Here is a 230,686-nt window from a genome sequence, read left to right as displayed (position 1 = left end):
CTGGCCATGGCGTGGGACAAGCCGACCATCGGCATCCACCATCTCGAAGGGCATTTACTGTCGCCGCTGCTGGTGGACGAGCCGCCGCCGTTTCCGTTCGTCGCGCTGCTGGTGTCGGGCGGCCACACGCAGTTGATGCGCGTCACGGATGTGGGCGTCTACGAGACGCTCGGCGAAACGCTGGACGACGCCGCCGGCGAAGCTTTCGACAAAACCGCCAAGCTGCTGGGCCTAGGCTATCCGGGCGGCCCGGAAGTGTCGCGGATGGCGGAATTCGGCACGCCCGGTGCAGTGGTCCTGCCGCGTCCCATGCTGCATTCCGGTGACCTCGATTTCAGCTTCAGCGGGCTGAAGACCGCTGTCCTCACGCACGCGAAGAAGCTCGGCGGCGCGAATATCTGCGAGCAGGCGAAAGCGGATCTGGCGCGCGGTTTCGTCGATGCGGCCGTGGAAGTGCTGGCGGCGAAATCGCTGGCCGCGCTCAAACGGACCAAGCTTAATCGGCTGGTGGTCGCAGGCGGCGTCGGTGCAAACCGGCAACTGCGTGAAGCGCTTTCCGCCGCGGCGAAGAAACGCAATTTCTTTGTGCACTACCCCGATTTGTCGCTGTGTACGGACAACGGCGCGATGATCGCGTTGGCAGGCGCATTGCGATTGCAACGCTGGCCCGATCAATCGGGTAAAGACTACGCGTTCACCGTAAAGCCGCGTTGGGATTTGACTTCCCTCGCACGCTGAGCCCGCAACGAGGCCGCGACGCCCTTCGCATACCGGGCCACACGATGACAATGGCAACCCCATAGAAAAAGCCGCTTCGAAAGCGGCTTTTTCTATTTGCGGCAAGCAAGAAGCTAAAGCGTGATCACGCCGCCCGCTTATCCCGCTCGATCACTGCATACGCGCTGTGATTGTGAATCGATTCGAAGTTCTCAGCTTCGAGCACATAAGCGACGATGCGCTCGTCTGCATTCAGACGCTGCGCAACGTCACGCACAAGGTCCTCGACGAACTTCGGATTTTCATAGGCACGTTCGGTGACGAACTTCTCATCCGGACGCTTGAGCAAACCCCACAGTTCGCACGAGGCTTCTTCTTCCGCGATACGAACCAGCTCTTCCACCGCCACGTCGCCCACTAGCTCCGCGTTGATCGTGACGTGCGAGCGCTGGTTGTGCGCGCCGTACTGCGAAATTTTCTTAGAGCATGGGCACAGGCTCGTGACCGGCACCAGCACCTTCAGGAACAGACGCGTCGCGCCGTTGCGGGTCTCGCCCGTCAACGTCACTTCGTAGTCGAGCAGACTTTGCACGCCGGACACCGGCGCGGTCTTATTCACGAAGTACGGGAACGACACTTCGATTCGGCCTGCCTCGGCCTCGAGCTTTTCCAGCATCGCGGCGAGCATGGTGCGAAACGTGGCCGCCTCGAGCGGCGCCTTGTTCTCTTCAAGCAGCGCGACGAAGCGCGACATGTGCGTGCCCTTCTGATCGGCGGGCAGATGCACGTCGAGATTCCACGTGCCTACAGAAGGCTGCACTTCGCCGCCTTGCGTGCGCACCGTCAACGGATGGCGCACTGCCTTGACGCCGACTCGTTGAATCGGGATCTGACGCGTATCGGGCGTGCTCTGCACGTCGGGCATCACAAAGGCGGGATTCATCTGGTTCATATTCTTGTCCTTTCAGGAAACGCCGGGCCGTCCCATGTTTTCCGCTCCGCAGGAAGTCCCCCGCCCCGAAGGAAGCCCCTTCAGGGATTGGAGGACCCCATCGGCGGGTGTCGCAAAGCGACACGTTTGAGGGCGCTCAGCGGCCGTGCGAATCAGGTCGCGCAACGGCAAACGCCGGCCCCTGCCGGCGTTGGATGATGGACCCGAAGGTCCATCGACTCAAGTTGGAGATTGCTATGGCCGCCATAGCCGCGGCGTAGCGCACGGCAGTGCAGCTGAACGACTCAGCCAATCCACGCCGCTAAGTGAGGCAACTGAGTGACGCAACTAAGCGACGCGCTTCACCGAGGATTGGCCAGCGACCGCGCCGCTGGAAAGAAAGCGTTCGCGAATCGACTTGGCGATGCCCGCTGCGTCCAGACCGCAGGCGGCGAGCAACTTGGCCGGATCCCCATGATCGATGAAGCGATCCGGAAGGCCCAATTGTAGTACGGGCCGGATAACCCCACTCTCAAGCAGGGCTTCGACGCATGCCGATCCCGCGCCGCCCATCACGCAGCCTTCTTCCACCGTGACGATGGCGTCGTGCGTTTCGGCGAGCTGACGGACCAGTTCGGCGTCCAGCGGCTTCACGAAGCGCATGTTCGCCACCGTGGCGTCCAGTTGCTCAGCGGCCGCCAGCGAGGGCGCAACCATCGTGCCGAATGCCAGAATCGCAATCCGCTTGCCGGCCGGTTGCGACGTTTCGCGACGGACCTCGCCCTTGCCGAGCGGCAGCGCCGTCATTTGCTTGACGGTTGCCACGCCCGTGCCGGCGCCGCGCGGGTAGCGCACTGCCGTCGGGTTCGGCTGCTGCAATGCCGTGTACAGCATCTGGCGGCATTCGTTTTCGTCCGACGCAGCCATCACCGTCATGTTCGGGATGCAGCGCATGAACGCCAGATCGTAAGCACCCGCGTGCGTGGCGCCGTCCGCGCCGACCAGACCCGCGCGGTCGATGGCGAACACCACCGGCAGGTTCTGCAGCGCGACGTCGTGGATCAACTGGTCGTAAGCACGTTGCAGGAAGGTCGAGTAAATCGCGACCACAGGCTTCATGCCGTCCGCAGCCAGGCCGCCGGCGAACGTCACTGCGTGCTGCTCGGCGATGCCGACGTCGAAGTAACGATCCGGGAAGCGCTTCTCGAACTCGACCATGCCCGAGCCTTCACGCATGGCCGGCGTAATACCGACCACGCGCGCGTCCAGCTCGGCCGCGTCGCACAGCCATTCGCCGAACACCTGCGTGTACGTCTTTTTCGACGGCGTGGTGGCGGGCTTGATGCCCTCAGCCGGATTGAACTTGCCCGGGCCGTGATACAGCACCGGATCGGCCTCGGCCAGCTTGTAGCCCTGCCCCTTCTTCGTGACGACGTGCAGGAATTGCGGACCGCGCAGTTCCTTGATGTTCTGCAGCGTCGGGATCAGCGAATCGAGGTCGTGACCGTCGATCGGGCCGATGTAGTTGAAACCGAACTCTTCGAACAGCGTAGCCGGCACGATCATGCCCTTCGCGTGCTCTTCGAGCTTGCGGGCCAGATCGAGCATAGGCGGCGCGACGCGCAGCACACGTTCGACGCCCGCACGCGCGGCGGCGTAGAAACGGCCCGACATCAGGCGCGCCAGATGGCGATTCAACGCGCCGACCGGCGGCGAAATCGACATGTCGTTATCGTTCAGGATGACCAGCAGCGGCACGTCGTCTTCGACGCCGGCGTTGTTCATCGCCTCGAAGGCCATGCCGGCCGTCATCGCGCCGTCGCCGATCACGGCGATGCCCATGCGGTTCTCGCCCTGCAGCTTACTGGCAACGGCCATGCCAAGCGCCGCCGAGATCGACGTGCTGGAGTGCGCGGTGCCGAAGGTGTCGTATTCCGACTCGTCGCGCTTCGGAAAGCCCGAGATGCCGCCGAGCTGACGCAGCGTGTGCATCTTGTCGCGGCGGCCCGTCAGGATCTTGTGCGGGTAGGTTTGATGGCCGACATCCCACACGATCCGGTCGCGCGGCGTGTCGAACACATAGTGCAGAGCAATGGTCAACTCGACCGTGCCGAGGTTGGACGAAAGATGGCCGCCCGTCTGCGATACGCTGTCGAGCACGAAGGCACGCAACTCGTCGGCAAGCGGTTGCAATTGGCGGCGATCGAGGCGGCGCAAGGCTGCCGGGTCGTCGATAGTTTTCAGCAAGTCGTACATCGTCGTTCCATTGTAGGAAAACTTACGCGCCCGCACTTCATACATGCACCCCGTAGCAAAGGTGCGCGGCGGCGGGCTTTCGCGTTCAGCTAACCCGGTTCACCACCAGGTCGGCCAATTCGGCAAGACGCTGCGCGCGCGCACCAAACGGCGCAATCGCAGCGTGGGCGTCGCTGCGCAGTTGCGCTGCGAGCGCACGCGACGCATCCAGCCCAATAATCGACACGTAGGTCGGCTTCCCGTCCTTCGCGTCTTTACCTGCGGTCTTGCCAAGCGTCGCGGAATCGGTCGTCACGTCGAGAATATCGTCGACAACCTGAAACGCGAGGCCTACGGCGGCCGCGTACGCGTCGAGCGAACGCATGGCGTCCGCATTCGGCGTTTCGCCCGCCAGCGCGCCCATGCGCACCGCGGCACGCAACAAGGCGCCGGTTTTCATCCGGTGCATGGTTTCGAGCTGCGGGCGCGTCAGCGTATGGCCGACACTCGCGAGATCAATAGCCTGGCCGCCGCACATGCCGATCGAGCCGCTCGCCAAGGCCAGTTCACGCACCAGCGCGGCCTGCTGCGCCGGCGCCAGCACATCCGACGTCAACGCGACGAATGCCTGCGCTTGCAGCGCGTCGCCGACCAGCAGCGCCGTGGCTTCGTCATACTTGACGTGCACCGTGGGCTTGCCGCGACGCAGCGCGTCGTCGTCCATGCAGGGCATGTCGTCGTGCACGAGCGAGTACACGTGGATCATTTCCAGCGCCGCCGCGGCCGCATCCAGGCACTCGGCGCGCGCGCCGGTCAGCTCGCCGGCCGCGTGGCACAGCAGCGGGCGCACCCGCTTGCCACCGCCCAGCACGGCGTAGCGCATGGCTTCATGCAGTTTGGCCGGCTCAGTCGCTTCCGTGGGCAGATAGTGTTCTAGTGCCGATTCGACACGTTCGAGTACCGAGCGTGTCCATTGTTCGAATGTCATAGGTCGTCCCCGCTTTCAGTAGCGGCTGTGCCTGCGCTATTCATAGGCAGCGGCTTCAGCGTCTCGCCATCGAGCACGCGCACCTGTTGCTCGACCTTCTCGAGCTGCTGCTGGCAAAACGCGACGAGCGCCGCACCGCGCCGGTAGGCGGTGAGCGATTCCTCGAGGCTGAGATTGCCGCCTTCCATGCGCGCCACCAACCCTTCCAGCTCAGCCTGGGCGGCCTCGTAGTTCTCGGGCAACGGCGTGGTATCGGCGCCTTCAGCAGGCGCGGCAGCAGTATCTTTCGACGCGGTCTTCGCCATGAATAGTCGCAAAATTAAAACAAGTCGGACATTCTACGGCAAAAGCGACATTTCCGATCCCATCGCCAGCCCGCGCCCCGCCTTTGCCCTTCGCGCCCGACCCTCAGTCTCGCAGAAAAAAAACGATTGGTCTGCGGCGAAAACCTTGAACTTCCTTGACATTTTTGACCCAAATCAGGCACTTAAGCGCCCCGAGGAGGGGGAATCGGGTATAATCGCGGGCTCCCTAAATCGAATCTATCGATGGTTGGGTTGTTCACTGCTTTCACGTCTTCACGGGAGTGGGAATGTCCAATCTGAGCAATGCATTGCAGTTGCGGTCTGTCCACAGCCAGCTGCCAGTCACGGCTTACTTTGACGAAGCGCTTCTAACGCGCGAAATCGACACCCTTTTCAAGAAAGGTCCTCGCTACATCGGCCACGATCTCATGGTGCCCGAAGCGGGAAATTATTTTGCTCTGCCCAGCGAGAGCGAAGGGCGTGTGCTCGTCCGTAACCAGCAGTCACAAGTCGAACTGCTGTCGAACGTGTGCCGCCACCGGCAAGCCATCATGCTCAACGGCCGCGGCCAGACGGAGAACATCGTCTGCCCCCTGCATCGCTGGACGTACGACCTGAACGGCCAGCTCCTCGGCGCACCTCATTTTGCGGATAACCCCTGCCTGAATCTCGGCGCCACGCCGCTGCAAAACTGGCAAGGCCTGCTGTTCGAAGCGCAGGGGCGCGACGTCGCGCGGGATCTGGCGCGCCTTGGCACCAAGCAACACTTCGATTTTTCGGGCTTCATGTTCGATCACGTCGAAGTGCACGAATGCAATTACAACTGGAAGACCTTTATCGAGGTCTATCTGGAGGATTACCACGTCGCGCCGTTCCATCCGGGCCTCGGCAGCTTCGTCAATTGCGACGATCTGACATGGGAGTTCGGCGAGTGGTACAGCGTGCAGACGGTTGGCGTCCACAAGGATCTGGAGCAGCCGGGCAGCCCGACGTACCGTAAATGGCACGACGAGGTGCTGCGCTTCCGCGGCGGCAATCCGCCCGATTTCGGCGCGATCTGGATGGTGTACTACCCCGGCATCATGATCGAGTGGTATCCGCACGTGCTGGTCGTGTCGTGGTTGATTCCGCGCGGTCCGCAGAAAACCACCAATGTGGTGGAGTTCTATTACCCTGAGGAAATCGCGCTGTTCGAACGCGAGTTTGTCGAAGCCGAGCGCGCTGCCTATATGGAAACGGCCCGCGAAGACGACGAGATCGCCGAACGCATGGACGCCGGCCGCCGCGCGCTGATGGATCGCGGCGAATCGCAGGTCGGCCCGTATCAGAGCCCGATGGAAGACGGCATGCAGCACTTCCACGAGTTCTTGCGGCGTGAACTCGGCGCGATCTGATTCGCGCGCGGTCCGCATGCATCGGTGTTTGATGCCGATCCTGGCGCGAACCGCATCAAAACATGGAAGACGGGCTTCGGCCCGTCTTTTTTTGTTTAGACTATCAGTATCGTTCGGCCATTCGCTAACGGCCTCAAGCCGCTGCGTAAGCGCCGCAACCATCTTGCATGGGACTGGAGACGTCATGCCCCACACTCACTACACCACACTCATCTCCGCGACAAACCTCGCGGAACGGCTGGCCGCCGCGCCGGGCAGCGTGTTCGTCATCGACTGCCGTTTCGATCTGGCGGACACCGAGGCGGGCGAAAAAGCCTATCTGGCCGGGCACTTGCCGGGTGCGCACTATCTGAACCTCGATCGCGATCTGTCGGGGCCGAAGAACGGCCACAATGGCCGCCATCCGTTGCCGGATCGTGCAAGGCTGGTGGAAACGCTGGAGTCGCGCGGGCTCAAGCAGGGTCAGCAGGTTGTCGCGTATGACGCGCAAGGCGGCATGTACGCCGCGCGCGCATGGTGGCTGCTGCGCTGGCTCGGCCACGATGCGGTTGCGCTGCTCGACGGCGGACTGCAAGCCTGGGAGGCCGCCGGTCAACCGCTGACACAAGACGCGCCGGCGCAGAATACCGGTGACTTCAAAGCGGGGGCGCCGCTTTCTGTCACCGTCGACGCGCAGACCGTCGAGCGCAATCTCGGCACGAAAGAACGCGTCGTGGTCGATGCGCGCGCGAACGATCGCTATCGCGGTGAAAACGAAACGCTGGATCGCGTCGGCGGCCATATCCCTGGCGCGCTCAACCGGTTCTTCAAGGACAACCTCACCGCCGACGGCCGCTACAAGCCGGCCCACACGCTGCGTGAGGAATTCCATGCGTTGCTGGGCGACACGCCGCCGGAACACGTCGTGTTGCAATGCGGCTCGGGCGTGACGGCGTGCGTGAACGTGCTCGCGATGGAGATCGCCGGCATGCATGGCGCGGCGCTGTATGCGGGATCGTGGAGCGAATGGAGTTCTGATCCGAAGCGGCCGGTTGCAACCGGTCCGAATCCTTAAGCGGCCCATCAAGCGGAGACGAATAACAAAAGGCCGTGGCCGCTTTCCAGCGGCCACGGCCTTTCTTATTCTTTAAGGCGAGCGTATCGACGCACCCTTTTGGCACGTTAGCGACGACATCAAGACGCACAACCGGTCAGGCAAGCGCGCGCCCTCAGGCGACCCCATGCTGCTTGAACCACACCAGCGCACGTCGCCAGCCATCCTCGGCATCAGCCTCCTTGTAACTCGGCCGGTAATCCGCGAAAAACGCGTGGCCCGCATCGTCGTACACGACGAATTGCGAGCCGCGCCCCGCCTGCGGACCCTGCGCGATGGCCTGTTTCATCTGCTCGAGCGTGGCTTGCGGGATACTCTTGTCCTGGAGCCCATATAAACCCAGTACCGGCGCATGCAGATCCGCCACCAGGTCAAGCGGATTGGCCGGCGTCATCGCGTTCTTCGCGCCCACTAGGCGCCCATACCAGGCCGCGGCAGCCTTCAGCCGTGGATTGTGTTCGGCATACAGCCACGCAATACGCCCACCCCAGCAAAAACCGTTCACACCGAGCCGGTTCAGATCGCCGCCATGTTCGCCGGCCCACATGACGGTCGCATCGAGATCGTCCATGGCCTGCTCGTCCGGCACCTTGCTCATGATCTGATCGTCGATCTGCTGGATGGTCGGCAGCACCGAAGGATCACCCTCCCGCTCGAACAGGTTCGGGGCGATCGCCAGATAGCCCAGCTTCGCAAAGCGCCGGCACACATCGGCGATATGCTCGTGCACGCCAAAGGCCTCATGCACGACGATGATCACTGGCAAATGCGTCTTGCCCTTCGGCTGCGCGCGATAGGCCGGCACCAGCGTGTCGCCCGAACGCACGCCAATCTCGTCGGCTTCAAGACCGTCGCTATCGGTATGGATGGTTTGCGCCGACACCGGCAGCACGGCCGCGGCGAATCCGGTGCCGAGCGCGGCTTTGATGAAGGTGCGTCGATTGAAGGGAACGTGCGGGACCAGGCTGTCGATATCGGGTTTCAGCATGCGGCGCTCCTCGGGTAAAGGTTGGAGGCAACAGGATACGCTTCACCCGCATCCTGTTGCAGATGCAACCTTCTCGAGCGCAGTCAGCCTTCAGTGCAGCTTGACCCGCGGCAGCGTGGTGCGTCGCAACCAGTGCGCGAAGGTGTCGAGCACCATCCGCGCGTAGCCGTGCAGCGCCGCGATATGCAACCGGTACAGCGACATGTACATGAAGCGCGCGAACAGCCCTTCGATCAGCATATTGCCGCCGATCACGCCACCCATCAGATTGCCGACCGCGCTGAAGTGCCCGAGCGACACCAGCGAACCGAAGTCGCGATAGGTAAATTCGGGCAGCGGCTTATTCTCGAGCCGTGCCGCAAGCGCCTTCATCAGGAAGCTCGCCTGCTGGTGAGCCGCTTGCGCACGCGGCGGCACGTTGCGCTCGTTGCCCGGCCATGGGCAAGCGGCGCAATCGCCGAGGGCGAAGATGTTGTCGTCGACTTCGGTTTGCAGCGTGCGGCGAACGATGAGTTGACCCAGACGGTTGACCGACAGGCCGTCGAGTGCACTCAGGATGGCGGGCGCCTTGATGCCCGCCGCCCATACCGTCAGATCGGCGCGTACAGTTTTGCCGCTGGCCGTGCGGATCATGCCGGGCGCGACCTCCGCCACCGTCTCGCCGATCATCAGCTTCACACCGAGCTTGGTAAGCAATTCGGCGGTGGCCGTCGACACGCGCTCCTGCAAGGCCGGCAAAATGCGCGGCCCCGCCTCGATCAGCACGATGCCGACGTCGTGCCGCGGATCGAGCTTATGCAAACCGTACGCGGACAACACCTGGGCCGTATTGCGCAACTCAGCCGAGAGTTCGACGCCCGTCGCGCCGCCGCCGACGATCGCCACCTGGATGCGTGGCTCAGTGGAGGTCGACGACGTGCCCAGTCCCGATTCGACAGGTTCATGCACCTGATGCTCCGCACGCATACAGGCCGCGATCAGGCGTTTGCGGAAGCGCTCCGCCTGGCTGACCGTATCGAGCGCCAGGGAAAACTCAGGCGCACCCTTTACGCCGAAGAACGCCGTGGTGCTGCCGATCGCGATGATCAGCGTGTCGTATTCGAGTTCGCGTGCGGGCAGCAATTCGGCGCCGTCGTCGTCGAGCACGGTACCGAGCGTGAGACGCTTGTTCGCGCGGTCCAGACCGGTCAGATCGCCCTGCTGAAACTCAAAGCCGTGCCAGCGCGCCTGCGCCGCATATTCGAGTTCCTGGGTGAACGGGTCCATGCTGCCGGCGGCCACTTCATGCAACAGCGGCTTCCAGATATGGGTTGGATTACGGTCGACGAGCGTCACTTGCGCACGCACACCGCCTTTGTTCTTGTGGGGTGAATAACGGTCGCCTAAGCGCGTCGCCAGTTCCAATCCCCCCGCGCCCCCGCCAACGACGATAAAACGATGCATTGAACTCTCCGTATTTGCCGATGGGTTATGCGTCGCGACGGCGCGCATGAAGCATGAAACGCGCTCCGTCTGTCCTGGCGATTGTCCGCGAGCGGCACGGGTTGTCACAAGCCATCAATACGCATATGTGACATGCGCGCGACGTTATCGCCTATCGCGCGCGCCGTCACATGCACGTCAATGCGCTTCTTCCCAGTTCAGGCCGGCGCCCACTTCGGCGACCAGCGGCACTTTCAGCGCGGCGACACCGCACATCAGTTCCGGCAAGCGCTTACGTACATCGGACAATTCCGCGTCCGGCACTTCGAGGATCAGTTCGTCGTGCACCTGCATGATCATGCGCGTACCGACCTTCGACTCTTCGATCCACTTCTGCACCGCGATCATCGACAGTTTGATCAAGTCGGCGGCCGTGCCTTGCATCGGCGCGTTGATTGCCGCGCGCTCTGCGGCCTGACGGCGCGGACCGTTACCGCCGTTGATCTCCGGCAGCCACAGGCGGCGGCCGAACGCCGTTTCCACGTAGCCCTTGGCCTTCGCGCTCAGACGCGTTTCGTCCATATAACGCGCAACGCCCGGATAACGCGCGAAGTAGCGGTCGATATACAGCTTGGCCGCGTCGCGCGTAATGCCGAGGTTCGCGGCAAGACCGAACGCGCTCATGCCATAGATCAGGCCGAAGTTGATGACCTTCGCCACGCGCCGTTGATCGTTCGACACTTCGAGCGGCGTCACGCTGAAAATCTCTGCGGCAGTCGCGCGGTGAATGTCTTCGCCTTGCGAGAACGCACGCAGCAGGGATTCGTCGCCGGAAATGTGCGCCATGATGCGCAATTCGATCTGCGAGTAGTCGGCGGAGACGAGTTTGTGTCCCGGCGGTGCGATAAACGCCTCGCGGATACGACGCCCTTCGCCGGTACGCACGGGGATGTTCTGCAGGTTCGGATCGTTCGAAGCCAGCCGGCCCGTGACCGCCACCGCCTGCGCATAGTTCGTATGCACACGACCGGTTTGGGCGTTGACCATGCGCGGTAGCTTGTCCGTGTAGGTCGATTTCAGCTTCGACAAACCGCGGTGTTCGAGCAGGATCTTCGGCAACGGATAGTCTTCGGCGAGCTTTTGCAGCACTTCTTCGTCGGTGGACGGCGCGCCGCTCGGGGTCTTCTTGACCACCGGCAATTCGAGCTTCTCGAAGAAGATCTGACCGATCTGCTTCGGTGAACCAAGATTGAATTCGCCACCGGCCAACACGTACGCTTCGCTTTCCAACTGAATCAGACGCGTGGCGATTTCACTGCTTTGCGCGCGCAGCTTTTCGGCGTCGATCAGCACGCCGGTGCGCTCCATCTTGCGCAAGACGCGCGAGGTCGGCACTTCGATGTCGCGATACACGTAGTCGAGCGTCTTCTCCGCGGCCACTTGCGGATACAAGGCCTGATGCAGACGCAAAGTGATGTCGGCGTCTTCCGCCGCGTATTCGGCGGCCGTTTCCAGCGCGACTTCGTCGAAGCCGATCTGCGACGCGCCCTTGCCCGCCACCTCTTCGTACTTGATCGTCTTGATGCCGAGATGGCGCAGCGCGAGGCTGTCCATGTCGTGCGTACGGTGCGATTCGAGCACGTACGATTCCAGCAGCGTGTCGTGCTCGACGCCGCGCATCTCGATGCCGTAGTTCGCCAACACCTGTTCGTCGTACTTCATGTGCTGGCCGACCTTCTTGTGGTCGGCGCTTTCCAGCCACGGCTTGAGCTTGGCGAGGACTTCATCGCGCGGCAGTTGCACGGGTGCGTCCGGACCGCGATGCGCGAGCGGCACATAAGCGGCATAGCCGGGTTCGACCGACAACGACAGGCCCACGATTTGCGCGGTCATCGGGTCGAGCGAGGTGGTTTCGGTATCGAATGCAGTCAACTCGGCGGCGTTGATTTTCTCAAGCCACGCGTCGAGTTGCTCCCAGGTCTGCACGGTATCGTAGTGACGTTCGTGATCCACGGTGAGCGCCGGCGGTACATCGGTCTCGGGACCTTCCGCGACTTCGGCAACTTCCACCTCACGCAGCCAGGTCTTGAAGCCGTTACGCGTGAACACGTCGCGCAGTTCTTCGCGCGATTCCGGCCGGCTTTCCAGGCTCTCTTCGATCGACACGATATGGCCGGTCAGATCGCATTGGCGCTCGACGGTGACGAGTTTCTTCGCCATCGGCAGAAAATCGAGCGCACGTCGCAGATTGTCTCCTACCGCACCTTTGATCTCGTCCGCATGTGCGACGATGCCATCGAGGGTTTCGTACTGCGTCAGCCATTTGATCGCCGTTTTCGGCCCGCATTTTTCGACGCCGGGCACGTTGTCGACGGTATCGCCGATCAACGACAGGTAGTCGATGATGCGTTCCGGCGGCACGCCGAATTTGGCAATCACGCCTTCGCGGTCGAGCTTCTCATTAGTCATCGTATTGATGAGGGTGACATGATCCGACACGAGCTGCGCCAGATCCTTGTCCCCAGTCGACACGATCACATTCATGCCGCGCTTTTCCGCCGCGGTGCTGAGCGTGCCGATCACGTCGTCAGCTTCGACGCCTTCGATCATCAGGAGCGGCCAGCCGAGCGCACGCACGGCGACGTGAATCGGCTCGATCTGACGCGCGAGATCCTCCGGCATCGACGGGCGGTTCGCCTTATAGTCGGCATACCAGTCGTCGCGGAACGTTTTGCCCTTGGCGTCGAACACGCACGCGCTATACTCTGCGGTAACTTCCTTGCGCATGCGCCGCAGCATGTTGATCATCCCATAGAGCGCACCCGTCGGGCCACCCTCGGGTCCGCGCAGATCAGGCATCGCATGGTAGGCCCGGTACAGATAACTCGAACCGTCGACCAATAGCAGGGTCTTACCTTCAAGGCTTCGTTCTTCAGGCATTATGACTAAGAGAAAAGTGATTCCGAGTCTGCGATCACTCGCAGATCAAGAGCGCGCTACGGCTAAGAAGGCCCGCGCATCGTGGCAGATGTTCACGATTATGGCAGAGTTTATCGAGGCGACCGAGTACCTCTCGGAGATTCGTCCGGCTGTCAGCATCTATGGTTCAGCGCGCCTGAAACCGAACTCGCCGTATTACAAACTCGCCACGCAGATCGCACGCAAGCTGTCGGACGCAGGCTTCGCGGTCATCTCGGGCGGCGGCCCCGGCATCATGGAGGCGGCCAACAAGGGCGCCCATGCGGGCAAGGCCCCTTCGGTCGGCCTGAACATCGAACTGCCGCACGAGCAATCGGGCAATCAATGGCAGGACATCTCGCTGCGCTTCCGCCATTTCTTCACGCGCAAAGTCACGTTCGTCAAGAACTCGGATGCGGTGATCGTCATGCCGGGCGGTTTCGGCACGCTGGACGAGCTCGCCGAAGTCCTCACGCTGATCCAAACCAAGAAGTCGCGCCACGTGCCGATCATTCTGGTGGGCGGCGAGTTCTGGGAAGGCCTGCTTGCGTGGTTCAAGAACTCGCTCACGCCGATGGGCCTGATCAATCCAACGGATATGGATTTGATGCAGGTAATCGACGATCCGGACCAGGTGCTCGAAGCAGTGCTGAAGTTCTATGAAGACCGCGAAGAAGCCGAACCGCATCCGGCCAAATCGGATGAGGACCGGATGTTCTATCTGTGATGCTGGCTCTTCGCGCCTCGTGCGCGAAGTCAGCTTGCTGATGTTCAATGGCTATTGAGCAACGCATGCGGGTTCTAGCGAGTGGCCTCCAGGTCGCTCGCTTCCGCTACGTCGGTCTGATCACCCTGCGCTTGCAGCCATTCGCAGAACTGCGCCACTAGCGGCGCCTGCGCGACCTCCCGCCTCGCCACCCACCAATAGCCGCGCGCATCGATACGCGGACCGGCCAACGGCACGACGAGCCGTCCCGATGCCAGCTCATCCGCCAGCAAAGGCAACGGGCCGAGCGCTACGCCGAGCCCATCCACCGCGGCCTGCAAGGCCAGATAGAAGTGGTCGAACGACTGCTTCTTCCGGCATGTCGCCGTGACCCCTGCCGCCGATAACCAGTTGCTCCACGCATCAGGCCGCGTGTCCGAATGCAGCAGCACGTGCTTCGCGAGATCGTCGGCCGCCTTGATTGGTGAGCGTTGCAGGAGAGTGGGACTGCACACCGGGATCTCGCTCTCGCCAAGAAAATGGCCGCTCACGCAGTTCGGCCAATGCGCCGGCCCGCGCCGCACGGCGACGTCGAAGCCGTCCAGTGTTTCGACCGGTGCGTTTGAAGTCGATAGGCGCAGCTCCACATTTGGCACCTTGCGCTGGAATTGATGAAGCCGCGGCAGCAGCCACTTCATTGCGAAAGTCGGCAGCGCATTCACCCTTAAAACGTGAACGACCCCCGTATCACGCAATTGATCCGTAGCAAGCGCGATGCTGTCGAACGCGGCCTGGACGGTGGCCAGATAGCGGCGGCCGTCGTCGGTCAGGCGCACGCGCTTGCCGCGGCGATGAAACACCTGCACGCCGAGCCATGTTTCGAAAGCCGCGACTTGCCGGCTAATTGCACCGTGCGTCACATGCAATTCGTTCGCTGCGGCGGTGAAACTTTCATGCCGTGCGGCAGCCTCGAAGGCACGCAGCGCCGGAAAAGGAGGAAGATTACGAGCCATGCTTGTGATTCTAGATCACAAAGGCGCGCTCAAAAATCGTTTTGCCCAACGAGGGTTCGGCGCTAACCTCCAGAGCTTGAACTGGAAGCCTAGCGATATGGATCACGATCTCACCTCAATCACGGCCGACCGGGCGCCCACGCCCACATTGCGGGAAATTTTTAGCGGCTTTCTCGGCCTCGGGCTGATCTCATTCGGTGGCGCACTGCCGCTGGCGCGGCGCGCCGTGGTCGAGCAACGGCGCTGGCTGACCGACGCGGAATTCACCGACTTGCTGGGCCTGTGCCAATTCCTGCCGGGCGGCAATGTAATCAATCTTTCGGTGGCGATCGGGATGCGCTTTCGCGGCGTGCCGGGTGCGCTGGCGGGGTTGCTCGGGTTGATCGCGGGGCCCTCGCTGGTGGTGATCGGCCTTGGCGTGCTGTACGAACATACGCAAAACGACCCACACATTCGCCATCTGTTTGCCGGTCTTGCCGCCGCAGCGTCCGGTCTGCTGATCTCGATGGCCGTAAAAATCCTTCTGCCGTTGCGGGATAAACCGATGGCCGCGCTTATCGCGGCGCTCGGCTTCATCGCGATCGCCATCATGCGCCTGCCGCTTCTGCCTACGATGCTGGTGCTCACGCCACTCAGCATCTACATCGCGTCGAGGGCCGCACGATGAACGACACGCTCATTTCTCTCGCCATCATTTTCAGTCAGCTTTCGCTGCTCGCGTTCGGTGGCGGCAACACGATTCTTCCGGAGATGCAGCGACAGGTGGTGGATGTGCATCACTGGATGCCGGCCAGCGAATTCAGCGCGCTGTTCGCGCTCGCGCAAGCGGCGCCAGGGCCCAATCTGATGATCGTGACGCTGGTCGGCTGGCACGTGGCGGGTTGGGCGGGGATGCTGGTGACTTCTGTGGCGAAGTTCGGACCTTCGTCGCTCGTGACGATTCTTGCGCTGCATGCGTGGGATCGGTTCAAGGACCGTCCGTGGCGGCGTTACGCGCAAGCAGGACTGGTGCCGGTGACAGCAGGCATCGTCGCGGCGAGCGCGTCCTTGATCGCCGAAGCGTCGAACCCGACGGCGATTGCATGGGCAATTTGCGCATTTACCGCCGTACTGGCGTTGAAGACGCGCATTCATCCGCTGTGGTTGCTGGCGGCGGGGAGCTTGATCGGGCTGACAGGGTTTGGGCAGTTTTAAGGCGGTAAGGCGAGGAGAGGAGCAGACGCTCGCCCTCGCCTTACCGCGCCCTATCAAGAGGCGCTTATTGAAACGCCACTTCCGCGAAGCTGCGCAACTTACGGCTATGCAAACGATGCAGGCCATTCATCCGCAACAACTCCATCGCCTTCACGCCGATCTGCAAATGCTGATCGACCTGCGCGCGATAGAACTGATCCGCCATGCCGGGCAGTTTCAATTCGCCATGCAAAGGCTTGTCCGACACGCATAGCAAGGTGCCGTAAGGCACGCGGAAACGGAATCCGTTGGCGGCGATCGTCGCGCTTTCCATGTCGAGCGCGACCGCACGGCTTTGCGACAGCCGCTGCACCGGCTCACGGTGATCGCGCAATTCCCAGTTGCGGTTATCGACACTCGCCACCGTGCCCGTGCGCATCACGCGCTTCAACTCGACGCCATCCAACTGCGTGACCTGCGCGACCGCGCGTTCCAACGCCACCTGCACTTCGGCGAGCGCAGGAATCGGCACCCACAGCGGCAAATCGTCGTCGAGCACGTGATCTTCGCGCACATAGCCGTGCGCCAGCACATAGTCGCCCAAACGCTGCGTATTGCGCAGACCCGCGCAGTGCCCAAGCATGATCCACGCATGCGGCCGCAGCACGGCAATGTGATCCGTGATCGTCTTCGCGTTCGACGGCCCGACACCGATGTTGACCATCGTGATGCCGCTGCCGTCGGCACGCTTCAGGTGATACGCGGGCATCTGCGGCAGACGCGGCGGCGCCGTGCCTTCCTGTGCCTGCTCGCCGAGATTCTCGTTGTACGTGATCACGTCACCTGGTTCGACAAACGACGTGTATTCGCTGCGATAGGCGCGCAGTTCTTCGTCGTCGGTATGGGCCATCATCGTGCGGCCGAGTTTGACGAACTCATCGATATAGAACTGATAGTTCGTGTACAGCACGTAGTTCTGGCAATGCGTGGGCGAGGTCGCCGTGTAATGCTTCAGCCGATGCAGCGAGAAATCCACCCGCGCCGCCGTGAACAGCGCGAGCGGATGCGGATCGCCTGGCAGCGGCTCATACGTGCCGTTGACGATGCGGTCGTCGAGCAGCGCGAGGTCCGGCGTATCGAACACGTCGCGCATCAGGAACAGGCGCTCGCGATCCAGATCGCCCTCGAGATGGATGCCTTCGGCGAAAGCAAAGTGAATCGGAATCGGCTGGTCAGACACGCCGACTTCGATCTTCACATGATGGTTCTTCGCCAGCAGGCGCAATTGCTCGCGATAGTAGTTGCCGAACAGATCGGGCCGAGTGACCGTGGTCTCGAACACACCGGGGCCTGCAACGAAACCGTACGAGCGGCGCGAGTCGATATGCGTGTTGACTTCGGTGCGCACTCTGACGAACGGGTAGCAGGCGCGCACCCGGCGTTCGAACAGTTCGTTGCGGCGGTAGCGCGCGAAGGCGTCGCGCAGGAACGAGGTGTTCGCTTCATAGATCGCCGACAGACGCGTGACGGCCTCGACCGCGTCGTCAAAGGATTCGGTTGGGAAGCTGTTGGCGGGAGTCTGCACCGCGCGTTGATTGGTATCGTTGTTCATCTTCATTCGCCCCTATTCATGAGATGACATTACCACGGAACCCGCGATCGCCAAATGACCTCGCCGCGCCTACCACACCTGCCGCAACAGCGGCCGCAAGATTGCGCGCACGTCGCGCGAAAGCGGCGCAAAATAAGGCGATCGCGCCCGTAGGCAAGGCTGGATTTGCTAGAATCGGGGCACCATATTGGAGAATCACCATGAAGCCGTTCCTTCCCGTCGCCGTTGCATTGGCCCTCGCCTTTGGCAACGCGGCGATGGCTGCCCAGCCTGTCGATGACACTCCGGCCCCCGGCGCGCCCCAGTCCGCCAATGAACGGGCTGGTCTGCCTGACCTGGAGAAGATCAATCGTCCGGCCGCCGAGGTCAGCTCGAAGGTCGAAATCAACGTCCCGCGCACGCCGAGCTTCTACGAACGCAGCGCTAACGGCACCGAAATCACCGAATACCGCGACAAAGGCAAGCCCGTTGAAATCAACGTGCATTCGAATCTCGGCACGCGCTATCAGATGAGCGCGCCGCTCGACACGTCGCCCACCGTGCGCGACAACGGCCGCGCGAGCACGCGTTTGCCGTCGGTGAATCTGACTTATTGATGGTTGCCTGGGCGGCGGCGTGACGTACGCCGCTCCGTGGAACTGCGCGGCCCGCGGGCGTCGCCCCGGGCTTTTAGCCTGCTTGCCGATTTTCAGCACCGCCTGCAGCATGGCGATACCGCGTTGAATTGTCACAGCGCTTAGCGACCCTGACGGGTGGCCAGGATTGGCAGGCAAGATTCGCTGCCTGATTGACTTTGACTGCGTGACCTTGACCGCGCTTTCTGCAACGCATTCGCCACACCTCGTACTGGTCGCCTCGCGCCAGCCCGACTAACCTGATCCGACGTTTCCCGCATGGCTGTCTTCACCGCTGTCACCGAACCCCAACTAGCAGAATGGATGCGTCATTACGATCTCGGCGAAGTCGTCGAGTTTCGCGGCATTCCGTCCGGTATTGAGAACAGCAACTTCTTTCTGACGACGACGCGCGGTGAATACGTCCTCACGATTTTCGAAAAGCTGACGGCCGAGCAATTGCCGTTCTATCTCGATCTGATGCAGCATCTGGCCGCGCACCGCGTGCCGGTGCCGGATCCCATGCCGCGTGAAGATGGCGCGCTGTTCGGCACGCTGCACGGCAAGCCCGCCGCCATTGTGACCAAGCTCGAAGGCGCGCCGGAGTTGGCGCCGCAAATCGAGCACTGCGTCGAGGTCGGGCAAATGCTCGCGCGCATGCATCTGGCGGGGCGAGACTACGCGCGCTATCAGCCGAATCTGCGCAGCCTGCCGTGGTGGCAGGAAACGGTGCCGACCATCCTGCCGTTTCTCGCTGGCGCGCAGCGCGACTTGCTGTCGTCCGAACTGGCGCACCAGGAAGCTTTCTTCGCCTCGGCGGATTACGCCGCGTTGCCCGAAGGCCCCTGCCACGCTGACCTGTTCCGCGACAACGCGCTATTCGCGCATGCCGCGCCGGAATCCGGTCACGAGGTGCGCCTGGGCGGCTTCTTCGACTTCTATTTCGCCGGCTGCGACAAGTGGCTGTTCGACGTCGCGGTAACGGTCAACGACTGGTGCGTCGACCTCGCCACCGGCAAGCTCGACGAAGCACGCACCGAAGCCATGCTGCGCGCCTACCAGACCGTGCGCCCGTTCACCGTCGAAGAAAACCGCCACTGGGGCGATATGCTGCGTGCCGGCGCTTACCGCTTCTGGGTCTCGCGCCTGTATGATTTTCATTTGCCGCGCGCGGCCGAGTTACTCAAACCGCACGACCCCGGTCATTTCGAGCGCATTCTGCGCGAACGCCTGTCCGGCGTTGCTCTTCCAGGCATTCATACCTCATGCAACTGATCGAAGTCCCCGCGAAAACCGGCTATGTCTGGTTCCGGCAGGGTATCTGGCTGTTCCGCAAGAACCCGCTCGCGTTTCTGACGCTGTTCTTCACCTATCTGCTGGTCATGACGCTGGCGGCGCAGATTCCGGTCGTCGGCGGCGTGCTGCCGCTGGTCTTCATTCCGGGTGTCGCCGTCGGTTTCATGGCGGCGTGCCGCAACACCATCGCGGGCAAGCCGGTGTTCCCGACCATTCTGGTGGACGGCTTTCACTCGTACGGCCCCGCGGTCGCCAAACGTCTGCTGGCGCTGGGCGTGCTGTACGTCGTCGCGATGGCGCTGGTGCTGGCCGGCTCGGCACTCGCCGACGGCGGCATGCTGCTGAAGGTCATGCTCGGCATGGCTACGATGGATCAGGACGCGATCGCCAACAGCAATATCCCGCTGGCGGTGATCGCCGCGTTCGCGTTCTACATTCCCGTCGCGATGATTTTCTGGTTCTCGCCGGTTCTTATCGCGTGGCACGACGTGCCGCCAGTCAAGGCAATGTTCTTCAGCATCGTCAGTTGCTGGCGCAATCGCGGCGCGTTCATCGTGTTCGGTGCATTGTGGTTCGCGGTGGCGACGACCGTCTCGTTCGGCTTGTCCGCGCTGATGCAGGCGCTGGGCGCGGGCGACTTCGCATTCGCGATCCTGATGCCCGCCACGATGATCGTCACGACCATGCTGTATTGCTCGTTCTACGCGACCTACCGCGGCTGCTTCGGCGTGCAAACGCCTGAAGCACCGGACCTGCCGACCACGCCGGCGGCTTGAGCGCCGGCTAGGCCGCTGCTCAAGCGCGGGCGCTTTTTCGGCGCCCGTGTGGTTTCAATCCGGCGCACTGCCCGCTTTCGCCTTGGCACGCTCGGCATCTCGCCTCGACTTGCGGCACAATGGTTTGCGCGCAATCGATTTGCACGCTCTTTTTTCCGCGAGATGCAACATGACCCAGCGCCCCGCTTTGCCCTTCACGCTCGACGAGCAACTCTGCTTCGCCCTCTATTCGACCTCGCTTGCGATGACGAAGGCGTACAAACCGCTGCTCGACAAGCTCGGCCTGACGTACCCGCAATATCTGACGATGCTCGTGCTATGGGAAGCCGACGACGTCACGGTGAAAGACATGGCCGCGCGCCTGAATCTCGACTCGGCGACGGTCACGCCGCTGCTCAAGCGCCTCGAGGCGCAGGGGTACCTGGAACGGGTACGCGGCGTCGAAGATGAGCGGCTCGTCTATATCCGGCTCACCAAAGCGGGCACCGCGCTGAAGCGTCAGGCACGCGAAGTGCCGGCGGAAATCTTCTGCGCGACCCAGCAGACGCCGGAATTCCTGCTCCGTCTGCGTGACGATCTGACGCGCCTGCGCACCACGCTCAACGATTACATGGACCACTAGCCGGCCTGTTTCAAATGGCACGCTATCGAGTCGATACAAAAATTAGTTTGCACACAAATGATTTGTGTACTATCTTTACCACATGCCGCTTCGATAGCACTCCGCCAGAAAGGTGGCCAAACAGCGGCAAGCATGCAAACCACCCTGACAACCCAGATTTAGGAGCAGCACAATGAACATCCTCTACAAAGCAAGCGCAACCAGCACCGGTGGCCGTGACGGCCGCGCAGTGTCGTCGGACAATGCGTTGGACGTGAAGCTGGCGGCACCGCGTGAACTGGGCGGCACGGGCGCAGCGGGTACCAACCCGGAACAACTCTTTGCAGCGGGCTATTCGGCGTGTTTCCTGAGCGCGATGAAGTTCATCGCCGGCCAGCGCAAGCAGGCTTTGCCGGCTGACACGCAAGTCACGGCAGAAGTGGGGATCGGCCCGAACGACAATGGCGGCTTCGCGCTCGACATCGATCTGCGCGTCTCGTTGCCGGGCCTCCCCGCAGATGCAGCCAAGGAACTGGTCGACGCAGCACATCAGGTCTGCCCGTACTCGAACGCCACGCGCAACAACGTCGCGGTGCGCCTGCAAGTCGCGTAAGCTCCGGCGGCTTGAACGAATTGCCAATGAATCGAATCGTTGACACGCGCGGCACGACCGCGCCGTCATGAATAACGCCCGTATCCTGCAAACCAGGCGCGGGCGTTGTGCCATTTTGCGGCGCAACAGGCATTCGCAGACGCGGCACGCAATGTGCGGCATCAACCCGACCGATCACCTGCCGTCACGCGACTCCGCCGATAGCTCTGTTAGTAAACGCGCAGTTCAGTAATATCGTCGCCTGGCAACTGATCATTGCGCCGGTCGATGCTTAGCCGCGCAGCCCTTTACCCGACCCACGATTCCGATGACACGCCCCCGGCGCCTGAGCGACACCTTCGATACCGGTCTGGTCTGGTTTCGCCGCGATTTGCGCAGCACGGACAACGCCGCGCTCTACTACGCGCTCAAGCATTGCAGGCGCGTCTGGTGCGCGTTCGTATTCGACACGACGATCCTGCAACCGCTGAGCGACGCCTGGCAAACTCGCCATCCGGACACGCAGCCACAGGACCGCCGCGTCGAGTTCATTCTTGCTGCATTGGGCGAGTTGGACGAGGCGTTGCGCGCCAAAGGTGGCGGGCTCATCGTGCTGTACGGCGATCCGGCCGATCTCGTGCCCAGGCTCGCTGATGAACTCAACGTGGATGCAATATTCACGAATCACGATTACGAGCCGGTCGCGATCGAGCGTGACGAGACGGTGCAGGAGCGGCTTGTCGAAGCCGGACGCCAATGGCTGACGTTTAAAGATCAGGTGATTTTCGAGCGCGATGAGGTGCTGACAGGCCAGAACAAACCGTTCACGGTGTTCACGCCCTACAAGAACGCATGGCTCAAGCAGCTGACGGCCTTTGATCTGAAACCGTATCCGGTCGAGACCTATACTAAGCAGCTCGCAGCACTGCCGCCCAGGCTGAACCGTCAGTTGCCGACGCTCGATCAACTCGGCTTCGCACCGAGCAATCTTGCGGAGCTCAACTTGCCCACCGGCATGAGCGGCGCGCAACGCCTGCTTGACGACTTCATGACCCGCATCGACAGCTATCAGGACCGGCGAGACTTTCCCGCAGTCAAAGGCCCGAGCTACCTGTCGATGCATCTGCGCTTCGGTATCGTCTCGATCCGCACGCTCGCGCGGCTCGCGCACGAGATGTCACTGCAGCCGGACGGGCAAGGTTCGGCCACGTGGCTGACGGAGCTGATCTGGCGGGATTTTTACTTCATGATCCTCTCGCATCATCCAAAGCTGGCGGATGGTGCGTCGTTCAAGGAAGAGTACGACCGGCTGCGCTGGGAGCAAGGCCCGGAAGCGGACGAGGCGTTCGCCGCATGGTGCGACGGCCGCACGGGCTATCCACTGGTCGACGCCGCGATGCTGCAACTGAACCGCACGGGCTACATGCACAACCGCCTGCGGATGGTGACGGCGAGTTTTCTGGTGAAGGATCTGGGCGTCGACTGGCGACGCGGTGAGCGTTACTTCGCCGAACAACTGAACGACTTCGATTTCTCGGCGAATAACGGCGGCTGGCAATGGGCGGCATCGACGGGATGCGACGCGCAGCCGTATTTCCGGATCTTCAACCCGATCACGCAATCCGAAAAGTTCGACACCGAAGGGCGCTTTATCAAACGCTACTTGCCCCAACTGGCGAAACTGCCTGCCAAATGGATTCACGCGCCGTGGCTGGCGGGTGCGGATCGGCTCGCGGAATTTGGCGTGATTTTGGGCAAAGATTATCCCGCGCCGATCGTCGACCATGCCGACGCGCGGCAGCGTACGCTTGCCCGTTTCGGCAAGTAAGCGCCCGCTCACATTGATTTGATCAGGAACGTCTGGCGAAGACTGAAGCACGCGCCGTTTGCCGTCGTTGTTCGTGTTTTAGTGCTGATCGTCGCACTGACGCTTGCACTCTGGCGACGGGACCACTGAGCTGCCGAACTACTCGAGCCCCATGTAGCCTGGGTGGCATTTACCGCGGTGTTGGATCACGCGCTGTGGCAATTGAATCCGGCTGTTTAAGCGTGTTTGAGCCCTTCCAATAGCTCATAACAGCTTGGGCGCCTTACCCCAAACATCGGCGTTCTTCATTACGCGCCGATGCTTCAAACTCGCGCAGCTTAGTGCTGGGCCATCCACGCCGGATGACGGGTAGCCGCCTCACGGTCGAGCTTGCGCATACGGAATTCCAGATCGTAAAGATCGGTTGCCTCTGCGAGGAAGGCGTCAGCGCGTTCTTTCGCGAGTTGATCGGGCGATTTGGTCAGGAACAGAAACAGGCGGCTAAGCAGGTACATGGTCAACCTCGACAATGAGTTTAGGCGTTAACGCCTAAGGGATAACCCGTATTATAGGGAAAACCCTAGGATCGCGCCAATACTCATTTCGAAGTGTTGTTCCAACGTCACCGTGCGCCCGCCGAAGCTTCTGTGGCGGTGCTTTCAGCGATACGGCCGGTGCCCGTGCGGCGTTGGTGCCTGAAAAATTCCCACACCATGGCGCTTGCGTCCGGACCTTTGGCGGAATGGAAAGGTACGGCGTCATCGCCGCCACTCCATGCGTGCGCGAGCCCCTGGACACGGCACAGCCGCACCACGCGCCGGCCGCCGCGCAGGTAGTCGCGCATCACTACGCCACCTTTGCGCTCTTCCTTTACTTCGCCGGATTTGCGCGCGCCGTTCTCGTCGACGATCCGGTTCAGACGGAGAAACTGCACCGCCAACTGGTCCGCATTGACGGGCGCGACCACATGGTCGGTGTCGCCGTGGAGGATGATGGCCGGCATCCCGGGGTATTCAGCCACATTAACGAGTTCGTCGACCAGCTCGGCAGGCTCGCGACGCGCGCCGCGCCGCATCACGTCCATCGCCGCAATGCCGGAGCGAGCCTCGCCGAAAGCGGGGCCGGAATGCAACGCGACCGCCGCGAAACGCTCCGGGTAGTTAGCGGCCAGAAGCGCCGTCAGGCCGGCCCCGGCAGAGATTCCGGCGACATAGACGCGCTCGCTGTCGAAGCCGTGCTGGGCAACCAATGAATCCACCAGCGAGACGACCGCACGCGCCTCAGCACCACCGGCGCTGTCGCTGGCGTCGTACCAATGCCAGCAGCGATGCGAATGCACATGCTTCGACTGTTCCGGATAAACCACGGCAAAGCCGAACCGGTCGGCGAGCACGTTCATCCGCGTGCCTTCGGCGAATTCGTCAATCGACTGGGTGCAGCCGTGCAGCATCACCACCAGCGGCATCGCCTCGTGCGCATGGCCGGTCGGGATGTACAGCCCGTACTGAAGGTGGTTGACGAGCCGCCCAGGCGCGGTAGGCGCCGAATGGAACGAGCGCGTCCATGAACCGCTCGCCCATGCAGAGGCGCGCGGACGAACCCGCGATTCCCGTGGAGCGGCACGCGGCGCCTCGCGTTTCGCGGATGCGCGCAGCGCGGCCACCGGCTTGACAGGACGGACCTTGGCCGAAGGTTTGGTGGTAGCGACGCGTGCCGGCCGCGCAGTGGCGCGCTTGGTGGTTGCGTGAGTGTGCTCGGTTTGAATGGCGAGCAGCCGCTTAAGACCACGTAGCCAGATTTTCGACAGACTTTTTGCCATCGGCGGGTAACCTCGCAAAAAGGGACAGGTGTCGTTCGATCGAACGACGCTTTGTTGTGCAATGCACAATAACACCAATCCTCATGCGATGCTGACGGCCTTAGCCTCTGCCGGATACCGAATTTTCCGTCCGGCGAACCTTGCAGCAGCACCGACGTCAAACCATGGCAAAGCTTGTTCGCTAGCCAACGCCCCGTCACAAAAAGCCTGACGCGTGGCGAATCCCGCCCGCAGCACCCGTCTATACTGGCGGGTAAATAATGTCGGTAGACGCCTTCGCCGCGTCGGCGATTCGCGCCGTTCGCGCGTTAAACCATTACCAACCCGATTCTACGCGGCCTTGGTCGCGCCTTTGCCATGCCCGAATTACCTGCCCATCTGTGGTACTCGATCACCAGCCTCGGCGGCGCCGGCATGACGCTGCCGCTCGCGTTCGCCATCGCACTTTGGTTGGCGATCGGCTACACGTGGCGCATGGCGGCTGGCTGGTTGCTGCTGCTTGGCGCGGCCATCGGCGTTGTGACCGTGACCAAACTTGCCTTCCTCGGCTGGGGCGTCGGCGTGCGCGAACTGGATTTCACTGGCGTCAGCGGTCACGCCATGCTGTCTACCGCCGTCTATCCGGTCGCGCTGTTCCTGATGTTGCTGCCGGCGCGCCCGGCGATTCGTCTGCTCGGCGTCTTGTTGGGCCTGGCTGCGGGTATTGCGGTCGGCTTGTCGCGCGTCGTACTGAGCGCTCACTCACCGTCTGAAGCCGTAACCGGCTGCCTGGTCGGCGCGCTGGCGGCGCTCTTCTTCGTGCGCATGGCGTGGCATGCCGAGCCGGGCCGGTTGTCGGCGGCACCCGTCGCCGCGAGTCTGATGATCCTCGCGTTGCTGATGCACGGTGTGCACGTGCCGACACAACGCTGGGTCACGCATATCGCGCTGAAGGTGTCCGGCCATGACCGCCCGTTCATCCGCGCCAAGTGGCGGGCCGTGCGCGACGTACGTCCCGCCATGACGCCGCTGTCGCAGACGCTCAACACGCTGACGCCGCCGCACTCGCCGGACGTCTGAAGCACGTTCAATCGATTTCCTGTTCGACGCCTGAAGCCCCCGCCTGCCGATCCGCGGCCCACGCGCCGCTTTATGCGCGCAACTGAATAATCAGCATGGGTACCGCTATAACCTTTCATATATTACGATAGCGTTTTAACCCCCCAGCTCCGGCCCACGCCGGACATCCAGCCTTCATGACACTGTTCCGCCGCCTTGTGAAACATGCGCTGTTCATCGCCAGCGCCATCTCCGTTGCCGTCAGCGCCAACGCACATGCCGACGAACTGGTGGTTTCCGCCGCCGCCAGCCTGACCAACGCGTTCAAAGCGGTGAGCGAGGTCTTCGAACAGCAGCATCCCGGCACCAAGGTCCTGCTGAACTTCGGCGCCTCCGACGTGCTGATGCAGCAAATCGTCAAGGGTGCGCCCGCTGACGTGTTCGCCTCGGCGGATCAGAAAGCAATGGACAAGGCCGCAGCGGAAAAAGTGATCGTTCCGGCTACGCGCAAGGACTTCGCCGCCAACTCGCTGGTGCTGATCGTGCCGACCGACAGCCATTTCGCACCGGGCTCGCTGAACGACCTGACGTCGGCGAATGTGAAGCGTGTGGCTTATGGCGATCCGGCTTCGGTGCCGGTTGGCCGCTATACACAGGGCGCGCTGCAAGCCGCGGGCGTGTGGGACGCGGTCAGCGCAAAGGCTGTGCTGGCATCGAACGTACGCCAGAGCCTGGACTATGTGTCGCGCGGTGAAGTCGACGCCGGCTTCGTGTTCAGCACCGATGCCGCAGTCATGCCGGACAAGGTCAAGGTCGCGATGAACGTGCCGACACAAACGCCGATCACCTATCCAATCGCGCAGGTCGAAGGCAGCCGTCACGCGGCCGACGCGCAAGCCTTCATGAACTTTGTGCTCTCGCCGGCCGGCCAGGCCGTGCTCGCGAAGTACGGCTTCAAGCCCGCGCATTAACCTGGGTACCGCACGCACATGCAACAGGCCTGGATTCCGCTCCTGCTGTCACTGAAAGTGGCGGGCTGGGCCACCGCGCTCAATCTGGTGTTCGGCGTCGCGGCCGGTTTCGGTTTGTCGCGCTGGCGCTCCGGCGCGCGCGATGTGATCGATTCGCTGCTCATGCTGCCACTCGTTTTGCCGCCCACCGTGCTCGGCTACTACCTGCTGGTCCTGCTCGGGCGGCGCGGCGTGATCGGCGGATGGCTCGACAAGCTCGATATCCAGTTGGTGTTCACCTGGCAGGGCGCGGTGATCGCGTCGACGGTGGTGGCGTTCCCGCTCGTGCTGAAGTCGGCGCGCGCCGCCTTCGAATCTGTCGATCCGCAACTCGAGCGGGCCGCGCGCACGCTTGGCGTCAGCGAAACGGCGGTCTTTTTTCGCGTGACACTGCCGCTCGCCGGCCGCGGCATCCTCGCGGGCGGTCTGCTGGCGTTTGCGCGGGCGCTCGGCGAATTCGGCGCGACGCTGATGATCGCGGGCAACTTGCCGGGACGCACGCAGACGCTTTCGGTTGCAGTCTATTCAGCCGTGCAGGCCGGCGACGACAGCACCGCCAATTTCCTCGTGCTCGTGACTTCGGTGACGTGTGTCGTGATCCTGTTGCTCGCGGGCCGTCTGGTGCCGCAGCACACGCTTTTGACGTCCCGCTGATATGCTGCTCGCCGTCGACATCCGCAAGACCTTTGAGAGCGCCGAGCGCCATTTCACGCTCGACGTCTCGTTCAAGGCGACCACGCAGCGCGTCGTGCTGTTCGGGCCGTCCGGCGCGGGAAAGAGTTTGACGCTACAAGCCATCGCCGGCTTGCTGCGCCCCGACGAAGGGACAATCACGCTGCACGGCAACGCGTTGTTCGACAGCGCGCGCGGCATCGATCAGAAACCGCAGGCACGCAAGATTGCGTATCTGTTTCAGGACTACGCGCTGTTTCCGCATCTGAACGTGCGGCAGAACATCGGCTTCGGGTTGCAGCAGGGTTGGCTCAATCCGCGCGCGCGAATCTCGCACCCACAAGTCGATTACTGGCTCGACGCGCTCGAGTTGAAAAGCGTGGCAGGAAATCATCCGGCGCAGCTTTCGGGTGGACAGAAGCAGCGCGTGGCGCTGGCGCGGGCGCTGGTCGCTGAGCCGCGCTTGCTGTTGCTGGACGAACCGTTTTCCGCGCTCGATAGCGCGCTGCGTCAGCGTATGCGCAGCGAGCTGTCGGACCTGCAGACGCGTCTGGATATTCCGATGGTGTTGATCACGCACGATCCCGACGATGTCGCCGCGTTCGGCGATCAGGTCGTGCAGGTCAGCGATGGTTGCGTGCGTGAGAACCATCCGTTTGCTGGGTACGAGCGCAGCGTGCCATAACGTCAGCGCCCTCGGCTCATTCAATCCTTCACGCCAAGAATCACGCTCGACGCCTTGAATACCGCGACCGCAGTCCCGCCTTCCACAAGCCCAAGCGTATCGACGCTTTGATTCGTGACGACCGCGGTAATCACCGCGCCGCCGTCCAACAGCAGCGACACCTCCGCGTTGACCGCCCCGCGCTTCACGCTCTGCACCGTGCCGCGCAACTGATTGCGCGCAGATAGCTTCAGCGGCGCACCAGTTTCATCTTCGACGAGCAGCACCACCCATGACGCCTTGATTAGCGCAAACGCCGCCGCCCCCACCGCAAGGCCCAAAGTCTCCGTACTTTCATGCGTGACTACGGCGACGATCATATGGCCGCCTGGTAGCGCCAGCGACACTTCATCGTTGACCGTCCCGCGCGTGATTGCCGACACCGTTCCATAAAGCTGATTGCGTGCGCTCGTTTTCACGCCGATGCGGCCGATCAGATCCCAATCCGTGGCAAAGCCTTCGATCGCCGCGCCAGCGCGTTCGAGAAAACGCCGATGCTCGCGTTCGACCGCCCGAAACGTATCGATCAGTTTCACGGCGCGCGGCGTGAGTATCGTGCCGCCACCGCCTTTACCACCGGTCGAGCGCACGACGAGCGGCTCGCCGGCGAGATTGTTCATCGTGTCGACGGCGTCCCACGCGCCTTTGTAGCTCATGCCGATGGCTTTCGCCGCGCTGGTGATCGAACCGGTCTCGCCGATCGCCGCGAGCAGCGCGATCCGTGACGCGCCGCCGAGCGTTTGCGCGCCTGCCTTAAACCAGACAGAGCCGCCAAGTTCGAGGGCTTCGTGGGGCGGATCGGTGCGATCGGATGTCATGGCGGCAGGGGGCGATGTGCGAGGAAAGGACAGCGAACCATTATAGCGATGCATTGCTGCCTGTCGGACTGCCCCGCGCATCCATTCCCGCCCGCCTCAGTTACGCGCAGGCCACCTGAGTTCGTCAGTCACTCAAAGCGCGTACTGAGCGATCCCATTACCGAACGACCAGTTCTCCTTCAGCACCTCGACGAGATTGATGAACACATCCTCTCGTCGCAGTCCCGGCGATTCCGCCAATTCGTCCGCCATGCGCTTGTACAGCGCCTTCTTTTGTTCGAGCGTGCGCGTATTGTTAAACGTGATCTGAATCACCACGAGATCGTCGCTGCGTTCGATGTTCAGATACTGCTTGTCGTACACAAAATTGCCGGCTGCGTGCTCGGTGATCAGCATGAAGATGTCGTCTTTCGGCACATTGCACGTCTCCACCAGCGAACGCTGGATGCTCTCCGTCAGCGCCTTCCGGTATTCCTCTGACTTGCCGGCGCGCAATGCGATTCGTGTGAGCGGCATGATGAAACTCCTTGGTTGCCGTGATTGGGTAAACACAGCTTAGGCGCGCTCAGTCATAATGAACAGCCATCTTTGGCTATTTCATCCATATTCAACTGAAATGAAAGTCCTCGATCTCGATGCGGTGCGCGCCTTCGTGCTGGTCGCCGATCTGCACAGCTTCACGCGGGCTGCGGACGCGCTCGACACCACGCAATCGGCCGTCAGCCTGAAGCTGAAACGGCTGGAGGCGCATCTCGGCAAGCAGTTGTTGGAACGTACGCCGCGTGTCGTGCGCCTTTCTGCGGATGGCAATGCATTCCTTGGCGCGGCCCGCGATCTGCTGAGCGCACATGAGCGGGCGCTGGGTTCGTTGTCCGTGGAGCGTCGGCGGCTCACGCTGGGGCTGAGCGAGCACGTCGCGGGAACGAACTTGCCGCAGTTGCTCGCGCGGCTCAACGCGCACGATCCGGGTCTGGTGGTCGAATTGCACCTAGGCACGTCCGCGGCACTGCTCGCGCAATTCGATGAACGCCGCCTCGACGCCGTGATCGTTCGTTACGGCGCCGACGAGCCGCCGCGTGACGACGCGCAAGTGCTGTTCAGCGAGCCGCTTGGCTGGCTCGCCACACCGGAATGGCTGCCGCGCGCCGGCGAGCCGTTGGCGCTGGCGCTGCTAAGTCCGCCGTGCAATGTGCGCGACGTCGCGCTGCACACGTTGAATGAGGCGGAGGTTGCATGGCAGGAAGTGTTCGTCGGTGGCGGTGTGGCGGCGGTCGGCGCCGCGGTCGCGGCCGGCCTGGCAGTGTCGCCGCTGGCGCGCAGAGTGGCGCCGCGTGGATTGATCGATGTCGGCGCACGGCTGGGTTTGCCGCCGCTGCCGGAATCACGCGTGACCCTGCATTCGCGTGTGAGGGATGCGCGGTCGATGGAGACGTTGCGGTTGGTGACGAATGGGTTGGCAACGCAATGACAAAACGACATCTCGCCCTAAACCATGAATAAAGTTCGCCGGCTTCGCTTAAGCTGGAAAACTAACCATTTCATTTAAAAGTAGATCAGTGGACCTCGACCCCCGACAAACCGCCGCCGTCCGCGCGGTCATCGAAACCGGCAGCTTCGAGCAGGCTTCCGTGCGCCTGAACATCACATCATCGGCGGTATCGCAGCGTGTGCGGGCGCTCGAAACGCGCCTGGGCAATCCGCTGATCGTGCGCACGCGGCCCTGTCGCGCGACGCCGATGGGCCAGCGTCTGTTGCAATATCTACGGCGTGCCGCCCTGCTCGAAGACGACTTCGCCAGCGATCTCGCGGGCGCCAACGAAGCGCTGCTGAACGTCGCCGCCGCAGTCAACGCAGATACGCTGTCCACTTGGTTTTTCCCCGCGCTCTCCGAGATCCTGCTGCAGGAAAACGTGCTGCTCGATCTGACCGTCGACGACCAGGATCACACCCACGCGCTGCTCGCCTCAGGCCTCGCAATTGGCTGCATCACCACCGAACCGGCGCCGATGCGCGGCTGCTTCGCGGAACGGCTCGGCGCGATGCGCTACCGGCTGGTGGCGTCGGCGGCGTTCGTCGAGCGATGGTTTCCGAACGGCTTAACGCGTGAAGGCGCGCGGCGCGCGCCGGTGATCCTGTCCTCACGCAAGGACGCGTTGCAGGCGCGCTTTCTTGAGACGCGCTTCGGCCTGCCCCCGGAAGCTTATCCGTGCCACTACGTGCCCGCGCCAGTGCCGCGCTACATGGCGATCCAGCGTGGCCTCGCCTATGGCATGGTGCCCGAACTGGAATTCGGCGATGCCGTCGAGCGCGGCGAACTGGTCGACCTTGCGCCGAAGCAGCCCACCGACGTCGAGTTGTACTGGCACGCCTGGAAGGTCCAGTCGCCACGCCTCGAAAAGCTCTCGGCGCGCATCGTCGAACTCGGCCGCACGGCGCTGGGTCCGCCGGGCACCAAGGCCAAACGCAAACGCGCCGCCTGAATAGAACAGAGGGTCAGTGGAGAATCGGCGGCAACGACCCGCTGCTGGCGGTCGCCAGATTAGCGGGCGCGGTCGCCGCGGGACTTGCCGCTACGTTTGCGGCCTTGGCAGGCGCCTTCGTGTGAACCACGGCCGGTTTGGCCACGCTGGTTTTCGCCGTCACATTGACCACCTTGGCATGCGCTGCATGGCCTTGAACCAGGTCGGCGTGCATGATCCGGCCCTGCCCCGATTTCGCCTGAGCGAGTTGTGCGTGCGGCTTCTTACCCTGCGCCACCACCGCTGCCTTCGACTTAGGTTTGCCCGCGCCCTTCACCACGCCACCGTGGCCAACATTCCTGGCGGCGACCTTCTTCACGCTGCCGTGCGCTGCCGGCTTGGCACCGCTCTTCGACACCGACGCGACCCGTTGCGCCCCATGCTGCCCCTTCGCCGCCTGCTTCGAACCCGTCTTCGCGCCGGCGGTAGACTTGACCTTGGCGGCACCCGTCGTTTTCTTTGCGTGCTTCGCCGCATGCCCGGTCGACTCGGGCGGATTCCACACTTCCGCATAACCAGCGGCCATTGCCGCCCCGGACACGCACCACACTGCAACTGCCGTTGCTACTGCTCGAACCCACATCTCCTGCTTCTCCTGATCTTCGACTTCATAACGAGTCGGGATTATATTCTCTTGCAAAAATCCATTTCTAGACTAATATCAACAATAAGTACAGATAAGGACTCACCCCATCATGGCTCACGCCGCCCGCGTCACCCAGCCCGAACCGCCCATCCGCCGGCCGGTTTCGGAACCCACGCTCACGGAAATGTCGGCGGCAGGCCTGCGCGCGTTCTTCAACATCGCGCGAGACTGGGACTTGAGCGCCGAGGAGCAGATCGTGTTGCTCGGCTCGCCGGGCCGTTCCACCTACTTCAAATGGAAATCCGCGCCGGGAACCGCACGTCTGGGGCGCGACACGCTGGAACGCCTGTCGCTGCTACTCGGCATCTATAAGGCGCTGCAGATCCTGCTGCCGCAGCCCAGCGCCGCCGACACCTGGATCAAGCGCCCCAACAGCGCGCCGCCGTTCGGCGGCCGCCGCGCGCTGGACCGCATGCTGGCCGGCAACATCAGCGATCTCGTGGCCGTGCGCCAGTATCTCGACGCGATGCGAGGCGGCTGGGCGTGACAGAACCGCATTGGCAGCACCGCTGGCGCAGCGCGCCGCTCGACTGGTCGCCCGCGTATCGCGTGATTCCAACGCGCTTTCCGGCCGTTAATCTGTTCGACCGGGTCGCATCGCCCGAAGATTTCGACGCGCTCTACGCGCTCGAAGCGATGACCAACGACCGCCTGCGCACCGAAGTCGGCGAACTCGATCTCGTGCCACGCGAAGAGCGCCGGTTCGGTCCGGGCTATGGGCCGATCATGGCCGCGTTGACACACCTGAATCCACTCGGCAGCCGTTTCTCGGACGGCACGTACGGCGTGTTCTATTGCGCCCGTTCGCGTGCCACTGCGATCGCGGAGACGCGCTACCACACAGGGAAATTTCTGGAGGCGACAGCCGAGCCACCCATGCGGCAGCAGATGCGGCTCTACACCGTCGTGGCGCAAGGCAACGTGGTCGACATCCGCGACGACGCATCGCTCGATCTCGCGGTGCTGTCGCCCGACGACTATGTCGCCGGACAATCGCTCGGCCGTGCCGTGCGCGAGGGTGGTGCGCCGGGCATCGTGTATCCATCGGTGCGGGATGACGAAGGCGAGTGCCTCGCCGCGTTCAGAACCACGCTGCTGCGCGATTGCCATCACGCGGCGTATCTGGAATACAACTGGAATGGCACGAGCATCGATATCGTGTTCGAGCTCAATCAGGTGGGCTAAGAGCTAAGAGACTCGAAACAATCAGGGTAGGGCCAACGCCGCCGCCCCGCTCTCCCGCGCCGCCTCAACCGAGATCGACCAGCGCCGCAATGCCTGTGGCTCCACGATGGTCAGCTTGCCACCGGGCCCGAACGCGCCGGTGTCGATGAAAATCTGCGAGCCGATCTGCTGGATGTCGCGCATCGGCGTATGGCCGCAATAGGTCAGCGAAAGCCCATGCTGCCGCTGCGGATCGCCATTGCCCAAGGCCAGATCCCGCCCCCACAGCAATTGCTGGCGCGTTTCGGCGGAAAAATTCCCGGCGTCGAGTTCGGCGTCCGTGCCGAAGAATTCGGCATGCAGAATATTAAAGCGCTCCTTACCGCTGCCGACCACGCGTACGAGCGGCAGTGGCCGCAGACGTTCGGCGTAGTGCTGCAAGCGTTCGTCGGACAAACTCGCCGCCCATATCCCGCCGATGCCATACCACCACTGGCGCCGCAAGCGCCCATCGGCGACAGCGCACAAGGTATCTTCATGATTGCCGAGCACCGCGTGAAACCACGGCTTGTCGAGCAGGGCCAAAGCCTGCTCGGAATGTTCACCGCGGTCTACCAGATCGCCGACCGAAAAGAGCCGGTCACGCGCCGGATCGAACGCGATGTCGCGCAGCAGATAGCGCAGCGCATCGACACAGCCGTGCAAATCGCCGACGACAAAGTCGCGGCCGCTCCGATTGGCCGGATGATGCTGGACGGAGTTGACGAGTACGGAATCCATTCGCTCATGATAGTGCGGCATCCGCAAGTGCGTATGCGCGTTGCCTATCTTATCCTGACGTCCCGCATCGTTCGAATGACGTAGAAACGACGCAAAAACGGCGCGCCTCCGGCAGAACTTACCGGAAAACGCGCCGTTCGCGCACTCATTATTGCTGGGCACGCAGCTTGGCGACCTGATCCACCGTTACCGTGGACTGCGGATTGCCGAACTGTTTGGTCACGTAATTGGTGATAGCCGCCACCTGGTCGTCGGTAAGCTGGGTGCCGAACGCGGGCATCAACACGTCAGCCTGTTTCGTAGTACGGCTAACGCCGTGCAGGATCACCATCGCCAGATTGTTGGCGTCGCTCGCGCCGACCGCCGAGTTGTGAATCAGTGACGGATACGCGCCCGGCGCGCTGGCGCCGACACCCTGACCGGTCCAGTTATGGCACGTCGCGCAATTGGCGATGAACAGTTGCGCACCGTTCACCGCGTTGATCTTGGTGCCGCGCAGCGCGGTGACATCGTCGACGGCGGGATTGCCCCACTGGTCGCGCGGACGCGATTCGCCGCCGTTGATCGGCGGCACCGAGCGCAGATACGTGACGATCGAGCGGACGTCCTCGTGCGTCAAATATTGCGTGCTGTCGGTCACCACCTCGGCCATGGGGCCCGCCGCATTGGCTCGACCAGACGCTGCGCCGGTCGACAGATACGCCACCAGCTCGTCATCGCTCCAGTTGCCCACGCCGCTGTTCTTGTCCGACGTGATGTTGTACGCATGCCAGCCGGCCTGCACCGCGCCGGAGAGACGCGAACTCGTCTTCAAGCCCTGCGTGAAATTGCGCGGCGTATGGCATTCCTCGCAATGCGCAAGGCCCTGGACCAGATACGCGCCGCGATTCCATTCGGCGCTTTGCTTCGGATCGGGCACGAAGCGGCCTTCGTCGAAATTGAACAGGTTCCAGAACACCATCAGCCAGCGCAGATTGAAGGGGAATTTCAGGCTGTTGCTCGGCGGCGCGTAGTGGATCGGCGTGAGCGTGTTCAGATACGCGCGAATCGCCAGCACGTCCTGATCGGTGACCTTGGTGTACTCCGCGTATGGGAAGGCCGGATAGAGCCGTTCGCCGCTCTTGCCGACGCCTTCATGCATCGCGCGTAGAAAATCGGCGTCGCTCCATTGGCCGATGCCGGTATCCGGGTCGGGCGTGATGTTCGGTGTCACGATCGTGCCGAACGGTGTGTTGATCGGCAGGCCGCCCGCGAACGGGCGGGCTTTGTCAGCCGTGTGGCAGGCGACGCAATCGCCGGCGCGCGCAAGGTATTCACCGCGTTTCACGAGATCGTTGCTGGCCACCGCCGTCGGTGTGGCCGCCGCATTGTCCGGTTGCGCAGCGTTGTCCGCGTGGGCCTGCGTGATCGGCAGCTCGTCGTTATGTCGTGCGGTCGGCCCATGCGCTTCGTGCCAGGCGACATACAGCGCAAACAGCGAAAAGACGGCCGCCAGCGTCGCCACCCGGAAGTGCCGACGACGCGCACGCTGGGCAAGCGCATCGGCCGGCTGCACGCGAGAGGTGTTCTTCGTCATTGTGGCTCTCCGTTCAGGGCTCAGATTTCACGCTTGAGCTTGTCGGCCAGTTTCAGCGACAAGGCGGCGATCGTCAGCGTGCAATTCACGGAGGCAGCAGTCGGCATCACGCCGCTGCTGGCGATGAACAGATTCGAGTGATCGTGTGTACGGCAATCCGCGTCGACAACCGAATCCTCCGGATCGCTGCCCATGATGGTGGTGCCCATGATGTGATTGTTCGGCGCGAAAGTATCGTCGAACGAGACCTCGGCGCCGCCGAACAGCGAGGCGATCTGCGCATACAGTTCATGCGTGTTCGCCGCGCTCTTCTTCACGTAATCGTTGATCGAGTAGTAGATCTCGGGCTGCGGAATGCCGAGCGCATCCTTGTGATCCGCCGAGGGCACCACGCGGTTCTGCGGCTCCGCCAGATGCTCGTGAAAACTGTTGATATTCAGCGTGCGCGACGCGCGGTCGCGAATCTGCCGGTCGAGTTCGGCACCGGTGAGGCCTTGTTTCAGCAGATCGGCGGTCACGCTCATGGTCGGCACGCCATTCGACAGATGCAGCTTTTTCGCCGCGTAATCGGAGCGGAACGCGCCGTCGCGGAAGTTGACGATCGAGGTCATCTCCATCGGCCCGCGTCCGGGCCACAGCGGTTCGTTGGCGAGGAAGGTGACGCCCGTGCCCGGATGATCCATCAGGTTGCGGCCCACCTGGTCGGAGCTGTTGCCAACGCCGTGCGGGAATTTGTCGGAAGTCGACATCAGCATCAGCTTGGGCGTTTCGATGCCGTTCGCGGCGAGCACGAACAGCTTGCCGGTCACGCGAGTGCTGTTGCCGTTCGGGTCCTTGTAGTGGACGGCCGTGATGAGCCCTTTGTTGTCCGCTTCGACGCGGTACACGACCGCCTCGGGAATCAGCTTCGCGCCGGCCTGTTCGGCCTTCTCTGCGTGCACCACGCCGTTGTACATCGCGGCGATCGGGCAGATCGGCATGCAGTTGTTGTTGCCACAGCAGGTGGGCCGCGCATCGTACGGACGGCTGTTGCGCGCCACCGGTTCGGGCACAACCTTGAAGCCCTGTGCGTTGAGCACGTCGCTAAAGCGCTGATCCATGTACGACAGCGGCAACGCGCTCATCGGGTAGGGCCTGGAGCGCGGCGAACCGAGATCGATCGTACTGGCCGGACCAGAAACGCCCAATTGCATTTCAGCCGCTGAATACCAAGGTTCCAGCGTTTCATACGGATAAGGCCAATCACGTCCCACGCCATACAGCTTGTGCAACTGGAAGTCCGACGGCAACAGCCGCCAAGCAGCGGCAGCCCAGTGCCACGTCGTGCCGCCGACCAGCCGCACATACTGTGAGTTATACGGATAGTCGCCTTTCTGGATCAGATAATTGTTGGCGGGTGCGTACTCGGGATGCGGCGCGTAAGGCGTGGAGGGATAGGGCGTCGCGAAGTCGGACTTGGCCGGCGAATTGCGGAAGTTCTCGACGATCTGCCAGCGCGGAATGCGCGGCCCGGCTTCGAGCAGAATCACCGACGCGCCGGCCAGCGCCATTTGATGCGCGACCAGTCCACCCGCCACGCCCGACCCGACCACGACGATGTCGGCGGAATTTGAGTTTGCCATTGTTGCCCTCTTTTACTGGCTTATCTTTGCTTGCTGATCTCGCGTGCCGGCGTTTCGTCGAACGGCTCAATCAGGCCATGCGACGACAAGGCACGCGTGAGAGGAACATCGGTCAGGCGCTCACCGGTTTCTGCGTCCAGTAGAACGGCACGTCGCGGCAATAGGACGGAATCGTCAGCACGTCTTTGACCGGCTCGAACATCAGCGCTTTTTCATAAGCGACCACATCCACATGCGGCATGTCGCCCACGAGACCGAGATACCACGCGCGCATGATCGCGCTCACGGATTTCGCGAGCGCCGGCTGATCGACCTGCAAGGCCTGAGTGACCGTATCGGACGGCACGCCGCCATGGCCTTGCAGCCACGTGTTGAGCGCGGCGACGTTCTGGGGGAACTGGCTGTCGGATTTGGCGAGGGCGTCGTAGACGCGTTTGCCGAGCACGGCGTCGAAGCCCGTGTGACCGGTGAGACGCTGCGAGAGCGCAAGGAAGGCATCGAGTCCGCCACCGGCGGGCGCGGTGTCAGCGAGCGCCGGCGCGATCCACGAGAGCGAGCGGCCTGCCCCGGCAAACGCGAGCGCCGCGGCCGTTGCGCATGCGCCTAGCACCCAGGCTCTGCGCGAGGCCGAAAACGATGCATGCAGCGAAGATGAGCGAGTGGATCCCGGCGAAGAAAGCGGCGAAGAGGACTTTGGCGACGTTGACGACGAAAACCTGGCCAGATGCGTCACGTCATGGTGCGCATCTTTATTCTCAGGAACATCTGTCATGGGGGCTCCAGATGGTGAGTTGATCGTGAGTTGTTCTCAACAGACAACGCCGCCGTAGCGTGATGCCTTTGGCGCGCTGCGTCGATTTCTCTACCCCAAACCTGGTCTGGCGCCGCTTAAGCGGTCTTGTGTGGCTGCATGATGCCGATGCGAGCCGCATTACGTGCCGATGACAGCCTTGTGAAAACAGCCTGACTGCGCGGCACGCGCGGCGAAAAACCCGCCGCCTGCCAATCGCCTTTCAACTGAAAGCGGCCCGCAAGGCCGTTGCGAAAGACTATAGCCTGTGATTCCCCCATTCGACAAATGGTGCCCGAAGCGCGAGTAGAATCCGCGGCACAGACGGCCCTTCACCCTATATCTCATGCTCCTAAAATATTATCCGCAGGTTCTTCGCAATCGACCCCGCATGCTGATCGGCCTCGCCGTCGGCGTCGTGGCCGCGCTGCTGCTTCCGGAACACGCACGCCCCATGGTGCGTATTCTTGCCGGCTGGGATGCCGCGGTGTGGATCTACCTCCTGCTCATGTGGGTGCACATGGCCGCCGCCGACGAAGGCCGTGTCCGCGAATTCGCGCAGCGCGACGATGAAAACGCGGGCGTGGTGCTGGTCGTGATCTGCGTCGCAACGGTCGCCAGCATTGCCGCGATCGTGCTCGAACTGGCCTCGGCGAAGGGCACGGCCGGCGCCTCGACTGCATGGCACTACCTGCTGACCGGCCTCACGATGTTCGGCGCCTGGTTCATGATCCCGACCATTTTCACGTCGCACTACGCGCGGCTTTACTACGACCCGGATGCACCGGAGACCCCCCTGCTGTTTCCCGACCACAAGCTCCAGCCGAACTACTGGGATTTCCTGTACTTCTCGTTCACCATCGCCGTGGCCTCGCAAACCTCGGACGTGGTGTTGCGCTCGCGGTCGATTCGCCGCGCCGCGCTCGCGCAGTCGATCCTGGCGTTCTACTTCAATGTCGCCGTGCTCGGCTTGTGCGTGAACATCGCAGCGGGCTTGCTCGGCTCTTGACCGGCCGTGCTTCCTTAAAAATCTTTTCCCTCTCGACGCTTGCCCCGCCGGCCGCCACTTCGCCTTTTGCGGCCCCGGCGGCCCCCGCGCCCGCGTCGCGCCACCCCGTGTAAAACCCGGGCGACGCCCGTCCGTTTTACACGCAAACCACCCGCCGCCGCGCTCCCATCGCGTCCGCCCGTCCGTCGCGCCTCCCCTTAGGGCGCGCGCTCCGCCACCCTTCCGCTTCGGTCCAGAACGCACTGGCACAACGTTTGCTGCGTCTTGCGAATAGTTCTGGCCGGCCCCGTGCCATCGACGCCTGGCGTCAAAGCACCCCTTACTGGCCAGCGGCGTGACGATCTTTGCACTACATTGACCAGTACGCGCCCTCGCTTCACGCATCGCGCGGTATCCGGCTCTGGAAGCCCAATGAGCGCTGTGATCGCATGTCAATTGCATCCACACCGCAGCAGGACGAATCTGGAAACGACCGATGGAATCCCCAAACGGGTACGCGCCGCGGATTTACTTTTTCCATTCACTTCTCGTCGGGCCGCTCGATGCATGGCCTGCGCAGTTCGCTCACGCAGCCGGACTGGGCTTCGATCACGCGCTGATCGGCGGCCTCTTCGAGCCGGGCCGCGCGGGTCACGCACAGGTGGTTGGCAACCACGGCCGGCTGCATCCGGCATTCGAGACTCAGCAACCCGCCACGGAGGCGATCCGTACGCTCGCGCACGCCGCACGCCAGAACGGTCTGACCTTGCTGGTCGATCTGGTGATCGACCGGATGGCCGCCGATGGCGCGCTGTACGCCGAACATGCCGCCTGGTTCCACCCATTCGAGTCTGAAGAGGCGCGGCTCGATCCGCGCCATGTGCATCACGAGGACAACGTCGCGTATGCCAACTTCAACGACGACGCCAGCCGCGCTGCGTTAGTCGGCTGGTGGACGCAGCAACTGCTGGCGCTGGCCGACGCCGGTGTCGGCGGCGTCCGGTTCGATTCGCCGCATCGCGTGCCGGCCGCGGTTTGGCGGCAACTCGGCGAAGCGGTTCGGGCGAAGCATCCCGACGTGCGCTTCCTCGCCGCGACGCCGGGTCTCGCGCGTGGCGATTTGCTCGGCCTCGCTGGCGCGGGCTTCGACAGCGTGTTCTCGTCGGTGCGCTGGTGGGACTTCCGCGCCGGCTGGATGGTGGAAGAGCATGCCGCGCTCGCCCGCATCGCCGCACCCATCGCCTTTCCCGAAGCGCCTTACGGCACCCGCCTCGCTGCCGATCTCAGCGAGGCGCACGACGCCGCCATCGTCGAGCGGGCCTACCGGCGCGCGCTGTTCGCGTCGGCCTCGACCGGCACCGGCTGGATGATGCCGATGGGCTTCGAATATGGCATCACCGAGCCCATGTCGCAGACGCGCGGCGACGCTGCGCAGTTTGCGCTGGCCTGCCGGTCGAAGCGATTCGATCTCTCGGAACAGATCAGCCATGTGAACGACGTGGCGCGCAATACAAAAACGCTGCACGCCAACGGCGAATTGCGCCCGCTAAGCGGGCCCGGCGCGCCCGCGGCCGTCTTGCTGCGCGCCGACGCGCCCGATCTGCGCGACGCCGGAGAAGCGATCCTGATCGCCATCAACCCCGAACTCGGTGCGCCTGTGCGCGTCGATCCAGCCCGCTTCCTCACGGGCGTACCGGGCAACTTCACGCGCTTCGTCCCGCTCGACGCGTCCGCGCATGCCACGCCCGCCACGCTGACGCCGTTCACGCTCGCACCCGGCGCCGTCAGTTTGTTCCGCGGGGTCGCCGATGAACCGATCCGTCTCGCGCCGCCGATCGACAAGGCAAACAGCAAGCGCAGCGGCCGCAAGACGGTGCTCGAAGCGATCAGCGCGCCGCGCGTGGCGATCGAGAGCGTGACACCCGCGGTCGATAACGGACGCTTCCCCGCCAAACGCACGGTGGGCGAGCGCGCCGAAATCACCGCCGCGATCTTCGCGGAAGGCCACGACAAGATCGCCGCCGCCGTCGTCTGGCGCGCCGCTGACGAAACCGCCTGGCACGAAGTACCGATGAGCCCCGCACAGCCGGCCGGCCTCGATATCTGGAAAGCGCGCATTCCGCTGGAGCGCATGGGCCGTCACGAGTTTACGGTGATCGCATGGCGCGACGACTTTGCGTCGCTGGTCGAGCATATTCAGAAGAAGCTGAAGGCGGGCCAAACCGTCGAACTCGAACTCGACGAAGCCACGCATCTGTTCGCCCTGGTGCTCGCCGAAGTGGAAACCGCGGAAGGTACGATAAGCGAGCCGCTCGAACATATCGTCAAGGTCTTCACCAAGGCCGATCCCGAGGCCAAGCTCGCACTGCTGCTGGCGCCGACCACCGCGAAGGCGATGACCGCCGCGCGCCACCGCCCGTTCCTGAGCCGCGATCCAATCGTCTACAAGATCGACGCCGAACGCACCGCGGCAGGCTTTGCAAGCTGGTACGAAATCTTCCCGCGTTCGATGAGCGACGATGAATCGCGTCACGGCACCTTCGCTGACGTCGTCACGAAACTGCCGCGCATCCGCGACATGGGTTTCGACGTGTTGTACTTCCCGCCGATCCACCCGATCGGCGTCGCCAATCGCAAAGGCCGCAACAATACGCTGACCGCACAGCCGGGCGATGTCGGCAGCCCGTACGCGATCGGTGGGGTCGAGGGCGGCCACACTGCCGTGCATCCCGAACTCGGCACGCTCGACGACTTCAAGCAGATGCTGGCCGCCGCCCACGCGCACGGCCTCGAAATCGCGCTCGACTTCGCGATCCAGTGCTCGCCGGATCACCCGTGGCTGAAGGAGCATCCGACGTGGTTCGCCTGGCGTCCCGACGGCACGCTGCGTTACGCGGAAAATCCGCCGAAGAAGTACCAGGACATCGTCAATCCGGACTTCTATGCGCACGACGCCAAGCCCGATTTGTGGCTCGCGCTGCGCGACGTCTTCCTGTTCTGGATCGAGGCGGGCGTGCACATTTTCCGTGTGGACAATCCGCACACCAAACCGCTGCCGTTCTGGGAATGGGTGATCGACGATGTGCGCTCGCGCTATCCCGACACGATTTTCCTCGCTGAAGCCTTCACGCGGCCGCGCATGATGAACCGGCTCGGCAAGATCGGCTTCTCGCAGTCGTACACGTATTTCACGTGGCGCGAGTCGAAGCGCGACTTCATCGAGTACATGACCGAACTCACGCAAACCAGCGCGCGTGATTTCTACCGGCCGAATTTTTTCGTCAATACACCGGACATCAACCCGCGGCATTTGCAGTCGTCGGGGCGTTCGGGCTTTCTGATCCGGGCCGCGTTGGCCTCCACACTCGCCGGTTTGTGGGGCGTGTATAGCGGTTTCGAATTGTGCGAGGCCGCTGCGTTGCCGAACAGCGAGGAATATCTCGACTCCGAAAAGTATCAACTACGCGCGTGGGACTGGAACCGGCCCGGCAACATCGTCGGCGAGATCACTGCGTTGAACCGGATTCGCCGCGCAAACCCGGCATTGCAAACGCATCTCGGCCTCACGTTACTCACGGCGCACAATGACAAGATCCTGTTCTTCGAAAAAGCGACCGCAGCACGCGACAACGTGATCCTGGTCGCGATCAATCTCGACCCCTTCAACGAACAGGGCGCGGATATCGAATTGTCGTGGGACACTTTCAACCACTGGAATCTGCACGACCATGGCGCGCTGGAAGCGACCGATCAGATGACCGGTGCGCGTTTCGAATGGCACGGCCGCTGGCAGCACGTCCGCCTCGGTTCAGGCCAACCGTTTTCGATCTGGCGCATCGCGCCGCTCGGCGGCCTACCCGCTGAACGCCCGGATGATGCCGACAGCGACTATCACGCAGACGACGCTGGCAACCCAACCCCTACGGAAGGTGCGACATGAAGCGTGAAGATCCAGCCCAAAGCACGTCGCAGATCCATGCGAGCACAGCCGCCGGCGCGGCGAAAGTGCGGACATCGCGGCGCGGCAAACCCGCCGCGCTCAGCGACGATCCGCTCTGGTATAAAGACGCCATCATTTATCAGGTGCACATCAAGTCGTTCTTCGACGCGAACAACGACGGCGTCGGCGATTTTCCGGGCCTGATCGCGAAGCTCGACTACATCGCCGAGCTCGGCGTGAATGCGATCTGGCTGCTGCCGTTCTATCCGTCGCCGCGGCGCGACGACGGCTACGACATTGCCGATTACCGCAACGTGCATCCCGACTACGGTCAACTATCGGACGTGAAGCGCTTCATTCAGGAAGCGCACGCACGCGGCATCCGCGTGATTACGGAACTGGTGATCAACCATACGTCCGATCAACATCCGTGGTTTCAACGCGCCCGTCGCGCGAAGCCGGGGTCGAATCATCGCAACTATTATGTGTGGTCCGAAACCGATCAGAAGTACCAGGAAACGCGGATCATCTTCATCGATTCTGAACCGTCGAACTGGACCCATGATCCGGTCGCGGGCGCTTACTACTGGCATCGCTTCTACTCGCACCAGCCCGATCTGAACTTCGACAATCCGGCCGTGCTGAAGGAAGTGCTGCAGGTGATGCGCTTCTGGCTCGACATGGGCATCGACGGGCTGCGGCTCGACGCGGTGCCATATCTGGTCGAACGCGAAGGCACCAATAACGAGAACCTGCCGGAAACGCACGCAGTACTGAAGAAGATCCGCGCGACCATCGACGCCGAGTATCCGAACCGCATGCTGCTCGCCGAAGCGAACCAGTGGCCGGAAGACGTGAAGGAATATTTCGGCGACGAAGACGAATGCCACATGGCGTTCCACTTCCCGCTGATGCCGCGCATCTATATGTCGATTGCGAGCGAGGATCGCTTCCCAATCACCGACATCATGCGGCAGACGCCGGACCTCGCGGAAACGAATCAGTGGGCGATTTTCCTGCGCAATCACGATGAACTGACGCTCGAAATGGTCACGGATTCAGAGCGCGATTACCTGTGGAACACCTATGCGAGCGATCGCCGGGCGCGCCTGAACCTCGGCATTCGCCGCCGGCTCGCACCGCTGATGGAACGCGACCGCCGCCGCATCGAGCTGATCAATTCGCTGCTGCTGTCGATGCCCGGCACGCCCGTGATCTATTACGGCGACGAGCTCGGCATGGGCGACAACATCCACCTCGGCGACCGCGACGGCGTGCGCACGCCGATGCAGTGGTCGTCGGATCGTAACGGCGGGTTCTCGCGCGCCGATCCCGAACAACTGGTGCTGCCGCCGGTGATGGGTTCGTTGTACGGCTTCGACGCCGTCAACGTCGAAGCGCAAAGCCGCGATCCGCATTCGCTGTTGAACTGGACTCGGCGCATGCTCGCCACGCGCCGTGCGAAACAAACCTTCGGACGCGGCACGATCCGATTCCTGAAGCCGGAAAACCGCAAGATCCTTGCGTATCTGCGCGAATTGCCGGACGAACCCCCGATCCTGTGCGTCGCGAATCTGTCGCGCGCACCGCAGGCGGTCGAACTCGATCTATCCGAGTTCAACGGCTCGGTGCCGATCGAAATGACTGCCGATTCCGTGTTCCCGGCAATCGGCCAGCTCACTTATCTGCTGACCTTCCCGCCGTACGGTTTCCTGTGGTTCATGCTCTGCTCGAGTGGCCAGCGTCCGACATGGGCGCAAGCGCATTCCGAACCGCTGCCCGAGTTCGTCACGATCGTGATCCGCGAGGGTCAGGTCGGCCCGACGCCGGAAAACGTCCGGCTGCTCGAATCCGAAGTGCTGCCGTCCTGGCTGAGCCGGCGCCGCTGGTTTGCCTCAAAGGATCAGAAGATGCACGCGGTGCGCCTCGCCGCGTTGACGACGATCCCCAACGGCGGTTTCGCGTTCACCGAAATCGAAGCCGACGTGGGCGATCATACCGAACGCTACGTCGTGCCGATCGCGATCACGTGGGGCGGCGAGACCACCACGCCGCTGTTCATGCAACTCGCCTTGGCGCGCGTGCGCCGCGGCCGCAACGTCGGTCATCTGACGGACGCGTTCGCACTGCCCATCTTCGCTCATGGCGTGATGCGCAAGCTGCGCGAACGCGCCGTCGTGCCGACCGTACAGAAGAGCGAGATCAAGTTCCTCCCCACCGAGCGTTTCTCCGAACTCAATGATATCGGTGAGCGGCCCGAAATCCGCTGGCTGGCGGCCGAGCAAAGCAACAGCTCGCTGATCATCGCCGATGCCGCGGTGTTGAAACTGGTGCGGCGTCTGGTGAGCGGCGTTCATCCGGAAGCGGAAATCAGCCGCTATTTGACCCAGCTCGGCTACGCGAACACCGCGCCGCTGTATGGTGAAGTGGTGCGCGTCGATCCCGAAGGCGTGCCGCATACACTCGCTATCTTGCAAGGCTATATCGACAATCAGGGCGACGCCTGGAACTGGTCGCTGGACTACCTGCGCCGCTCGGTGGACGAACTCGCGATCGCCGTCGATACGGACGGGCAATCGCCGGACCGCGACAACGAAACGATTCTCATGGAAGGTTACAGCGCGTTGGCCGGCACCATTGGTAAGCGGCTTGGCGAACTGCACATGGCGCTTGCGTCACCTTCCGACGACCCGGCATTCGCACCGGAACTCGCCAGCGCCGAGCAGGTGAAGGCGTGGGTCGCCGGCACGCAAGCCATGCTCGCCGGCGCGCTCGATCTGCTCGCGCCGCGCATCGAACAGATGAGCGATCCGGACACCCAGGCATTGGCACAAAGCCTGATCGACCGTCGCGCCGCGCTGGTCGCTGCGGTCAGCAAGCTGGTGTCGGGCGATGCGGGCGCGCTGCGTACCCGCATTCACGGCGACTTCCATCTGGGTCAGGTGCTGGTCGCGCAGGGCGACGCGTATCTGATCGACTTCGAAGGCGAACCCGCGCGTACGCTGGAGGAACGGCGTCAGAAGTCGAATCCATTGCGCGACGTGGCCGGCTTGTTGCGCTCGCTGTCGTATGCGAGCGCCGCGGCGCAGTCCACGATGGAAAGCGCGCCACAGCAAACCGCCGATCGCAAGCGCGCGCTCTTCGACCGTTTCCGTGCGCATGCTACCGAGACGTTCCTCAAGGAATACCGCGCCGCCATCGCGGATTCGCCGACGCCACTGGTAGCGCCCGAAGCCGAACAGGCCTTGCTCGATCTGTTCCTGATCGAGAAAGCCGCTTATGAAATCCGTTACGAGGCGGCGAATCGTCCAACGTGGCTCAGTTTGCCGGTACGCGGCCTCGCCTCGCTCACCAGCCGCTTGCTCGGTGACACTGGCAGCCCGCAGCACGATCCATCAACCCAGGCGCCAAACGCCGCCGCATCGCCTAATCCGGCCGAGGGCGACTATGAGTGAGCACGATCCGGCCGCAGGCCTCCAACCCCTCGATATCGACGCGCTCGTTGAAGCGCGTCACCCCGATCCTTTCTCGCAGCTCGGCATGCATCGGACGGACGCGGGTCCGGTGGTGCGCGCGCTGCTGCCGAACGCCAGGCACGTCACCGTCATTTCACGCGCCAACGGCGCAACGCTCGGCGAGCTCGAGCAACTCAGGCCGGGGCTGTTTGCCGGCCGCATCACCTCTGCCGCGCCCTATCGCCTGCGCATCGACTGGCATGGGACCGTGCAGGAAATCGAAGACACGTATTCGTTCGGCCCCGTTCTCGGCGACGAGCCGTTGGGCCGTCTGGCCGGTGGCGACCCGTACGCGGTGCTCGAATGCCTCGGCTCGCGTCCGATGGAAGTGGACGGCGTGCCAGGCGTGCGCTTCGCCGTCTGGGCGCCGAACGCGCGGCGCGTCTCGGTGGTCGGCGACTTCAATTCGTGGGACGGTCGCCGTCATCCGATGCGGCTGCGCCATCAGGCAGGCGTGTGGGAATTGTTTGTGCCGCGCGTCGGCCCGGGCACGCGCTACAAGTACGAATTGCTCGCCCGTGACGGCCATCCGTTGCCGCTGAAGGCCGACCCGTGCGCGATGCAAACGGAATTGCCACCAGGCACCGCGTCCGTGGTCGCGCATGTCGACGAGATCGAGCGATTTGAATGGACCGATCACGACTGGATTCAGTCGCGCGCCGCCAAACAGACCTCGCGCGCGCCGATCTCGATCTACGAAGTGCATGCCGAATCGTGGCTGCGCGTCGCCGAAGAGGGCCAGCGCGGCCTCACGTGGGAAGAACTCGCCGAGCGGTTGATTCCGTACGTGAAAAGCATGGGCTTCACGCATGTCGAGTTCATGCCGATCGCCGAGCATCCGTTCGGCGGTTCGTGGGGCTATCAGCCGCTCGGACAGTTCGCGCCGTCGGCACGCTTCGGCAAACCCGAGCAGTTCGCCCTGTTCGTCGACAAGGCGCACGCGGCCGGCCTCGGCGTACTTCTCGACTGGGTGCCGGCGCACTTTCCGAACGACGTGCATGGCCTGATCGATTTCGACGGCACGCCGCTCTACGAACACGCCGATCCGCGCGAAGGCTATCACCAGGACTGGAACACGATGATCTACAACCTCGGCCGCAACGAGGTGAGCGCGTTCCTGGTGGCATCGGGCCTCGCATGGTTGAAGCGCTATCACGTCGACGGTCTGCGTGTGGATGCGGTCGCCTCGATGCTGTACCGCGACTATTCGCGCGCCGCCGATGAGTGGGTGCCGAACATCCACGGCGGGCGCGAAAATCTCGAGTCGATCGCATTTCTGAAGCGGCTGAATCATGAAGTCGGCTATGTGCCGGGCGTGCCGGGCGCGATCACGATCGCCGAGGAATCGACCGCGTGGCCGGGCGTGACCGCACGCCTCGAAGATGGCGGCCTCGGCTTCCAGTTCAAGTGGAACATGGGCTGGATGCACGACACGCTGCACTACATGGAAGAGGACCCGGTCTACCGCCAATACCATCACCACATGATGACCTTCGGGATGGTGTACGCATATTCCGAGCGTTTCGTGTTGCCGCTCTCTCACGACGAGGTGGTGCACGGCAAAGGCTCGCTGCTCGGCAAGATGCCCGGCGACAGATGGCAGAAATTCGCCAACCTGCGCGCGTACTTCGGCTTCATGTGGACGCATCCGGGCAAGAAGCTGCTGTTCATGGGCGGCGAATTCGGCCAGATGGCGGAATTCGATCACGACACGTCGCCACACTGGCATCTGCTCGACGATCCGAACCATCACGGTGTGCAGAAGCTCGTGCGCGACCTGAACCATCTGTACCTCCACGAGCCCGCGCTGCATTTGCTCGACAGCGAGCCGGGCGGCTTCCAATGGCTAGTTGGCGACGACAACGGCAACAGCGTGTATGCCTACCGCCGCACCGATGGCGAAGGCCGCGAACTGGTGGTGGTGTGCAATATGACGCCGGTGCCACGGGTCGGTTACCGGATGGGAATGCCGCGCGCCGGCCGCTGGGCAGAAGTGCTGAATACGGATGCCGGCGTGTACGGCGGCTCGAACATGGGCAATGGCGGGCTGATCCACACCGACAACGTCTCGAGCCACGGCTGGCCGCATTCCGCTGCGCTGACGCTGCCACCTTTGGCAACGATCGTTTTGCGCGCAGATTGATAGAAGTGTTGTAAGACGGGCGCGCGGCGGCCAGGCCGCGCGCCCTTTGCATGAAGTCCCACGATAGCGTTCATAAAACAGAACAAGGAAGGGGAATCATGTCGCATGCAATGCCCGACCGGCTTCTGCCCGGCTCGCCCTATCCGCTCGGCGCTAGCTGGGATGGCCTCGGCGTCAACTTTGCGGTGTTCTCGGCGAATGCGCAGAAAATCGAGCTTTGCCTGTTCGATCCCACCGGTCGCAAGGAGATCAGGCGCTTCACGCTGCCCGAATGCACCGACGAAATCTGGCACGGCTATTTGCCCAATGCGCACCCCGGCACGGCATACGGCTTTCGTGCGCATGGGCCGTACCAGCCGCAGCACGGACATCGTTTCAATCCGCACAAACTATTGCTTGATCCGTATGCGCGCAAACTGGTCGGGCAGTTTCGCTGGTCCGATGCGCTATTCGGTTACCGTGTGCATTCGAATCGCGCCGACCTGTCCATCGACCGGCGCGACTCGGCGCCGGCCATGCCAAAGTGCGTCGTGATCGACGAAGCCTTCGACTGGTCGCACGACAAGCGCCCGAATGTGCCGTGGGGCGAAACCGTCGTCTACGAGGCGCATGTGCGCGGCGTGTCGATGTTGCGCCCCGATTTGCGCCAGCACGAACGTGGCACGTTTGCCGCGCTGGCGTCGCCGGAATTCATCGAGCATTTACTGAAGCTCGGCGTGACCGCCGTCGAATTGCTGCCCGTGCATGCGTTTCTGAACGACCGCTTTCTGGTGGAGCGCGGCCTGCGCAACTACTGGGGTTACAACACCGCGGCATTTTTTGCGCCGGAGCCGTCGTATCTGAGTTCGCACCGGCTTGATGAAATGCGCATCGCCGTGCGTCAGTTGCATGCGGCCGGCATCGAAGTGATTCTCGACGTGGTCTACAACCACACCTGCGAAGGCAACGAGATGGGGCCTACCGTCTCATGGCGCGGCCTCGACAACGCGAGCTACTACCGCCTGATTCCCGGCGACGAACGCCACCATATCAACGACACCGGCTGCGGCAATACCGTGAACCTGCCGCATCCGCGCGTGCTGCAGATGGTGATGGATTCGCTGCGCTACTGGTCGACGAAGTTCAATATCGACGGCTTCCGTTTCGATCTCGGCGTGACGCTCGGCCGCGAGCAGCATGGTTTCGATCCCGGCTCCGGTTTCTTCGACGCGTTGCGCCAGGACCCGATCCTGTCGCAACGCAAGCTGATTTCCGAGCCATGGGACATCGGCCCTGGCGGTTATCAACTCGGCAACCATCCACCGGGCTTCGCCGAATGGAACGATCGTTTCCGCGATACAGTGCGCCGCTTCTGGCGCGGTGACGCGGGCCTGCGTCCCGATCTTGCAGCGCGTCTCACCGGTTCCGCGGATCTGTTCAACCGGCGTTTCAGGAAACCGTGGGCATCGGTCAACTTTGTCACGTCGCATGACGGTTTTACGCTCGCCGATACCACCGCGTATGAACACAAGCACAACGAGGCCAATCTCGAAGACAACAACGACGGCCACAACGAAAACTGCAGTCGCAATTGGGGTGTAGAGGGCCCGACCGACGATCCGGTCCTCCTCGAAACCCGCAAACGCGTGGCCCGCTCGCTGATCGCCACGTTGCTGATGGCGCTCGGCACACCCATGGTGCTGGCAGGCGACGAATCGCTGCGCACGCAGAACGGCAACAACAATGCGTACTGCCAGGATAACGAACTATCATGGCTTGACTGGGAGCGCGCGGAGTCGCCCGACGGCCGTCAGATGACCGCGTTCGTCGCACGCGTGATCGCGCTGCGCAAACAGCATCCGCTGCTGCGCGAAACGCGCTTTCTGTTCGGCGATCGCGAAGTGTTGCCGGGCTTGTTCGATGTCGGCTGGTTCGATGAACACGGCGATCCGCTCACTATCGAAGCCTGGCAGGACCCCGAAGGCCGCGCGTTCACGTTGCGGCGCGCGGGTCCAGGCTTGAATGACGAAACGGAAGTATTGTTGATGATGCTCAATGCTGCGGACGAAACACGGCGTTTCACACCGCCCGCGCCACACCTGGAATGGCATGTGCTGCTAGATACGGCTGAGCCGGAAAGCGCGCCGCATCGGTTGGCAGTGCCGGAGGTCGAAGTGGCCGCGCATAGCCTCGTGATGCTGGCGGCGCAGCCCATTGGCGAAGCGGATTGGCAGGCGGGCTGGAAAGCCGGCGCGCAGCACGGGCCGCGGCTGTTGACCGCGCTGCCGCCCGATCCGGGTGCGCATCCGCCGAGCAGCGATACGTCGCCGACCACGTAGGCGAAAGTAACATCGAATGGTGATGAATCATGTCCGAAAGTCCGATTGATCCTCACGCGCATCATCACGCGCATTGCCTGCCGTTCAGCGCACAGTTGCTAGGCGCTACGGGCGCGAAGCCGCGCACGCGGTTCCGTTTCTGGGCGCCTTCGTGCAAGACGGTCCAGGTGGAGATCGAAAACGGACCGGCCCAGGGCGCGCACGACATGACGCCTGCCGGCAACGGCTGGTTCGAAACCACCGTCGAGAGCGGCGCGGGCACACTGTATCGCTTCCGGCTCGATGGCGAGCATGCGGTGCCCGATCCTGCGTCACGCTTCCAGCCGCAAGACGTGCACGGGCCGAGCGAAGTGATCGACCCGCGCGCGTACCACTGGGAACATACGAACTGGCACGGTCGCCCGTGGGAAGAAACGGTGTTGTACGAGTTGCACGTCGGCGCGATGGGCGGCTATGCGGGCGTGCAGAAACGTCTGCCCACGCTTGTCGCGCTCGGCGTGACGGCCATCGAACTCATGCCGTTAAACGACTTTCCCGGCCGCCACAATTGGGGCTACGACGGCGTGCTGCCATATGCGCCCGATTCCGCGTACGGCCGCCCCGAAGAACTGAAAACGCTGATCGACGCCGCGCACGGTCTCGGCCTGATGGTTTTTCTCGACGTGGTCTACAACCATTTCGGACCGGACGGCAATTATCTGCACCAATACGCCCGCTCGTTTTTCCGCGAAGGCACGCACACGCCGTGGGGCCCGGCGATCGATTTCGACCGCAGTGAAGTGAGCGATTTCTTCATCGACAACGCTGTCTACTGGATCAACGAATATCGTCTCGACGGCCTGCGTTTCGACGCGGTGCATGCCATCGACAATCACACGTGGCTGCGCGAATTGTCCGACCATATCCGCGCGAAAGTGCAGCACGGCCGGCATGTGCATCTGGTGCTGGAAAACGAACACAACAGTGCGAGCCTGCTTGAAACGCATTTCGACGCGCAGTGGAACGACGACGCGCACAACACGCTGCACGTTCTGCTGACGGGCGAAACGGAAGGCTATTACCACGCATACGAGGATCAGCCGATCCGCCGCCTTGCGCGCGTGTTGTCGGAAGGTTTCGCGTATCAAGGTGACCCGTCGCCGATTCACGACGGTGCGCCGCGTGGCGAAGCGAGCCGGCATCTGTCGCCCACCTCGTTCGTGATGTTCTTGCAGAATCACGATCAGATCGGCAATCGCGCATTCGGCGAGCGCCTGCGCAAGCTGACGTCGGACGATGCCTTGCGCGCCGCCACCGGTTTGCTGCTGCTGTCGCCGCATATCCCCATGCTGTTTATGGACGAGGAATACGGCTCGACCCAGCCGTTCCTGTTTTTCACCGACTACACCGGCGAGCTCGCCGACGCCGTGCGCGAAGGGCGGCGTCGCGAATTCGCACGCTTTTCGGCGTTCAGCGATGAAAAGCGTCGCGCGCAGATTCCCGATCCGAACGACGTGCAGACCTTTGCGGCCTCGTCGCCGCCTGAGCCCATTCAAGGCGCCGCTGCGGATGCAAACGCGAAAGACCGCCTCGAGTGGATGCACTTCTACAAATCCGCGCTCGCCGTGCGGGCGAAGCTGATCACGCCGCGTCTGAAACATGCCAAAGCGTGTGGCTCGACCGTGTTGACCGCCACAAACGGCGGCGACGCCAATGCGCTGATTTCCCGCTGGAAACTCACCGATGGCGAAACCTTGTCGATTGCGTTGAATCTCTCGAAGGAGAACGTGGCGTTCCCCGATCTGCCTGCCGGCAAAGTGATTTTCGAAACGCCGCCGCGCGTGCGCGAGCAGATCGACGCCAAGGTGTTGCCGTCATTCGCGTTCGTCGCGTGGGTGACCGGCGACGTCAGCGACTATGCCATCGGCCACGATGCCCGCATCGCCGGCCAACAGGAGCACAACGCGTGAGTGCCACCCGCCGTCCAAACGATACGATCGTGACCCTTGCCACGCGCGCTGGCTTCGAAGTCGAGTGGCGGGATGCGCACCATACGACGCAACACGTACCCGAGAGCACACTCGCCGTGCTGCTCGACCGGATGGGTTTACCGTGCGGTAACGCCACGCAGATCCGGCACAGCGCCGCCGCGCTCGAAGCGGAACTCTCCGGCCGCAAACTGCCCCCGCTGATGACGGCGGAGGTCGAGCGCGGCATCGCGCTGCCTGCCGCGGCGATCAAATCCGGCAGTCACTACCGGATCGAACTCGAAAGCGGCTCGATCATCGACGGTCGCTTCACGGCGCCTAAAGGCGAGGAAGCGTTGCTCACACCGATCGACGAGCCCGGCTATCACACGCTGGTGATCAACGAACAACGCATGACTTTGGCCGTCGCGCCGTCGCGCTGCTATACCGTCGCCGATGCATGGCGCACGCTGCACGACGGCACCACGACGCAAACGCCGCTGTTGTGGGGTATCGCCGCGCAGTTATACGGCTTGCGCCGCACGGGCGATGGCGGCATCGGCGACTATACGGCCCTCGCGCAAATGGCGATTGAAAGCGCAAAGCGTGGCGCGCATGCGCTCGCCGTCAGTCCGACGCACGCGATGTTCAGCGCCGAGCCAAATCGCTTCAGTCCGTATTCGCCGTCGTCGCGTTTGTGGCTGAATGTCACGCATATCGACCCCACCGCGGTGTTCGGTGCCGAAGCCGCGCGCGCCGCGCTCGAGGCCGCGCAGGCCACCGAAGCATGGCCGGCACTCGAAGACTTGCCACTGATCGACTGGCCGAACGCGGTCGTGCTGAAGCTGAAGGTTTTGCGTGCGCTGTACGAGAATTTCTGCGCCCAGGAACGCGCGCACGACACGCCGCGTGCGCTCGAATTTCACGGTTTCTGCGAACGTGCCGGCCGTGCGCTCGAAGACCACGCGCGTTTCGAAGCGCTACAGGCGGTGCAGTTGGCTCAGGAAGGCGGCAATGGCCACTGGCGCAACTGGCCCGAGGCATTGCGCGATCCACGCAGTCCGGAAGTTGAAGCCTTTGCCGAAGCGCATCGGCATGAAGTCGACTTTCATCTGTTTCTGCAATGGCTCGCCGCCAAGGGCTTGTCGCACGCGCAGCATGCAGCGAGCGACGCCGGCATGGCGGTCGGCCTGATCGCCGACCTCGCCGTCGGGTGCGATAGTGCCGGCAGCCATGCATGGTCGTACCGCGACGACATGCTGCAAGGCATTTCAGTGGGCGCACCGCCCGATCTGTTCAACCAGGCCGGACAGGCTTGGGGGCTCACTACCTTCTCGCCACGCGCAATGCGCACGCAGGGCTTCTCCGCATTCATCGACATGCTGCGCGCGGCGTTCGCGCATGCGGGCGGCATCCGCATCGACCACATTCTCGGCTTGCGGCGCCTGTGGCTCGTGCCCGAGGGCGAGAGCGCGCGCAACGGCGCCTATCTGCGCTATCCGCTCGAAGACCTGCTGCGGCTGATCGCGCTCGAATCATGGCGGCATCGCGCGATCGTGATCGGCGAAGATCTCGGCACTGTGCCGCCCGGTTTTCGCGAGCGGCTCGACGAGCACGGTCTCGCCGGCATTCGCGTGCTGTGGTTCGAAGGCGCGGAAGGCGGCAGGGGCTTCAAGCCGCCGCAGGCGTGGGACCGCAACGCTGTCGGCACCACCACGACCCATGATCTGCCGACCGTGGCGGGCTGGTGGCGCGGCAGCGACATCACGTGGCGCAACCGGATCGGTCAGACGATGGCGCGCGCCGATGGCCGCGACGCGGAGGAAGTGGCACAGGAAGAACGCGCCGCCGATCGCGCGCTGTTATGGCGCGCGTTCCAGCAAGCCGGCGTCGCCGCGCCGGACGTGGACGCGCCGCCGCCCGACAAGGCGCCCGTGGATGAAGCGCTCGCCTTCGTAGCCGCCACGCCCGGGCCGCTCGTCACTTTCCCGCTCGAAGATTTGCTCGCACTGGTCGAGCAACCGAATCTGCCCGGCTCGATCGACGAGCATCCGAACTGGCGCCGCCGCGTGATCTTGCCCATCGACGCATTGTTCGAGGACGGCACCTTCAGCGATCGCCTGCTGGCGGTCGACCGCGCGCGCCGCGGCGCCACCGTTCCTGCTGCTTCCAACGTTTCTTCGGAGCCTGATACGCCATGACCGTCCCGCGCTCCACGCTTCGCCTCCAGTTCCATCGAGGCTTTACCTTCGACGATGCCACCAAGCATGTCGACTACTTCGCCGCGCTCGGCATCAGCCACGTGTACGCGTCGCCCATCACCACCGCCGAGCCGGGTTCGATGCATGGCTACGATATCGTCGACTACACCCAGGTCAACGCTGAATGCGGAGGCGAAGCGGGCTTGAAACGCCTCGCCGACAAACTGCGCGCGCACAACATGGGGTTGATCGTCGACGTGGTGCCGAATCATATGGGCGTCGGCGGCTCGAACAACGCGTGGTGGCTCGATATCCTCGAATGGGGCCGGCACAGCGCGTACGCTCGCCACTTCGATGTCGACTGGCATTCGCCCGATCCGGCCTTGCGCGGCAAGGTGCTGGCGCCGACACTTGGCGCGCCGTACGGCGAGGAACTCGCGGCCGGCCGGATTGCGCTGCATTTTGCGGCCGACAGCGGGCGCTTTTATATCGGCTACGGGCCGCATATGTTTCCGGTGTGCCCAATCGACTACGCGGCGATTCTGCAAAGCGCGGACCGCGCCGATCTCGCCGCACTGGCCGAACGTTTCCAGGGCCTGACGACGCAGCCTGCCGATCAGCCGCGCGCCGCCGAAGGACGCGACATGCTGCGCGAATTCGTCGCGCAAAGCGGCAGCTCGGCGATCGAATTGGTGCTGGAATCGTATTCGACCGCAGACCCGGTGACGCGTGACCGTTTGCATCGATTGATCGAACGGCAGCACTTCCGCCTCGCGTGGTGGCGCACTGCTTCAGACGAAGTGAACTGGCGGCGTTTCTTCGACATTTCGACGCTGGCCGGTGTGCGTGTGGAGCGGCCTGAAGTGTTCGAGGCGGTGCACGCGCTGATTTTCCGTCTGTATCAGGAAGGCGTGGTGGATGGTTTGCGGATCGACCACGTGGACGGCCTCGCCGAACCGCGCGAGTATTGTCAGCGCCTGCGGCAGCGCCTCACCGAATTGCGCGACACCGCGCCGTATGTGGTCGTCGAAAAGATTCTCGGCCGCGGCGAGCCGCTGCGCGACGATTGGCCCGTGGACGGCACGACCGGCTACGATTTCATGAACGACGTGGGCGCACTGCTGCACGATCCGGCCGGCGCCGAACCGCTCGCGCAGACCTGGGCCGAACTCACCGGCCGCAGCCCTCGCTTCACCGACGAAGCCCTGGCCGCGCGACGCAAGATTCTCGCGGAAAACCTCTCGGCGGAACTGGACCGCGCGGCGCGCGCGCTGCACCGCATTGCCCGCGATTCGTTGACCACGCGCGATTTCACCTTCACCGCGCTGCGGCGCGTGCTGGCCGAACTGGTCGTGCATTTTCCGGTGTATCGGGTCTATCCACAGAACGGGCTGCGCAGCGCTGCCGATAACGTGTATTTCGAGCAGGCGCTAGCAGGCGCGAGTGAGACGCTTTCGCGCGCGGACTACGTGGTGCTCGACCGCGTGAACGCGTGGCTTGGCGGCAGTGCTGAAGAGGTGCCGAACGCACGCGGCAATGCGCAATCGCAACAGCAAGGTTCGAATGGCGCCCCGCCAAGTCATGCAGGTTCCGCGCGGCGCACTGCGCAGACGCTGTTTTCGCAATTGACCGCACCGGTCGCCGCAAAGGCGATTGAAGATACAGCGTGCTATCGCTACGGACGCTTGCTATCGCGCAACGAAGTCGGCTCGGACCCGGGCGAGTTTGCTCTGTCGGTCGCGCAATTTCATGCGGCGAATCTCGAACGTTCGCAGCGCTTTCCTCACGCGATGCTCGCCACGGCCACGCACGATCACAAGCGTGGCGAAGACGTGCGTGCGCGGCTTGCGGTGTTAAGCGAGATTTTTCATGACTGGAGCACGACGTTGCGTGCGTGGTCGACCTTGAACGCGCCGCATCGCCGTGCGCTCGACGGTAAGCCGATCAGCAGCGTGAGCCACGACACAAGCTACGATTGGGCGCCAGGCCCCGCCGCCGAGGCGATGCTGTACCAGACATTGGTGGGCAGTTGGCCACCGGATTTAAAGCCGGACGATGAAGCGGGCGTCAAGGAACTGGCTGAGCGCGTCGCGCAATGGCAATTGAAGGCGCTACGGGAAGCGAAGCTGCAGACCAACTGGCTCGCCCCCGACGAAGCCTATGAGGCCGGCTGCCGCGATTTCCTGTTCGATATCCTGGCGCCGCAGCGACGCAATGGTTTCCTGCGCGAGTTGTCCGCGTTCGTGGCGCGGATTGGACGCGCCGGTGCGCTCAACAGTTTGCAGCAGACCGTGTTGCGGCTGACGTCGCCTGGGATTCCCGATCTTTATCAGGGTACTGAGTTGTGGGACTTCAGCCTGGTCGATCCCGACAATCGCCGGCCCGTCGATTTTGCGAGGCGTGAGGCGTGGCTCGCACAAACACCGCCTTCGGAGTTTCTGGCGAACTGGCACGATGGCCGGGTAAAGCTCTCGGTAGTGCAGCGCATGCTGGCGTTGCGCGCGCATTTGCCGGAGTTGTTGAGTCAGAGTGCGTATCTGCCGCTTGCAGTGCGCGGTGCGCATGCGTCCAATGTGGTCGCGTTTGCACGGCGGCATGGGAATGCGTGGGCTGTGGTGGTGGCGAGCCGGCTTGCTGCCGGGTTGCTCGGCGCAGAAGGCAATGGCGGCGATTTGCCGATGGTCGATCCGGCCAAATGGGGCGATACGGCGATCGAAATGCCCGCGGATCTGGCCGCGCGGGCGCTGTTCGACTGGCTGAGTCCGGCGGCGCCCAAGGTCGACGAAAACGGTTTGCTTTATCTGCGCGATGCGTTGAGCGCGATGCCTATCGCGGTGTTGGTGGAGGACGGCGTGCCACGTAGTTGATCTGTGATTTTTAGAAGATCTTTTGAAGATCGTATGCAGAGCAATGTTTCAGTGGACCTGAGACGGACTCAGCAAATAAGCCGTTCAACCGCCTTCGTCGTCATAGGTCTTCGGATAAACGCGCACGAGCACGATGCGCGGCCCCTTCATCTTTTTGACCACCACGTCGAAGCGATCGAACTCGACGCGCTGCCCTTCGGTAGGCAAATCGTTGAGCGCCTGAATCACGAGACCGCCGACCGATTCGGCCTTGCCCTCGTCAATGTCGATTCCGAGCGCGCGTTCCAACGACACCACCGGCAAGCTGCCCTTGCCCATCAGCGTGCCGTCGTCCATACGCGTCCAGTCGGCGTCGCCCTGGCGGAATTCGTCATGGATCTGCCCAACCAGCGCGCCGAGCAGATTGTCCAGCGTCAGAAAGCCGATCGGCTTCGAGTTCTTGTGACCAACCAGTGCGAAGTGCGGTGCGCCCTTGCGGAAGCGGCGAAACAGTTCGAGCGCCGGCATCTCCGGCTTCACATACTGCACGGGTCGCGCATATTTGGAGAGGTCGTCGAGCGTGCTGCCCGCGTGCCGCGCCAGCAGCAAATCCTTCAAGTGGATCATGCCCGCCACGCGCTCGCCGGACGCGTCTTCGAACAACGGATAGCGGCTAAAGCGGTGCCGCGCCACGACCTGCATGTTTTCGCGCAACGGCACATCGCGCCGCAGGCCGACCATTTCATAGGACGGCCGCATCAGATCCGAGACGGTCATGCGCGAAAAATCCAGCGAATGCGCAATCGTGTTCCATTCGTCCTGGCTGTATGCGCCATCTGGCGCACCGAGTTCAGTCGCGACGTTGGCGCGGCGGCCACGCAGGATCAGCTTGAGTTCGTCGGTCGAGTAATGCGAGTCGTGGCCGTGGTCCGCGTCGAGGCCCGCGAGCTTCAACACCGCGTTGGCGCTCGTGTTGAGCACCCAGATCGCCGGATACATCGCCCAGTAGAAACCGTACAGCGGCGTAGCGGCCCACAGCGAAACTTTCTCCGCCTCGCGAATCGCCAGCGACTTCGGCGCCAGCTCGCCCACCACGATGTGCAGGAACGAAATGCACGAGAAAGCGAAGAACAGCGAGATGCCGTGGATCAGCTTCTCCGACTCGACGCCGAGCAGGCTGAAGACCGGCGTGAGCAGTTCCGCGAACGCCGGCTCACCAATCCAGCCAAGCCCAAGCGACGCCAGCGTAATGCCGAGCTGACAGGCCGACAGATACGCGTCGAGCCGACCATGCACCTTTGCCAGCAAACGCCCACGCATACCGTGTTTGGCCGCGAGGCTCTGCACGCGCGTCTGCCGCAGCTTCACCAGACCGAATTCGGCGGCGACGAAAAAACCGTTGAGGGCAACGAGAAACAATGCACCGATAAGGGCGACAACCTGGATCAAAGCGACGGGCTCCGGCAACAAAAGTTGTCAGTATAAATGGCGAAAGCAAGCTGAAAGTTAATCGCGTGCAGGAACGCGCGTCGACACCTGCCGCTCACGTTGCTGTCGTTGCACTCAGCGGCACATGTAGCGCGAGCGTCACCGCTTCGCTCTCAGGCGCGTCGCTTTGCTCGAAACTGCCGCCGTGCGCTTCCGCAACGCGCTTGCACAGCGCGAATACCCACGCGATCCGTTTGGCTTCGCGCGGTTCGCGCGCCTGCTTGCGGGCAAAGGCCTCCAGCAGATGCGGCACCGCCGGATCGTCCAGCGCAGCGGCGCTTTGATTGAAGGTGACAGTGGCGTACCACCTGGTGGCGTCCGCGCGTGCGGCCAGCGTGACCGCGGCGCCCTCCGTACTCGCCTCGACGGCAAACGTGAGCATCAGCCACAACGCTGCGGCCAGGCGCTCACGGTCGCCGTTGAGCTGCTCGGTAGAGAGGTGCGACTCGACCGTGACCTCGACGCCACGTGCGCGCGCCAACCCGGAACGGACTTCGTCAACGGTTTCATCGAGTAGCGGATGCAGCGAAAACGGCGCAAGAGCCAGTTCCAGCGATTTGGTCTCGGCGCGCGTGGCGTCGACAATCGTCTCCAGCAACTTCACCTGCTGTTCCACGCCGTTGCGAATGCCGGTGACGGCGCGTTGCGAATTCGGGTCGTTGGCATCGAGCTTGCGCTCGAGCACGTACGCCCAGCTATGGATGGCGTTCAGCGGGCCACGGAGGTCATGCGACACCAGCGACAGCACGTGATCGCGCATAAACAGCGCGGTCTCCGCACGCAGACGTGCGGTGCGTTCGGATACGGCGAAGCCGGAAGGAACCGGCGTCGCGCCGGCGGTCCCGGTGGAAGGCGTTGTCACGATCGAACCCTCTCAGGCGGTGCATCAAATGTCAAACGAAGCCCCATTATAGGCATGCCGTCCAGCGCAACCAGCCTGGCCGGATGGCTAACCTGAACGCAAACCACATGCCACACGGCAATCCTCGGCGATGCGAGCCCAACACGCCTACAATGTCGGTTTTTACGTTTTTGATCTAAGGAGCGACACATGTCGACTGTGACTACCGAATCCGGCCTGAAATACGAAGACATCGTTGAAGGCACTGGCGCCGAAGCGGTGGCCGGCAAGACCGTCAGCGTGCACTACACGGGCTGGCTGACCGACGGCCAGAAGTTCGACTCGAGCAAGGACCGCAACGACCCGTTCGCGTTCGTGCTGGGCGGCGGCATGGTCATCAAGGGCTGGGACGAAGGCGTGCAAGGCATGAAGGTCGGCGGCACGCGCAAGCTGACGATTCCGCCGCAACTCGGCTACGGCCTGCGTGGCGCAGGCGGCGTGATTCCGCCGAATGCAACGCTCGTGTTCGAAGTCGAACTGCTCGGCGTCTAAGTTTTTCGCTGCGCTGTTTTGTATTTTGTAATTGGGCTTCACCGATGAGTCACGCCGCCGTCACCGCTCCTAGCGTTTCGTTGCGCCGCTACGGCGCGATCGAAGCATCGGACGTGCACGACTTTCACCAGGTCGTGCTCGGACTCGACGGCGCGATGGTGATGGCGGTAGACGGCGTCGCGCATCAGATCGACGCCGGCTCCGCCTGGCTCATCCCGGCGGGTGCACGGCACGACTATGCGGGCGTCGGCGAGAACCGGCAGTTGGTGCTGGATCTGCCGGCTACTTCGCTGGCCGTGCCGGAGCGTCTGTTCGACCGCGCGCGGGCCGTGGCGGTGGATGCCTCGCTCACGCAACTCGCGCATCGGATTGCGGCGCACGCCGCAGGCGGTGCGCAAGGCGACGATCTGGATACGCGGCGTTTTCAATGGGACGCGGCGGCGCGATTGGGCGCTGCGTTAGTGGCCGATACCGGCACGGTGGCCGAGGCGCAGGCATCTGGCGCCGGCCTCGACTTCGCGCGCATCGACCGCTGGCTGCGCGCCCATCTGTCGGAACCGCTGCGTATCGCCGACCTAGCCGCCCATTGCGGCTTTGGCATGCGGCGCTTTCATCAGCTTTTTATCGACGCCTTCGGCGAAACACCGCATCGCTATTTGCAGCGTTTGCGGCTCGATACCTCTCTTGGTTTGCTGTCTGATCCACGCCTGTCGCTCAGCGATATCGCGTTGGAAATCGGCTTCGGCGATCAGAGCGCTTACACGCACGCATTCACGCGGCGTTTCGGGCTGGCGCCCGGTCAGTGGCGCGCGTTGCGCCATTGAGTTTGTGCAACATGCGAGCCGCCTGAAAAGGCGGCCCGCGTTTCCTGCTGCGCTCGCCTAGCGCTATTAACCCGCTAAACCACGCTCCAGATCGCCGCGAATATCGCCGGCGTTTTCCAGACCCACTGCCAGACGGATCAAACCTTCGCTGATCCCCGCCGCTGCGCGCGCCTCAGGCGTCACACGACCGTGCGTGGTCGTAGCCGGATGCGTGACGGTGGTACGCGTATCGCCGAGGTTGCCGGTGATCGAGCAGATCTTCGTGCTGTCGATCACGCGCCAGGCATTCGCGCGCATCTGCTCAGGCGTGTCGCCCTTCAGTTCGAACGACAGGATCGCGCCGCCCGCCTTCTGCTGACGCATGGCCAGCGCGTGCTGCGGATGCGATTCGAGCCCCGGGTAGAACACGCGGTTCACGGCCGGATGCGTTTCCAGCCAGCGCGCGATTTCGAGCGCATTCGCCGACTGCTTTTCGACGCGCAGCGACAGTGTTTCCATGCCCTTGAGCAGCACCCATGCGTTGAACGCGGACAAGGTCGGCCCCGCACTGCGCACGAACGGGAACACCTTTTCCATGATGAACTGCTTCGAGCCGACCAGCGCGCCGCCGAGCACACGCCCTTGGCCGTCGAGGAACTTGGTGGCCGAATGCATCACGACGTCCGCACCGAGCTTCAACGGCTGTTGCAAAGCCGGGCTACAGAAGCAGTTGTCGACCACGAAGATCGCATTGGCCGCCTTCGCGATCTTGCTGATCGCTTCGATATCGGCGACTTCGGTCAGCGGGTTCGACGGCGTTTCGAGGAAGAACATCTTCGTTTCCGGACGCACGGCGTTTTTCCACGCGTCCAGATTGGTCGGATCGACGAAGGTCGTCGTGATGCCGAACTTGCTGAAAATCTGCGAGAACATGCCGAGCGTCGAACCGAACAGCGCTTGCGAGCTAACCAGATGGTCGCCGGCCTGCAAGGTCGACATCACCACCGACATGATCGCGGCCATCCCCGAAGCCGTGGCCATGCACGCTTCGCCGCCTTCAAGCGCGGCCAGACGGTCCTGGAACATCGAGACGGTCGGGTTCGTGAAGCGCGAGTAGGTGTAGTTGTCTTCGGAATTCTTGAATTTTTCGGCGGCGTCCGCGGCACTCGCGAAGACGAAGCTCGAGGTCAGGAAAATCGCTTCCGAATGTTCGTTGAAGTCGCTGCGCACTGTGCCCGAGCGGACTGCCAGCGTGTCGAAGTTCAGGGAGTCGTCCATGTTGGTTCTGGTTTCCAATGTTCCATGGCTGGGTTCAGCGTCTACGGCTCACGTTAAACGAGCCCAACAACGCCAAACGGCAGCAACAAAAAAGCCCGCTTTTGCGTCGGCATAAGCGGGCTTCATGTGCGGGGGAAAGCTGGAGCGGAGGCGGATGACTGCGGCTTTTCCACCATTCGCTTTAGCTGTTTTGGGTTGCCCCGCGTCCGCAAGCTGAGATCAAATCGACGCAAGCCGTCATGCTAACACGCTCGCGACGTGGCGTGCAGCGGGCCACCGACGCGAGCGCTATCACTCAACCAACCGACAACTGCAGATGCAGTTGCGAACGCGACGGGCCACCCTCGGCCGCTTCGCTCGCGGCGTCGCGATCCGATTGCGAGGACGGTGCGAGACGCGCGGTTTCGATGCGGTCGAGGTACTCGGTGGTCACATCGCCCGTCACATAGTTGCCGTCGAAGCAAGAGGCTTCGAATTCCTTCAGCGCCGGGTTGATATCGCGCACCGCCTGCTTCAGCGCGTCGACGTCCTGATAAACCAGATAGTCCGCGCCGATCATGCGCGCGACTTCATCATCCGTGCGGCCATGTGCGACGAGTTCGCCGCGCGTGGGCATATCGATACCGTAGACGTTCGGGTACTTCACCGGCGGCGCCGCCGAAGCGAAGATCACCTTGTTCGCGCCGGCATCGCGTGCCATCTGCACGATTTCGTGCGAAGTGGTGCCGCGCACGATCGAGTCGTCGACGATCAGCACGTTCTTGCCCTTGAACTCGATGCCCATTGCGTTCAGCTTCTGGCGCACCGACTTCTTGCGCATCGCCTGGCCCGGCATGATGAAGGTGCGGCCCACGTAACGGTTCTTGAAGAAGCCTTCGCGATACTCCACACCCAGTTTCTTCGCGACCTGCATCGCGGCCGGACGAGACGAATCGGGAATCGGCATCACGACGTCGATCGCGACGTCGGGCAATTCGCGCTTGATCTTCTCGGCGAGGTAATCACCCATACGCAGGCGCACGTTGTAGACCGGCACGCCGTCGAGCACCGAGTCCGGACGCGCGAGGTACACGAGTTCGAAAATGCACGGGTTCAGGCTCGGATTCGTCGCGCATTGCTGCGAGTGCAAATTGCCTTCGAGGTCGATGAAAATGGCTTCGCCCGGTGCGATGTCACGCACAAATTCGAAACCAATACCTTCGATCGCAACCGATTCCGACGCCAGGATCCACTCGACACCTTCCGGTGTTTCCTGCTTGCCGAGGCACAGCGGGCGAATGCCGAACGGGTCACGGAAGCCGAGCAAACCGTAGCCGGCAATCAGCGACACGATCGCGTACGAACCCCGCACCCGGCGATGCACGCCCGACACCGCCTTGAACAGCGCGGCCGGATCGAGTTGCAGGCTCGAACTGGATAGCTGCAATTCGTGCGCGAGCACGTTGAGCATCACTTCGGTGTCGGAATTGGTATTGATGTGGCGGCGATCGATGCGGAACATCTCATCTTTCAGTTGCTGCCAGTTGGTCAGATTGCCGTTGTGCGCGAGGATGATGCCGAACGGCGCGTTCACATAGAACGGCTGGGCTTCTTCTTCGCTCGATGCAGAACCGGCGGTCGGGTAGCGGACCTGGCCGATACCGGTGGTGCCGGGCAGGCTGCGCATGTTGCGCGTGCGGAACACGTCGCGCACCATGCCGTTGGCCTTGTGCATGTGGAAATTGCTGCCGTTCGCTGTCGCGATGCCGGCGGCGTCTTGACCGCGGTGCTGCAGAAGCAGCAGGCTGTCATAGATCAACTGATTGACCGGAGAATGGGAAACTACGCCTACGATGCCGCACATGGCATGTCCTTCAAAGGTACGAAATTCGTAACGGCGGCCGGTGCCTGCGATGCTGCGCGAGGGTACGCGACTACGTAGAGGCAACCGGATTGCGCCGGAGTCCTGCTGCGTTCCTCTAACCGTTCACCTGATCGTCACACGCGGACGTAGGCAGCGAGCGTCTCGGGAAGCAGCGGTTTCATTACGTGCACGCCCTCGACCGCATAGGGCCGAAGCAAGGCGTTGCGCCAGAATTCCTGTTGGGGCAGTTCGGTCAAGCCTGCGAGGGCGACCAGAATCAGCACCAGAACGACCCCGCGCACGAGGCCGAACATCAAACCGAGCGAGCGGTCCACGCCGCTCAAGCCGCTTGCCTGCACGATGCGGCTCAGCAGCGCGTTCAGCACGCTTGCGACCAGCACCACGCCGATCGCCACCAGCGCGAACGCCAGAAGCCACTGGGTCAGCGCGCCGCCCGGCCACGTGGCAGGGATAAACGGCACGACATAACCAACAAAGCGGCAAGCAATGAAAAACGCCGCGATCCAGCCGATCAGCCCGAATATCTCGGACAAAAAGCCGCGCCATGTGCCGCGCAAGGCCGACAAACCGATCACCGCCATTACAGCGTAGTCGAAGGCAGTGAACATCGCTCGCTTACTGTGCTGCGCCGCTGTTCGCGCCGGACGTCAAGCCGGCCTCACGAACCTTCGCAATCGCGGCGCTAGCCGCTGCACGGTCGGCGAACGGACCGGCGCGCAATAGCGTGAGCGTTGAGCCGTCGGCCTGCTTCCGATGTTCGGTATATGCGGGCACACCGGCCGCTTTCAACTTGGTGGCCCAAGTACGGGCATTGGCGTCGTTCGCAAATGCGCCCAACTGGACAGCGAAACGGCTGCCGGGCGGCGATGCCGGTGTGCCGGAATTGGCGTCCGCGCTTGCGGCGGCCGTATTCGTGCTGTCTTCGCTCGGGGCCGGAGTGTTCGCCGCGCTTTGCGTGGCGGGTGCTTTGGCCGGTTTGGCAGGCGTTTGCGCTACAGGCGCTGCAGGTGACGTATTGGCGGCAACGGCGGCGGGTGCTTGCGGTTTCGCAGCCGGTTTGGCGGCGGGCGCTGCGCTCGTAGCCGCACTCTGCTGTTTAGCGGCGCTGGACTGGCCTTGCGTGGCTGCCGTTGTCGGCGCAAGGCCGGAAGCGGCGAGTGCCGCGTCAGGCGCTGGGTTATCCGGTGCTACGCCGGCCTGCGTGTCTTCTTCGGTCTTGGTGGCGACCTTCGGCGCGGGGCGGCTTGGAATGTCGATGGAGATGTCGTCCGTGACGGGCTTTGGATGCGAATCCAGCACCATGGGCAGGATCACCACCGCTGCAACCACCAGCGCGACCGCGCCGACGAGTCTGCGTCGCGCACGCTGCTTTTCAGGCAACGTAGGGTCGAGCAGCATCGCATCGGCATCCACGGTGCGCTCCGTGCGGCGGGTTCGCCGCTCCACGCGCTCGCCACGGGCGGCCCGGGTGGAACTGGTGTTTGCGCCGCGCCGATTGGGCGCGTCGTCTTTCTTGCCGAACGAGAAAATTCCCATGAATCGCTTGGTTCGAGCCTGGCGCCCGTTCAGTGTTGCTGCGATTTACGGTAGGCCATTACGCCTGCTACCGTATAGAAACTGCCGAAAACCACGATTCTATCATTCTCTGACGCTCGTTTTAGCGCGTCTTGGAAAGCCTCTGCTGGTGTTGCGTAGCGCGTCACGCTGCTGTCATTGCCGTCGCTCACGCCCTGCTCGCGCAAAGCCGCCTCGAGTTCTCCCGCCGAAGCCGCACGCGGGGTCGGCAGATCGGTCACGCACCAGTGGTCGATTTCGCCTTTCAGATGCGTCAGCACGCCGGCAATGTCCTTGTCGCGCATCGCGCCGAACACGGCGTAGGTGTACGGGAAAAAGCCCATATTGCCGAGGTTTTGCGACAGCACTGCCGCGGCGTGCGGGTTGTGGCCGACATCGAGCACGATGGCCGGCTTGCCGGGCAGCACCTGGAAGCGCCCCGGCAATTCGACGTTAGCGAGGCCGAGCCGGATGTCCTGCGCCGAGACCGGCAAACGATCGCGCAGCGCTTCAAGACCGGCCAGCGCCGCCGACGTGTTGATCAACTGATTCGCGCCGCGCAATGCCGGGTAGGCGAGCGCGGAACGGCGCATGGTCGGGCCCACGTAGCTCCATTGCTGGCGCTCGCTGCCTGCCTGCCCTTCGTAGCGGAAATCGCGGCCGAATAGCCACAGTTCGGCGCCGATCTTTTCAGCGTAATCGATCAATGTTTGAGGCGGCACCGGATCGGCGCAGATCGCCGGCTTACCGGGGCGGAAAATGCCGGCTTTTTCGAAGGCGATTTTCTCGCGCGTGTCGCCGAGATACTCGGTGTGATCGATATCGATGCTGGTGATGATTGCGCAATCCGCATCGAGGATGTTGACCGCGTCGAGGCGGCCGCCCAGGCCGACTTCGAAAATCACCGCGTCCAGTCCGCGCGAGGCGAACAGGCTCATGATCGCGAGCGCCGTGAATTCGAAGTAAGTCAGTGTGATCGGTTCGGCAAGGCTCAGGCGTGCGGCTTCGACGGCTTCGAAATGCGGCAGCAGGTCTGCGTCGCTCGCCATTTCGCCGTTCACGCGCGCCCGTTCGTTGAAGGTCAACAGATGCGGCGACGTGTGGCAGCCAACCGTGAAGCCCGCGCGCAGCAAAATCGATTCGAGGATCGCGCAGGTCGAACCCTTGCCGTTAGTGCCGCCGACCGTGATGATCGGGCACGCGAACGACAACTGCATCGCGTCACGTACCTGGGAGATGCGTCCCAATCCCATGTCGATGCCGACAGGATGCGCGGATTCAAGGTGCGTGAGCCACGCGTCGAGGGTGGGGAATGTGGTCATCGAGCGAATCTTTGCTGCGTTGCGAGATCGTGATTATCCCGGAAATGACAGCGCGCCGCTTGATGACTCTCGCGGCGCGCTATTTTTCGACTGCTTTTCGGACGGCTGCGGCGCCCTTTCAGGCGCGGCCCCGTATTGATGCAAAGGCTTACGCGACTGCGTCCGCCGGCTGATGGCTCAACAGCGCCATCAATTGCGCGATTTCTTCACGCAGCTTGCGACGATCGACGATCATGTCGACCGCGCCCTTCGTCAGCAGGAATTCGGCGCGCTGGAAGCCTTCCGGCAGCTTTTCACGCACGGTTTGTTCGATCACGCGCGGGCCGGCGAAGCCGATCAGCGCCTTCGGCTCGGCGATCACCACGTCACCCAGGAACGCGAAACTCGCCGACACGCCGCCCATAGTCGGATCGGTCAGCACGGAAATGAACGGCAGCTTGGCTTCGGCTAGCTTGGTCAGCATGGCGGTGGTCTTCGCCATCTGCATCAGCGAAAGCAGGCTTTCCTGCATCCGCGCGCCGCCCGAAGCGGTGAAGCAGATAAACGGCACCTTCTGTTCGAGCGCGTTCTGAGCGCCCCGCACGAAACGTTCGCCGACCACCGAACCCATCGAGCCGCCCATGAACGAGAACTCGAAACACGCGACCACCACTGGCAGCGTGTGGATGGCGCCGCCCATCACGACCATTGCGTCGGTTTCGTCGGTGTCGTCCATCGCCTCTTTCAGGCGGTCCGGGTACTTGCGGCTGTCTTTGAACTTGAGCGCGTCGACCGGGACGATTTCCTGGCCGATTTCGTAGCGGCCTTCCGGATCGAGCAGGCCGTCGAGCCGCTCACGCGCACCGATGCGCATGTGATGGTCGCACTTCGGGCAAACGTGCAGATTGGCCTCGACGTCATTGCGGTACAGCACGGCTTCGCACGACGGGCACTTGATCCACAGGCCTTCCGGAATCCCCTTGCGGTTCTTCGGGTCGGTTTGTTTGATTTTCGGCGGCAGCAGCTTATCGAGCCAGCTCATATTGAATCCCTCTGGGTCAACCGGTTGCGCAAACGGCGGGACGAACCCGCCGCTCACACTACAGGAGACAAAAAATAACTGTTATCGGGCAGTCGCGACGCTATCGAGCGCCTCGCGCACTTCGGCAATGAAGCGCGTAAGCGTCTCGGCGGCGGCTTCGGGCGCCGCTTGTTCGAGCAATTGCACGATACGGCTGCCGATCACGACGGCATCGGACACTTCGGCCACCGAACGCGCCGTTTGCGCGTCACGGATGCCAAAACCGACGCCCACCGGCAGGGGTACGCGCGACTTGATGGCGGGGATTTTACTCGCGATGCTGGAAACGTCCAGATTTGCCGCGCCGGTCACGCCTTTCAGTGACACATAGTAGACGTAACCACTGGCGATTTTGCCGACTTCCGCGATGCGCTCATCCGTGGAGGTGGGCGCCAGCAAAAAGATCGGATCGATGCCGGCAGATCGCATCTGTTCGGAGAAATTAACGCACTCTTCCGGCGGGTAGTCGACAACCAGCACGCCGTCTACACCGGCTTCTTTCGCAGCCTTGGCGAACGCTTCGGTGCCCATGCGCTCGATCGGATTGGCGTAGCCCATCAGCACCACCGGCGTCTTGTCATCGGTTTCGCGGAAGCGCTTCACGTCGGCCAGTACATGGCGCAGCGACACGCCATGCGCCAGCGCGCGTTCGGACGATTGCTGGATCACCGGGCCGTCGGCCATCGGGTCGGAAAACGGTACGCCCAGTTCGATCACATCGGCGCCGCCGGCGGCGAGCGCGTGCATGAATTCAACTGTGCGCGCCGGATCCGGGTCGCCGGCCGTCATGAACGGAATGAGGCCTTTCTTACCCTGGGCGGACAACGCGGCAAACGTGTTCTTGATACGGGACATGGAATATTCTCGGATTTTTAAGCTACTGCGCGCTTATTGCGCCTCGGTTTGCTGCTCAGCTTTGGCCGCATTCTTGCGGCTTTTGCGAGCGGCAGCAGGCGCCGACGCGGCCGCGCTAACGCGTTCGCGTGCTATCGCACAGTAACTTTCATTGATCTCATAGCCGACGAATTCGCGCTGCTGCCGGGCGCAAGCGACTGCGGTGGTGCCGCTGCCCATGAACGGGTCGAGTACGCGCCCGCCCTTCGGACAACTTGCCAGCACCATCCGCTCGACAATTTCCAGAGGTTTCTGGGTCGGATGATCGACGCGCTCGGCGTGTTGCCGATGCAGCCGCGATACCGACCAGACGTCCTTCGGATTATAGCCAAGCTCCAGCCACTTACTGCCTTCGAACAATTTACGCGAACGCGCCTTCTTCGTGATGGCATCGTACGGGATGCGGACGGGATCGAGATCGAAAAAATAATCTTTCGACACCGCGAAAAAGCCGATGTTGTCATGCACCGAGGTGAACCGGCGAACCGTTCCCCCCATGCTCGGCACACGCCGGTCCCAGATGATTTCGTTGATCATCGTGAGTTTTGTCTTCAGGAAGCTGAAGATTTCCGGCGCGTACTGCCACGTGCAGAAGATATACAGCGAACCCGACGGCTTGAGCTTCGGAATAGCCAGCTCGAGCCAGCCACGCGTCCAGGCGAGGAAATCCTCGCCGGAGCGCATGTCGGAGTCGTTGCCATAATCCTTGCCGAGCCCATAAGGCGGATCGCACAGGATCAGGTCGATCGACCCGTCGGGGATGTTCGCCACATCGGTCAGAAAATCGCGGTTCAACAGCCGGATGCCGGCGGGCACCTGCGCTAACAAGGGTGCAGGCGCCTCGGCCGCCACTACCTCGGCGGCCGGGCTGGTTTCAAGCGCCGGTTGCGGCTCGTCGAACTCGTCGCGCATCGTCGCGGCGCTCAGAACTGAATGCCCGATCGCTCAGCGACCGTATGCATGTCCTTGTCGCCGCGGCCCGACAGATTGACCAGAAGGACCTTGTCCTTGGGCAGCGTCGGCGCGAGCTTCGCGGCGTAGGCCAGCGCATGGCTGGACTCCAGCGCCGGAATAATGCCTTCGATGCGGCAGCAGTCGTGGAACGCCTTGAGCGCTTCTTCGTCGGTGATGCTGACATATTGCGCGCGATTACTGTCTTTTAGCCACGCGTGCTCGGGGCCGACTCCCGGATAGTCCAGACCGGCCGATATCGAATGTGTTTCGATGATCTGACCGTTCTCGTCTTGCAGGAGATACGTGCGGTTGCCGTGCAGCACGCCCGGAGTGCCGGCGATCAGCGAGGCTGCGTGCCGGCCGGTTTCGATCCCGTCACCCGCTGGCTCGACGCCGATTAGCTGCACCGAAGCGTCGTCAATGTACGGGTAAAAGATACCCATCGCGTTAGAACCGCCGCCAACGCACGCAATCACGGCGTCGGGTTGGCGACCGACCAGTTCGGGCATCTGCACCTTGCACTCGTCGCCGATCACGCGCTGGAAGTCGCGCACCATCATCGGATACGGATGCGGCCCCGCCACCGTGCCGATGATGTAGAAGGTGTTTTCGACGTTGGTCACCCAGTCGCGCATCGCTTCATTGAGCGCGTCTTTCAGTGTGCGCGAGCCGGACGTCACGGGCACGACGGTTGCGCCGAGCAGCTTCATCCGGTACACGTTGGCCGCCTGGCGGCGTACGTCTTCTTCGCCCATGTAGACCACGCATTCCATGCCGAAGCGCGCCGCGATGGTCGCGGCCGCCACGCCGTGCTGGCCTGCGCCGGTTTCCGCGATCACGCGCGGCTTGCCCATGCGCTTTGCGAGCAGCGCCTGGCCAATCACGTTATTGATCTTGTGAGCGCCGGTGTGATTCAGGTCTTCACGCTTGAGGAAAACCTGCGCGCCGCCGAGCATTTCGCTCCAACGTTGTGCGTGATAAATGGGGGACGGACGACCCACGAAATGCTTCAGTTCGCGCTCGTATTCGGCGACGAATTCCGGGTCTTTTTGAAATTTCTCGTACGCGGCACGCAGCTCGTCGAGTGCGTGAACCAGCGTTTCGGCGACGAACACGCCGCCATACTGGCCGAAATGGCCTCTTTCGTCAGGCAAGTTATACATGGTGATCACTCTTCTCAGTGTGGCGCACGGCTTTTCTATGAGAAAACCGCGCCGCCTGAATCATTCAGCGTCCGCTGCGCGCACTGCGCGTACGAACGCCGCCATCCGGGCGTGATCTTTCACGCCCTTGGCGCCCGGCACTTCGATGCCGCTCGAGACATCGACCGCGTACGGGCGCACGCGATGGATCGCATCACTGACGTTTTGCGCGTTCAACCCACCACTCAAAACGGCCCGACGCGCGAGCTCTGCTGGAATAAGTGACCAATCGAAAACCTTCCCGCCGCCGCCATAGCCTTCGACATGGGTGTCGAACAGGAGGGCGCTGGCTGCTGAATAGTTAAGCGCTGATTTTACCAAATCTGCCGGCTGAGTATCCGCTGCGACTCGCAAAGCGCGCAACCAAGGCAAACCCGCAACACTGGCGAGGGATTCACACTGCTCAGCGGTTTCGTCGCCGTGGAACTGCAGCAGCGTAAGCCCGACATTGCTGGCGACTTCGCGAATCCAGTCCGGCGTTGCGTTCACGAACAAGCCGACTACCGATATGAACGGCGGCACGTCGTGTACCAGCTCTACTGCCTGCGCAACGCTTACCGAACGCGGGCTCGGCGGGTAGAACACGAGGCCGATCGCGTCGGCGCCGAGGTCGATCGCCAGCGACACGTCTTCCGGCTTCGACAGTCCGCACAACTTGATACGCGTGCGATGCGGCGCGGCATGCTGCTGCGCGCCGGCGTTTGCTTCGGCTGCCAGATTTTCAGTTGATTTCATGTTTGCGCTTGCTCGGTCCAGACGGTACTCCACGGCACGCTGCCGGTCTGCGGCGCGGGCACGGCGAATTGCTCAGGATATCCCACCTGCGCCAGGTACAGGCCGTCAGGCATGAAGGTCGGCGCGGCACAATCGCGATCGCGGCTGGCAAGAACCTCGGCCATCCATTCGGCCGGATGGCGTCCCCGGCCGATATCGACCAGACAGCCCATCAGATTGCGCACCATGTGGTGCAGGAACGCGTTCGCCCGAAACCGGAAATGAACGAAGTCGCCCTGTTGCCGCATGTCGATCTGATACAGATGTTTGACCGGCGTTTTCGCCTGGCATTGCGACGAACGGAATGCTGAAAAATCGTGCTCGCCGATCAGATGAGCGGCCGCGGCCCGCATGGCGTCGACGTCGAGCGGCGTGTGTACCCAGCCGGCCCGCGTATCCTGCATCGGCGAACGGAACGGATGGACGTACAGGACGTAGTAATAGGTCCGTTCGAACGCTGAAAACCGCGCGTGGAATTCGTCGGGCATCGGCTTGGCCCATTGCACGGCGATCGTCTTCGGCAGGAAGGCGTTGGTGCCGCGAATCCACGAAAAGTCCGTGCGATCGAGTTCGGTGTCGAAGTGCACGACTTGGCCGAGGCCGTGCACGCCGGTATCGGTGCGCCCAGCCACAATGGTTTGCACAGGCGTTTGCGCGAACTCGCGCAACGCCCGTTCGAGCTCGTCCTGCACGGTCTTGCCGTGCGGCTGCGACTGCCAGCCGCAGAATGCCGAGCCGTCGTACTGAACGCCTAATGCAATACGCTTCACGACAACGGCGCGAGCGTCGAGAGCAGCGCGCGCGCCTCGGTGCGCGTGGCCGGATCGTTCGCTTCGATCACTTCGTTGATGAGCGTGCGCGCGCCGGACAGATCGCCGAGGTCGATATATTCGGCGGCCAGATCGAGCTTGTTGCGGGCGATGCGAGTGAGATCGGCCCGCGTGAAGGCCGGCAACGGCTGAGCTGGGCTCGGCGGCAACTCCAGGTCGAAATCGAGCTTCAGCGCGCCGAAGCCGGCAGCGCCCAGGCCCGCGACGGCTGCGTGGCCTGCGGTGCCGGCGGCGATTTCGTCAGCGACGTGCGGGAAGTCGTCCGGATCGTGCGGCGCTACGGTTTGTTGCGCCCTGGTTTCGGGGGAGGCAACCGGCTGTGTCGACTGCGATGCGGGTGCGCTCACGGCTGCGTCGTCGGTCGATTCGACGCGCGGCGGCAATGGCATGTTCAGACTGTTGAAGGCATCGAGGGCATCGCGCGGGAACTCGGTCGGCGCGGATAGCGCGGACTGAACTGGCGCGACGGGTGTCGGTTCGAAGTTCGGTGCACCTGCTGGCGTTGCGGGTTCGGCGTGCAGATGTGACTGCGGATGCGCTTCGTAAGACGGTTGATGCGTCGGTTCGACGTGAGCCGCGCCCTGTTGGGCTGCGGGCACTGCCGGCACCGAAGTATCGGGCACCGGATGCGCCGACGTCTCGCCGTGCGGCTGGCTGAACGGCGAACTCGTGCGCGGTTCAGCCTGCTGCCGCGTGAAATCGATGACCGGCGGCGGTGGGGTGTCCTGATGGCTCCGTGACTCTGCAAGCGGCTCATTCGTCGGCTCTGCCAACGGCATGGCCGGCGCGCTCGATGCCGGTTCGTCGTCCCATTGCAGACGGTGCGGAGGCACCTCTTGCTGGAAACTCTCGTCGACCGGTTCAAGTGGAGTCAGCGGCAATGCTTCGGCACCGAGTTCCGCGGCGGCTGCGAGGCTCGCAGCCGTGGTTGCCCCGTCGAGATTCTCGTGATGGGCCGAGGGAAGAGGTTCGGTCGTGGGAGCGCTTTGGCCGATCGATTCGGTGTCCGGGCTCGGCTGCGAAGCTTCGAACGGCGCGGGCGTCGGGTGGATTTCCTGCGACGCGCGTTGGAACGCATCGTGGTCTTGTGCGGGCGAGCCTGTGTGAGGTTGGTGGGCAGCGGCTTCGTGTTCTGCTGCGGCGCGTTGTGCCGCGTCGTGATCTTCTGCCGCACGCTCAGCCGCGGCTTTGTCTGCCTCCGCGCGTTCGGCTTCGGCGCGCTCCGCAGCAGCGTGTGACGCAGCTACGCGTTCGGCTTCTGCGCTTTCTACCGCAGCGCGCTCCGCTTCTGCACGTTCCGCCGCCAAGCGTTCGGTCGCCGCGCTCTCTGCATTTTCTCGTTCTGCTGCCTCACGCGCAGTCGCCGCGCGAATTTCCGCTTCGCGCTCTGCTGCCACGCGTTCCGCCACTTCTCGCGCCGCCGCTTCATCCCCAGCGATCTCGTGGTCAGTCGGCGCCACTACCGCCGCGTACCCGGCCGCCGCTTCGCCGCTCACGTCCGACGCTTCGCGCGTCGAATCGACATCCTGCGACCCAGCCGCTCGCGCGGAAGCCGCCGCTGCGTCCTCCGCCAGCGAGCCGCCTGTCGCGGCAACAGCAACGCGCTTACGTCGACTCAGACGCAAAGCCGCCAGCAACACGACCAACGCCGCGCCGATCGCCGCCGCGATGCTCAAATTCGTCTGCGAGATGCCGGCATCGGTCGCCGTGGAAACCGGCGCGCTGCCATGACCGGAAACGGCTGCCGCGGACGAAACACCGGCGGCCGGTTGCGCACCATTTGTAGCAGGCGGCACCGGCGCGGTCGGCGTACCACCGATGCCATGTTTCTGCAGTTCCATCAGCACGCGGTTTTTCAGCGCGAGCAATTGCTGCAAGCTGGAAACCTGCGCACGCGGTTGCGATGCCGGTTGAGCGGTGGCCGTCGCTGCTGCTGTGGCAGCCGCCGACGCCCCTTCGGCAGCCTCACTGGCCGAGGGCTGGATCGCGCCCGACCAGACATGTGCGCCGCTGGCCGGCAACACGCCTGCAGCCTGTGAACCTGCTACGGGGGCCGCACCGGCCGCTGCCGAGCTAGCCGGCGTCGCCGAGTTTGCTTCAGCCGTCGTCGAGCTGGCCGTCCCTGAAACCGCAGGCGTGGCAGCCTGAGCCGCAGCGCTTGCCGCGCTCGCTGCGGCGGCATTGACCTGCGCCACACCGCTCGCGGCGCCGACAGCAGCACCAACCGCCGCCGCGTTCGGCGCGGAAGCCGGCGCAGCCGTAGTGGCCGATGGCGCGGCAGACGCAGACCCCGCAACCGGCGCAGAAGCCGCCGGAGCACCGGTTGCATCGAGAGCCGGGATCGTCAACAGCGCACCGACGCGCATCCGGCTCGGGTCATGACTCATGAAGGCATTCGGATTCGCATCGAACAGCGCGCGCGAAGCGCGTGCGAGCGTCCCCTTGTCGTGCGATTGCGTGACGGCAATCGCCACGTCGTTCAACGACTGCCCGGGGCGCACCGTGTATTGGCTCCCGGCGGCGTAAGAAACGGAAGCGCCCTCAGGCGCGCTCGCGGCGTCGCCCGGCGCTGCCACCGCGCTACCCATACCGGCGCCCGCCAGCGCGAACGCCAAGGCGGCCACGGCCATCAGCCGGCCCGTACCTTGATGCATAGACATAGCCCGAAGGGAAGAGAGTCGAAGGTTCATCGGGACTCCAGGCGCGTCAGCGCGCAGCCCTTTTTTGCGGTTGGAAAGAGACAAGATAATCGGAGCACACAATGAAAAAAGCGCCGCGCAAGCGCGACGCTTTTTGAGTTTTCTACGCGTCGTGAGCGCGTAGTTTACTTTACTTGTCGAGCACAATGCGAAGCATGCGACGCAGCGGTTCTGCCGCGCCCCACAGCAGCTGATCGCCGACCGTGAAGGCCGACAGATATTCGCCGCCCATCGCCAGTTTGCGCACACGGCCAACCGGCACCGTCAGCGTGCCCGTGACCACGGCCGGGGACAGATCGCGCATCGACGCTTCGCGTTCGTTCGGCACAACCTTGACCCAGTCGTTACCCGAGGCGAGGATGCTGTTCACTTCGTCCAGCGGCACGTCCTTGTTCAGCTTGATGGTCAGCGCCTGCGAGTGGCAGCGCATTGCGCCGATCCGCACACAGAGGCCATCTACCGGGATCGAACCCGGCGTGCCCATGGCCGGCTTGCCGAGGATCTTGTTGGTTTCCGCGCCGCCCTTCCACTCTTCCTTCGACATGCCGTTGCCGAGATCCTTGTCGATCCACGGAATCAGCGAGCCGGCGAGCGGCACACCGAAGTTGTCGGTCGGCATACGGTCGCTGTTCATTGCACTCAGCACGCGGCGGTCGATGTCGAGAATCGCCGACGACGGATCCGCCAGGTCTTCCTTGGCCGCGCCGTACAGCGTGCCCATTTGCTGCAGCAGTTCGCGCATGTTCTGCGCACCCGCGCCCGATGCGGCCTGATACGTCATGGCCGTCATCCAGTCGACGAGGTTTTCGCGGAACAGGCCGCCCAGCGCCATCAGCATCAGGCTGACCGTGCAGTTGCCGCCGATGAAATTCTTCTGGCCCTTGACCAGCGCGTTCTTGATCACGTCGAGGTTGACCGGATCGAGAATGATGACCGCGTCATCCTTCATGCGCAGCGACGAAGCCGCGTCGATCCAGTAGCCGTTCCAGCCCGCTGCGCGCAGCTTCGGGAACACTTCATTCGTGTAGTCGCCGCCCTGGCAGGAGATGATCGCTTCGCACTTCTTCAGGTCTTCGATGCTTGTCGCATCTTTGAGCTTGGTCTCGTTTTTGGCGAACGACGGCGCGTTGCCGCCCGCGTTGCTGGTGCTGAAAAACACCGGTTCGATCAAGTCGAAATCGCCTTCCTGCTGCATACGTTGCATCAGGACGCTGCCGACCATACCGCGCCAACCTACGAGACCTACGTTCATGACTTCATACCCTTCGAATGGAAACTTCCCCGCATCTTTGCCCGCAGTGACCGCGCGGGGAAGATGAGCGGGCACGACGGACGATCAGCGTTTCGTGATCGTTTTCGGGGTAATCGCTTTTGTGGTGGTAATGGCGAACTCAACCACACGGGCCGTTTTGCCGTGCAGTTTCGAAATCGAGGAGATTTGAGCTATGTGCGCCATCGCTACAATATACACGAAAACCGGAATCTGGCGACGTGATCGTCTGCCGCTATCGTCCGTATTACGCGCGAATCGGCCTGTTTTGAGGCCAATTCGCGTTTTAAAGGCCGTTTGACTGCCTAACTACAACCGTTACCACTTGCTGTTTCAAAGGCCGTTACAGCGCGGCGACCACTGCGTCGCCCATCGCCACGGTGCCGACCTGCTTGCAACCCGGCGTCAGAATGTCGCCAGTGCGGAGGCCCTGTTCCAGCACCTTCTTCACCGCGTTTTCGATGCGATCCGCCTGTTCCGCCTTGTTCAGCGAATAGCGCAGCATCATCGCGGCCGACAGAATCGTGGCCAACGGATTCGCCACGCCCTTGCCGGCGATATCCGGCGCCGAACCGTGCGACGGCTCGTACAAGCCCTTGTTGTTCTTGTCGAGCGAGGCCGACGGCAGCATGCCGATCGAGCCCGTCAGCATGGCGGCTTCATCCGACAGAATGTCGCCGAACATGTTGCCGGTCACAACCACGTCGAACGCCTTCGGCGCCTTGACCAGTTGCATCGCCGCGTTGTCCACGTACATGTGCGACAACTCGACGTCCGCGTATTCCTTCGACACGTCGATCATCACGTCCCGCCAGAACTGCGACGTTTCGAGCACATTCGCCTTGTCCACGCTCGTCAGTTTCTTCTGGCGCTTTTGCGCGGCCTGAAACGCGACGTGCGCAATGCGGCGCACTTCGGGTTCCGAATAACGCATCGTGTCGAAGCCTTCCTTCGCGCCTTCGAACAGCCCATCCGGCGACGAACGCACACCGCGCGGCGCGCCGAAGTAGATGTCGCCGTTCAGTTCGCGCACGATCAGGATGTCGAGACCCGAAACAATTTCTTCCTTCAACGAGGAAGCACCAGTGAGCTGCGGATAGCAGATTGCCGGACGGAAGTTCGCGAACAATTGCAGGTGCTTGCGCAGACCGAGAATCGCCTGCTCCGGGCGCAGCGCGCGTTCGAGCGAGTCGTATTTCCAGTCGCCGACGGCGCCGAACAGGATCGCATCGGCTTCTTTCGCCAGCGCCAGCGTCGAGTCGGGCAGCGGATGGCCCTTGGCTTCGTAACCCGCGCCGCCAACCGGCGCTTCTTCGAGTTCGAACTTTTCGCCGAGCACGTTCAGGACCTTCACGGCCTCCTTGACGATTTCGGGACCGATGCCGTCGCCCGGCAAGACTGCGATCTTCATGCGAGTTTCCTTGATGATTTTTCTGTTTATCCGACGATGCGGTGATTCAGCCACGGCTGCTTCGCGATCCGCTCTGCTTCGAACTGGCGAATCTTGTCAGCGTGACGCAGCGTGAGGCCGATATCGTCGAAGCCATTCAGCAGACAGTACTTGCGGAACGCCGCCACTTCGAACGGATACTCGGCGCTACCGTCTGACGTGCGCACGACTTGCGCTTCCAGGTCGACGGTCAGCTTGAAGCCGTTGAACGCGTAGGTTTCGTTGAACAGGTGATCGACTTGCTGTTCGGTCAGCACGATCGGCAGCACGCCATTCTTGAAGCAGTTGTTGTAGAAAATATCGGCGAAGCTCGGCGCGATGATCGCGCGGAAACCGTACTGCTCCAACGCCCACGGCGCATGCTCACGCGAGCTGCCGCAACCGAAGTTTTTGCGCGCCAACAGCACCGATGCGCCCTGATAGCGCGGCTGATTCAGCACGAAATCCGGGTTCAGCGGACGCTTCGAATTGTCCTGACCCGGTTCGCCGTGGTCGAGGTAACGCCATTCGTCGAACGCGTTCGGACCAAAACCCGTGCGCTTGATCGACTTCAGGAATTGCTTCGGAATGATCGCGTCCGTGTCGACGTTCTCACGATCGAGCGGCGCCACGACGCCGGTGTGTACGATGAATTTATCCATGACGCTTGCGCCTGTTTCAAGACCGGGCGATGCGCGTGGCGGCCGGAAAGTCGCCACGCGCATCGCCGGCAAAAAATCAAAAACCGCTTATTTGTCAGCGTGATTGCTGATCGAATTGCCGAGGTGCGACATGTCCTCGCCAAATCCGTGCACCGTGTTGCAGCCAGCCAGACCCAGCAATAGCCCAGCCAGAGTACCGAGTGCGAAACGCCGCAAAAGAGTGGTGCGATTCATGTTCTTCATCATGCGTGTTTATCCAAGCTTGCGAATATCGACGAAATGCCCTTCGATAGCCGCTGCGGCAGCCATCGCGGGGCTCACGAGGTGGGTACGGCCACCGGCGCCCTGACGACCTTCGAAATTACGATTCGACGTGGACGCGCAACGCTCGCCCGGATCCAACCGGTCGGCGTTCATTGCGAGACACATCGAGCAACCGGGCTCACGCCATTCGAAACCGGCATCCGTAAAGACCTTGTCGAGGCCTTCGCGTTCCGCTTGCGCCTTCACCAGACCCGAACCCGGCACCACCATGGCCAGACGGATGTTCGGTGCGACGCGGCGGCCGAGCTTCTTCACGACGTATGCCGCAGCGCGAATGTCTTCAATGCGCGCGTTGGTGCACGACCCAATGAAGATTTTATCCGGCTTGATGGATTCGATCGGCGCATTCGGTTCGAGCGCCATGTATTTCAACGCGCGCTCCATTGCGTCACGCTTGACCGGGTCCTTTTCACGCTCAGGATCCGGCACGCGGCCGTCCACGGCGGTGACCATCTCCGGCGACGTGCCCCACGTGACTTGCGGCACGATTTCAGCGGCGTTCAGCTCGACTACACGGTCGAATTGCGCGCCTTCGTCTGACTTGAACTGCTTCCAGTACTCGACCGCGTGATCCCATTCGACGCCTGCCGGCGAGAAGGGACGGCCCTTCAGATATTCGATGGTGGTGTCGTCCACAGCGACCATGCCGGCGCGCGCGCCTGCTTCGATCGCCATGTTGCAGACCGTCATGCGGCCTTCCATGGACAGCGCGCGAATCGTCGAACCGCCGAATTCGATCGCATAGCCGGTGCCGCCTGCCGTGCCGATCTTGCCGATGATCGCGAGCACGATGTCTTTCGCGGTACAACCGCGCGGCAACGGACCTTCGACCTTCACCAGCATGTTCTTGCTCTTCTTCTGCAAGAGCGTTTGCGTAGCCAGCACATGCTCCACTTCCGAGGTGCCGATGCCGTGCGCCAGCGCGCCGAACGCGCCGTGCGTGGACGTGTGCGAGTCGCCGCAGACAATGGTCATGCCCGGCAGCGTTGCGCCCTGCTCCGGCCCGATGATGTGCACGATGCCTTGGCGCAGATCGTTCATCTTGAACTGCGTGATGCCGTAGGCGTCGCAGTTCGTGTCGAGCGTATCGACTTGCAACTTGGACACCGGATCGGCAATGCCGTGGCTGCGATCCGTGGTGGGGACGTTGTGGTCCGACACCGCCAGATTCGCGCTGATACGCCACACCGGACGCTCAGCCAGTTTCAGGCCTTCGAACGCCTGAGGGCTGGTGACTTCGTGCAGCAGGTGACGGTCGATATAGAGAATCGTCGTACCGTCTTCTTCCGTGTGGACCACGTGTGTGTTCCACAATTTGTCGTAGAGAGTCTGTGCCATGGTATGCGGAGTAGTAATGACTGCGGGCTGACTGTGTCGGTCGATTATGCCACGCAGAACCCGGCTTTGGGCCCATGAATCATGCAAAAAACCGATAAAAAACAGGGAGTTGGGTGGTAGTGGCGATACCTGTATGGGTGTTACCCGGCAAGGGATTGCATGGGGCAATACGAAGCTTGAAACGCGGCTCGTTGCCCGGGAATTTCCGGCGGTTGACACCCGCGAACAAGTGGTTCAACTTCGCCAAGCCTTTGTATTCGCGATATGTTTGGCTTTCCCCGAGTGCAACCGCGGGCTGGTAAAAAAATTTGCGAGAAAGACGGATTTCGAACAAAAAACTTGTTGGGATACAAAAAAAACGCTGAACTGCGCCTGAACGACAAATTTTTGGCCATGCGATGGCAGCGCCTCAGCGTAAAAAAATCTTCAGTCATACGACGTTTTGTAAAAAAAACTGTGCCGATATAAAAAAATATTTGTAAACTGCACGTTTGGGATAATTTTTCGGGACACTCATGTCAGCCGTCGGTTACGAGTACTTGCGCCAGCAATTGAACCTGAGCGCGCTGGAGCTCAAGCGGCCAGCCCTCGTGAAACCGGTCACGCGGCTGACCAACATCAACGACTGTCTGTCCGTTCCCAAAAACATGGCGCCGGCAGATGGAGCCTATCTTGACCACGTGCTCTTTGCTTTGAAGCACGAAGGCACCAATTTGGCGGTTCTCGCCCAAACATTGCCGAACATCAGTGCCGAGGATCTCCTGGCGGAACTGCGCCGCTCGCCTAGCGGTGGCTATATACGGAAAGCCGCATTTCTCTGGGAGACATTCACCGGTAAAGAACTCGAAGGCGCACCGGTTGCCGGTGGCGCTGTCATCCCCTTGTTTGATCCCACCCAGTACTACACAGGTCCCTCTGTGCGTAATGCACGTTGGAGGGTCGACTTCAACGGCCTTGGTTCAATGCGTTATTGCGCAACGGTCGCACGCACGCCAACGATTACTCAACTCCTCGAGTCAGACGTTCTCACACGGGCGCGCGAGTTCATGGCGTCGCTGCCAGCAGAGATGCAAGACCGGGCGCTCAGTTGGGCTTATCTCCACGAGACACAAGATTCGTTCGCTATCGAGAAGGAAGCGCCCTCCGAAGACAAGGCTCAGCGCTTCGTCAAGCTTCTGCGGCAAGCACATGAGCGTCATCCACTCAGCGAAGAATATCTCGTCGAATTGCAGAACATCTGCGTAACAAATCCACTGGATCAAGCCGCGTCTTATCGCGCGGAGCAAAACCATCTGCAAAGCGGCCTGCGGGGAGCGGCGGGCGTGACATACGTGCCGCCACCGCCGGACATGCTGACTGATCTGACGGCAGATTGGCTAGCATTTGCCAACGCCGCGCCCACCCAAGTAGACCCGATCATTGCGGCAAGCATCATCTCGTTCGGCTTCGTGTTCCTGCACCCGTTCATGGATGGTAACGGCCGGCTCTCACGCTTCCTGATTCATCACGCGCTCTGCTCGTCGGGCAAACTCGAGAACGGCCTGCTTCTGCCGGTATCGATTGCCATGAAACGAGAGGAGCAGGCTTACCTGGAAGCCTTGCGGGATTTTTCAAAACCAATCCGCGAACGTTGGAAAGTCCGCTGGTTGGACGAAATGAAATACGACTTCAAATTTCAAGGCGACGTGTCGATTTATCAGTTCTGGGACGCGACTCCGGCGGTCGAGTTCGTCGCCAGAATGGCCGACCTCGCACTGGAAGTTGAGCTTCGTCAGGAGACGCTCTTTCTGCAACGGTATGACAAAGTGCTGCGCGCGGTAAATCAGCGATATGACGTGCGCGGCAGTACGCTTTCGACGCTGGTCATGATGTGTCTCGATAACGCTGGGAAAGTGTCTAAAAATCGCCGGAAGCGGTTCGCCAACCTCGTGCCTGAAGCGATTTTCGACGCCATCGAAACTGAAGCGAAAGCCGTTCTGGACGAGGAGAATGAGTTGAGGGAGGAGCCCGGACATACACCGGACAACACCTAGTCCGCGGCTTGACGGCTTCGTCCTCAACGCCTGACGCTCGAGATCTATCGCCGCAAACAAAACGCCCCAACGATAAACCCGTTGGGGCGTTTTTTATCAACTGATTCCGCACTGGTTCGCAGCAATCACAACCCTACGAACCACGCAAACTCAACCCCGATCAACGTTGCGCAATCGGCTTCGCTTCACGTTGCGTATCGCCGATGAACAGTTGACGCGGACGGCCAATCTTCTGTTCCGGATCGGCGATCATTTCGTTCCACTGTGCAATCCAGCCGACCGTACGTGCCATCGCGAAGATGCACGTGAACATCGACGTCGGGATGCCCAGTGCACGTTGCACGATGCCCGAGTAGAAGTCGACGTTCGGGTACAGCTTGCGCGACACAAAGTATTCGTCTTCCAGTGCGATCTTTTCCAGCGCCATAGCCAGCTTGAACAGCGGGTCGTCGTGCAGACCCAGTTCTTCCAGCACTTCGTGGCAGGTTTCGCGCATCAGCTTCGCACGCGGATCGTAGTTCTTGTAGACGCGGTGACCGAAGCCCATCAGCTTCACGCCCGAGTTCTTGTCCTTCACCTGCTTGATGAACTCAGGAATATTGTCGACCGAGCCGATTTCTTCCAGCATGTTCAGTGCGGCTTCGTTCGCGCCACCGTGCGCCGGGCCCCACAGGCAAGCGATACCGGCTGCGATACACGCGAACGGGTTAGCGCCCGACGAACCCGCCAGACGAACCGTCGACGTCGACGCATTCTGTTCGTGGTCAGCGTGCAGGATCAGGATACGGTCCAGCGCGCGCACCAGCACGTCGTTGACCTTGTACTCTTCGCACGGGTTCGAGAACATCATGTGCATGAAGTTCGCGCTGTACGACAGGTCATTCTTCGGGTACGCAAACGGCTGGCCGATGCTGTACTTGTACGCCATCGCGACGAGAGTAGGCAACTTCGCGATCATGCGAATGGCCGACACTTCACGGTGACGCGGATTGTTGATGTCGAGCGAGTCGTGATAGAACGCCGACAGCGCGCCGACTGCAGCGACCAGAATCGCCATCGGGTGCGCGTCGCGACGGAAGCCACGGAAGAAGAAGTGCATTTGCTCATGCACCATCGTGTGCTTCGTGACGGTGTTCACGAACTCGTCTTTCTGCTGCGCGTTCGGCAGTTCGCCCTTCAGCAGCAGATAGCAGGTTTCGAGGAAGTCGGCGTTTTGCGCGAGGTTGTCGATCGGGTAGCCGCGATACAGCAGCTCGCCCTTGTCACCGTCGATGTACGTGATCGCCGAATTGCACGCCGCCGTCGACATAAAGCCCGGGTCGTACGTGAACTTGCCGGTCTGGCCGTACAGTTTGCGGATGTCGATCACGTCCGGGCCGAGAGTGCCCTTGTAAATCGGCATTTCAACGCTCGGCGAATTGTCGCTGAACGATAGCGTGGCTTTAACATCTGACGGGGTCATAGCACATCCTCAATCGAAGTATGGAAACAGGGTTTCGATAATTTGCACGCCTTGGAACAACGGACAAGCGGCGCTCAAGACGTTAGCGGCGCTCAAGCATTCCGCAACAGCTCCAGCACCCGGATCACATCCGGGTCGGCAAGTTCGCCTTCCGGTTCCTTGCGAACGAGCAGCAAGTCCATCAGGTCGTTATCGCTCAGCTCGAGCAGGCGCGTGAGAGCGCCTACATCGGCATCGCTGAGGTCATGCTCATATCGGCTGAAAAAACGTTCAAAGATCAGATCGTTTTCCAGCAGGCCCCGCCGCGCGCGCCAGCGAAGGCGCGCGCGGCGGAGAGGGTCGGACTGATGCGATGTTTCGTTCATGTCAGTACGCGCCGGGCCGCCCCAAGCGTACTGACCGCCCCCTCGGGGGGCAGCGAACGATAGGGAGCGTGGGGGCTGTTCATATCAAACAGCGCGGCGAACCATCAATTCCTTGATCTTGCCAATCGCCTTGGTCGGGTTCAGGCCCTTCGGGCAGACGTCGACGCAATTCATGATCGTATGGCAACGGAACAGACGGTACGGATCTTCCAGGTTGTCGAGGCGCTCACCCGTCGCTTCGTCGCGGCTATCCGCGATGAAACGATAGGCTTGCAACAGGCCAGCCGGGCCGACGAACTTGTCCGGATTCCACCAGAAGCTCGGGCACGACGTAGAGCAGCTAGCGCACAGAATACATTCGTACAGGCCGTCGAGCTCGTCGCGTTCTTCCGGCGACTGCAGACGTTCCTTTTCCGGCGGCGGCGTATCGTTGATCAGGTACGGCTTGATCGAGTGATACTGGTTGAAGAACTGCGTGAAGTCGCAGATCAGGTCGCGCACGACGGGCAGGCCCGGCAGCGGACGCAGCACGATCTTCTGCGGCAGGTCGTTCATGTTCTGCAAGCAGGCCAGACCATTCTTGCCGTTGATGTTCATCGCGTCCGAACCGCACACGCCTTCGCGGCACGAACGGCGGAACGACAAAGTTTCGTCCATCGCTTTCAGCTTGAGCAGTGCATCGAGCAGCATGCGTTCGTGCGAGTCGATTTCGATCTCGTACGTTTGCATGCGCGGCGCCGCATCCTTGTCCGGATCGTAGCGGTAAATTTCAAATGTACGCTTGGCCATTTCTGAATTCCTTTGACTTGTGCCTTAGAAGGTACGCGCTTTCGGCGGTACCGATTCGACCGTCAGCGGTTGCATTTGAACCGGCTTGTAGTCGAGGCGATCGCCTTCGCTGAACCACAGCGTATGGCGCAGCCAGTTTTCGTCGTCGCGATGTTCGAAGTCGTCTTGCGCGTGCGCGCCGCGGCTTTCCTTGCGCGCTTCGGCGGAAACCATCGTGGCGCGGGCCACTTCGATCAGGTTCTCCACTTCCAGCGCTTCGATACGTGCCGTGTTGAACACCTTCGACTTGTCTTTCAGGTAGATGTTGTCGACACGGTCAGCCACTTCGCGAATCCGCTCGACACCTTCGGCCAGCAGCTTCGACGTGCGGAACACACCGGCGTGCGCCTGCATCGTGGAGCGGATGTCGGCAGCAACGGTCTGCGAGTATTCGCCCGACGTGGACTTGTCCAGCTTGTTCAGACGCGCCAGCGAGAAATCGCCTGCGTCGGCCGGCAGCGGCTTGTGTTCCTTGATGTCCTTCACGTGCTTGACGATGTGATTGCCGGCCGCGCGGCCGAACACCACCAGGTCGAGCAGCGAGTTCGTGCCGAGACGGTTTGCGCCGTGCACCGACACGCACGAGCATTCGCCCACTGCGTAGAAACCGTTGACGACTTCCTTGTGATCCCGCGACGTGCCAACGACCTGGCCGTTGATGTTCGTCGGGATACCGCCCATCTGATAGTGGATGGTCGGCACAACCGGAATCGGCTCTTTAATACAGTCGACGTTCGCGAATTTCATGGCGATTTCGCGGATCGACGGCAGACGCTTCATGATCGTCTCAGCGCCGATGTGCGACAGGTCGAGCAGCACGTGGTCCTTGTTCGGACCCACGCCGCGGCCTTCCTTGATTTCCTGGTCCATCGAACGCGAAACGAAGTCGCGCGGCGCCAGATCCTTCAGCGTCGGTGCGTAGCGTTCCATGAAACGCTCGCCGTTCGAGTTACGCAGAATGCCGCCTTCGCCACGCACGCCTTCGGTAATCAGCACGCCCGCGCCGGCCACGCCGGTGGGGTGGAATTGCCAGAATTCCATGTCTTGCAGTGCGATACCCGAACGCGCAGCCATGCCCAGGCCGTCACCGGTGTTGATGAACGCGTTCGTGGATGCTGCGAAGATCCGGCCCGCGCCGCCCGTAGCGAACAGCGTGGTCTTGCCTTCGAGGATATAAACGTCGCCGGTTTCCATTTCCAGCGCGGTCACGCCAAGCACGTCGCCGTCGGCGTCGCGGATCAGATCCAGCGCCATCCATTCGACGAAAAACTGCGTCTTGGCAGCCACGTTTTGCTGGTACAGCGTGTGCAGCAGCGCGTGACCCGTACGGTCAGCGGCCGCGCAAGCGCGTTGCACCGGCTTTTCGCCGTAGTTGGCGGTGTGGCCGCCGAACGGGCGTTGGTAAATCGTGCCGTCAGCGTTGCGGTCAAACGGCATGCCGAAGTGTTCGAGCTCGTACACGGCGTTCGGTGCTTCACGGCACATGAACTCGATCGCGTCCTGGTCGCCGAGCCAGTCGGAACCCTTGATCGTGTCGTAGAAGTGATAGTGCCAATTGTCTTCGCTCATGTTGCCGAGCGAGGCGCCGATGCCGCCTTGGGCAGCGACCGTGTGCGAACGCGTCGGGAACACCTTGGACAGCACGCAAACCGACAGACCGGCGCGCGCGAGTTGCAGCGAAGCGCGCATCCCCGAGCCGCCTGCGCCGACGATAACCACGTCAAACTTGCGACGCGGCAGAGAATTCTTGATTGCAGCCATTCTTTTACACTCTCCAGAGAATCTGCGCAGCGTAGCCCGCACATGCGAGCAGCCAGACGATCGTCAGCGCTTGAAGAAACAGGCGCGTGCCAACGGGCTTCACATAGTCCATCCAGATGTCGCGGATACCAACCCACGCGTGATAGAACAGCGACAGCAGCGTGACAAACGTGGCGAGCTTCATCCATTGCGTTGCAAAGATCGAGGCCCAACCGTCATACGAAAAATCGCGCGCGCCGAAGAACCACGCGAGCAGGATCACCGTGTAGACGGCCATGATGCAGGCGGTGATGCGCTGGGCGAGCCAGTCGCGCAGGCCGTAATGTGCGCCGACGACGAGACGCTTCGGACCGATTCGGTTATTAGCTGCCATTTTTTAGAATGCTCCGAAGAGTTTGAGCGCGAAAGCAATCGTCAGAAGCGACGAAACGACCAGCACCACGATGGAGGTTTGCTTGCCCTTCTCTTTAGTCGTGAGACCGTGGCTCGTGTCCATGAACAGGTGACGGACACCGGCGCAGAAGTGGAACAGGAAGGCCCACGCGAGAACGAGCGTGATGAGCTTGACGATGATGTTGGAGAGGAAGCCCTTGAAGACTTCGAAACTAAGTTCGGAAGTCAGGCTCTGATCGAAGAGGTACAGCAGGAACGGAAGAAAAACAAAAAGCAGCCCACCGCTTAAGCGATGCAAGATCGACACACGCCCCGCTAGCGGGAGACGGTATGCCGTCAAAATCTGCCCGATACCGATGTTCCGGAATTCCGGCCTCGGTTTTTTTACGGCTTCAGCCATGCTAGACCCCTACTATGTAGTCACACTAATCCGCAATTTTAGCGCCTTTTTATATCGCGCTGCAGCGAAAACCACCACAGGTCCGTTACAGCGTGCGCGATAAAGGCGCCTTCAAACAGGCGCGCGTGTGGGACGCGGCGCCCTTTTTCATCCCGATTCAGCTCAGATCGTTCTGATAGTAATACCCGGTTGTGACATACCAACCACGGCGCACCTCAACCGGCCGGTCTCCATATGTATAGGAGACGCGTTCAACCGACAGCAGCGGAAAACCCGCCGGCACATGCAGCAGGTCAGCGACTGAAGGCTCGGCTGCGACCGCGCGGATCTTCTCCGTTGCGCGGATCATGCGTGTGCCGAATTCCGTCTCGAACATTGCGTAGAGGGGACCTTTATACTCCGACAACCGCTCGAGCGTGAGCCCGCGAAACACCGCGCCGGGCAACCAGATTTCGTCGAGTACGGTGACTTCACCGTCGAACTGCAGCAAGCGCTTGATCAACACCACCGGATCGGCGGGTTTCAGATCGAGTTGCCGGGCGATGTCCGCCGAAGCGCGCAAACGCCGGCATTCAAGCAGGCGGCTGACGTGCGGATGTTCGGCGCCGTCATCGGCCAGTAATCTGAGGAAGCGAAACTGGGCGCGATCTTCGTTGTGCGTTGCAACAAAAGTACCCTTGCCCTGGCGGCGCACCAGCAGGTTGTCGGCGGCAAGCTCGTCGATCGCTTTGCGCACTGTTCCCTGACTGACCTTGAATCTGGCCGCCAATTCGACTTCACTAGGAATGATCTCGCCAGGTTTCCATTCGCCGGTTTCGAGGCTCTGCGTAATCAAGCCCTTGATCTGCTGATACAAGGGGCTGAAAGTGGGCGACGTAGCGGGCGTGGCAGCGGATACACCCTCGCCCGTGGCCCCTTGGCCGTTCGGATTCGCGGTGTTCGCCTGGTTCGAAGTCATCCGCGCATTTCATCATAAAGGGCCGGGCCGCGTCTAGGGTTTTCCCCGCAACAGATATGTCTTATATAAGACATAAGATAATGTTGACTTTGTGTCTGACGGCTCCTACACTCCTTGTCGAGCAAGGGTTTGCGGGTTTTTCGGCGGCTGTTTTGCACTGTGCAATACAGCGCCGCAGCGCACCGGCAGCCACTCTGCGCCATGCTGTTCCCACGCAGTCCAGGTTTCGATTCGCCGCCATTCGTTGGTCAGACGCTTGCCGAAACGCGCTGTTTGCAGGAGCCCGCATCGTGCAGCGGCTACCCGGCGCCAAGATGCCCCGCTCCCCGCCCGGCAGTACAGGTTTCCGGCATGGCGGTCTTGCCGCAGCGCGCCGCACAGCCTCGGCACATTCCGAGGCCGTACGCGAACAGTGAATTCCGCCGTGTTTCACAACGCTTCGCTGAACGCGCATATAGAATGGCGTTTTCCCTAGCGTCTAACGCATCGTCCTGGAGATTTCTCAATGGCTAAGCCCGCAAAGCGCGTTGCCGTCACCGGCGCCGCAGGTCAAATCGCTTACTCCCTACTGTTCCGCATCGCCAATGGCGATCTGCTCGGTAAGGACCAGCCGGTTGTCCTGCAACTGCTCGACCTGCCGCAAGCGCAAGGCGCCGTCAAAGGCGTCGTGATGGAACTGGATGATTGCGCATTCCCGCTGCTGTCGGGTGTCGTGATCACTGACGACCCGAAGGTTGCATTCAAGGATGCAGACGTTGCCCTGCTGGTCGGCGCACGTCCGCGTTCGAAAGGCATGGAGCGTAAAGACCTGCTGTCGGCAAACGCCGAAATCTTCACGGTTCAGGGCAAAGCGCTGAACGAAGTCGCCAGCCGCGACGTGAAGGTGCTGGTGGTCGGCAACCCGGCCAACACGAATGCCTACATCGCGATGAAGTCGGCGCCGGATCTGCCGAAGAAGAACTTCACCGCCATGCTGCGCCTCGACCACAACCGCGCGCTGTCGCAACTGGCCGCCAAGTCGGGCAAGCCGGTCGCTTCGATCGAAAAGCTGGCTGTGTGGGGCAACCACTCGCCGACCATGTACCCGGACTTCCGCGTTGCAACGGCAGAAGGTCAAGACCTGACCAAGCTGATCAACGACGAAGAATGGAACCGCAACACGTTCATCCCGACCGTCGGCAAGCGCGGTGCAGCAATCATCGAAGCGCGCGGCCTGTCGTCGGCAGCGTCGGCAGCTAACGCTGCAATCGACCACGTGCGCGACTGGGTGCTCGGCACGAACGGCAAGTGGGTCACCATGGGTATCCCGTCGGACGGTTCGTATGGCATTCCGGAAGACATCATCTACGGTGTGCCGGTTACGTGCGAAAACGGCGAGTACAAGCGCGTTGAAGGTCTGGCAATCGACGCGTTCTCGCGCGAAAAGATGGACGGCACGCTGAATGAGCTGCTCGAAGAGCGCGAAGGCGTTCAACACCTGCTCGGCTAAGCGCTAGATGCAGACGAACCGGAACTCCGTGGCTTCATCGCGGCGGGTTCCGGTTTTTTACGTGCGAATGCTGGTACGTCCCGCGAAATTGCGGTTCACGTCGCAATTTGTCGTGCCAGTATTCGCCTCTGATTCGAACGCGCTTTGCCCCATGGCTTGTTGATCGCCGAGCAGAACGCGTCCGAATCCGATTTACCCACCCGACCACCCAGAATCCTGACGCCGAAGATGCGCGCCCTCACACCCGCCGAAGTGCTGTTTGACGGCGAAGTGCCGCCCGCTGTGCTGCCTGCCTGCGATCACTACGCCGGCAGCGAGAAGCTGATGCTGAAATCACTGGCATTGCAGCAGCAACTCGGCCCGGTGTTCGACATCACGCTCGATTGTGAAGACGGCGCGCAGGTCGGCCGCGAAGCGGAACACGCCGAGCTGGTCGCGTCGCTGCTGGGCAGCGAGCATGACCGCTTTGGCCGCGTCGGCGTGCGAATTCACGACTTCGATCACGCGCACTGGCGTGACGACGTCCGCCTCATTCTGCGCGCTGCAAAGCGAGCGCCTGCTTACATCACCCTGCCAAAGATCCGCAACGTCCCCGATGCCGCCGAAATGGTCGCGTTCATCGAGGCGACGCGGCACGAACTCGGCATTGCGCAGCCTGTGCCCGTGCAACTGCTGGTCGAAACGCATGGCGCGTTGACGCGCGTGTTCGATCTGGCTTCGCTCCCCGGCGTCGAGGCGTTGAGCTTCGGCCTGATGGACTTCGTTTCCGCGCACGACGGCGCGATTCCCGATACCGCCATGCGCTCGCCCGGCCAGTTCGATCATCCGCTGGTGCGGCGCGCGAAACTTGAGATTTCGGCGGCCTGCCACGCGTATGGCAAGGTGCCGTCGCATAACGTCAGCACCGAAGTGCGCGACATGAGCGTGGTTGCAAACGACGCCGCCCGCGCCCGCAACGAGTTCGGCTACACGCGCATGTGGAGCATCCATCCGGCGCAGATCGAAGCGATCGTCGCTGCATTTGCTCCGCGCGACGAAGAAATCGTCACTGCTACCGAAATTCTGCTGGCTGCACAGTCGGCGCAATGGGGACCGACGCGCTATCACGACACGCTGCACGACCGGGCGAGCTATCGCTACTACTGGTCAGTGCTACGTCGCGCGCAATCCACCGGCCGCGCCGTCCCGCAAGACGCTGCGCCGCTCTTCACGATAGTGGGCGCTAACGGGCAAGCCGCATGATGAGCACGATGGCCAATGCACCAGCCGGCGTGGCAGCGCTGGGAGGCGCCCTCGCATGGCGCCGTACAAGCGAATCAGAGCAACGTCTCGCGCAGCAGGAAACAGACGTCGAATGCGTGGTTCAAGCGGAAACAATGAGCAGGCACAAAGGAGATTGCGGGAGATGAGCGAGACGACGCAAACCGCCGGTGCACAAGGCGAGAACGAACCTAAAAGCGGCTTCAAACCGAAGAAATCCGTTGCGCTGTCCGGCGTGACGGCTGGCAACACCGCGCTGTGCACGGTCGGCAAGACCGGCAACGATCTGCACTACCGCGGCTACGACATTCTCGACATCGCCGGTGCATGCGAATTCGAAGAAATCGCATATCTGCTGGTCCACGAAAAGCTGCCGACGCAGTCCGAGCTGACCGCCTACAAGACGAAGCTCAAGGCGCTGCGCGGTTTGCCCGCGAACGTCAAAGCCGCGCTGGAATGGATTCCGGCCGCCGCGCACCCGATGGATGTGATGCGCACTGGCGTGTCGGTGCTCGGCACCGTGCTGCCTGAGAAAGACGACCACAACCTGCCGGGCGCACGCGACATCGCCGACAAGCTGATGGCCTCGCTCGGTTCGATGCTGCTGTACTGGTACCACTACTCGCACAACGGCAAGCGCATCGAAGTCGAAACCGATGACGACTCGATCGGCGGTCACTTCCTGCACCTGCTGCACGGTGTGGAACCGTCGAAGGCATGGGTCGACGCGATGCACGTGTCGCTGAACCTGTACGCCGAGCATGAATTCAACGCGTCGACGTTCGCCGGCCGTGTGATCGCGGGCACAGGATCGGACATCTACTCGGCGATTACCGGTGCAATCGGTGCGCTGCGCGGCCCGAAACACGGCGGCGCGAACGAAGCCGCGTTCGAGATCCAGTCGCGCTATCAGACGCCGGATGAGGCCGAAGCCGATATCCGCAAGCGCGTCGAAAACAAGGAAGTGGTGATCGGTTTCGGTCACCCGGTGTACACGATCTCCGATCCGCGCAACAAGGTCATCAAGGAAGTCGCGAAGAAGCTGTCGAAGGAAGCGGGCAACCTGAAGCTGTTCAATATCGCCGAGCGACTTGAAACAGTGATGGCAGATGTGAAAAAGATGTTTCCAAATCTCGACTGGTTCAGCGCCGTTTCGTATCACATGATGGGCGTGCCGACGGCGATGTTCACCCCTCTGTTCGTGATCTCCCGCACCGCAGGCTGGAGCGCGCACATTATCGAGCAGCGGATCGACAACAAGATCATCCGTCCGAGCGCAAATTACACCGGTCCCGAGAATTTGAAGTACGTGCCGCTAAATAGGAGAAAATAGCGGTCGCTGTGCGCTTTCATAGCGCGTGCAGTTCAACCCTCGCGGTCGCCAGGACCGGTAGCCCGCGTACTGTTCAACTGAAATTAGATAGAAAGGTTCTCCTCCATGAATAAGCTGTTGATTGCCGCCGTAATCGGCGCTTTGTCCACGACGATGCTGACCGTTGCGACGGACGCCGCTGCACAAACCACAACCACGCCGGCTGCCAAGGCTGTGCCGAAGAAGCCGCAACCGAAGCGCCTGATCAAGCGCAAACCGAATCCGGCCAAGGAAGCGAAGGTTGATCCGGTACCGGAAGGCGCGGAAAAGTGGTCGTGCAACGAAGGTCTGGCATTCGACCTGAAGGGCGACATGAAGCGTGACCAGATCGTCACGGTTCACTGGGCGAACAAAAACTACAATCTCCCGCGCGAAGCGACCACCACGGGCGCGGACCGCTTCCACGACGCAGCAACGGGTATGGACCTGGTCGTGATCCCGACGAAGGCGATGTTGTTCTCGGATAAGGACAGCTCGCGTCTGGCCGACGAATGCAAGACGGCAGCCATGGTGCAAGGCGCACCGGCCCCGACGCAATCGAACGCGATCAACAAGACCAACTAATCCGTTACATCAGGAAAGCTCCCCGATGTCCGCTCCGATTTCCAACGTGCGACCCGACCCGGACCCAGTCCTGGTCGATATCGTCGATTACGTACTGGATTTCCCGATCGACAGCCCGCTCGCGCTGGACACCGCGCGTAACTGCCTGATCGATACGCTCGGTTGCGGACTCGAGGCGCTCACCTACCCGGCCTGCACCAAGCTGATGGGACCGATCGTGCCGGGCACGATCGTCCCCAATGGCGCGAAGGTGCCGGGCACGTCGTTCCAGCTAGACCCGGTTCAGGCCGCCTTCAACATCGGCGCAATGATCCGCTGGCTGGACTTCAACGACACCTGGCTGGCTGCCGAATGGGGCCATCCGTCGGATAACCTCGGCGGGATTCTGGCGACGGCCGACTGGCTCTCGCGCAGTGCCATCGCAGCGGGCAAGAAGCCGCTGACGATGAAAGACGTGTTGATCGGCATGATCAAGGCGCACGAAATTCAAGGCTGTATCGCGCTCGAAAACTCGTTCAACAAGGTCGGGCTCGATCATGTGTTGCTCGTGAAGCTGGCTTCCACCGCTGTGGTCGGCCAATTGATCGGTTTGACGCGCGATGAGTTGATCAACGCAGTATCGCAGGCGTTTGTCGATGGGCATGCGCTGCGCACCTATCGCCACGCGCCGAATACCGGCTCGCGCAAGTCGTGGGCCGCGGGCGACGCGACTTCGCGTGCCGTGCGGCTCGCGCTGATCGCGAAGACCGGCGAGATGGGCTATCCGTCGGTGCTGACCGCGAAGACGTGGGGCTTTTACGATGTCCTGTTCAAGGGCAATGAGTTCAAGTTCCAACGCCCGTACGGCTCGTACGTGATGGAGAACGTGCTGTTCAAGATCTCGTTCCCGGCTGAATTCCACGCGCAGACGGCGGTGGAAGCGGCGATGACGCTGCATGCGCAATTGCAGAACGCAGGCAAGCGCTTCGAAGACATCAGCAAGATCACGATCCGCACCCACGAAGCCGCGATCCGCATCATCGATAAGAAAGGTCCCCTGAATAATCCGGCCGACCGCGATCACTGCATTCAATACATGATCGCCGTGCCGTTGATCCATGGCCGCCTGACGGCCTCGGATTATGAAGATTCGATCGCGCAGGACGCGCGTATCGATGTGCTGCGCGCCAAGATGGAGTGTGTCGAAGACGCGCAGTTCACGAAGGATTACCACGATCCAGAGAAGCGTTCGATCGCCAATGCACTGACGGTCGAATTCAACGACGGGTCGACGTTCGACGAAGTTGTAGTCGAATACCCGATCGGTCACAAGCGTCGTCGCGAAGACGGGATTCCGTTGCTGGTCGAGAAGCTCAAGACCAACCTCGCGCGCCGCTTTCCGGTCAAGCAACAACTGGCGATTCTCGATGTGTCGCTGGATCAGGCAAGGCTCGAAGCCATGCCGGTCAATGAATACGTCGATTTGTACGTCATCTAGTTAAGTACTGTAGTTCCGCGATCAAACCAAGGAAAACACCATGGCCCACAACCTCCACAAAACGCTCAAGGAATTCGACAGCGGTTCCGGCAAAGGCAAGTTCTACTCCCTGCCGCAACTCGGCAAGGCACTGAACATCAAGATCGACCGCCTGCCGGTTTCGATCCGTATCGTGCTGGAATCGGTGCTGCGTAACTACGACGGCAAGAAGATCGCCGAAGAACACATCGAGCAACTCGCGAACTGGAAGCCGACCGCTGCGCGCGTCGACGAAATCCCGTTCGTCGTGTCGCGCGTCGTGCTGCAAGACTTTACCGGCGTGCCGCTGCTCGCCGACATCGCTGCAATGCGCGGTGTCGCGAAACACATGGGCAAGGATCCGAAGTCGATCGAACCGCTGGTCCCGGTTGATCTGGTGGTCGATCACTCGGTGCAGATCGATCACTTCCGCGAAAAGAACGCGCTCGATCTGAACATGAAACTGGAATTCCAGCGCAACAACGAGCGCTACCAGTTCATGAAGTGGGGCATGCAGGCATTCGACACGTTCAAGGTCGTGCCGCCGGGCGTCGGTATCGTTCACCAGGTGAACCTGGAATACCTCGCACGCGGCGTGCACAAGAAGGCCGAAGGCGCGGACACCGTGTACTACCCGGATTCGCTGGTCGGCACCGACAGCCACACCACCATGATCAACGGTATCGGCGTGGTGGGCTGGGGCGTGGGCGGTATCGAAGCTGAAGCCGGCATGCTCGGCCAGCCGGTGTACTTCCTGACGCCGGACGTGGTGGGCGTCGAACTGAAGGGCAAGCTGCGCGAAGGCCTGACGGCGACCGACCTGGTCCTGACCGTGACGGAACTGCTGCGTAAGGAAAAGGTTGTCGGCAAGTTCGTCGAGTTCTTCGGTGAAGGCACGAAGTCGCTGTCGCTGCCGGACCGCGCAACGATCGGCAACATGGCGCCGGAATACGGCGCAACGATGGGCTTCTTCCCGGTCGACGAAAAAACCATCGACTACTTCAAGGGCACGGGCCGCACCGACGCAGAAATCTCCGCCTTCGAAAACTACTTCAAGGCGCAGGGTCTGTTCGGTATTCCGAAGGCTGGCCAGATCGACTACACGAAGGTCGTCACGCTGGATCTCGGCACGGTAACGCCGTCGCTGGCAGGTCCGAAGCGCCCGCAAGACCGTATCGAAATCGGTCACGTGAAGTCGACCTTCAGCGACCTGTTCTCGAAGCCGGTGGCAGAAAACGGCTTTGCGAAGAAGTCGGAAGACCTCGACGCGCAATACACGACGAGCAACGGCGTCGACGTGAAGAACGGCGACATCCTGATCGCCGCGATCACGTCGTGCACGAACACGTCGAACCCGAGCGTGCTGCTGGCTGCTGGTCTGCTGGCCAAGAAGGCTGTGGAAGCCGGCCTGACGGTCGCGCCGCACATCAAGACCTCGCTGGCTCCGGGATCGCGTATCGTCACGGAATACCTGACGAAGACCGACTTGATGAAGTACCTCGACAAGCTCGGTTTCACGCTGGCCGCTTACGGTTGCACGACCTGTATCGGTAACGCGGGCGACCTGACGCCGGAACTGAACGAAGCGATCACGAAGAACGACATCGTCGCGGCTGCGGTGCTGTCGGGCAACCGTAACTTCGAAGCGCGTATTCACCCGAACATCCGCGCGAACTTCCTGGCCTCGCCGCCGCTAGTTGTGGCTTACGCGATCGCCGGCAACATCACGCGCGACCTGATGACCGAACCGGTCGGCAAGGGCAAGGGCGGCAAGGACATCTACCTGGGCGACATTTGGCCGACCAGCGAAGAAGTCAACGAACTGCTCAAGTTCGCGCTGGACGCCGACGCGTTCCGTAAGAACTACGCATCGCTGACCAAGAAGGGCGACCTGTGGAGCAAGATCGAAGGCGAAGAAGGCCAGGTCTACGACTGGCCGAAGTCGACCTACATCGCTGAGCCGCCGTTCTTCGGCAAGGACTTCTCGATGACGCCGGCCGACAGCATCGCTCCGGTCAAGGGCGCACGCGCACTGGGCATCTTCGGTGACTCGGTCACGACCGACCACATCAGCCCGGCAGGCTCGATCAAGGAAGACTCGCCGGCAGGCAAGTGGCTGAAGGCAAACGGCGTGCAGAAGGCCGACTTCAACAGCTACGGCTCGCGCCGCGGCAACCACGACGTGATGATGCGCGGCACGTTCGCGAACGTCCGGATCAAGAACCTGATGATCCCGGCGAAGGCAGACGGCACGCGTGTTGAAGGCGGCCTGACGATTCACCAGCCGAGCGGTGAGCAAGAGTCGATCTATGACGCAGCGATGAAGTACATCGACGCGGGCACGCCGACGGTTGTGTTTGCGGGTGAAGAGTACGGTACGGGTTCTTCGCGTGACTGGGCTGCTAAGGGTACGCAACTGCTGGGCGTGAAGGCCGTGGTCGCACGCAGTTTCGAGCGGATTCACCGTTCGAACCTGGTCGGCATGGGCGTGCTGCCGCTGCAGTTCAAGGGCTCGGATAGCGTGCAATCGCTCGGTATCACCGGCGAAGAAACGTACGACATCGAAGGCCTAGGCGCTGACTTCAAGCCGCAGCAAGAAGTGACGCTGGTGATTCGCGGTAAGGACGGCAAGGAGAAGCGCGTGCAGGTTCTGCTGCGTATCGATACGCCGATCGAAGTGGACTACTACAAGCACGGCGGGATTCTGCCGTTCGTGTTGCGTTCGCTGCTGGCTGCTTAAGGTACTAGGTAGCGTATGCAGTAACTGCAGGTTGTTTTGCAGGTGCTGCGTCCTTGTGGAAGGACGCAGCCGATTTGAGAGCCCGGCTTTGGCCGGGCTTTTTTTATTTGCGCGTTAGACGGCGGTTTGGGCTTGGCTAACTACTACTTACCCTTGTTGGATTAGGCACGCGGGTGTAAAGCAGCAGGTAAGCTAGCCTCACCTTAACAACGCCGCTAATTGACGCTCATTCGTCAGCGCCCGGTGCGACTGGCCAGCGGGCGCTCCGTGACCCACTTTGTCACGATCCACTTCTCTCCGGCCAGTACCGGCGCCCCCGCATGCAAGGTCAACGCATCCAGTTGCCGCAGCTCGTTCATATAGCGGAAATACAAGGCTCCGCCTTGCTTTGCGGCAACCGATAGTCCCAGCAGGGGAAATTGAGTGGCGCCGCCTTTGGGCACATCGTTCAGGTAGACGATGAGCGTAGCAACCCGTTGGCCGCCATCTTTACCGCGAGCGATGGCACCCGGTTGTTGTGGTGAGTAGTAGTCGTGATGCGGCTTGTATTCACCTGTGACCTTGTAGCGCTGGACTTGCAAGGGCTCCCCATTCGCCACAGGCCAATTCATCAGGCTAGCGAAACGCTCCTCCAGGCGCTGAATGAATTTATCCTCACCTGGGAGGAACCCAGCGGTATCGCTAGTGCGAATGCTGTTGTAGGCGCCAGCGCCAGTCACTGAACGTTTGAGCCGAGGTCGCGAGCGCTCGATCACCTCGGTACACTCCTCTGCGGAAAGAACGTTGTCAAATGCGATGATTTGCGGGCGTTCGCAGCGCATCGACACGGTGACGTCTCGGTCGAAGGCGCGAATGACGTTGTCCGTTGAGACTGGGCATGCGTCGTATTGATACTCGCCTGGCCGGGTGGCTTCCACACCCATCGGAAGCGGATCTTTTGACTGGATGCCTTGGAAAGTTGCGTCAATCGCGCCACCCGCCATGTCCGGTTCAAAGCCTTCTTTGAGCATGGCATCAAACATGGATTGGGGATTACAGCCGCGGCGTGCATGGTCGGTTAGCCATTCCTCGACGGCGGGATTGATGTCTGGCATCGATATTTCTCCAATATTGAATTGGGTCGTTCCGCGCGGAGCCCTACGAGCAATCCGCTGGAAAGGATTAAATTACTGTCGGCTGCCGCCGGTGTGGAAGGCGGCGGGATCGTCGGTGATGCGGCGCTGGGTCATGTGGTCGTTCCAGCTGTTGTCGAGCGGCGTCGCGGCACGAATGGTTGGCGACGGACGGTGCTGTTGGGCGGACCAGTTCCGCCACGGCGCGTCATCGGTCGAAACGTTGTCATGTAAACGTGAGGCGCCGGCGGTCCACTCAGGCTGCTTCGAAATGGCAGGCTGCGTTGCCGGATGAGTTGCCCGGCTCATGGCCATACGTTCGTTGACGTGAGCCTCAGACAAGCGCGCCACCTTGACCCGTTTCGCTGGTTTTGCTGGTGGCGTCCCGGCTTCGCCGTCACGTGCAATGACTTGCACGGTCTGCTTTGGTAAAACCTGTGCAACCTGCTTCGGCACGACGGAAGACAACGGCCCAGTCTCGACAACCAGGCTTGCCGAGGCCGCCGCCGGCGCGGCAGACGCAACTGCCGTCACTTGCACGGCCTGCTTGGGTGCGGCCGGCGACACCGGCGGCAATGGCTCGTCCGGCTTCGGCATAGCAGGAGACACCGGCACAGCCTGAGCGACATGAGTCTTAGCCGCCGCGTCCACACTTGCCGAAGCCGCCGGTACCGCGCTCGCGACGACCGTCTCGGCTGCAGGCTTCCCGGCGGCAATCTCAGCTTGCCAGGCTGCAACGGCCGGCGTCACAGACGCCGTTTTCACCTTCTCCGCTTCTTTCATCGAGCACGTGACCAGCAACCATGTCAGCGCGATGGTGCAACCGGCGAAAATCGACGCCGCGAGCAGATGATCCGAGCGCGACGAGCGCGGACGGGTCGTCGTGCTCATTTCCAGATAACGCTTTGCCTCCGCCAGCGCGGCGTCCCAACGTCCGTTGTCCACGCGTTGCGGCGGCGCCTTGTAGAACAGAATGTGCTTCGCGCCCGGTGGAAACAGGAACGCCCGTGCCGGTTTGGCAACCTGCTCTACGGCCTGTTGCACAGCCTCGCGCATTACACGCCGACGCGTACCAAACGGCGGCGGCAGCCCATCGAATGGCCGCGGTAGCGGGATCGTCAGATCGCCCTCGATCAAGGCTAGCGGTCGAGTCATTGCAGGTTGCTCCGGTGCGGGTCGATCGCCTGATCAAGTTGCATCATCAAGGTCCCAGCGCGCTTCGCAAGTACGTCGATTGCGTCTGCTTCGGGTTCCGGCTGTGCGACGCTGGCTTGCCGCAATGCATTCATCAAACTGGAGGCGCCGACCAGCCCCACCGCTCCACTCAGCCTATGAAGCGCAGCGCGCAATAAGGCGACATCGCGACCGTTACGCATGGAGTGCATCCGTTCCAGGTCATCGATCATCGAACGGCGCCAACCCTGAATAAACGTGTGTAGATCAATGCCTTCGTTCGACAGCGCGTCAAGATAGTTCGGGTCGAACGATTCAACTGGCGCGCCCGCCGGGCCCTGCGCCAACTGTGCAGCAACAGCTTGTCGCGGCACCTGAGCATTGCCGGTCGCCTCTTCTTCCGCAAATGAGAGCAAGGACTCAATGGCGAACGGTGCAGCGAACGTCGCGCAAGTACCGAAACCCGGCTGAGTCTCAACGGTGAGTTCGCCACCCATGCGCTGCGTAAGTAGCCGGCAGAGTACGAAGCCAGCGTCACCGTCGCAGTGCGGCTGGTCTTCTACGCGTTCGCCTGCACTAGATAACCCGGACAACTGCGTTTGCGCCGAAGGCGTGGCCCTCTCACCCATGTCTCTCACGCTGATGAAAATGCGCTGCGAACCGACGTTCAGTGGTTGGGCCCGCACGGCGATCGTGATCTGTCCGTGTTCGGTCGCCCGTACAGCACGGCTCAACAGATGGAAAACAATCTGACCGAGCCGAGCGCTATCGGTGAGGACGCGCGCGGCTACCGTTCGGTCGATGCTCACGCTCAAACGCAAACCGCGCTGTGCCGCCGCGGGTAAGAACAACACAACGACGCCATCAATCAGTTCGCGCAAATCCGTTGAATCTTCGTCGAGCACGATTTCACGCGGTTCGATTGGCGCCCGTGAAAGCATGTCCTCCAATACACGAACGCATGTCCGCACCGCGGATTGAATTTTTCTTACCAAGGTTCGTTGAACGGGTGTCAGCAAGGCTGTGTCGAATCCGGCCAGCAGACCAGCCAGCGCGGACAATGGGCCACCAACAAAGTGACGCATGGTAGTCAGGATACGGTCACGCTCCTGCCTTGCAGCGGCGGACGCCTGCGTGCCTGCCGCAGTGCGTGCGGCTTGCTCTCGCGCTTCGACCGCGGCATACCGGCGCTGCCATTCAGTTTCGGTGCTCCGCAGCTTCCCGAAGACGAGTTTCAGCGCAGTGCGCGCCCGGCACCATCCGCCGAACGCAACGATGGTCAGACCTGCGAGGGCAAGCAGTACGGCGAGCAACGCGCGCCATGCGGTCACGTCATTGCGCACTTCAACGGCAAGCGTGTCCTGCGAGGCGTGTGTTTCATTGTCAGGCCCCGTGCCGACGGCATGGGTATCGACAGCAACGCCGTAAGCGTTGGCGCCGCCAGCCTGCTGAGCTACCGTGCCCACCGTTTCGCGCGCTGCAAGCGCGGCAACCGGGTGGGGATCGCCAGCGAACGGCGCGCGGGCGCCTTCTTCCACCAAGGGCGCAGCATTGGCGCGCATCGAGACAATGCACAGTAACGTGAAGGCAAAGAGGCTGCCCAAGACGGTCGCGTAGCGGATAGAGGCCGTACGTGCGGAGAGGGAAAAGCGGCACGCGCGATCTTGCGCGCCCGCAGGAGAACCAAACAGGCTCATCATGTTAATAGCCTGCGGAACTCAATCGATCAGTCTTTGCAGCGAAGCAAATTCAATCAACCCTGCCAGGGACGATAGACCCAGTTTTTCCTGGATGCGGCTTTTGTACGTGCTGACCGTCTTGTCGCTCATGAACAGCGCGTCGCCGATCGCCTTGTTCGACATGCCCTTCGACAGCATTTGCAGGATGACGAGCTCCTTATCGGACAGCAGTTTGAGCTTGTCTTCCTCGCCGGCCACGGACGCCCCCCCGCCACCACTGCCGGTTGACATCGGGAAAACGGTGTAACCCGCCAGTACGGCCTCGACCCCACGCAGAATCTCCTTCATGTCCTGCGACTTGCCGACGAAACCTTGTGCGCCCGTACGCATCGCGCGCGGCGCAAAGGTCGCTGGATCGTGACCCGATAGAACGAGCACGCGAATCTGAGGATGCGCCAGTTTCAGACGGGGGATGACATCGAGCCCGTTGATACGCGGAATATCGAGGTCGAGAATCGCAAGATCCGGCGTGTGTTGCCGAGCCAGCTCGACCGCGACCTGTCCGTTATCAGCCTCGATAATCTCGCTGATGCCTAGCAGTTGAGAAAGGTGAGTCTTGATCACCAGCCGCAGCGCGGGATGATCGTCCACAATCAGAATGGTAGTCATTTTCTATTTTCCTAAGGATTCCACATCGTCCAACAGCCCATGCGCGCGAAGATGGGTTTGACGAGGGTACGCATGGGGTTGCGAGCAATAAGGGGGCGCGCCGGCTAATGGGTTAGCCCTGATCACGCACGAAATCGATCTCGACACGCCGGTTCGGCGCCAGGCATTGCACCAGTTCATCGCGCTTCGTCTGCGAGCATTCCGCAAGCGGATTTGCTTTACCGTGTCCCTGTGCCGTTATAGGCAACGTCACGCCGTGCTTGCGCAGATATTCCCGCACGGTTTGCGCGCGCTGCAACGAGAGCTGTTGGTTGTACGCGTCGCTGCCCAGACGGTCGGTGTAACCGTTGATGTGTAACTGGCGAATGCCCTTCACCTGCTGCAGACCCGCTACCACTTTGTCGAGCTGTGCCTTGCCGCCGGGCAGCATGCCGGCTTCGTCGCCGCCATTGAAACGGAATACCGAATCGGCTCTGAGGGTGATTTTTTGCGGGGCCGCTGGCTCAGCTGTCTGCTGCGGAGCGCATTGCAACGCCGCTTCCGCCGATTTCTGCAATTCGGTTTGAATACCCGGCAGTGATTTCTCGGCAGCCGCGAAATTGCGTGTCCATGCGTAGTGCCCGGCATGGATCAGTTCTACCTCGGCACACGCGAGCGGCTGTTGTGCCTCCGGGCAACGGGCGGTGGCTGGATCGCTCTTGATCACATTGACGATCTTCCACAGGTCGGGACGCACCGTCGACACCGTGCGCAGTTCCGGATTGGCAGCGGACAACGTCGTGCCGTCCTGCAGCCCGATCGTTATCATCGCCGCCTGGCCGATGGCCTCCTGGACAAAGCCCCATTGGTCACGGGCGCGCCACTCCTGCTGTCCGGCATTAATCCAGCATTGAGCCTTCGCATGGAAATAACCGTTCTTGTCACCTGGCAATGCGTCGAGCTGCTGTTGCAACGCCGTGAGTGCCTCGCCGCCGCTTGCGATTGGGGCATAGGCGCTCAACCATTGGGGCGTCGGCGCGCCTGCGGCCGCGTCTTGTGTCGTCCCAAGGCCCGTCTTCAGAACGGTCGGATCTTCGATACCGAGTCGGTCTCGTGCGGCCTGCCCCGCGCAACCCGACAAAGCCAGCGCACATGCCAGCAGCGTTAACTGAAATTTCATGGAATCCTTGCGAAGAACGTATTCACTTTTAAGAAGTTTTGAGTATGGGCAGGCGCAAAGCGGCATGGAATGGGAAGATTCCTAGAGTTCTGTCAGATGAACAGGTCATCTTTGATGCGGGCTGCATACAGCAACACCCATCTTGAATTTAACTAACTCATCAATTAATCTGGATTAATGAACCCGACACGTTCTCCCGCGAAGCCACTCGGCCGCCGCCCGGCCGTCGAGGATTTCGATGTGCGCGAACACTTGCTCGACACCGCGACGCGGCTCTTTTCCGAATGCGGCATCGCGGCCACGACGGTCGCGCAGATCGCGAGCGAAGCGGGCGTCACATCGGCACTGGTCCATTACTACTTCACGAATCGCGAAAAGCTGCTTGACGCAGTGGCCGACGAGCGGCTCGCCCCTGCGGCGGAATTCGTCTGGCGCCCGGCCGTTGAAGACGCCACGAGCGATCCCTTCGCGCTGGTTCACGAATTCGTCGCGCGCCTCTTTGACGTGACGGACCGCATGCCCTGGTTGCCGCCGCTCTGGCTGCGCGAGATCGTCAACGAAGGCGGCCTGCTGCGTGAACGAATGATGCGACGCATCCCGTTCGACAACATCAAGCGCTTCGGTAGCCGCGTTGCACACGCTCAGCAGGACGGCACCGTCAATGGCAACCTGGAAGCGATGTTGCTATTCAACTCAGTTCTGGCGCTCGTGATGCTGCCGCTCGCCACAGCAAAGATCTGGCAAAACGCGCGGGGCCTGCCCGTCATCGAGCGCGATGCGTTGCGCCGGCATGTGATCGCACTGCTGATCGGCGGCATGCAGCCAGCCCCACATGCGGCATCGGCGCCAGCACACGCACGAGCACAGCAGCAGCCGAAGCCTCCATCAGGACGCCGCAGCCGCAAAGACACAGGAACAGGGAGCCCGTCATGAGTCGTCCGTTCAGCGCCTGCGTTTGTCTGCTGCTCGCGGCGATGGCTCTCGCAGCCTGCTCGCATCGCGACAACAATGTCTATCAAGGCTACATCGAGGGGGAGTTTGTGTATCTCGGCTCGTCGCAGTCCGGCAAGCTGGCGCAGTTGGCGGTCGCACGAGGGCAGACGGTTGACGCGAGCGCGCCGGTATTCACGCTCGAGTCCGAGGACGAGACTGCCGCATTACAGCAGGCACAACAGCAACTCGCTGCGGCACGCGCACAGCTAGCCGATATCCAGACCGGCAAGCGCCGTCCCGAAGTGAACGTCACCAAAGCGCAACTCGCTCAAGCCGTCGCCAATGCGCGCAAGGCGGCGTTGCAACTCACGCGCGATGAAGCGCAGTACCGCGCAGGCGGCATTCCAAAAGCGCAGCTCGACGATTCGCGCGCCAACGCGGACGCCGCCGCCGCGCAGGTCCGCGAACTCAGCAACCAGGTGGATGTCGCTTTGCTTCCCGGCCGTTCGCAGCAAATCACTGCGCAGAGCGCGCAGATCGAGGCCGCTCAAGCCGCCGTCGTCCAAGCTCAATGGAAGCTCGACCAGAAGCGCGTCAACGCACCAGCGAAAGGACTCGTCTACGACACGCTGTATCGCGTCGGCGAGTGGGTTCAGGCCGGCAATCCTGTCGTACAGATGCTGCCACCGCAGAACGTGAAAGTACGCTTCTTCGTACCGGAGACCGTGGTCGGCAAGCTCGCACCAGGCAGTGCGCTTTCCATTCATTGCGACGGTTGCACCGCTGACGTCCCGGCGAAAATTACGTACATATCGAGCGAAGCCGAATACACACCGCCGGTGATCTACAGCAACGAGAACCGCGCGAAGCTGGTGTTCATGGTCGAAGCCCACCCTTCCGCCGCCGATGCAGTCAAGCTGCACCCCGGTCAACCCGTTGCGGTGAGCCTGCAATGAACCAGCCCGCACCGCAACCTGCGCAATACGCGATCGACGTGCACAAGCTCAACAAGCACTTCGGCGATAAACATGTCGTGAACGACGTGACGTTGCAGGTCGCGCGCGGCGAGATTTTCGGCTTTCTTGGACCGAACGGCAGCGGCAAGACCACCTCGATCCGTCTGATGTGCGGGCTGCTCACGCCCGACTCAGGCAGTGGCACCTGTCTCGGTTACGACATAGTTCGCGAGAGTGCGCAGATCAAGCGCAACGTCGGCTATATGACGCAACGCTTCTCGTATTGGGACGACCTGACGATTCGCGAGAATCTCGACTTCGTCGCCCGCATCTATCAGATGGCGAACCGGCGCGAGGCGGTTGACCGCTCGCTCGAATCGCTCGGTCTGCAAAGCCGTGCGGATCAGTTGACCGGCGCGTTGTCCGGCGGCTGGAAGCAGCGGCTCGCGCTTGCAGCCTGCATGCTGCACGAGCCTCAGTTGCTGTTACTCGACGAACCGACCGCGGGCGTCGATCCGAACGCGCGCCGCGAATTCTGGGAAGAGTTGCATCGCCTCGCCGCGCGGGGCATTTCGGTTCTGGTCAGCACGCATTACATGGATGAGGCCGAGCGCTGTCATAAGCTCGCGTACATCGCGTACGGCAAGCTGCTCGCGCAAGGCACTTCGAAGGACGTGATCGAATCGCAGAATCTCGCGACCTGGACCATCTACGGCGAGCACCTGAGCAAACTGTCGGAACAGTTGCGCAAGACGCCCGGCGTCGATCAGACCGTCGTATTCGGCTCCGCGCTGCACATCAGCGGTATCGACCATGCCGCGCTCGAAACCGCCATCAGACGCGCGACCGAGGGCACGGCGCTGCGCGCCGAGCGCATCGAAACCGGGCTTGAAGACGTGTTCATCTACTTGATGGGCCACTCCACCGACAACTACGGAGCGCAACCGTGAGCACGCGCACCCTGTTCTCGCTGTCGCGCTGGTGGAGCATCGTGCTCAAAGAGTTTTTGCAGTTAAAGCGCGATCGGATCACGTTCGCGATGATCGTCGGCCTGCCGATCATTCAGCTCACGCTGTTCGGTTTCGCGATCAATACCGACCCAAAGCATCTGCCTACCGCTGTCATCATCGGCGACGACAGTACGTTTTCGCGCAGCTTCATCGCCGCGATGAAGAACTCCGCCTATTTCGACATCGTCGAAACCTTGCCCAACGAGGAGGCCGGCCGCCGCTCTCTTGCCCAAGGCCGAGTGCAATTCGTGTTGTCGGTGCCGGTGGATTTTTCGAAACGTCTGCTGCGCGGCGAACGCCCTTCGCTGCTAGTCGAAGCCGATGCGACCGATCCCACTGCGACGAACACCGCGCTCGCCGCGCTGCCGGGCCTTGTGCAACCGGTCGCGGACAAAGACATCACCGGCACGCTCGCTCACCTGAATGGCACTCCGGCCGCTTTCGACGTCCAGGTGCACCGCCTCTACAACCCTGAAGGCATCACACAATACAACGTAGTGCCGGGTCTGATGGGCGTGATCCTGACGATGACGATGGTGATGATGACCGGCCTCGCGATCACGCGCGAACGCGAGCGTGGCACGATGGAAAACCTGCTCGCCACACCTGTGCTGCCGATCGAAGTGATGACCGGCAAGATCGTGCCTTACGTAATGATCGGGCTGGTGCAGGCGTCGATCATTCTGACTGCGGCGCGCTTCGTGTTCGATGTGCCGTTCGCAGGTAGCCTGCTAGCGATCTATCTTGCTGCGCTGCTGTTTATCGCAGCGAATCTGACGGTCGGCATCACGCTTTCGTCAATTGCGCAGAATCAGTTGCAGGCGATGCAACTGACCGTGTTCTATTTTCTGCCGAGCCTGTTGCTGTCGGGTTTCATGTTTCCGTTTGCCGGGATGCCAGGCTGGGCGCAATTCATCGGCAATCTGCTGCCGCTCACGTATTTCAACCGGTTGGTTCGCGGCATCCTGCTCAAAGGAAACGACTGGGCCGACCTGTGGCCGTCGGTGTGGCCCGTGGCGCTGTTCATGGTCGTCGTGATGGGCATCGCGCTGCGCTTTTACCGGCGCACGCTCGACTAGGAGGACCGGTCGATGAAACCGCTCGCTTTCTTGTCCGTCGTCGCGCTGTGCGGTTGCGCGGTCGGGCCGGATTTTCAACCACCGGCGGCGCCGGACACGCAAACCTATACACGTGAAGCGCAACCTGCTGCGACAGTCACAGCCAGCGGTGTGGCTGGAGCATCGCAAGCATTTATCGCGGCTGAGCATGCAACACCAATGTGGTGGAAGCAGTTTCAATCCGATGCGCTAGACCGTCTCGTCGAGCAAGCCCTGCAACAGAGCCCCACGCTCACGCAAGCCCGCGCGAAGCTGATTGAGGCACGCGAAAACTACAACGCGCAATTCGGCGCGACTGCATTCCCGGCTGTCGATGCGACCGTATCCGGCGTGCGGCAGCGGGTCGATATCGCGGCGTTCGGCATTCCGAATGTGCCCAATCAGGGGCCGTTTACGCTTTACAACGCGTCGGTCAGCGTGTCCTATGCGCTCGATATTTTCGGCGGTAATCGCCGGGCGCTGGAAGCGCTCATGGCACAAGTCGACTATCAGTCGTTCGAATTCGAAGCGGCGCGGCTCTCGCTCGCAGGCAATGTGGTTTCGACTGCGATTCGGCGTGCGTCTTTAAAGCAGCAGATCGCCTTGACGCAGCGCCTCGCAGACACCCAGGCCCAGCAACTCAAGATCACCGAAGGACGGCTTGCGGCAGGCGGCGTCTCGCAACTCGACGTGCGCAGCCAGCGTACGCTGCTCGCGCAGACCCGTGCGTCGTTGCCGCCACTTGCGATACAACTCGCGAAGACCGACCACCAACTCGCGATCCTGCTTGGCATGCCGCCGTCGAAGGCGGACTTCGCCGACCTGACGCTCGATTCGCTGCATCTGCCAGATACGTTGCCGCTCACATTGCCATCGACGCTCGCGCGCGAACGGCCGGACATTCGTGCTTCGGAAGCGTTATTGCATCAAGCGAGCGCGAATGTCGGCGTGGCGACGGCAAATCTGTATCCGCAATTTTCCATCTCGGCGGGGATCGGTTCGGAACGCACGAACATTCAGGACGTGGTCAGCGGGCTGAATATCTGGAACTTCGGCCTCACTCTGACGCAACCGATTTTCCGCGGCGGCGAACTGCGCGCGAAGAAGCGTTCTGCACAGGCGGCTTATGATGCGGCGCTCGCTGACTATCAGCAGACGGTGCTGCAGGCGCTGCAGCAGGTTGCGGACACGCTGACAGCGCTGCAGGACGACGCGCACGAACTGCAGGCTCGCGACGAGGCTGCCCAACAGGCGCACGCGAGCCTGGATATCGCACAAGCGCAGTATGCGGCGGGCGGTGTTAGTCAGTTCGGCCTGCTCGATACGCAACGCCAGGTGTTGCAAACCGCGCTCGACCGGACTCGCGCGCAAGCGGACCGGTTCGCCGATACGGCTGCGTTGTTTCAGTCGCTGGGTGGGGGATGGCAGGTGTCGGCGGCGCCGTAGAGATCCGATATTTCGGAACCGTCCTAGAGATCGGCGGCTCCCAAGCATGCACAATCCACGCCGGACGCGCCCCGCCACGCTCCACACACCCCACATAACAGTTTCCTCGTAAGCGTTTCCGAGAGCGCGAATTCGATTGACCGCTTTCGGCCGTTGAACTTGCCGCTCCACTAACACTCGCCCGCCGCTTATGCCATCCCCCTTTCCAATGAGCTCAGACGATCCTTCAGTTTGGTACGAGGAGGCTGTAGAGGCCTATCATGCGCACCGCTTTAGCGTAGTGCAGACGCTGGTCGATCGAATCCTTGGCCACGAGCCGGAGCATGCCCACGCCCTGCATCTGAGGGGACTGTTGGCGCTCGTATCAAACCAGAACCAAGTGGCGCAACGCGGGGTCGAGCGAGCGATTGATATTCGCCCCCACCCGAGCTTCTATAACACCCTGTACGCCATTCATCTCAGCGTGGGCGACTTCGACCGTGCCGTGCAAACTCTCCGCCAGGGTCTCGCGCTTTATCCCGACTTTCCGCGATTCCACTACAACATGGCGTTGACACTGCACCATCTGGATTGCCCTGACGAAGCGGTCATCAGCTACCGCCGGACGCTCGAACTCGATCCAGACAACTCGGAAGCGTGCAACAACCTGGGCCTTGTCTTCAGGGAGCGTGGCGCGTTCGACGATGCACAGCAGTACTACCGGCGCGCCATCACGCTCGCGCCGACCAATCTCAGCGCGCGCAGCAACCTTGGCAATCTCTTGCTGGCCACGGGTCGTTATGAAGAAGCCTGGCCTTATTTCGAAGACCGCTGGGTCGCTTTCAGGGATACCGATGGACGCCCCAACCGAGTACGCCCGCAAGTGGCGCTACCACAGTGGAAAGGCGAAAGTCCGTGTGTGATAAATCGCACGACCAGCATGCCCGAACGTGGCGCGCGCCTGCTCGTCCTTCACGAGCAAGGCTATGGCGACAGTCTCCAGTTTGTGCGCTACCTGCCGCTCGCGCTCGAACGCTTTTCACTGGTGGCTTATGTCTGCCCGCCAAACTTGCGTCGCCTGTATCAGCAGGCGTTGTGTTCGCGCTGGCCCGGTCTTGTGCTGCTCGATGCAGTACCCGCCGATGTCGGCGGCTGGGACTGGTATTGTCCTTTGATGTCTTTGCCCATGGCATTCGGCACTCGTCTGGACAACGTTCCCGCCGCCGTGCCTTACCTGTATGCCGACCCCGAGCAGGCCGCCTGCTGGCACGCGCGATTCGCGGCAGTGCCGGCGCCCCACCTGCCACGCGTCGGCGTGGTGTGGGCGGGCGGTCATTCAGGCTGGGCGGAGGACAAGGTGCGCAGCCTGACATTCGCGCAAATTGCCCCATTGCTCGCTTTATCTCACGTACGCTGGATCAATCTGCAAAAGACAGATGACCCGGAAAAGCGTCCCGACGCTGCAAGCAAAGCGCTTCTGACCGACTGGATGGATGAAGTGACGGACTTTGCGGACACCGCCGCGTTAATCGAGAACCTCGACCTGGTGATCTCTGTCGATACCTCAGTGGCTCATCTTGCGGCAGCAATGGGCAAGCCGATGTGGCTGCTCAACCGTTTCGCGGGTTGCTGGCGCTGGCTGCACGATAGGGACGACAGCCCGTGGTACCCCACTCTGCGCCTTTTCAACCAGTCGCAAAGAGGCAACTGGGACGATGTGCTCGCGCGAGTCGCCACGGCTCTGCAAGAGGCCTTCTCGCCACACGACGCGCGTTGTGAAGAAGAAACGGACACTCGCTCGCCGATTATGCTGACCCCTTCCCCCGTGCACTCTGATGACATCGCAACCTGGTACGGCGAGGCCCAGACAGCGCATCGGGAAGGCCACTTCGATATCGAGCAGACACTCCTTGACCGAATCCTTGTCTGTGACCCGAAGCACGTGGGCGCCCTGTACTCGCGCGGGGTATTGGCGCTTGAGTCAGGTCAATTCGAATCGGCACAGAACTGGATCAAGCGCGCGATCGAGGTTCAACCCGATGCGAACTACTACAACATTCTGAACATCGTTCAAGCCAAATTGGGTGCGTTCGCCAGCGCTATAGAAAGCGCCCAGCGGGCTGTGGCGCTTCAGCCCGACGTCCCTATGCTCCACCACAACCTGGCGACGACACTCATGCAGCAAGGACGTCTTGAGGATGCGGCAATCAGCTTTCGCAGGGCGCTCGAACTCGAACCAGAACGCTTGACGGCACATACCTCCCTCGGCGACGTCTTCATGCAACTTGGCGCATTGGACGAGGCAGAACGTCACTACCGGTATGCCCACACCCTTGCGCCTGCAGATCTCGAAACTCACGCCGCTCTTGCCGTGATCTTGCTCACTGCGGGCCGCTATGAAGAAGCTTGGCCTTTTTACGAAAACCGCTGGGCCATGCATGAGCGTCCCGACCTAATACGCCCACAACTGCCACTGCCGCAATGGAAAGGCGAGAATTCGGACGTGATAAGTCGTACAGGCAGGGCGCCCGATCGTGGTGCACGCCTGGTGGTGGTTGCCGAGCAAGGCATTGGCGACAATCTGCAGTTTATTCGCTACCTACCGTTGGCACTGGAACGCTTTTCGCATGTAGGCTTTATCTGCCCTTCACCCTTGCGGCGCCTGTTCAAGCAGTCATTGTGTTCGCGCTGGCCGGGCTTGACGCTGGTCGATACGAAGCACGGCGGCCCGCGCGATTGGGACTGGTATTGTCCCTTGATGTCATTGCCGATGGCGCTCGGCACCCGGCTCGACACCATTCCGGCCACGACACCCTACCTATACGCCCACGGCAGACAGGCCGCCAGGTGGCGCGTGAGACTAGCCTCATTGCCGAACGCTAACCTACCGCGTGTCGGGGTGGTGTGGGCCGGCAATTCAGACTTGTCGGTGGACCGACAGCGCAGCCTTACATCCGCGCAAATTGCGCCACTGGTGACGTTGCCGCAAGTACGTTGGATCAGTCTGCAAAAGACCGATGACCCGGCAAAGCGGCCCGATGCAGCAAGCAAAGAACGCCTGACAGACTGGACGGACGAACTCAGTGACTTTGCGGACACCGCCGCGCTAATCGATAACCTCGACCTGGTGATCTCCGTCGATACCTCAGTGGCTCATCTTGCGGCAGCAATGGGCAAGCCTGCGTGGTTGCTGAACCGTTTCGCGGGTTGCTGGCGTTGGTTGCGCGGCCGGGATGACAGCCCTTGGTATCCCAGCTTGCGCATTTTCACCCAGTCGCAGCGAGGCAACTGGGACGACGTGCTAGCGCGGGTTGCCGTGGCTCTGCAGCAGCGTTTTCCGCCACATGACGCGCGTTGTGAAGAAGAACGTGGTCTCCCCCACGCAGGAAATCAGACACCTTAATTTTACCCGTGCAACTCGCGACGCTTACGCCGCCACCGCTCGCGCCGCATTCCTTCCCCGCAGCCATTCCAACGCAAGCAACAGGCACGTCGAAAACACAATCAAAATCGTCGCCAGCGCCGCGATCGTCGGGCTGATGTTCTCGCGAATACCGGTGAACATCTGGCGCGGCAAGGTAGTCTGATCCGCGCCTGCCAGGAACAACGTCACGACCACTTCATCGAACGACGTAGCGAACGCGAACAGCGCGCCCGAAATCACGCCCGGCGCGATCACCGGCAACGTGATGCGAAAGAACGTCTTCACCGGATTCGCCCCCAGCGACAAGCTCGCGCGCACCAGGTTGTAGTTAAAGCCTTGCAACGTCGCCGCCACCGTCGTCACCACAAACGGCACGCCGAGCGACGCATGCGCGAGAATCAGCCCAATATACGTATTCGCCAGTCCAAGCGGCGCAAAAAACAGATACATGCCGACGCCGACCACCACCACCGGCACGATCATCGGCGAAATCAGAACCGCCATCAGCAAAGCCTTGCCGCGGAAATTCGCTTTGGTCAGGCCGATCGCCGCCAACGTGCCGAGCACCGTCGCCACGACAGTCGCCGAAGGCGCCACGATAAAGCTGTTCTTCGCCGCCATGCGCCATTCATCCGACCCGATCAGGTTCGCATACCAGCGCAGCGACCAGCCCGGAATCGGATACACCAGAAACGTGCTGGACGAAAACGACAACGGCACAATCGCCAGCACCGGAAGGATCAAATACAGCAGCGTCAGCACGGCAAGCGCGCGCAACGCGAAATACCACACGCGCTCGATCAAGGACGTATGCGGCGCAAACAAGGGCTTGGCAAGTTTCATCGCGAGTAAGCTCCGTTCAGCCAATCAGCCGAGGCTCAGGGACGAACGCGTGAAGCGTCCATAGATGACATACAGCACAAGCGTCGCGGCAAGCAGCAAACCGCCGAGCGCACACGCCATGCCCCAGTTGATCGTCACGTTGGTAAAGTACGCGACGTAGTAGCTGACCATCTGATCATTCGGTCCACCGAGCAACGCCGGCGTGATGTAGTAGCCGATCGCCAGAATGAACACAAGTAGTGCGCCCGCCCCGATGCCCGGATAAGTTTGCGGCACATAAACACGCCAGAAAGCGGCGAACGGATGACTGCCAAGTGAGATCGCGGCACGCTGATAGGTCGGCGGGATCGACTTCATCACGCTATACAGCGGCAGGATCATGAACGGCAGCAGAATGTGCGTCATCGAGATGTACACGCCCGTGCGGTTGAACAGCAGCGACAACGGATCGTGCAAAATGCCGCTCGCAATCAGCGCCTTGTTCACCAGCCCTTCGCTTTGCAGAATCACGATCCATGCGGCCACGCGTACGAGGATCGAAGTCCAGAACGGAATCAGCACGAGGATCATCACCAGATTCGCGCGGCGATCGGAGAGCGTCGAAATCCAGTAAGCAAGCGGGTAACCGAGCAGCAACGCGAAGAATGTCACGACTGCGCCGATCACGAAGGTGCGGCTGAATACGTGAAGATAAATCTGTTGATCCGGATCCGTCTCGATGATGTGACCGAATCCGTCTTGCTTGTGGTCCAAAGAAGCCAGTAGATAAAACGGCGAGTAGGCACCGGAATTTTTCGCGATCGCCTGCCAGTAAGCGACGTGGTTCCAGCGTTCGTCGAGTTCGACGAACTTCGCGTGCGTCTGGGCCGGCGTGAGTGTCAACGGCTTACTGTTGTCGTCGACGAACGGCATCGCGTGAGCCGACTTTGCGACCAGCGAGCGATAGCCTGGAATTTCCACGTTCAACCGTCGCGCCAGCGCGCCCATGCCATCGCTATCGGCAATCGCCGTCAGATCCACGGCCAGTGCAGAGTATGCGGCGTCAGGCGGCAGTGCCTTGCGATCCCAACCGCTCAACGCATTCAGCGTATGCGGCAGGGCGTTCATCACTTCCGGATTCTGCGCGGCCCGCGTCAATAGCGCACCGATCGGCACGACAAAAATCAGCAGCAGAAAAATGGCGAGCGGTGCAATCAGCAACAGCGCCATCGCGCGCTTCTTTGCTTCTGCGGCCTTTAGTTCTCGCTTAAGTCGAACATTCGACTCAGGCGTCGAATCGGCGGCGATCGTCATCGTAGTCACACCTCGTCTCCTCGATCCGGAGTTAGCGCTTTGGCTGTCGGCAGGAGTTAGCGCTTTAGCGCTTACTCCTGCCCCATGCAAAGCCCTTACCCCGATCCCATGCATCCGGCCGCTCGCGCACATCGCGAAGACACGCGTTTGCGTTTGTTTCATTGCATTGATGCGGCGCGGCTTCACCATAAAAGCCGCGCCTTCTCACACCCGGCTAATTACTTCGAAGCCCACGACGAAAAACGTTGCTCCAACTCATCGCCATGGTCGGTCCAGAACGAGAGGTTCTGCAGCACCGCGTTCTTGCCGTTAGCCGGCGAATTCGGCAGATTGGACAGCGTCTTCGGATCGAGCGCCTTGATGGCCGCCACGTTCACCGGACCATACGCAATGTTGTGCGCGTAGTCCTGCTGCGGCTTCGACGAAATCGAATAGGCGATGTACTTCTCGGCCAGCGCCTTGTTCGGCGTGCCCTTCGGAATCGCCCAGTAGTCGAGGTCGTAAATGCTGCCGTTCCACACTACCTTGAGGTTCTTGCCTTCCTTCTGCGCGGCATCGATACGGCCGTTGTACGCGGTGGACATCACCACGTCACCCGCGACCAGGAATTGCGGCGGCTGCGCGCCCGCTTCCCACCACTGGATATTCGGCTTCAGTTCGTCGAGTTTCTTGAACGCGCGGTCCTGACCTTCCTTGGTGGCGAGCACCTTGTAGACGTCCTTCGGCGGCACGCCGTCGGCCATCAGCGCGAATTCGAGGTTGTAACGCGCGCCCTTGCGCATCGCGCGCTTGCCCGGGAATTTCTTCACGTCCCAGAAGTCGGCCCAGCCGGCCGGCGCGATTTTCAGCTTGTCGGCGTTGTACGCGAGTGCCGTCGACCACACGAAGAAGCCCACGCCGCAGGTTTGCGGCGCTTCCGGAATCAGATCCGTCTTCTTGCCGATCTTCGACCAGTCGAGCTTCTCATACAGCCCTTCATCGCAACCGCGGCCGATGTCGCCCGACTCAACTTCCACCACGTCCCAATTCACATGCTTCGCTTCGACCATCGCCTTCACTTTGGCCTGCTCGCCGTTGTATTCGACCGCGGTCACTTTATTGCTGGTTTGCGTCTCGAACGGCTGGTTGAATGCGACCTTTTGCGCGTCGCCATTCGCACCGCCGAAATTGACGACCGTCAGCTCGGCTGCATTGACTTGCGCGGCGCCCAGCGCGAGCGCCACAGCACCGACAGCGATGGCGCAGCGCGATTTCCCGATCTTGCTCATGGTGTGTTGCTCTCCTTTGGTGGTGTGCTTCAAGCTACGTACAGTGCGACTTGTTATGTGCTGCTTAGGTGAACTGCTTCTTTTGCCTGCGTCGAACGACCTACGACCCACGCAGTGCACGCGCTCACGCGCCTGCAAACACCCGCAGATGCTCGGGCGCAAACTCGAGCGCGACGGGCGCGCCAGGTGCGAAGGTTTCGAGTGCGTCGGTGCCGAGCGGCACCTTCACGAAGCACTCGTCCTGCTCCGGCAGACCACAGCGCATCCGCACGTGGTCGCCGAAATAAATCAGCCCGCGCGCTTCGCCGCTTAGCGCATTGGCGCCAGGCCGTGACACGCCGTTGGCGAGTTTCATACGCTCAGGACGGATGCAAGCGACCGCCGGCGTTCCCGCCCGCGCGCCGCCTATATTGCGTCCCGTAAGCCGTGTGCCGTCAATCAGATGAAACTCGCAGTACTCGCCATCGACGTTCGCGATCGTGCCGCGCAGCTTGTTGCTGTCGCCGATGAAGTTCGCGACGAACTCGTTGCACGGCGATTCATAGAGACGATCCACGGTATCGAGTTGCTGCACGATGCCTTTATCGAACACGGCGACACGGTCGGACATGGTCAGCGCTTCGCCCTGGTCGTGCGTGACGTAAACGAAGGTGACGCCGAGCTTCTCGTGCAATGATTTAAGTTCATACTGCATGTGTTCGCGCAACTGCTTGTCGAGTGCGCCGAGCGGCTCGTCCATCAGCACGAGCTTCGGCTCGAACACGAGCGCCCGCGCCAAGGCAATACGTTGCTGCTGGCCACCGGAAAGCTGCGCCGGGTAACGCTTGGCGAAGCCTTCCATGCGCACCATCTTCAGCGCATTATTCGTGCGATGCGCACGCTCTTCCGCCGACAGTTTGCGCACCGTGAGCGGATACGCGACGTTCTGCTCGACCGTCAGATGCGGAAACAGCGCGTAGTTCTGAAACACCATGCCGATGTTGCGCTTATGCGGCGGCACGGTATTGAGCAGCGTGCCGTCGAGCCAGATCTCGCCGCCGGTGGGAAATTCGAAGCCCGCCAGCATCATCAGACATGTGGTTTTCCCTGATCCGGACGGCCCGAGCAGCGTCAGGAATTCGCCCTGATAGATATCCAGGTCGAGTTGTTTGACGACCAGCGTTTCGCCGTCGTATGTCTTGCGCACACCTCGAAAGCTGACGATCACGTCATCGGTTTTCATCGCACTAGTCTCCTCTGCGGTCCGGCTGGCTCCCCCTGCAAAGCAGCGGGATTGCATTAATTGCGTGGCTCACTATAGTCCCTTACGGTTCTACAATATGGAACCATTTCATTATTCCGGATAGAACCACTTGGACACCGTGATCTTGTCGGATTGGCTTGCCGCGCGGCTCGACCGCGCCGCCGCCGAACCGGTCTACAGACAGACGTTGCGGCTGATGCAGCAGGCGATCCTGACCGGCCAGTTGCCGCCTGGCACAAAGCTGCCCAGTTCGCGCATGCTCGCCGAGGACCTCGGCATCGCGCGCAATACAGTGCTGCACGTCTACGATCAGTTGACCGCCGAAGGCTATGTGATCTCGACCACCGGAAGCGGCACCTATGTCGCCGACACGCGGCCGGACACGGCAGCCATGAATGCACGCAAGAAGCCGACAGCCGCGAGTGTCAATGTGGACGCCGCCGATCAAGCCACCGAGGCCTTAAAGCCGCCAAAACGCGATCTAGGCGACCTCTCCATGCGCGGACGCAGGCTCATCGATCAGGCCGGTGTCTCCGCCAAACAGTGGGGCGCGTTCATGCCCGGCGTGCCCGACGTCGCTGAGTTTCCGGCGCGAACATGGAGCCGCTTGCAAGCAAGGTTGTGGAAGGAAGCCAATCCCGATCTGCTGACTTATGCGCCGGGCGGCGGCTATCGGCCGTTAAGGCGGGCGCTGTCCGACTACCTGCGCGTCGCGCGCTCGGTGAATTGCACGCCGGACCAGATCATCATCACGACGGGTATTCATCAGTCGATCGATCTGGCCGTGCGTTTATTGACCGACGTCGGCGATCGCGCGTGGGTGGAAGAGCCGTGCTATTGGGGCGCGCGCAGCGTGCTGCAATCGTCAGGGATTACGCTAGTGCCGGTGCCCGTGGATGACGAGGGCCTCAATCCGCGCGAGCAGGATCTGCAACAGCCGCCGCGGCTGGCGCTCGTCACGCCGTCGCATCAATATCCGCTCGGCATGGTGATGAGTCTCGCGCGGCGCCGCACGCTGCTCGAATACGCACGCCAGCACAACGTCTGGATCATCGAGGACGACTACGACAGCGAGTTCCGCTACGGCAGCCGACCGCTTGCATCGCTGCAAGGGCTAGACGACGCCGGCCAGGTGATCTACGTGGGCAGCCTGGGGAAGATGTTGTTTCCTGGTTTGCGGATCGGCTACATGATCGCGCCGGAGCATCTGGTGGATACGTTCCGTACGGGCGTGGCCGAGCTGTACCGCGAGGGGCAACTGATGCAGCAGGCGGTGATGACCGACTTCATCATGGACGGTCATCTCACATCGCATGTTCGCCGTATGCGCGCGCTCTACGGCGAGCGGCGGCAGATTCTGATCGATGCGATCACCGCGCGTTTCGGCAACGAACTACCCGTGATGGGTGACGAGGCCGGGCTGCACCTCGTGCTCGGCCTGCCCGATCATGCGAACGATCGCGCCGTCACGGCAGCCGCTTACGATGCCGGCGTGATCGTGCGGCCCCTCGCCGCTTACTACAGCAGCGAGACGCCCGCGCGACGTGGACTGTTGCTGGGCTACGCCTGCGTGCCGAACGAGAAGATCGGTCCGGCATTCGACACGCTCGCGCGCGTGATCGAGCAGACGGCGCTGAAGAAGGCGCCGACGCGAGCCGCTTAACCGGCTCGCATCGCAACACAACGCATCACTTCAGCCCAAAGTCCACCCGCGTCGTGGCACCCTTGTCCTTGATGCCATCGGCGTCCAGTTTCGGCGCGACGATAAACACGCGGCTGCTGTCGATCTTGCCCTCGAAATACTGCTGCACGGCTTGCGCCCGTTGCTGGGCTAGCTGACGCAAGCTGGCGTCGTCGATCGGAGCATTGGCGGCCATCGCCGCCTTCATCTCGTCGTCCGGCAGGCTTTTGGTCAAGCCGACAAAATTGCGCGGCTTCTTGAAGTCGGCCGCTTTGTAGGCCTTGGCCAAGTACTTATCGTATTCCTTCGGATCCACGGTGACGGTCGACAAATCCACGCTCTCGCCATTGCCCACCACGTCCTTGATCTTCTGTTGCTTGACCTCGCGTTCGACGTATTGCGCACGCAGGCCCGGCCCGTCGACTGCCGGATCGACGCGGCCAATCAGATCGATACGGATCGAGCTCTTGTCGGCCAGCGCCTTCACGATGGTGTCGAGCTTCTTGTCCGCGGCGTCGGACAGTTTCGCCGACCCCGGTTCGAACTCGACGTAGCCCAATTCCTCGCCACCACCACCGAAGGCATTGGCGATCAGCGAGAACGGCGCGGTGACGGCTTTCTGCAGCAGATTGAGCACCGCATGCCAGATGAGCCCGCCGACGCTGAACTCCGGATTCGACAACGATCCCGACACTGGCAGATTCACGTCGATTTCACCGCGCGAGTTTTTCAGCAGTGAGATCGCGAGACGCACCGGCAGCTTGGTCGCCGTATCGTTCTCGACGTGATCGCCGAACGTGAGCTGGTCGATGAAAATATGATTGTTCGCGTTCAACTGATCGTTATCGAGCTGGTAGTGCAGATCGACGTTCAGCTTGCCCTTGGTGATCGGATACCCGGCATATTTCGCCGAATACGGCGTGAGGTTGGTGAGTTCGATATCGTGCGCGCTGGCTGTGAGATCGAGCGCCGGTTTTGCGATCAGCGGATTGACGGTACCGCGAATCGACAGCGGACCATTCGCCGCCAGCTTCGCGGCGATGTCCACGGGCGCAGGCGTTGTCGACTGCGTGCCGAACGCGCCGACCGTACCTTGAATGCCAACCAGGTTCGCGGTGAAGTTCGGCTTGATGAAGTTGTCCGTATACGTCACGCGGCCCTGTTGCAGCACCAGTTGGCCGAAGTGCAGTTTGACGGGGCTTTGCGGCGGCGTGGCGGCCGTAACTGTGGCCGGCGTGGCTGGAGTTGCCGACGACGCCGGTACCGGCGCGGAGGCCACCTCAGGCGCCGATGCAGCCTGCGGCGTCAACGGCACCGGCTCGTGGCCGCCGCTCTTGTCGCGTGTCAGCGATTGCGCGGCGCCGCTTTCATGCGCGACCACGTCCTTGAGATTCAGCTTGCCTTGCGCGTCGAGCAGCACACGCCCATAGAACTTCGTGAACGTGACGCGGCCCGCGTCGACCGCCGTGCCGTGTTCGTCGTAGTCGGCCTTGAGATTGGTCAGCGCGAGCGAACTCCATCCTGCGAATGGGTCCGAAGTCGCCTTGTCGATCATCCGCACGTCGACGAGCGCGACGTCGCCGCGGTACGTCGCTTTGAGCGCCTTCGCCTGACTTAGCGCGAGATCGCCGTTCGCGTTGAGCAGCGCGCTCGCAATCAACGCATTCAGCTTGCTGCCGAAGTACGGTTCGAAGGCCGCCGCATCCAGGCGGTTCGCGTTCACTTTGACGGCCACCTTGAGCGGCGTCGCCGTGACATCGCCCTTTACGCCGAGCGTGCCTTTCTTGTTGAGCGTGGCTTGCAGATCGACCGGCAGCGGCTTACTCAGATCGTCGCTGATCTGTTGCACCTTCAATTGCAGCGGCGTCACGCTCAGCTTCACTGGATTCGGCGTCGTGTTGTCGGTGAAATTGGCGGTCGCGTCTTTCAGGTTGAGTTCGCCGATCTTGTAGTGCCACGCGGGCCCTTCCGCCTCAGCCTTCTTCACCGCATGGATCGCCGTGCGCTTCTGCTCTACCTGATGCGGACCCGCGAGCGTGGCGAGGTCGATGCTGCCGTCTTTCAGACGCTGCGCATTGACCACCAGGCCGGTCGTGTTGACGCCGGTGATATCGGCAGTGCGCCCCGCGACGTCCACCTGCTTGACCGTTACCTGGCCTTGCGCGAGCGAGACGACCGGATCCTTGCTGCCACGCGCCGCGAGTTTGAGCGACTGCAGATCGAGTTGTGTATCGGTGACCATGACTGCGACCGGCGACTTCGACCAGTTCGCGCCGACGTTCGCGTTGGCGGAAAGCGCGCCGTCCACCACTTGCGCGGCGGTCGCGGTGTCGAGATACGGTTGCAGCAACGGCAACTTCAATGACTTCAGATCGAGCTTTGCGCTGGCGGTCTTCGCAACAAGGCCGAACGCGCCGGCCACGCCGAGCGAGCCACCGGCGTCCTTGAAGTCGGTATTGAGCGTGTAGTGCGCGGGGGCAGTTGCGAGCGTCGAGAAATCGGTCAGCGTGACGGCCAGTTTTTGCAGGCCAAGGTCGACCGGACGCGAGGCAGCTTCATCGTGAACGTTGACGGTGCCGTCGTTGAGCGCGAAACGCTTGATCGACAGGTCCAGAGGCTGTGCGGCCTTTTCCGTGGCGCTGGCACCAGATGCCGCGACGGGCGCAGACGCTGGCACCGACGCAGAAGCCCCCGCAGCAGGCGCAGTCGCGAACATCCGCTCGACACTCAACACGCCTTCTTTATCACGCGCAAGATTGGCGCTCGGCACGTCGATGCGGATCTCGTCGAAGTGATACAGGCTCTTCAACGGCTCCAGCGTCGCGGCAGCCACATGCACTGCACGCGCTGCGAAGAACGGCGCCTTGCTCTGATCGCGCACGTCCACATCGTTCAAGTCGACGGTGCCTGCCACGCGTAACGAAGGCACGTCGTTAAAGACCACGAAGTTGAGCTTGAGATCGGTGGACAGCTTGCCGCTCTGCACAACCACAGGCAGCTTGGTCGGCACGTAGGAGATGAGCTGCGGCACGTCGAGCCCGTCGAAGCGCAGCGACACCTCCGATTCGCGCGACGCGGCAAACGGCTTGGTCTTGCCTTCGATCGCAAGCGGACTGCCGTCGATACGCGCACGCAGCAACGGCTCGACGAAGATGTCGGTTTTCGAAGGCAGCGTAGCGATGAACGGAATGCCGAGCTTCCATTGATCGATCACGTGCGTTGCGCCGAGCAATTTGTCGTCGAACGTAATCTGGCCGTTCTCGAGGCGAATGTTCGACACCGAAAACAAGGTCGGTTTGCTATTGGGCTTGGCCGGCTGCTTCGAGAATTTCTCGATCAGGTCGGTGAAATTGAAGCGCTGCGCGTCATAGCGAACGATATGAAAGCGTGGTGAATCGAGCTGTATTTCATCGACGATCGGCGCGCCACGAAACAGCGAGCTCCATGACGGCTTCACGATGAACCGCGCAATATCGACAAAATCGCCCGCGCCGCCACGCTCGCCGATATGCACGCTATCGGCTTCGAGCTTGAGCGTGTACGGATTGAGTGCGATGCGGCCGATCGTGGCCGGCCGGTCGAGTTGCTTGCTGAGTTGCTGCTCGGCTATGTGACGAATCAACGGCGGCGCCGCGAAAAAGCCCAGCAGACCGAACAATACGAGGAAGATCAGCAGACCCGTGATGACACGCCGGGTGCGGCGTGACTGCGCGACATCGCGCACGGTCTGCATGGAAGAGGCGATTGATGCTTTATTGAGGCTTGCCATGCTCGGTCTTGGGTAATGCGGCGGCAAGCCCGCCGCGAAACGAAAATCCCGCAAGCGGCAGTATAAGTGGTGAATCTTACGCGGGATATAAATGTAAGCCGTGGCTTACACATTGTTGCACGCTACAGCGGCGTATGTCCGCCGGCACGAAGGCGGACATACGCTGATTTATGCGTCACCCATACCTTGCTGTCACAGCAGTGACGCATAACGCTGGTGGACTTCACACCAGCACTTCGCTGCCCCGCATCAACGAGGCATTTCGCTGGCGAACTTCATCGACGTCGGCGCATGTCACTGACGCACGACGGCCGGCGGTTGCCAACTGCCATCGGTGGCTTGCGGCTTCGGTGCGTACAAACGCAGCATCAGTTGCAAATCGGCGCGCGGCGCCGGCAGCCAGTTGCCGCTCTTACCTCGTGTTGATGACACCGTCACGTCGAGTGAGCCGTCGCGATTGCGGCGCGCACCGTTACGGTCGCCGACTGCAAGACGCGCCGGTGCGCTTTCCCCTAACGCGCCGTCCTTCGTGTAGGCGGTGATCGACCAGAAGCCGCGCACCGGCGGCAACTGGTTCGGCTCGAAGTGGATCACGTAACGATTTGCGCCGTTGAGGGCATGACCGTCGCTGTCCTGGGTGACGACCGCGCGCACTTCATCGTCCTTCGTGCCGATGCCCGGTTGGATCGCCGCGGCGTAAGCGCGCATCGCATAGTCGGGGCCGTAATTGCCCACGCCGTCGCCGAACCAGTTCCAACCGTTGCCGCTCTGCAGATTGGACGGCGGCGTCACGACACGCTGGTGGCCATCGGCAAGGCCCGCAGCGATCGCCTCGGGCGCGCTCGGCAGCTTCACCGGATCACCAGGCGTCACGCCGAAGTCCGAAAGGATTTTCAGCGCATGCGGATCGGCCGGCGTCGGCGGGTTGTCCGGCAAGGCCTGCGCGAGCCGGCTGAAGAAGCCGTTCGCGTCGAGCGCGGCGACTTGCGCGGCCGGCGTGCCGGAAGCGGCCGCGGCGGCGGCATCGGCAGCACTGCTGCTAGGCGGCGTAATCGATGCCGAGCGCGTGCCGCCCGCGTAGACGCTCAACGGTGCGACGCGGATGGCGCGCTGCAGCTTACGAACCGCTGTCAGGTCGCGGGTGCCGTTCGACTGGATGCGCACGCTCACCCAGACGTTGCGGGTCGGCACGTCGACGCGCGTCACGCCCTTGGGCAGATCGCCCTGCCAGCCCGCGCCGACGAAAGCAATCGTTTGCGTCTTGATGCCTGCGGCGCGGGTAGTGAACTGTGAGCTGGTCGACCACACCACGTTGGTCCACATGTCGAGCACGCGGGCGTCCACGTAGCGGCCACGCGAGTCGGGCAGCGACACGATCACCGGCTCCGTGCCGACGTCCAGCCAGCCGGTCGAGTCGAGCGTGTCGAGACTCGGCTGCAGCGGATTGGCCGCGCCTATCGGCGGCAAGGCCTGCGCGTGACGCAGCGTATTGACCGGCGCCTGGCCCGGATCGGTGCCGACCGCCGCGTCGCGCGCGACGCCCATCAGCACCAGCGGATAGCCGAATACATACGAATCGGCGACTTCGTCCTTGATCCAACTGTTGGCTTTTTGCGTCGTGGACGGAGTCGACGCACAACCAGCCAGAAATGCGAGGCCTACGAGCGATGCGCAGGTCCAGTGAAGCGAAAACAGTTCTTGGCGATTTTTTATCATTCGTTCAGGTGGCAGAACGTGCGGTCCTAAGGGAGACGTCGGTGCGCAGCGAAACCGGTTTGCGTGGCCTCCCTAAGCCCAGCGCAGCCAGGCGGTGGCTCGCGATTCCGACAACATCGGGTTGTATCGTATCCTTGCTCACCAGGCAAGCGCAAAGGCAGGAATAACACTGGGTAATGCACGCGCGGACACCATTTAGCGTATGGTTGACGATTTTTGTCGATCCCGCGCTGGTTCTTAACCTGCTGGTCAGGTCACGCGACTGATCTGCAAGGCGCATCGCAAAAACATCCTTGACCTTCCCATCATGGGAAGGTCAATACTGGGCTCATGATGCGGCCCAATGCCGCGACGAGCCTTGTCTACCATGACCGAACTTGCCACGCCGCTGCGTCCCGCGGACGCTACACCCTTCAGAACCACCGAACTCGACATCGGCGGGATGACCTGCGCCTCATGCGCGATGCGTGTCGAGAAAGCACTGGCTAAGGTGCCGGGAGTCGCGGGCGTGTCGGTGAATCTGGCGACCGAAACGGCAACCGTCAATCTCAGCGACGTGGCATCGGATGCCAATGCCGCCTCCGATGCGTTGATCGCGGCGGTCAAGAAAGCGGGCTACGAGGCAACGCTGATCGCGCCGCCGGACGCACCGGCAGCGGCTGCCGGGAATGCCACTCTTGCCTCCTCTGCCGACAACAAACGCAACCAGACACGCCGCGAACTGGCGGCCGTACTCGCCTCTGCCGTGCTGACGCTGCCGCTCGTCCTGCCGATGGTCGGCGAATGGTTCGGTTTGCACGCAATGCTTTCGCCGTGGCTGCAGTTCGCCCTCGCCTCGATCGTGCAGTTCGTATTCGGCGCGCGTTTCTATCGCGCGGCCTACCGTGCGGTGCGGGCCGGCGCCGGAAACATGGACTTGCTGGTGGCGCTCGGCACGTCGGCGGCCTACGGAATCAGCGTCTACGAACTGGCGACCCATCCGGGCGACATGACGCATCTGTACTTCGAAGCGTCGGCCGTCGTGATTACGCTGGTGCGTTTCGGCAAATGGCTCGAAGCGCGCGCCAAGCGCCAGACCACGGATGCGATCCGCGCCCTCAACGCACTGCGCCCCGACCGCGCACGCATCCGCGTCGGCACGGACGAACGCGAAGTATCGCTCGCGCAAGTGCGGGTCGGCACGGTGGTGATCGTGCGTCCGGGCGAACGCGTGCCAGTCGACGGCGCCGTGCTCGAAGGCCGCACCCATATCGACGAATCGCTGATTACCGGCGAAAGCCTGCCAGTGCCGAAGCAGGCAGCCGATCCGGTTACCGCCGGTTCGATCAACGGCGAAGGCGCGATTGCGGTGACGACGACCGCGATCGGCGCGGAGACGACCCTTGCGCGAATCATCCGCCTCGTGGAAAGCGCGCAGGCCGAGAAGGCGCCGATCCAAAGGCTGGTCGACCGCGTCAGCGAGATCTTCGTACCGGCCATTCTGGCGATTGCGGCGCTCACGCTGGTGGGTTGGCTGATCGCCGGCGCAGGGGGCGAAACCGCCATTCTGAATGCGGTCGCCGTGCTGGTGATCGCCTGCCCGTGCGCGCTCGGACTGGCAACGCCCGCGGCCATCATGGCCGGCACCGGCGTTGCTGCGCGGCGCGGCGTGCTGATCAAGGACGCCGAGGCGCTGGAAACCGCGCATCGAGTGAATATCGTTGCATTCGATAAAACCGGCACGCTGACGCTCGGGCAACCGTCGGTGACGGCGTTCGAAGCGATCGGCGGCATTGGGCGCGACGAGGCGTTGGCCCTCGCCGCGGCCGTGCAGCAGCATAGCGATCACCCGTTGGCGCGGGCGGTGGTGAAGGCGTATGAAGCGGCACGGGTGGGCGGCAGTCTGCGGGACGACGCTGCGGTTGAGGACTCGCCGGCGAATGGTGGCGTCGGCGCGCTGGACGATAGCAGCGGACTGGGCGCTTCAGCGTCCGTTGCGACAGCGAAGGTCGCGGCGGCGTCGCAAGTTCCGACACTCACGGCCAGCGCCGCACGCGCGGTGCCCGGGCGCGGCGTAGAAGCCGACATAAACGGCCGCACCCTGGCGCTCGGCAGCACGCGCTGGCTCAACGAACTCGACATCCAGTTGCCGCCGGAACTCACCGAGCGCGCAAAAGAACTCGAAGCCGCTGGCAACACGGTCTCCTGGCTGATGCAGCGCGCACCGCTTGCGCCCACCGCGCTCGCCTTGATCGCCTTCGGCGACACCGTCAAACCGACCGCCCGCGCGGCCGTCGAACGGCTTGCCCAGATGGGCATCAAAAGCGTGCTCGTCACCGGCGACAACCACGGCAGCGCAGCGAGCGTGGCCCAGGCGCTCGGCATCGACGAATTCCACGCCGAAGTGCTGCCCGACGACAAAGCCCGCGTGATCCGCGATCTGAAGATCCGCAGCGCCGGCATCGTCGCGATGGTGGGCGACGGCATCAATGACGCTCCCGCGCTCGCCGCCGCCGACATTGGCATCGCGATGGCGACCGGCACCGACGTTGCCATGCAGGCGGCCGGCATCACGCTGATGCGCGGCGATCCGGCGCTGGTGGCCGACGCCTTCGACATTTCGCGCAAGACGTGGCGCAAGATCCAGCAGAACCTGTTCTGGGCATTCGTCTACAACCTGATCGGCATTCCGCTTGCCGCCTTCGGCTTGCTGAACCCGATGCTGGCCGGCGCGGCGATGGCGTTTTCGAGTGTAAGCGTCGTGACCAATGCGCTGCTGCTGCGCACCTGGCGCGGCGCGTCAGCGCGTTGACGGTGTTTACGCCGCTACATTACGCAAAGCTTTCGAAATCGCTAAAGATATGGGCAAATCGGCCGTAATGCTGACATAGGTGAAAACCATGCATTCGCATGGTTTGCGCACCTCATGTCCTCCTTACTCTGAACGCCCATGGAATTTCTCTCTTTGCGCCGCGCCAGTGTTGGCGCCCGGCTTGCCGTACTGTCGTGCGCGCTGGTGGCATTGATTTTTGCCGCCTTTACATGGGCGCTCACGCGCAGCGCCGGCAAAGAGGTCAGCGATCAGGTGCTCGAACGCATCGCCGATAAAGATCGCTCGATCGCCGCAATGATCACGCTGTTCGACAAGGCGCTGTCCGCCGAAGTCGATCGCTCGATGTCGCTGTTCGCGAGCTTCCTGCCCACCGCCTACACGCTCGACGACACCCAGAAAGTCGACATCAACGGCGTTGCCACCCCAACCATCAAGGCTGGCGACAAAGTCCTGAACATGGACTTCTCGATTCCCGACCAGTTTCTCGAACGCAGCGGCGCGGTGGCCACCGTGTTCGCACGCAGCGGCGACGACTTCGTCCGCGTGACGACATCGCTGAAGAAACAGGACGGCTCACGTGCGATCGGCACGCTGCTCGACCGCAAGGCGCCGGCGTACGGGCTGATCATGGCGAACAAGTCCTATACGGGACTCGCCGCGCTGTTTGGTAAACGTTTGATCACGCAATATCGACCGATTACGGACGCGAGCGGTCGCGTGATCGGCGCGCTGTTTGTCGGCGTGAACGTGGACAAGGAAATCCAGTCGGTCCAGGACGGCATCAGCAAACTGAAAATCGGCGACAGCGGCTACTACTTCGTGGTCAATGCCTCGAAGGGCGCGGATCGCGGCAAGCTGATCGTGCATCCGGCCGCCGTCGGCCAGAACGCGGACAACGCGAACGCGCCGTATCAGCAGATGCTCGACATGAAAGAAGGCCAACTCGAATTCAGTTCCGCCGACGCGACGCTGGGCGAGCGCAACGCGCGCGACAAATTCGTGTCGTTCATCACCGTGCCGGAATGGCAATGGCTGGTGGGCGGCGTCGCGCCGCGCGACGAAGTGATGGCGGACGTCGTCGCGACACGCGATGAATTCCTGCTGATTGGTTTCGCGCTGGTCGGCGTGTTCGCAATCGTGTTCCTGATCGCCGTGCGCCGCCTCGTGAGCCGTCCGCTCGATGAGGCCGCGAAAGCGTCCGAGCGCTTCGCGTCGGGCGATCTAAGCGTGCGCGTGGGGAAGGGTGTCAAGGGCGCGAATGCGCGTGCCGACGAAATTGGCCGCCTCATGCAGTCGATCGACGGCATCGGCGAAGGCCTTGCGCGCATCGTTTCGCAAGTGCGCAATGCGTCGACGGATATGTCGGAAGGGACTGAAAAGATCGTCACCGGCAGCGGCAACATCGCCGCGCGCATTGCCACCCAGGCGAGCAGCCTCGAGGAAACGGCGGCCAGCATGGAACAGATCACGTCGACCGTGCAACAGAACGCCGACCATGCCGCGCAGGCCAACACGCTCGTCACGAATGCCGCCGATGCCGCAGTCGAAGGCGGCCGTGCCGTCGAACGCGTGGTCTCGACGATGGGCGAGATCAGCCGCTCATCGCAGAAGATCGCCGAGATCACCAGCGTGATCGAAGGCATCGCGTTCCAGACCAATATCCTTGCACTGAACGCGGCCGTGGAAGCGGCGCGCGCCGGCGAACACGGCCGGGGCTTTGCGGTGGTGGCGTCGGAAGTGCGCGCGCTGGCGCAGCGCAGCGCGGCTTCGGTGAAGGAGATCGACGGGCTGATCGCCGCCTCCACGGCGACCGTGCAAAGCGGTTTCCGGATCGCGGAGGAAGCGAGTTCGACGATGCAGGGTATCGTTCAACAGGTCGGCCAGGTGCGCGCGATCATGGCGGAGATCAGCGTTGCGTCACGCGAGCAATCGGGTGGCATCGAGCAGGTCAATCTCGCTGTCACGCAGATTGGCGAGGCGACCCAGCAGAACGCGACGATCGTCGGCGAGGCTGAACTCGCCGCGGCTGAGTTGCGCGATCAGGCTGCTCGGCTTGCGCAGGTGGTGAGTGTGTTCAAGCTGGAGGCTGGGCGGGATTAAAGCGTTGCCTATGTAACGGCGCGGCAGCTTGCCGCGCCGCCGTGCGCCGTGATCAAAACTCGACGTCCAATTCGTCGATCTCCTCCACTTCCTGCTGCGCGTCCGCGATCCATTGCTGCATCTCGGGCAGCGCCATGATGCGCTGCCCATAGTCGACGATCTCCGGATCCAGCTTGACGTCGTAGGTCACGAAACGCGTCACCACCGGCGCGTACATCGCATCCGCCGCGCTGCGCTCGCCGAACAGAAACGGCCCGCCATACTGCTTCAGGCACTCGCTCCAGATCGTCACGATGCGGTCGATATCCGACTGCGCCCGCGCCCACACCTTGAAGCCCGGAAAATGCGCTTTCAGATTCATCGGCAACGCCGAGCGCAGCGAGCCAAAACCCGAATGCATCTCGCCGCAGATCGAGCGGCAATGCGCTCGCGCGCGAATGTCTTTGGGCAATAGCGCCGCGTCCGGCTTGAGTTCGTTCAGATATTCGGCAATCGCGAGGGTGTCCCAGACCTTGATGCCGTCGTGAAAGAGACATGGCACCAGAATCGACGGCGACAGCAGCAACAATTCGGCGCGCGCGGCGGGATCGTCGATCGGCATCACGATCTCTTCGAACGGCAGGCCGCTGAATTTGGTCAGCAGCCAGCCGCGCAGCGACCACGACGAATAGTTCTTGCTGCTGATGGTGAGCGTGGTATTCGCCATACGATTCTCCTCCAGATGAGGCGTTCGTCCGACGCCTGACGATGCGCATGCACGTTGTCGTGCGCGGGCGCACCAAAGCGCGGCAAATTCGGCCCGTTCCCATGACCGGCGCAAATGCTATGCCAACGTGCAGTGACGGCCGCGTCAGTGCGACTGCACGATTGGCACATGACTTGCCTCTATTCGGGCTCCTTCCCTTTCTGCACTCGTGCGAAGGTTATGAACCTGTTCGCATATCCCACATACCAGGCTTTCGCCGACATGATGCTGCCGATGCGGCACGGCGCAGCGCTGGTGAATCATTCGCTCGACGCCTGGCCCGCGTTTGGCGATACGTCGCATGGACGCTCGATACGCGCGGCTTGCGAATTGCTGACGCTCGCCGGACTCACGCCTGTCAGGCCGCCATTCGGCATCGATAGCGTGGTGACGGAAGGCAAACCCGTACAGATCGTCGAGGAAGTCGTGGCGCACACGCCGTTCTGTTCGCTATTGCATTTCCGTAAAGACACCGCGCCTTCTCATCCGCAACCGCGCGTGCTGGTGATCGCGCCGATGTCCGGCCACTTCGCGACGCTGCTACGCGGCACCGTGCGCACAATGCTGGCCGAGCACGACGTCTACATCACCGATTGGCACAATCCGCGTGACGTGCCGCTGAGCCAGGGTCGTTTCGGCTTCAACGAATACGTACGTCACGTGATCGATTTCATCGAAACGATCGGGCCGGGCGCGCATCTGCTGGCGGTGTGTCAGCCGACTGTTGCCGCTTTGGCCGCGGTCGCGCTAATGGCCGCCGATGACAACCCCGCGCAGCCCGCCAGCATGACACTGATGGCCGGCCCGCTCGACACCCGCATCAACCCGACGCGCGTCAACGAACTGGCTAAAAGCAAGCCGATCGAGTGGTTCGAGCAGAACCTGATCAGCGCGGTGCCGTTCGGTTTTGGGGGTGCGCACCGTCGCGTGTATCCCGGCTTCGTGCAACTGACCGCGTTCATGGCGATGAACCTTAACCGCCATCTCGACTCGTTCGAGACCATGCATTACGAGCGGGCCAAAGGCGATCCGACGAAGGCCGATACGATCCGCACTTTCTACGAAGAATACTTCGCGACGATGGACCTGACGGCCGATTTTTATCTGGAGACCGTCGACACGGTTTTTCAGCGGCACGCGCTGCCGTTGCATGAACTCGAGGTGGAAGGACGGCTGGTGGAGCCTTCGAAGATTCGACGTACTGCGCTGCTGACCGTGGAGGGCGAAAAAGACGATATCTGCGCGGTTGGGCAGACGCTCGCTGCGCAGGATATGTGCGACAAGTTGAGGCCTTATCTGAAGACGCATCATGTGCAGACCGGTGTGGGGCACTATGGCGTGTTCAATGGACATCGGTGGGAGCGGCAGATTTATCCACGCGTGCGGGCCGTGATTTACGACAACGAACCGCGTGCGGTGGTGGTGAGTTCGCGGGCGCGGACGATTCAGCCGGTGTCTGTGGCTGCGGCGGCTGAGGTGACGGCGGCGGCGCCGGCTGCGGCGGCAGTGGTCGATGTCGAGGTGGGTTCGGCGGCGACAGTGGTCACTGACTCGCCGAACGGAGTTAGCTCCGGCAGCGGCACCAAGCCTCAGCAGGCAGCGTCACGGGCGCCGCGCCGGCGGCCGCCCGCGACACAATCGTGAGTTAAGCCACGGCGCTCTTCCACGGCTGCACCGCCGGGACTTCGCACGGACCTTCGACTTCAATCGACTTGAAATCGGCCGGCGACACGATCTCGATGTACTCCATATCTTCGGAGTAATCGAACAGATAGTGGACGATGCCCGGCGCCTGATGCACGCAATCGCCGGCGGCGACGAGCGTCTCCTTGTCGCCGTACATGAAGCGCGCCCAGCCCTTCAACATGATCACAATGTGGAAATCGGCCTCATGACGGTGCCAACCGGTGCCTTGCTCTGGTGCGTGATTCGCCTTGACGAGTTGCGCGAGCACCTTGCCGCCGGTTGCCTGCGCGATGCCTAAATCGCGGTAGAGAAAAAAGTCGCGTAGGCCCTGATCCACGTAGGACGTGTCTTGCGGACGGACATGGCTGAACTGCGTAGCGAATTCGGTGGACATGATCGCGCTCCTCTTGAGTGAGCCGGCAGTTGAAAACGACGCGTTGGAGCGTCGGTTGCAAGCATCAAGCGGGCCAGTTTGCGGGGGTGGCTATGCGTTGCTCGAAGGCGACCAGGCTGAGGACGCACCACGCATTACGCAGTGCGTCTTGCTTCAAACGCTTCGGCTGTTGCGGACCATTATGCGCTCGGGCGAAACATCTGGAACATCTCGCCGATTCCCGCGTAGTCCGCGCGGTAGCCCGCGCGCATGATCGGCTGCGCGGCGTGGGTGTCGAACAGACCGTCTTTCAGATAGGCCTCGTTGATGTGGACGCCGACTACTTGGCCTAGCGATAGGTAATTGTCCATCGGCTTGCCGTCGAGGGTATGCAGACGGACCACTTGCAGCAGCTTGCATTCGAGCGCGGCCGGCGATTCGGCGACGTGCGGCACGGCCACGTTGCGGCCAGGCGCGGGTGTAAGGCCCGCGAGTTCGAATTCGTCGACGTGGGACGGGACTGGTGCGGAGGAACGGTTCATCTGCTCGGCGAGCGGCTTGCTGGACAGATTCCAGACGAATTCGCCGGTGGCCTCGATGTTGGCGATGCTGTCTTTACGGCCTTCGCTGCAGAAGCCGATGATCGGCGGGAAGCTGGCGAACGCGCCGAAGAAACTGTAGGGCGCGAGGTTCAGCGTGCCGTCGGTGGCGCGTGAGGAAATCCAGCCGATCAGGCGCGGAGCGACGATGGCCTTGAACGGGTCGTGCGGGAGGCCGTGACCGGTGGCGGGGTTGTAGAAGTAGTGGGGCATGGTTTGTGTTGGGGTTTGCGGGTGAGGCGGGTGGTATTTATACCGCAGACTCGCTGGGGGTGCTGGAGGCGGGAGTGAAGCGGACTACGGCTATTCGCGCTTCCGTGAATTCCTGTTCATCGGTTGGCTTCGCGCTCCGTCTTGACAGGTAGTGAACCAGAGCAGGCCGAGACGCCGAAGCTTCAACGGCACGTCCCTGGCGCCAAGAAAGCGAAACCTCCGTCGATCGCCAACCGCTCAGGCCGAACTCAGAAGGCGTCGAGTTCGAAGCAAGCCCTTGGGGCAATCACGACCAACAAGAAACGGGAAAACTGGTAATCATGGCGCGCCGCTCTCAGACGCAACGACTCCTGACGAGCGTGTCCCACTCTGGACCAAATGCCTGATTATCTGGATTGCATGATCCGCTTCACGCTACGTGCGTGCAACGCCATTAACCGCGACTAATCACCTGCTTGCGGCCTGCTTTGACGCGCGCCAAATGGGCGTCGTCCCAATCATAGAAACCAGCACCGCTACGTACGCCAACACGCCCCGCGTTCACCTGCACCCGCAGCAGATCGAGCACGTCTTCGTCTTTGGCGAGTTCCGGCATCAGATGCTGGGAGATATCGAGGAAGGTATCGAGGCCGCCCATGTCCGCGCCCTCGAGCGGCCCGACGATCCCCCACCGGCGCCCGAGCGATGCCTTCATGACCCGATCGACCACGTCAGGCGTCGCCGCTCCCGAACGCACGATGTTCAACGCCTCGCGCAGCACCGCGAACTGCAGCCGGTTGCCGACAAAACCCGGAATCGCCTTCGCGAGCACCACCGGCTCCATGCCGATCGCGCTCATCAACGCAGCGGTACGTTCGGTGACTTCCGGCGCGGTCGCGGTACCCGGCACGACTTCGACGAGCGGGATCATGTGCGGCGGATTCCAGAAATGCGCGATCAGAAAACGCTCCTTCGCGCGCAACGGAGCAACCAGTTGATCGGGTGGGAAACCGCTTGTGTTGCTCGCGAGAATCGCATCGTCTGCCATCAGTTCAGCCAGCGACGCATACAGGCGATGCTTCAGTTCCAGCACCTCGGGAATCGCCTCGATCACGAATTGCGCCGCCGCCATCACGTCGAGTTGCGCATGTGTCTCGATGCGCCCGAGCGCCGCCTGTTTGGCGGCGTGGTCGATGCGCCCGGCGTCGATCAGTTCGTCGAGTACCGCTTCCGCCTTGGGCGCGACGCTCGCGAGGCGCGCCGGGTCGACGTCGTGAACGATCGTCCGATGCCCATGCAACGCGCTTTGCGTCGCAATGCCGACGCCCATCAATCCAGTGCCCACTACGCCTATGACTGCCTCGTCCACGCCGCTCTCCTGCTGCCGTCGATGAAAGCCTTCGAGCATAGCGTAGCGCGCCGTTTTCCAAGACCGAACGTGGCAAAGCCGGTCTTCCGTGAGGAAAGACCGGCTTTGCGAACTTCACGCCGCGTCGCACGGCGCCGTCATGCGCGCATTAGTAGCGCGGGGGCGGCGGGCGATGATCGTCGCCGTGATGATGCGGATCGTAGTCGCGCGGATGATGACGCATCCAGTCGTCATGAGCCCAGTAGCGGTGGCCGTCGTAGTAACGATCGCCATGCCAGCCGATGTTGATCGACACGCCCACCGGCCTCATGTGCGGCTGACCGTAAACCGCCGGTCCCGGACCATTCTCGACAACCACCCGTTCCTGGGCGAAAGCACTGCCGGCTGCGAGCAACGCGCCGCCCGCCAGCAGGGTTGCAACAATCGAACGCGACGTCTTGCTAAAGGTTTTCATCGTGACCTCCCATGCAAAGTTTTGTATCAAGCCAGCGCCCGTGTTCGGTCAACATCGAACCGCTATTTTGGGTTCGGACCAGACGCCGTACGCTTGAGACCAACTTTAGCGGTGCAAACCGCATGAAGACGTGAGCACTTGTAAGCGCACATTTCATTGGAAAAGACTGATGAATGGGAGTCTTTTCGACCTTCGCCGCCCGTCTATAGCACATGCGCGGTGGATCAACTGAATGACACGATGGCGCCGTGTGAGGCGCCGTTACATCCATTTCGGCCGGGAAATATTCGGAAAAACTGGAAATCGGGCTGCGAGCGCACCAAAAACAAAAGCCACGGCACGCGTTTCGCGGGCGGTGGCTTCAATGATGCGAGGCGCACTCGACGTGCGCGCCCATGCGCGATGGTCCGCGCTCAGGCCATACGAATTTGCTTTTTAGTCGCTCAGCTTGATGCCGAACAACGTAGATTGCGCTTTGCGCATGCGCTCTGCTTCGCGGCTACGTGCTGCGTACGAGTAGTCCGAATCCAGCGGCAGGTGGGGCGACGCAAAGAGGTCGCTGACCTTTTGGAACAATGCAAAAATGAAGCTCATGGCGACTCCCGGTTGGTTACTGCATTAGCTAGGGTTTTCCCTTAAGAAGAATTATAGGGTTTTCCCTAGGCAAAAGCTAGTGCAATGCAGCAATTTCTCGGGTGTGGTGTGTTGTCACAGGGTTTTAGTCCATGGTGCGTCGCACCATGACAACGTCCCCGTTTTTCGTATTTCAGGGTCAAAAGCGTCCGCTTACTGAAGGGTGGTCGATTGCGGCTTTCTGCTGCGCGTGGGTTTCGCGCTCGTCGTGTTTTTACGAGGGTTCACTACGGCTGCATCGACTGCACCCTCCGCAGTGCTCTCCGCACGCATCAGCGTCGCGCTGTTGACGGAGACAATCAGCCCCGGCAAGGTCCGCGCGGGGTTCTCTTGCGGCTTGACGGAAGCGCCCGTCGCCGAAAACTCGACGTTCAACGCCCAGTGCCCTTCGTGGATGCCCTGATCGCGCAGAAGCGCGCCTAGCAGTTCCTCGATCGAATATTTGTGCGTGCTGGTCGGCATGGTGGCTCCCGTCAGAAGATGCGCTGGCGTATCCGGTCCGGCTTCGCAACAGCAACGAGAGTGTAAAACGCGACGTTTGGCTTGCGAGGTGTTGGCGGCGGGTGTTGCCTTACGGCGCCTATCCTGGGAGACAGGGAGCGAGAGCGGGGCTGGGGGTTCAGGACTGGAAGCCGCGATGCTGCGGGGCCGGGAGCGGCAATAGGCGCCCGGCTGTTTGCGCGGGCAAAACGAGCTGCCGCGGCCGGCTAACGCCAGCGCGGCAGTCGTTGAATATCAGTGCGAATTGGCAGCCTTCGGCTTGTGCGCGTGCTGTGCGCGCGTGCCGCGTTTGCCATGCGCTGGCGTGGCCACGGCTGGCTGAGGCGCTGCGGTTGCGGCTGCGTCAGAAGCCGCATTGGCCGCCGTCGCGTTGGCCATCGCGATGTGCGTGTCGAGCAAGCTGGCCATGGCGGCCTGCTGGTTCTGCATCATCTGTTCGATGCGGTGTTGCTGGGCGGTGGTTTCACGCGTCAGGCGCATCAGGAGCACCGTCTGCGTGATACCGATCGCGACTGTCATCAGCAACGCGCCCACCACGATCGACAACATCCACTTCATTCGGCGTGAATGGTCGGTCGCGGCGAGGCGTTGATCGGCGATCACGCCGTACAGGGCATCGACGGTATCGGCGAAGGCCGTAGCACGCGCGCGGTCGAGTTCAGGCGCGGCCCGCAGCGCTGCCGCGGCTGCTTCGGCGCGCTGGGCTTCACGGAAAGAAGGCGCAGAGAAAGACGCGTTTGTGTGCGCGGCAGATGCCGAGGCTGATGCGGGCGCTGATGCCGACGCCGACGCCAGCGCAGATGCCGATGCGGGCGCAAACGCAGACACATTGCCCGACGACTTCGCAGCCGGCCTCGGCTCAGCAACCACCGCGCCGGAATCAGTCCCAGCCCCAGACTCGGAGGAAGACAAAGCACGCTCCGCTCCCGCATGCGCGCCTTCTGCGCCGACCGCTTCTCTCGAAGCCGTCGTCGCCTTGGCAAAAGTCGCCGCGAAACGCTGCGGCGGAATAGGCGGCCTGGCACCGCCCGAGGTCGTTGCAACCGCTGCATCTGTCGTCGCTGCGCCCGGCTCAGCAGCCTGGCGCAGCGCGGTCACACTGCGCGCCACAGTCGCCGCCGCCATCGCAGACGTGAGCGGCACAACCGCGTCACGTGCCGACGCCGCCGGCTTCTCTTGGGCCGACGCTTCCGCTGCCGCCTTCACATCCCCGAAAGCCAGCTCGCCGACAGGCGATGCCGTGGCCTCCACGGCCTCCGTCTCCAGCCCACTCAATTGCGCATTCACCTGCACCGGTTCATCCGATTTCGCAGCGCGAGGCGCGCGCCGCGCCGCCCTTGCCTCCAGCGACATGCCGTCGGCATCGATCGCGCCAACCGCGGCCAGCACGACATCGGGTAATTCAAAGCCGTGCAACGTGCCTTGCCGGACGTCGATATTCATCGCTTCCAGCGTGGCGCGAGTGGGATCGTCGGGGAACAGGTCGAGCGTGCTGTCGTCGCGCGAGGCATCGCTCAGTTGCGCGAGACGTTGTGCCGAGCGCGCGGCACGCGCCAGCTTGTTTTCAGTTTCGGTCGAGACGGTGGCCTGCCGCCGCTTCTTCGAAGCGGCGCGCTGAGGCCGGGACTGCGTGGATGCTGCGGAATCTGCCATAGAGAAAAAAGCGGTCGTCGCCGGAAAGCGGGCGCCGAGCACCGCTCGTCAATGCCATTGGAATTTTTCGAGACCGCATTGTCGCACGGCCGCCCGCCCCTGCCGAAGCCATTCGCCGAGGTTTTTCCGTCTTTAAGACGACGCCTCGCCCTGCCGAAACTGCTTGACGCCGTGCAACTGACGCAGGCGCGAGCAGATCGCTTCATATTCGGTATTCGACACGCGGTGCAACGTGATCACTGTGACGGAGTGCCAGCGGCAGCCGTTTGCTTTATGCTTGGCCGCACGTCGCCGCGCGGGTTGCTGGGACGATCGTCGTGCCGCTGTCGAACTGCCCTATTGCGGGCCAATCAGCACCCACGATCGCCGGCGGCGCGCGCCGTGGCAAGAGCCAAAACCCGCACGCGCTTCGAATGACCGCGTTTGACCAACCGAACTATGCAGAGCATGACCCCTTTCACCGCTTCGACCATCCCGCTTGCCACCACACTGCGTGATCACTTCACTCACGTCGTGCTGCCGCTGTGGCGCGGACCCGGTTTCAACCCCGTGCTGAAGCTGCCCTACGAAGCGGTCAGCGCCGAGGGTCCCGAACCGTTGCCCGCGGAGCGTTATCGGGCGATGGCGTGCGCGCGACAATTGTTCGTGTTCTCGCAAGCAGGCGATGCAGCGCATGCCCAGGTGCTGTTCGACTCGCTGATGCACGCCTTTCAGGACACGCGCAACGGCGGATGGTTCTATAGCGTGGATGCGCAGGGCGCGCCGCTCGACACGACCAAAGACTTGTACACGCATGCGTTCGTCGTGTTCGCCTGCGCGGAATATGCCGGCCGTTCCGGCAACCGCGACGCGCTGGAAGTCGTGCATCGCACGTCGTCACTAATTCAGTCGCACTTCGCGGCCGACGATGATCTGTTCAACGCCGCACTCACCGCGGACTTCGCCAGCGTGACCGGCACGCCGATCCAGAATCCCTTAATGCACCTCACCGAAGCCTGGTTGGCCGCCCGCGAAGTCACGCGCGACAACGCCTTCGACGCCGCGTTGCGCCGCCTCGCCGGCGCCATCGCGCATCACTTCGTGCATGCGCCGACCGGCTGCGTCGCCGAATTGCCGATTGGCGCGGACGACAACCGTCTGGAACCGGGGCACCAGTTCGAATGGTTCTGGCTGGTCAAGCAGGCGGGTGCGTTGTTCGAAGCCTCAGGTCTCGACGAATCGCTGACGCGCGCGTTCAGCTTCGCGCAGCAATATGGCGTGGACCCGCAAACGGGCGGCGTGTACGCCTCGCTCGACGAAACCGGACGCATCAAGGACGCCACCCAGCGGATCTGGGCGCAGACCGAGTACCTGCGCGCCCTGGCGAGCCATGACGACCCCGCTGCGCACGCCGCGCTGCCGCGGCAAATCGAACTCTTCAGGCAACGCTTCCTGCGTCCGCAAGGCTGGTTCGAATGCAAAACGGCCGCCGGTGATGTGGTGCGCGCCGACATGCCGTCGACCACCCCCTATCACCTCGCGACCGCCTATGACGCCTTGCCGGGCTAAGTGCCGGCCGCCGTCTTCCCGGGCATCGGCGTCAAAAGCCGACTGACCGGTCAATCAGTATTCTTCGCGTTGCCAAGGTCCCCAATCGGCGTCGGCAGTTTTGAATCGCGTGTAGGTCGCGCTGTGTCCGGTGGGGGTATCCGATGTGTCGCCGTGCGGCTTTTTATCGGTGGTGTGAAGGGCGAAAGCCTGGTGCTCTTCGGTATCGACCGTGATACGGCCGACCGGATCCGGGGCGCCTTCTTGAGGTGATTTCGACTCCAATATCGCGAGATAGGGGGTCAAACGACTCCAGAATGAGGTAAGTTCATCTTGCAAATAATGTGTCAATGTTTTTCCTGGAAGAGTAATACAAGCAGTTTACCCTACCGGCTGGGCCCCCTTGGAAAATGGTTTCCGAACCTCAAAAGGGTCCAATCAGGGGAATACCCGAATACTTGTTGATTGGCGTCCATCATAAAGACGTGATACAACTCGTACTTCGCGCTCGATCTCGTGTTGAGAAATAGCGGTCGCGAATGCAACACACAACATTTACTGGATTAAAAATGGCAACAGGTACTGTGAAGTGGTTTAACGATGCAAAGGGCTTTGGCTTCATCACCCCGGACGACGGCGGCGAAGACCTGTTTGCACACTTTTCGGAAGTTCAAGGCAGCGGCTTCAAGTCCCTGCAGGAAAACCAGAAAGTGACGTTCGAAGTCAAGCAAGGCCCGAAGGGCAAGCAAGCTGCGAACATCCAGCCGGCCTAAGTACCTTCCGGTACGTTGAGGCACCCTTAGGCGCTTGCGTCTAATGCAAAATGGCCCGCTTTGGCGGGCCATTTTCTATTGCAGATGCCCTCTTTTTGGGCACGTTCGCGGTCTAGATCGCCCGCATTCCTGACGGCGCAAACGCCGCCGTTTGCCCGCGCAGATCGTCCATTTGTTGCATTCGCAACACAGTCTCAGAAATTTCGAACACGGAAACGGCGTCCTTCAATTGCTGCGTCTGCTGATGCAGCGAGGCTGCCGCTGCGGCGGCTTCCTCGACGAGCGCCGCGTTCTGCTGCGTCATCTCGTCCATCTGCACCACCGCCTGGTTGACCTGCTCGATGCCCGTGCTCTGCTCGAGCGACGACGCGCTGATTTCCGCCATCATCTGCGTGACGCGCGAAATCGACGCGGAAACGTTGCTCATCGCCTCACCGGCATGCTCGACCAGCGCCGAACCGCCCTGAATTTCGGCGACGGATTCGCTGATCAGCGTCTTGATTTCCTTCGCCGATTGCGCGCTGCGCTGGGCGAGCCCGCGCACCTCGCCCGCCACTACGGCGAAGCCACGGCCCTGTTCGCCCGCGCGCGCCGCTTCGACGGCCGCGTTCAGCGCCAGGATATTGGTCTGGAACGCGATGCCGTCGATCACCGAAATGATCTCGGCGATCTTGTCCGAGCTTTGCGCGATGCCGCGCATCTTGTCGACCACCTCGTTGACCACTTCGCTGCCGCGCGAGGTCGCCTCCAAGGCGGTTTCGGCGAGGGCATTGGCTTCACGGGCGTGATCGGCGTTCTGGCGCACCGTGGCGGTCAATTCCTCCATGCTCGACGCGGTTTCTTCGAGCGATGCCGCCTGGTTTTCCGTACGTGCCGACAGATCGGCGTTGCCGGTGGCAATTTCGTCGGCGCCGAGATGAATCGAGTCAGCGGATTCGCGCACGGTTTGCACGGTGCGCGCCACGCTCGCCTGCATTTTCGCGAGGCCCGAGAAGAGGCGGCCGATCTCATTGGTACCGCGCGAAGCGATCGGCTGGTCGAGACGCCCTTGCGCGATGCGGTCGAAGTGACGGCCGGCTTCTTCCAGCGGCGCCACCACGCCCTTACGGAGCGCTGCGTACACGCCGAATGTGCCCGTCACCAATGCCAGCAGGATCGCGATGCTGACGGCGCGGAACGTGGCCATGCGGGTGTCGATCGAATCGAGCGACGCGCGGCTCGCGGCGGCGCCGAATTGCACGAAGTTGTGCGACTCCGCGAGGTACGCGTCCTGGAAGCCTTGGGTCGGCTGGTCGAGAAAGGCCTGGATATTGTTCGAGTCGAGAAACTGCACCAGTTCCGCAAGCGCGTCGTGCAGCTTTTTGTAGCGCTCGGCGAGCGCCGCAGCGCGGGTGCTGTTTTCGTCGCTGGTCTTCTGCGCGCTCATAAACGCGCCGAACGACTGGTCGGCCGCCGTCAGCTGTTCGCGGGCATGCTGCACGATGTCGGCCGGCTCGGCGCCGCCGCGCACCATGCGCGTACCCGCCCGCGACAGGTTGATGCGCGCATCCATCAGATGCTGGGTCGTTTCATTGACCGCGTCCACCTGCTTCAAGGCGATATTCGACAGATCACCCACGTCGTCATGCGTGCGCGTGAGCGACCAGAATCCCAAACCCACCGTGACAAGCTGGAAAACGCAGAACGCGGCCAGAACACACAACAGGCCGGATGCGACCTTGATCTTGCTGAACATCGTGAACACCTAAAGCAAAGAATGACGGGACCTACGTCAGGGTTAACGGCAAGGCCAAACTTTGCTTGAGATCAATGTCGTCAAAAATCGTCTTACGTCCCCTTTTCATCGGCCAACTTCGCAATTCCCGTCATTTTTCGCAACAATGCTGCGCAGATATTTTGGATTCACCTTGACGCGATGCGTCGGCGCTTCCTAGAGTGGGTAGGGACTGCACAATGGACGCCGGTGCAGATGCCACTGCGGGCTACGCCCGAAGGAATCACAATGACCGACATCCTCGACCGGGCGCGCGGCGCACTGCATGCCCAGCCGTTCAGCATGCTGCTGGGCACCGAACTGATGCACACCGGCACCAACGAACTGACGCTGTGTCTGCCGATCCGCGACGAGTTGCGGCAACAACATGGCTTTGTGCATGGCGGTGTCATCAGTTATCTCGCCGACAATGCGCTGACGTTCGCCGGCGCGCTGTCGCTGGGGCCGAAGGTCGTGACCGGCGAGTACAAGATCAACTATCTGCGGCCGGTGATGAACGGCACGCTGATCGCGCGGGCGAAGGTCGTCTACGCGGGACGCTATCAGGCGACCTGCCAGTGCAATGTGTATGTGATGGACGGGCAGCGCGAGAAACTCGTCGCCGTTGCGCAAGGCACGATCAATCGCATCAGCGAGAACGGCGAGCACGAGCCGGCGGGTTGAACGGAACCGTGCATTGGAGATGGGACGGGCGAGTCATAAGGCTCACACCGGGGTACATAAAAAAACCGCGCCTGCTGGGAAGCAGGCGCGGTTTTTCATTCTGAACGGTGCCAATTGTGCGGCTTACTGCACCGTCTATCGCACCGCTTATTCCGCCGCGTAAGTCTTCTGCGTCTGTTCGCCGAGACCTTCAATACCGAGACGTATCGTCTGGCCTGGCTTCAGATACACCGGATTCGGCTTCACGCCCATGCCGACGCCCGGCGGCGTGCCCGTCGAAATCACATCGCCCGGTTGCAGGCTCATGCACTGCGACACATACGACACCAGCTTCGCGACGCCGAACACCATCGTCTTCGTGCTGCCGTTCTGATAGCGGTGGCCATCCACTTCGAGCCACAGGCTCAAGTTCTGCGGATCGGCGACTTCGTCGCGCGTCACGACCCACGGGCCGATCGGGCCGAACGTATCGAAGCCCTTACCCTTGTCCCACGTGCCGCCGCGTTCGATCTGCCATTCGCGTTCCGACACGTCGTTGATCACGCAGTAACCGGCGACGTAGTCGAGTGCGTTGGCTTCGTCGATATATTTCGCGGGCCTGCCGATCACCACGCCGAGTTCGACTTCCCAGTCGGTCTTCTTCGAGCCGCGCGGAATTTCGACGTCGTCGTTCGGGCCACTGATCGCGCTCGTCCACTTGTTGAAAATCACCGGTTCCGCCGGCACCGGCAGATTCGATTCGGCGGCGTGGTCCGCATAGTTCAGCCCGATGCAGATGAACTTGCCGATCTTGCCGACGCACGGTCCCATGCGCGGATTGCCTTCGACCAACGGCAGCGAAGCCGGATCGAGTGCACGCAGCTTGGCGAGGCTTTCGTCGCTCAGCGCGGCGCCGTCGATATCGCCAACCACCTTCGACAGATCGCGAATCTTGCCTTGCGCGTCGAGCAGGCCCGGCTTTTCCTGGCCTTTCGGCCCATAACGAAGCAGTTTCATCGTTGCACTTCCCTTTCCGTTCAGTGGTATTCGGTTCGTGTTTCAGCGTTGATCAGTGTGCGTCAGTTCGACCAGCCACCGTCGATCACATGCGCGTGGCCGGTGGTGAACGACGATTCGTCGGACGCGAGATACAACGCCAACGCGGCGATCTCTTCCGGCTTGCCGATGCGACCCATCGGCTGACGCGCGACAAAGGCTGCCTGCACGGCCTCTAGCGTCGCGCCTTGCGCTTTGGCCTGCTCAACGATCCGCTGTTCGAGCGACGGCGAAGCCACCGTGCCCGGGCAGATCGCGTTACAGCGTACACCACGTGTAATGAAGTCTGCAGCGACGGACTTGGTCAACCCGATCACCGCGGCTTTCGACGCGCTGTACGCAAAGCGGTTCGGCACGCCCTTCACGCTCGAGGCCGCCGACGACATATTGATGATCGAGCCGCCGCCCTTCTCCAGCATGGCAGGCAAAAACGCGCGGATCATCCGGTACATCGCCTTCGCGTTCAGGTCGAAGGCGAAGTCCCAATCTTCTTCGCTGCATTCGAGAATCGAGCCGGCATGCACGAAGCCCGCGCAGTTGAACAGCACGTCGATCGCGCCGAGTTCGGTGGCCAGCGCCTTGATCGCCGCGTTGTCGCGCACGTCGAGCTTGCGCGCTTCGACCGGCTTGCCGGCGAGTCCGTCGATGCGGATATCGGTGGCGATCACGCGCGCGCCTTCGCGCGCGAACATTTCTGCGGTGGCGAGACCGATACCTTGTCCTGCGGCGGTGATCAGGGCCGTCTTGCCGGCCAGTCTTTGTGTCATCTGCGACTCCAGTTGAATGGGCTTTCTCTTGTGTTCGTAACTCGTCTTCGTCACATCAAAGTCGATAAAACGCAGCGGCGTTGCCGCCGAAAACCGCCTCTCGCTCGGCCTCGCTCAAGGACGCGAGCAAGGTGTTCGCCACTGAGTGCCAGACCTGATAGTCGCCGTTCAGATCGAGCACCGGCCAGTCGCTGCCCCACATCAAACGCGAGGGACCGAATGACTTCAGCAGATGCTCGACATACGGATGAAGCGTTTCTTCGCTCCAGCCGGGCGACGCTTCGGTGACGAGTCCCGACAGCTTGCAATGCACTTGCGGCAACTTTGCGAGCCGAGTGATTGCGTCGGCCCATGTTTGCCAACCCGCGCGACCGTAACGAATCGGTGGCTTCGCGCCGTGATCGACGACGATGCGCAGCGCGGGGAAACGCGTCGCGAACGTTTCGAAAGGCTCGACGTGCCGCGCGTAAATCAACGCGTCGAACGCGAGGTCATGCTCGATCAGTGCTTCGATTGCGGGCGCGAGATCGGGATTCGCAATCCATGTATCGTCGGGTAGATCCTGCAGCATCGGCCGCACGCCTTTGAACTTCGGCTCATGCGCTAGCGCTCCAATCACAGCCGGTGCCGTGGGCAGCAACAACGGCACCCAGCCGACTACACCGGCAATCGATGGCTCATGCCGCGCGATGTCCAGCAAGTAGCGCGTCTCATCGATAGTCGGCGCCGCCTGCACCACCACCGTCCGTTCGACGCCCGCTGCTTCTCGCAGTGGCTTGAGATCGTCGGGACCGAACGGCCGGTACAGGATTTTCAGTTCCGGCGTGAGCCACTCGTAGTCGCCACGAGCGGGGTCCCAGTAGTGCTGGTGAGCGTCGATATGTATCGTCAAATCAATCCTCCGGCGCGGGCGCGCGGCTGTCGAGCAAGCCTTTGTCACGCAACGCGGACCACAGATCCGCTGGGATCGGCTGCTCGAACGACGCGGCGTTCTCACGCAATTCGTCGGCACTGCGCGCGCCGGTCAACACGGTTGCGACCGCCGGATGCGCATACGGAAACTGCAAAGCCGCGGCGGCAAGCGGCACGCCATGCACCCGGCACACCGCTTCCAGCCGCGCGACGCGTTCGATGATTTCGCTCGGCGCATCGCCGTAATTGAATTTCAGATCGCCTTCGACACCGCGCGCCAGAATGCCTGAGTTGAATGCGCCGCCTAACAGGATGCTGACGCCGCGTTGTTCACATGCTGGGAGCAGGTCGTCGAGCGTGGTCTGTTCAAGCAGCGTATAACGGCCCGCGAGCAACGCGCAATCGATATCGAATTCGGCCATCACGTCGAGTATTGCCGCGCCTTCGTTGACGCCGAGCCCGACCGCCTTGACCGCGCCCGAGGAGCGCAGATCATCGAGCGCACGAAAGCCGCCGCCTTCGGTGAGTTGCCGCCAGTAATGGGGGTTCTTGTCGCCATGCGTGACAACGCCAATATCGTGCACCAGCAGAATGTCGATATCGACGATGCCGAGACGCTGCTGGCTGTCTTCGAACGAACGCAGAATACCGTCGTGCGTGTAGTCGAAGATCGCCTGGAACGGCAGCGGGTCTTGCCAGCCTTCGCTACCGTCGTAGGGCGTGGTGCGCGGCACGAAGCGGCGCCCGACTTTCGTGGACAGCACGTATTCACTGCGCGGATAGCCGCGCAACGCGTCGCCCAGACGGTGCTCAGCTTTCGTGTGACCGTAGTGCGGCGCGGTGTCGAAAAAACGCACGCCGGCGTCCCACGCAGCGGCGATAGTCGCGTGCGCTTCTTCTTCGGACAGATCGCGATACAGGCCACCCAGCGGCGCCGTACCGAGCCCCAATCCGGATACCTGCAATGCACGACGGCCGATGTTGCGCCGCTGTTCGATCTTCGAACCGATCTTTGCCGTCATGGACCACGTCTCCTATGTCGACCAGAGTTGGCGCTTTAGCGCTTACTCTGGTCCCATGCAAAGCTGTCGACCAGAGTTGGCGCTTTAGCGCTTACTCTGATCCCGTTTATGTTTTAGCACGTGCCGACGATATTTGCCCGCTGCGTGGCCTCGGACTCGTCGCAAATGGACCTCTCAGTGCGGCTCGATCGCGACAACCCGATGCGGCGGTGCGGCGCTCGACGGCAAACAAGCCGGGCCCACTGGTTCGAAAGTCTTGTACGTCAGGATGAATTCCTGATGACCGAGCATTTCCGATTTCGACGCCGCACCGAGCGACACCGCCACAGTTTGCTCGAACACCTCGCGGCCGACTTCGTCGAGCGTGCCGCGGCCTTCGAGAATGCGGCCTGCATCGACATCCATATCGCCGGCGAGATTGCGGTAGGTCGCGGGATTCGCGCACACCTTGATGACCGGTGAAATCGCCGAACCGACCACCGATCCGCGTCCAGTCGTGAACAGAATCACATGCGCGCCGCACGCGATCAGTTCGCCGATTTCCGCGTTGTCGCTAATGTTTGGGAAGCCGAAGCGCGGTTCGCCGTCAGGCACAACGTCGAGAAGATAGAGGCCACCGGTCGGCGGAACGTCGCCGGGTTTGATAATGCCGACAATCGGCGACGCGCCGCTTTTCGCATACGCGCCTAACGATTTCTCTTCCTGCGTGGTGAGGCCGCCGTCCGCATTGCCGACCGCAAAACTGCCATGCCCGAGGATCGAGTAGTAGCGCGCCGCCTTCGCAACGCAAGCGACAATTTCATCCCCGAGTTCCGGCCTCGCGGCACGCGTTTTCATATGAAACTCGCAGCCCACCAGCTCGCCGGTTTCTTCGAAAATGCAGGTCGCGCCCGCGTCGATCAGATGATCGAACGCACGGCCCACGGCCGGGTTTGCGGTAATGCCGCTGGTTCCGTCCGAGCCGCCGCAAATCGTGCCGATCACCAGTTCGCTCAGCGCCATCGGCACTTTCTGCTGCGCAGCAAGTTGCTTGCGTGCGTCGCGAATCCAGTCGACGCCGTATTGAATCGTGCTGCGTGTGCCGCCTTTTTCCTGAATCGTCAGGACTTCGACCGGACGGCCGCTCGCGCGCACCACGTCCACAAGGTAATGCTTATTCATGCTCTCGCACCCGAGCGACACGAACAGCACCGCGCCCACGTTGGGATGCGTGGTGAGGCGCTCGAGCATCTTTTCGGCGTACCCATTCGGATAACAACCGGGAAAGCCGATCAGATGCACTGGTGGCTCGCGTTCGGCTGAAGGATCGTCGAACGCGTCGAGCGGTTCGCGAAACTGCGTGACGATCTCGCGCGCAACGTGATGCGCGCACTCGACCAGATAGGCCACCGCAACCACATTGCGGATGCCCTTGCGGCCATCCTTGCGCGGATAACCCTGCAACAAGGGCTGATGCTGCGCGGCGGCGGATGCTACGGAAGTGTCAGTCATGATCATTCCAGCGCGGCGCAAGGCCACGTCAATGTGCTCAATTCAGTGATGGACGAACTCATGGCCCGCGTCGTGCGTATACGTGGGCAGGTAATCGCTTTCGAGGTTGTGCGTATGCAGATGCGCACCGCGCGCCACCGCCTCGGTCACGTGACCGATCACCGCGCCGTAACGCAGCACCTTGTCGTCTTTCGCGAGTTCATGGCGCGCGACCTTATGGCCGAGGTCGATGGTTTTGGTGAACGTCACGCGCTCGCCCTCGATCTCGACTTGCGTGCCCGCATCGAGACGCGCCGCCGCGATCAGGCAGTTATCCGCGGGACTGAGCAGGATCAGGCGTGGGTCGGTTTGCAATGTTTGGGGCGTTTGCGGCGTTTGCGTTGAGCGGCTGGTCAAGTGCGTTCTCCGTTATGCATGTGCATTAGTTCTGGCCTTCACCGCTGGCGAGCCGTGCCACCATCAGCGAGCCGAGGATGATCGCGCCGTAGATCGCCTGAATCCAGAACGACGGCACTTGGGCCAGCGTCAGCAGGTTCTGCACGACGCCAAGCAGCAACACGCCGGTGAGCGCACCGAGCATCGAGCCCTTGCCGCCGTCGAGCGAAATGCCGCCAATCACCGCCGCCGCGAACACCGTGAAAATCATGCCGTTACCCTGGTTCGCGTTGATCGCCCCCACGTACCCGGTCACGATCAGACCGCCCACCGAGGCCAGCATACTGCCGAGCACGAATACCCCCCACGTAATGCGCTCGACGCGAATCCCCGCCGCGCGCGCCGCTTCCGGATTACCACCGATCGCATATAACGCGCGGCCCAGGCGGTGATAGCGCAGCACGAACGCAGCGATGGCAAACGCTGCCGCCGCGAGCCACACCGACAACGGCAAACCGAGCACGATGGTGGTGGCGAGCGAGAAGAACGACGGCGGCATATCGAACAGCGTGCCGCCTTTGGTCGCGCCGACCAGCATGCCGCGCAACACGATCAGCATCGCCAGCGTGACGATGAAGGCGTTCAGCCGCAACCGCACCACCAGGAAACCGTTGACGAAGCCAATCACCGCGCCGACCACGAGGATAGCCAGCAAACCCGCCGCCGCCGGCCATTGCATCCCGAAGCCCGCGGACGCAGCCGGCATCACCAGCATCGCGCCGATAGCCGGCGCAATGCCCACCGTCGATTCGAGCGACAGATCGAACTTGCCGGTCAACACGATCAGCGATTCGGCGAGTACGACCAACGCCAATGCCGCGGACGCCCCCAGCACGCTGATCAGATTCGCCTTCGTCAGAAAGCTCGGGCTCACAAACGCGCCGATCACGAGCAACAGCGCAAGCGCGGGCAGCAACGCCAGTTCGCGCAGCCGGGCAAGTTCGCTGCGAGCACGTTTGCCGCGCGTCGCCTGTGCGACGGGCTGCGGCTGTGCCTGACCTTGTGGGGTACCGAATGCAGGGCTGGGCACACTATTCTTCATGGAGACTGACTCCTTCAACGGATGCGATCAGGTCGTGGTCTTGCCAACCCGCGGGAAATTCGGCCGCGACACGGCCACGGAACATGACCAGCACACGGTCACAGGTACGCAGATCGTCGAGTTCGCCGGACACGACCAGCACGGCCTTGCCCTCCTCTCGTACGCGATCCACGACTGACAGCAACGCTTCTTTCGATTTCACATCGACGCCTGCCGTGGGGTCGATCAATACAAGCACGTTCGGATCGGTGGCGAGTGCGCGCGCCATCACGACCTTCTGCTGATTGCCGCCCGACAGCCCTGACACGACATGCTCAGGGCCTTGCGCAACGATGCCGAGCGCGCCGATCATCTTCTGACCGAAGGCGTTCTTTTTCGCCGGCGGCGCAATGCCGAATTTGCCGAGCAGGCGCGCGATCGTCATCGAGGCGTTTTCGGCAACCGATTGCGTCAGCACCAGGCCTTCGTGATGGCGATCCTTCGGCACGCAGCCGATGCCGTGCGCCAGCGCAGCAGGGACATCGCCAGGCGGCAGCGTCACACCATCCACACTGATCGAGCCGCGCCTGGCCGCACGCAAACCGGCAATCGCTTCGGCCACGCTGGTGCGGCCGCTACTCGTTGCGCCGGTCAGCCCTACCACTTCGCCGCGCTTCACCGTGAACGACACACCTTCGTAATCGGAACCCACCAGATCTTTGACTTCCAGCGCAATGGCAGTGTCCGCCGGCAACGCATCGCGCGCCGCCGCATCGGCGACGGCCAGGCCACCACGCTCGCCGGTCATCGCTTCGATCAACTGCTCGCGTGGCAACGCGGAAACCGGCGCACTGACGATATGCCGCGCGTCACGCAGCACCGTCACCGCCTGGCAGATTTCATAGACTTCCTGCAGGTGATGAGAAATAAAGAGGAACGTCACGCCTTCGCGCTGCAACTCGCTGATGCGGCGGAACAGGCGCTTGATTTCGTCGCCGTCGAGCTGCGCGGTCGGTTCATCGAGAATGATGAAGCGCGCACCGTACGACAACGCCCGCACAATCTCCACGAGTTGCCGGGCTTCCACGCTCAGATCGCCGGCGCGCACATCTTCGCGTACGTCGATCTTCCAATGATCGAGCAACTCACGCGCATCGCGGCGCATGGCGCGCCAATCGATCACGCCCCCGCGTGACGGCTGCCGATTGATGAACAGATTCTCCGCGACGCTCAGATCGCGAATGATCGTCGAATGCTGATAAACGCAGGCCACACGCTCGCGCCATGCATCGCGATCCGCAATCGACGGCGCGGCCGCGCCGCCAAAACGCACCTCGCCGGTATCGGGCTTGCGCAGGCCGGTGAGGATCGACACCAGCGTCGATTTGCCCGCACCGTTACGCCCGACGAGCGCATGCGACTCGCCGGGCATCACGCGGATACTCACGTCTTTCAACGCGGCCGTGGAGCCGAAGCGTTTGGTGACCTCAAACGCTTCGACGACCGGCACGGAGGGCGTCGGCTCGCTCATTTAACGGTGTTGCCCCACAACGCTTTGTCGTCGACATTCGACTTCGTGACGAGCGGTGCGGGCAATTGATCTTCGAGAATGCCCGGCGCCAGCTGGACGATGTTGCTGCCGTGATCCGTCGGGCCCGGCTTGAACGTCTGTCCGGCCAACGCCGCCTTGATATAGAAGAGACCGTATTTCGCGTAGGAATCGGCAGGCTGCGAAATGGTGGCGTCGATATCACCGCGACGGATGGCCTCGAACTCCTGCGGAATGCCGTCGTTACTGACAATCACGACGTGCTTCGCATCGCCGGCCGGAAACAGCATCTGCTTGCGGCGCAACGTTTGCAGCGTGGGCGACAGATAGACACCACCTGCCTGCATGTAGATTGCCTTCACGTCAGGATTCGCGGTGAGCAGACTGTCGAGCGCGGTAGCCGCGACATCACCCTTCCAACTTGCCGGAATCTCCAGCAGCGACAAACCCGGGAAGCCCTTCAGACACGAGCGGAACGCTTCGGACCGGTCGCGTCCATTCACCGACGCCAGGTCGCCCATGATCTGCACGACCTTGCCCGACTTCACATGCTCGCCGATGTACTTGCACGCTTTCTCGCCGTAGGCGCGATTGTCGGCGCGCACCACCATCGCCACCTTGCCTTGCGTCGGCGCGACGTCGACGGCGACCACCGGCACGTTCTTCGACGATGCTGCATCGAGCGCGCGACTGATCGCAGCCGAATCCAGCGGGCCGACCACGATGCCCTTCGCACCGAGGTTCAGCAGGTTGTTCATGTCGGTGATCTGCTGGGCCGGATCGCCGTTCGAATTGACCGGTGCGAGGATATCGATGCCCATGTCCTTCGCGTACTTGGGCAGATAGTTGTTGTACGACTGCCAGAACGGCGACGTGAGAAGCGGCAGACCGAGGCCGACCTTGCCGGCGTCAGCGGCGTGTGCCGCACCGCTGACGGCGAGGCCGGCGACGCAAGCTGCCGCCGCAACGGCGAACAGCGAACTCTGGAACAAACGGCGAGCCGGGTGCGGCCCTTTCGCGAACGACATGGTTGTCTCCTGTGTCGGTCCGGAGTTAGCGCTTTAGCGCTTACTCCGGCCCCATGCATGCGTTGTGGGAACTGCGTGAACCCGCCATGCGAGTGGTGGGCACTTGGTCCTGCGCTTTCTTATGAAGTATTGGTGTGCGTTAATTCACCAATGAACGTATTATTCATATACGGACTTTTCGAAGTCAAGCGATGTGCACTGCAGCACATCTCGGTGTTTCCCCTGGCGCAGTGCCACCTCGCGCAAGATTCGCCCCGCACTTACACTCACGCGCCAGATAATGAGAACAACACACGGAACCTCGCTCGCTATGGACGCAGAAGACAAAGACGACGCCGACCGTTACCGCGCCCCCGCGTTGGACAAGGGCCTCGACATCCTTGAACTGCTCGCCGAGCAGAAAGAAGGGCTGACGCGCGCCGAAATCACCAAGCTGCTGGGACGCAACGCGAGCGAGATGTACCGGATGCTGGAGCGTCTGGTCGCACGGCAGTACGTGGTGCGCTCGGCGGCGGGCGACCGTTATTCGCTGAGTCTGAAGCTGTATGCACTCGCGCATCGTCATCCGCCGATGAACCGCCTGATCTCCGAAGCGCTGCCGCTAATGCAGCGCTTTGCCGATGCGGCCGAGCAATCGTGTCACCTTGTGGTGTACGACCGCGGCAATCTGCTGGTGATCGCTCAAGTGGACGGGCCGGGCACATGGGGCATGTCGGTGCGGCTCGGCTCGCGGGTCGGCCTGATCGATACGGGTTCGGGCCGCGTGATGCTCGCGTTTCAAAGCGTCGAGCAGCGCGACCAGATGCTGGCCGAACACACCAAGGTGAAAGGCGAAGTCACGATCGATCGTGACGCGTTGGAACAGGCATGCGAGCGGATTCGCGCGGCAGGTTTTTCGCAGAAGGACAGCCAGCAGACGTTCGGCGTCACGGACGTCACGTTCCCGATCCAGGGGCCGTCAGGCCAGGCGATCGCGGTGCTCACTTGCCCGTACTTGCGGCGCATCGACGAATACGTTGCGCCGACTCTGGAGGCGGCAACAGCGCTGCTACGCGAGACAGTGCAGGCGCTATCGATGTTTCGGGAAGAGGCCGTTTAACGCACATGGTTTAGAATGGCGACCCTTTCAAAAATCACGCCGCAGGGGTCTCCTCATGCGCGCTCAACGATCAAGCAATGGCGAAACTTCTGACCGATTCCGAATTCCTGCGTTTTTCCGAACTCCAGCAGAAGCAGTCGAGCTTCACGATCACGCCTGAAGAAGCCGACGAACTGCGCGACATCGTCGCTCATGCGCAAAAGCGCCGTGACGACCGCGCAGCAGCGATGCACAGCATCGAGACCTTCATTCAGCAATTCGACATCAGCCCGGACGAGCTGTTTTCGGCCGAGCAGATCGGCGACGCCGCGCGCACCTTCGGTCTGATTCCGGCTGCGAAGAAAGAGCGCGTACTGCCGCCGCAGTTCACGTTCAACGGCAAGCCGTATCAATGGACAGCGCGTCCGCTGCCGGACGACATCCGCGTGCCGCTGTTCGACGCCTTCAAGGCGGGTGAATCGGTGAAGTCGTTCATCGCGACGCTGAAGGACGCGAACCGTTGCGCGGCGACGATCGCGCGTCTGGAACGCGAAACCGGCGCTGTGTACGCTGAGGCGCTGCTCGAAGAGTTGTCCGTGACCCGCACGCAGGTCGACGAAGCTGCGACGAAGCTGCCGGCTTAAAGACTGAAGTCACAACGCCTGGGGCCGCGAATCGCCGCGGCCTGGCGTCATAGTCATAGCGGGCGGTCTTGTGTCTGTGAGCTTCGGCAAGCGCCGTCCCGCCAACTTAACCTTGCGCCGGTTCATCCAGCGCCATCCTGAAGCCGACCACGCCCGGATCTTCCGTCGGCGTGATGGTGAAGCCGCAGGACTTGGCTAGCGCAATCATCGGCGCGTTCTCCCGCAACGCCTCGCCGACCAGCCAGTGGGTGCCGCGTGCCCGCGCATACTTGATGATCCGATCCATCAGCAATTGTCCAAGGCGCCGGCCTTTCTGGTCGGAGCGCACCGCGGCGGCGAACTCGGCTGTCTCGTTGTCGGGATCGGCGACGGCACGCACAACGCCGAGCGTGCGCGTAAAGCCGTCTTCGCTGGTGACCGTCGCGATGAGTGCCATTTCGCGGTCGTAGTCGATCTGCGTCATGCGAGCGAGCTGCGAGTGATCGAAGCTGCCCACTGCGCCAAAAAAACGCAGGCGTAAATCTTCCGGCGTCATTGCTTCCACAAAATCGTGGTGCGCGGCTTCGTCTTCTGGTCGGATCGGCCGGACCGTCACACGTAGACCCTGCCAGTCGATCGTCTCTTCGAAACGGCGCGGGTACGGCACGATCGCGAGCCGGCTGCGTGTCGACGCGAGGCTGAGGGTAGGCTCGACTACCACCACGTGGTCCTTGAATACGCACAGCGTCAACGCCAGGCCGACGATCTCCTTGACGTCGCAGACCGCCTGCGAAAGCGCCGTCAATGCGGTTAATGCCGGCTCGGGATCGATCAGGCGCGCGTAGCGCGAGTGCATGACCATGTCGCGCGCGAGCATCGGATTAAGTGGCGGCAAGCCGTAGAGGCGCAGCGGCTCGGACACGCCATCCGCAGAAGGCGCGGTGAAGCGGAAGACGGGACCGAAGTTGTCGTCGTCGTGAAGTTCGACGGCGATGGCGACAACCGGCTTGCGCGACTGTGCGGCGACCAGTTCCTCGCAATCTGTCTGTGCCGGCGCTGCGGCTGATTGCTGCGCGGCTTGTTGGGTTAGCGCTTGCGTCGATCCTTGCGTAGCGCCTTGCGCCGAGGATCCTTTCGTCAGGTCGCCCCTTTGCGTTTCGACCCTCAGCCCAAAACGCTCAAGAAACTGTGCCGCTGCCGCCCCAGTTAGTTGGTGCTCACCTGCTGCAAGCGCGGCGCGGGCCTGCGCCTGAGCGGCGTCGATTGCTTCGGGTATCTGCGCCGGCAAACCTTCCGGCGTCTGCATCAGCAACTCGCGTCCCATCCGGTAGTCGACCAGACGCGCAAAGGCGCGCGCAAGCCGCTGCGGCGTCGTATGAACCGGAATGCCTTGCGCGTGCAGCGCGTCGCGGGTCGCCGCGTCCACGCCGCCGAAAAAGCACGCGAGTAGCCCGCGATACGCGAAGCGCTGATTCGCGATCAATGCCTGCGCGACCTCACCGACCGGCGCGCCATGCGTCGACGCGTGGACCACGAAGGCCGTGCCCGTGCTGCGATGCTCGGCGAGCAGCTTGAGCGCGGTACCGAAATGCTCGGGACGCGCATCGTCGCCGAGTCTTAGCGGGTTGCCGGCCACCGCGTGCGGCAGCGCTTCGCTTAGCGCCGCATCCGCTTCGGCGGGCCACGGCGCGAGCGTGTCGCCGGCGGCGGCGAAGGCGTCGCAGGCGAGCGTAGCGAGGCCACTGTCGCTGGTGATCAGCGTCGCCGTCGCGCCTGCCGCCACCCGGCCCACGCCGAGCGTTTCGATTTCATCGAGCAGATCGTCGAGCGAATCGACGCGCACCATGCCCGCGCGGCGGAATGCAGCCGTGTACAGCGCGTCGGCCGGATCGGCGCGGCCTGAGCGCAACGCCAGCACTGGCTTGTTGCGCGCCGCCGCGCGAGCCGCGGACATGAATTTACGCGCGGCGCGCACCGTATCCAACTCCAGGAGGATCGCGCGCGTGCCGGGATCGCTCGCCAGATAGTCGAGGACGTCGCCGGCATCTACGTCGGCTTCGCCACCCAGCGCCACGGCGTGCGAAAAGCCAAGGCCGCGCGCATGCGCCCAACCGAGCACAGCATTCGTCAGTGCATTCGACTGCGACACCCATGCCACACCACCCGCCTTCACCGTGCACGACGGCGCACCGAAATGCGCGTGCAGCGCCGGCGACACCACTCCGAGACTGCCCGGCCCGACGATCCGCAGCAAATGCGGCCGCGCCGCCGAGAGCGCATGCCGGAGCTGCAAGCGGTCCTCATCGCATCGCACCTCGCCGGCGATGATCGCCGCGCGCGTGCCCAGGCCGCCGAGCTTGTGGATGATGCCGGGCCACGTGTCGGGCGGTGTGCAGATCAGCGCGACGGTAGGCGCTTGCGGCAAATCGCCCACATCGCCGATGACCTTGCGTCCGCCGAGCGTCTCGTATTTCGGATTGACCGGCCAGATGGGGCCGTCGAAGCCGCCTTCCAGCACACGCGCCCACACCATTGCGCCGGTGCTGCCCGGACGCTCGGAAGCGCCGATCACAGCGACGGATTTAGGGCGGAACAGGGCGTCTAGGTTGCGAACGGTCACGGGCGCTCCAGCGGAGTGTGAAGTAGGCACGGCGGCCAGGTGGCGCGCGTCTTCGTCAGGATAGGCGAAGTCGAGGGCTTGCGCGGCTGCGGTTCTGAAAACGCGGCGTGACGTAGACGAAATCCCGCTTGATCCGCGCCAACGCACGCCAGAATTTTTTTAGCGCGATCAGGCAAAATATCGAGCCTGAATGCGACAATCCTATGGATGCCCGAACAGCCCGTTTGCCTTTGACAGGTGCGGGCTGATTGATGGCGGCATGGCGCGTCGGAGACAACGCGCGGCACGAACATGGATTCCGCGAGCAGGCACGCCTGCTCCGAACGAACAAAGAGACAGAAGGTGATTTATGCGGCGCTTGCCATCGCTGATCGCGTTGCGCTTCTTTGAAGAAACAGCCCGGCACATGAGCTTTAACCGTGCGGCCACGGCGCTGTGCGTCACCCAAGGCGCGGTGAGCCGGCAGATCAAGCTGCTCGAGGAATCGCTCGGCGCGAAGTTGTTTGAGCGCGATCACAAGGGTATCCGGTTGACGCCCGCCGGGCTGCAATTCCTGCCTTGCCTCTCCGAGGCCTTCGACACCATCGAGCGCGGCTTCCGTCAGATCACCGCAGCCAAAGGGCGGCGGCGTCTCGTCGTCGCCGTGCCGCCCACCTTTGCGACGCAGTGGTTCTCGCCTCGGCTCGGTTCGTTGGGAGACGAATTGCCCGATGTCGAACTGTCCGTTCGTACGTCGCCCACGGAAGACTGTCACTGCGTCATCCGCTTCGGCCGAAACGCACTGGCGGGTGCACATTCCGAATTGCTGATGACGGAGCGCCACGTACTGGTCGGCGCACCGGGTCTGCTCAGCGAATCACTCGACATGCTGCTCGAACACTTGCCCGCGCTGCACGTGCTGCATAACGACGCCCGCCTGGACCTATGGCCGAACTGGCTGGCGAAGGCTGGCCTGCCCGCACGCTACGCGGAAAACGGCATCGAGTTTTCTACGCTGGAGCAGGCGATCCGCGCCGCGCGTAAAGGCGCGGGGCTGGCGGTGGTCGATCGAAACATGATCGTCGAGGAACTGGCGGACGGGAGTCTCGCGCGGTTTTCCGATGTTGAAGTAGCCGGGCCGTATGGCTACTGGCTCGACGTGGCGCAACGCCACGCGGCGCTTGAACATGTGCAAGCGTTTGCAGGGTGGATGCGGGAAGAGGTTTTGAAGATGATCAACAGTCCTCGTGGGGTCCACTAAATCGCTTAAAAGCCCAAGCGAGGGTCGTAGCGTCGGCAAGCCGCTCCCCACCCCGGGGCAGCGTACGCTCACAAACACAGTTACGCGACATGCGACTAAGCGACTACCGTAACGGTGACGATCTGTTCTGGCGCAATCCAGCCACTGATTCGGCCAAAAAACGCTTATAAGAAGCACATAAGCAATTGTTCGCCTTATCGTGCTACATTTATGAGGCACAAGGAGTTGCCTCATGGATTGCACCCTACAGATATTCCTGGACGATCGCTGGGTCGACTGCGCGCAGATCGAACTCAACGGCGGCCTTTGCCAGTGGAATCACCTGGTTGAGTACGCCATCGAACACCCAAACACCTCAGTGTCACTGGCTGAGCCTGTAGATCTGGATATCCGCGCAGCCCAGACCCTGCCCGCGTTCCTCTATGACCTCGTCCCACAGGGGGGCGGCCGTCGCTTCCTGCTGGGTGAGCTGGAACTACCGGATGGCCCTGACGCGGATTTTCCGCTGATCTGCGCGGGCGCCTTCAATCCGATTGGCCGGATCCGCGTTGCCGAGGCCGTCAACTATTTTGACGCGCACGTGGGGCGGCACGCGGACGCGCGTGGTCTGCCCGGCCTGACGATCGACGAAGTCGTCGTTCGCAGCGCGGATTTCGCGGAAAGAATGTTCCTGCACGGGATGCTGGGCACCGGCACCACAGGGGTTCAGGGCGCGGCGCCGAAATACCTGCTAACCCGGGACCGCGCGGGCCTGCTGCATGGTGATGCCATCCTGCCTGATGCCGATGCCACGCAGCACTTGATCGCGAAACTGCCGCGAGGGAATAGCGCGGCCGACGACAAGGTCCTGCGCAATGAAGCAGCGTACATGCGGGTGGCTGCCGCGTTGGGTATCCGCACGCACGCGGATTTGCCGACCCTTCACGGAGACGTTCTGCTGGTTCCGCGCTTCGACCGGATCGCGCGCGACGGGAAAGTCGTGCGCCTCCATCAGGAAAGCGTGGCATCCATTCTGGGGCTACCCGGTTTTGACCAGCGACCGAGCCTCTTCGAGGTCGTGGCCGGAATCCGCAAAGTTGTGAGCGATCCAGCAGCCGAAACGCTCGAATTCATCAAGCGGGACGTACTCAATCTGGCGATGCGCAACACGGACAATCACGCGCGCAATACGGCTGTGCAACTGGCCGAAGGCAGAGTTCAGCTCACGCCCCTGTTTGACTTCGCGCCGATGTACCTCGATCCCGAGTTGATCCCACGTGCATTGAGGTGGTATCGCCCGAACACCCGGGCTGAGCTGACGGACTGGACCGACGTGCTCGCGGCGTTGCCTGTACCTGACCACGAACGCCGAATGCTCGCCGCGGAGTTGAGCCGGTTTGCCGTACAGATCGAACGCCTGCCCGACACCATGGCAGCGCGGGGGGTCGATCACGACATCATCGAGTTCCTGACGCAGTACATCGATACACAGGCCCGACAACTGAAAGCTCTTCAACCCTTAGAGGCCTAGCATGCCCCGTCGGATTCGCCCCACCCGTGAAGAGCAGAACGCCCTGCGCCGCGCTTTCTACGAAAGGATCGCCCGGGGCGATATGACCATTCCTGATGCCATGAAAGCGATGCGCAAGATGACGGGCCTGACCCAGGCGGAATTCGCCGCGCACCGAGGCGTCAGCCGCCGAGTCATCCAGGACATCGAGCGCGGGACCGGGAATCCGACCGTCGACTCGCTTAACAGCGTTGCGAAGCTTTTCGGCCTGCAGGTCGGATTCGTCCCAATCAGGCGAAACGAACCCGCTTCACCGACCTCAATTAGCGGCCTATGACGGCTTACATCGCCTTCTTGAACGGCGCGCCCGAATGCTCGCGCAGTTCATTAAAGACAATCTTCGGCCACGCCTTCTGCGCGACTTCAATCTCCGACACATGCGATGCCAGATACGTCGGCGCATCCGATGCATCGAGCGCAATCCGCGCCGCGTACGAATCCGTGAAACGGCGCAGTTCGGCTGCATCGTCACACGTCACCCAACGCGACATGCGATAGCGCGCCGGCGCCATCCGCACGTCGACCTTGTATTCCGTCGACAAGCGGTGCGACACCACTTCGAACTGCAGTTGACCCACCGCGCCAAGAATGATCAAACCGCCGACTTCCGGACGGAACACCTGAATCGCGCCTTCCTCGCCGAGCTGCTTCAGCGCTTCGCCGAGTTGCTTCGCACGCATCGGATCGACCACTTCGACCGTCTGGAAAATTTCCGGCGCAAAGAACGGCAAGCCGACGAACTGCAACAGCTCGCCTTCAGTCAGCGTATCGCCGAGACTCAGCGTGCCGTGATTCGGGATACCGATGATGTCGCCCGGATACGCCTCGCTGACCGTCTCACGACGCTGCGACAGGAACGTCACCACGTTATTCGCGCGGAACGTCTTGTTCGTGCGCGTCACCTTCACGGCCATGCCGCGTTCGAAATGCCCCGAACACACGCGAATGAACGCCACGCGGTCGCGGTGCGCGAGATCCATGTTCGCCTGCACCTTGAAGACGACGCCGGTGAACTTCGGCTCGTCCGGCATCACCGGACGTTGCACCGTCATCCGCATCGACGGCGGCGGCGCCAGATCGACCAGCGCGTCGAGAATTTCCTTCACGCCGAAGTTATTGATCGCCGAGCCGAACAGCACCGGCGATTGTTGACCCGCGAGGAACTGTTCGCGATCGAAATCAGGCGACGCGCCGGTGATCAGGTCGATTTCTTCTTTCGCCTTGACCCAGCTATGGCCGAAGCGACGTTCGCCTTCTTCGTCGCCGAGCGCTTGCAGCGTTTCGACGTCGCCGCCCGCCTTATCCTGCCCGGCGCGGAACAGGCGCACCTGATCGCGCTGGATGTCGTAGACGCCCTGGAATTCCTTGCCCATACCGATCGGCCACGTGAACGGCACGGCGGCAACGCCCAGATGCTGCTCGATTTCGTCGAGCAGTTCGAGCGGCTCGCGCACTTCGCGGTCGAGCTTGTTGATGAAGGTGACGATCGGCGTCTTACGGCTGCGGCAGACTTCGAGCAGCTTCAGCGTTTGCGCTTCGACGCCGTTGGCGCCGTCGATCACCATCACGGCGGCGTCGACCGCCGTCAGCACACGATAGGTATCTTCGGAGAAGTCTTCGTGGCCCGGGGTGTCGAGCAGATTGATGACGGCGTCACCGTACTCGAACTGCATGACCGAACTGGCAACGGAAATGCCGCGCTGCTTTTCGATCTCCATCCAGTCCGAGGTCGCGTAGCGATTGCTCTTGCGGCCCTTCACGGTACCGGCGATCTGAATCGCGCCCGAGAACAGCAGCAGCTTTTCAGTAAGCGTGGTTTTGCCCGCGTCCGGGTGGGAAATGACCGCGAACGTGCGGCGGCGTTTGAGTTCGGAGACTGACATCGGGTCTGGCGGTCACGGATAGGGGTTCAGGCGGTCTTCGGAAGCTTGTGGCTGCCGGTCTGCCACGTCTTGCGCGGCGGCGCCGAACTGCGAGAGCCGGTCTGAGACCCGCTTCACGCGGCAAGTCCGCCGCGTCGCAACCAGATTACGAACGAGCGTTTGAAAATGCGGGAATTGCCGGCACAGAACAGCGCAGGGAACGAATGATACACGTCATGGGGGCGGACGGCAGGAAATGCGGATTGAGGGGCAGATGCTGTACGGTCCCACGGATTCCCGCGCCGATGCGAAGGGCGGCAGATTGCCGCCCTGTCGGAGACTACTGATATGACATCGTAAAGGTTGCGACGCCGTTGACGGTACCCGCCTTGACTTTCGCGTCCGTCTGGACGTATCTCGCCGAAAGCGGGATGTCCATCGGACCACCGGAAGAGGTGCCCGCCTGCCACTGATTCGTGTTACCCGCCGCTGATGAATCCGGTCCGAACGCGACCGGCGTACCTTGGTTGAGCACCTGGAGCGCGACACCACTCGCCGTTGAGCCGGATTTCAGAGCAAGTGTAGTGCTTGTATTGGCTGGGTTAGCGTTATCCGTCAAAGTAATAAAGACCTTAGTGCCGGCACTCGGGCAATTGAGCGTGATTGGAAAAGACTTCTCTCCAGCGGTAGAACCAATGCCGGTTAGCGCGCTCGCCTTGATGGGGTCCAATGGGACGCTGGGCGATGGACTTGTCACGGTGCACGCGGTAGAACTAATGGACGAGGAGCCAGCTACCTGCGCCACAGAAACCAGGCCGGTCATACTACCGGTTCCTCCGACGTAAAACGTAATCGCATAGCCGCCGGTGCCGTTCAGCGTGAGCGTGCCCAGCTTGGTGATAGGCCCCGTCTTGACCAGTTTGAGCTCGACATACAGTTGACTAGTGAACGTGAGCGCACCATCAGGGACGGTATAGGTGGAGTTCAAAGTCATACCGTCGACCGCTCCGCCACCTGACAGAGACATGGTGTAACCGATTCCCGATATAGACGTCGAGCCGGTCCAATTGGTGGTACTTCCGAAGGGGCCGTTACTCGACCATCTTATCAGTCCGCCTCCGCTACAATTTGCGTACTTCTTGCCAGCTGTTGCTCCGACCACCGCAACAGGTTCTGTAGTAGCGAGTACAGCACCATCTGGGGCATTGGGCGGTACAACGATCGTTGTTGGGAGTTTGATCACCACTTCGGGGGCGTACCACCCGATGGAGTCGCAACCGGCGTACGCTTCAGGCGCGCTCATGAGCAGCGCAAGGCACGCGATCAGTAGCCCCAGTGGTCTTCTTCTGCGACAGGCCACCGCGGCTAATCGCGATAGTTTGCTTGGCATTCCAGATGTGAATTTCATGATGTCCATTCCTTGTAACGCAAGACTCACTCGTTTTGCGGTCCAGCGATTGTTCCGATACTCGAAACTCAGCGACACTTGACAGCGAGTTTGAGTACTTCCTGACAAGGCCTTGCTACCGGGCACTTGCCGTTCTGAAAATCAGTTCAATGTGTTTGTTCTGCTGCATGGTCAGGATTCGCCCCGGCAACGTGACCCTGCTCGTCGCGCACCATCGCGGATGCCGCCTGAAGCGATCCCCCCATGCCAAGGCAATGCCCCTGCACTGACGTATATGCCGCGCCCGCCTTGCCAGTCGACTTCGGCAGTACATAGTCAATCTGGCACTGCTCAGACGCCGCCGCCCCCCACTTCACAAAGAGCGAGCCCTTGTCTTCCAGCCCTCGCGCAAAAATACGGCTGTCCTGCGCGACCACACCTACTGTGTGTCCATTGCCGTCGACCACATCCACACCAAACGGCAGCGCCTTGTCGCCGAGTTGCGGTGCGCGAATCAATGCTGCACGTCCATTCACCGTCTTGTACTTGAGCATCACTACAGAGCCAAGCCGCGGCACGGCCTGCTCTGAAGTCGATTGGAACTCGACATCGGTCGACGTGCCCTTCGGGTCGATATCGACCGTGTTCATCCCGTAAGGCGTCAGGTACGGCACCACCGCATAACCGCGGCTATTGACCTTGACACCCGCCGCGCTCGACACGCTTGCGCCTTCTGCCCCCGGTGCTTCGACGATCCCGAAGGTATCGCCAACCGTCTGCGATAACGTCACACCACCAGGATGCGCAACGATTGATCCGCTGATACCGGCCGACACCTGGCGTGAACCCGAGCCCACACTTGCCGAGGCGGTCACTTGCGCATACGGCGCGAGGTACGTACCGCTTACGCCAGTGTTGGACGAACTGCTACCGTTGCCGTACGTACCGTAAGCGTTGTACGAATACTGGTTGTTATCGCCCAAGGAGCCACTCACGTTGGCCTGCATACTGGTGCTGCCACCCGAGCTAGACGGGCTTGTCGACATCAGCGGCGCGTGCTGGCTGTGACCCAGCGGGATCGTCGTGCTGACCATGAACTGGTTCGACATCGAGCCGTCCGAGTTGCGCGTGCGGCCCGCGGTGACGCTGTAGGTGCCGTATTTGTAGCTGTTCGTGTAGCCAGCCTGATAGAACGTATCGCTGCCGCCGTGATTCCAGTACTGCTGCGCGGATGCGCTCAGAAACACGCTACCGCGGTCCTTGAAATTCTGATTGAGCGTCAGTTGAAAACGGTTCTTCTGGCGATAGATCGAATTGATATCGCCGCCCCGCATTGCCTGATCGCGCACCGATGCGGCGTCCGACAGATTCATGAAGCCAGCAGTCGAATAGCGGTACGCTGCAACCGCAATATTCGTATCGGTCGAGTCAATGAATTTGTTGTAACCGATGCGCAAGCTCGTGCCGCGCATGGTGCTCTGGTTCGGAATCTGAGTCTGGGAGCCCGTCACATCGGCGGAAATTGCACCGAATTTCGTGTTGAGCGCCACGCCGATGTCGGCCGACACGTAACCATTCGCCGCAATACCGCCGCCGTAGGCTGTCAGCATGTTCGTCAAACCACGCTGCAAGGTGAACTGCGCGAAATTCGGCTTGTTTTCAAGGCTGTCGTTACGCAACTGCCCGGCAGTCACCGCGAAGCGCGTCGTGCCCGGCCGCAGTGACTGTGCCACCGAGGCATAGGGCACGGTAAAGGTCTTGGTGCGCCCATCGGCTTCGGTGACGGTCACGTCGAGATTGCCGCCGTAACCGGTCGCATACAGATCCTTGATCTCGAACGGCCCCGGCGAGACGCTGGTTTCGTAGATCACCTGATTGTTCTGCTTGACGGTCACACGTGCGTTCGACTCTGCCGTTCCGCGCACGACCGGCGCATAGCCGCGCAGCGAGTCGGGCAACATGCGATCGTCGGTGGCGATCTGCGCGCCACGGAACTGCACGCTGTCGAACACGTCACCTGTAGTGCTACCGTCGCCCAACGTCACCTGCGACTTCAGCGCAGTGAGGTCGTGCTGCACGTACGTGGCGATATTGTCGAATTGTGTGCCTTGGCCAGTCCCCTGCGAGATAGAAGACTGATGGCGGAAATGCCATGCGCCAATATTCACGCCGGCGTTCAGGCCCAAATAGCTCTGCGTCGAATCCGTGCCCGAACCGGCGGTGTGATAGGTGTTCGCGTTGTAACTCACGAAACCCGCATTCACACCGTTTTGCCACATCTCAGGCGGCACATAACCGCGTGCAGCGTTACGCATGTACTTCTGCGGCACGCTCAGCATGAGCTTCTGTTCTGAAAAGTCAAAATCGATCGTCGCTTGCGGCACCATGACGGCAAGATCAACACATTCGTCCGCATTGGCAACGGCCGGTTCGCCGGCCTGCTTGCTTTCCGCTCCATGAGCATCAGCGCCTGTGTCGGCAGGCACATGCGCTACTACCGCCTTGACGCTGCTATCCGCACTCACCTTGGCAAAATCAACCCCGAGCTTTTCCAGCATCTGCCGGCTAAGACATGCATGCGCACCTTGCCCTTCGCCTGCAGCCACGAAGCGCACGTCCTCGTGTGCGACACGAATATCGTTCACGAAGACATCGACGGCATAAACGCCGGGGGACACCGAATTGCCTTGCGAGAATCGCGCGACGTCCACAGTCTGCGTCGGGTCGGTGCGCAAAAATGTCGTGTCGAACTGGACGGCGGGGGCGGAAGTCGTCTCCGAAGCATTCACGTTCGCCGACTGGACGCCCCCCATGACCGCGAACACCGACATCACAACTGCAGCGATGGGATGCAAGCCGAGCGGATCGGGGACTTCACGGGTGCAGACTTGCGACTGATGGCGAGGTGAGTGCTTCATGATCTGACCGACTTCCAATGTCTTCCAACAGGCGTGCGTCATCCCTGTGCGTTGCCTGTGCAACGCAGGCCGTATGCGAGAAAGGTTGAGTTGTGGGCGGAAGGCTGCCGCCCGACGGACAATGGAGCTGCGGCTTATTGACCTAGCGTTGCGTCGCCATCGATGGCGCCGCCGTAGTCGCTAATAGCGGTGTAGTGAACCTTCGCACCCGCGGATACACCATTCATCTTCTCGACCGGCAGCACCTCCGTCGCGTGAGGCGCCACCATGCCGCCCCTCTCGTTCTTGTAGGTGTGACCACCGCTCTCGACATCGACTTCGCTAAACGACACGTAGTACGGTGTCGGATTCGATACGCTCGCCGCCTGGCCCTTGCCGCTCGGCGACGCGGCAATCTTCCAGCTGAGTTGCGCCGGTGCGTCTTCGGGCTTGCCCGGCAGTTTGGCCGGACGTACGAACACCTTGATACGCGTGCGAAGGGCGAATTGCAGTGTGTTGGCATCGGTCGCGCCACTCGCCTTCGGCGGAATGTCCAGTACATTGAGCCAATACACCGATTCGCGATCCTGCGGCAGCGCTTCGCCGCTATACATCACGCGCAGCGTCTGCGCTTTATTCGGGTCCATGCGAAAGATCGGCGGCGTAATCACAAACGGCACCTTGATGTCACCGGGTTTCGCGTCCGCGTTACCGTCGTCCATCCATACCTGCACGAGCGACGGCCTGTTGCTGTCGTTATCCAGCTTGACTGCGACTTCGCGCTGATCGAGCGGATACACCACTCGCGTACCGCCGATCGTCACGCTTGCCTGTGCGCTGCCAGCGAGCAGCACACAGGCAAAACCGACTCCCATCGTCATTTTTTTAGCAGCTTCATCACAATCACCTTTAAATTTAATCTTGAAAAAGAGCCGTTAAAAAGGCGCTCACCCGCGTGAACGCCTCCGGTCAAGGCTTACTGATACTGCATCGTGTATTGCACAGACGTGTTGACCGAACCGGCCACCGCCCCGCCAAGCGAGTAGTACTGCGAGTAGTACTGAAGCGTGCCCGAGCCCGAGCTGATATCCGTGCTGTTGTTGGTAATATCGTTGTTTCCCTCCGTCACGATGTTGATCGGCAAACGTTTTGCGTTCAACAGTTGAACCTGCACGTTTTTCGCTGTGCCGCTGTTCGTCAGGTTGCCGGTGATCGTGTCAACCGTCGGGCCGTTTTCGAAATGGGCGACTGCCTTGGTCGCGCCGCCTGTGCAGTTCGTCAAGTTAAATTCGAACGGAGTGGCCGTCGTGCCGCCCGTTGCACCTGCGGCCGCCAGCGAACTTGCGGTGACGTCGTCCAGTTTGATGTTCAAGTCGGCTGCCGAACCCGCGGTCTTGCCATTGATCGAACACGTGTTGGCCGTCACAGTGCCGGTGAACGAGATCGTGCCGTCTGCCGCGTGGGCGCCAAACGATGCGAGACCCAACAGACCGCCAGTTGCGATCGCGATTGCTGGGAGGAATGATTTCATTTTGCTGCTCCAGTGAGTTAGGAAATTTTGCGATTCAACGGCGAATCTGAATTAGATAAGACTCGCCATTAGCCCCTGGGCGCTCCAATGTTCTAAGCCAGAAAAGTGGCGGTATGTGTTTCGAACCATTGGCCTATCGTTCAGGCGCAAAACAATATTAAGATTCCGCTTTGTCGAAGTACTTAAGACGATTCTTAAATGTGTAAGACTATCCCCACAGATAATTCGAATTAATCTGACAGCTGGGGTTTTACTCAGGTTAGCGATTGAGATTTTTCCGAAAAATTCCTGGAACCCCTCCACTCGGTTCTCGCGCAGCAAATAAGAAAACCCCGCCGCATCGTTGCCGATGCGGCGGGGTTTCTAAACAGCGCTAACTGCGAACTACGCGCCGCTGGCTTCGTTCAACGTCAGATGCTTCGTTTCAGGCGCCCATGCAATCGACACCACCATGCCGATCAGCAGGACAACGGCAAGCACCATCATCGTCGAGTGAAAACCTAGGTGGAGGATGCCGAGCGGCAACAGAAACGTACCGACCGCCGAACCAAGACGGCTGCACGCAATTGCCAACCCGACGCCGCACGCGCGCACCTCGGTCGGAAAACACTCTGGAGGAAACACGCCAACAAGGTTCGAGAAAGCGGACATCGTCAGCGTGAAGATCGCGAATGCGACGATCATCGCGAGCGTTGCGGACTCCGGCAGCAGGCTCAACGCAATCAGCGACATGCACGTCACCGCGAACGAGCCGATCAGAAACGCACGGCGCGATAGCTTAATGGTGAGCCAGATGCCGATCAACGCGCCGAGCACGAGGAATCCGTTCAACAGAAAATCCGTGCTGGAGTTGTTGTCCAAATGGATCGCTTTAAGAATGGTGGGCAGAAACGTGTAGATCGCGAAATAGGGAATCACGAGGCACACAAAGAACGCACAGTTGAAGATCGTTCTGCGGATCAGATCTTTCTTGAACAGGCGCATGAAGCCACCGGGCATGTGCGCATGTTCATCGTTGCAGTCGTTCGGTGTCACGTTAGGGCCGAAGTGCTTGAGAACGATCGCCTTGGCTTCAGCGACCCGTCCCTTGCCATGCAGCCAGCGCGGCGATTCGGGCGTGCCCATCCGCAAAATCAGCACGATCAGCGCGGGAATGCCGGCCGACGCAAGCAGCCACCGCCATGCATCGGGCGACGCGTCCGCATACTGCATGCCGAGCACGTTGGCCACCACATAGCCGATGGTCCACACCACGCTGAACGATCCGAGCAAGGTGCCGCGATGTTTGCGTGGCGAAAATTCAGCGAGGATCGCATGCCCAACCGCGAAATCGCCGCCCATGCCGAAGCCGATCAACACCCGCAGCAGACACAACTCGAACGGCGAACTCACGTAGAACTGCGCGAACGCTGCTGCGGTGATGATCAGAAAACTCAACAAAAAGATCTTCTGCCGTCCCAGGCGATCCGACAGCCAGCCGAACACCAGGCTGCCGACAAAGATGCCCATCAGCGCGGAACTGCCGATCATGCCCATCCAGAACGCGTCGAGCGGCATCTGGCGATTCAGCGACGCCAGTGCATAGCCGATCGTGCCGAGTGCAAACCCTTCGGTGAAGTGGGCGCCGAACGTCAGCCCGGCAATCTTGACGTGGAACGCGTTCAACGGAACGTCGTCGAGAGGAATGGGGCCGTGCACGGCCGCCGCTGCGGCTGACGGCAAAGTGGGGGCGACGCCGAAAGTGGCCGCCTGGCTATCCTGATTGCTCACGCTGTCTCCTTGTATGTGTGTGCGCGGCGGACGCGGAGCCGGCGTGATGCCGGTGCCGCGCCAAGCCACGCAGTTGGGCTCGTCATTCGCTTCGCGGTTTATCTCGTCGTTCGCCGCATGCATTGGCATGCAATGCGCCAGGCAAACACGTGAGATGAACGCGTGAAACGAAGATCAGCGGCCGAGCCCGCCCATCATCATGTATTTCAGTTCCGTGTATTCATCGAGGCCGTACTTCGAGCCTTCGCGGCCCAGGCCCGATTGCTTGACGCCGCCGAACGGCGCGACTTCGGTCGACAAAATCCCTTCGTTGATGCCGACCATGCCGCTCTCCAGCGCTTCCGCCACGCGCCATGCGCGGGCAAGATCGCGCGTATAGAAATAGGCGGAGAGGCCGAACGGCGTGTCGTTGGCCGCCGCGATGGCTTCGTCTTCCGTCTTGAAGCGAAAGCAGGCGGCCACTGGGCCAAAGGTTTCTTCCGCGGCGATCAGCATCGAGTTCGATGCATCGATCAGCACGGTCGGCTCATAGAACGTGCCGCCGAGTGCATGCGGTTTGCCGCCCGTTAAAACCTTCGCGCCTTTCTGCAACGCGTCGGCGACATGCGCTTCCACCTTCTTCAGTGCCGCCTGGTTGATCAGCGGACCTTGTTCAACCTCGCCTTGAAGCGCGTTGCCGACGCGCATCTTCCGCACAGCCCGTGTCAGCGCCTGCGTGAATGCGTCGTAGATACCGTCCTGCACGTAGAAGCGATTCACGCACACGCAGGTCTGCCCGGTGTTGCGGAATTTCGAAGCCATCGCGCCTTGCACTGCCGCGTCGATATCCGCATCGTCGAAAACGATGAACGGCGCGTTGCCACCAAGCTCCAAAGACAGCTTCTTCAGCGTATCCGCCGACTGCTTCGCGAGTAGTTTGCCGACGCGCGTCGAGCCGGTGAACGACAGCTTGCGCACCACCTCCGATTCAGTCAGCACACCGCCGATCGCCACTGCGTCGCCGGAGACAATGTTGAACACGCCCGGTGGAATACCGGCCTTCTCCGCCAGTACTGGCAACGCCAAAGCGGACAACGGCGTTTCTTCGGAAGGCTTCAGCACCATCGTGCAGCCTGCCGCAATCGCCGGGCCGGCCTTGCGCGTAATCATCGCAAGCGGGAAGTTCCACGGCGTGATGGCCGCGACCACGCCGACCGGTTCTCGAGTCACAATGATCTTCGCGTTCGGATTCGGGCTCGGGATCACGTCGCCATAACTCCGCTTGGCTTCCTCAGCGAACCATTCGAAGAAGCTCGCCGCATATCCGACTTCGCCACGCGCTTCGGCGAGCGGTTTGCCTTGCTCGCGTGTCAGCAATTCGGCGAGCGCGTCGCGGTTCTCGAGCATCAACTCGCCCCAGCGTCTGACACGCGCGCCGCGCTCCTTGGCTGTTATCGAGCGCCACGCCGGAAAGGCTCGCTCTGCCGCAGCAACGGCGTGCGTCGTTTCCACCGCGCCGCCCTTCGCGACCTGAGCGATCACCTCGCCCGTTGCAGGATTCAGAACCGGGTACGTGCTCGCGCTTTCGTACCACTGGCCACCAACGTAATGTCCGGTTCGAAGCAATTCGCTCATGCGGCCTTCTCCAGGTTCTCGACGAACACGCCTTGCGCAAGCCGCGCTTCACGAGCGATGCGTTTTCCCGCGGTGTAGTCGTTGATCAGATCGCACGGCGTGTAGTTGCGTTCGAGTTCGAACAATTCGTCGGCACTGAGCTTCGTGCCGAGCGCGGCAAGCGCGCTGTCGAATTGCGCCGGTGTATCCGCGCCGACCAGCATGCTGGCAACGCCGCCATGGTTCAGCACCCACGCCTGCGCAATCTGCGCGGCCGACACACCACGCCGCGCTGCCACGCGCGCCACCGAAGCAGCAATCTCACGAGAAGCCGTATCGCCGTACATTTGCGCAGTGAAGAAATCGGTCTGGTTACGTGTTGAGTTCGGATCGCAGGTCAGCAGACCACGCGCCAGCGGACTGAACACCGACACACCGACGCCCTGATCCTGGCAATACGGAATCATTTCGCGTTCTTCCTCGCGATACGCAAGGTTCAACTGCAGTTGCATGTTGATGGGTTTGTGCCAACCGTTGCGCTCGCAGACCTGCATGATCTTCGCGAACTGCCACGTGTACATCGTCGATACGCCGATGTAACGCGCCTTGCCCGCGCACACGATATCGTTCAACGCGCCCATGGTTTCTTCGACCGGCGTGTTCACGTCGAAGAAATGCAGCATGTAGATGTCGACGTAATCCATACCGAGGCGCGTGAGCGACGCGTCGATACCGTCCATGATGTGCTTGCGCGAATGGCCGCCAGCATTCTGATACGCGCCCATGTCGTAGCCGACCTTGGTCGTCACGACAATCTCCTCACGCCGCGCGAGACGCTTCAAAATGCGGCCCACCACTTCTTCGCCCACGCCGGTCGAATAGAAATCAGCGAGGTCGATAAAATTGACGCCGGCTTCCAGCGCGTGACGCACGATCGGTTCGCTCTGCGCTTCGTCGAAGATCCACGGCTTCCATTGCGGCGTGCCCATGTTCATCGTGCCGAGACACAGACGCGACACCTTCAGACCCGAGTGGCCGAGGCGAATGTATTCCATAGTGCTTGTCTCCTTCCTGATCACATTCAGTAGCGCACGCAGCAGCACGTCCCTCACGGCACGCGAACCGCGTTGCGTGTGATTAACGTCGTTTGGGGGTGTAGAACGGATTCGATACGTCGCGTGCGGCGGCAAACACCTCATCGCGATGCGGCAGGCCCTTCATCGCCGCGAGAATTGCGTTCTTGCACGCGCGGTAGTTGTTCTCGAAGACGGCGTCGAGATCGTCGGTGGCCGGATTGACCCAGTTCGCCGACACCACCACCCAATCGTTCTCCGCTTCGGGCGGCAACGTGCCGTTCTCCAGCGATTCGGCCACCGCTCTCGCGATGCCGGCTTGCGAAGCACCCCACGTCGCGTTGCCGTGGAAGTCGCCGCCGATCTGCGCCTTGTTCACATAGAGCGTCAACGGCTTGGTCGGCACACCCGGCCGCGCGATCACGACAAACGGCGCGTGCCCCGCTGAAGGCGTCGCCAGTGCCGTAGCGAAGGCCTGCCCTGCAGGGCCGCTGCGCGGGCCGACCAATACGTTGATATGCGCGAGATTGACGCCAGGACCTTCGAATCCTTCGCCGATAAAGAGTTGTTTGTCCGTCGATACGCTCATGGTCTTTCCGTCGAGGGTGAGTGGATGACCGATTGTGCTGCGCGGTCTTCGCGACCATGTATCGATGAGTTTTGATGCGGGGTATGAGGCGAACTCATCTCCGGGTTTGCCCCGGGCGCACCAGTCGGCAAGTTGGATGTGCGCGTTGAGTCGCGCGCACGGTCAAGCGCAAAGGTGAGACTTTTCGGGACTCGCGATGGCGAGCCTCGAATCGAGGCGAAAGGTGAACGCACAGAAGGCCGCACACGCACCAGCGGCGCGAAGTTCAGCAGCAAGGCAAAGTCCGCGGAAAAGACCGTGTGAGAATCGAACGATGGACTACGCGATTCTTCGCATAGCCAGGGAACGCCCGCCAGCAAAGGCTGGCGCGGATTTCGAGGAAGGTTGTAGCACCACGAGGGACAGCCGGGGTGATCGCACCGCAAGGTGCGTCATCCGACAAAACCAGGCTCACCGAAACAACGAACCCTGGTGCGAGGCGCCTCGCTAAACCCACGGCGCCCGTTGCAAGCTCACGCGAAAGGTGAGCGTTTTCGGGACCCTCTCAGCGGTGCGAGAAAAACCCGCCGCAACTTCATTTCAGAGAAATTCGGCGCGTTGCGAGCGCAAGCGCCATGGTCGAAACGTACTTTAGCCTTCGATCAGAAAACGCTCGCGATTCTTGCCCGCGAGCCAGCCAGGCGAGCGGCCACGGCCGCTCCACGTCTCGCCGGTTTTCGGGTTGCGGTACTTGGCTACCGAAGGCGCTTTGCGTACCGCAGCACGCTTGCTCGTAAAACCCAACTCTTCCGCGGTCAGATCGTACTCGGCGACCTTCTGCTTGATCTCGGCAATCGCCTGCGCGATTTCCTTTTCGCGCGCCACCGCGACTTCCTTATGAAGCTTCTCGAGCTGAGCAGTTAACTGTTTATATGAGGCCATGGCGGGTACTCCGATCGATTTGACGAACTGCAGTGCGGACACTTGCGGACACTATCAGACGAATAAAGCGCCGGATAGAGCGGCCCGCGCAGGGCGGTCCGCTCAGAGTGCGCCCGTGAGCTGTCCGCCGTTCAAGACTGCCCGCTCAACTGCTGCAGGCCACGCACTCAATCGTCAATTGCATCGTACACGCGGCGCTCGAAATCAACCGACATTGGGAAGGGTTCGACAGCACGGCGCTGAATCAGCATGAGACCGATCAGGTCCTCCACCGGATCGGCGAACCAGCTCGTGCCATACGCACCCGGCCAGCCGAACGAACCCATCGAGCGATAGCCGAGCGGCAACTGCTGCGCCGGATCGTCGACGATGGACAAGCCAAGGCCGAAACCCTGGCCTGCCCACAGCACATGACCGAACGCCGGCACGCGTCGCTGGTCGCGGGTCAGAAAATTCGAGCGCATCAAATCGACCGAGCGATGCGACAGCAGACGTGTCGAGCCGACGCGTCCACGCCCTAGCAACAGTTGCGCGAACTGCAGATAGTCCTGCACTGTCGAGACAAGGCCGCCGCCGCCGCTCTGAAAGCGGTCGGGATTCGCCCAGCGGCTCGCCGACGAATGATCTTCGACCACGCGCCGCCGCGTGCCCGCCTCGACGCCATACGCCGTCGCCAAGCGCGTGAGCTGCGCGTCGGGCACCCAGAACGCCGTATCGCGCATGCCGAGCGGTTCGAAAATCCGAGTCCGGAAGAAGTCGCCGAGCCGCATACCACTCACGCGCTCGATCAGCACGCCGAGGACGTCGGTCGCGATGCCGTAATGCCAGCGCGAGCCGGGCTGGAACATCAACGGCAAGCTGGCTATACGCCCCAGCCACGCGCCGGCATCCCCGCGCGCTTCAATACCGTTGAAGGCCGCCGCGTAAGCTTCGGCCAACGGTCCGGTGGCGGTGAAATGATAGGCAAAGCCGGCGCGATGCGTGAGCAGATCGAGCACGGTAAGTGGCGCTCTGAGCGGGTCGGTTTCGTCGAGCGGGCCGGTGGGGTCGCGCAGCACGGATGGCGCAGCCAGCTCCGGCAGCCACGATGAGATTGGCGTGTCGAGCGCGAGCCGATCCTCTTCGATCAGCATCAGGATCGCCGCGCTCGTCACCGGTTTGGTCATCGACGCGATGCGAAACAGCGTGTCGCGCTCCATGGGCAATTGGGCCGCTTCGTCGCGCAAGCCGAGCGGCTCGAAGTAACCGATTTCACCGCGCCGCCAAACCAGCGAAACGACCCCCGCCACTTCGCCGCGTTCCACATAGCCTTGCATGGCGTTCGTGAGCGCCGTCAGCCGGGTCGCTGAAAGTCCTGCTGGTTGCATGCTTCTCCTGAGTCCTTAGGCGTTACGTTCCCTTATTTCTGCCGGAAACGTTACCCGATCAGACGGTACACGTCACCCTCCGCCCATGGACAGTTACGCTTTCTGCCGCTCCTCCAATGCGGAGAGGGCCGCATTGAGCCGTTTGACGCGACCAGCCTGCGCCGGCACCAGTGCCACCCCGGACACCGAGTTAATGCGGTTGCGCCAATATGACAGCGGGATGCGGTCTTCAGCGGAAATATGCGTGATTACATTTTCAAGGTGTTTGATATCTTTTTCGAGTTGGAGGTGATTCATTGCTTTCCCCGGAATTACTCATTGAGCCAGTTTAAGAGCATAAAGCGTGCCCCGATTACTCCAGGAGCTCCGTTGAAACGGAAAATTTTTCTGAAGTTGATAATTCGGGCCGCCGCAAAACCGGCAAAACCTGCACATTGTTTTTGATTGTGAGCCGGCCAGATGAGGATACTGCGGCGAAACTTCGCGTTCCGTTAGATGCCGCACCGACTCGGCTTGACAGCGAAAACCGAGCGCTTTTTTATCAGCGCAAGCGGTAAGAATAATAATCTCGAAGCAATTCGATCAATATTCATTGCGCATCGCAACCGTTTCGGTAAATGCACATTAGAGCCAGATATTTATGACGGCCATATGCTTCTTGCATGACACCGCTCGCCGTATCGTCGGTTTAACCCAGTTAAGCGAAAACTGCGAAGAGAGGGAGACAGCCCGCCGTCATGGCCGAGCGGCGGGATCAAGGAAGGAAAGTGTTAGTCGCACGCATCACGCCAGCCATCGCCCGGCGTGGCGTCATTTCGCCCGGCAGGCGTAAATCAGACTGAGCGTGCCGTTGTCGCTGGACTGGCGCACGACGTCGAAAGCGCCGCCACACGCCGCGTTAGCCTGCTGCGAGCAGGAGTCCGAGCCGGCCGGACATTGGACCAGCGTAGTTTGGCGGCCATCCGACAGAAACAGCGGCGCGCTGCTGCTGCAACCGCTCAGCATGGCGATTGCGGGAAGCGCCAGCGCGGCACCGGTGCGGCGCGCGAAAGAGGAGAGACTGCGTTTCATTTGAAACCCCGATCACGTCTTGTTTTTCGATCATGCGATTGTGCCACGCGGCAATTGCACTGCGCCACGCGATGTCGCGGGACTTCGTCACACCTCAATGCCGTATGCCGCGATCTTCTTGTAGAGCGTCGCGCGGCCCATGCCGATCTGCATGGCCGTCTCAATCACGCGACCGCCGTTGGCGCGCAAGGCGTCGCCGAGGAAGCGCTTCTCGAACGTGGCCATAGCATCGCTCCACGACGTCACTTCAGGCGCCTCCGAGGTGGCATCTGAAGCGTGCGCTTCAGAGCCCGTGGATACAAGAAGACGATGTCCGCCTTGCGCCGGGCCGATGAACGGCGCCAGCGCACGCGCATCGATTCGCTCGCTGTCCGAAAGCATCACCGCCCGCTCCAGCGTGTTGCGCAGCTCGCGCACATTGCCGGGCCACCCATACGAACACAGCAGCCGCAAAGCATCGTCCTGCAATTCGAAGTGACTGGCGCCGCGCGCTTGCGTCGACAGGTCCTCGAGCATGGCGTAGGCAAGCGCTTCGATATCGGACGAACGCTCGCGCAGCGCCGGCGCCTGGATCGTCAACACGTTCAGTCGATAGAACAGGTCCGCGCGGAAACGTCCCGCCGCGACCAGCGCCGGCAAATCGGCCGAGGTCGCGGCGATGATCCGCACGTCCGCGCGCACGATCCGGTTCGAGCCAAGCGGCTCGAACTCCCTGTCCTGCAGCACGCGCAACAGCTTGCCCTGCAAGGGCAGCGGCATGTCGCCGATTTCGTCGAGAAACAGCGTGCCGCCGTTCGCAAGTTCGAACTTGCCGACCCGTCCTTTCCGGTCGGCGCCGGTATAGGCGCCGGGCGCGGCGCCGAAGAATTCGACTTCGAGCAAGGTGTCAGGAATCGCCGCCACGTTGACGGTCACGAGCGGCCAATTCGCTCGCGCCGATCCGCCGTGAATCGCATGCGCCAGCAGTTCCTTGCCCGTGCCGGTTTCGCCGAGCAACAGCACCGGCGATTCGAGTTGCGCGGCGCGGCGCGCCTGGCGCTTCACTTCGAGACTGGCCGCGCTCGTGCCGACAAAACTGCCGAACGTGTACTTCGCCCGTCTTGCCTGCGCGAGCGACTGACGCGTCGCGATCAACTCTTCCTGCACGCGCGAGTAATGGGAAAAAAGCGGCGTGAGCGCCTTCAGTTCGTCGAACAACGCGAAACCTACCGCGCCGACCGTTTCACCCGCATCGTCTTTCAACGGAAGTCGCGTCACGACAAGCGGCTCGCGGCCCGTTTCGAGGATGTCGAGCAGAATCGGTTTGCCGGTTTTCACGACCTCGCGCATCAGGCTGTTGGGAATCACCTCCTCGCAATCCCGGCCAATCGCCTGCTCCGGGTCCGAAAACCCGAAGCGCGCCGCGTAGCGCTTGTTGATCCAGACGACGCGCGCCTCGGCGTCGACGATGAACGTGCCTTCGCTAAAGTTTTCGAACGTGCGGAAGAGCGAATCCATCGCCCGGCGGAGTACGTCGCCGTAGGTGGCAGGAAGGCCTGCCCAGTCGTTCATCATGGTGTCGCTGTCTCCGGCTATCGTTCTATTTATGCATATCTCATTTCGTAGACAAGCTTATCTCATTGATGAGATCGCCAGCAAGCGTACTACATAAAGGTTTTTCCTCAATTCAGCCTATGTTCAGCTGATCTGCGTCCCGATTTTGAGACATTTGGGTACAATCGGCCGCATCGCGTTTCGAACTTCGGCCTGTGAAATCAACGGACAGGCCGCTGCGGCGTGCGTGGCATGGAATCTGCATTTGCGGGCGCCGGGCCGTCGCAGTCATCGGGACGGCGTACACGTAGAACAACCAAGCTTTGGAGACTCAATGTCCTTTGTTATCGTCCTCGCCGCGCTGGCGTTTCTGATGTTTGCCGCGTATCGCGGCTACAGCGTCATTCTGTTTGCACCGATCGCCGCCCTCGGCGCGGTGCTGCTGACCGATCCGGGCGCCGTCGCGCCGGTGTTCTCCGGGATTTTCATGGAGAAGATGGTCGGCTTCGTGAAGCTTTACTTCCCCGTGTTTCTGCTGGGTGCGGTGTTCGGTAAAGTCATCGAACTGTCCGGCTTTTCTGAGTCGATCGTGGCCGCGGCCATCCGCTATATCGGCCGCTCACGCGCCAATGCGGTGATCGTCGCTGTGTGCGCACTGCTCACCTATGGCGGTGTATCGCTGTTCGTGGTGGTGTTCGCGGTGTATCCGTTCGCCGCCGAACTGTACCGCCAGAGCAATATTCCGAAACGCCTGATGCCTGGCGCGATCGCGCTCGGCGCGTTCTCGTTCACCATGGATTCGCTGCCGGGCACGCCGCAGATCCAGAACATCATCCCGACCACCTTCTTCAAGACGACGTCCTGGGCCGCGCCCGCGCTCGGTGTAACCGGCTCGCTGTTCATCATCGTGGTTGGCCTCACGTATCTGGAATGGCGCCGCCGCGCGGCGATGGCGACCGGCGAAGGCTACGGCACGGATCTCGTCAACGAACCGGAGCGCGTCGAATCGAAGCAACTGCCGCATCCGTTGCTCGCGGTCGCGCCGCTGGTGCTGGTCGGCGTGGCGAACTTCCTGCTGACCCGCTCGATTCCGAACTGGTACGGCGCGTCGTACACCATCGCGCCGGACATTCTGCCGGGCATCCATGCGCCGGTCACGACGGCGATCAAAAGCGTCGTCGCGATCTGGTCCGTTGAAGGCGCGCTGCTGCTCGGCATCATGATGGTCGTGTTGACTGCGTTCGGCCGTGTGCGCGAACGCTTCGCGGTCGGCACCAAGGCGGCGGTGGCGGGCGCATTGCTGGCCTCGTTGAATACGGCGTCGGAGTATGGCTTCGGCGGCGTGATTGCGGCTTTGCCGGGTTTCCTGGTGGTCGGCGATGCGCTGAAGAGCATTCCGAACCCGCTCGTCAATGCCGCGGTTTCCGTGAGTTCGCTGGCGGGCATCACCGGTTCGGCATCGGGTGGGATGAGCATCGCGCTCGCGGCCATGTCCGACACGTTCATCAAGGGTGCGGAAGCCGCGCATATTCCGATGGAAGTGTTGCACCGGGTTGTTGCGATGGCGAGCGGCGGCATGGACACGCTGCCGCATAACGGCGCGGTGATCACGCTGCTGGCGGTGACGGGTTTGACGCACCGCCAGTCGTACCGCGATATCTTTGCGGTGACGGTGATCAAGACGCTGGCGGTTTTCTTTGTGATCGCGGTGTATTACATGACTGGGTTGGTTTAACGGCGCGGCAGATGGCGCGGAGTGAAATTGCGACCATAATTTTCAAAAAAGTGATTTTTATGGTCGCCAACTCGCGGCAGTTCTGCTCGAACCTGAGATGAAGGCCAATGACCCGCCCAAGCAATTAAGCATCAATTTCTGGCAGCAAGACGCAACAATCCCCAAACTGGCGCAATTATAAGATGGTTAGTTCAATCGCGCCGCTTGGCCCGCGGCTCATCGTTAGGTTATCTTCCAGCATCAAACGCGCGCAAAGCCGGCTCCGCGAAGCAGCGACCGCCGTCCTCATGTGGGACGTGCTTTCTCAGAGACTACAACATAAGCCTCAGGCCGCCGCGTGATTTCTTGAGTTAACGTAGCCTCACGGGTTGTGTTTCTTTAGAGAATGTGGGGAAATTTGAGGGGTCAACACTCCCTCAAAAATCGATGCCCACTGCCAAGCTCGCCGCGCCTGTATTGTTTGCCAGAGGCGTGAGAAATTTTAGAAAAGAGCGAGGCATTTCCTCCAGCAGCTTGTCGTCATCAGCTGGTATCAGTCGCAACACTCTTCACCTCATTGAGAACAAAGCGGCCAACGCACAACTTTCCACGGTCGAGCGGCTGTCGATTGCCCTCGATGTCGACCCGTGCGATTTTTTTAGACCGGGAAAATCGACGGTCTCCCCCTACCAGCGAACCCGTTTGCTTCAACAAACAGTTGCGGCAAACATTGCGAGACTGAGGGAACAGAGCAGGATAGCCTGGAACGGCCACCGCGCCGGCACTCGTGGCACGCCGACACAACAGTGAGTCCGAGCCACAGTCTGGAATGGTTTGTCGGTGTTGGCAAATCCTTAACATTCTTTCAATCAATCCAATTATCAATCCGTTATGAACAACTCAAATTTAAGCATTGAACAGCGAATCACGCGTCTCGAAGACATGGAGTCTATCAAGCAACTGAAGGCCAAGTACGCTAGAAACCTAGACGACGGTTTCAATCCGGAAGGTGTCGCTTCGCTATTTGTCGACGATGGCCTTTGGACTATCAAAGGTGTCGGCGGCGAAGCAAAAGGTAAGGCGGGTATCAAACTTCACTGTCAAAATCTCGGCAATAGTATTGGTTGGGCGCAACACGATATTTTCTCGCCTATCATCAATATTAGCTCCGACCGCTGCCGCGCCGAAGCGAGCTTCTATCTGCTGTGCCTTCTGACCATGAAGGGCTCACCAGAGTCGCCAGAAGCAGAAGCAGTCGTTCTTTCTGGAAAATACACGGACAAACTCGTCAAGATTGACGGCGAGTGGTATTTCGAAGAAGTAAACGGAACTATCGAGCAATCGTCGCCGTGGACCGAAGGATGGGTCAAGTCTCAACTTGTCAAAGAGTCTTGGTGATTCCCCTGCAGTTTCCACTCGTTTCGACCAATGCGCACCGTGGCCCGAACCACTGAACCGTGATTCCACGGAAACAGGTAGGCGTCAGGAGGCACGCCCGCTCGGGTAGGACGTCGCACGGCCGGGGCGGCCCTCGCGGGCGTCGTCTAACGACAGGCCCGCGGGTGAGTAGCTATCGCTGGCGGTGTCCTGTTTCTCAAAGCGCAGGGTTTTCAGCAATACCTAGATGATTCTGTGCTCGTCAACGAGGAACGCAGTGATTTCCGAAAGGAACGTTTTGGCATGTGCCATGGTTTTCTGCCCCTGGGGAGAGCCAAAGGCGGCCTGTAGCGCGTCGGTGCTCTCGAACCAGAACTCAACAATTCCATCGATGGGTAGGTCGTCGTGGCTACAAGGGTGCCCTTTGAATAGTTCCCGTGCAACCACGGCATTTTGACGGTAACCAACAACACCTGACATCGTCTTTACCCAATCCGCGTGAACTTTCCATTCGTCGCGAAATTCGCTTTCGGTAAGTTCTGGGCGCCGACGAATTACCGACATCCGCTTCATCATCTTCTTCCTGATTGAAGTTTCAGGTACGGCGACCACCGTCGCTTGCTCGATAGCCACAATATGAAGGGAGCCGAGGAATTTATTCTCGTCCGCGAGGATTTTCTCGGGCAACTCTCCCCCACCAAAGGGCTGATGCTGGTCAGCTATCCAAAGCTGAGAGAATCCATCAAATTCCCACGCACCACGAGTAAAGTCGATACCCCGCTGCAGCCTGTCGATTACATGGTTCTGCCAGTATTCGCTCAAGCCAGGCGTCTGCCGCACCAGCTGACCATGGTGATTCAACCAATATGCCTGGAAGTCTTCCATCGACAAATCAGTCTTCTTCCGGATTAGCCCCATTCTGACCTTGCTCATCCACCCTCCTGTCTCTTGTGGAAACGAGCTCCCGCGAACATCTATCGCAGAAACTGGCACGCCCTACCGTTGTATTCAAACCGTGTACAGCTCCCTGACGCTGCCCTTCTTTGCATCCCCGGACCATCCAAATCTAATTCTTTCGTTACCCATTAAAAAGGAATGCGAAATACGTTGAGTTTTCTTCCCCGTCGGTCTGCGTCACCGAACCATATGCCGATGGGCTAAACCTCGAGCCCCGGCATTGCCTCGGAAAATTCCTTTCCGGCGAAACGGCGCGCAGTCGTCAATGACCGAATAGTACGCCACCGCATTAGATAATAGCCAATTGTTTTGCGTAAGAACAATCACCTATCGCCGGCGCGATAAAACAGCATGGGCCGTCAATCTCCCCCGCTGGTAGTCGCACGGCGGTCTGGCAGTCCTCCCGTGAATCACCGGCGCGCTGGAGTCGTTCGCCACTGATGGCTAAGCACCTTGAAGAACAACTCGAATGACGTGCGCGCGATGAGTGGTAATTTTACCCATGCAATTATATATGTATATGTGCAATACTTGTTCATGCATTGCTCCGGGAATTCGCGCGATTCTCGGCCCTACTACACCCGCAAGGAGAATGTATGTCTTTCCCAAACTCAGTCGCCCCCCGGCTGCTCGAAGGTCGCCTCGCCCTGATAACAGGAGCCGGTCAAGGCAATGGCCGGGCGCTTGCACTCGGCCTCGCTCAGGCAGGTGCAAGGGTCATCGTTAGCGACATCAATCTGAAGCTGACCGAGGAAACTGCAGCGCTCGTTCGCGAGGAGGGTGGAGAGGCATGGGCATTTGAACTCGACGTTACAAGCGACGAAGCCTGCTACGCCCTCGCGGTCAAGGTCGCCCAAGACATTGGATTGGTCGATTTGCTGGTGAACAATGCCGGCATCATCATCCGTGAGAACTCAACGAGCCCTAACGCCGCAAAAAACTGGAAGAAGGTGATGGACGTCAATGTGCAAAGGACATTCAACGTCACACATGCGTGGCTTCCCGCAATCAAGACAAAGAAGGGCGTCGTCATCAACGTTGCATCCATTGCGGCGTATGCCGGACAGGGCGGCAGCCTTGGTTATTCACCTTCAAAGGGCGCTATCAAAATGTTCACGCAATCGCTCGCGGCAGAACTCGCACCGCACGGCGTGCGTGTGAATGCGCTCGCACCGGGCGTCATTGAAACGCCCATGACCGCGGCGACGCGCGAAGACCCTGCCCGCCTGGAGGCGTTCATGACGCGCATTCCAATGGGGCGCGTGGGGCAGACCGAGGACCTTGTTGGCCCTACCGTTTTCCTGGCGTCCGATATGTCACGCTACATCACGGGCGTGACGCTGGCTGTAGACGGCGGCTTCCTCGCAATCTGACAAACCTTCCAAGCAAAAAGGTCCCCGAAAACGGGGACCCTTGACTGTGAGGCGGGGGCGCCCAGCTCACAAGTGTCCAGCAGTTCCTCTTGCCCTACTGTCCCGCAGCCCGTACGGTAAGCGCGTTTTTCACGGACGTAACGCCGGGCACCCCTTTCGCGACCTCAGCGGCGCTTTCGATTTCATCCTGGTCAGGCACGGTGCCCTGCAAAATCACTGCTCCGCCATGCGCCCGGACCGTGATGTTGGATGCTGTGACATCCTTAGATTTTGCGAACGCCGCACGTACACGCTTCTGGAGCGCACGGTCTCCCGATTTGCTCGATGCAACCTGACTTGCCGATTTTGCAGTCGACATCGTCTCGCTGCCTGGGCCGCCTTGGGCGTTCGCACTGACCGTCGCAATACCGATGACCATGCCAATTACAATGCTGGCTGTGTTTTTCGTCTTCACTCCATCCCTCCGAACCAAAGTATGTTTTGAATTGACGCGGACTCACCGCTTAGCCGACGACTTTGCAACACTCAGGCCGGCACCGACCAGTCGCTTGCATCCCGCCCCGGTTGCGCGCCCGTAACGGGTGCCCCCGACGCTATAGTGTTCGACCGGACGACATCAAGCACTTAGAGCGAGAGCGAATGGAATACCGGGTTCGAAGCTGCGCAGCAAAGCCGCTGCGAACGCACCTGGGGTTTTGTTCGCCGGCAAGGAGAATGTAGGGCGGGCACATCCTTTCTGCTGGACCCCTCGCGCCAATTTTGATTGCTCGTAAGGGCCATGGGCTATGCCGTCACGCAACGCGTTACGACCGACGGAATGAAATGGCGAGGGTCGTCGATAGCCACGTCGGCAAAGCGATGCGGCAACATGATTAGCGACTACTACGCTTCACCGTTATGCCGCACCGATGGCAGTTCTCTGCGACGGGCGGCCCTCAGCCCTTTCCCAACGAGAGTTCGCCTGCCAGCGCCGTCAGCGCCTTTACAGGGGCACCGACCTCGGAAATATCAAGAACGCCGGTCACACCGAACAGTGTGACAGCAAGGACCATCCGTTCGGCGCGATTGAACACAGGAGCGCTTAGGCTGCTGACGCCAGGTATCGGCAAGCCTTCCGTTCGCGACAGGCTTTTTTCCCGTACTTCGACCAGTAGTTGCTCAAGCTCTTCACGCGTCGGACCGCTCACAGCACCATGGCGCTTTTGAATGTCACACAACAGCATCGGCTCTACGGTCGCCTTCGGCATGAAAGCGGCGAACGTTAGGCCAGTGCTCGTGTGTGCCATCGACATGACGGCACCGACGTGCATGCCCGTATGCAGGGGAACCTCCGGGCTAACGTATTGAACCACCGTTGGCCCACGGTCATCCCACACCGCAACAAGCGCGCCGTACCTCGTTGCCTTCGCCAATTCCAGCGTTCGGTGGAAGGTTTCACGCAAAGGCGATAGTTGAGCGAGTGCGTGCAACCCGAACGTCAGGGACAGAGGGCCGAGCTCGTAGCGATGGGTCAATGCATCGCGCCTGACGAGGCCCGTACGCGTCAGGCTCACGAGGTAGGTGAAGACTTGATTCAAGGGAATATCGGTCGCGACGCTGAGCGCGGCCATCGCCATAGGCTGCCCAGCATCGGCAAGTTGGCGCACTATGCGCCCGCCGACCTCCATCGCATGGATACCTCTCTGCTCTTTGGCGGCGCCTGCAACCTGCTCCGTTAAACGCTCGTTCACACCCACAGCGAACTCCCCCGGACAGCGCGTCCTCTGGTGCGGCTCCGCCCACGCATCCGTTTGACGCGGATTGTCACCGTGAAGAAATTGCCGGCTCACGAGACGCAAGCAGGTTCAGAAAAAACCCGTGGTGGCACGCCCTGTCCACCACGGCAACTCTCGCGCCTTGGAGCCTCTTTAAACGAACCTCACTGATTTACCACGGCGAGCTTCGCCATCGCCGTGCTAGCAATAAGCTCTTCTGTCGATTCTTCAGTCGCTGCAAGCACTTTTCCTGCGATATAGCCAAAGGTCAGCGCAGGACCCAGCGTAATGCCAGCTCCTGGGTAATTACCACCCATGATGCTGCAGGCATCGTTGCCGACTGCAAACAGCCCCTCAATGGGCATACCCATGGGGTCGAGCACCCGGCACGATGCGTCGGCCTTCAGCCCGGCAAACGTGCCAATATCGCCAATCTGGATTTTGATGGCATAGAAGGGACCTTTCTCGATTGGCGCAATACACGGATTCGGCGAACGGAGCGCGTCACCTTGGTAACGGTTGTAGGCTTTACTGCCTTTTCCGAAGACTGGGTCGCGACCTTGTTCAGCCCCTGTGTTGAACGCTCGGACTGTCTCTCTCAGGTTCAAGCCGTCAACGCCAATCTTGCCTGCCAGTTCCTCAATCGATGAGGCCCGGGTAAGGTACCCAACACGCAGATATCGACCAATCGGCATCGGGAATGGCGCAACGCTCCCGAGACCATACGTGCGCAATGTTTTGTGGTCGCAAATGAGGTGTGCCGAAATCGCCTCACCGGGCTTCGAGGCCTTAACCAAAGCCTGCACAAAATCGTGATAGGAGTTGCCCTCGTTGGTGAAACGACGGCCGTCCCGAAGCACAGAGATGACACCCGGTTTTGCGCGGTCAATGAAGTGAGGCATGATGCCCGTTGAGCCGTCTTTTCTTGTCAACGTAGAAACCGGAACCCAAGCGGCGGCGTTTGGCAGCGTCGTTGATACCTGACCGCCGACAGCCTCTGCCATGCGCAGTCCGTCTCCAGTATTGCTCGTCGGCGAAGGAGAGTAATGCTCAGTGCCGTTGGGTGCATGAGGAAAAAGCTGCTTGCGTCTTTCGATGTCGTACGGAAAGCCACCGCTTGCAAGCACGACCCCACGACGGGCAACGACCCTGACTTTCGAACCTTCCCGCTGCAGAAGCGCCCCTGTCACGCGACCATTTTCCTTCGTGAGATTCATCGCCTTCGTGTTTAGCCAGAGTGGCACATTCAAGTCCATCAGTGACTTAGCCAGTCGTCCAGCCAACGCGTTTCCGTTCGTCAAAGTCATGCCGCGGCCGTACTTCATGACGTCGGCAAAATGCCGCGAAAGACGCTTTGTTACGTACCACGCTGACTTGACCGACTTCGTGACTCGCATGAAGTGAACTATTTCCTTGCCCGAACCGAGCATCATCCCGAATACGGTGAGTTCCGGAAGCGCAGGGGCGAGGTCTTTGATAAGGGTGCCAAGTTCCCGACCATCGAAGGGCCGCGTCACCATAGAACGGCCGCCCTGAGTTCCGCCAGGGGCCTCTGCGTGGTAGTCAGGAAACACAAGCGGCATATCGAAACGTACCGCTGTCTTCGAAGTGAAGAAGTCAACGGCTTCGGGACCATTCTCAATGAAGGCGTCGACACGCGCGCCATCGAAACTGTCGCCGGCCTCGTGCTGCAGATACGTGCGCGCGGCACCCTCCGGCTCGCAGATACCTTGCACCTTGGCTAGCGCAGTGTTTGGAATCCACAACCAGCCTCCCGACCGCGCCGTCGAGCCTCCGAACCTCGGTTCCTTTTCGATAACGAGAACCTTGAGTCCTTTCGAGGCTGCCGTAATTGCGGCAGACATTCCGGAACATCCCGAGCCGACGACAAGTACGTCGCAAATGTATTCGCTGTCCTGCTTCATCGCGTATCTCCAAAAGCGAAGACGCGGCCGACCAGCGCGTCCTCAGTCTGTTTTTCCCAGTTTCTATGGGCACGTAACAATGATACGCTACAATTAAACCTATGCTTTATTGTTTGCATACGTACAATCCATGGCGATTCGCCGGACCCGACAACGCTGTTTCGCGGGATGATTTGAGACAAACGTCGCCGCGTAGATTTTTTCTATGTGGATGTACTTTGTGTATATTTAATGCTGCATTGACATCCCCACATACGAGCGATTGCTTTAGACAGGCATCCCTGATTTAGGCCTTTGCGTAGAGCGCTACGACCTAGGTGCGGCGTTTTTCCGCACGGCGTGTTGGGGAAGCAGATAGTTCGACTGGACTGCCCAACATTTGACGGCGACGTACCAGCCAAAACCTCAACGATGGAGGCAACATGATTAAGCGCATGACACTGCTTGCAAGGAAAGACGGAACATCTGTCAGCGACTTTCGTGCATATTGGGCCGGCTGCCATGCCGAACTCGCTCTTTGCATGAATGGTATTTCCAGCTACACGCAGAACCGGGTAGACAAAATTCTCTGGCAACTCTCCGATAACGATGGCTGCTTTCAGGTTGATGGTGTAGTTGAACTGTGCTTTGAGGACGAACACGTCATGCGCGAAGCTCAGGCTTCCGTAGTCGGCAGCAGGTACATCCCAGAGGATGAGCCGAACTTCCTACGCGGATGGACCCTGTGCGTCGTTGACTGCGACGAGGAGCAGACCGGGCCTACGGGAGTCAAAGTTATCGTTCTGGTGGTCATGAAGACTACTGCGTCAAAGTCCGACTTCAAGAAGGCGCTCGTTGAGGCACACAACGGACAAAGGTCATCGGCGAAACTCACTTTCGACTGGACAAACCGCACAGCCAGCAGGGAGCGGCTGTGGTCAGAGCCGAGCCCGCCTAATGCAATCGTCTCGCTCTGGTTCGGGAACGTTGCTGATGCGCACGCAGCTTTCGAACCGGGCGGTCGCTATGAACAGACACTCCTTTCCGCCGCAGACCGCGCTGCTGCATATCTCATCAATACGCACGTAGTGAAGTAGCACGCCCTCCGGCCGTCGCTGAAGCAATGAGCTCGCGGTGGCGACGCACATTCGCGTTTCGGATGTACGTCGTGTCTCGAGTCTGGTCTCGTGCATGTCTTGCCGACCCACCACCATTTTGTCGGTCTTTCTCATGCGATGCGGGCAGACCACCCCTAGCACCGAAATTGTTCAAGGCGGGCAAACAATGAATTCACAATGTTAGGGTTTTTACTTATTTGAAACGGTCATATAGTTTCAGCACGGGCAAGCGGCCCCGCTCGCCCGGCAATTCGAAAGGACCGCCCTCATGAAGTTCCACCTTATCGCTGCGGCCATGGCGTGCGCAGCCAGTATTTCGTGCCTTGCTGCGGAACCTTCGCCCCAGTTGACTCGGGCACAAGTTGTTTCTGAACTGGAAGCACTTCACCGGGCTGGCTATTCGCCCCAGGAATGGGTGCACTATCCCGACAACATTCAGGCAGCAGAGCGACGCGTGCAGGCCGAGCACGCTAACGGACAGCTCGAAAGAAAACCCTGAGTCGCGCAGGCGCCGGGCCTTCATTACCTTCGGCGCCAGTTGCCTCCACGACCTCCAGCTTCATCCTCGTCAACAATGCAATGGCGGGTCACCGACCTTCGGTGACCCGCCTGCGGCGGCCGCGGCGCGCCGGTTACGCTTTTTGAAGATGAACCGCGCCTTGCGCACGGAGAGCGTATGCCATCACGACGCAGCTAATCGTGAGCAGAAGCGCGATGAAGTAAAAGGCGTTGCTCATACTGCCCGTGTAAGTCTTGATGAGGCCGATAAGATACGGCGTAATCATTCCGCTGGACACCCCAACGCTGCTCACCATCGCGATGCTGGCAGCAGCGCCCGACCCGCGGAAAAAGGACGACGGCACCGACCAGAAAATCGGATGCGCTGCGTACACGAGGACTGCACAAACCGTCAGCAGTGTCATCGACAGTGCGAAACTACTGTTGTGCACCGTCAGTAGTGCGAGAGCCACAGCCGCGCCCAGTGCACAGGCGATGAAGTGCCACTTACGCTCGTTGTACTTGTCGGAATGGCGGGCAATGACTATCACGCCGACGGCGCCGATTGCGTTCGGAATGGCCGAATATAGACTGATTTGGACGATATCCTGAACACCGAACTCTTTAATCATCGTTGGCATCCAGAACAGCAGCAAGAGGATGGCCGACGTGAGACAGAAGTAGACAAATGCGAACAGGTAGACGTGTGGGTTGCTCAAGGCCGCACCGAGTGAGTGGCCGGCTTTCCCGCCCTGCCCTTCACGCGACAACACATCTTGCAGCCTCGTCTTCTCGTCTGCCGAAAGCCACGACGCCTTCGCGGGGCCATCCTTAAGGAAGAACAGCGCAATCAGGCCTAGGAAAATTGCTGGAGCGCCTTCGATAGCGAACATCCATTGCCATCCGTGAACGCCGTGAACGCCGTTCATTCCCTTCATAATCCATCCGGACACCAATCCACCCAGCACTCCTGCTACGGCAACGCCGGCATAGAACACGGACAGCGGCTGTGCGCGCCGACGCGAGGGAAACCAGAACGTCAGGTAAAACACGATGCCCGGGAAGAAGCCGGCCTCGAATACGCCGAGCAGGAATCGAAGCACGTAGAACTGGGTGGTGCTCGACACGAACACCATTAGGACTGACACCGCCCCCCAAAGAAACATAATTCGCGCGAACGTTTTTCTTGCCCCGAATCGATGCAACAGAATGTTGCTAGGCACTTCAAACAGGACATAGCCGCAAAAGAAAAAGACGGCTCCCAGACTGTACATTGCGTCCGTCAACGACAGGTCGTGCTTCATCTGCAACTGCGCGAAACCGATGTTGTTTCGGTCAAGAATAGCAATCACGTAGCAGATGAACAGAAACGGAATGATTCGCAGCGCCACCTTTCTATAAAGGCGGTCATCCGCCGCAGCGACAGGGGGCTGGTCCGACGGTAACGGAACAGCGTGGACCGAACTCGGCGTTGTCATGGGTGAGCTCCACAGCGTAGTTAATTTCCATACACCGGCGAACCCGATAGACACATCGAAGCAAACGCCGCCGCAGCATCGCGGAAGCAATCGCACCTTGGCACGCTCGTCACCCGCGATTTAATAATAACGTGTGACTTCGCATATGTATAATTATCGTTTCTACCTACCGCTGTAGTGCGCGCTCCGGCGAGCCCGGTGTCAGGCCCCGCGAACCCCTGCCACTGCCGGCTCGCGGAACCGGATTGCACGATGCGGACCTTTAGAAGTAATGCATCATGCCGAAGTAGCCACCTTGCTGATTGTGGCCCGGAAGCGGCAACTGGTCGGCCGTTTCCACAGGAAACGCTGCGTTGCCACCATTGAACATGGCGCCGAACGTCGCGTACAGGAAAGTGCGCTTTGACAGGTTGTACGTCGTGCCGATGACACCCAGATTGCCACTGCCGCCACCGTGATTGACATTGCCGTGGAACCACGCTGCCTGGAAAGCGAGAGCAGCGTTCACCTGATATGTCGCCCCAAGCCATTCCTGCTGGTTCCGCGTCGCGCCCGTCGGGTTGGTCGCGTCGGTGACTGTATCCTGTCCGGATGAGACTAGTTGCTGATAGCCCGTGTAGAGTTTGAGCGCGCTGAACTGGTACGTGCCGCCAATCATGTATTCGCGCGACGCGCTATAGAGACTTGAGAACTTGCCGTTGACATCATGGATTTCTTCATAGACTCCATACGCATTGAATCCGCCAAGAGAATATGTAGCGCTTGCGCTGAATTGACGTCCACCGCGGAAGTTGCCCGCCTCATTTCCGAAACCATTCTGCAGACGAAACGAGAAGCCCGCCCATTTCGGCGAGTTATAGGTAACTGTGTTTGCCCGGGAGCCCCATGCACGGCCCTTCGCGAAGTTGGCGATACCCGTTGTCTGCTCGCCAAACGGGTCGAGGTAATAGCCTGTCTCATCGGTCAGGCTCATGACACGACCGGCCCACAAGCTTCCATAGTTCTCGTTCGAAAGACCAACGTAGGCGTATCGGTTGAAAAGAGTGCTGCTATCCGGCAATTGTCCCGTTCCTGCAGTAAACATACTCTCCAGATTGAAGACAGCATGCAGTCCTCCTCCGAGGTCTTCGTCGCCTTTCAGCCCCCACCAGCTGATTCCGTACTGGTTGCTGCCGAATCGATAATTGTTCTTCGATTGACCATCTGGCGTCGCCACATTTGTCACCACGTCCAGCCCGGAAGCAACGCGCCCGTACAAAGTCACGCTGCTTTGCGCGTACGAATTACAGACTCCAAGTACCGTCAGAACCACACCAGCAATTACCCTTTTCATTTCGCTATCCTTACTATCTAAAAAGAATCTCCAAATTGCTTCCCGACCTCTAAATGGGCCGGTGCAATCACCTCTCTAGCTCACCTTCATAAATGCACCAACGGCAGTTCGACACGAAGCGCGGACGCACAGGCGAGTCACCTGCCCGTCCGCGGCTATTTCCTGAATCCGGTGTGCCATCAAACTAAACAGCGATTCGCCTTTCGACCGTCACTGTCCACGAACACACCAAGGCGTCGCCCGCACTAGATACGGTGGCGCCCACAATGTCAGTTCTTGAGGCTGCGAAAGGTACGTAGAGCCGCAGGGAGATAACGCACAGTGGTCGCGAGCAGGATGGCGCACGCCTGTACAAGCAGTTGGACTGCAGTACCTGCTCCGAGCGCCAGCACCATCTGGCCAAGTTGTGCCATGAACAGTGCCGCGACCGCGCTAGCAATGACGCTTCCCTTGCCGCCCGTGAACGGGGTACCGCCGACAACGACCGCCGCGATGGCGGGCATCAGATAGTCGTTGCCCGAAGATTGAGACGCGCTGCCAATAAACCCGGCGAGCAGCATGCCGGCGGCAGAGAAGCACACCGCCGACGCGACGTACGCACCAATCTGATATTTCAACGCTCGCACCCCGGCGGCTTCTGCCGCACGTGGGTTGACACCCACTGCGACAAATCTACGCCCGATGGCCGTCTTTCGTGTTATGACCCACGCTGTAACCACAAAAGCGAACGCAAACAGCACGTTGGCCGGAAGGCCTACAAACTGTGCATGGGAGATGGTCTGCATGATGGTTGGAACATTGACCGGAACGTTACCCGTGAGCGAACGCACAGCACCGATGAGCAGCGCATTTACGGCCAACGTCGCAACGAGCGGTGTTATAGCGAGTCGAGAGACCAACGTGCCATTGAGCATTCCCACAACCGCGCCGACGCAGACAGTGAATATTGCAGCAAGGGCTATCGAATCAAACCCAAAGCCCGTCCTCGCCATGAGAACGCCTGCGAGCGACACCATGCCTGTCGCCGACATATCGAGTCCCCGCTGCTGGATGACGAGAGTCTGCCCCGTCGCAACAATTGCCAGGATGCCCGCGAAAGGCAGCATCGCCAGAATGGAACCGCGCGTCATGGTTCCAGGCGCTACCACGGCACTGATTACAAACAGAAGCACGAGCCCAATCCAAATCCACGAGAACTCACCCATGGCTGGAAGTGCTTTCGGCCGCGGCAGCTGTGGCGACTGATGAGGAACATGCTGAACTGCCTCAGCGCGATTTTGAGTCGATACGTTTCTCATTTTGCCACCGCCATTTCTCTGCTCTTGGAATAGAGGGCTACCGACGCCAGAATCATCCCGCCGAGAAGGTACGACTGCCACGAGTCGCCCAGGTCAAGGAACGATGTGACAACGTTCACCTGCGTGATGAGCAATGCGCCAAGCAATGCGCCAATGAACGACCCGCGGCCGCCGAACAGGCTTGCACCGCCAATCACCACCGCAGCAACACTTGCCAGCGTGTAGTTGATACCTGCACTAGGGTCACCCGAGCCAACCTGAGCCATCATTGGCACGGCGGCAACACCCGCAAGGAGCGAACAGCCCATGTAAGCGGTGAGCAGCGTCAGATGCGGACGCACGCCTGCCATACGTGCTGCTTCGGCTCGAGAACCCACACCACGAAATGCCAAGCCCAGCCTCGACCGGAATAGTCCGAACTCCAGTGCGAGCGCGAAAACGGCAGCGAGAATGGCGATGACGGGCACGAAGCCGAGCTGAGTCCCGATTCCGTCAACGATTGAATCCGCGATGAGGCCGCCTGGAATTGGACGCAGTAGCAACGAGACCGCCTGAAGTGCCATATATGTAGCAAGCGTCGCGACCATTGGATGCAACCGGAAGGGGTCTACAAGCAGCCAGTTGACGAACCCGACGCACAGAGCAACAAAGAAGACAATCACCCACCCCTCCATCTGGAGTCCGAAGGTCGCTCCGTCGTTGAGAAAGAACGACTGAATGACTACCATCAGTCCCATCAGCGGTCCTACTGAGAGGTCAATTCCTCCGACAAGCATGAGTGCCTGCTGCCCGTACGAGACGATGGCCAAGGTCGCCACGAGTGCAAGCATCCCGCTCAGGTTCCGTGTCGAAAGATAAGTTTCGTTGACATGCGTCGCATAGACACCAAGGACGCATATCACGAGTGCGAGCATGACCAATGGCGCCCAGTCGCCCGCGGCCCATTTCCAGAACGAACCGATACTTGCCGAGCCTCGTTCACGTTCGGTAGTTGCCGTGAGCACTGCGGAAGTGATGTTGCTTTCGCTTACACCACCGTCGCGCAGCTCCTTAACTATGTGCCCACGCGAGAAAATCAGCACGCGGTCGCACAAGCCTGCAACTTCGAGTGCGTCAGACGATACGACGATGACTGCAGTACCATCTGCAGCCGCTTGTCGAAGCACCTTGTAAATTTCCATGCGGGCGCCGATATCGACGCCCTGCGTTGGCTCGTCGACGAGCAGGACCTTGGGCTTGCTTGCGAGAACGCTCGAGAGCACGAGCTTTTGCTGGTTGCCGCCAGACAGTGACCGGATTGGCGTCTCAATGGTTGGCGTCTTGACGGAAAAGCTGGACACAGCCTCCCTCGCGCGGCGCCCCTCGCTCTTTGGACGGACAAGTCCACGCATAGTGTCGAACGACAGACTACGCAGCGAGAAGTTCTCACGAACAGACAAGTCGCCGAAGATGCCTTCGCGATGACGGTCGCCCGGCAGATATCGAATATCGCTGCGTGTTGCGGCCTGTGACTGCGTCACGGAAGCGCTCTTTCCGTTAACAGTTACACTTCCGCGGCTTTTGTTCAGGCCAGCCAGTGCGCGCATGAATTCACGCTGACCGTTCCCATCGATTCCAGCTAGCCCAACGATTTCACCTTTCTTGACCTGCAAAGAGACATCGGAGAAGCCTGTGCCGCGCAATCCAACAACGTCCAGCACGATTTCAGCGCGTCCGCCGTTCGCCTTTGGAGGAAACTCGCGGTCGAGAGCACCGCCGACGATGAGCTCGACAATCTGTTGCTCGCTCAGATTGGACGCATCATAGGTGCCCTGCCCTTGACCGTCGCGAAGAACGGTGAGACGGTCTGCAATCTGTTGGACCTCACGTATCCGATGTGAAATGTAGACGACCGCACAACCGCCTGCCGTTACCTTCCGGATTCGCTCGAAAAGACGCTCGACGTCCTCGGCCAGCAGGTGTTCCGTCGGCTCGTCGAGCACCAGTACCTTCGGCTTGGTGGCGAGCGCCTTGACAATCTCGACAATGAATCTCTGCTCCGGATTCAAGCTAACCACTCGCTCCGAAGCATCGATTTCAACGTCGTCGCTCCATTGCAAGAGTAGTCGTTGGGCCCACGCTGTCGTCCGCATCAGGGACGGACGCTGAGCTTCCGACACGCCGAGATATAGATTCTCGGCGACCGTCAAATCGGGCATCAAGGCGGGTTCTTGCCGCACGATGGCAAGTCCGAGCGCACGGGCCCTCTCGGTATCACCTTTGGTCTCGACGCCGTTGATTACAACCCGCCCTTGCTCTGGGAGCAGCGCACCCGAGGCGACTGCCATCAGGGTCGATTTCCCTGCGCCGTTTTCGCCGACCAGGCCATGCACTTCGCCAGCGGCAACTTCAAACGTAACGTCGTCCAGTGCTTTGACGCTTGGGAAGACCTTCGTTACATGGTCAACCTGCAGTGCTATCTTCATTTCCATTTTCGTCTCCTGCCCCTTCCTGATTTACCCGCGATGTGGCTGAACGTGCTCCACGCCTCACCCTTACGGTCACACAAATGCCCATCTCTCAGGTTCTCGACCCATCAACCGCGGAACCCTTGTTATTAAAATGGTGCTCAGTCCAAGTCAGACGACGTCGACTCGAGTTGCTCGGAATACGCCGGATAGTCGGCATAGCCCTTTTCCCCGCCGGTATAGAGGGTTGGCATGTCAATCGGGCTGAGCGGCCATCCATTGCGGAAACGCTCGACGAGGTCGGGGTTCGACACAAAGGGGCGCCCGTAGCCTGCAAGGTCTGTGAGTCCGAGTTCGACAAGTTCCTCGCCTGCGTCCTGGTCGAGTGCACCTGTAAGAATCAGCGTGCCGTCGTAGGCATCGCGGAACTTGCCGAGAAACTCCCTGGCGATGCCGGCGCCAGTAAATGCCGTCTGGTCACTGAGATGCACGTAGGCGAGGTTTCGCTTGCTCAACTCGTTTGCCAACGTCAGCCACGTGTTCTCTTCATCATCGAACGGCTGCATGTCATAGAGTCGGCCGAACGGCGATAACCGGATGCCGACCCGCGAGTTACCGATTTCAGTTGCGAGAGCATCAACCGTCTCGAGCGTGAACCGAAGCCGGCTCATGGTGCTCCCGCCGTACTGGTCGGTGCGTGTATTGAGCGCGCCATTCGCGAACTGGTCGAAGATATAACCGTTTGCGCCGTGAATCTCGACACCGTCGAAGCCGGCTCTCATGGCTTGAACACCTGCTGTGACGAAGTCCGAGGTAATCCGGGCAATCTCGCTGGTTTCAAGCGCGCGCGGCTCACTCGCCTGAATCGGACCTGGCTCTCCGTTCTCGCCGTATGCATAGCAGTTACTGTTTTGCGCGACGACCGCGACCGATGAGACCGGTCGTGCGCCGCCCTTCTGCAAACTGACATGCGACATGCGGCCAACGTGCCAAAGCTGGACGAACATCTTCCCGCCCTCCTCATGCACGGCTTTCGTGACTTGCTTCCAGCCGTCAACCTGCTCGGGCGTGTAGATGCCAGGCGTATAGAGATAGCCCGTGCCTTCCGCCGAAATCTGCGCGCCTTCGCTGAGAATCAATCCGGCTCCAGCGCGTTGACGGTAGTACAGAACCGTCTGCGTATCCGGCACCGTGCTTCTCGCGCGGCATCGCGTCATCGGCGCCATGACAACGCGGTTTGCCAACCGGATACCACCCATGTCGTAACTATTCAGTAGCGGGCTCATTACATTTACCTCGTTTCCGTCGATTGAAAGGCCGATTCCACCATCAGGCACTTTTTAATTCGCATTCCTATTTTTAGGATACGGCTAACGTCGTTACGCGGGGTGTTCAGTCAGAGATTCTTATAGATGCAGTTCACCAACTTTCTTTGACGAACGGGCTTTTCACCCAACCCTCGGTCCACGGCGAAGATTGTTGAACGACGCCCGTTACTTCTTCGAAGTACCACTTGCCGTCCACCTTCACGAGTTTGTCCTTGTACTTCCCGGCGATGAAGACGGCTTCGCCCTGCGGTGACTGCTCGTTCGGCGCCATTGACACGAAGCAAACCAGATAGAAAGTTGCTGTTGCATGGTGACCATCGTCATCGACATCAATAGCCGGCGAAACGATATTGTGCAACGCCCAAGTGATATTGGCCGAGAGGTTACGGCAGTGCTGCTTGATTGCTTCCCTTCCCTTTGCTTCGCCGCCGACCCCTTTGATAACCCAAAGGCCATCCTCGACGAACAGTGAAGAAACGCCTTCTGGGTCGTATCCGTTGTCCAGATGCTCCGCGTATTGAGCCTTCAGGTACTTGATGGCTTCGATGCTTTCAAGATGTGAAAGACGTTGCTCGGTGCTGAATTTGGAACCTTCCATGACTACCCCCATTGAATGGAAAAACTTCGTAGAACCATGCATTCAAACTTGACTCTACGATGCACGCAGAACGAAAATCTGCATCCCTTCAGAACGTCTCTAGAGACGGTTTTTGGGTGCTGAGAATATGCCGAATCGGCTGCTTCCGTTACGCTAGACCGCGGCGTGAATAGCGGGCTTACACACGAGCTATTTGATTTCTCGACAGCAGCAACGCCTCATTCGGTACTGGATTCACAGGCCGCGCAGGCCGCCGTCGCGCGCCATGCGGCGCAATGAGAAAAAAACAGGCCGACGCGGGTTCAAAAGCCTGCGGTGACGCGCCACGCATGACTCGACTGGGTGGTTTCAACATCGCCTCCTTAACTAGGTGAGCCGATAACCTGCAATCACAGACTTCTTGGCCTCTTTGCGATGAATATAGAAGACCTGCCGTCGCCGTTCGCGACTTAACACGACAGATTGAATAGTCCCCGCGCGCCACCTCGAACGGCACATGGGCATGTCCAGCGACGCTGGACCAGTAGCCCGCCTCGGCGGCCTTCTCGAACCCCGTGGAACAACAATCGCCCTCTTCCGTCCCCTTGCCCCAGCTGGTGACGAGTCAGTCATACGACCGCGGACGCCCTGGTCTGGGCTCCTCCGGGTTTGTTCCCATAGAAAAAACATTTTCTCAATCTAGATTTAACAGACGAACGTTTTTTGCGTGCGGTTGCTATCGCGAATAACTGTTTTGTTTAGTTAAACCATGATTGAACGGTTCGACACCTCGGCTGTGCTCGCTCGCGAGCGACTCGCCTGCTATTACGACGTCATCTGCCGGCTCTACTGCCACGTGGACCTCCCCGCATTTTCTGGTTCAGGGGACCGATTCAGTGCGCAAGTAACGCAGAAACCAATCGCGTACTTGGAATTCGGCTACATTAAGGCTCCTGGATTGCAGTATGTGCGGACCAGCGCCGACCTCAGTCGTACGCCGTGCGACGATTTTTTGGTAAGTCTTCTGCTGGAAGGAACGGCAAACCTCGAGCAAAGCGGCCGCCATACGACACAAAATGTCGGCGATATCATTCTCTACGACACGGCACGTTCATTCACGTATCGATTTTCATCCGATTATCGAATAGCGTTACTGAAGATACCCCGTAAGCAACTACTGTGTAGGTTGTCGGACGCTGAACGTCTCACCGCCATTGCGCTTGAGGGGCAGTCGGCAATGGGGACACTCGCAGGGTCCGTGATTCGGGGCGCGGCAAACGTCGACGCAGAACTGGAGCCTTGCGCCGCCGCCAAGTTGGCCGCGTCGGTCATTGATATCATCGCAGCCGCGGTTGAAACCGAGTTTCGAGGTGTCATGGGTATGTCCGAGAGGCATAACAATATTCTTCAGCGCGCCAAAGACTATATTCAAGCTAATCTCGGGGACTCCGACCTTGACGTCGAACAGGTGTCGAACGCAATCGGCGTATCCCAGCGTACTTTGAATAGACTTTTTGCCTCCGACGGGACGACCGCGACGCGCTGGCTGTGGCAGAAGCGCCTTGAGGCGAGCCACGCCTTGCTGACCGACGGGCGCGCGCAGCACATCGCGGACGTGGCAGTTGGCTGCGGATTCAGTGATTTTTCGCATTTCAGCAGGGCCTTTAAGCGAACGTACGGCACCGCTCCGAATACGCTCATCAAACGAAGGGCCTGACATCTCCGTGCCAAAAAATGTGCAACGCGGAAGCGTTCCGCTGACGTGGCTCTGTTCCCTGAATCGCTCCACTTGGCTTCCACCGCCGAAGCATTGCGTCGGCGGTGTTACGCGTTACGTGACTTTCCCTTGATGCTTTCTTGATGGACGCCGCATTCACGCCGCACGCAGTAACGTACTCATTGCGGGCTGTTTTTGGACTGGCGGGAATACCCACCAGCTTCCGTCATCGTGCCGAAAGAAGAACAGCGCAACTGTACCTGATGCTCGCGATGCCTCGACGCGTACGTAGCAAAAGTGACTAGGCCCGGTGTGTCGGAATTCGGTGACTCGAACCTCCCCCGGGAAATTCGGCGCAAGCCATTTGTCGACCATGGACCGGAGAGTTTCTCCCGCGTTAGTCATGTCAGTCTCCGCTATTTCCGTTGATGCGCAGCTCTGCTGTAGCAGCGAGGCAAATCGGAGCACGGGAGATGGTTTTGCTACAACAAACACAAGTTTGTTACCGTGGCGACCCGCAGGAGGCGTTCGTGATACGTGCGGTTTGAATCCGCCGGACGCCGGGGCAGCCTCCGTCTATTTCACGGACCGGCATCGATGCCTTCATGAGACGAATTCTAGTCAGGGGCACCAGCGGGTGCTTTGCTCGAAAGGACAATTTGGCTTGACTGCACGCGACAGGAACCGCTTGTTCAATCGCACGGCGAGTCAAGAGCTGACTTGCTAAATTACCGACTGGGTTGGGACGCACCATCGTCTAGTGGAGCGACTCAGGATAACGAAGTTATTAGCCGAGGAACACGTCCACTGACTTCAGTTCCGCGTAGTTCTCGATGTCCGACACCTCCATCTCTCGCCCCTGCCAGACTGCTTATTAGCCGTCGAACGATACTGTCGCATCAGTCCGGCGATGGTTGCTCACCCGGACCACTCATGCCCAAATGCGAGCAGCAAGTTTGCGAGTCATGCTTACATTCTTGTTCAAAAAGGGCTTGCAGCCAGTCCATAGTTCGCGTTGTCCGCCTCGCGGACGCATTCATCAAGGTTGGTCGAGTTCACGTGTAACGATGTGGGTATACAGGCGGGAGCCGGCCGTGCAGGCCTGTCCACTGTTGAGCATAACCGCCTCCGCGACGCCAGGATTCTTGCGGTCAAGGTCCGCGTCCAGGAACACGAATGCGGCCTCTTCACCCCCGAGTCCCCGGGTCACGCTTCAGATTGCCAACGGCGGCACGTGCAATCGCATTGGCTGTAACGGTACTGCCCGTGAAGGCAACTTGGTCCACGCCCGGCTGCTCGACAAGCGCGGCGCCGGCCGCACCGTCGCCCGTTACAACGTTGAGCACGCCGGAAGGCGGGCCTGCCCGCTGGCATAGTTCGGCGAGACGCAGAGCCGTCAACGGCGTGTATTCCGTTAGCCTAACTACGATGGTACATCCGGAGGCCAGGACAGACGCCAGTTTCCATCCTGCCATTAACAACGGCACGTTCTCGGGATGATTTGGCCACGACACCAATCGGCTCCCGCACTGTCCAGGCATGCCATTCGCCGGGTATGAACGGAGCAGCGGCTGATTGGAGTAGTGCCTCCCATCACCGATAGTGAAAAAAGAAGGCAGCTTTGTAAGTGCACGTTTAAATTGCGAACCGTCCGGGTTTGCTCGCATAGCAAATTCAACCTTTTCAATTTACTTTGTACATATGCAAGTTTCGTCGAGCGACCCGCGATTACGAACAAACCTCTTGGTAACGCTAAGCTATGATTGAACAGTTCGATACCTCTGCTGTAAACGCCCGCGAGCGACTCGCGTACTACCACGACGTAATCTGTCGCCTCTACTGTCACGTCGACCTGCCTGCTTTCTCTGATTCGGGCGACCATTTCCGCGCACGCGTAACGCAAAAGCCAATCGCCTCACTGGGAGTCGGCGATATAGCGGCGCCAGGACTGCAATACATGCGCACCAGCATCGACCTCAGCAGAACGCCAAGCGACGAGTTCCTGGCGAGCCTCCTCGTCGAAGGCAGCGCTTCACTTGAGCAAAGTGGCCGTCAGACCACCCAGAAGGTCGGAGATATAGTTCTCTACGACACTGCGCGAGCGTTCAAGTACAGCTTCTCTTCTGACTATCGAATAGTTTTGTTGAAGATTCCTCGCAAACAAATGCTGTGCCGATTGTCCGACGCTGAACGCCTAACCGCAATAGCGCTCGACGGGAAATCCGCGATGGGAGCGCTGGCTGGAGCAGTCATCCAGGGAGCAGCGAACGTGGACGCGGACTTGGAACCATGTGCCGCGTCCAAGCTCGCAGCATCCGTCATCGATATCTTCGCAGCGTCCGTCGAGACCGAGTTTCGTGGCGTCAAGGGTATGCCCGAAAGACACGGAGATATACTTGAACGGGCCAAGAAATATATTCAGGCGAACCTTGGCGATTCAGAGCTTGACGTAGAGAAAGTGTCGAACGCAATAGGCGTGTCGCGCCGCACATTGAACAGAATCTTCGCTGCTCATGGAACAACAGCTGCGCGATGGCTGTGGCAAAAGCGACTCGAAGCGAGTCATACGTCGCTCACCGAGGGGCGGGCCCAGCACATCGCTGACGTTGCTGTGGCGTGCGGTTTCAGCGACTTCTCACATTTCAGCCGCGCGTTCAAGAAGACGTACGGTATTGCGCCCAACACTCTGGTCAAGCGTCGGACTTGATTAAGCCTTTTTTTCTATAAGAGATTGCCACGTGCGTACGCGCATGGAAACCAGCCCTACCCTTCAGGCCCTGTCGTAGCCACCGCCAAGCATCAACGTGGTGCCGGTGCAGCCGTTCGAAAGGTCGGACAGGAAGAGCGCAACCGCGTTGGCGACTTCGTCAGGTCGAATCAATCGTCCGATAGGCACTTGTGACATCCACAAGGCCACCATATCGGGCAAATCTTTGGCTATACGCTCAATCATCGGTGTCTGCGTACGGCCTGGTCCGACCGCGTTCACACGGATGCCGTCGCGTGCCCATTCAACTCCAAGCAACGCGGCGAGATGCTCGACCGCCGCCTTCGTCGCGCCATAGGCGGCGCATTTTTTGGGCTGAACTACTGAACGCCCGGCAATTGCAGAAATCAGAACAACGCTACCATCCGGCCGCGCATGTGCTTCGCAAAAGACTGTACGGTGAAGAATGCACCGTACAGATTCACGGCCATCGTTTTGCGCCATGTCTCTTCGTTATAGTCGAACGCCTCCGACATAACAGCAATTCCGGCATTGGCAACGATGCTATCGACGCTACCGTAACGACTGACCACGTGGCTGGCCGCCTGCGTCAGCGATTCAACATTGACTACACCGATTGGCATGAAATGCACCATTCCACGCCCGTTGTCAACTTCGGCGGCGAGCACCTCGCCGTTGCTTGATTCGACATCCGCAAGAATCACGTTCCTACCAGCATTCGCAAGACGCTGCACAGTAGCGAGTCCGATACCCCCGGCTCCGTCAGTAACAACTGTGGTCTTATCGCTCAGCCCTTCCATTTTCTGCGTCTCTTTTTTTTATCGATTCACGCATCGGGCACTACGGCGTCCCCCACTGCTCGACAATCATCAAGGACACTGCGAATGTCGAGCAGTACAAGGGAAACCGATGCGCCTGGACTCCTACCCGAGATAGACGCCCACCGACTTGAGTTCCGTGTAGGACTCGACTCCAGAGAGGCCCATTTCCCGACCCCAACCTGATTGCTTGTAGCCGCCGAACGGAAGGGCTGCGTCGGTCTGATTGTGATTGTTGACCCAGACGACGCCGGCACGAATCCTCGCGGCAAGCTTATGTGCCATGCTCAGGTCTCGCGTCCAGACACTAGCAGCGAGGCCATATGTCGTGTTGTTCGCTTCCCGCACGAGCGCGTCGAGATTGTCGCTGCTCATCTTCATTGCCGAGATGACCGGGCCGAAGATTTCCTGCTGGTACACGCTCATACCCGGCATGACGTCAGTCAGGACAGTCGGGCGAAGGAAGAATCCGCCACCCTCAGGCTGACCGCCGCCGGAGAAGACTTTCGCACCCTCTTCAATGCCCGCCTGCAGAATCTTGGTCACCCGAGACAGCTGACGTTGCGAAATCAGCGGCCCCAGATTCGTTTCCGGGTCGAGCCCATGCCCGAGCTTGAGCGAATTCGCGTATTCGGCGACACCTCCCACGACCTTTTCGTAAATGTCTTCGTGAATGTAGAGCCGCGAGCCAGCGGTGCAGGCTTGTCCACTGTTGAGCAGCACTGCTTCGGCAACACCGGGGATAGCGCGGTCGAGGTCCGCATCGGGGAATACGAACACCGGGCTCTTGCCACCCAGCTCAAGAGTCACACGCTTCAGATTTCCAGCGGCGGCACGTACGATGGCTTTACCTGTGTCGGTACTGCCAGTAAAAGCCACCTTGTCCACGTCCGGGTGCTCGACGAGCGCGGCGCCAGCCGCGCCGTCACCCGTCACGACGTTGAGCACGCCCGGCGGCAAACCCGCCTGCTGGCACAACTCGGCTATGCGCAGTGCCGTCAGAGGCGTATCTTCGGCGGGCTTGAGCACAATGGTGCAGCCCGCCGCCAATGCCGGCGCCAGCTTCCAGGCTGCCATCAGCAAAGGGACGTTCCAGGGGATGATTTGCCCGACGACCCCAATCGGTTCACGCACGGTGTACGCATGCCACTCCCCCGGCATGTTCACGGGAACAGTGCTTCCGCCGATTTTCGTCGCCCAGCCCGAGTAATAGCGGAAGTGTTCCGCACCGAGGCGCACGTAGAAATTCTTGACGACATTGTACGGAGAGCCTTCGTCCAGCACTTCCAGCTGCGCCAGTTCTTCAGCGTGTTCGTCGATGAGAGCGCCGATATTCCAGAGAATCTTCGCGCGCTCACTGGTCGACATGGTGCGCCAGGGTCCATGCTCAAATGCTTCACGTGCCGCCTTCACCGCCTGGTCGACGTCTTTGACGTCGCCATTTGCCATCGTCGAAATCGTTGCGCCGGTTGCTGGGTCCGAGACATCACGAGTGCCACCCGACGACGCCGTGACCCATTCACCACCGATGAACAGCCGATGCTTCCTGGCCAAGAACCGCTTCGTGGTCTCGGAAATTCGAGCGGAGGTATCGAAAACTGAGATTGAAGATGTCATCACTCTTCCCTTTGATGATTGGATGAAACGCGCCCTAGTTAATCGAGGCAACTCCTTCGAAATTCTTTTCAATGCTTTGGTCGAAGGGGTTGCCTGAGCCTGAAGCGTTAGATACCGAGATGTTCGGCCTGCCGGTCAAACTTGGTGCCAGCGCCGGCACTGTTAGCGGTGGCATCGAATAGAATCATGTCCGCGGCTTTTTCCGCAATCATGATGGTCGGAGCGTTCGTGTTGCCGCTCGTGAGCGTCGGCATAACGGACGCGTCGACGACGCGCAGGCCACGCAAGCCCCGCACGCGCAGTCGTGCATCGACTACTGCATCTTCATCTGAACCCATCTTGCACGTTCCGACCGGGTGATAGACGCTTTCGCTCTTGTTTTTGAGGTATTCGCCAAGGTCCTTGTCGGACGTAATTTCCTTGCCCGGGCCAAATTCTTCACCGCGGTACGGGTCGAACGCCTTCTGGCGAATCAGTTCACGCGAGATGCGCAAACCGTCGCGCATTACACGGATGTCGTCAGGGACGGAGAAGAAATTCGGGTCGATGACGGGAAGTGCGAGCGGGTCGCTCGAACGGGCCATCACAGTACCGCGGCTCTGCGGCCGCGAGATGTTGAAGTAAGGCATCACACCTTCTTCGTGGAAAATCTTGCGGCCGTGGTCCTCATACATAACCATGTTGAGGTGGAACTGGATATCGGGTGCGACAACGTCTGGCCGCGTCTTAACGAACGCGAGTGCTTCGACACCATGGTAAGACGCAGGTCCGGTCTTCGTCGCCATGTACTTGGCAACCGCAGAGGCCGAATTGAGGATATTCAGATGCTTCAGCAGCGAAAGCGGCTGCGTAATTCGCTGCTTGAGGCCACATCCCACATGGTCCTGCAGATTTGTGCCGACACCTGGGAGCGCGTGGACTACCGGCACGCCGATGGACCGCAGATGCTCGGGGTCACCGACTCCAGAAATCTGGAGCAGATGCGGCGAATTGAAAGCGCCGCCCGACAGGATAACTTCCTGCGATGCATAGACTTTCTTCGACTTCTTCCCGACCAGATACTCGACGCCAACAGCCCGGTCACCGTCGAAGAGAATGCGCGACGCGACTGCATCCGTGATGACGTTAAGGTTCTTGCGGTCACGGATAGGCGTGATGAAGCAACGCGACACACTTGAGCGCACACCATCTGCGAGCGTGCTGTCGCAGGGGCCAAATCCTTCCTGACTGCCGCCGTTCAAGTCGTCGTTGTACTTGTAACCTGCCTGCTTTCCTGCTTCGATGAAAGCAATAGCAATCGGATTGTGGATGCCGAAGCGGCTCGTCTTCAGCGGACCGCTTCCGCCGTGCACTTCTGTTTCACCGTCCGCCCATGACTCCGACTTCTTGAAATACGGAAGGATGTCGTCGTAACCCCAACCTTCGTTGCCGAGGTCGCGCCAACGGTCGTAGTCCGTATGGTCACCGCGCGTGTAAATCATGCCGTTGACGGTGGTGCAACCACCAACGCTTCGGGCGCGAGGGATGAACATCTCGCGATTGTTCATGTGCTTTTGCGGCACCGTATGGTAGCCCCAGTCCAACTGGCCGGTCTGCATCAGCCGGAAGTAGCCTGCGGGCATATGGATGAAGGGGCTCTTGTCCCAGCCGCCAGCTTCGAGTAGGGTCACATTCACGCTGGGGTCGGCAGTCAGTCGGTTTGCCAAAACAGCGCCGGCGGAGCCCGCTCCGATGATGATGTAGTCAGTCATTTCATGCCTCCATTTTTCAACTTCCCCTGCGTCACATGCAGGGCGATTTGTGCCTTGCAACTTCGCGTGCGGTCTGTTGTAGAACCGACCCGACCGGGGTCGACAGCGGCGACGGTCCTACCAGCGCATGGACGCCAGTTAACGCGTCTCTGTCGTCGAACCACGAGGTTTACTGCTGGAAGACGGCCTTGAGTTTTTCGGCCGAAAGGGCCGACGAGAAGTCAGCATCCGGCGGCGCCGAAGGGTCGCACTTCGGGTCGACACCCTTTGCGCTGTCCGCATAGGGATAGGGAAATGCCATCGTCGGTTCGCTGTTCTTGGTCCCTTGATAGTCGGCAACAGCGCGACGACCAGCAAACCGGATAACTGACGTGGTTCCATCAAGCGAGAAGTATCCAAAGCCTTTGCCGGACTTCTTCATCGCGATGTATTTGCAATTGAGCTCGTTGTTGCTCGCGTTCGTTGCGATTGCCGGAATCGCGAGGTTTGCCTGTTCGAACGCCTTCACGGTGGAAAGCGCCGTGACACCGTAGTCCGTAGCCACGCCATCGATGTGCTGATACTTTGCAATGAGACCTGCAACCGCCTTTTGCGCGTCAACAGGGTTCCAGTTGGTCACAACGAAATTGTTCTCGAGCAGTTTCAGGTCCGGATACTTGGCAAGCCCCGTCTTGAATCCGTCCATGAAAATCTGCGAAGACATTGCGCCGGGCGCGCCGCCGAGGAAGACCACATTCCCCTTTTTGAGGTTTTGACCATACCAGTCCGCCCAAACGACACCCATACGGTAGACGTCTTCGGTCACGTTCGCCGCATAATCCTTACCGGGTGTGCCGGGAATCTTCGCGAGATAAGGAACGACGGTCACGCCGGCCTTCGTCGCAGCGCGCATCGCAGGAATCTGCGCTGCGCCAAAATCCGGAAACACCACGAGTACGTTCACGCCTTGCGCGACCATGCTGTTGATGTCGGAATTTGCCTTCTGCTGGTCGCCGTTCGCGTTCGTGTACATGAACTTCTTGAGATTCTTACAACGACTCACTTCATCCTTCAGTTCGGCGGCTGCCGTCTTGCGCCACGTTTCGCCACCGTAGCCGTCGGAGAGACCGACGACCATTGGTTTCGTACCGCACATCGGGCTTATGTCGCCCTGGTTTGTCACCAAGGCTGATTCGGCGGACATTGCCGGCCCGGATGCGGAGGCCGCCAAAAGGCCGACGGCGAGAGCGCGCATGGAATACAGACAGAGATTGTTCATCGTCTCCTCATCATTTATAGAGTCGTAAATCATTGGATGGAGCCGTCTTCATCAGACTTGCAGCCAATATATGAGAGGGGACGAAGGCCTTCGCGACTCAACACGACATAATCGATGGCCTGTGTGCGCCAAAAATATGCCTATTGGAAAGATGGAGTGAAACAAGGCCTTGCCGATGCGTCACTTTTTGTTGGAGGCAACCATAACGAACCAAACACATGCGGCGCTCAATTTTATAAATTTGATTTACGCACATTTGTTCGCGTATGTATAATTTAATAACACAACGAGGCAGGCATCCGGATGAATGCCTGGTCTGACGAACTGCAGCGCAAAGCGCATCGGACCCGTCAGAAGTCCCTTTCTTCCGAACGAACGCGCTGGATGTGTGAGCATGGAAAACAGGCTGTCACCGAGAGTTCTATGGCTTCTGAGCACATGTTGCTTTGCAAGCATGGCGTCAATGAGAGTCTGCGATTCCCTCCTCCCGTCGCTGGAGGCTGAATTCAGCGTGACCACGGGAAGTGCCGCTCAGGCGATTTCTGCGTTTGCACTCGCGTATGGCGTCATGCAGCTGTTCTTCGGTCCCTTGGGCGACCGATTCGGCAAAATTCGTGTCATTGCGCTTGCCACCCTGGCGTGCACTGTCGGAAATATCGGTGCTTCCATATCGGTTCAGTTGAACCAGATGGTCATCGCTCGCGTGCTTTCCGGCGCCGCCGCTGCAGGAATCGTCCCGTTGACGATGGCATGGATTGGTGACATGGTGCCGTACGACCGACGTCAGGAAATCCTGGCGCGGCTCCTTGGCGCAACGGTGTTCGGAATGATTGCAGGTCAGTGGTTGGGGGCATTGGTCGCCGACACGTTCAACTGGCGCATCTCCTTCGCATCGCTGGCTGTAGTTTCCCTGTTCGCCGGACTCCTCGTCATGCGCGAGGGTGGCGCGCCGCGCCCCAACAACGTTGCACCCGGGAAAGGCTTCGGTCATCGGGCATTTGAAGTTCTCTCGATTCCGTGGGCTCGAACTGTTCTCATCGTGACGTTCATTGAAGGCGCGCTCGCGTTCAGCGCTCTCTCATTCATTCCGACCTATCTGCACACGGCCTTCAACATTCCGATGTCGAAGGCCGGCGGCATCGTGGCGCTATACGGCGTTGGCGGCCTCCTCTATAGCCGCTGCGCACTCGTTCTCCTCCAGCGACTTGGGGAATCCAATCTCGCTAGACTGGGTGGCGCATTCCTCGCGATATCCTATGGCGGACTCGCATTGCTGAACGGCTGGTCCTTTGCCCTACCCGCCTGCCTCCTGGCTGGTTTCGGTTTTTATGCCCTGCACAACACGCTCCAAACTCACGCTACGCAGATGGCACCAAGTGCGCGTGGCACAGCGGTGTCGCTCTTCTCATGCTTTCTTTTCTTTGGGCAGTCGCTCGGTGTTCTCTGCGCAGCATGGTTCATCGACCGGCTTTCTGCACAGCCTGTTTTCCTGTTTTCGGCGACAGGTCTCCTCCTGCTTGCATTTACGTTTTCGGTGCTGGTATCAAGACAGAGTTCCCGGCTGGTCAGAACTTGACGACTATAAAAGCGAGCGGTGGTACCTGTGTTCGCCAGTGGCCCGCAACCGGGCCCGAAGTGACAGGTGCTGCACACTAAAGCGGAAGCGCCCGGCGGGTGAGGTCCTGTCCGCTAATCACGAGGCAAACGAAAAGGTCGGATACTCGATAACCGAGTAAATCCGACCTTTGTGCGCTGCGTGCAGCCAGTTCAGCCAGCTTGCATTTCGTTGTCGAAGCTTTCCTGATATGCGGGATAGTCGATATATCCTTCGTCTCCCCCACCATAGAAGGTTGCCGGGTCGAACGGCGTGAGTGGCCAATTGTTCCTGAACCGTTCTACTAGGTCGGGGTTCGATATGAATGGGCGACCGAATCCTGCCAAGTCGGCAACCCCGCTATTCACGAGCTCCTCAGCCGTCTCTTGCGTAAGTGAACCAGCAATCACGAGCGTCCCTTTGTACGCGTTGCGGAATTTCCTGATGAAATCCTTCGGAATCGCTGCGTTGCAAAGCGACTCCTGGTCGCTGAGGTGCACGTACGCAAGGTTTCTCTCACTAAGTTTCTCAGCCAGAGTCAGCCACGTGTTTTCCTCGTCGTCGAAACTGTGCATATCGTGAAGGCGGCCGTATGGCGCCAAACGGATGCCGACCTTGTTACTGCCGATGGCGTCGGCCATTGCGTCGATAGCATCCAGCGTGAAGCGCAATCTGTTCTCGAGGCTGCCTCCGTATTCGTCAGTACGGTTGTTGCAACCCGCATTGATGAACTGCTCGAACAGATAGCCGTTTGCCCCGTGAATTTCGATTCCGTCGAAACCGGCTTCCATCGAGTGCTTCGCCGCAATGACGAAATCGGACGTCACGCGCGCAATGCCTTCCGTGGTCAGTGCTACTGGAGTGCTAAGAGGAACCGGCCCCGGTTGCCCAGATTCATCATAGCCATAGCATGTGTAGCCTTGAGCTGGAATATCCACTGAAGATACCGGTGCAGCGCCATTCTCCTGCAGGCTGACGTGCGAAATCCGGCCAACGTGCCAGATTTGGATGAAAATCTTGCCACCCTCTTCGTGCACACCTTTCGTTACGGCCTGCCACCCCCTGATTTGTTCGGGCGTATGAATGCCCGGAGTAAAGAGGTAGCCCGTTCCCTCGATTGAAATTTGCGACCCTTCTGTAACTATCAAGCCGGCCCCGGCTCGTTGACGATAGTACAGTGCGGTCTTGGCATCAGGAACCGTGTCCTGAGCGCGGGACCTCGTCATTGGTGCCATGAGGACACGGTTCGCCAGTAACGTGCCATTCATATCGTAACTTTGCAGTAGCTTGCTCATCACTATCCCTTCAATTGCTTTGTGCCATACAAAAATGTTGCGCGAACAGGCCGAACGAGGTGAAGCGCATCTCACTCCTCGCATGACCTGCCGCGCAACACACGGACAAGGAAAATGTCTGCTAGGAAGTCACCAAGATTCCTTTACAAACGGAGACTTGACCCACCCTTCCGTCCACGGTGATGATTGGTCGATGGTTCCCGTGATTTCTTCGAAGAACCATTGGTCGTCAATCTTGACGAGCTTGTCGCTGTATTTGCCAGCAAGAACAAACGCCTCGGCCTCCGGCTTTGCCGGCGAAGGCGCCATCGTCAGCAAGCAGACCAGATAGAAGGTCGCATCCGCATGCTTTCCGTCAGGACCAATAGTGACGACCGGCGAGGAGATGTTGTGCTGGCCCCAGGCGATACCCTCTTTGAGATTTCGACAGTGCTGCTTGATTCCGGCCCTGCCCTTCGCTTCGCCGCCGACGCCCTTGATAACCCAAAGGCCTTCCTCAGTGAACAGCGATGCGATTCCTTCCGGGTTGTAGCCATCGTCGAGATGACGCGCGTATGTTGCCTTCAGCTGTTTGATAGCCTCGACGTCCTCGATGCGCTTGACGCGTTCTTCCAAACTGAGTTCCTGGCTCATATTGCTCTCCTGGGTTGAATTTTAAGATTTTACTTAGTAATACATATAAAACTACAAATGAAGAGAATTTCGTATGCCAAGTTACTGCTTAAAAACCGCCTTCAGCTTGTCTGCGGCCAGTACGGACGAAAAGTCAGCGTCAGGGGGGGCAGATGTGTCGCACTTTGGCGCAACTCCGGCTCCGCTATCGGCGTATGTATAGGGGAACACCTTCAGGGGTTCGTTATCCGTTGTGCCCTGATACATTGCGACCCCACGGCGAGCAGCGAACCGGATAACGGAAGTCATGCCGTCAAGCGAGTAGTACGGGAAGGGCTTGCCGGCTTCCTTCATCGCTACGTACTTGCAGCTGAGCTCGTTGTTGCTTGAGCCCGTCGCAATCGCGGGAATGGGCAGATGTGCCTGTTGGAAGGTCTTGACGGTCGCAAGCGCTGTGACGCCATAGTCGGCTGCGACCCCGTCTATGTGTGAGTATTTGGCAATCACCCCTTCGACGGCTTTAGGTGCGTCGATGGGGTTCCAGTTCGTCACGACGAAGTCGTTCTGCACCAGCTTGAGGCCGGGATATTTCGCGAGGTGTGTTTTGAAACCATCGAGAAAAGTTTGGGAGGCCGGTGCACCCGGGATGCCGCCAAGGAAGACGACATTGCCGTTCTTCAGGTTCTGGCCAAACCAGTCTGCCCACGCTCCGCCAATGCGAAGAAGGTCGGCGCTCACGTTTGCCGCATAGTCCTTACCGGGCGTTCCCGGAATCTCTGCCATGTACGGAATGACCGTCACGCCAGCTCGAGTAGCAGCGCGCATTGCAGGAAGTTGAGCGGCGCCGAAGTCCGGATAGACGATGAGGACGTTCACCCCCTGAGCGACCATACTGTTGATGTCGGAGTTCGCTTTTTGCTGGTCGCCGTTAGCGTTCGTGTAGATGAACCGTTTGAGGTTTTTGCAACGTCCGACTTCGTCCTTCAACTCGGCGATGGCTGTTTTTCGCCAGGTGTTACCCCCATAGCCATCCGAGAGTCCAACAACCATGGGCTTGGTCCCGCACATGGACGTGATGTCGCCCTGGCGCTGAACCGATATCGAGTCTGCCGCCAGCGCTGCCGATGATGCAGTTCCTGCCAGCAAGCCTGCGGCAAGAACGTACGTGGAATATCTGAAAAGTTGCTTCATCGTCTCCTCTCCTTTTTTGAGTCAGTAATCGATTGACCAACGCGGCCTTCGATATCCATGCGACGACTATAGGAGCGCAATGACGTGCCTTCACGACTTGACGCGCCATATTGATTGGCCTATTTACGCCAGGCGCGTGCGGGATAGCTAACTCGTCAATGCAGAGGAATTCACACGGTATCCGGCGCTTTCGCCGACAGGAGTGCGTTTCAGCCGGTTCGGCCGCCGGTGCAGGACGCGCGCATTACGCGGCGCGTTTGCTGGCAAATAAGGGAATATGCTGAGATGGCGGCCACTCTCGGTGGCCGTGCAGGAAGACGACTGCGAAGCGTCTGGTCGCGCAATGCAAGCGTGGGCCGTGCGAAAGGAGCAGTTAAGCCCTTTGGGCAGGTTTCATGGAGAGGCCTGTTGGCTAGGCGGCGGGGACCGCGGGGCTGGCATTCAGTGCCGTTAACTCCCTGGTAGTCTCGAGCAAGCTCGTCGCAAGCGTACCCTTCCAAGCGACGTCGAACGTGCCTCCCACACCAAACAGGGTGAGCACCAGAACGATGTCACCACCACTGTCGAAAACCGGAGCGCTGATGCTATTGATGCCAGGAATCGGCAACCCTTCACCGCGTGCGAGGCCGCGCTTGCGGATATCCGCGAGAATCGCTTCGAACTGCTCTCCCGACAGACGTGAACCCTCCGACGTTTGTAGGCCAATATCGGCTTTTATGAGGTCCTGAAGATTGGCCGTTTGTTTATACGCAGCGAATACGCGGCCAGTTGTCGAATGCACTAGCGACATCACCGTGCCGACGTGCACACCCGCGTGTAACGATGCAGAAGGTTCGATGCTCTGAAGCACGGTCGGTCCGCGGTCACCCCACGCGGCTAACAGCACGCTTTGTCCCACGCGTGTCGCAAGGTCGAGTGCAGGCTGCATGGCGTTGCGGACTGCTGGCACCATTCGGAGCGCGTGCAACCCGAGTCGCAATGATAGTGGCCCCGGTTCCAGGCGCGATGTCACCGGGTCACGTTTGACGAGGCCTGTGCGCAGCAGGCTAACCATATAGGTGAAAGCCTGATTCGTTGGGATGCCGCTGAGAGCACCTAGCTCCGCGAGCGTCAGCGGCTCGCCAGCGCTGGCCAGATACTCAAGGAAGCGGCCGCCGACCTCCATACTCTGGATGCCCCGCTGCTCCTTGCGGGCATTCGATGGTTGTTCTTCTGGGCGCTGTTTTTTTGCCGGCTGCTTCGTTACCATGCAATCCTCTGCCGTACAATTGTGTTGTGATTATATAATTTTACCGGCTTCTGTATTCTCGTCACCGGTAAGTTATTTTCCAAGTTTTTTCAATCCGGACAGGCGCATGGATACCGAAAGCACCGAAAAATCCCAGCGGGGAATCCAGTCCGTTGAAGTAGGAAGCGAGATACTGCTTGCGCTCACCTACTCCGATTCTCCCATGGTACTCAAGGAAATTGCGGGGGTCACCGGAATGCCTCCCGCCAAACTCTTTCCGTACCTCGTAAGCCTTATCAAGCTCCAGCTGGTACAGCGTGTTGAGCCATCAGGAGGCTACGCACCTGGCCCTCTTGCGTTGCGCCTGGGTCTGTATGGCCTGCAGAGGCTTAACCCTCTGCGAGAGGCAGAGGCGGATGTGCTCGCACTGGCATCGAAGACGGGTCAGAGCGTGTTTGTGACGACCTGGGGACCGAACGGGCCGGTCGTCGTGCGCCAGGAGGACCCCTCTTACCCTCTCCATCTGACCTTGCGCGTCGGAACAATCATGTCGTTGGTAAACACGGCGACGGGAAGGCTCTTCGGCGCCTACATGCCCGAATCGCTTGTACGCAAAGCATTGGACGATGAAGGTATCCGGTTGAGCGGTGCAACCGACCTGAAGGCGCAAGACAAGCAACGTCTTTTCAAGGAATACGAGCAGATTCGCGAGGACGGAATGACCCGGACCACAGGGCACCCTCTGCCTGGCGTCAATGCAATCGCGGCGCCTGTTTTCATGTTCAACGGCACGATTGCGCTGTCAATCACGCTCGTTGGCCCTGCCGGCACTTTCGATACACGGTGGGATGGCGAGCTCGCGCTGACCCTGCGCAAGACTGCCGCCGACCTGTCGTATCGGCTGGGCTATTCTACGCAGCAGAGCAGCGAGATTTGACCTCAAGGATGGTAGGCGAGGCTACCGACCGGCGTTGAGCCGAAGGACGAACCGGCTCCTGTACTCGATTCCGCGATTGAGGAGCCGGCAATAAATCCGAACGTCAGCGCCGGTCCGAGCGTGATGCCGGCTCCCGGATAGTTTCCGCCCATGATGCTGCATGCGTCGTTGCCAACCGCGAAAAGCCCCGGGATAGGCGCAGATTTTTCGTCCAGCACACGGCAACTCGCGTCGGCCTTCAGGCCAGCGAAAGTGCCAATGTCGCCAATTCGCAGCTTGAGCGCGTAGAACGGGCCGCGTTCAATCGGCGCAACGCACGGATTCGGGCCGTGGAGAGCGTCGCCTTGGTATCGATTGTATGCCTGGCTGCCTTTGCCGAATTCGGGGTCGCGACCGAGCTTCGCTTCCTCGTTGAACGCCGCCACAGTCTTCCGCAATCCGTCTACGCTCACACCGATAAGTCGGGCCAACTCCTCGACGGTCTTCCCCCGGGTAAGGTAGCCGATTCGCAGATACCGACCGATGGGCATTGGAAACGGTGCTGCACTTCCCAAGCCATAAGTACGCAGTGTTTTGTGGTCGCAAATCAGGTGCGCCGAGATTTCCTCGCCTCGCTTTGTTGCGGCGACAAGTGCCTGCACGAAGTCATGGTATGAATTGCCTTCGTTGGTGAACCGTCGTCCGTCTTTCAGTACGGCAATTACGCCGGGCTTCGCCCGGTCGATGAAATGAGGCATGATGCCCGTCGTGCCGTCCTTTCGCTTAAGGGTCGATACCGGTACCCAGGCGGCCGCATTCGGCAACGTCTTGGCAACCTGAGCGCCGACGGTTTCAGCCATACGCAAGCCATCCCCCGTATTGCCCGTCGGCGACGGAGAGAAATGCTCCATGCCCGTCGGAGCATGCGGGAACAGTTGCTTGCGCCGTTCGATGTCATAAGGGAATCCGCCGCTTGCCAGTACCACCGCGCAACTAGCTGTAACACGGACAGCCTTACCCTCGCGCATGAGCGTCGCACCGGACACTCGGCCATTCTCGAACGTCAGCGAAGTTGCCTTCGTATTCAGCCACAGCGGCACATTGAGGTCGAAAAGCGACTTTGCCAGCCGCCCAGATAGGGCGTTGCCGTTCGTCAGCGTCATTCCGCGGCCGAACTTCATCACATCAGCGAAGTGCTTCGACAGCCGCTTGGTCACATACCACGCCGATTTCACCGATTTCGTCACTCGCATGAAGTGCACGATTTCCTTACCCGAACCAAGCATCATCCCGAAAACGGTCAGCTCAGGGAGCGCCGGTGCCAAATCGCCAATGTGCTTCCCGAGTTCACGTCCGTCAAAGGGTCTGGTTACCATCGAACGCCCACCTTGCCTGCCCCCTGGAGCCTCTGCGTGATAGTCGGGGAAAACTAGGGGCATGTCGAACCGCACTGCCGTCTTCGTCGTGAAGAAATCCACTGCTTCCGGGCCGTACTTGATGAAGGCGTCTACTCGGTCCGGGTCGAAGCTATCCCCTGCCTCATGCGCAAGATACGTGCGTGCCGCGTCCTCTGGCTCATAAATACCCTGCACCTTCGCCAACGAGGTGTTCGGAATCCACAGCCAGCCACCGGAGCGCGCCGTCGACCCTCCGAACTTTGGCTCCTTCTCAATAACGAGCACCTTCAGACCTTTTGACGCGGCCGTAATCGCTGTCGACATGCCAGACGCGCCTGAGCCGATGACCAGGACGTCACATTGATATTCACTCTCGTGCGGCATTGCTTTCTCCGGTGATGGTTCGTCCAGGGACGCACCACAAAATGATTGGCGGAGCCCAAACGTCTCCTTAAGCGAATGGTACGTTGAAATTTGCCCCTCGCAATTACAATTGCATAAGTACAATCCCGTAGAACCAAGCAGACGGCAGCTCCGTTTAAGTCAGATGTTTTCGGGTTCCGTTCGTGGGATGAGGGAAATTATCTATATGCCACTATATTCGTTTATGTATAATTTCAAGCATCCGACCACACATGTGGCCTTCCTATCGGCGGGCGACCGCTCAGTCCGACTTTCGAACTACCAATAGAGGTTTTCGCCATGACGTCACAGAAGAAGTTCGCTTCCCACGCGGATACTGAAGAGAAAAAGGTCACGTTTGAACAGCTTTCCGAGCACGCCTACGCCTACACCGCGGAGGGTGACCCCAATACCGGCATCATCATCGGCGATGACGCGGTGCTGGTCGCGGACACTCAGGCAACGCCGGTCATGGCTCAGGACGTCATTCGCCGTATCCGCGAGGTGACGGACAAACCCATCAAATACGTGCTCCTCACCCACTACCATGCTGTTCGCGTGCTCGGCGCGTCGGCATACAACCCGCAACAAATCATCGCGAGTCAGGACACCTACGACCTCATCGTCGAACGTGGTGAGCAGGACATGAAGAGCGAGATTGAACGCTTCCCGCGACTGTTCAATGCTGTTGAGTCAGTACCGGGACTGACATGGCCAACTTTGACTTTCAAGAAGGAAATGACGCTGTGGCTCGGCAAGCTCGAAGTGAAAATCCTTCAGCTTGGTCGCGGACATACGAAGGGCGACACCGTCGTGTGGTTGCCCCAGGAAAAGGTCCTTTTGTCGGGCGACCTCGTCGAGTACGGCGCTACGCCGTACGCCGGTGACGCCTACTTCCAGGACTGGCCTGCTACGCTCGACGCCATTGCCGCGCTGAAACCCGAGAAGCTGGTTCCCGGCCGCGGTGCCGCGCTGAAAACGCCCCAGGAAGTCGCTGAAGGTCTGGCTGGGACACGCGCATTTGTCAGCGAGCTCTACAACAAGGTCAAATCCGGCTCGAGCGAAGGGAAGGACCTGAACGCCATCTACAAAGAAACGTACGCAGCGTTGAAGCCGAAGTTCGGCGACTGGGTCATCTTCGACCATTGCATGCCGTTTGATGTGACACGGGCCTACGACGAATCCACGCAGTACCCGGACCCGCGCATCTGGACTGCACAGCGCGACAAGGAAATGTGGGAAACGCTCGAAGGCTGACCTGCATACGGCGGACCGCGGGTGTTTGACACGACGCCAGGGTCTCCGCCTTCAAGATGGCTTACCCCCGGAGGCTCAACGTGCAACACCCGACTCTCGAAACGAAAGAAAATCGCGAGGCCGTGCGCGCAGCCTCGCTTCAGAATTCCAATCTCAAACGTGCCTCGTCGGCAACGGCGGCATTTTCGGCGCACCCTGCCGGATATCAGTCCGGCTTCGGCAGCGAGTTTGCGACCGAAGCGCTTCCTGGCGCACTGCCGGTGGGCCGGAATTCACCACAGCGAGTCGCGTACGGCCTTTATGCGGAACAGTTTTCCGGAACGGCGTTCACTGCGCCTCGCTCGCATAACCGTCGCTCGTGGCTTTACCGGATACGTCCTGCGGCTGTCCACGAGCAATTCACGCCGTTAGGCAACGACAAGCTTGTCAGCGACTTCTCCAAGGTGCCGCCGACGCCGCCAAATCAGCTCCGTTGGGACCCGTTACCGCTTCCCCAAGAGCCCACCGACTTCGTCGATGGTCTGGTAACGATGGCCGGTAACGGCTCGGCTGAGTCGATGACCGGTTGTGCCATCCACATGTACGCAGCGAACCGGTCAATGCAAGACCGTTTCTTCTACAGTGCTGATGGGGAGTTGCTGATTGTTCCGCAACTTGGAGCACTGAGCATTGCAACCGAACTCGGCCTCATTGAAGTCGGACCGCAAGAAATCGCCGTCATTCCACGCGGCACACGCTTTCGCGTCGAACTGCTCGACGGGGATGCACGAGGCTATATTTGCGAGAACTTTGGCGCCCTTCTCCAGTTGCCAGACCTCGGTCCCATTGGCTCCAACGGGCTTGCCAATCCGCGCGATTTCCTGACCCCGCAGGCCGCCTACGAAGTGCTCGAAGGCAATTTCGAACTGGTCGCGAAGCTGAACGGTCAACTTTGGCGCGCCAACATCGACCACTCGCCGCTCGACGTCGTCGCGTGGCACGGGAACTACGCGCCATATAAGTATGACCTGCGCCGATTCAACACGATTGGCTCAATCAGCTTCGACCATCCAGACCCGTCAATTTTTCTGGTCCTCCAATCACTCAGCGACACACCAGGTGTCGACACCATCGACTTTGTCATTTTCCCCCCGCGCTGGCTCGCCGCCGAGGACACCTTCCGACCGCCCTGGTTCCATCGCAACGTTGCCAGCGAGTTCATGGGTCTCATCCATGGAGAATATGACGCGAAGGCGGAAGGCTTTCTCCCAGGCGGCGGCAGCCTGCATAACTGCATGTCGGGCCACGGCCCTGACGCCGGCACATTCGACAAGGCGTCTTCGTCTGACACCACGAAGCCGGCCAAGGTCGACTCCACCATGGCCTTTATGTTCGAGACGCGCACGCTCATCAAGCCGACGCAGTTCGCACTGGAAACCTCGCAACTGCAGGTGAACTACTTCGAGTGCTGGCAGGGGCTCAAGAACAACTTCAATCCGGAAGTGAAATGATGACTGCGACGACAGACGAAGCATTGGCGCTATCGCGGACAACCAGTCCGAAGCTGAGAAGCTGGGTTGAATCGGCGAATATGGGCAACGCCGACTTCCCCATCCAGAACCTGCCCTTTGGCGTCTTCTCGGACAACAATTCCGGCACCCCGCGTGTAGGCGTCGCAATTGGAGAGTTAATTGTCGACCTCGTTGTGCTCGAGTCGGCCGGATTGCTCTCAGTGCCGTACACGGTTACTGACGACGCGGGTCAACCAAAAAGCGTTTTCCGTCAGGGACGCCTCAACGACTTTGTGGCTTTGGGAAAAGCAGCTTGGGCCAGTGTACGGATTCAACTCTCGACGCTCCTGTCTGCAGACGGAACAACCCTTCGTGACAATGAAGCAGTCCGTGAGCGTTCGTTCGTTCGTCAATGCGACGCGGTCATGCATCTTCCATTCGAGATTCCAGGCTACACCGACTTTTATTCCTCGCGAGAACATGCGACCAATGTTGGGTGTATGTTCCGTGACCCGAAGAATGCACTGATGCCAAACTGGCTCGAGATACCCATCGGATACAACGGCCGGGCATCGTCGGTTGTTGTGAGTGGCACACCGATTCGGCGCCCCAACGGACAACGCAAAGACCCCGACTCCACGCGCCCCAGCTACGGGCCGTGTCGCAAGCTGGACATCGAACTGGAAACCGGCTTCTTCGTTGGCATCGGAAGCACAATTGGCTCACCGATTCCTGCGGCGACGGCTGACAACCACATCTTCGGCATGGTACTTCTGAACGACTGGAGTGCACGTGATATCCAGCAGTGGGAGTATCAGCCGCTCGGTCCGTTCAACTCGAAGGGCTTTGCGACCACAATTTCCCCGTGGGTTGTGACCATGGATGCGCTGGCGCCATTTCGCGTCGAGCAGCCGGCACAGATGCCAAAACCTCTCTCCTACCTGCGAGGAGCGACCAATGCGGGCATCGACCTGAATCTCGAGGTTCAGCTTAAGCCCAAGCTCGCCGTCTCGCCAACGACAATTGCGCGGACCAACTTCAAACACATGTACTGGTCGATGGCGCAACAGTTGGCGCACCACACGTCGTCCGGTTGCAACATGCGCATCGGAGACCTCTTGGGTTCAGGCACCATCAGCGGACCGAAATCAGAGTCGACTGACTACAATGTTGGGACGTTCGGTAGCCTTCTCGAGCTTACGTGGAATGGACAATCGCCCCTCAAGCTTGGCAATGGCGAAGCTCGGAGTTTCATCGAAGACGGCGACGAACTGACCTTGCTCGGATGGTGTCAAGGCGAAGGCTACCGCATCGGCTTCGGTTCATGCGTCGGCACCATATTGCCGGCCCACGCCATCGAGGCGCCGGAGAGCGATGAATGAAGCTCTACAGCTACTTCCGCGGCTCCGCGTCGTATCGGGTGCGCATTGCCCTCGCACTAAAGGGCCTGTCCTATGAATATGCGGCAGTTCACCTTCTAAGGGGAGGTGGCCAGCAACTCTCGTCAGTTTATCGTGGACTCAATCCAGACGCATTGGTTCCTACTTTGGAAGACGGACCACATGTCCTGACGCAGTCGCTGGCAATAATCGAATACATCGACGAGTTGCACCCTGAACCTCCCTTGCTGCCAAAGGCCCCAGAGGACCGTGCGTATGTTCGTTCCGTAGCGTTGCAGGTTGCGTGTGAAATTCACCCGGTCAACAACTTAAGAGTGCTGCAGTACCTGAAGAGACACTTCGACATATCAGAGGGGCAGAAGTCGCAGTGGTACCAACACTGGGTTGACGCCGGATTCAGTTCTTTGGAAGCAAGGCTATGCACTGAACGTCGCGTCGGTGATTTTGTGTTCGGAAACGCCCCAACACTCGCGGACTTGTGCCTCGTTCCGCAGGTCTGGAATGCTCAGCGATTTGCGATACCTTTGAACCGCTATCCGACTATCAACCGCCTCGCTACAAATGCGATGGCCTTGGAAGTGTTCCGGCAGGCTGAGCCGGCAGCTCAGCCCGACGCGGAGAGTTGACTTTTTTTATAGACCTCGCACGGCGCCACCTATGCGCCATTGATGGAGCCGTCGCGTCGTCGCACCGAATTTGATGCCATTGAGGCGGAGTCAATGTCACTTGAACTGCCGATGAATTTCCCTACCATATGCGGGTGAGCGAGAGGTGGACGGGAGTCGACCGGCACTCTTTCCTGCACGGCAGCGAAAAAGGGCTCCACGAAGCGTGTATTCTTACGAATGAAGCCGAAGGTTCAATCCGCAACGAACCATCCGTTCGCCGCGGATGGTTTGAACACTAACGAACAAACTGCGGTCCAGTTGCAGCACTTCCGAACAACTACATAGCGCCGGAGCCCGGCTCCATGGTGCAGTTTGGAGACAGCATGAGCGCAGGTTTTCAACATCCTTTTCCCGCGGCTATAAATAGCGTCGGACGTGGAAAAATCGTCAGTGCCCAACAGGCCGTACGGCTGATTCGCCCGGGCAACACGGTGGCAACCGGAGGCTTCGTTGGCATTGGCTTCGCGGTAAACGTCACGGTATCGACCCCGAAGAACGCGCCTCTACCGTCATGAATCTGGACCGTGGCAATCGGGTTGCCCGAGGAGGTGACGGACACCAACGTACTAACGACATTGGCGGCCGCAATCGCCTGCCCAACCAGTGCACCCGAAGCGTCATAGGCGTAGATACCGACATTGACCCCGGCGCCCTCCGAGAGGTAGGCCGACACCGATTGAACGTTGCCAGTGATGGCGGAGTTCAAGCTAAAAGTCATCAGACCAAGTGGCGAGTAGGCTATGTTCGGCGGGGTGTTGGCAGGCAAAGGGTTAGCTGCGGCAGCTAAAGCTGCGGCAGCAAAAGCGGTCGCGCCAGACACCAGCACCCCAAGATTCTCGTACTGGTTTGTAACAGCGGTTCCCGTTTGAAACTCATCGAAAGTCAGCGTGATTGTCGTGGCCAGCGCGCTCGACGCTGCACCCAGCCCCATCAAAAGTGACAGCATCCACAGTAGGGAAAAAAGAGGTCTGCGCACGGCAGTACTCCTTCGTAGAGAATGGTTTCGGCGGGGTAACAACCGGCTTCGCACGGCGTGCCGTGTCACGCGCCTCTCCGGATGGACCAAATGACACGACAACGCACAGGCATGGTGCCTCCTCGCTTCGCAAGCCGTAGAGACACGCGCATGCGCCGGAGATGGCGCGCTGGAGGGCGCTACTGACGGGGTATCGAGAGTGTGTGCTGGAAGCAAGTGTCCATAGTCGCCGCTTAGTCTTAGTTATCTACACCGCCCCGGACACCCAGCAGGCCCACGATGAAGTGAGCAGTACTTCTATTTATTTATCAATAAACGATAGGCCAGCGTTTGACGGATTTCAACCTGCTACTGAGAGAACGGTACGCTTAAGTCGGGTAATAAAAATATGGCTGAAACCCTTACGGAATCAGGACCTCGTGGCGTTCACGCGCCCCTCGTCCTAGCCATGGTGGGTCGGAGTGAGTCGTTGAGTTTCATCCGATTATTGCGGGCCCGTGCCGCATCATTTTTTGACAGCATCCCCGGGCTTTGAGCAATACATCGCCACGCGCTCGGCCCGCACCTCGCTGTTTCGGATACTTAGTTCAGGTCAGTCAGCGAAGGGTTCGCCTTGGATACGCCAGTCTCGCCGCAGAGAACGTCGACCGAACGTCTGCCTATTCGATGGGTTTATCCTGTGGCTTTCCTGACGCCGAGCTTCTTCCGAAACTCGCACAGGACACCACGCGGTCGGCGGCCGTGTGGCGGGGAAACACCTACCGAAACAGCAAGCCGCGCAACTTCAGGCAGCACAGGCGCAATAAAATGCCGGCTTGGTATGTTCGGTGGAACCAGCGATTCTCTGGTCCAACCGAACAACGGACAACTGCGCTCAGGTCGTCGACTCGGCGCCAGACTCGACAGTGGCCACCGGAGCAGTCACAGCGGCGTTCTTGCGCAGCGCTTTCTTCGCCGGTTCCTTCGCGTTCACCGCCTTCTTTGAAGCAGTTTTCTTCACCGCAACCTTCTTCGACGGTGCGGACTTTGTCGCTGCGACCTTCTTGGTCGTAGTGTTCGGTTTGCTCGCGGCACCCGCATCCGCCGCCGCGCTGGCGCCATCAATCAGAAACCGTGTCCGGTCCTTGACACCAGCCAGCCACGCCGGCGCGCGCCCGCGGCCGCGCTCCATGTCGCACCTGACTTGGGGTCAAGGTAAAGCGCCGGTTGAGCGCCCTTCGGCTGTCCTTTTCCAGCGCCCACACCGACCGTCTTCGATGCCGTCTTTTTGTCGGCAGCCTTTGCCTTGCTCACAGCACCTGCGGTCGTCGCAACAGTTGCTTCAGCGCCGCATGCAATCAGGAACTTGCTGCGGTCCTTGACGTTAGCAAGCCACGCTGGCGCGCGGCCGTGACCGGTCCATGTCGCGCCCGTTTTGGGGTACTGATACTTCGGTGCTGCTTTGGTCTTTTCGCCGATGGCGGCTTTCGTCTTGCCCGCAGCGACGCTGACCTTCAGTCCTTTCGCCGCCCGCTTTGCCGACGCCTTGGCTTCAATGTCTTCTGTCGTCAAGCCGTGTTCGAGCATCAGCTTGCGAATCTGCTCGACAACGGCGTGGACCTTCTTCGCTGCCAGAGCTTCGGCTTGCGCATGAAGCTTCTTCATCTTTGCTTCAATTTGTTCTAGTGTTGCCATATGGACTCCCCGTCCGGTTGATGAATGTCCGCACTATGCCACAGGCACCGCGGCACGCGCATAACTCCCCTGACCGAAAGCCGACTCATCTTTGCGACGACTATTCGAAGCCTCGTGCAGGGCGTCAGTTCGCGCAGTCCGAGGAACGCAAAAGTTGGTTGTTGAAAATGAAAAGGCGGAAATGTATGCGCCACCGCCAAGCGGACGGCGACCACTACTTTCGCGTATCGCACGATGCAATAACCGGTGATATCGTCAGGATTGCGCCGCAGCTACGTGGGGCCGCTGCCCACGGACAAATTAAATTATGAGAGAGACCAGTAATGTCCAAACCATCACCGAAGCATAACCACGAGGAAAGCTGCAGCCCGCCCACCAACGCGACCCTTGGTACATGCATCGCGCCGGTGAATCCCCGCCACGGGGCTTCCAAGTGCGAAACACCCGCAACACCGCAGTCTGGTTCGCCAATCGCCACAAAGCTCGTCAACAACCTCGGAATCGATGAACTCCGTATCCGATTGGCTGCGCTGGGTCCGCCAGAGAACCACATCGTGTACGCATATGTCGTTCGTACAGTCCGGCTTCGCAATGGACTATTGGAACAAACTGGGAGCGGTGGCAACTTCGATGGCGACGTCGTCACCTTGTGCACCTGCAAGCATGGTATGCGGGCCACTCTCTCGAGCGGCGAGTGGCGAAGAAAATGGATTGCCGGATTCACCAGCTACACCGCCGAGTTTGGTCATCAGCAGTATCTCAAATACCTGATGCGCGTCGGGGAAGCATATGACTCTCAATTCGACCTTGTTCAGGCACTTCGGGACAGCGAGCGAGACGCAGTCGTCGACTCAAAAGACTCACGAAAGAATCCCGTAGGCGACGTATTCTTACCGAAATCTCTACTTTCAGACGGCGACGAAAATTGGCACCCCGCTAGCTATCAGGCACCAATGGTCAAACATGCCCACCGGCACGAAAGAGACGACACGCAGTGGCACAACGATATCGAATACAGAGACAGATACGGCAGACACCCATCATTGCTCGTTGGTGACACCGCATGGACCTTTGTATGGAACGAGCGACTCGTCCGCCGTGCCCACCCAGCTCTTGTACGTGGTCATCGAAAATGGACCCTTGCAGATTTGCTGCTTGAACTCGACCCGGAGTGTCCATGAGCGTAGTGCTGCTACGGGTGGGAATCGACTCGGGCTCTGGAGGGATGCAGGGGCCTCTATTTGCCGATGGCTCCTTCGAACTGGTCCCAATCCCCGACAGTTTAGGGGTTGGCCGGCGAACATATGGGAATACTGCTGGCCGTAATGGGGTTCCGTTGGTGGAATATTTTCCACACGCACGGCGAGCGTTGCTGTCCGACCAAGCGATGCACGTTGACCCGGAATTCGAGACATTCACTTACGGCGACCCGACCCGCCCGAAGGCCGGATTGGCACGCCTAGAGCAGGGCGACATTCTTGCGTTCTATGCAGGGCTTGAGGGCTGGCTGCACGATGTCCCGGCAGGCTTATATCTAGTCGGATACTTTGTTGTTGAATGGGCGGGCTTGGCGACTTCCGCATCTCAGGGCTTCGTGAGCGAGCAGTTTGCCAAGAATTTTCACGTCATGCATGAGAAGGTCTATGTTGCACAGCGTCAACGACTGGTGCTGGTTAAAGGCTGCACGGGTAGCAGGCTACTTGAGAAAGCTCATCTCATTAGCGCGATGGCTACGAATCGCGCAGGCCAGCCATTGAAGGTTCTGTCTCCGGAAGCCCAAGCAGTTTTCGGTGACTTTGGCGGGCACATCTCGATTCAACGGAGCCCGCCACGGTGGGTAGATGAGAAGTGCGCTGACCGCGCGAAAGCGTTTCTCAATTCTCTTCTCTAGGGGGAAAGATGTCACGCTCCACTACTGCAATCAACAGTCTGCCGTTAGGCCAAGACCCGGACGAACTTCGCCCGCGAGGCCGATTCCCGACTGTATCGCTCAGTGCAGAGTACCTGGCCATGGGCTATCTTTTGCGGAGAAACGTTCTCACGTATAAGGCCCCACCATTCAACGAGGGGTACGACCTGCTCTGCAGCCATCCCGACCCACGTAAAGCGACTAGACAGCTTAGAATCCAGGTCAAAAGCCGGATGGCGACCGACTCCGACCGCGGGTTCCCCTTAAAGGCTCGCTCCATCGATGCATTCGACTTCCTTATCGTTGCATTCCTGAACGTCGGCTACTACCTACAAAAGGCGAAGAATAATGCGTCAATAGATGGTGCGCGCGACCCCGAGTTTTTTGTGCTTACCCCAGAATTCCTTCGAGAGCACCACCAAGCCGGTTCATGGGAAAAGGTGAGGCTCGGCGGTCTCGACATAGACACGTACAAAAATGAAAAAGGCTTCGAATTGATTGCACAAGCCTTAGACGTACCCTATCCGTCGAAGACGTAACATGGGCAGCCGGCGCCGAGTGTTGAGCACCGTACTTGCTGCGAATCAGCGACAATAGGCCGGGTTGGCCATTGAACAGCACACGCGGTGCTGTCAAATTGGATGCTACCGAACCCAACCACGCGCCAATGCCATCGGTTTGGCAAGGACAATACAGAGGTCGGTCAACCAGGCCAACCACCTCATCAAATGGGCGTGCCTCGGTAGCAAGAAGCCTTATCGCCCCGGGGTAAGACGTTCAATGCTACGGGCGTGCGGCTGTATCGAAAAACTCCAGCCATCGGGTTACCAGACCGTTTTTGACGGTGAAGATGTGCACCCATTCTGATTCGAACGATTTGCCTGTCGCCTTGATGGTCGCAGCGACAAAGCCGATTACGACAATGTGCTCGCCCGCGTCAATGAATTCACGAGGCTCGAATTTGGTGATTTTTTCAGCTGAAAAGAGGTCATCAAAATATCGCTGCACCTCGGTTCGCGTGCGACATATGGTGGCATACGGGAGGCTGGCGGGCCCCACCACTCGCCAGTCGATATTATCTGGAATGAGTGCCAGCAGCGCGTGAACGTCGCCCTGTCCAAAGGCAGCGTATGCGTCTTTGACGACCTTCATCGCATTGCTCATGTCAATCTCCCGGGCGCCAACCACGAGGAAATAGCGGAGTACGCAGACGTGGACGGGCAAGTTGCTCCGCTATTGATAGTTACTGCGTCCTATCATAGAACCCGTCCAGTAAAAACTCACGCTGCAGCGCGGATGCCTTCGCGCAAACCGCTGCCGTCAAACTTGCCGCTCGGTTGGTACCGATGCACAGGCCATGACCGACAACGTGGGCCGGCACCAGAAAGTCGCTGAAAACGTCATCGAGGTGGCGCTCGATTATCTCGCGGTCGGCATCGACCCGACGAAGTCGACCATCTTTATCCAGTCTCAGGTGCCGGAGCTGGCAGAACTGTCTCAGTGGCAGCTTAATCTCGTGACGGTCGCTGTCGGCGGGTCGGCATTCATCTTCGCGCGCTCTCCGGACGGACAATCAGGAACTCCTTCGAGTTCTTGCCGTCCAGCCACTGAGGGCGTGGCCCTCGACCGGTCCATGTCTGACCCGTTTCAGGATTTAAGTATCTGGGTGGCGCCGGCGACCTGCCACGTTTTCGTCCGACGAGCTCGCTTGGCTTGATGCCGTACTCTCGCATCTGCGCGCGAATCTCCGCTATCACTCCACGTCGTTCGACACGCAAGACACGCTCTATTTCCTTATCGAGTTCGGCCAGTTGGTTTACGAGTTTTGGGTAGGTGTTCTTTTCCATCGATTACTGGATGCAGGGGCAGCTCAGTTTTGCATCGTCCGGGATGCTTCTTCGAAAGCGCCGGCCGCGGCCGCATGAAGTCGCTGCAATGCGTCGCGCACCGCGTGAAGCTCGTCTCTGACGCCAATAGCACCGGCAGCGTCAACCATGTCGACACACGCGGACATAGCCCGCGAACAACCTTCATCAATTGCCCGGCATGCTTCATAAGGTTCAGCGGCCGACCGACCATCGCCTTTTTCCATTGGCTAGCTCGGATTGTTGAGTAACGTTGGCTCTCCGGCATCCGCAGCAAAGACCTTTGCTTTACCGTAAGACTGGTCAATCGCCCCTGAAGACGAGAGCCTCCGTGAGAGACAACGCGGCCCAACCGACATTACATTCGATAGCTTAAGAAATTCTTATGCAGAGGCGACCGTAGGCGGCGGATGGCTCCCGAGTGAATTGGACCAACACAATTACTCACTGCTATGCCTAAACCGGCGGGAATGGGAAATGAAGATACTTCTGCGTCGCCGAACGAGATGGGCCTGCTGCTGCGAGGCCGTTGGTCAGTGACAACGAGTCACGTCCGAACAGCGAACGAATCGGTTGCGCTTATTTTGTGCATGACGCGGTTATGGCCAGCGCCCTTGGCATCATAGAGCTGCTCGTCCGCAGCAAGAAGCAGCTCGCGGGGGCCGCCGCCTACAGCGGGCAGTCGCGTCGCGCAGCTGACACTGACCGTGACAACTGGCTGACCTTTCGTCAGTGCGAAATGGGTCATGCCTTCGACGCTTTTGCGCATCCGCTCGCCCGCGGCGATAGCGCCTGCTTCGTCAGTGTCAGGAAGCAGCACGGCAAACTCCTCGCCGCCATATCAAACGACAACGTCCGATGCGCGAGCTGCCTCGGTCAGGCAGTCGGCGACAGCCGAAAGCACTTCGCCGCCCATCGCATGTCCATAAAGGTCGTTGAATCGCTTTAAGTGGTCAATGTCGTTGACGTCCTCCTCGCCCTGAAGGACGGGGATTCCTGCGCTTCACAAGTCAGGTTCCTGTTTCGACGCGGACCGCCCGCTGGAGGTGTCTCCTGCAGGACTTCCGTCCGCTCCACAGGCTTAAGTTCCCGCGCGTCCCGCGGTACGTGTGGCTAGTAGTCCGGCTGCAAGGAGATTCCGCGCAGCGTTTTTATCGCGGTCGTGGACTTCGCCGCACTCAGGACAGGTCCATTCGCGAGTGCGCAGCGCCAGGCTCGCGAGCTTGAATCCGCAGGCGTGGCACGTCTTGCTTGATGCGAAAAACCGGTCGGCCTGCCAGTAGGTGCGACCGTACCAGGCTGCCTTGTACGCGAGTTGCCTGAGCAGTTCGCCCCAGGCCGCATCACCGATGCTTCTAGCGAGGTTGCTTCGCATCATCCCTTTGATGCACAGGTCCTCCATAAACACCGCTTGGTTTTCGCGGATGAGTCGGGTGGACAGTTTGTGCAGGAAGTCTTTACGGGCATCGGCGATGCGCGCGTGCAGACGGGCGAGGCGTCGGCGAGCCTTGTCACGGTTCTTCGAACCTTTCTGCTTGCGCGAGAGCTCCCGGCTGAGCCGCCGCACCCGATGCAGTAGTTCGGCGAGGAGCTTTGGCGACCGAACTGCCGCACGGTCATCGGAGAAGGTCAGGAAGGTCGTCAACCCGAGGTCGGCGGCGACGACTTTGTCACTCGCAGCATGCACAGCGACATCATCGTCGCAGAGCAGGCTCACGAAGTACCGGCCGGCGGCGTCGCACGACACCGTCAGGCTCGACGGTACGCCCGGCAACGCACGACTCCAGCGCACATCGAGCGGCTGGTTCATCTTGGCGAGCGTCAGCTTGCCATCGCGCAGTGTGAAGCCGTTACGCATCAGCGAGTAGCTCTGCGCGGCCTGTTTGCGCTTGAAGCGCGGGAATTTCGCGCGGCGAGCGAAAAAGTTCTGGTACGCGGTGTCGAGGTGACGGAGCGATGCCTGCAGGGCGACAATGGAAACGTCACGAAGCCAGACGCACCCCGGCGTCTGCTTGAGCGCAGTCAGCGCGGCGGCGTCATCAGCGTAGCTCGACTTCAGGCCATCCTTGTGGCGCTGCTGGCGACGCGCGAGCATATGGTTATAGACGAATCGCACGCAGCCGAAGTGCTGTGCCAACTGCTGCTCCTGAGCAACAGTTGGATAGAAGCGGAAACGGAAGGCGCGTTTGACGGGCATGACCCGTCTAGTGCAGAACCTTTATACGCTGCAGTCTCGGGCGAGAGCGGACATCGCGCCTTTCCTTCCGCCCTAAAGGATGGTGTCTCTCGGCGCTATGGGATGAAGATATCTCTGCGTTGCCGAACAGGGCGGGCTTGCTGTTGCGAGGCCGGTGTTCGAGGGCAACGAGTCACGTACGAACAGCGAACGAATCGGTTGCGCTTATTTCGTGCATGACGCGGTTACGGCCGGCGCCCTTGGCAGAATAGAGCTGCTCGTCCGCAGCAAGCAGCAGCTCGCGGGGGGCGCCGCCCAGAGCCGGCAGTCGTGTCGCGCAGCCGACACTGACCGTGACAACTGGCTGACCTTTCGTCAGTGCGAAATGGGTCATGCCTTCGACGTTCTTGCGCATCCGTTCGGCCGCAGCGATAGCGCCTGCTGCGTCAGTGTCAGGAAGCAGCACGGCAAACTCCTCGCCGCCGTATCGCACAACAACGTCCGATGCGCGAGCTGCCTCAGTCAGGCAGTCCGCGACAGCCGAAAGCACATCGTCGCCCATCGCATGCCCATAAAGGTCGTTGAATCGCTTGAAGTGGTCAATGTCGACGAACGCCACAGAAATGGCGCTTCCCTGCCGCGCAGCCCGCGTCCATTCTGCGTCGAGGCGTGCGTCCAGAGCGCGACGATTACTGAGACCGGTCAGAGCGTCGGTCGCCGCCCAACGCATGAGTTGCTCCTGTACCCTGATTTTATCCCTTAGGGCGAAGGCAAGCATCCAGGAAACGGCGACAAAAACCCCGCCGAACGCTAGCGTGAGCGTTCCAACCAGAAGGGACCGCTCCCGCCATGGCGACAGAATGTCATCAACCGCCGGCGCAACCACCGCAATAAGAGGGGTACCCGGCACGCGGGAAAACGAATACATCCTTTCAACACCATCGACTGTAGCTTTGGCGACGAAGGAACCTGAAGGATGAGTCTGCATGTAGGCGAAGCTTGCAGAGCGCACACGTATCCCTATGACCTTTTCAACGTAAGGCTTTCGTGCCAATAGCGTTCCGTCATCTAGCGCAATGAAAACTGAGCCCGCGCTACCCGTGCTTATCCTGGAGAGAAGCGACTGGAAATATTCCAGTCGGATGGCCAGAACCGCGATGCCATTGAAAGAGCCGTCGGGATTGTTTATGCGTCGGGTAAGCGAAACCGACCATTTGCCATCGCGCAAACGCGACCTGTATGGATGCGAAAAATACAGCCCGACGTTCGGGCTGTCCTGCTGGGCAACAAAGTAGTCGCGGTCATTCAGTGCAACAGGCGGATAAGCAACCTTGTTTTGGGCCACTGCTACTCGTCCGGCAGCGTCGAGTATGAAGGCTCCTCCGAGATAAACGGCGGTCGAGGCACGGTCGAACAGGACGGCGTCCCGAATGTTCGGCGGCAGCTTCCACGTTATTGGCTGTTGCGCGCCATCAACAATTGCCTGGAGCGACAGGTCGTCAATCTCTACGTTCCTCGAGATGATGATCATGTAGCCGGCCTCCTCGCCGCAGTTATGCGACGAGGGTTAAAGTCAGTTTGCGAGACGCACTTTGACCCTGCGGAGACCGACATGAACTATTGTGGCATAGACCTGCATTCGAACAACTGCGTCGTGATCGTCAGCGACGATAGCGACCGCATCGTGTACCAGAAACGCCTGCCAAACGAGCTTGCGCAGCTTGCGGCGGCGCTTGAGCCGTACCGGCACGAACTGACGGGTGTGGTCGTAGAGAGCACGTACAACTGGTACTGGCTCGTGGATGGACTGATGGATTCAGGTTACCGGGTACACCTGGCCCACCCCGCTGCCATCAGGAAATACGACGGACTCAAGCACAGCGGAGATTTCGCCGATGCGGCGTATCTGGCGAAGCTGCTGAGGCTCGGGTTGCTGCCCGAGGGCTATGTCTATCCGCGCGAGAACCGTGGCGCACGCGACCTGGCGCGCAAGCGCATGCAACTGGTGCGCTATCGCACTGCACAGATCCTTTCAATCGAGGGCATCGTGATGCGACAGACGGGCAGCCGAATAAGTGGCGAGACCGTCAAACGGCTGACGGCGGACCAGGTCGATGACTTTGCATTTACGCCCGATGTCGCGCTGGCCGTGGAGGCCAACCGCGCGGTCAGTCAGGCGCTGGGACAGCAGATTGAGGCGCTCGAGAAGCGACTGAGGGAACGCGTGAGTCTGCGTGCCGAGTACCGCCTGCTCAAGACAGTGCCGGGCATCGGCGACACGCTCGCGACCACGATCATGCTTGAGACCGGATCGATCAGTCGCTTTGCCCAGGTCGGCAATTTCAGTTCTTACTGTCGCTGTGTTGACAGTCTGAGGGAGAGTAACGGCAGGAAGAAGGGGGAAGGCAATACCAGGAACGGTAACAAATATCTCGCGTGGGCGTTTGTCGAGGCAGCGAACTTCGCGATGCGTTACTGCCCGCAGGCCAGAAGCTTTTACGATCGCAAGAAGAGCAGGACGAACCGCGTCCTGGCGATCAAGGCTCTGGCACACAAGCTCGCACGGGCGTGCTACTACATGCTACGAGACCAGAAGCCCTTTGATGTGCATCTTTGTTTCGGGTAACGGTTTGGCCAGGAGCGGTGAACCACGGCAAGCGACTGGCGTAAAGCCACCGCAAATGATTTGGACGCCGCTCCTGCGCCATCTGAACGTAAGCGCGCGATTTCGCACACCTAGCTTCCGTTGTTGATACGGCTCACGATTGC

General features: G+C 60.9%; 191 protein-coding genes and 4 pseudogenes (1 of these 195 cut by a window edge). 75 read left to right on the top strand and 120 right to left on the bottom strand.

Annotated elements, in window-relative coordinates; all coding sequences use genetic code 11:
• A protein-coding gene (gene tsaD, locus M0D67_RS06465; RefSeq protein WP_097394777.1) for a tRNA (adenosine(37)-N6)-threonylcarbamoyltransferase complex transferase subunit TsaD crosses the window boundary here: on the top strand, positions 1 to 738 show its 3' portion. Its footprint begins 291 nt before the window's first position; the window shows 738 of its 1,029 coding nt (coding positions 292-1,029); its start codon lies off the left edge, out of view; the stop codon is at positions 736 to 738.
• A 124-nt stretch (positions 739 to 862) separates the two neighbouring features.
• Here tsaD and folE2 read toward each other — a convergent pair whose 3' ends face one another.
• The 4 genes from folE2 to M0D67_RS06445 all read right to left on the bottom strand — a co-directional run bounded on the left by folE2 (position 863) and on the right by M0D67_RS06445 (position 5,176).
• On the bottom strand, positions 863 to 1,669 hold the full coding sequence (gene folE2, locus M0D67_RS06460) for a GTP cyclohydrolase FolE2 (RefSeq protein WP_266237986.1): 807 nt from the start codon (positions 1,667 to 1,669) through the stop codon (positions 863 to 865).
• A gap of 327 nt (positions 1,670 to 1,996) precedes the next feature.
• Positions 1,997 to 3,904, bottom strand: coding sequence for a 1-deoxy-D-xylulose-5-phosphate synthase (gene dxs / locus M0D67_RS06455; protein ID WP_266237984.1), 1,908 nt, complete (start codon positions 3,902 to 3,904; stop codon positions 1,997 to 1,999).
• An 85-nt stretch (positions 3,905 to 3,989) separates the two neighbouring features.
• The gene (locus tag M0D67_RS06450; protein WP_054034829.1) at positions 3,990 to 4,871 is read right to left on the bottom strand and encodes a polyprenyl synthetase family protein; all 882 of its coding nucleotides are present in this window, start codon (positions 4,869 to 4,871) and stop codon (positions 3,990 to 3,992) included.
• Positions 4,868 to 5,176 (bottom strand): exodeoxyribonuclease VII small subunit, encoded by a 309-nt coding sequence (locus tag M0D67_RS06445; RefSeq protein ID WP_266237981.1) that lies wholly within the window; start codon positions 5,174 to 5,176, stop codon positions 4,868 to 4,870. The genes M0D67_RS06450 and M0D67_RS06445 overlap by 4 nt, the downstream gene beginning before the upstream one ends.
• Before the next feature lie 287 nt (positions 5,177 to 5,463).
• Here M0D67_RS06445 and M0D67_RS06440 point away from each other — a divergent pair, with 287 nt between their 5' ends.
• Positions 5,464 to 6,570, top strand: coding sequence for an aromatic ring-hydroxylating dioxygenase subunit alpha (locus tag M0D67_RS06440; RefSeq protein WP_154557905.1), 1,107 nt, complete (start codon positions 5,464 to 5,466; stop codon positions 6,568 to 6,570).
• A 184-nt stretch (positions 6,571 to 6,754) separates the two neighbouring features.
• On the top strand, positions 6,755 to 7,624 hold the full coding sequence (locus tag M0D67_RS06435; protein ID WP_266237979.1) for a sulfurtransferase: 870 nt from the start codon (positions 6,755 to 6,757) through the stop codon (positions 7,622 to 7,624).
• Positions 7,625 to 7,778: 154 nt separating this feature from the next.
• On the opposite strand, the gene M0D67_RS06430 is transcribed toward M0D67_RS06435, so the two are convergent.
• From M0D67_RS06430 to polA, 3 genes are all read right to left on the bottom strand, one after another.
• Positions 7,779 to 8,651 (bottom strand): dienelactone hydrolase family protein, encoded by an 873-nt coding sequence (locus tag M0D67_RS06430; protein ID WP_266237977.1) that lies wholly within the window; start codon positions 8,649 to 8,651, stop codon positions 7,779 to 7,781.
• Positions 8,652 to 8,741: 90 nt separating this feature from the next.
• Positions 8,742 to 10,094 carry an NAD(P)/FAD-dependent oxidoreductase gene (locus M0D67_RS06425; protein ID WP_266237975.1) on the bottom strand — a complete coding sequence of 451 codons (1,353 nt, stop codon included), beginning with the start codon at positions 10,092 to 10,094 and terminating at the stop codon, positions 8,742 to 8,744.
• Between the two features lie 177 nt (positions 10,095 to 10,271).
• Positions 10,272 to 13,013 (bottom strand): DNA polymerase I, encoded by a 2,742-nt coding sequence (gene polA, locus M0D67_RS06420; protein ID WP_266237972.1) that lies wholly within the window; start codon positions 13,011 to 13,013, stop codon positions 10,272 to 10,274.
• A gap of 1 nt (position 13,014) precedes the next feature.
• Here polA and M0D67_RS06415 point away from each other — a divergent pair, with 1 nt between their 5' ends.
• Complete coding sequence (locus M0D67_RS06415) at positions 13,015 to 13,758, top strand: TIGR00730 family Rossman fold protein (protein WP_054034825.1); 744 nt, start codon at positions 13,015 to 13,017, stop codon at positions 13,756 to 13,758.
• Positions 13,759 to 13,832: 74 nt separating this feature from the next.
• Here the strand turns inward: M0D67_RS06415 and M0D67_RS06410 are convergent, their stop codons facing one another.
• Positions 13,833 to 14,750, bottom strand: a complete 918-nt coding sequence (locus tag M0D67_RS06410; RefSeq protein ID WP_154557910.1) for a transcriptional regulator GcvA — start codon at positions 14,748 to 14,750, stop codon at positions 13,833 to 13,835.
• A 97-nt stretch (positions 14,751 to 14,847) separates the two neighbouring features.
• On the opposite strand from M0D67_RS06410, the gene M0D67_RS06405 reads away from it, so the two are divergent.
• Complete coding sequence (locus M0D67_RS06405) at positions 14,848 to 15,417, top strand: chromate transporter (RefSeq protein ID WP_266237969.1); 570 nt, start codon at positions 14,848 to 14,850, stop codon at positions 15,415 to 15,417.
• Positions 15,414 to 15,944, top strand: coding sequence for a chromate transporter (locus M0D67_RS06400; protein WP_154557912.1), 531 nt, complete (start codon positions 15,414 to 15,416; stop codon positions 15,942 to 15,944). Before M0D67_RS06405 ends, M0D67_RS06400 begins: the two co-directional genes overlap by 4 nt.
• A 64-nt stretch (positions 15,945 to 16,008) precedes the next feature.
• Here M0D67_RS06400 and M0D67_RS06395 read toward each other — a convergent pair whose 3' ends face one another.
• Positions 16,009 to 17,535 (bottom strand): AMP nucleosidase, encoded by a 1,527-nt coding sequence (locus tag M0D67_RS06395; protein ID WP_266238276.1) that lies wholly within the window; start codon positions 17,533 to 17,535, stop codon positions 16,009 to 16,011.
• Positions 17,536 to 17,735: 200 nt separating this feature from the next.
• Here M0D67_RS06395 and M0D67_RS06390 point away from each other — a divergent pair, with 200 nt between their 5' ends.
• The 6 genes from M0D67_RS06390 (at position 17,736) to M0D67_RS06365 (ending at position 23,242) form a co-directional block, all read left to right on the top strand.
• Positions 17,736 to 18,131 carry a hypothetical protein gene (locus tag M0D67_RS06390; protein WP_154557914.1) on the top strand — a complete coding sequence of 132 codons (396 nt, stop codon included), beginning with the start codon at positions 17,736 to 17,738 and terminating at the stop codon, positions 18,129 to 18,131.
• A 297-nt stretch (positions 18,132 to 18,428) separates the two neighbouring features.
• Positions 18,429 to 19,424 carry a homoserine kinase gene (locus M0D67_RS06385; protein ID WP_266237966.1) on the top strand — a complete coding sequence of 332 codons (996 nt, stop codon included), beginning with the start codon at positions 18,429 to 18,431 and terminating at the stop codon, positions 19,422 to 19,424.
• Positions 19,415 to 20,221 carry a BPSS1780 family membrane protein gene (locus M0D67_RS06380; RefSeq protein ID WP_093634984.1) on the top strand — a complete coding sequence of 269 codons (807 nt, stop codon included), beginning with the start codon at positions 19,415 to 19,417 and terminating at the stop codon, positions 20,219 to 20,221. The genes M0D67_RS06385 and M0D67_RS06380 overlap by 10 nt, the downstream gene beginning before the upstream one ends.
• Before the next feature lie 169 nt (positions 20,222 to 20,390).
• Positions 20,391 to 20,843, top strand: a complete 453-nt coding sequence (locus tag M0D67_RS06375; RefSeq protein WP_054034820.1) for a MarR family winged helix-turn-helix transcriptional regulator — start codon at positions 20,391 to 20,393, stop codon at positions 20,841 to 20,843.
• A gap of 172 nt (positions 20,844 to 21,015) precedes the next feature.
• Positions 21,016 to 21,435 (top strand): organic hydroperoxide resistance protein, encoded by a 420-nt coding sequence (locus M0D67_RS06370; protein ID WP_093634982.1) that lies wholly within the window; start codon positions 21,016 to 21,018, stop codon positions 21,433 to 21,435.
• 307 nt (positions 21,436 to 21,742) lie between these two features.
• A complete protein-coding gene (locus M0D67_RS06365) occupies positions 21,743 to 23,242 on the top strand; it encodes a deoxyribodipyrimidine photo-lyase (RefSeq protein WP_266237964.1) in 1,500 nt (499 codons plus the stop codon).
• A gap of 317 nt (positions 23,243 to 23,559) precedes the next feature.
• Here the strand turns inward: M0D67_RS06365 and M0D67_RS06360 are convergent, their stop codons facing one another.
• A complete protein-coding gene (locus M0D67_RS06360) occupies positions 23,560 to 23,736 on the bottom strand; it encodes a DUF3563 family protein (protein WP_093634980.1) in 177 nt (58 codons plus the stop codon).
• A 107-nt stretch (positions 23,737 to 23,843) separates the two neighbouring features.
• Positions 23,844 to 25,040 (bottom strand): PHB depolymerase family esterase, encoded by a 1,197-nt coding sequence (locus M0D67_RS06355; protein WP_266237962.1) that lies wholly within the window; start codon positions 25,038 to 25,040, stop codon positions 23,844 to 23,846.
• Between the two features lie 357 nt (positions 25,041 to 25,397).
• Between M0D67_RS06355 and M0D67_RS06350 the strand changes: the two genes are divergently transcribed.
• The 4 genes from M0D67_RS06350 (at position 25,398) to M0D67_RS06335 (ending at position 28,445) form a co-directional block, all read left to right on the top strand.
• A complete protein-coding gene (locus tag M0D67_RS06350) occupies positions 25,398 to 26,099 on the top strand; it encodes a phosphatase PAP2 family protein (RefSeq protein WP_171927050.1) in 702 nt (233 codons plus the stop codon).
• 176 nt (positions 26,100 to 26,275) lie between these two features.
• Positions 26,276 to 27,049, top strand: coding sequence for a molybdate ABC transporter substrate-binding protein (gene modA, locus M0D67_RS06345; protein WP_266237960.1), 774 nt, complete (start codon positions 26,276 to 26,278; stop codon positions 27,047 to 27,049).
• A gap of 18 nt (positions 27,050 to 27,067) precedes the next feature.
• Positions 27,068 to 27,742 (top strand): molybdate ABC transporter permease subunit, encoded by a 675-nt coding sequence (modB, locus tag M0D67_RS06340; protein ID WP_266237957.1) that lies wholly within the window; start codon positions 27,068 to 27,070, stop codon positions 27,740 to 27,742.
• 1 nt (position 27,743) lies between these two features.
• Positions 27,744 to 28,445, top strand: a complete 702-nt coding sequence (locus tag M0D67_RS06335) for a sulfate/molybdate ABC transporter ATP-binding protein (RefSeq protein WP_171927051.1) — start codon at positions 27,744 to 27,746, stop codon at positions 28,443 to 28,445.
• A 20-nt stretch (positions 28,446 to 28,465) separates the two neighbouring features.
• Here M0D67_RS06335 and M0D67_RS06330 read toward each other — a convergent pair whose 3' ends face one another.
• Both M0D67_RS06330 and M0D67_RS06325 read right to left on the bottom strand, forming a co-directional pair.
• Entirely contained in the window at positions 28,466 to 29,302 is an 837-nt protein-coding gene (locus M0D67_RS06330) for a TOBE domain-containing protein (RefSeq protein ID WP_266237955.1), read from the bottom strand.
• A gap of 132 nt (positions 29,303 to 29,434) precedes the next feature.
• Positions 29,435 to 29,818 carry a tautomerase family protein gene (locus M0D67_RS06325; RefSeq protein ID WP_266237953.1) on the bottom strand — a complete coding sequence of 128 codons (384 nt, stop codon included), beginning with the start codon at positions 29,816 to 29,818 and terminating at the stop codon, positions 29,435 to 29,437.
• Positions 29,819 to 29,918: 100 nt separating this feature from the next.
• Here M0D67_RS06325 and M0D67_RS06320 point away from each other — a divergent pair, with 100 nt between their 5' ends.
• Both M0D67_RS06320 and M0D67_RS06315 read left to right on the top strand, forming a co-directional pair.
• Positions 29,919 to 30,770 carry a LysR family transcriptional regulator gene (locus M0D67_RS06320; protein ID WP_266237950.1) on the top strand — a complete coding sequence of 284 codons (852 nt, stop codon included), beginning with the start codon at positions 29,919 to 29,921 and terminating at the stop codon, positions 30,768 to 30,770.
• Between the two features lie 88 nt (positions 30,771 to 30,858).
• The gene (locus tag M0D67_RS06315; RefSeq protein ID WP_266237948.1) at positions 30,859 to 31,782 is read left to right on the top strand and encodes an HTH-type transcriptional regulator ArgP; all 924 of its coding nucleotides are present in this window, start codon (positions 30,859 to 30,861) and stop codon (positions 31,780 to 31,782) included.
• A 13-nt stretch (positions 31,783 to 31,795) separates the two neighbouring features.
• On the opposite strand, the gene M0D67_RS06310 is transcribed toward M0D67_RS06315, so the two are convergent.
• Positions 31,796 to 32,404 (bottom strand): hypothetical protein, encoded by a 609-nt coding sequence (locus M0D67_RS06310; protein WP_266237946.1) that lies wholly within the window; start codon positions 32,402 to 32,404, stop codon positions 31,796 to 31,798.
• 112 nt (positions 32,405 to 32,516) lie between these two features.
• Here M0D67_RS06310 and M0D67_RS06305 point away from each other — a divergent pair, with 112 nt between their 5' ends.
• Positions 32,517 to 32,954, top strand: coding sequence for an MbcA/ParS/Xre antitoxin family protein (locus tag M0D67_RS06305; protein WP_054034811.1), 438 nt, complete (start codon positions 32,517 to 32,519; stop codon positions 32,952 to 32,954).
• Entirely contained in the window at positions 32,951 to 33,652 is a 702-nt protein-coding gene (locus tag M0D67_RS06300) for an RES family NAD+ phosphorylase (protein WP_097394811.1), read from the top strand. Before M0D67_RS06305 ends, M0D67_RS06300 begins: the two co-directional genes overlap by 4 nt.
• Before the next feature lie 21 nt (positions 33,653 to 33,673).
• Here M0D67_RS06300 and M0D67_RS06295 read toward each other — a convergent pair whose 3' ends face one another.
• The 4 genes from M0D67_RS06295 to M0D67_RS06280 all read right to left on the bottom strand — a co-directional run bounded on the left by M0D67_RS06295 (position 33,674) and on the right by M0D67_RS06280 (position 38,381).
• Entirely contained in the window at positions 33,674 to 34,411 is a 738-nt protein-coding gene (locus M0D67_RS06295) for a metallophosphoesterase (RefSeq protein WP_266237943.1), read from the bottom strand.
• A 148-nt stretch (positions 34,412 to 34,559) separates the two neighbouring features.
• Positions 34,560 to 35,987 carry a cytochrome c gene (locus tag M0D67_RS06290; RefSeq protein ID WP_266237940.1) on the bottom strand — a complete coding sequence of 476 codons (1,428 nt, stop codon included), beginning with the start codon at positions 35,985 to 35,987 and terminating at the stop codon, positions 34,560 to 34,562.
• A 20-nt stretch (positions 35,988 to 36,007) separates the two neighbouring features.
• Complete coding sequence (locus M0D67_RS06285; RefSeq protein WP_266237938.1) at positions 36,008 to 37,609, bottom strand: GMC family oxidoreductase; 1,602 nt, start codon at positions 37,607 to 37,609, stop codon at positions 36,008 to 36,010.
• 112 nt (positions 37,610 to 37,721) lie between these two features.
• Entirely contained in the window at positions 37,722 to 38,381 is a 660-nt protein-coding gene (locus M0D67_RS06280; protein WP_266237936.1) for a sugar dehydrogenase complex small subunit, read from the bottom strand.
• A 364-nt stretch (positions 38,382 to 38,745) separates the two neighbouring features.
• On the opposite strand from M0D67_RS06280, the gene M0D67_RS06275 reads away from it, so the two are divergent.
• The 8 genes from M0D67_RS06275 to treY all read left to right on the top strand — a co-directional run bounded on the left by M0D67_RS06275 (position 38,746) and on the right by treY (position 58,317).
• On the top strand, positions 38,746 to 39,408 hold the full coding sequence (locus M0D67_RS06275) for a DUF1345 domain-containing protein (RefSeq protein ID WP_266237934.1): 663 nt from the start codon (positions 38,746 to 38,748) through the stop codon (positions 39,406 to 39,408).
• A 475-nt stretch (positions 39,409 to 39,883) separates the two neighbouring features.
• Complete coding sequence (locus M0D67_RS06270; protein ID WP_266237932.1) at positions 39,884 to 43,327, top strand: maltotransferase domain-containing protein; 3,444 nt, start codon at positions 39,884 to 39,886, stop codon at positions 43,325 to 43,327.
• A complete protein-coding gene (gene treS, locus M0D67_RS06265) occupies positions 43,324 to 46,782 on the top strand; it encodes a maltose alpha-D-glucosyltransferase (RefSeq protein WP_266237929.1) in 3,459 nt (1,152 codons plus the stop codon). Before M0D67_RS06270 ends, treS begins: the two co-directional genes overlap by 4 nt.
• Entirely contained in the window at positions 46,775 to 48,985 is a 2,211-nt protein-coding gene (gene glgB, locus M0D67_RS06260; RefSeq protein ID WP_266237926.1) for a 1,4-alpha-glucan branching protein GlgB, read from the top strand. Before treS ends, glgB begins: the two co-directional genes overlap by 8 nt.
• 98 nt (positions 48,986 to 49,083) lie before the next feature.
• The gene (gene glgX, locus M0D67_RS06255; protein ID WP_266237924.1) at positions 49,084 to 51,303 is read left to right on the top strand and encodes a glycogen debranching protein GlgX; all 2,220 of its coding nucleotides are present in this window, start codon (positions 49,084 to 49,086) and stop codon (positions 51,301 to 51,303) included.
• 29 nt (positions 51,304 to 51,332) lie between these two features.
• Positions 51,333 to 53,252 (top strand): malto-oligosyltrehalose trehalohydrolase, encoded by a 1,920-nt coding sequence (treZ, locus tag M0D67_RS06250; RefSeq protein WP_266237922.1) that lies wholly within the window; start codon positions 51,333 to 51,335, stop codon positions 53,250 to 53,252.
• On the top strand, positions 53,249 to 55,450 hold the full coding sequence (gene malQ, locus M0D67_RS06245) for a 4-alpha-glucanotransferase (RefSeq protein WP_171927067.1): 2,202 nt from the start codon (positions 53,249 to 53,251) through the stop codon (positions 55,448 to 55,450). Before treZ ends, malQ begins: the two co-directional genes overlap by 4 nt.
• On the top strand, positions 55,447 to 58,317 hold the full coding sequence (gene treY / locus M0D67_RS06240; RefSeq protein WP_266237917.1) for a malto-oligosyltrehalose synthase: 2,871 nt from the start codon (positions 55,447 to 55,449) through the stop codon (positions 58,315 to 58,317). The genes malQ and treY overlap by 4 nt, the downstream gene beginning before the upstream one ends.
• Positions 58,318 to 58,401: 84 nt before the next feature.
• Here the strand turns inward: treY and M0D67_RS06235 are convergent, their stop codons facing one another.
• Together M0D67_RS06235 and M0D67_RS06230 are read right to left on the bottom strand one after the other, a co-directional pair.
• Entirely contained in the window at positions 58,402 to 59,745 is a 1,344-nt protein-coding gene (locus M0D67_RS06235; protein WP_266237914.1) for a hemolysin family protein, read from the bottom strand.
• A 94-nt stretch (positions 59,746 to 59,839) separates the two neighbouring features.
• Positions 59,840 to 60,646, bottom strand: a complete 807-nt coding sequence (locus tag M0D67_RS06230) for a sensor histidine kinase KdpD (protein ID WP_266237911.1) — start codon at positions 60,644 to 60,646, stop codon at positions 59,840 to 59,842.
• A gap of 189 nt (positions 60,647 to 60,835) precedes the next feature.
• Here M0D67_RS06230 and M0D67_RS06225 point away from each other — a divergent pair, with 189 nt between their 5' ends.
• The gene (locus M0D67_RS06225) at positions 60,836 to 61,177 is read left to right on the top strand and encodes an FKBP-type peptidyl-prolyl cis-trans isomerase (RefSeq protein WP_266237909.1); all 342 of its coding nucleotides are present in this window, start codon (positions 60,836 to 60,838) and stop codon (positions 61,175 to 61,177) included.
• A gap of 44 nt (positions 61,178 to 61,221) precedes the next feature.
• Positions 61,222 to 62,001 carry an AraC family transcriptional regulator gene (locus tag M0D67_RS06220; RefSeq protein ID WP_266237907.1) on the top strand — a complete coding sequence of 260 codons (780 nt, stop codon included), beginning with the start codon at positions 61,222 to 61,224 and terminating at the stop codon, positions 61,999 to 62,001.
• A 66-nt stretch (positions 62,002 to 62,067) separates the two neighbouring features.
• Here M0D67_RS06220 and M0D67_RS06215 read toward each other — a convergent pair whose 3' ends face one another.
• The 17 genes from M0D67_RS06215 to leuC all read right to left on the bottom strand — a co-directional run bounded on the left by M0D67_RS06215 (position 62,068) and on the right by leuC (position 81,434).
• Positions 62,068 to 63,258, bottom strand: a complete 1,191-nt coding sequence (locus M0D67_RS06215; protein WP_266237905.1) for an O-succinylhomoserine sulfhydrylase — start codon at positions 63,256 to 63,258, stop codon at positions 62,068 to 62,070.
• Between the two features lie 295 nt (positions 63,259 to 63,553).
• Positions 63,554 to 65,101: an amidophosphoribosyltransferase gene (gene purF / locus M0D67_RS06210; protein ID WP_153142101.1), complete on the bottom strand. Its 1,548-nt coding sequence runs from the start codon at positions 65,099 to 65,101 to the stop codon at positions 63,554 to 63,556.
• 134 nt (positions 65,102 to 65,235) lie between these two features.
• Positions 65,236 to 65,730: a CvpA family protein gene (locus M0D67_RS06205; RefSeq protein ID WP_093634947.1), complete on the bottom strand. Its 495-nt coding sequence runs from the start codon at positions 65,728 to 65,730 to the stop codon at positions 65,236 to 65,238.
• Between the two features lie 7 nt (positions 65,731 to 65,737).
• Positions 65,738 to 66,658, bottom strand: coding sequence for an SPOR domain-containing protein (locus M0D67_RS06200; protein WP_266237901.1), 921 nt, complete (start codon positions 66,656 to 66,658; stop codon positions 65,738 to 65,740).
• A 29-nt stretch (positions 66,659 to 66,687) separates the two neighbouring features.
• A complete protein-coding gene (gene folC / locus M0D67_RS06195; RefSeq protein ID WP_266237898.1) occupies positions 66,688 to 67,998 on the bottom strand; it encodes a bifunctional tetrahydrofolate synthase/dihydrofolate synthase in 1,311 nt (436 codons plus the stop codon).
• A 148-nt stretch (positions 67,999 to 68,146) separates the two neighbouring features.
• Entirely contained in the window at positions 68,147 to 69,019 is an 873-nt protein-coding gene (accD, locus tag M0D67_RS06190; protein WP_093634944.1) for an acetyl-CoA carboxylase, carboxyltransferase subunit beta, read from the bottom strand.
• Between the two features lie 81 nt (positions 69,020 to 69,100).
• Positions 69,101 to 69,913, bottom strand: coding sequence for a tryptophan synthase subunit alpha (gene trpA / locus M0D67_RS06185; RefSeq protein ID WP_266237895.1), 813 nt, complete (start codon positions 69,911 to 69,913; stop codon positions 69,101 to 69,103).
• A 33-nt stretch (positions 69,914 to 69,946) separates the two neighbouring features.
• Positions 69,947 to 70,864, bottom strand: coding sequence for a site-specific DNA-methyltransferase (locus M0D67_RS06180; RefSeq protein WP_154557945.1), 918 nt, complete (start codon positions 70,862 to 70,864; stop codon positions 69,947 to 69,949).
• Positions 70,865 to 70,875: 11 nt separating this feature from the next.
• On the bottom strand, positions 70,876 to 72,069 hold the full coding sequence (trpB, locus tag M0D67_RS06175) for a tryptophan synthase subunit beta (protein WP_266237891.1): 1,194 nt from the start codon (positions 72,067 to 72,069) through the stop codon (positions 70,876 to 70,878).
• A 60-nt stretch (positions 72,070 to 72,129) separates the two neighbouring features.
• Positions 72,130 to 72,843 carry a phosphoribosylanthranilate isomerase gene (locus M0D67_RS06170; protein WP_171927073.1) on the bottom strand — a complete coding sequence of 238 codons (714 nt, stop codon included), beginning with the start codon at positions 72,841 to 72,843 and terminating at the stop codon, positions 72,130 to 72,132.
• A complete protein-coding gene (gene truA / locus M0D67_RS06165; RefSeq protein WP_171927074.1) occupies positions 72,840 to 73,652 on the bottom strand; it encodes a tRNA pseudouridine(38-40) synthase TruA in 813 nt (270 codons plus the stop codon). Before truA ends, M0D67_RS06170 begins: the two co-directional genes overlap by 4 nt.
• Entirely contained in the window at positions 73,649 to 76,366 is a 2,718-nt protein-coding gene (locus tag M0D67_RS06160; RefSeq protein WP_266237885.1) for a FimV/HubP family polar landmark protein, read from the bottom strand. The genes truA and M0D67_RS06160 overlap by 4 nt, the downstream gene beginning before the upstream one ends.
• Before the next feature lie 175 nt (positions 76,367 to 76,541).
• A complete protein-coding gene (gene asd, locus M0D67_RS06155) occupies positions 76,542 to 77,663 on the bottom strand; it encodes an aspartate-semialdehyde dehydrogenase (protein WP_027805102.1) in 1,122 nt (373 codons plus the stop codon).
• Between the two features lie 361 nt (positions 77,664 to 78,024).
• Positions 78,025 to 79,092 carry a 3-isopropylmalate dehydrogenase gene (gene leuB / locus M0D67_RS06150; protein ID WP_054034794.1) on the bottom strand — a complete coding sequence of 356 codons (1,068 nt, stop codon included), beginning with the start codon at positions 79,090 to 79,092 and terminating at the stop codon, positions 78,025 to 78,027.
• 26 nt (positions 79,093 to 79,118) lie between these two features.
• Entirely contained in the window at positions 79,119 to 79,772 is a 654-nt protein-coding gene (gene leuD / locus M0D67_RS06145; RefSeq protein WP_154557949.1) for a 3-isopropylmalate dehydratase small subunit, read from the bottom strand.
• An 87-nt stretch (positions 79,773 to 79,859) separates the two neighbouring features.
• Positions 79,860 to 80,018 (bottom strand): entericidin A/B family lipoprotein, encoded by a 159-nt coding sequence (locus M0D67_RS06140; protein WP_028196115.1) that lies wholly within the window; start codon positions 80,016 to 80,018, stop codon positions 79,860 to 79,862.
• Positions 80,019 to 80,024: 6 nt separating this feature from the next.
• A complete protein-coding gene (gene leuC, locus M0D67_RS06135; protein WP_154557951.1) occupies positions 80,025 to 81,434 on the bottom strand; it encodes a 3-isopropylmalate dehydratase large subunit in 1,410 nt (469 codons plus the stop codon).
• A gap of 133 nt (positions 81,435 to 81,567) precedes the next feature.
• On the opposite strand from leuC, the gene M0D67_RS06130 reads away from it, so the two are divergent.
• Together M0D67_RS06130 and M0D67_RS06125 are read left to right on the top strand one after the other, a co-directional pair.
• Positions 81,568 to 81,810, top strand: coding sequence for a hypothetical protein (locus M0D67_RS06130; protein ID WP_154557952.1), 243 nt, complete (start codon positions 81,568 to 81,570; stop codon positions 81,808 to 81,810).
• Between the two features lie 139 nt (positions 81,811 to 81,949).
• Positions 81,950 to 83,467, top strand: a complete 1,518-nt coding sequence (locus tag M0D67_RS06125) for a Fic family protein (protein WP_266237883.1) — start codon at positions 81,950 to 81,952, stop codon at positions 83,465 to 83,467.
• Positions 83,468 to 83,627: 160 nt separating this feature from the next.
• Here the strand turns inward: M0D67_RS06125 and gltA are convergent, their stop codons facing one another.
• The 7 genes from gltA to M0D67_RS06090 form a co-directional block, all read right to left on the bottom strand.
• Complete coding sequence (gene gltA / locus M0D67_RS06120; protein WP_028196113.1) at positions 83,628 to 84,929, bottom strand: citrate synthase; 1,302 nt, start codon at positions 84,927 to 84,929, stop codon at positions 83,628 to 83,630.
• Between the two features lie 92 nt (positions 84,930 to 85,021).
• Positions 85,022 to 85,294 (bottom strand): succinate dehydrogenase assembly factor 2, encoded by a 273-nt coding sequence (locus tag M0D67_RS06115; protein ID WP_097397112.1) that lies wholly within the window; start codon positions 85,292 to 85,294, stop codon positions 85,022 to 85,024.
• 84 nt (positions 85,295 to 85,378) lie between these two features.
• Positions 85,379 to 86,083, bottom strand: a complete 705-nt coding sequence (locus M0D67_RS06110; RefSeq protein ID WP_054034792.1) for a succinate dehydrogenase iron-sulfur subunit — start codon at positions 86,081 to 86,083, stop codon at positions 85,379 to 85,381.
• A 24-nt stretch (positions 86,084 to 86,107) separates the two neighbouring features.
• The gene (gene sdhA / locus M0D67_RS06105) at positions 86,108 to 87,883 is read right to left on the bottom strand and encodes a succinate dehydrogenase flavoprotein subunit (protein ID WP_093634934.1); all 1,776 of its coding nucleotides are present in this window, start codon (positions 87,881 to 87,883) and stop codon (positions 86,108 to 86,110) included.
• A 4-nt stretch (positions 87,884 to 87,887) separates the two neighbouring features.
• Positions 87,888 to 88,256 (bottom strand): succinate dehydrogenase, hydrophobic membrane anchor protein, encoded by a 369-nt coding sequence (sdhD, locus tag M0D67_RS06100; RefSeq protein ID WP_054034791.1) that lies wholly within the window; start codon positions 88,254 to 88,256, stop codon positions 87,888 to 87,890.
• A 3-nt stretch (positions 88,257 to 88,259) separates the two neighbouring features.
• Positions 88,260 to 88,676, bottom strand: coding sequence for a succinate dehydrogenase, cytochrome b556 subunit (gene sdhC / locus M0D67_RS06095; RefSeq protein ID WP_054034790.1), 417 nt, complete (start codon positions 88,674 to 88,676; stop codon positions 88,260 to 88,262).
• 157 nt (positions 88,677 to 88,833) lie between these two features.
• Complete coding sequence (locus tag M0D67_RS06090; RefSeq protein WP_154557954.1) at positions 88,834 to 89,634, bottom strand: GntR family transcriptional regulator; 801 nt, start codon at positions 89,632 to 89,634, stop codon at positions 88,834 to 88,836.
• Between the two features lie 505 nt (positions 89,635 to 90,139).
• On the opposite strand from M0D67_RS06090, the gene M0D67_RS06085 reads away from it, so the two are divergent.
• The 6 genes from M0D67_RS06085 (at position 90,140) to acnA (ending at position 98,554) form a co-directional block, all read left to right on the top strand.
• Positions 90,140 to 91,123: a malate dehydrogenase gene (locus tag M0D67_RS06085; protein WP_154557955.1), complete on the top strand. Its 984-nt coding sequence runs from the start codon at positions 90,140 to 90,142 to the stop codon at positions 91,121 to 91,123.
• Positions 91,124 to 91,351: 228 nt separating this feature from the next.
• Entirely contained in the window at positions 91,352 to 92,365 is a 1,014-nt protein-coding gene (locus tag M0D67_RS06080) for a CoA ester lyase (RefSeq protein ID WP_266237880.1), read from the top strand.
• Positions 92,366 to 92,528: 163 nt separating this feature from the next.
• Complete coding sequence (gene prpC, locus M0D67_RS06075) at positions 92,529 to 93,716, top strand: 2-methylcitrate synthase (protein ID WP_266237878.1); 1,188 nt, start codon at positions 92,529 to 92,531, stop codon at positions 93,714 to 93,716.
• 105 nt (positions 93,717 to 93,821) lie between these two features.
• Complete coding sequence (locus tag M0D67_RS06070; RefSeq protein WP_266237876.1) at positions 93,822 to 94,319, top strand: hypothetical protein; 498 nt, start codon at positions 93,822 to 93,824, stop codon at positions 94,317 to 94,319.
• A 25-nt stretch (positions 94,320 to 94,344) separates the two neighbouring features.
• Complete coding sequence (locus M0D67_RS06065) at positions 94,345 to 95,796, top strand: bifunctional 2-methylcitrate dehydratase/aconitate hydratase (protein WP_266237873.1); 1,452 nt, start codon at positions 94,345 to 94,347, stop codon at positions 95,794 to 95,796.
• Positions 95,797 to 95,836: 40 nt separating this feature from the next.
• Positions 95,837 to 98,554: an aconitate hydratase AcnA gene (acnA, locus tag M0D67_RS06060; protein ID WP_054034783.1), complete on the top strand. Its 2,718-nt coding sequence runs from the start codon at positions 95,837 to 95,839 to the stop codon at positions 98,552 to 98,554.
• A gap of 233 nt (positions 98,555 to 98,787) precedes the next feature.
• On the opposite strand, the gene M0D67_RS06055 is transcribed toward acnA, so the two are convergent.
• From M0D67_RS06055 to M0D67_RS06035, 5 genes are all read right to left on the bottom strand, one after another.
• On the bottom strand, positions 98,788 to 99,648 hold the full coding sequence (locus tag M0D67_RS06055; protein WP_266237870.1) for a 2OG-Fe(II) oxygenase: 861 nt from the start codon (positions 99,646 to 99,648) through the stop codon (positions 98,788 to 98,790).
• Positions 99,649 to 99,720: 72 nt separating this feature from the next.
• Positions 99,721 to 100,821: a hypothetical protein gene (locus M0D67_RS06050; RefSeq protein WP_266237867.1), complete on the bottom strand. Its 1,101-nt coding sequence runs from the start codon at positions 100,819 to 100,821 to the stop codon at positions 99,721 to 99,723.
• On the bottom strand, positions 100,818 to 102,539 hold the full coding sequence (locus tag M0D67_RS06045; RefSeq protein WP_266237865.1) for a HAMP domain-containing sensor histidine kinase: 1,722 nt from the start codon (positions 102,537 to 102,539) through the stop codon (positions 100,818 to 100,820). The genes M0D67_RS06050 and M0D67_RS06045 overlap by 4 nt, the downstream gene beginning before the upstream one ends.
• Positions 102,540 to 102,557: 18 nt before the next feature.
• Positions 102,558 to 103,187, bottom strand: a complete 630-nt coding sequence (locus tag M0D67_RS06040) for a response regulator transcription factor (protein ID WP_266237863.1) — start codon at positions 103,185 to 103,187, stop codon at positions 102,558 to 102,560.
• Between the two features lie 112 nt (positions 103,188 to 103,299).
• Positions 103,300 to 104,346: an OmpA family protein gene (locus M0D67_RS06035; protein WP_266237861.1), complete on the bottom strand. Its 1,047-nt coding sequence runs from the start codon at positions 104,344 to 104,346 to the stop codon at positions 103,300 to 103,302.
• Positions 104,347 to 104,523: 177 nt separating this feature from the next.
• Between M0D67_RS06035 and M0D67_RS06030 the strand changes: the two genes are divergently transcribed.
• The 6 genes from M0D67_RS06030 to M0D67_RS06005 all read left to right on the top strand — a co-directional run bounded on the left by M0D67_RS06030 (position 104,524) and on the right by M0D67_RS06005 (position 113,170).
• Positions 104,524 to 105,279, top strand: a complete 756-nt coding sequence (locus M0D67_RS06030; RefSeq protein ID WP_171926536.1) for a TetR/AcrR family transcriptional regulator — start codon at positions 104,524 to 104,526, stop codon at positions 105,277 to 105,279.
• Complete coding sequence (locus tag M0D67_RS06025) at positions 105,276 to 106,235, top strand: HlyD family secretion protein (RefSeq protein WP_266237858.1); 960 nt, start codon at positions 105,276 to 105,278, stop codon at positions 106,233 to 106,235. The genes M0D67_RS06030 and M0D67_RS06025 overlap by 4 nt, the downstream gene beginning before the upstream one ends.
• Positions 106,232 to 107,185: an ABC transporter ATP-binding protein gene (locus M0D67_RS06020; RefSeq protein ID WP_154557966.1), complete on the top strand. Its 954-nt coding sequence runs from the start codon at positions 106,232 to 106,234 to the stop codon at positions 107,183 to 107,185. Before M0D67_RS06025 ends, M0D67_RS06020 begins: the two co-directional genes overlap by 4 nt.
• Positions 107,182 to 108,324 (top strand): ABC transporter permease, encoded by a 1,143-nt coding sequence (locus M0D67_RS06015; protein WP_266237856.1) that lies wholly within the window; start codon positions 107,182 to 107,184, stop codon positions 108,322 to 108,324. Before M0D67_RS06020 ends, M0D67_RS06015 begins: the two co-directional genes overlap by 4 nt.
• A 12-nt stretch (positions 108,325 to 108,336) precedes the next feature.
• The gene (locus tag M0D67_RS06010; protein ID WP_266237854.1) at positions 108,337 to 109,788 is read left to right on the top strand and encodes an efflux transporter outer membrane subunit; all 1,452 of its coding nucleotides are present in this window, start codon (positions 108,337 to 108,339) and stop codon (positions 109,786 to 109,788) included.
• Between the two features lie 208 nt (positions 109,789 to 109,996).
• The gene (locus M0D67_RS06005; RefSeq protein ID WP_266237851.1) at positions 109,997 to 113,170 is read left to right on the top strand and encodes a tetratricopeptide repeat protein; all 3,174 of its coding nucleotides are present in this window, start codon (positions 109,997 to 109,999) and stop codon (positions 113,168 to 113,170) included.
• 24 nt (positions 113,171 to 113,194) lie between these two features.
• Here M0D67_RS06005 and M0D67_RS06000 read toward each other — a convergent pair whose 3' ends face one another.
• The 4 genes from M0D67_RS06000 to M0D67_RS05985 all read right to left on the bottom strand — a co-directional run bounded on the left by M0D67_RS06000 (position 113,195) and on the right by M0D67_RS05985 (position 117,817).
• The gene (locus tag M0D67_RS06000) at positions 113,195 to 114,034 is read right to left on the bottom strand and encodes an ABC transporter permease (protein WP_154557968.1); all 840 of its coding nucleotides are present in this window, start codon (positions 114,032 to 114,034) and stop codon (positions 113,195 to 113,197) included.
• 24 nt (positions 114,035 to 114,058) lie between these two features.
• Positions 114,059 to 115,327 (bottom strand): ABC transporter permease, encoded by a 1,269-nt coding sequence (locus M0D67_RS05995; RefSeq protein WP_266238274.1) that lies wholly within the window; start codon positions 115,325 to 115,327, stop codon positions 114,059 to 114,061.
• Between the two features lie 218 nt (positions 115,328 to 115,545).
• Positions 115,546 to 116,595 (bottom strand): ABC transporter substrate-binding protein, encoded by a 1,050-nt coding sequence (locus M0D67_RS05990; protein WP_266237848.1) that lies wholly within the window; start codon positions 116,593 to 116,595, stop codon positions 115,546 to 115,548.
• 124 nt (positions 116,596 to 116,719) lie between these two features.
• Complete coding sequence (locus M0D67_RS05985) at positions 116,720 to 117,817, bottom strand: ABC transporter ATP-binding protein (RefSeq protein ID WP_154557970.1); 1,098 nt, start codon at positions 117,815 to 117,817, stop codon at positions 116,720 to 116,722.
• Between the two features lie 130 nt (positions 117,818 to 117,947).
• Here M0D67_RS05985 and M0D67_RS05980 point away from each other — a divergent pair, with 130 nt between their 5' ends.
• Positions 117,948 to 119,501 (top strand): PLP-dependent aminotransferase family protein, encoded by a 1,554-nt coding sequence (locus tag M0D67_RS05980; protein ID WP_266237845.1) that lies wholly within the window; start codon positions 117,948 to 117,950, stop codon positions 119,499 to 119,501.
• Between the two features lie 25 nt (positions 119,502 to 119,526).
• Here the strand turns inward: M0D67_RS05980 and M0D67_RS05975 are convergent, their stop codons facing one another.
• Positions 119,527 to 123,288 (bottom strand): DUF748 domain-containing protein, encoded by a 3,762-nt coding sequence (locus M0D67_RS05975; protein WP_266237843.1) that lies wholly within the window; start codon positions 123,286 to 123,288, stop codon positions 119,527 to 119,529.
• Between the two features lie 294 nt (positions 123,289 to 123,582).
• Positions 123,583 to 125,004 (bottom strand): DUF1254 domain-containing protein, encoded by a 1,422-nt coding sequence (locus M0D67_RS05970; RefSeq protein ID WP_266237840.1) that lies wholly within the window; start codon positions 125,002 to 125,004, stop codon positions 123,583 to 123,585.
• A gap of 367 nt (positions 125,005 to 125,371) precedes the next feature.
• Here M0D67_RS05970 and M0D67_RS05965 point away from each other — a divergent pair, with 367 nt between their 5' ends.
• Together M0D67_RS05965 and M0D67_RS05960 are read left to right on the top strand one after the other, a co-directional pair.
• Positions 125,372 to 127,795, top strand: coding sequence for a cation-translocating P-type ATPase (locus M0D67_RS05965; RefSeq protein WP_266237837.1), 2,424 nt, complete (start codon positions 125,372 to 125,374; stop codon positions 127,793 to 127,795).
• 138 nt (positions 127,796 to 127,933) lie between these two features.
• The gene (locus M0D67_RS05960) at positions 127,934 to 129,916 is read left to right on the top strand and encodes a methyl-accepting chemotaxis protein (RefSeq protein WP_266237835.1); all 1,983 of its coding nucleotides are present in this window, start codon (positions 127,934 to 127,936) and stop codon (positions 129,914 to 129,916) included.
• Positions 129,917 to 129,968: 52 nt separating this feature from the next.
• On the opposite strand, the gene M0D67_RS05955 is transcribed toward M0D67_RS05960, so the two are convergent.
• On the bottom strand, positions 129,969 to 130,622 hold the full coding sequence (locus M0D67_RS05955) for a glutathione S-transferase family protein (RefSeq protein ID WP_266237833.1): 654 nt from the start codon (positions 130,620 to 130,622) through the stop codon (positions 129,969 to 129,971).
• A 219-nt stretch (positions 130,623 to 130,841) separates the two neighbouring features.
• Between M0D67_RS05955 and M0D67_RS05950 the strand changes: the two genes are divergently transcribed.
• Complete coding sequence (locus M0D67_RS05950; protein ID WP_266237831.1) at positions 130,842 to 132,305, top strand: polyhydroxyalkanoate depolymerase; 1,464 nt, start codon at positions 130,842 to 130,844, stop codon at positions 132,303 to 132,305.
• Position 132,306: 1 nt separating this feature from the next.
• Here M0D67_RS05950 and M0D67_RS05945 read toward each other — a convergent pair whose 3' ends face one another.
• The 8 genes and pseudogenes from M0D67_RS05945 to M0D67_RS05910 all read right to left on the bottom strand — a co-directional run.
• Positions 132,307 to 132,741 (bottom strand): cupin domain-containing protein, encoded by a 435-nt coding sequence (locus M0D67_RS05945; protein WP_093634459.1) that lies wholly within the window; start codon positions 132,739 to 132,741, stop codon positions 132,307 to 132,309.
• 179 nt (positions 132,742 to 132,920) lie between these two features.
• Positions 132,921 to 133,532, bottom strand: coding sequence for a flavin reductase family protein (locus M0D67_RS05940; RefSeq protein WP_266237829.1), 612 nt, complete (start codon positions 133,530 to 133,532; stop codon positions 132,921 to 132,923).
• Positions 133,533 to 133,965: 433 nt separating this feature from the next.
• Entirely contained in the window at positions 133,966 to 134,919 is a 954-nt protein-coding gene (locus tag M0D67_RS05935) for a 3-hydroxyacyl-CoA dehydrogenase family protein (protein ID WP_266237827.1), read from the bottom strand.
• 109 nt (positions 134,920 to 135,028) lie between these two features.
• Positions 135,029 to 135,334, bottom strand: coding sequence for a hypothetical protein (locus M0D67_RS05930; protein ID WP_266237825.1), 306 nt, complete (start codon positions 135,332 to 135,334; stop codon positions 135,029 to 135,031).
• Between the two features lie 435 nt (positions 135,335 to 135,769).
• Positions 135,770 to 135,928, bottom strand: a complete 159-nt coding sequence (locus M0D67_RS05925; protein ID WP_166618131.1) for a hypothetical protein — start codon at positions 135,926 to 135,928, stop codon at positions 135,770 to 135,772.
• Between the two features lie 192 nt (positions 135,929 to 136,120).
• Positions 136,121 to 136,429, bottom strand: coding sequence for a hypothetical protein (locus tag M0D67_RS05920; protein WP_154557982.1), 309 nt, complete (start codon positions 136,427 to 136,429; stop codon positions 136,121 to 136,123).
• A 273-nt stretch (positions 136,430 to 136,702) separates the two neighbouring features.
• Positions 136,703 to 138,121, bottom strand: coding sequence for a hypothetical protein (locus M0D67_RS05915; protein ID WP_266237821.1), 1,419 nt, complete (start codon positions 138,119 to 138,121; stop codon positions 136,703 to 136,705).
• A gap of 132 nt (positions 138,122 to 138,253) precedes the next feature.
• Positions 138,254 to 138,367: pseudogene (locus M0D67_RS05910) on the bottom strand (MgtC/SapB family protein); the annotation flags it as partial.
• Positions 138,368 to 138,559: 192 nt separating this feature from the next.
• On the opposite strand from M0D67_RS05910, the gene M0D67_RS05905 reads away from it, so the two are divergent.
• Entirely contained in the window at positions 138,560 to 139,669 is a 1,110-nt protein-coding gene (locus M0D67_RS05905) for an AGE family epimerase/isomerase (protein WP_266238272.1), read from the top strand.
• Positions 139,670 to 139,723: 54 nt separating this feature from the next.
• On the opposite strand, the gene M0D67_RS05900 is transcribed toward M0D67_RS05905, so the two are convergent.
• Positions 139,724 to 139,954 (bottom strand): hypothetical protein, encoded by a 231-nt coding sequence (locus M0D67_RS05900; RefSeq protein ID WP_233464700.1) that lies wholly within the window; start codon positions 139,952 to 139,954, stop codon positions 139,724 to 139,726.
• 263 nt (positions 139,955 to 140,217) lie between these two features.
• Between M0D67_RS05900 and M0D67_RS05895 the strand changes: the two genes are divergently transcribed.
• Complete coding sequence (locus tag M0D67_RS05895) at positions 140,218 to 140,421, top strand: cold-shock protein (protein ID WP_007178724.1); 204 nt, start codon at positions 140,218 to 140,220, stop codon at positions 140,419 to 140,421.
• Positions 140,422 to 140,533: 112 nt separating this feature from the next.
• Here the strand turns inward: M0D67_RS05895 and M0D67_RS05890 are convergent, their stop codons facing one another.
• Positions 140,534 to 142,156, bottom strand: a complete 1,623-nt coding sequence (locus tag M0D67_RS05890) for a methyl-accepting chemotaxis protein (RefSeq protein WP_266237819.1) — start codon at positions 142,154 to 142,156, stop codon at positions 140,534 to 140,536.
• Between the two features lie 267 nt (positions 142,157 to 142,423).
• Between M0D67_RS05890 and M0D67_RS05885 the strand changes: the two genes are divergently transcribed.
• Positions 142,424 to 142,858, top strand: a complete 435-nt coding sequence (locus M0D67_RS05885; RefSeq protein WP_154557986.1) for a PaaI family thioesterase — start codon at positions 142,424 to 142,426, stop codon at positions 142,856 to 142,858.
• Positions 142,859 to 143,005: 147 nt separating this feature from the next.
• Here the strand turns inward: M0D67_RS05885 and M0D67_RS05880 are convergent, their stop codons facing one another.
• The 9 genes from M0D67_RS05880 to M0D67_RS05840 all read right to left on the bottom strand — a co-directional run bounded on the left by M0D67_RS05880 (position 143,006) and on the right by M0D67_RS05840 (position 152,118).
• Complete coding sequence (locus M0D67_RS05880; protein ID WP_266237815.1) at positions 143,006 to 143,854, bottom strand: ureidoglycolate lyase; 849 nt, start codon at positions 143,852 to 143,854, stop codon at positions 143,006 to 143,008.
• Between the two features lie 62 nt (positions 143,855 to 143,916).
• A complete protein-coding gene (locus tag M0D67_RS05875; RefSeq protein WP_266237813.1) occupies positions 143,917 to 144,660 on the bottom strand; it encodes an SDR family oxidoreductase in 744 nt (247 codons plus the stop codon).
• 55 nt (positions 144,661 to 144,715) lie between these two features.
• A complete protein-coding gene (locus tag M0D67_RS05870) occupies positions 144,716 to 145,546 on the bottom strand; it encodes an amidohydrolase (RefSeq protein WP_266238270.1) in 831 nt (276 codons plus the stop codon).
• Between the two features lie 7 nt (positions 145,547 to 145,553).
• The gene (locus M0D67_RS05865; protein ID WP_266237810.1) at positions 145,554 to 146,594 is read right to left on the bottom strand and encodes an aldo/keto reductase; all 1,041 of its coding nucleotides are present in this window, start codon (positions 146,592 to 146,594) and stop codon (positions 145,554 to 145,556) included.
• A 174-nt stretch (positions 146,595 to 146,768) separates the two neighbouring features.
• A complete protein-coding gene (locus M0D67_RS05860) occupies positions 146,769 to 148,085 on the bottom strand; it encodes a UxaA family hydrolase (RefSeq protein ID WP_054034919.1) in 1,317 nt (438 codons plus the stop codon).
• Between the two features lie 42 nt (positions 148,086 to 148,127).
• Positions 148,128 to 148,481: a UxaA family hydrolase gene (locus M0D67_RS05855; RefSeq protein WP_266237806.1), complete on the bottom strand. Its 354-nt coding sequence runs from the start codon at positions 148,479 to 148,481 to the stop codon at positions 148,128 to 148,130.
• A gap of 25 nt (positions 148,482 to 148,506) precedes the next feature.
• The gene (locus M0D67_RS05850) at positions 148,507 to 149,562 is read right to left on the bottom strand and encodes an ABC transporter permease (protein WP_266237804.1); all 1,056 of its coding nucleotides are present in this window, start codon (positions 149,560 to 149,562) and stop codon (positions 148,507 to 148,509) included.
• Positions 149,552 to 151,072: a sugar ABC transporter ATP-binding protein gene (locus tag M0D67_RS05845; RefSeq protein ID WP_266237802.1), complete on the bottom strand. Its 1,521-nt coding sequence runs from the start codon at positions 151,070 to 151,072 to the stop codon at positions 149,552 to 149,554. Before M0D67_RS05845 ends, M0D67_RS05850 begins: the two co-directional genes overlap by 11 nt.
• Positions 151,069 to 152,118 (bottom strand): sugar ABC transporter substrate-binding protein, encoded by a 1,050-nt coding sequence (locus tag M0D67_RS05840; protein ID WP_266237800.1) that lies wholly within the window; start codon positions 152,116 to 152,118, stop codon positions 151,069 to 151,071. Before M0D67_RS05840 ends, M0D67_RS05845 begins: the two co-directional genes overlap by 4 nt.
• A 310-nt stretch (positions 152,119 to 152,428) precedes the next feature.
• Here M0D67_RS05840 and M0D67_RS05835 point away from each other — a divergent pair, with 310 nt between their 5' ends.
• Together M0D67_RS05835 and M0D67_RS05830 are read left to right on the top strand one after the other, a co-directional pair.
• Positions 152,429 to 153,217 (top strand): IclR family transcriptional regulator, encoded by a 789-nt coding sequence (locus tag M0D67_RS05835; protein WP_266237797.1) that lies wholly within the window; start codon positions 152,429 to 152,431, stop codon positions 153,215 to 153,217.
• 77 nt (positions 153,218 to 153,294) lie between these two features.
• Positions 153,295 to 153,840, top strand: a complete 546-nt coding sequence (locus M0D67_RS05830; protein ID WP_266237795.1) for a hypothetical protein — start codon at positions 153,295 to 153,297, stop codon at positions 153,838 to 153,840.
• A 106-nt stretch (positions 153,841 to 153,946) separates the two neighbouring features.
• On the opposite strand, the gene M0D67_RS05825 is transcribed toward M0D67_RS05830, so the two are convergent.
• Complete coding sequence (locus M0D67_RS05825; protein ID WP_266237793.1) at positions 153,947 to 156,439, bottom strand: GNAT family N-acetyltransferase; 2,493 nt, start codon at positions 156,437 to 156,439, stop codon at positions 153,947 to 153,949.
• Positions 156,440 to 156,788: 349 nt separating this feature from the next.
• On the opposite strand from M0D67_RS05825, the gene M0D67_RS05820 reads away from it, so the two are divergent.
• The 3 genes from M0D67_RS05820 to M0D67_RS05810 all read left to right on the top strand — a co-directional run bounded on the left by M0D67_RS05820 (position 156,789) and on the right by M0D67_RS05810 (position 159,505).
• Positions 156,789 to 157,679 (top strand): LysR substrate-binding domain-containing protein, encoded by an 891-nt coding sequence (locus M0D67_RS05820; protein WP_266237790.1) that lies wholly within the window; start codon positions 156,789 to 156,791, stop codon positions 157,677 to 157,679.
• 232 nt (positions 157,680 to 157,911) lie between these two features.
• Positions 157,912 to 159,189: a type II toxin-antitoxin system HipA family toxin gene (locus M0D67_RS05815; protein WP_266237788.1), complete on the top strand. Its 1,278-nt coding sequence runs from the start codon at positions 157,912 to 157,914 to the stop codon at positions 159,187 to 159,189.
• Between the two features lies 1 nt (position 159,190).
• Positions 159,191 to 159,505 carry a helix-turn-helix domain-containing protein gene (locus M0D67_RS05810; RefSeq protein ID WP_266237786.1) on the top strand — a complete coding sequence of 105 codons (315 nt, stop codon included), beginning with the start codon at positions 159,191 to 159,193 and terminating at the stop codon, positions 159,503 to 159,505.
• 4 nt (positions 159,506 to 159,509) lie between these two features.
• On the opposite strand, the gene M0D67_RS05805 is transcribed toward M0D67_RS05810, so the two are convergent.
• From M0D67_RS05805 to M0D67_RS05740, 14 genes are all read right to left on the bottom strand, one after another.
• Positions 159,510 to 161,111: a peptide chain release factor 3 gene (locus M0D67_RS05805; RefSeq protein WP_266237783.1), complete on the bottom strand. Its 1,602-nt coding sequence runs from the start codon at positions 161,109 to 161,111 to the stop codon at positions 159,510 to 159,512.
• Positions 161,112 to 161,430: 319 nt separating this feature from the next.
• Complete coding sequence (locus M0D67_RS05800; RefSeq protein WP_266237781.1) at positions 161,431 to 162,084, bottom strand: fimbrial protein; 654 nt, start codon at positions 162,082 to 162,084, stop codon at positions 161,431 to 161,433.
• A 560-nt stretch (positions 162,085 to 162,644) separates the two neighbouring features.
• On the bottom strand, positions 162,645 to 165,290 hold the full coding sequence (locus tag M0D67_RS05795) for a fimbria/pilus outer membrane usher protein (RefSeq protein WP_266238268.1): 2,646 nt from the start codon (positions 165,288 to 165,290) through the stop codon (positions 162,645 to 162,647).
• Positions 165,291 to 165,529: 239 nt separating this feature from the next.
• Positions 165,530 to 166,255: a fimbria/pilus periplasmic chaperone gene (locus M0D67_RS05790; RefSeq protein ID WP_266237779.1), complete on the bottom strand. Its 726-nt coding sequence runs from the start codon at positions 166,253 to 166,255 to the stop codon at positions 165,530 to 165,532.
• Between the two features lie 95 nt (positions 166,256 to 166,350).
• Positions 166,351 to 166,905: a fimbrial protein gene (locus M0D67_RS05785; RefSeq protein WP_266237777.1), complete on the bottom strand. Its 555-nt coding sequence runs from the start codon at positions 166,903 to 166,905 to the stop codon at positions 166,351 to 166,353.
• A 384-nt stretch (positions 166,906 to 167,289) separates the two neighbouring features.
• Entirely contained in the window at positions 167,290 to 168,675 is a 1,386-nt protein-coding gene (locus tag M0D67_RS05780; RefSeq protein ID WP_266237775.1) for an MFS transporter, read from the bottom strand.
• 174 nt (positions 168,676 to 168,849) lie between these two features.
• On the bottom strand, positions 168,850 to 170,289 hold the full coding sequence (locus tag M0D67_RS05775) for an NAD-dependent succinate-semialdehyde dehydrogenase (protein ID WP_266237773.1): 1,440 nt from the start codon (positions 170,287 to 170,289) through the stop codon (positions 168,850 to 168,852).
• Positions 170,286 to 171,323 carry an aldo/keto reductase gene (locus M0D67_RS05770; RefSeq protein WP_266237771.1) on the bottom strand — a complete coding sequence of 346 codons (1,038 nt, stop codon included), beginning with the start codon at positions 171,321 to 171,323 and terminating at the stop codon, positions 170,286 to 170,288. Before M0D67_RS05770 ends, M0D67_RS05775 begins: the two co-directional genes overlap by 4 nt.
• A gap of 82 nt (positions 171,324 to 171,405) precedes the next feature.
• Positions 171,406 to 171,930 carry a formaldehyde-activating enzyme gene (gene fae, locus M0D67_RS05765; protein WP_266237769.1) on the bottom strand — a complete coding sequence of 175 codons (525 nt, stop codon included), beginning with the start codon at positions 171,928 to 171,930 and terminating at the stop codon, positions 171,406 to 171,408.
• A gap of 630 nt (positions 171,931 to 172,560) precedes the next feature.
• A complete protein-coding gene (locus M0D67_RS05760) occupies positions 172,561 to 172,851 on the bottom strand; it encodes an H-NS family nucleoid-associated regulatory protein (RefSeq protein WP_054034751.1) in 291 nt (96 codons plus the stop codon).
• A gap of 167 nt (positions 172,852 to 173,018) precedes the next feature.
• A complete protein-coding gene (locus M0D67_RS05755; protein WP_266237767.1) occupies positions 173,019 to 174,218 on the bottom strand; it encodes a serine hydrolase in 1,200 nt (399 codons plus the stop codon).
• 93 nt (positions 174,219 to 174,311) lie between these two features.
• Positions 174,312 to 174,515: a hypothetical protein gene (locus M0D67_RS05750; protein WP_266237765.1), complete on the bottom strand. Its 204-nt coding sequence runs from the start codon at positions 174,513 to 174,515 to the stop codon at positions 174,312 to 174,314.
• Between the two features lie 513 nt (positions 174,516 to 175,028).
• Positions 175,029 to 175,289: a hypothetical protein gene (locus tag M0D67_RS05745; RefSeq protein ID WP_266237763.1), complete on the bottom strand. Its 261-nt coding sequence runs from the start codon at positions 175,287 to 175,289 to the stop codon at positions 175,029 to 175,031.
• Between the two features lie 87 nt (positions 175,290 to 175,376).
• Positions 175,377 to 176,843 carry a sigma-54-dependent Fis family transcriptional regulator gene (locus M0D67_RS05740; RefSeq protein ID WP_266237761.1) on the bottom strand — a complete coding sequence of 489 codons (1,467 nt, stop codon included), beginning with the start codon at positions 176,841 to 176,843 and terminating at the stop codon, positions 175,377 to 175,379.
• Between the two features lie 313 nt (positions 176,844 to 177,156).
• Between M0D67_RS05740 and M0D67_RS05735 the strand changes: the two genes are divergently transcribed.
• The 3 genes from M0D67_RS05735 to M0D67_RS05730 all read left to right on the top strand — a co-directional run bounded on the left by M0D67_RS05735 (position 177,157) and on the right by M0D67_RS05730 (position 179,934).
• Positions 177,157 to 178,557 carry a GntP family permease gene (locus M0D67_RS05735; protein ID WP_266237759.1) on the top strand — a complete coding sequence of 467 codons (1,401 nt, stop codon included), beginning with the start codon at positions 177,157 to 177,159 and terminating at the stop codon, positions 178,555 to 178,557.
• A gap of 426 nt (positions 178,558 to 178,983) precedes the next feature.
• On the top strand, positions 178,984 to 179,346 hold the full coding sequence (locus M0D67_RS42080; protein WP_367892346.1) for a helix-turn-helix domain-containing protein: 363 nt from the start codon (positions 178,984 to 178,986) through the stop codon (positions 179,344 to 179,346).
• Positions 179,347 to 179,427: 81 nt separating this feature from the next.
• Complete coding sequence (locus M0D67_RS05730) at positions 179,428 to 179,934, top strand: nuclear transport factor 2 family protein (protein ID WP_266237757.1); 507 nt, start codon at positions 179,428 to 179,430, stop codon at positions 179,932 to 179,934.
• A 222-nt stretch (positions 179,935 to 180,156) separates the two neighbouring features.
• On the opposite strand, the gene M0D67_RS05725 is transcribed toward M0D67_RS05730, so the two are convergent.
• On the bottom strand, positions 180,157 to 180,846 hold the full coding sequence (locus M0D67_RS05725) for an EthD domain-containing protein (protein WP_266237755.1): 690 nt from the start codon (positions 180,844 to 180,846) through the stop codon (positions 180,157 to 180,159).
• Between the two features lie 620 nt (positions 180,847 to 181,466).
• Between M0D67_RS05725 and M0D67_RS05720 the strand changes: the two genes are divergently transcribed.
• Positions 181,467 to 182,243 (top strand): SDR family NAD(P)-dependent oxidoreductase, encoded by a 777-nt coding sequence (locus M0D67_RS05720; RefSeq protein ID WP_266237753.1) that lies wholly within the window; start codon positions 181,467 to 181,469, stop codon positions 182,241 to 182,243.
• Between the two features lie 94 nt (positions 182,244 to 182,337).
• On the opposite strand, the gene M0D67_RS05715 is transcribed toward M0D67_RS05720, so the two are convergent.
• The 3 genes from M0D67_RS05715 to M0D67_RS05705 form a co-directional block, all read right to left on the bottom strand.
• Positions 182,338 to 182,697, bottom strand: coding sequence for a BON domain-containing protein (locus M0D67_RS05715; protein WP_266237751.1), 360 nt, complete (start codon positions 182,695 to 182,697; stop codon positions 182,338 to 182,340).
• A 481-nt stretch (positions 182,698 to 183,178) separates the two neighbouring features.
• Complete coding sequence (locus tag M0D67_RS05710; RefSeq protein ID WP_266237749.1) at positions 183,179 to 183,979, bottom strand: IclR family transcriptional regulator; 801 nt, start codon at positions 183,977 to 183,979, stop codon at positions 183,179 to 183,181.
• A gap of 182 nt (positions 183,980 to 184,161) precedes the next feature.
• On the bottom strand, positions 184,162 to 185,922 hold the full coding sequence (locus tag M0D67_RS05705; RefSeq protein WP_266237747.1) for an FAD-dependent oxidoreductase: 1,761 nt from the start codon (positions 185,920 to 185,922) through the stop codon (positions 184,162 to 184,164).
• Between the two features lie 422 nt (positions 185,923 to 186,344).
• On the opposite strand from M0D67_RS05705, the gene M0D67_RS05700 reads away from it, so the two are divergent.
• Together M0D67_RS05700 and M0D67_RS05695 are read left to right on the top strand one after the other, a co-directional pair.
• Positions 186,345 to 186,998, top strand: a complete 654-nt coding sequence (locus M0D67_RS05700; protein WP_266237745.1) for an EthD domain-containing protein — start codon at positions 186,345 to 186,347, stop codon at positions 186,996 to 186,998.
• 289 nt (positions 186,999 to 187,287) lie between these two features.
• Positions 187,288 to 187,518: a DUF4148 domain-containing protein gene (locus tag M0D67_RS05695; RefSeq protein WP_266237743.1), complete on the top strand. Its 231-nt coding sequence runs from the start codon at positions 187,288 to 187,290 to the stop codon at positions 187,516 to 187,518.
• A 133-nt stretch (positions 187,519 to 187,651) separates the two neighbouring features.
• On the opposite strand, the gene M0D67_RS05690 is transcribed toward M0D67_RS05695, so the two are convergent.
• The 6 genes from M0D67_RS05690 to M0D67_RS05665 form a co-directional block, all read right to left on the bottom strand.
• Positions 187,652 to 188,995 (bottom strand): MFS transporter, encoded by a 1,344-nt coding sequence (locus M0D67_RS05690; protein ID WP_266238266.1) that lies wholly within the window; start codon positions 188,993 to 188,995, stop codon positions 187,652 to 187,654.
• 262 nt (positions 188,996 to 189,257) lie between these two features.
• Positions 189,258 to 190,328, bottom strand: a complete 1,071-nt coding sequence (locus M0D67_RS05685; protein WP_266237741.1) for a porin — start codon at positions 190,326 to 190,328, stop codon at positions 189,258 to 189,260.
• A 269-nt stretch (positions 190,329 to 190,597) separates the two neighbouring features.
• A complete protein-coding gene (locus M0D67_RS05680; protein ID WP_266237739.1) occupies positions 190,598 to 191,533 on the bottom strand; it encodes an ABC transporter permease in 936 nt (311 codons plus the stop codon).
• A gap of 89 nt (positions 191,534 to 191,622) precedes the next feature.
• Complete coding sequence (locus tag M0D67_RS05675) at positions 191,623 to 194,097, bottom strand: ATP-binding cassette domain-containing protein (protein WP_266237737.1); 2,475 nt, start codon at positions 194,095 to 194,097, stop codon at positions 191,623 to 191,625.
• 137 nt (positions 194,098 to 194,234) lie between these two features.
• Positions 194,235 to 195,359 carry an alkene reductase gene (locus M0D67_RS05670; protein ID WP_266237735.1) on the bottom strand — a complete coding sequence of 375 codons (1,125 nt, stop codon included), beginning with the start codon at positions 195,357 to 195,359 and terminating at the stop codon, positions 194,235 to 194,237.
• 133 nt (positions 195,360 to 195,492) lie between these two features.
• Positions 195,493 to 195,999 carry a nuclear transport factor 2 family protein gene (locus M0D67_RS05665; RefSeq protein ID WP_266237733.1) on the bottom strand — a complete coding sequence of 169 codons (507 nt, stop codon included), beginning with the start codon at positions 195,997 to 195,999 and terminating at the stop codon, positions 195,493 to 195,495.
• Positions 196,000 to 196,747: 748 nt separating this feature from the next.
• On the opposite strand from M0D67_RS05665, the gene M0D67_RS05660 reads away from it, so the two are divergent.
• Complete coding sequence (locus tag M0D67_RS05660) at positions 196,748 to 197,695, top strand: helix-turn-helix domain-containing protein (RefSeq protein WP_266237731.1); 948 nt, start codon at positions 196,748 to 196,750, stop codon at positions 197,693 to 197,695.
• Between the two features lie 1,039 nt (positions 197,696 to 198,734).
• On the opposite strand, the gene M0D67_RS42075 is transcribed toward M0D67_RS05660, so the two are convergent.
• Both M0D67_RS42075 and M0D67_RS42070 read right to left on the bottom strand, forming a co-directional pair.
• Complete coding sequence (locus M0D67_RS42075; protein ID WP_367892345.1) at positions 198,735 to 198,869, bottom strand: aldehyde dehydrogenase family protein; 135 nt, start codon at positions 198,867 to 198,869, stop codon at positions 198,735 to 198,737.
• 13 nt (positions 198,870 to 198,882) lie between these two features.
• Complete coding sequence (locus M0D67_RS42070; RefSeq protein WP_367892347.1) at positions 198,883 to 199,170, bottom strand: aldehyde dehydrogenase family protein; 288 nt, start codon at positions 199,168 to 199,170, stop codon at positions 198,883 to 198,885.
• Between the two features lie 284 nt (positions 199,171 to 199,454).
• Between M0D67_RS42070 and M0D67_RS05650 the strand changes: the two genes are divergently transcribed.
• A complete protein-coding gene (locus M0D67_RS05650) occupies positions 199,455 to 200,402 on the top strand; it encodes a helix-turn-helix domain-containing protein (protein ID WP_266237727.1) in 948 nt (315 codons plus the stop codon).
• Positions 200,403 to 200,465: 63 nt separating this feature from the next.
• Here M0D67_RS05650 and M0D67_RS42065 read toward each other — a convergent pair.
• The 4 genes and pseudogenes from M0D67_RS42065 to M0D67_RS05625 all read right to left on the bottom strand — a co-directional run bounded on the left by M0D67_RS42065 (position 200,466) and on the right by M0D67_RS05625 (position 205,867).
• Positions 200,466 to 201,223 (bottom strand): annotated as a pseudogene (locus tag M0D67_RS42065) (SDR family NAD(P)-dependent oxidoreductase).
• Positions 201,224 to 201,346: 123 nt separating this feature from the next.
• The gene (locus M0D67_RS05635) at positions 201,347 to 202,858 is read right to left on the bottom strand and encodes an aldehyde dehydrogenase (RefSeq protein ID WP_266238264.1); all 1,512 of its coding nucleotides are present in this window, start codon (positions 202,856 to 202,858) and stop codon (positions 201,347 to 201,349) included.
• Positions 202,859 to 202,965: 107 nt separating this feature from the next.
• Positions 202,966 to 204,609, bottom strand: coding sequence for a GMC family oxidoreductase (locus M0D67_RS05630; protein WP_266237720.1), 1,644 nt, complete (start codon positions 204,607 to 204,609; stop codon positions 202,966 to 202,968).
• Positions 204,610 to 204,778: 169 nt separating this feature from the next.
• Entirely contained in the window at positions 204,779 to 205,867 is a 1,089-nt protein-coding gene (locus tag M0D67_RS05625; protein ID WP_266237718.1) for a substrate-binding domain-containing protein, read from the bottom strand.
• A gap of 394 nt (positions 205,868 to 206,261) precedes the next feature.
• Here M0D67_RS05625 and M0D67_RS05620 point away from each other — a divergent pair, with 394 nt between their 5' ends.
• Positions 206,262 to 207,443, top strand: coding sequence for an MFS transporter (locus tag M0D67_RS05620; RefSeq protein WP_266237716.1), 1,182 nt, complete (start codon positions 206,262 to 206,264; stop codon positions 207,441 to 207,443).
• 191 nt (positions 207,444 to 207,634) lie between these two features.
• Here the strand turns inward: M0D67_RS05620 and M0D67_RS05615 are convergent, their stop codons facing one another.
• The 4 genes from M0D67_RS05615 to M0D67_RS05600 form a co-directional block, all read right to left on the bottom strand.
• Complete coding sequence (locus tag M0D67_RS05615; protein WP_266237713.1) at positions 207,635 to 208,756, bottom strand: alkene reductase; 1,122 nt, start codon at positions 208,754 to 208,756, stop codon at positions 207,635 to 207,637.
• Between the two features lie 129 nt (positions 208,757 to 208,885).
• The gene (locus tag M0D67_RS05610; RefSeq protein WP_266237711.1) at positions 208,886 to 209,389 is read right to left on the bottom strand and encodes a nuclear transport factor 2 family protein; all 504 of its coding nucleotides are present in this window, start codon (positions 209,387 to 209,389) and stop codon (positions 208,886 to 208,888) included.
• Positions 209,390 to 209,470: 81 nt separating this feature from the next.
• A complete protein-coding gene (locus tag M0D67_RS05605; protein WP_266237708.1) occupies positions 209,471 to 210,559 on the bottom strand; it encodes a substrate-binding domain-containing protein in 1,089 nt (362 codons plus the stop codon).
• Between the two features lie 412 nt (positions 210,560 to 210,971).
• Positions 210,972 to 211,808, bottom strand: coding sequence for an IclR family transcriptional regulator (locus tag M0D67_RS05600; RefSeq protein WP_266237706.1), 837 nt, complete (start codon positions 211,806 to 211,808; stop codon positions 210,972 to 210,974).
• Positions 211,809 to 211,914: 106 nt separating this feature from the next.
• Between M0D67_RS05600 and M0D67_RS05595 the strand changes: the two genes are divergently transcribed.
• Positions 211,915 to 212,724 (top strand): IclR family transcriptional regulator, encoded by an 810-nt coding sequence (locus tag M0D67_RS05595; RefSeq protein WP_266237704.1) that lies wholly within the window; start codon positions 211,915 to 211,917, stop codon positions 212,722 to 212,724.
• A 2-nt stretch (positions 212,725 to 212,726) separates the two neighbouring features.
• Here M0D67_RS05595 and M0D67_RS05590 read toward each other — a convergent pair whose 3' ends face one another.
• Entirely contained in the window at positions 212,727 to 214,484 is a 1,758-nt protein-coding gene (locus tag M0D67_RS05590; protein ID WP_266237702.1) for an FAD-dependent oxidoreductase, read from the bottom strand.
• A gap of 318 nt (positions 214,485 to 214,802) precedes the next feature.
• Between M0D67_RS05590 and M0D67_RS05585 the strand changes: the two genes are divergently transcribed.
• The 4 genes from M0D67_RS05585 to maiA are packed head-to-tail and all read left to right on the top strand — an operon-like array spanning position 214,803 to position 219,275.
• Positions 214,803 to 215,759 (top strand): MBL fold metallo-hydrolase, encoded by a 957-nt coding sequence (locus tag M0D67_RS05585; RefSeq protein ID WP_266237700.1) that lies wholly within the window; start codon positions 214,803 to 214,805, stop codon positions 215,757 to 215,759.
• 56 nt (positions 215,760 to 215,815) lie between these two features.
• Positions 215,816 to 217,249, top strand: coding sequence for a homogentisate 1,2-dioxygenase (gene hmgA, locus M0D67_RS05580; protein WP_266237698.1), 1,434 nt, complete (start codon positions 215,816 to 215,818; stop codon positions 217,247 to 217,249).
• The gene (fahA, locus tag M0D67_RS05575) at positions 217,249 to 218,631 is read left to right on the top strand and encodes a fumarylacetoacetase (protein WP_266238262.1); all 1,383 of its coding nucleotides are present in this window, start codon (positions 217,249 to 217,251) and stop codon (positions 218,629 to 218,631) included. Before hmgA ends, fahA begins: the two co-directional genes overlap by 1 nt.
• A complete protein-coding gene (maiA, locus tag M0D67_RS05570; RefSeq protein WP_266237696.1) occupies positions 218,628 to 219,275 on the top strand; it encodes a maleylacetoacetate isomerase in 648 nt (215 codons plus the stop codon). Before fahA ends, maiA begins: the two co-directional genes overlap by 4 nt.
• A gap of 379 nt (positions 219,276 to 219,654) precedes the next feature.
• Here maiA and M0D67_RS05565 read toward each other — a convergent pair whose 3' ends face one another.
• The 3 genes from M0D67_RS05565 to M0D67_RS05560 all read right to left on the bottom strand — a co-directional run bounded on the left by M0D67_RS05565 (position 219,655) and on the right by M0D67_RS05560 (position 221,937).
• Positions 219,655 to 220,293 carry a hypothetical protein gene (locus M0D67_RS05565; RefSeq protein WP_266238301.1) on the bottom strand — a complete coding sequence of 213 codons (639 nt, stop codon included), beginning with the start codon at positions 220,291 to 220,293 and terminating at the stop codon, positions 219,655 to 219,657.
• Between the two features lie 874 nt (positions 220,294 to 221,167).
• Positions 221,168 to 221,293, bottom strand: a complete 126-nt coding sequence (locus M0D67_RS42060) for a hypothetical protein (RefSeq protein ID WP_308112557.1) — start codon at positions 221,291 to 221,293, stop codon at positions 221,168 to 221,170.
• Positions 221,294 to 221,397: 104 nt separating this feature from the next.
• A complete protein-coding gene (locus M0D67_RS05560) occupies positions 221,398 to 221,937 on the bottom strand; it encodes an H-NS histone family protein (RefSeq protein ID WP_308112556.1) in 540 nt (179 codons plus the stop codon).
• Positions 221,938 to 222,290: 353 nt separating this feature from the next.
• On the opposite strand from M0D67_RS05560, the gene M0D67_RS05555 reads away from it, so the two are divergent.
• The 3 genes from M0D67_RS05555 to M0D67_RS05545 are packed head-to-tail and all read left to right on the top strand — an operon-like array spanning position 222,291 to position 224,415.
• Entirely contained in the window at positions 222,291 to 223,148 is an 858-nt protein-coding gene (locus M0D67_RS05555; RefSeq protein ID WP_266237693.1) for a hypothetical protein, read from the top strand.
• Positions 223,145 to 223,858, top strand: a complete 714-nt coding sequence (locus M0D67_RS05550) for a hypothetical protein (protein ID WP_266237690.1) — start codon at positions 223,145 to 223,147, stop codon at positions 223,856 to 223,858. The genes M0D67_RS05555 and M0D67_RS05550 overlap by 4 nt, the downstream gene beginning before the upstream one ends.
• Before the next feature lie 8 nt (positions 223,859 to 223,866).
• Positions 223,867 to 224,415 carry a hypothetical protein gene (locus M0D67_RS05545; protein ID WP_266237688.1) on the top strand — a complete coding sequence of 183 codons (549 nt, stop codon included), beginning with the start codon at positions 223,867 to 223,869 and terminating at the stop codon, positions 224,413 to 224,415.
• A gap of 244 nt (positions 224,416 to 224,659) precedes the next feature.
• On the opposite strand, the gene M0D67_RS05540 is transcribed toward M0D67_RS05545, so the two are convergent.
• Positions 224,660 to 225,040 (bottom strand): nuclear transport factor 2 family protein, encoded by a 381-nt coding sequence (locus M0D67_RS05540; RefSeq protein ID WP_266237685.1) that lies wholly within the window; start codon positions 225,038 to 225,040, stop codon positions 224,660 to 224,662.
• A 187-nt stretch (positions 225,041 to 225,227) separates the two neighbouring features.
• Here M0D67_RS05540 and M0D67_RS05535 point away from each other — a divergent pair.
• Positions 225,228 to 225,404 (top strand): annotated as a pseudogene (locus M0D67_RS05535) (tryptophan--tRNA ligase); the annotation flags it as partial.
• A 16-nt stretch (positions 225,405 to 225,420) separates the two neighbouring features.
• Here the strand turns inward: M0D67_RS05535 and M0D67_RS42055 are convergent.
• The 5 genes and pseudogenes from M0D67_RS42055 to M0D67_RS05515 form a co-directional block, all read right to left on the bottom strand.
• Positions 225,421 to 225,723 (bottom strand): H-NS family nucleoid-associated regulatory protein, encoded by a 303-nt coding sequence (locus tag M0D67_RS42055; protein ID WP_367892344.1) that lies wholly within the window; start codon positions 225,721 to 225,723, stop codon positions 225,421 to 225,423.
• 23 nt (positions 225,724 to 225,746) lie between these two features.
• Entirely contained in the window at positions 225,747 to 225,968 is a 222-nt protein-coding gene (locus tag M0D67_RS05530) for a hypothetical protein (protein WP_266237683.1), read from the bottom strand.
• A 320-nt stretch (positions 225,969 to 226,288) separates the two neighbouring features.
• Positions 226,289 to 226,657: pseudogene (locus M0D67_RS05525) on the bottom strand (GGDEF domain-containing protein).
• 165 nt (positions 226,658 to 226,822) lie between these two features.
• Positions 226,823 to 227,938, bottom strand: coding sequence for an RNA-guided endonuclease TnpB family protein (locus tag M0D67_RS05520; protein ID WP_266237680.1), 1,116 nt, complete (start codon positions 227,936 to 227,938; stop codon positions 226,823 to 226,825).
• A gap of 172 nt (positions 227,939 to 228,110) precedes the next feature.
• Positions 228,111 to 229,448 (bottom strand): sensor domain-containing diguanylate cyclase, encoded by a 1,338-nt coding sequence (locus M0D67_RS05515; RefSeq protein WP_266237678.1) that lies wholly within the window; start codon positions 229,446 to 229,448, stop codon positions 228,111 to 228,113.
• Between the two features lie 81 nt (positions 229,449 to 229,529).
• Here M0D67_RS05515 and M0D67_RS05510 point away from each other — a divergent pair, with 81 nt between their 5' ends.
• The gene (locus tag M0D67_RS05510; RefSeq protein WP_266237676.1) at positions 229,530 to 230,543 is read left to right on the top strand and encodes an IS110 family transposase; all 1,014 of its coding nucleotides are present in this window, start codon (positions 229,530 to 229,532) and stop codon (positions 230,541 to 230,543) included.
• Positions 230,544 to 230,686 lie beyond the last annotated feature (143 nt).

The sequence above is a fragment of the Paraburkholderia sp. SECH4 genome (assembly GCF_030511745.1).
GTDB classification, from domain to species: domain Bacteria; phylum Pseudomonadota; class Gammaproteobacteria; order Burkholderiales; family Burkholderiaceae; genus Paraburkholderia; species Paraburkholderia madseniana.
Note: the sequence above shows the minus strand (reverse complement) of the source record. Positions and strands in the feature narration are given on the sequence as shown.

What these genes read in the sequence shown, in the direction of transcription:
- M0D67_RS05820 (WP_266237790.1), top strand. Translation starts at nt 156,789, where the DNA reads ATGCGGCGCTTGCCATCGCTGATCGCGTTGCGCTTCTTTGAAGAAACA.
- M0D67_RS06040 (WP_266237863.1), bottom strand. Translation starts at nt 103,187, where the DNA reads ATGACTACCATTCTGATTGTGGACGATCATCCCGCGCTGCGGCTGGTG.
- M0D67_RS05775 (WP_266237773.1), bottom strand. Translation starts at nt 170,289, where the DNA reads ATGAGCGAATTGCTTCGAACCGGACATTACGTTGGTGGCCAGTGGTAC.
- M0D67_RS05875 (WP_266237813.1), bottom strand. Translation starts at nt 144,660, where the DNA reads ATGACACAAAGACTGGCCGGCAAGACGGCCCTGATCACCGCCGCAGGA.
- M0D67_RS05925 (WP_166618131.1), bottom strand. Translation starts at nt 135,928, where the DNA reads ATGAGCTTCATTTTTGCATTGTTCCAAAAGGTCAGCGACCTCTTTGCG.
- M0D67_RS06065 (WP_266237873.1), top strand. Translation starts at nt 94,345, where the DNA reads ATGTCCGCTCCGATTTCCAACGTGCGACCCGACCCGGACCCAGTCCTG.
- glgB (WP_266237926.1), top strand. Translation starts at nt 46,775, where the DNA reads ATGAGTGAGCACGATCCGGCCGCAGGCCTCCAACCCCTCGATATCGAC.
- dxs (WP_266237984.1), bottom strand. Translation starts at nt 3,904, where the DNA reads ATGTACGACTTGCTGAAAACTATCGACGACCCGGCAGCCTTGCGCCGC.
- M0D67_RS06170 (WP_171927073.1), bottom strand. Translation starts at nt 72,843, where the DNA reads ATGAAATCAACTGAAAATCTGGCAGCCGAAGCAAACGCCGGCGCGCAG.
- M0D67_RS06380 (WP_093634984.1), top strand. Translation starts at nt 19,415, where the DNA reads ATGCAACTGATCGAAGTCCCCGCGAAAACCGGCTATGTCTGGTTCCGG.
- M0D67_RS06395 (WP_266238276.1), bottom strand. Translation starts at nt 17,535, where the DNA reads ATGAACAACGATACCAATCAACGCGCGGTGCAGACTCCCGCCAACAGC.
- M0D67_RS05970 (WP_266237840.1), bottom strand. Translation starts at nt 125,004, where the DNA reads ATGATAAAAAATCGCCAAGAACTGTTTTCGCTTCACTGGACCTGCGCA.
- sdhA (WP_093634934.1), bottom strand. Translation starts at nt 87,883, where the DNA reads ATGGCTGCAATCAAGAATTCTCTGCCGCGTCGCAAGTTTGACGTGGTT.
- M0D67_RS06050 (WP_266237867.1), bottom strand. Translation starts at nt 100,821, where the DNA reads ATGACTCGACCGCTAGCCTTGATCGAGGGCGATCTGACGATCCCGCTA.
- M0D67_RS05945 (WP_093634459.1), bottom strand. Translation starts at nt 132,741, where the DNA reads ATGTCCACCGAATTCGCTACGCAGTTCAGCCATGTCCGTCCGCAAGAC.
- M0D67_RS06385 (WP_266237966.1), top strand. Translation starts at nt 18,429, where the DNA reads ATGGCTGTCTTCACCGCTGTCACCGAACCCCAACTAGCAGAATGGATG.
- M0D67_RS06370 (WP_093634982.1), top strand. Translation starts at nt 21,016, where the DNA reads ATGAACATCCTCTACAAAGCAAGCGCAACCAGCACCGGTGGCCGTGAC.
- M0D67_RS05680 (WP_266237739.1), bottom strand. Translation starts at nt 191,533, where the DNA reads ATGGGTGAGTTCTCGTGGATTTGGATTGGGCTCGTGCTTCTGTTTGTA.
- M0D67_RS06410 (WP_154557910.1), bottom strand. Translation starts at nt 14,750, where the DNA reads ATGGCTCGTAATCTTCCTCCTTTTCCGGCGCTGCGTGCCTTCGAGGCT.
- M0D67_RS05930 (WP_266237825.1), bottom strand. Translation starts at nt 135,334, where the DNA reads ATGAAAACCTTTAGCAAGACGTCGCGTTCGATTGTTGCAACCCTGCTG.
- M0D67_RS06320 (WP_266237950.1), top strand. Translation starts at nt 29,919, where the DNA reads ATGAAAGTCCTCGATCTCGATGCGGTGCGCGCCTTCGTGCTGGTCGCC.
- M0D67_RS42070 (WP_367892347.1), bottom strand. Translation starts at nt 199,170, where the DNA reads ATGGCAGGATGGAAACTGGCGTCTGTCCTGGCCTCCGGATGTACCATC.
- prpC (WP_266237878.1), top strand. Translation starts at nt 92,529, where the DNA reads ATGAGCGAGACGACGCAAACCGCCGGTGCACAAGGCGAGAACGAACCT.
- M0D67_RS06205 (WP_093634947.1), bottom strand. Translation starts at nt 65,730, where the DNA reads ATGTTCACTGCCTTCGACTACGCTGTAATGGCGGTGATCGGTTTGTCG.
- M0D67_RS06350 (WP_171927050.1), top strand. Translation starts at nt 25,398, where the DNA reads ATGCCCGAATTACCTGCCCATCTGTGGTACTCGATCACCAGCCTCGGC.
- folC (WP_266237898.1), bottom strand. Translation starts at nt 67,998, where the DNA reads ATGACCACATTCCCCACCCTCGACGCGTGGCTCACGCACCTTGAATCC.
- accD (WP_093634944.1), bottom strand. Translation starts at nt 69,019, where the DNA reads ATGAGCTGGCTCGATAAGCTGCTGCCGCCGAAAATCAAACAAACCGAC.
- sdhD (WP_054034791.1), bottom strand. Translation starts at nt 88,256, where the DNA reads ATGGCAGCTAATAACCGAATCGGTCCGAAGCGTCTCGTCGTCGGCGCA.
- M0D67_RS05625 (WP_266237718.1), bottom strand. Translation starts at nt 205,867, where the DNA reads ATGAACAATCTCTGTCTGTATTCCATGCGCGCTCTCGCCGTCGGCCTT.
- M0D67_RS05605 (WP_266237708.1), bottom strand. Translation starts at nt 210,559, where the DNA reads ATGAAGCAACTTTTCAGATATTCCACGTACGTTCTTGCCGCAGGCTTG.
- M0D67_RS05540 (WP_266237685.1), bottom strand. Translation starts at nt 225,040, where the DNA reads ATGAGCAATGCGATGAAGGTCGTCAAAGACGCATACGCTGCCTTTGGA.
- M0D67_RS05935 (WP_266237827.1), bottom strand. Translation starts at nt 134,919, where the DNA reads ATGCTCGAAGGCTTTCATCGACGGCAGCAGGAGAGCGGCGTGGACGAG.
- modA (WP_266237960.1), top strand. Translation starts at nt 26,276, where the DNA reads ATGACACTGTTCCGCCGCCTTGTGAAACATGCGCTGTTCATCGCCAGC.
- M0D67_RS06290 (WP_266237940.1), bottom strand. Translation starts at nt 35,987, where the DNA reads ATGACGAAGAACACCTCTCGCGTGCAGCCGGCCGATGCGCTTGCCCAG.
- gltA (WP_028196113.1), bottom strand. Translation starts at nt 84,929, where the DNA reads ATGACCCCGTCAGATGTTAAAGCCACGCTATCGTTCAGCGACAATTCG.
- M0D67_RS05620 (WP_266237716.1), top strand. Translation starts at nt 206,262, where the DNA reads ATGGAAAACAGGCTGTCACCGAGAGTTCTATGGCTTCTGAGCACATGT.
- M0D67_RS05705 (WP_266237747.1), bottom strand. Translation starts at nt 185,922, where the DNA reads ATGAAGCAGGACAGCGAATACATTTGCGACGTACTTGTCGTCGGCTCG.
- asd (WP_027805102.1), bottom strand. Translation starts at nt 77,663, where the DNA reads ATGAACGTAGGTCTCGTAGGTTGGCGCGGTATGGTCGGCAGCGTCCTG.
- M0D67_RS06440 (WP_154557905.1), top strand. Translation starts at nt 5,464, where the DNA reads ATGTCCAATCTGAGCAATGCATTGCAGTTGCGGTCTGTCCACAGCCAG.
- acnA (WP_054034783.1), top strand. Translation starts at nt 95,837, where the DNA reads ATGGCCCACAACCTCCACAAAACGCTCAAGGAATTCGACAGCGGTTCC.
- M0D67_RS06090 (WP_154557954.1), bottom strand. Translation starts at nt 89,634, where the DNA reads ATGACTTCGAACCAGGCGAACACCGCGAATCCGAACGGCCAAGGGGCC.
- M0D67_RS06305 (WP_054034811.1), top strand. Translation starts at nt 32,517, where the DNA reads ATGGCTCACGCCGCCCGCGTCACCCAGCCCGAACCGCCCATCCGCCGG.
- M0D67_RS06430 (WP_266237977.1), bottom strand. Translation starts at nt 8,651, where the DNA reads ATGCTGAAACCCGATATCGACAGCCTGGTCCCGCACGTTCCCTTCAAT.
- M0D67_RS06285 (WP_266237938.1), bottom strand. Translation starts at nt 37,609, where the DNA reads ATGGCAAACTCAAATTCCGCCGACATCGTCGTGGTCGGGTCGGGCGTG.
- M0D67_RS05590 (WP_266237702.1), bottom strand. Translation starts at nt 214,484, where the DNA reads ATGCCGCACGAGAGTGAATATCAATGTGACGTCCTGGTCATCGGCTCA.
- fae (WP_266237769.1), bottom strand. Translation starts at nt 171,930, where the DNA reads ATGAGCGTATCGACGGACAAACAACTCTTTATCGGCGAAGGATTCGAA.
- M0D67_RS05760 (WP_054034751.1), bottom strand. Translation starts at nt 172,851, where the DNA reads ATGGCCTCATATAAACAGTTAACTGCTCAGCTCGAGAAGCTTCATAAG.
- M0D67_RS05975 (WP_266237843.1), bottom strand. Translation starts at nt 123,288, where the DNA reads ATGGCAAGCCTCAATAAAGCATCAATCGCCTCTTCCATGCAGACCGTG.
- M0D67_RS06160 (WP_266237885.1), bottom strand. Translation starts at nt 76,366, where the DNA reads ATGCATCAAGGTACGGGCCGGCTGATGGCCGTGGCCGCCTTGGCGTTC.
- M0D67_RS05550 (WP_266237690.1), top strand. Translation starts at nt 223,145, where the DNA reads ATGAGCGTAGTGCTGCTACGGGTGGGAATCGACTCGGGCTCTGGAGGG.
- M0D67_RS05750 (WP_266237765.1), bottom strand. Translation starts at nt 174,515, where the DNA reads ATGAATCACCTCCAACTCGAAAAAGATATCAAACACCTTGAAAATGTA.
- M0D67_RS06025 (WP_266237858.1), top strand. Translation starts at nt 105,276, where the DNA reads ATGAGTCGTCCGTTCAGCGCCTGCGTTTGTCTGCTGCTCGCGGCGATG.
- M0D67_RS05755 (WP_266237767.1), bottom strand. Translation starts at nt 174,218, where the DNA reads ATGCAACCAGCAGGACTTTCAGCGACCCGGCTGACGGCGCTCACGAAC.
- M0D67_RS06110 (WP_054034792.1), bottom strand. Translation starts at nt 86,083, where the DNA reads ATGGCCAAGCGTACATTTGAAATTTACCGCTACGATCCGGACAAGGAT.
- M0D67_RS06425 (WP_266237975.1), bottom strand. Translation starts at nt 10,094, where the DNA reads ATGCATCGTTTTATCGTCGTTGGCGGGGGCGCGGGGGGATTGGAACTG.
- M0D67_RS05730 (WP_266237757.1), top strand. Translation starts at nt 179,428, where the DNA reads ATGAACAACTCAAATTTAAGCATTGAACAGCGAATCACGCGTCTCGAA.
- M0D67_RS05880 (WP_266237815.1), bottom strand. Translation starts at nt 143,854, where the DNA reads ATGAAACTGCTTCGTTATGGGCCGAAAGGCCAGGAAAAGCCGGGCCTG.
- M0D67_RS05745 (WP_266237763.1), bottom strand. Translation starts at nt 175,289, where the DNA reads ATGAAACGCAGTCTCTCCTCTTTCGCGCGCCGCACCGGTGCCGCGCTG.
- M0D67_RS06130 (WP_154557952.1), top strand. Translation starts at nt 81,568, where the DNA reads ATGGGTGTTACCCGGCAAGGGATTGCATGGGGCAATACGAAGCTTGAA.
- M0D67_RS05795 (WP_266238268.1), bottom strand. Translation starts at nt 165,290, where the DNA reads ATGGGGGGCGTCCAGTCGGCGAACGTGAATGCTTCGGAGACGACTTCC.
- M0D67_RS06070 (WP_266237876.1), top strand. Translation starts at nt 93,822, where the DNA reads ATGAATAAGCTGTTGATTGCCGCCGTAATCGGCGCTTTGTCCACGACG.
- M0D67_RS06010 (WP_266237854.1), top strand. Translation starts at nt 108,337, where the DNA reads ATGAAACCGCTCGCTTTCTTGTCCGTCGTCGCGCTGTGCGGTTGCGCG.
- modB (WP_266237957.1), top strand. Translation starts at nt 27,068, where the DNA reads ATGCAACAGGCCTGGATTCCGCTCCTGCTGTCACTGAAAGTGGCGGGC.
- M0D67_RS06375 (WP_054034820.1), top strand. Translation starts at nt 20,391, where the DNA reads ATGACCCAGCGCCCCGCTTTGCCCTTCACGCTCGACGAGCAACTCTGC.
- M0D67_RS05835 (WP_266237797.1), top strand. Translation starts at nt 152,429, where the DNA reads ATGGACGCAGAAGACAAAGACGACGCCGACCGTTACCGCGCCCCCGCG.
- M0D67_RS42080 (WP_367892346.1), top strand. Translation starts at nt 178,984, where the DNA reads ATGCCCACTGCCAAGCTCGCCGCGCCTGTATTGTTTGCCAGAGGCGTG.
- M0D67_RS05725 (WP_266237755.1), bottom strand. Translation starts at nt 180,846, where the DNA reads ATGAGCAAGGTCAGAATGGGGCTAATCCGGAAGAAGACTGATTTGTCG.
- M0D67_RS06365 (WP_266237964.1), top strand. Translation starts at nt 21,743, where the DNA reads ATGACACGCCCCCGGCGCCTGAGCGACACCTTCGATACCGGTCTGGTC.
- M0D67_RS06310 (WP_266237946.1), bottom strand. Translation starts at nt 32,404, where the DNA reads ATGTGGGTTCGAGCAGTAGCAACGGCAGTTGCAGTGTGGTGCGTGTCC.
- M0D67_RS05905 (WP_266238272.1), top strand. Translation starts at nt 138,560, where the DNA reads ATGCAGAGCATGACCCCTTTCACCGCTTCGACCATCCCGCTTGCCACC.
- M0D67_RS05800 (WP_266237781.1), bottom strand. Translation starts at nt 162,084, where the DNA reads ATGACTTTGAACTCCACCTATACCGTCCCTGATGGTGCGCTCACGTTC.
- M0D67_RS06390 (WP_154557914.1), top strand. Translation starts at nt 17,736, where the DNA reads ATGAAGCCGTTCCTTCCCGTCGCCGTTGCATTGGCCCTCGCCTTTGGC.
- M0D67_RS05885 (WP_154557986.1), top strand. Translation starts at nt 142,424, where the DNA reads ATGACCGACATCCTCGACCGGGCGCGCGGCGCACTGCATGCCCAGCCG.
- M0D67_RS05940 (WP_266237829.1), bottom strand. Translation starts at nt 133,532, where the DNA reads ATGCCCCACTACTTCTACAACCCCGCCACCGGTCACGGCCTCCCGCAC.
- M0D67_RS05520 (WP_266237680.1), bottom strand. Translation starts at nt 227,938, where the DNA reads ATGCCCGTCAAACGCGCCTTCCGTTTCCGCTTCTATCCAACTGTTGCT.
- M0D67_RS06045 (WP_266237865.1), bottom strand. Translation starts at nt 102,539, where the DNA reads ATGATGAGCCTGTTTGGTTCTCCTGCGGGCGCGCAAGATCGCGCGTGC.
- M0D67_RS06295 (WP_266237943.1), bottom strand. Translation starts at nt 34,411, where the DNA reads ATGGATTCCGTACTCGTCAACTCCGTCCAGCATCATCCGGCCAATCGG.
- M0D67_RS06180 (WP_154557945.1), bottom strand. Translation starts at nt 70,864, where the DNA reads ATGCGCGACGAGTTCGACGAGCCGCAACCGGCGCTTGAAACCAGCCCG.
- folE2 (WP_266237986.1), bottom strand. Translation starts at nt 1,669, where the DNA reads ATGAACCAGATGAATCCCGCCTTTGTGATGCCCGACGTGCAGAGCACG.
- M0D67_RS05635 (WP_266238264.1), bottom strand. Translation starts at nt 202,858, where the DNA reads ATGACATCTTCAATCTCAGTTTTCGATACCTCCGCTCGAATTTCCGAG.
- M0D67_RS05960 (WP_266237835.1), top strand. Translation starts at nt 127,934, where the DNA reads ATGGAATTTCTCTCTTTGCGCCGCGCCAGTGTTGGCGCCCGGCTTGCC.
- leuD (WP_154557949.1), bottom strand. Translation starts at nt 79,772, where the DNA reads ATGGATAAATTCATCGTACACACCGGCGTCGTGGCGCCGCTCGATCGT.
- M0D67_RS05675 (WP_266237737.1), bottom strand. Translation starts at nt 194,097, where the DNA reads ATGGAAATGAAGATAGCACTGCAGGTTGACCATGTAACGAAGGTCTTC.
- M0D67_RS05615 (WP_266237713.1), bottom strand. Translation starts at nt 208,756, where the DNA reads ATGAGCAAGCTACTGCAAAGTTACGATATGAATGGCACGTTACTGGCG.
- M0D67_RS05510 (WP_266237676.1), top strand. Translation starts at nt 229,530, where the DNA reads ATGAACTATTGTGGCATAGACCTGCATTCGAACAACTGCGTCGTGATC.
- M0D67_RS05720 (WP_266237753.1), top strand. Translation starts at nt 181,467, where the DNA reads ATGTCTTTCCCAAACTCAGTCGCCCCCCGGCTGCTCGAAGGTCGCCTC.
- M0D67_RS06360 (WP_093634980.1), bottom strand. Translation starts at nt 23,736, where the DNA reads ATGTACCTGCTTAGCCGCCTGTTTCTGTTCCTGACCAAATCGCCCGAT.
- M0D67_RS06435 (WP_266237979.1), top strand. Translation starts at nt 6,755, where the DNA reads ATGCCCCACACTCACTACACCACACTCATCTCCGCGACAAACCTCGCG.
- M0D67_RS05545 (WP_266237688.1), top strand. Translation starts at nt 223,867, where the DNA reads ATGTCACGCTCCACTACTGCAATCAACAGTCTGCCGTTAGGCCAAGAC.
- M0D67_RS05630 (WP_266237720.1), bottom strand. Translation starts at nt 204,609, where the DNA reads ATGACTGACTACATCATCATCGGAGCGGGCTCCGCCGGCGCTGTTTTG.
- treZ (WP_266237922.1), top strand. Translation starts at nt 51,333, where the DNA reads ATGTCCGAAAGTCCGATTGATCCTCACGCGCATCATCACGCGCATTGC.
- M0D67_RS05865 (WP_266237810.1), bottom strand. Translation starts at nt 146,594, where the DNA reads ATGACGGCAAAGATCGGTTCGAAGATCGAACAGCGGCGCAACATCGGC.
- M0D67_RS06020 (WP_154557966.1), top strand. Translation starts at nt 106,232, where the DNA reads ATGAACCAGCCCGCACCGCAACCTGCGCAATACGCGATCGACGTGCAC.
- M0D67_RS06055 (WP_266237870.1), bottom strand. Translation starts at nt 99,648, where the DNA reads ATGCCAGACATCAATCCCGCCGTCGAGGAATGGCTAACCGACCATGCA.
- M0D67_RS06415 (WP_054034825.1), top strand. Translation starts at nt 13,015, where the DNA reads ATGACTAAGAGAAAAGTGATTCCGAGTCTGCGATCACTCGCAGATCAA.
- M0D67_RS05840 (WP_266237800.1), bottom strand. Translation starts at nt 152,118, where the DNA reads ATGTCGTTCGCGAAAGGGCCGCACCCGGCTCGCCGTTTGTTCCAGAGT.
- M0D67_RS06005 (WP_266237851.1), top strand. Translation starts at nt 109,997, where the DNA reads ATGAGCTCAGACGATCCTTCAGTTTGGTACGAGGAGGCTGTAGAGGCC.
- leuC (WP_154557951.1), bottom strand. Translation starts at nt 81,434, where the DNA reads ATGGCACAGACTCTCTACGACAAATTGTGGAACACACACGTGGTCCAC.
- fahA (WP_266238262.1), top strand. Translation starts at nt 217,249, where the DNA reads ATGACTGCGACGACAGACGAAGCATTGGCGCTATCGCGGACAACCAGT.
- M0D67_RS06080 (WP_266237880.1), top strand. Translation starts at nt 91,352, where the DNA reads ATGCGCGCCCTCACACCCGCCGAAGTGCTGTTTGACGGCGAAGTGCCG.
- M0D67_RS05690 (WP_266238266.1), bottom strand. Translation starts at nt 188,995, where the DNA reads ATGACAACGCCGAGTTCGGTCCACGCTGTTCCGTTACCGTCGGACCAG.
- sdhC (WP_054034790.1), bottom strand. Translation starts at nt 88,676, where the DNA reads ATGGCTGAAGCCGTAAAAAAACCGAGGCCGGAATTCCGGAACATCGGT.
- M0D67_RS06140 (WP_028196115.1), bottom strand. Translation starts at nt 80,018, where the DNA reads ATGATGAAGAACATGAATCGCACCACTCTTTTGCGGCGTTTCGCACTC.
- M0D67_RS05665 (WP_266237733.1), bottom strand. Translation starts at nt 195,999, where the DNA reads ATGGAAGGTTCCAAATTCAGCACCGAGCAACGTCTTTCACATCTTGAA.
- maiA (WP_266237696.1), top strand. Translation starts at nt 218,628, where the DNA reads ATGAAGCTCTACAGCTACTTCCGCGGCTCCGCGTCGTATCGGGTGCGC.
- M0D67_RS05920 (WP_154557982.1), bottom strand. Translation starts at nt 136,429, where the DNA reads ATGCCGACCAGCACGCACAAATATTCGATCGAGGAACTGCTAGGCGCG.
- M0D67_RS06355 (WP_266237962.1), bottom strand. Translation starts at nt 25,040, where the DNA reads ATGGCAAAAAGTCTGTCGAAAATCTGGCTACGTGGTCTTAAGCGGCTG.
- trpB (WP_266237891.1), bottom strand. Translation starts at nt 72,069, where the DNA reads ATGTATAACTTGCCTGACGAAAGAGGCCATTTCGGCCAGTATGGCGGC.
- M0D67_RS06125 (WP_266237883.1), top strand. Translation starts at nt 81,950, where the DNA reads ATGTCAGCCGTCGGTTACGAGTACTTGCGCCAGCAATTGAACCTGAGC.
- M0D67_RS06400 (WP_154557912.1), top strand. Translation starts at nt 15,414, where the DNA reads ATGAACGACACGCTCATTTCTCTCGCCATCATTTTCAGTCAGCTTTCG.
- M0D67_RS06000 (WP_154557968.1), bottom strand. Translation starts at nt 114,034, where the DNA reads ATGAAACTTGCCAAGCCCTTGTTTGCGCCGCATACGTCCTTGATCGAG.
- M0D67_RS05895 (WP_007178724.1), top strand. Translation starts at nt 140,218, where the DNA reads ATGGCAACAGGTACTGTGAAGTGGTTTAACGATGCAAAGGGCTTTGGC.
- M0D67_RS05965 (WP_266237837.1), top strand. Translation starts at nt 125,372, where the DNA reads ATGACCGAACTTGCCACGCCGCTGCGTCCCGCGGACGCTACACCCTTC.
- M0D67_RS05650 (WP_266237727.1), top strand. Translation starts at nt 199,455, where the DNA reads ATGATTGAACAGTTCGATACCTCTGCTGTAAACGCCCGCGAGCGACTC.
- M0D67_RS06275 (WP_266237934.1), top strand. Translation starts at nt 38,746, where the DNA reads ATGCTCCTAAAATATTATCCGCAGGTTCTTCGCAATCGACCCCGCATG.
- M0D67_RS05860 (WP_054034919.1), bottom strand. Translation starts at nt 148,085, where the DNA reads ATGACTGACACTTCCGTAGCATCCGCCGCCGCGCAGCATCAGCCCTTG.
- polA (WP_266237972.1), bottom strand. Translation starts at nt 13,013, where the DNA reads ATGCCTGAAGAACGAAGCCTTGAAGGTAAGACCCTGCTATTGGTCGAC.
- M0D67_RS05685 (WP_266237741.1), bottom strand. Translation starts at nt 190,328, where the DNA reads ATGAAAAGGGTAATTGCTGGTGTGGTTCTGACGGTACTTGGAGTCTGT.
- M0D67_RS05890 (WP_266237819.1), bottom strand. Translation starts at nt 142,156, where the DNA reads ATGTTCAGCAAGATCAAGGTCGCATCCGGCCTGTTGTGTGTTCTGGCC.
- M0D67_RS06085 (WP_154557955.1), top strand. Translation starts at nt 90,140, where the DNA reads ATGGCTAAGCCCGCAAAGCGCGTTGCCGTCACCGGCGCCGCAGGTCAA.
- trpA (WP_266237895.1), bottom strand. Translation starts at nt 69,913, where the DNA reads ATGTCCCGTATCAAGAACACGTTTGCCGCGTTGTCCGCCCAGGGTAAG.
- M0D67_RS06335 (WP_171927051.1), top strand. Translation starts at nt 27,744, where the DNA reads ATGCTGCTCGCCGTCGACATCCGCAAGACCTTTGAGAGCGCCGAGCGC.
- M0D67_RS06450 (WP_054034829.1), bottom strand. Translation starts at nt 4,871, where the DNA reads ATGACATTCGAACAATGGACACGCTCGGTACTCGAACGTGTCGAATCG.
- M0D67_RS05610 (WP_266237711.1), bottom strand. Translation starts at nt 209,389, where the DNA reads ATGAGCCAGGAACTCAGTTTGGAAGAACGCGTCAAGCGCATCGAGGAC.
- M0D67_RS05585 (WP_266237700.1), top strand. Translation starts at nt 214,803, where the DNA reads ATGACGTCACAGAAGAAGTTCGCTTCCCACGCGGATACTGAAGAGAAA.
- M0D67_RS06115 (WP_097397112.1), bottom strand. Translation starts at nt 85,294, where the DNA reads ATGAACGAAACATCGCATCAGTCCGACCCTCTCCGCCGCGCGCGCCTT.
- M0D67_RS06200 (WP_266237901.1), bottom strand. Translation starts at nt 66,658, where the DNA reads ATGGGAATTTTCTCGTTCGGCAAGAAAGACGACGCGCCCAATCGGCGC.
- M0D67_RS05985 (WP_154557970.1), bottom strand. Translation starts at nt 117,817, where the DNA reads ATGAAAACCGATGACGTGATCGTCAGCTTTCGAGGTGTGCGCAAGACA.
- M0D67_RS05560 (WP_308112556.1), bottom strand. Translation starts at nt 221,937, where the DNA reads ATGAAGAAGCTTCATGCGCAAGCCGAAGCTCTGGCAGCGAAGAAGGTC.
- M0D67_RS05595 (WP_266237704.1), top strand. Translation starts at nt 211,915, where the DNA reads ATGGATACCGAAAGCACCGAAAAATCCCAGCGGGGAATCCAGTCCGTT.
- M0D67_RS05830 (WP_266237795.1), top strand. Translation starts at nt 153,295, where the DNA reads ATGGCGAAACTTCTGACCGATTCCGAATTCCTGCGTTTTTCCGAACTC.
- M0D67_RS06445 (WP_266237981.1), bottom strand. Translation starts at nt 5,176, where the DNA reads ATGGCGAAGACCGCGTCGAAAGATACTGCTGCCGCGCCTGCTGAAGGC.
- M0D67_RS05955 (WP_266237833.1), bottom strand. Translation starts at nt 130,622, where the DNA reads ATGGCGAATACCACGCTCACCATCAGCAGCAAGAACTATTCGTCGTGG.
- M0D67_RS05770 (WP_266237771.1), bottom strand. Translation starts at nt 171,323, where the DNA reads ATGGAATACATTCGCCTCGGCCACTCGGGTCTGAAGGTGTCGCGTCTG.
- M0D67_RS05515 (WP_266237678.1), bottom strand. Translation starts at nt 229,448, where the DNA reads ATGATCATCATCTCGAGGAACGTAGAGATTGACGACCTGTCGCTCCAG.
- M0D67_RS06030 (WP_171926536.1), top strand. Translation starts at nt 104,524, where the DNA reads ATGAACCCGACACGTTCTCCCGCGAAGCCACTCGGCCGCCGCCCGGCC.
- M0D67_RS06405 (WP_266237969.1), top strand. Translation starts at nt 14,848, where the DNA reads ATGGATCACGATCTCACCTCAATCACGGCCGACCGGGCGCCCACGCCC.
- treY (WP_266237917.1), top strand. Translation starts at nt 55,447, where the DNA reads ATGACCGTCCCGCGCTCCACGCTTCGCCTCCAGTTCCATCGAGGCTTT.
- M0D67_RS05850 (WP_266237804.1), bottom strand. Translation starts at nt 149,562, where the DNA reads ATGAAGAATAGTGTGCCCAGCCCTGCATTCGGTACCCCACAAGGTCAG.
- M0D67_RS05950 (WP_266237831.1), top strand. Translation starts at nt 130,842, where the DNA reads ATGAACCTGTTCGCATATCCCACATACCAGGCTTTCGCCGACATGATG.
- M0D67_RS06330 (WP_266237955.1), bottom strand. Translation starts at nt 29,302, where the DNA reads ATGACATCCGATCGCACCGATCCGCCCCACGAAGCCCTCGAACTTGGC.
- M0D67_RS06220 (WP_266237907.1), top strand. Translation starts at nt 61,222, where the DNA reads ATGAGTCACGCCGCCGTCACCGCTCCTAGCGTTTCGTTGCGCCGCTAC.
- M0D67_RS05785 (WP_266237777.1), bottom strand. Translation starts at nt 166,905, where the DNA reads ATGAAATCATTCCTCCCAGCAATCGCGATCGCAACTGGCGGTCTGTTG.
- M0D67_RS05740 (WP_266237761.1), bottom strand. Translation starts at nt 176,843, where the DNA reads ATGATGAACGACTGGGCAGGCCTTCCTGCCACCTACGGCGACGTACTC.
- leuB (WP_054034794.1), bottom strand. Translation starts at nt 79,092, where the DNA reads ATGAAGATCGCAGTCTTGCCGGGCGACGGCATCGGTCCCGAAATCGTC.
- hmgA (WP_266237698.1), top strand. Translation starts at nt 215,816, where the DNA reads ATGGCTTACCCCCGGAGGCTCAACGTGCAACACCCGACTCTCGAAACG.
- M0D67_RS05990 (WP_266237848.1), bottom strand. Translation starts at nt 116,595, where the DNA reads ATGAGCAAGATCGGGAAATCGCGCTGCGCCATCGCTGTCGGTGCTGTG.
- M0D67_RS42055 (WP_367892344.1), bottom strand. Translation starts at nt 225,723, where the DNA reads ATGGAAAAGAACACCTACCCAAAACTCGTAAACCAACTGGCCGAACTC.
- M0D67_RS05810 (WP_266237786.1), top strand. Translation starts at nt 159,191, where the DNA reads ATGCCCCGTCGGATTCGCCCCACCCGTGAAGAGCAGAACGCCCTGCGC.
- M0D67_RS05915 (WP_266237821.1), bottom strand. Translation starts at nt 138,121, where the DNA reads ATGGCAGATTCCGCAGCATCCACGCAGTCCCGGCCTCAGCGCGCCGCT.
- M0D67_RS05660 (WP_266237731.1), top strand. Translation starts at nt 196,748, where the DNA reads ATGATTGAACGGTTCGACACCTCGGCTGTGCTCGCTCGCGAGCGACTC.
- M0D67_RS06270 (WP_266237932.1), top strand. Translation starts at nt 39,884, where the DNA reads ATGGAATCCCCAAACGGGTACGCGCCGCGGATTTACTTTTTCCATTCA.
- M0D67_RS06215 (WP_266237905.1), bottom strand. Translation starts at nt 63,258, where the DNA reads ATGGACGACTCCCTGAACTTCGACACGCTGGCAGTCCGCTCGGGCACA.
- treS (WP_266237929.1), top strand. Translation starts at nt 43,324, where the DNA reads ATGAAGCGTGAAGATCCAGCCCAAAGCACGTCGCAGATCCATGCGAGC.
- M0D67_RS06325 (WP_266237953.1), bottom strand. Translation starts at nt 29,818, where the DNA reads ATGCCGCTCACACGAATCGCATTGCGCGCCGGCAAGTCAGAGGAATAC.
- M0D67_RS05815 (WP_266237788.1), top strand. Translation starts at nt 157,912, where the DNA reads ATGGATTGCACCCTACAGATATTCCTGGACGATCGCTGGGTCGACTGC.
- M0D67_RS06225 (WP_266237909.1), top strand. Translation starts at nt 60,836, where the DNA reads ATGTCGACTGTGACTACCGAATCCGGCCTGAAATACGAAGACATCGTT.
- M0D67_RS06035 (WP_266237861.1), bottom strand. Translation starts at nt 104,346, where the DNA reads ATGAAATTTCAGTTAACGCTGCTGGCATGTGCGCTGGCTTTGTCGGGT.
- M0D67_RS05670 (WP_266237735.1), bottom strand. Translation starts at nt 195,359, where the DNA reads ATGAGCCCGCTACTGAATAGTTACGACATGGGTGGTATCCGGTTGGCA.
- M0D67_RS05600 (WP_266237706.1), bottom strand. Translation starts at nt 211,808, where the DNA reads ATGGTAACGAAGCAGCCGGCAAAAAAACAGCGCCCAGAAGAACAACCA.
- M0D67_RS05555 (WP_266237693.1), top strand. Translation starts at nt 222,291, where the DNA reads ATGTCCAAACCATCACCGAAGCATAACCACGAGGAAAGCTGCAGCCCG.
- purF (WP_153142101.1), bottom strand. Translation starts at nt 65,101, where the DNA reads ATGTGCGGCATCGTAGGCGTAGTTTCCCATTCTCCGGTCAATCAGTTG.
- glgX (WP_266237924.1), top strand. Translation starts at nt 49,084, where the DNA reads ATGTCGCATGCAATGCCCGACCGGCTTCTGCCCGGCTCGCCCTATCCG.
- M0D67_RS05805 (WP_266237783.1), bottom strand. Translation starts at nt 161,111, where the DNA reads ATGTCAGTCTCCGAACTCAAACGCCGCCGCACGTTCGCGGTCATTTCC.
- M0D67_RS05995 (WP_266238274.1), bottom strand. Translation starts at nt 115,327, where the DNA reads ATGACGATCGCCGCCGATTCGACGCCTGAGTCGAATGTTCGACTTAAG.
- M0D67_RS05735 (WP_266237759.1), top strand. Translation starts at nt 177,157, where the DNA reads ATGTCCTTTGTTATCGTCCTCGCCGCGCTGGCGTTTCTGATGTTTGCC.
- M0D67_RS05845 (WP_266237802.1), bottom strand. Translation starts at nt 151,072, where the DNA reads ATGAGCGAGCCGACGCCCTCCGTGCCGGTCGTCGAAGCGTTTGAGGTC.
- M0D67_RS05695 (WP_266237743.1), top strand. Translation starts at nt 187,288, where the DNA reads ATGAAGTTCCACCTTATCGCTGCGGCCATGGCGTGCGCAGCCAGTATT.
- M0D67_RS05530 (WP_266237683.1), bottom strand. Translation starts at nt 225,968, where the DNA reads ATGGAAAAAGGCGATGGTCGGTCGGCCGCTGAACCTTATGAAGCATGC.
- M0D67_RS06280 (WP_266237936.1), bottom strand. Translation starts at nt 38,381, where the DNA reads ATGACAGATGTTCCTGAGAATAAAGATGCGCACCATGACGTGACGCAT.
- M0D67_RS05700 (WP_266237745.1), top strand. Translation starts at nt 186,345, where the DNA reads ATGATTAAGCGCATGACACTGCTTGCAAGGAAAGACGGAACATCTGTC.
- M0D67_RS05790 (WP_266237779.1), bottom strand. Translation starts at nt 166,255, where the DNA reads ATGACGATGGGAGTCGGTTTTGCCTGTGTGCTGCTCGCTGGCAGCGCA.